The sequence below is a fragment of the Methylobacterium sp. C25 genome (assembly GCF_021352225.1).
GTDB lineage: Bacteria > Pseudomonadota > Alphaproteobacteria > Rhizobiales > Beijerinckiaceae > Methylobacterium.
In genome coordinates, this window is the sequence record NZ_JAAUVI010000001.1 from 960486 (window position 1) to 1179310 (window position 218825).

The 218825-nt window shown below is 66.6% G+C and carries 229 protein-coding genes and 1 tRNA gene (2 of these 230 cut by a window edge); 113 read left to right on the forward strand and 117 right to left on the reverse strand.

The annotated features are described in order from the left end of the window. The 3 genes in view from HCU64_RS04580 to HCU64_RS04590 are tightly spaced (at most 19 nt apart) and all read left to right on the forward strand, a layout consistent with a single transcriptional unit that may run on beyond the window. A protein-coding gene (locus tag HCU64_RS04580; protein WP_233382567.1) for a glycine--tRNA ligase subunit alpha crosses the window boundary here: on the forward strand, positions 1-515 show its 3' portion. The gene continues 415 nt to the left of window position 1, outside the view; the window shows 515 of its 930 coding nt (coding positions 416-930); the start codon falls outside the window, past its left edge; the stop codon is at positions 513-515. A gap of 5 nt (positions 516-520) precedes the next feature. Continuing rightward, entirely contained in the window at positions 521-1891 is a 1371-nt protein-coding gene (chrA, locus tag HCU64_RS04585; RefSeq protein ID WP_233382568.1) for a chromate efflux transporter, read from the forward strand. A 19-nt stretch (positions 1892-1910) separates the two neighbouring features. Further along, complete coding sequence (locus HCU64_RS04590) at positions 1911-2585, forward strand: haloacid dehalogenase type II (protein ID WP_233382569.1); 675 nt, start codon at positions 1911-1913, stop codon at positions 2583-2585. Positions 2586-2588: 3 nt separating this feature from the next. Here HCU64_RS04590 and HCU64_RS04595 read toward each other — a convergent pair whose 3' ends face one another. Beyond that, positions 2589-3809, reverse strand: coding sequence for a YncE family protein (locus tag HCU64_RS04595; RefSeq protein WP_233382570.1), 1221 nt, complete (start codon positions 3807-3809; stop codon positions 2589-2591). Between the two features lie 274 nt (positions 3810-4083). On the opposite strand from HCU64_RS04595, the gene HCU64_RS04600 reads away from it, so the two are divergent. Then, the gene (locus HCU64_RS04600) at positions 4084-4425 is read left to right on the forward strand and encodes a hypothetical protein (protein WP_233382571.1); all 342 of its coding nucleotides are present in this window, start codon (positions 4084-4086) and stop codon (positions 4423-4425) included. Positions 4426-4458: 33 nt separating this feature from the next. Here the strand turns inward: HCU64_RS04600 and nhaA are convergent, their stop codons facing one another. Next, a complete protein-coding gene (nhaA, locus tag HCU64_RS04605; protein WP_233382572.1) occupies positions 4459-5679 on the reverse strand; it encodes a Na+/H+ antiporter NhaA in 1221 nt (406 codons plus the stop codon). A 207-nt stretch (positions 5680-5886) separates the two neighbouring features. Here nhaA and HCU64_RS04610 point away from each other — a divergent pair, with 207 nt between their 5' ends. Together HCU64_RS04610 and HCU64_RS04615 are read left to right on the forward strand one after the other, a co-directional pair. Beyond that, entirely contained in the window at positions 5887-6249 is a 363-nt protein-coding gene (locus HCU64_RS04610) for an ArsR/SmtB family transcription factor (RefSeq protein ID WP_233382573.1), read from the forward strand. Next, positions 6230-6724 carry an SRPBCC family protein gene (locus HCU64_RS04615; RefSeq protein WP_233382574.1) on the forward strand — a complete coding sequence of 165 codons (495 nt, stop codon included), beginning with the start codon at positions 6230-6232 and terminating at the stop codon, positions 6722-6724. Before HCU64_RS04610 ends, HCU64_RS04615 begins: the two co-directional genes overlap by 20 nt. Positions 6725-6764: 40 nt before the next feature. On the opposite strand, the gene tlpA is transcribed toward HCU64_RS04615, so the two are convergent. Next, positions 6765-7397 carry a thiol:disulfide interchange protein TlpA gene (gene tlpA / locus HCU64_RS04620; protein WP_233382575.1) on the reverse strand — a complete coding sequence of 211 codons (633 nt, stop codon included), beginning with the start codon at positions 7395-7397 and terminating at the stop codon, positions 6765-6767. Positions 7398-7430: 33 nt separating this feature from the next. Between tlpA and argH the strand changes: the two genes are divergently transcribed. The 3 genes from argH (at position 7431) to HCU64_RS04635 (ending at position 10048) form a co-directional block, all read left to right on the forward strand. Continuing rightward, entirely contained in the window at positions 7431-8813 is a 1383-nt protein-coding gene (argH, locus tag HCU64_RS04625) for an argininosuccinate lyase (RefSeq protein ID WP_233382576.1), read from the forward strand. A gap of 99 nt (positions 8814-8912) precedes the next feature. Further along, positions 8913-9200 (forward strand): hypothetical protein, encoded by a 288-nt coding sequence (locus tag HCU64_RS04630; protein ID WP_233382577.1) that lies wholly within the window; start codon positions 8913-8915, stop codon positions 9198-9200. 134 nt (positions 9201-9334) lie between these two features. Further along, entirely contained in the window at positions 9335-10048 is a 714-nt protein-coding gene (locus HCU64_RS04635) for an invasion associated locus b family protein (RefSeq protein WP_233382578.1), read from the forward strand. An 88-nt stretch (positions 10049-10136) separates the two neighbouring features. On the opposite strand, the gene HCU64_RS04640 is transcribed toward HCU64_RS04635, so the two are convergent. Further along, positions 10137-10382, reverse strand: a complete 246-nt coding sequence (locus HCU64_RS04640) for a hypothetical protein (protein ID WP_442785903.1) — start codon at positions 10380-10382, stop codon at positions 10137-10139. A gap of 503 nt (positions 10383-10885) precedes the next feature. Then, positions 10886-11602, reverse strand: coding sequence for an HAD family hydrolase (locus HCU64_RS04645; protein WP_233382579.1), 717 nt, complete (start codon positions 11600-11602; stop codon positions 10886-10888). A 171-nt stretch (positions 11603-11773) separates the two neighbouring features. Here HCU64_RS04645 and HCU64_RS04650 point away from each other — a divergent pair, with 171 nt between their 5' ends. Beyond that, positions 11774-12640: an MBL fold metallo-hydrolase gene (locus HCU64_RS04650; RefSeq protein WP_233382580.1), complete on the forward strand. Its 867-nt coding sequence runs from the start codon at positions 11774-11776 to the stop codon at positions 12638-12640. A 60-nt stretch (positions 12641-12700) separates the two neighbouring features. On the opposite strand, the gene HCU64_RS04655 is transcribed toward HCU64_RS04650, so the two are convergent. Next, complete coding sequence (locus HCU64_RS04655) at positions 12701-15601, reverse strand: phosphoenolpyruvate carboxylase (protein WP_233382929.1); 2901 nt, start codon at positions 15599-15601, stop codon at positions 12701-12703. 150 nt (positions 15602-15751) lie between these two features. Between HCU64_RS04655 and HCU64_RS04660 the strand changes: the two genes are divergently transcribed. The 4 genes from HCU64_RS04660 to HCU64_RS04675 are packed head-to-tail and all read left to right on the forward strand — an operon-like array spanning position 15752 to position 19105. After that, positions 15752-16168, forward strand: a complete 417-nt coding sequence (locus tag HCU64_RS04660; protein WP_233382581.1) for a hypothetical protein — start codon at positions 15752-15754, stop codon at positions 16166-16168. Beyond that, positions 16165-16986, forward strand: coding sequence for a hypothetical protein (locus HCU64_RS04665; protein WP_442785904.1), 822 nt, complete (start codon positions 16165-16167; stop codon positions 16984-16986). Before HCU64_RS04660 ends, HCU64_RS04665 begins: the two co-directional genes overlap by 4 nt. After that, positions 16983-18668, forward strand: coding sequence for a DUF4166 domain-containing protein (locus HCU64_RS04670; RefSeq protein WP_233382582.1), 1686 nt, complete (start codon positions 16983-16985; stop codon positions 18666-18668). Before HCU64_RS04665 ends, HCU64_RS04670 begins: the two co-directional genes overlap by 4 nt. Continuing rightward, positions 18665-19105, forward strand: a complete 441-nt coding sequence (locus tag HCU64_RS04675; protein ID WP_233382583.1) for a cupin domain-containing protein — start codon at positions 18665-18667, stop codon at positions 19103-19105. The genes HCU64_RS04670 and HCU64_RS04675 overlap by 4 nt, the downstream gene beginning before the upstream one ends. Positions 19106-19122: 17 nt before the next feature. Here the strand turns inward: HCU64_RS04675 and HCU64_RS04680 are convergent, their stop codons facing one another. Next, positions 19123-20118 (reverse strand): aldo/keto reductase, encoded by a 996-nt coding sequence (locus HCU64_RS04680; protein WP_233382584.1) that lies wholly within the window; start codon positions 20116-20118, stop codon positions 19123-19125. Between the two features lie 111 nt (positions 20119-20229). Here HCU64_RS04680 and HCU64_RS04685 point away from each other — a divergent pair, with 111 nt between their 5' ends. Then, complete coding sequence (locus tag HCU64_RS04685) at positions 20230-21126, forward strand: LysR family transcriptional regulator (RefSeq protein WP_233382585.1); 897 nt, start codon at positions 20230-20232, stop codon at positions 21124-21126. 60 nt (positions 21127-21186) lie between these two features. Here HCU64_RS04685 and phbB read toward each other — a convergent pair whose 3' ends face one another. Further along, positions 21187-21915 carry an acetoacetyl-CoA reductase gene (gene phbB, locus HCU64_RS04690; protein ID WP_233382586.1) on the reverse strand — a complete coding sequence of 243 codons (729 nt, stop codon included), beginning with the start codon at positions 21913-21915 and terminating at the stop codon, positions 21187-21189. A gap of 193 nt (positions 21916-22108) precedes the next feature. Next, a complete protein-coding gene (locus HCU64_RS04695; RefSeq protein WP_233382587.1) occupies positions 22109-23290 on the reverse strand; it encodes an acetyl-CoA C-acetyltransferase in 1182 nt (393 codons plus the stop codon). 300 nt (positions 23291-23590) lie between these two features. On the opposite strand from HCU64_RS04695, the gene phaR reads away from it, so the two are divergent. Then, on the forward strand, positions 23591-24196 hold the full coding sequence (phaR, locus tag HCU64_RS04700) for a polyhydroxyalkanoate synthesis repressor PhaR (protein ID WP_233382588.1): 606 nt from the start codon (positions 23591-23593) through the stop codon (positions 24194-24196). Positions 24197-24298: 102 nt separating this feature from the next. Then, positions 24299-24550, forward strand: a complete 252-nt coding sequence (locus HCU64_RS04705; RefSeq protein ID WP_233382589.1) for a hypothetical protein — start codon at positions 24299-24301, stop codon at positions 24548-24550. Positions 24551-24574: 24 nt separating this feature from the next. Here the strand turns inward: HCU64_RS04705 and rpmF are convergent, their stop codons facing one another. Further along, positions 24575-24763 carry a 50S ribosomal protein L32 gene (gene rpmF, locus HCU64_RS04710; RefSeq protein WP_003601373.1) on the reverse strand — a complete coding sequence of 63 codons (189 nt, stop codon included), beginning with the start codon at positions 24761-24763 and terminating at the stop codon, positions 24575-24577. Between the two features lie 97 nt (positions 24764-24860). Beyond that, the gene (locus HCU64_RS04715) at positions 24861-25379 is read right to left on the reverse strand and encodes a DoxX family protein (RefSeq protein ID WP_233382590.1); all 519 of its coding nucleotides are present in this window, start codon (positions 25377-25379) and stop codon (positions 24861-24863) included. A 183-nt stretch (positions 25380-25562) separates the two neighbouring features. Here HCU64_RS04715 and HCU64_RS04720 point away from each other — a divergent pair, with 183 nt between their 5' ends. The 9 genes from HCU64_RS04720 (at position 25563) to HCU64_RS04760 (ending at position 32903) form a co-directional block, all read left to right on the forward strand. After that, a complete protein-coding gene (locus tag HCU64_RS04720; protein ID WP_233382591.1) occupies positions 25563-25910 on the forward strand; it encodes a ComEA family DNA-binding protein in 348 nt (115 codons plus the stop codon). Between the two features lie 133 nt (positions 25911-26043). Beyond that, positions 26044-26670, forward strand: a complete 627-nt coding sequence (locus HCU64_RS04725) for a ribonuclease D (RefSeq protein WP_233382930.1) — start codon at positions 26044-26046, stop codon at positions 26668-26670. 189 nt (positions 26671-26859) lie between these two features. Next, positions 26860-27612 (forward strand): LPS export ABC transporter periplasmic protein LptC, encoded by a 753-nt coding sequence (gene lptC, locus HCU64_RS04730; RefSeq protein WP_233382592.1) that lies wholly within the window; start codon positions 26860-26862, stop codon positions 27610-27612. Then, positions 27609-28337 carry an LptA/OstA family protein gene (locus HCU64_RS04735; RefSeq protein WP_233382593.1) on the forward strand — a complete coding sequence of 243 codons (729 nt, stop codon included), beginning with the start codon at positions 27609-27611 and terminating at the stop codon, positions 28335-28337. Before lptC ends, HCU64_RS04735 begins: the two co-directional genes overlap by 4 nt. Next, positions 28334-29239 carry an LPS export ABC transporter ATP-binding protein gene (gene lptB / locus HCU64_RS04740; RefSeq protein WP_442785906.1) on the forward strand — a complete coding sequence of 302 codons (906 nt, stop codon included), beginning with the start codon at positions 28334-28336 and terminating at the stop codon, positions 29237-29239. The genes HCU64_RS04735 and lptB overlap by 4 nt, the downstream gene beginning before the upstream one ends. Before the next feature lie 443 nt (positions 29240-29682). Further along, complete coding sequence (gene rpoN, locus HCU64_RS04745; RefSeq protein ID WP_233382594.1) at positions 29683-31236, forward strand: RNA polymerase factor sigma-54; 1554 nt, start codon at positions 29683-29685, stop codon at positions 31234-31236. An 89-nt stretch (positions 31237-31325) separates the two neighbouring features. After that, complete coding sequence (gene hpf / locus HCU64_RS04750) at positions 31326-31937, forward strand: ribosome hibernation-promoting factor, HPF/YfiA family (protein WP_233382595.1); 612 nt, start codon at positions 31326-31328, stop codon at positions 31935-31937. A 142-nt stretch (positions 31938-32079) separates the two neighbouring features. Then, positions 32080-32547 carry a PTS IIA-like nitrogen regulatory protein PtsN gene (gene ptsN / locus HCU64_RS04755; RefSeq protein ID WP_233382596.1) on the forward strand — a complete coding sequence of 156 codons (468 nt, stop codon included), beginning with the start codon at positions 32080-32082 and terminating at the stop codon, positions 32545-32547. 62 nt (positions 32548-32609) lie between these two features. Further along, complete coding sequence (locus tag HCU64_RS04760; RefSeq protein WP_233382932.1) at positions 32610-32903, forward strand: hypothetical protein; 294 nt, start codon at positions 32610-32612, stop codon at positions 32901-32903. Between the two features lie 63 nt (positions 32904-32966). On the opposite strand, the gene HCU64_RS04765 is transcribed toward HCU64_RS04760, so the two are convergent. The 3 genes from HCU64_RS04765 to ftsE form a co-directional block, all read right to left on the reverse strand. Then, a complete protein-coding gene (locus HCU64_RS04765) occupies positions 32967-33683 on the reverse strand; it encodes a YdcF family protein (RefSeq protein WP_442785916.1) in 717 nt (238 codons plus the stop codon). 294 nt (positions 33684-33977) lie between these two features. Next, positions 33978-34949, reverse strand: coding sequence for a cell division protein FtsX (locus tag HCU64_RS04770; protein ID WP_233382597.1), 972 nt, complete (start codon positions 34947-34949; stop codon positions 33978-33980). After that, entirely contained in the window at positions 34949-35584 is a 636-nt protein-coding gene (gene ftsE, locus HCU64_RS04775; protein ID WP_233382934.1) for a cell division ATP-binding protein FtsE, read from the reverse strand. Before ftsE ends, HCU64_RS04770 begins: the two co-directional genes overlap by 1 nt. 239 nt (positions 35585-35823) lie before the next feature. Between ftsE and HCU64_RS04780 the strand changes: the two genes are divergently transcribed. The 3 genes from HCU64_RS04780 to HCU64_RS04790 all read left to right on the forward strand — a co-directional run bounded on the left by HCU64_RS04780 (position 35824) and on the right by HCU64_RS04790 (position 37755). Further along, a complete protein-coding gene (locus tag HCU64_RS04780; protein WP_233382598.1) occupies positions 35824-36582 on the forward strand; it encodes a zinc-ribbon domain-containing protein in 759 nt (252 codons plus the stop codon). A 69-nt stretch (positions 36583-36651) separates the two neighbouring features. After that, positions 36652-37221: a hypoxanthine phosphoribosyltransferase gene (gene hpt / locus HCU64_RS04785; RefSeq protein ID WP_233382599.1), complete on the forward strand. Its 570-nt coding sequence runs from the start codon at positions 36652-36654 to the stop codon at positions 37219-37221. A 168-nt stretch (positions 37222-37389) separates the two neighbouring features. Next, positions 37390-37755, forward strand: coding sequence for a response regulator (locus tag HCU64_RS04790; protein ID WP_233382600.1), 366 nt, complete (start codon positions 37390-37392; stop codon positions 37753-37755). Between the two features lie 3 nt (positions 37756-37758). Here the strand turns inward: HCU64_RS04790 and ggt are convergent, their stop codons facing one another. Continuing rightward, a complete protein-coding gene (ggt, locus tag HCU64_RS04795) occupies positions 37759-39516 on the reverse strand; it encodes a gamma-glutamyltransferase (protein WP_442785907.1) in 1758 nt (585 codons plus the stop codon). A 113-nt stretch (positions 39517-39629) separates the two neighbouring features. Between ggt and HCU64_RS04800 the strand changes: the two genes are divergently transcribed. Together HCU64_RS04800 and HCU64_RS04805 are read left to right on the forward strand one after the other, a co-directional pair. Then, on the forward strand, positions 39630-40046 hold the full coding sequence (locus HCU64_RS04800; RefSeq protein WP_233382602.1) for a putative toxin-antitoxin system toxin component, PIN family: 417 nt from the start codon (positions 39630-39632) through the stop codon (positions 40044-40046). Further along, positions 40043-40312: a YlcI/YnfO family protein gene (locus tag HCU64_RS04805; RefSeq protein WP_233382603.1), complete on the forward strand. Its 270-nt coding sequence runs from the start codon at positions 40043-40045 to the stop codon at positions 40310-40312. Before HCU64_RS04800 ends, HCU64_RS04805 begins: the two co-directional genes overlap by 4 nt. 41 nt (positions 40313-40353) lie before the next feature. Here HCU64_RS04805 and HCU64_RS04810 read toward each other — a convergent pair whose 3' ends face one another. From HCU64_RS04810 to rlmN, 3 genes are all read right to left on the reverse strand, one after another. Continuing rightward, entirely contained in the window at positions 40354-41220 is an 867-nt protein-coding gene (locus HCU64_RS04810) for a transporter (protein WP_233382604.1), read from the reverse strand. 139 nt (positions 41221-41359) lie between these two features. Continuing rightward, the gene (locus HCU64_RS04815; protein WP_233382605.1) at positions 41360-41863 is read right to left on the reverse strand and encodes a hypothetical protein; all 504 of its coding nucleotides are present in this window, start codon (positions 41861-41863) and stop codon (positions 41360-41362) included. Continuing rightward, entirely contained in the window at positions 41863-43155 is a 1293-nt protein-coding gene (gene rlmN, locus HCU64_RS04820) for a 23S rRNA (adenine(2503)-C(2))-methyltransferase RlmN (protein ID WP_233382606.1), read from the reverse strand. Before rlmN ends, HCU64_RS04815 begins: the two co-directional genes overlap by 1 nt. Before the next feature lie 203 nt (positions 43156-43358). Here rlmN and HCU64_RS04825 point away from each other — a divergent pair, with 203 nt between their 5' ends. Beyond that, positions 43359-44585, forward strand: coding sequence for a GGDEF domain-containing protein (locus tag HCU64_RS04825; protein ID WP_233382607.1), 1227 nt, complete (start codon positions 43359-43361; stop codon positions 44583-44585). Between the two features lie 109 nt (positions 44586-44694). Here HCU64_RS04825 and HCU64_RS04830 read toward each other — a convergent pair whose 3' ends face one another. From HCU64_RS04830 to HCU64_RS04880, 11 genes are all read right to left on the reverse strand, one after another. Then, positions 44695-45117: a cytochrome c-type biogenesis protein gene (locus HCU64_RS04830; protein WP_233382935.1), complete on the reverse strand. Its 423-nt coding sequence runs from the start codon at positions 45115-45117 to the stop codon at positions 44695-44697. Positions 45118-45203: 86 nt separating this feature from the next. Continuing rightward, entirely contained in the window at positions 45204-47204 is a 2001-nt protein-coding gene (locus HCU64_RS04835; protein WP_233382608.1) for a heme lyase CcmF/NrfE family subunit, read from the reverse strand. A gap of 6 nt (positions 47205-47210) precedes the next feature. Continuing rightward, positions 47211-47711, reverse strand: coding sequence for a cytochrome c maturation protein CcmE (gene ccmE, locus HCU64_RS04840; RefSeq protein ID WP_233382609.1), 501 nt, complete (start codon positions 47709-47711; stop codon positions 47211-47213). Between the two features lie 145 nt (positions 47712-47856). Beyond that, the gene (gene ccmI, locus HCU64_RS04845; RefSeq protein WP_233382610.1) at positions 47857-49488 is read right to left on the reverse strand and encodes a c-type cytochrome biogenesis protein CcmI; all 1632 of its coding nucleotides are present in this window, start codon (positions 49486-49488) and stop codon (positions 47857-47859) included. A 178-nt stretch (positions 49489-49666) separates the two neighbouring features. Further along, positions 49667-51079: a sensor histidine kinase gene (locus HCU64_RS04850; RefSeq protein WP_233382611.1), complete on the reverse strand. Its 1413-nt coding sequence runs from the start codon at positions 51077-51079 to the stop codon at positions 49667-49669. Between the two features lie 42 nt (positions 51080-51121). Further along, positions 51122-51799, reverse strand: coding sequence for a response regulator transcription factor (locus HCU64_RS04855; RefSeq protein WP_233382612.1), 678 nt, complete (start codon positions 51797-51799; stop codon positions 51122-51124). 47 nt (positions 51800-51846) lie between these two features. Next, positions 51847-52209 carry a PepSY domain-containing protein gene (locus HCU64_RS04860; RefSeq protein ID WP_233382613.1) on the reverse strand — a complete coding sequence of 121 codons (363 nt, stop codon included), beginning with the start codon at positions 52207-52209 and terminating at the stop codon, positions 51847-51849. A gap of 199 nt (positions 52210-52408) precedes the next feature. Continuing rightward, on the reverse strand, positions 52409-52645 hold the full coding sequence (locus HCU64_RS04865) for a hypothetical protein (protein ID WP_233382614.1): 237 nt from the start codon (positions 52643-52645) through the stop codon (positions 52409-52411). 32 nt (positions 52646-52677) lie between these two features. Next, positions 52678-53031: a hypothetical protein gene (locus tag HCU64_RS04870; RefSeq protein WP_233382615.1), complete on the reverse strand. Its 354-nt coding sequence runs from the start codon at positions 53029-53031 to the stop codon at positions 52678-52680. An 18-nt stretch (positions 53032-53049) separates the two neighbouring features. Further along, positions 53050-53556, reverse strand: a complete 507-nt coding sequence (locus tag HCU64_RS04875) for a hypothetical protein (protein WP_233382616.1) — start codon at positions 53554-53556, stop codon at positions 53050-53052. Between the two features lie 29 nt (positions 53557-53585). Next, a complete protein-coding gene (locus tag HCU64_RS04880; protein ID WP_233382617.1) occupies positions 53586-54131 on the reverse strand; it encodes a lysozyme in 546 nt (181 codons plus the stop codon). A gap of 106 nt (positions 54132-54237) precedes the next feature. On the opposite strand from HCU64_RS04880, the gene HCU64_RS25205 reads away from it, so the two are divergent. Continuing rightward, on the forward strand, positions 54238-54360 hold the full coding sequence (locus HCU64_RS25205; RefSeq protein ID WP_267922121.1) for a hypothetical protein: 123 nt from the start codon (positions 54238-54240) through the stop codon (positions 54358-54360). A gap of 13 nt (positions 54361-54373) precedes the next feature. Here HCU64_RS25205 and HCU64_RS04885 read toward each other — a convergent pair whose 3' ends face one another. The 12 genes from HCU64_RS04885 to HCU64_RS04940 all read right to left on the reverse strand — a co-directional run bounded on the left by HCU64_RS04885 (position 54374) and on the right by HCU64_RS04940 (position 65343). Then, positions 54374-55963, reverse strand: coding sequence for a DUF2793 domain-containing protein (locus HCU64_RS04885; protein ID WP_233382618.1), 1590 nt, complete (start codon positions 55961-55963; stop codon positions 54374-54376). A gap of 39 nt (positions 55964-56002) precedes the next feature. Then, positions 56003-59869, reverse strand: a complete 3867-nt coding sequence (locus tag HCU64_RS04890) for a baseplate multidomain protein megatron (RefSeq protein ID WP_233382619.1) — start codon at positions 59867-59869, stop codon at positions 56003-56005. An 11-nt stretch (positions 59870-59880) separates the two neighbouring features. After that, positions 59881-60372 (reverse strand): NlpC/P60 family protein, encoded by a 492-nt coding sequence (locus tag HCU64_RS04895; protein ID WP_233382620.1) that lies wholly within the window; start codon positions 60370-60372, stop codon positions 59881-59883. A gap of 167 nt (positions 60373-60539) precedes the next feature. Beyond that, positions 60540-61433, reverse strand: a complete 894-nt coding sequence (locus tag HCU64_RS04900) for a DUF2163 domain-containing protein (protein WP_233382621.1) — start codon at positions 61431-61433, stop codon at positions 60540-60542. A gap of 75 nt (positions 61434-61508) precedes the next feature. After that, positions 61509-62150, reverse strand: a complete 642-nt coding sequence (locus HCU64_RS04905) for a DUF2460 domain-containing protein (RefSeq protein ID WP_233382622.1) — start codon at positions 62148-62150, stop codon at positions 61509-61511. Positions 62151-62192: 42 nt separating this feature from the next. Continuing rightward, a complete protein-coding gene (locus HCU64_RS04910) occupies positions 62193-62768 on the reverse strand; it encodes a phage tail tape measure protein (protein ID WP_233382623.1) in 576 nt (191 codons plus the stop codon). Between the two features lie 7 nt (positions 62769-62775). Next, complete coding sequence (locus HCU64_RS04915; RefSeq protein ID WP_233382624.1) at positions 62776-62928, reverse strand: phage tail assembly chaperone; 153 nt, start codon at positions 62926-62928, stop codon at positions 62776-62778. 41 nt (positions 62929-62969) lie between these two features. Then, entirely contained in the window at positions 62970-63317 is a 348-nt protein-coding gene (locus HCU64_RS04920) for a gene transfer agent family protein (protein WP_233382625.1), read from the reverse strand. A gap of 185 nt (positions 63318-63502) precedes the next feature. Then, entirely contained in the window at positions 63503-63913 is a 411-nt protein-coding gene (locus HCU64_RS04925; RefSeq protein ID WP_233382626.1) for a phage major tail protein, TP901-1 family, read from the reverse strand. A gap of 26 nt (positions 63914-63939) precedes the next feature. Next, a complete protein-coding gene (locus HCU64_RS04930; RefSeq protein WP_233382627.1) occupies positions 63940-64347 on the reverse strand; it encodes a DUF3168 domain-containing protein in 408 nt (135 codons plus the stop codon). Beyond that, positions 64344-64688: a head-tail adaptor protein gene (locus HCU64_RS04935; protein WP_233382628.1), complete on the reverse strand. Its 345-nt coding sequence runs from the start codon at positions 64686-64688 to the stop codon at positions 64344-64346. Before HCU64_RS04935 ends, HCU64_RS04930 begins: the two co-directional genes overlap by 4 nt. Before the next feature lie 91 nt (positions 64689-64779). Further along, on the reverse strand, positions 64780-65343 hold the full coding sequence (locus HCU64_RS04940; protein ID WP_233382629.1) for a head-tail connector protein: 564 nt from the start codon (positions 65341-65343) through the stop codon (positions 64780-64782). A gap of 133 nt (positions 65344-65476) precedes the next feature. On the opposite strand from HCU64_RS04940, the gene HCU64_RS04945 reads away from it, so the two are divergent. After that, positions 65477-66172, forward strand: a complete 696-nt coding sequence (locus tag HCU64_RS04945) for a S1 family peptidase (protein WP_233382630.1) — start codon at positions 65477-65479, stop codon at positions 66170-66172. A gap of 108 nt (positions 66173-66280) precedes the next feature. After that, the gene (locus tag HCU64_RS04950) at positions 66281-67123 is read left to right on the forward strand and encodes a S1 family peptidase (RefSeq protein ID WP_233382631.1); all 843 of its coding nucleotides are present in this window, start codon (positions 66281-66283) and stop codon (positions 67121-67123) included. A gap of 49 nt (positions 67124-67172) precedes the next feature. Here the strand turns inward: HCU64_RS04950 and HCU64_RS04955 are convergent, their stop codons facing one another. After that, positions 67173-67742 (reverse strand): DUF2239 family protein, encoded by a 570-nt coding sequence (locus HCU64_RS04955; RefSeq protein WP_233382632.1) that lies wholly within the window; start codon positions 67740-67742, stop codon positions 67173-67175. Positions 67743-67969: 227 nt separating this feature from the next. On the opposite strand from HCU64_RS04955, the gene HCU64_RS04960 reads away from it, so the two are divergent. Then, a complete protein-coding gene (locus HCU64_RS04960) occupies positions 67970-68218 on the forward strand; it encodes a hypothetical protein (protein ID WP_233382633.1) in 249 nt (82 codons plus the stop codon). A gap of 74 nt (positions 68219-68292) precedes the next feature. Here the strand turns inward: HCU64_RS04960 and HCU64_RS04965 are convergent, their stop codons facing one another. The 5 genes from HCU64_RS04965 to HCU64_RS04985 are packed head-to-tail and all read right to left on the reverse strand — an operon-like array spanning position 68293 to position 73295. Then, positions 68293-69564, reverse strand: coding sequence for a phage major capsid protein (locus HCU64_RS04965; protein ID WP_233382634.1), 1272 nt, complete (start codon positions 69562-69564; stop codon positions 68293-68295). Positions 69565-69589: 25 nt separating this feature from the next. After that, a complete protein-coding gene (locus HCU64_RS04970; protein ID WP_267922122.1) occupies positions 69590-70138 on the reverse strand; it encodes an HK97 family phage prohead protease in 549 nt (182 codons plus the stop codon). Between the two features lie 35 nt (positions 70139-70173). Continuing rightward, positions 70174-71337, reverse strand: a complete 1164-nt coding sequence (locus HCU64_RS04975) for a phage portal protein (RefSeq protein WP_233382636.1) — start codon at positions 71335-71337, stop codon at positions 70174-70176. Between the two features lie 43 nt (positions 71338-71380). Next, positions 71381-72685: a DNA-packaging protein gene (locus HCU64_RS04980; RefSeq protein ID WP_233382637.1), complete on the reverse strand. Its 1305-nt coding sequence runs from the start codon at positions 72683-72685 to the stop codon at positions 71381-71383. Further along, positions 72603-73295, reverse strand: coding sequence for a hypothetical protein (locus tag HCU64_RS04985; RefSeq protein ID WP_233382638.1), 693 nt, complete (start codon positions 73293-73295; stop codon positions 72603-72605). Before HCU64_RS04985 ends, HCU64_RS04980 begins: the two co-directional genes overlap by 83 nt. A 446-nt stretch (positions 73296-73741) precedes the next feature. Between HCU64_RS04985 and HCU64_RS04990 the strand changes: the two genes are divergently transcribed. After that, positions 73742-73957, forward strand: a complete 216-nt coding sequence (locus HCU64_RS04990) for a hypothetical protein (RefSeq protein ID WP_233382639.1) — start codon at positions 73742-73744, stop codon at positions 73955-73957. A 101-nt stretch (positions 73958-74058) separates the two neighbouring features. Here the strand turns inward: HCU64_RS04990 and HCU64_RS04995 are convergent, their stop codons facing one another. The 4 genes from HCU64_RS04995 to ku all read right to left on the reverse strand — a co-directional run bounded on the left by HCU64_RS04995 (position 74059) and on the right by ku (position 76303). Next, positions 74059-74688, reverse strand: a complete 630-nt coding sequence (locus HCU64_RS04995) for a DUF1345 domain-containing protein (protein WP_233382640.1) — start codon at positions 74686-74688, stop codon at positions 74059-74061. 67 nt (positions 74689-74755) lie between these two features. Then, positions 74756-74986 carry a BrnA antitoxin family protein gene (locus HCU64_RS05000; RefSeq protein WP_233382641.1) on the reverse strand — a complete coding sequence of 77 codons (231 nt, stop codon included), beginning with the start codon at positions 74984-74986 and terminating at the stop codon, positions 74756-74758. A 151-nt stretch (positions 74987-75137) separates the two neighbouring features. Continuing rightward, positions 75138-75389, reverse strand: a complete 252-nt coding sequence (locus HCU64_RS05005) for a hypothetical protein (protein ID WP_233382642.1) — start codon at positions 75387-75389, stop codon at positions 75138-75140. Continuing rightward, complete coding sequence (ku, locus tag HCU64_RS05010; protein ID WP_233382643.1) at positions 75386-76303, reverse strand: non-homologous end joining protein Ku; 918 nt, start codon at positions 76301-76303, stop codon at positions 75386-75388. Before ku ends, HCU64_RS05005 begins: the two co-directional genes overlap by 4 nt. Before the next feature lie 207 nt (positions 76304-76510). On the opposite strand from ku, the gene ligD reads away from it, so the two are divergent. Beyond that, entirely contained in the window at positions 76511-79027 is a 2517-nt protein-coding gene (gene ligD, locus HCU64_RS05015; protein WP_233382644.1) for a DNA ligase D, read from the forward strand. Positions 79028-79204: 177 nt separating this feature from the next. On the opposite strand, the gene HCU64_RS05020 is transcribed toward ligD, so the two are convergent. Continuing rightward, positions 79205-79438 (reverse strand): hypothetical protein, encoded by a 234-nt coding sequence (locus HCU64_RS05020; protein ID WP_233382645.1) that lies wholly within the window; start codon positions 79436-79438, stop codon positions 79205-79207. 457 nt (positions 79439-79895) lie between these two features. On the opposite strand from HCU64_RS05020, the gene HCU64_RS05025 reads away from it, so the two are divergent. Beyond that, on the forward strand, positions 79896-80459 hold the full coding sequence (locus tag HCU64_RS05025) for a fasciclin domain-containing protein (protein ID WP_233382646.1): 564 nt from the start codon (positions 79896-79898) through the stop codon (positions 80457-80459). Between the two features lie 72 nt (positions 80460-80531). On the opposite strand, the gene HCU64_RS05030 is transcribed toward HCU64_RS05025, so the two are convergent. The 3 genes from HCU64_RS05030 to HCU64_RS05040 all read right to left on the reverse strand — a co-directional run bounded on the left by HCU64_RS05030 (position 80532) and on the right by HCU64_RS05040 (position 84614). Next, the gene (locus HCU64_RS05030; protein WP_233382647.1) at positions 80532-81356 is read right to left on the reverse strand and encodes an outer membrane protein; all 825 of its coding nucleotides are present in this window, start codon (positions 81354-81356) and stop codon (positions 80532-80534) included. A 391-nt stretch (positions 81357-81747) separates the two neighbouring features. Continuing rightward, positions 81748-82122 (reverse strand): response regulator, encoded by a 375-nt coding sequence (locus tag HCU64_RS05035; protein WP_233382648.1) that lies wholly within the window; start codon positions 82120-82122, stop codon positions 81748-81750. Between the two features lie 5 nt (positions 82123-82127). Further along, positions 82128-84614: a GAF domain-containing protein gene (locus HCU64_RS05040; protein WP_267922124.1), complete on the reverse strand. Its 2487-nt coding sequence runs from the start codon at positions 84612-84614 to the stop codon at positions 82128-82130. Between the two features lie 452 nt (positions 84615-85066). On the opposite strand from HCU64_RS05040, the gene HCU64_RS05045 reads away from it, so the two are divergent. The 6 genes from HCU64_RS05045 to HCU64_RS05070 all read left to right on the forward strand — a co-directional run bounded on the left by HCU64_RS05045 (position 85067) and on the right by HCU64_RS05070 (position 89469). Next, positions 85067-85504 carry a DUF2231 domain-containing protein gene (locus tag HCU64_RS05045; RefSeq protein WP_233382650.1) on the forward strand — a complete coding sequence of 146 codons (438 nt, stop codon included), beginning with the start codon at positions 85067-85069 and terminating at the stop codon, positions 85502-85504. Positions 85505-85506: 2 nt separating this feature from the next. Continuing rightward, positions 85507-86823 carry a PQQ-dependent sugar dehydrogenase gene (locus tag HCU64_RS05050; RefSeq protein WP_442785917.1) on the forward strand — a complete coding sequence of 439 codons (1317 nt, stop codon included), beginning with the start codon at positions 85507-85509 and terminating at the stop codon, positions 86821-86823. 348 nt (positions 86824-87171) lie between these two features. Then, positions 87172-87432 (forward strand): hypothetical protein, encoded by a 261-nt coding sequence (locus HCU64_RS05055; RefSeq protein WP_233382652.1) that lies wholly within the window; start codon positions 87172-87174, stop codon positions 87430-87432. A 132-nt stretch (positions 87433-87564) separates the two neighbouring features. Beyond that, positions 87565-88089: an RNA polymerase sigma factor gene (locus HCU64_RS05060; protein WP_233382653.1), complete on the forward strand. Its 525-nt coding sequence runs from the start codon at positions 87565-87567 to the stop codon at positions 88087-88089. Further along, positions 88086-88859: an anti-sigma factor family protein gene (locus HCU64_RS05065; protein WP_233382654.1), complete on the forward strand. Its 774-nt coding sequence runs from the start codon at positions 88086-88088 to the stop codon at positions 88857-88859. Before HCU64_RS05060 ends, HCU64_RS05065 begins: the two co-directional genes overlap by 4 nt. A 118-nt stretch (positions 88860-88977) precedes the next feature. Beyond that, positions 88978-89469, forward strand: a complete 492-nt coding sequence (locus tag HCU64_RS05070) for a DoxX family protein (RefSeq protein WP_233382655.1) — start codon at positions 88978-88980, stop codon at positions 89467-89469. Positions 89470-89644: 175 nt separating this feature from the next. Here the strand turns inward: HCU64_RS05070 and HCU64_RS05075 are convergent, their stop codons facing one another. Next, positions 89645-89986 carry a hypothetical protein gene (locus tag HCU64_RS05075; protein ID WP_233382656.1) on the reverse strand — a complete coding sequence of 114 codons (342 nt, stop codon included), beginning with the start codon at positions 89984-89986 and terminating at the stop codon, positions 89645-89647. 470 nt (positions 89987-90456) lie between these two features. On the opposite strand from HCU64_RS05075, the gene HCU64_RS05080 reads away from it, so the two are divergent. From HCU64_RS05080 to HCU64_RS05090, 3 genes are all read left to right on the forward strand, one after another. Then, a complete protein-coding gene (locus tag HCU64_RS05080) occupies positions 90457-90777 on the forward strand; it encodes a hypothetical protein (RefSeq protein ID WP_233382657.1) in 321 nt (106 codons plus the stop codon). 123 nt (positions 90778-90900) lie between these two features. Continuing rightward, a complete protein-coding gene (locus HCU64_RS05085; RefSeq protein ID WP_267922197.1) occupies positions 90901-91662 on the forward strand; it encodes a phosphatidylserine decarboxylase in 762 nt (253 codons plus the stop codon). Positions 91663-91846: 184 nt separating this feature from the next. Then, complete coding sequence (locus HCU64_RS05090; RefSeq protein WP_233382659.1) at positions 91847-92680, forward strand: CDP-alcohol phosphatidyltransferase family protein; 834 nt, start codon at positions 91847-91849, stop codon at positions 92678-92680. Here the strand turns inward: HCU64_RS05090 and tam are convergent, their stop codons facing one another. Then, positions 92681-93454: a trans-aconitate 2-methyltransferase gene (gene tam / locus HCU64_RS05095; protein WP_233382660.1), complete on the reverse strand. Its 774-nt coding sequence runs from the start codon at positions 93452-93454 to the stop codon at positions 92681-92683. Positions 93455-93603: 149 nt separating this feature from the next. Here tam and mscL point away from each other — a divergent pair, with 149 nt between their 5' ends. Further along, on the forward strand, positions 93604-94032 hold the full coding sequence (gene mscL / locus HCU64_RS05100; RefSeq protein ID WP_233382661.1) for a large conductance mechanosensitive channel protein MscL: 429 nt from the start codon (positions 93604-93606) through the stop codon (positions 94030-94032). 101 nt (positions 94033-94133) lie between these two features. Here the strand turns inward: mscL and HCU64_RS05105 are convergent, their stop codons facing one another. The 6 genes from HCU64_RS05105 to HCU64_RS25405 form a co-directional block, all read right to left on the reverse strand. Further along, entirely contained in the window at positions 94134-94418 is a 285-nt protein-coding gene (locus HCU64_RS05105) for a hypothetical protein (RefSeq protein ID WP_233382662.1), read from the reverse strand. Positions 94419-94599: 181 nt separating this feature from the next. After that, complete coding sequence (locus HCU64_RS05110; RefSeq protein WP_233382663.1) at positions 94600-95013, reverse strand: DUF1236 domain-containing protein; 414 nt, start codon at positions 95011-95013, stop codon at positions 94600-94602. Positions 95014-95246: 233 nt separating this feature from the next. Then, a complete protein-coding gene (locus tag HCU64_RS05115) occupies positions 95247-95993 on the reverse strand; it encodes a sigma-70 family RNA polymerase sigma factor (RefSeq protein ID WP_233382664.1) in 747 nt (248 codons plus the stop codon). Positions 95994-96173: 180 nt separating this feature from the next. Beyond that, positions 96174-96992, reverse strand: a complete 819-nt coding sequence (locus tag HCU64_RS05120; protein WP_233382665.1) for a class II glutamine amidotransferase — start codon at positions 96990-96992, stop codon at positions 96174-96176. Between the two features lie 116 nt (positions 96993-97108). Continuing rightward, positions 97109-98227, reverse strand: a complete 1119-nt coding sequence (locus HCU64_RS05125; protein ID WP_233382666.1) for a hypothetical protein — start codon at positions 98225-98227, stop codon at positions 97109-97111. Next, complete coding sequence (locus HCU64_RS25405; RefSeq protein ID WP_233382667.1) at positions 98224-100095, reverse strand: quinol:electron acceptor oxidoreductase subunit ActD; 1872 nt, start codon at positions 100093-100095, stop codon at positions 98224-98226. Before HCU64_RS25405 ends, HCU64_RS05125 begins: the two co-directional genes overlap by 4 nt. A gap of 438 nt (positions 100096-100533) precedes the next feature. On the opposite strand from HCU64_RS25405, the gene HCU64_RS05135 reads away from it, so the two are divergent. After that, positions 100534-103131 (forward strand): ABC transporter ATP-binding protein, encoded by a 2598-nt coding sequence (locus HCU64_RS05135; RefSeq protein WP_233382668.1) that lies wholly within the window; start codon positions 100534-100536, stop codon positions 103129-103131. Positions 103132-103155: 24 nt separating this feature from the next. On the opposite strand, the gene HCU64_RS05140 is transcribed toward HCU64_RS05135, so the two are convergent. The 6 genes from HCU64_RS05140 to HCU64_RS05165 form a co-directional block, all read right to left on the reverse strand. Next, positions 103156-103365, reverse strand: a complete 210-nt coding sequence (locus HCU64_RS05140) for a hypothetical protein (RefSeq protein WP_233382669.1) — start codon at positions 103363-103365, stop codon at positions 103156-103158. A 172-nt stretch (positions 103366-103537) separates the two neighbouring features. Continuing rightward, positions 103538-103614: transfer RNA gene (locus HCU64_RS05145), tRNA-His, on the reverse strand. A 110-nt stretch (positions 103615-103724) separates the two neighbouring features. Then, the gene (locus tag HCU64_RS05150; RefSeq protein WP_233382670.1) at positions 103725-104093 is read right to left on the reverse strand and encodes a VanZ family protein; all 369 of its coding nucleotides are present in this window, start codon (positions 104091-104093) and stop codon (positions 103725-103727) included. A gap of 182 nt (positions 104094-104275) precedes the next feature. Continuing rightward, positions 104276-104728: a YeeE/YedE family protein gene (locus HCU64_RS05155; RefSeq protein ID WP_233382671.1), complete on the reverse strand. Its 453-nt coding sequence runs from the start codon at positions 104726-104728 to the stop codon at positions 104276-104278. 2 nt (positions 104729-104730) lie between these two features. Beyond that, entirely contained in the window at positions 104731-105177 is a 447-nt protein-coding gene (locus tag HCU64_RS05160) for a YeeE/YedE family protein (RefSeq protein ID WP_325169956.1), read from the reverse strand. Further along, positions 105144-105581, reverse strand: a complete 438-nt coding sequence (locus HCU64_RS05165; RefSeq protein WP_233382673.1) for a TIGR01244 family sulfur transferase — start codon at positions 105579-105581, stop codon at positions 105144-105146. Before HCU64_RS05165 ends, HCU64_RS05160 begins: the two co-directional genes overlap by 34 nt. Before the next feature lie 257 nt (positions 105582-105838). On the opposite strand from HCU64_RS05165, the gene HCU64_RS05170 reads away from it, so the two are divergent. The 4 genes from HCU64_RS05170 (at position 105839) to HCU64_RS05185 (ending at position 110718) form a co-directional block, all read left to right on the forward strand. Next, positions 105839-106045 carry a hypothetical protein gene (locus tag HCU64_RS05170; RefSeq protein WP_233382674.1) on the forward strand — a complete coding sequence of 69 codons (207 nt, stop codon included), beginning with the start codon at positions 105839-105841 and terminating at the stop codon, positions 106043-106045. Between the two features lie 111 nt (positions 106046-106156). Then, positions 106157-106966 (forward strand): serine O-acetyltransferase, encoded by an 810-nt coding sequence (cysE, locus tag HCU64_RS05175; RefSeq protein WP_233382936.1) that lies wholly within the window; start codon positions 106157-106159, stop codon positions 106964-106966. Between the two features lie 379 nt (positions 106967-107345). Continuing rightward, a complete protein-coding gene (locus HCU64_RS05180) occupies positions 107346-108737 on the forward strand; it encodes a family 2B encapsulin nanocompartment shell protein (protein ID WP_233382675.1) in 1392 nt (463 codons plus the stop codon). Continuing rightward, entirely contained in the window at positions 108724-110718 is a 1995-nt protein-coding gene (locus HCU64_RS05185) for a family 2A encapsulin nanocompartment cargo protein cysteine desulfurase (protein ID WP_233382676.1), read from the forward strand. Before HCU64_RS05180 ends, HCU64_RS05185 begins: the two co-directional genes overlap by 14 nt. Positions 110719-110801: 83 nt before the next feature. Here HCU64_RS05185 and HCU64_RS05190 read toward each other — a convergent pair whose 3' ends face one another. The 3 genes from HCU64_RS05190 to HCU64_RS05200 form a co-directional block, all read right to left on the reverse strand. Further along, positions 110802-112571 (reverse strand): ATP-binding protein, encoded by a 1770-nt coding sequence (locus tag HCU64_RS05190; protein ID WP_233382677.1) that lies wholly within the window; start codon positions 112569-112571, stop codon positions 110802-110804. A gap of 135 nt (positions 112572-112706) precedes the next feature. Beyond that, positions 112707-113711, reverse strand: a complete 1005-nt coding sequence (locus tag HCU64_RS05195; protein WP_233382678.1) for an alpha/beta fold hydrolase — start codon at positions 113709-113711, stop codon at positions 112707-112709. A gap of 12 nt (positions 113712-113723) precedes the next feature. Further along, a complete protein-coding gene (locus HCU64_RS05200; protein WP_233382679.1) occupies positions 113724-114137 on the reverse strand; it encodes a DUF4174 domain-containing protein in 414 nt (137 codons plus the stop codon). Between the two features lie 344 nt (positions 114138-114481). Between HCU64_RS05200 and HCU64_RS05205 the strand changes: the two genes are divergently transcribed. Further along, positions 114482-114718 carry a hypothetical protein gene (locus HCU64_RS05205; RefSeq protein WP_233382680.1) on the forward strand — a complete coding sequence of 79 codons (237 nt, stop codon included), beginning with the start codon at positions 114482-114484 and terminating at the stop codon, positions 114716-114718. 63 nt (positions 114719-114781) lie between these two features. Here HCU64_RS05205 and HCU64_RS05210 read toward each other — a convergent pair whose 3' ends face one another. Then, the gene (locus tag HCU64_RS05210) at positions 114782-116653 is read right to left on the reverse strand and encodes an ABC-F family ATP-binding cassette domain-containing protein (RefSeq protein WP_233382681.1); all 1872 of its coding nucleotides are present in this window, start codon (positions 116651-116653) and stop codon (positions 114782-114784) included. Between the two features lie 164 nt (positions 116654-116817). On the opposite strand from HCU64_RS05210, the gene HCU64_RS05215 reads away from it, so the two are divergent. Then, on the forward strand, positions 116818-117102 hold the full coding sequence (locus HCU64_RS05215; RefSeq protein ID WP_233382682.1) for a hypothetical protein: 285 nt from the start codon (positions 116818-116820) through the stop codon (positions 117100-117102). Between the two features lie 16 nt (positions 117103-117118). Here HCU64_RS05215 and HCU64_RS05220 read toward each other — a convergent pair whose 3' ends face one another. Genes HCU64_RS05220 through HCU64_RS05235 form a run of 4 tightly spaced genes read right to left on the reverse strand, consistent with a single transcriptional unit; the run spans position 117119 to position 120809 of the window. Further along, entirely contained in the window at positions 117119-118048 is a 930-nt protein-coding gene (locus tag HCU64_RS05220; protein WP_233382683.1) for an efflux RND transporter periplasmic adaptor subunit, read from the reverse strand. Positions 118049-118099: 51 nt separating this feature from the next. Next, positions 118100-118309, reverse strand: a complete 210-nt coding sequence (locus HCU64_RS05225) for a DUF1656 domain-containing protein (RefSeq protein WP_233382684.1) — start codon at positions 118307-118309, stop codon at positions 118100-118102. Further along, a complete protein-coding gene (locus tag HCU64_RS05230; RefSeq protein ID WP_233382685.1) occupies positions 118306-120348 on the reverse strand; it encodes an FUSC family protein in 2043 nt (680 codons plus the stop codon). The genes HCU64_RS05225 and HCU64_RS05230 overlap by 4 nt, the downstream gene beginning before the upstream one ends. Continuing rightward, positions 120345-120809, reverse strand: coding sequence for a MarR family winged helix-turn-helix transcriptional regulator (locus HCU64_RS05235; protein WP_233382686.1), 465 nt, complete (start codon positions 120807-120809; stop codon positions 120345-120347). The genes HCU64_RS05230 and HCU64_RS05235 overlap by 4 nt, the downstream gene beginning before the upstream one ends. A gap of 201 nt (positions 120810-121010) precedes the next feature. Here HCU64_RS05235 and HCU64_RS05240 point away from each other — a divergent pair, with 201 nt between their 5' ends. Beyond that, entirely contained in the window at positions 121011-122018 is a 1008-nt protein-coding gene (locus HCU64_RS05240) for an LLM class flavin-dependent oxidoreductase (RefSeq protein ID WP_233382937.1), read from the forward strand. A gap of 243 nt (positions 122019-122261) precedes the next feature. Continuing rightward, positions 122262-122954, forward strand: a complete 693-nt coding sequence (locus tag HCU64_RS05245) for a Crp/Fnr family transcriptional regulator (RefSeq protein WP_233382687.1) — start codon at positions 122262-122264, stop codon at positions 122952-122954. Between the two features lie 16 nt (positions 122955-122970). Here the strand turns inward: HCU64_RS05245 and HCU64_RS05250 are convergent, their stop codons facing one another. Next, complete coding sequence (locus HCU64_RS05250) at positions 122971-123798, reverse strand: extensin-like domain-containing protein (protein ID WP_233382688.1); 828 nt, start codon at positions 123796-123798, stop codon at positions 122971-122973. A gap of 113 nt (positions 123799-123911) precedes the next feature. Between HCU64_RS05250 and HCU64_RS05255 the strand changes: the two genes are divergently transcribed. From HCU64_RS05255 to HCU64_RS05265, 3 genes are read left to right on the forward strand one after another with little or no spacing between them, the layout of a single operon-like run. Next, positions 123912-125006, forward strand: a complete 1095-nt coding sequence (locus HCU64_RS05255; protein WP_233382689.1) for an ABC transporter ATP-binding protein — start codon at positions 123912-123914, stop codon at positions 125004-125006. After that, positions 125003-125917, forward strand: a complete 915-nt coding sequence (locus HCU64_RS05260; protein ID WP_233382690.1) for an ABC transporter permease — start codon at positions 125003-125005, stop codon at positions 125915-125917. The genes HCU64_RS05255 and HCU64_RS05260 overlap by 4 nt, the downstream gene beginning before the upstream one ends. Next, a complete protein-coding gene (locus tag HCU64_RS05265) occupies positions 125914-126696 on the forward strand; it encodes an ABC transporter permease (RefSeq protein ID WP_233382691.1) in 783 nt (260 codons plus the stop codon). The genes HCU64_RS05260 and HCU64_RS05265 overlap by 4 nt, the downstream gene beginning before the upstream one ends. A 218-nt stretch (positions 126697-126914) precedes the next feature. On the opposite strand, the gene HCU64_RS05270 is transcribed toward HCU64_RS05265, so the two are convergent. From HCU64_RS05270 to HCU64_RS05285, 4 genes are all read right to left on the reverse strand, one after another. Then, on the reverse strand, positions 126915-127064 hold the full coding sequence (locus HCU64_RS05270; RefSeq protein WP_233382692.1) for a DUF3309 domain-containing protein: 150 nt from the start codon (positions 127062-127064) through the stop codon (positions 126915-126917). 103 nt (positions 127065-127167) lie between these two features. Then, positions 127168-128211: a cysteine synthase A gene (locus HCU64_RS05275; protein ID WP_233382693.1), complete on the reverse strand. Its 1044-nt coding sequence runs from the start codon at positions 128209-128211 to the stop codon at positions 127168-127170. Between the two features lie 62 nt (positions 128212-128273). Continuing rightward, positions 128274-129896 (reverse strand): ABC-F family ATP-binding cassette domain-containing protein, encoded by a 1623-nt coding sequence (locus HCU64_RS05280; RefSeq protein WP_233382694.1) that lies wholly within the window; start codon positions 129894-129896, stop codon positions 128274-128276. Positions 129897-130143: 247 nt separating this feature from the next. Beyond that, positions 130144-130863 (reverse strand): SDR family oxidoreductase, encoded by a 720-nt coding sequence (locus tag HCU64_RS05285; protein WP_233382695.1) that lies wholly within the window; start codon positions 130861-130863, stop codon positions 130144-130146. 93 nt (positions 130864-130956) lie between these two features. Between HCU64_RS05285 and HCU64_RS05290 the strand changes: the two genes are divergently transcribed. After that, on the forward strand, positions 130957-131865 hold the full coding sequence (locus HCU64_RS05290) for a LysR family transcriptional regulator (protein WP_233382696.1): 909 nt from the start codon (positions 130957-130959) through the stop codon (positions 131863-131865). A 15-nt stretch (positions 131866-131880) separates the two neighbouring features. On the opposite strand, the gene HCU64_RS05295 is transcribed toward HCU64_RS05290, so the two are convergent. Together HCU64_RS05295 and HCU64_RS05300 are read right to left on the reverse strand one after the other, a co-directional pair. Further along, positions 131881-132090 (reverse strand): hypothetical protein, encoded by a 210-nt coding sequence (locus tag HCU64_RS05295; RefSeq protein ID WP_233382697.1) that lies wholly within the window; start codon positions 132088-132090, stop codon positions 131881-131883. Positions 132091-132582: 492 nt separating this feature from the next. Next, positions 132583-132771 carry a hypothetical protein gene (locus HCU64_RS05300; protein ID WP_233382698.1) on the reverse strand — a complete coding sequence of 63 codons (189 nt, stop codon included), beginning with the start codon at positions 132769-132771 and terminating at the stop codon, positions 132583-132585. A 276-nt stretch (positions 132772-133047) separates the two neighbouring features. Here HCU64_RS05300 and HCU64_RS05305 point away from each other — a divergent pair, with 276 nt between their 5' ends. Continuing rightward, positions 133048-133923 carry an outer membrane protein gene (locus HCU64_RS05305; protein ID WP_233382699.1) on the forward strand — a complete coding sequence of 292 codons (876 nt, stop codon included), beginning with the start codon at positions 133048-133050 and terminating at the stop codon, positions 133921-133923. A 159-nt stretch (positions 133924-134082) separates the two neighbouring features. Beyond that, the gene (locus tag HCU64_RS05310) at positions 134083-135393 is read left to right on the forward strand and encodes a hemolysin family protein (protein ID WP_233382938.1); all 1311 of its coding nucleotides are present in this window, start codon (positions 134083-134085) and stop codon (positions 135391-135393) included. On the opposite strand, the gene HCU64_RS05315 is transcribed toward HCU64_RS05310, so the two are convergent. Both HCU64_RS05315 and HCU64_RS05320 read right to left on the reverse strand, forming a co-directional pair. Then, positions 135394-136461, reverse strand: coding sequence for a phytanoyl-CoA dioxygenase family protein (locus tag HCU64_RS05315; RefSeq protein ID WP_233382700.1), 1068 nt, complete (start codon positions 136459-136461; stop codon positions 135394-135396). Positions 136462-136607: 146 nt separating this feature from the next. After that, positions 136608-137411 (reverse strand): AraC family transcriptional regulator, encoded by an 804-nt coding sequence (locus tag HCU64_RS05320; protein WP_233382701.1) that lies wholly within the window; start codon positions 137409-137411, stop codon positions 136608-136610. A gap of 119 nt (positions 137412-137530) precedes the next feature. Here HCU64_RS05320 and HCU64_RS05325 point away from each other — a divergent pair, with 119 nt between their 5' ends. Further along, complete coding sequence (locus tag HCU64_RS05325) at positions 137531-138757, forward strand: MFS transporter (RefSeq protein WP_233382702.1); 1227 nt, start codon at positions 137531-137533, stop codon at positions 138755-138757. A 24-nt stretch (positions 138758-138781) separates the two neighbouring features. Here HCU64_RS05325 and HCU64_RS05330 read toward each other — a convergent pair whose 3' ends face one another. The 3 genes from HCU64_RS05330 to HCU64_RS05340 form a co-directional block, all read right to left on the reverse strand. Continuing rightward, positions 138782-139912: a DUF2778 domain-containing protein gene (locus tag HCU64_RS05330; RefSeq protein WP_233382703.1), complete on the reverse strand. Its 1131-nt coding sequence runs from the start codon at positions 139910-139912 to the stop codon at positions 138782-138784. A 210-nt stretch (positions 139913-140122) separates the two neighbouring features. Beyond that, on the reverse strand, positions 140123-141496 hold the full coding sequence (locus HCU64_RS05335; RefSeq protein ID WP_233382704.1) for a thermonuclease family protein: 1374 nt from the start codon (positions 141494-141496) through the stop codon (positions 140123-140125). 26 nt (positions 141497-141522) lie between these two features. Continuing rightward, complete coding sequence (locus HCU64_RS05340) at positions 141523-142206, reverse strand: hypothetical protein (RefSeq protein ID WP_233382705.1); 684 nt, start codon at positions 142204-142206, stop codon at positions 141523-141525. A 344-nt stretch (positions 142207-142550) separates the two neighbouring features. Between HCU64_RS05340 and HCU64_RS05345 the strand changes: the two genes are divergently transcribed. After that, positions 142551-143492 carry a lipid kinase gene (locus tag HCU64_RS05345; RefSeq protein WP_233382706.1) on the forward strand — a complete coding sequence of 314 codons (942 nt, stop codon included), beginning with the start codon at positions 142551-142553 and terminating at the stop codon, positions 143490-143492. 62 nt (positions 143493-143554) lie between these two features. Next, positions 143555-144301: a TerC family protein gene (locus HCU64_RS05350; RefSeq protein ID WP_233382707.1), complete on the forward strand. Its 747-nt coding sequence runs from the start codon at positions 143555-143557 to the stop codon at positions 144299-144301. A gap of 65 nt (positions 144302-144366) precedes the next feature. Here the strand turns inward: HCU64_RS05350 and HCU64_RS05355 are convergent, their stop codons facing one another. After that, the gene (locus HCU64_RS05355; protein ID WP_233382939.1) at positions 144367-145236 is read right to left on the reverse strand and encodes a LysR family transcriptional regulator; all 870 of its coding nucleotides are present in this window, start codon (positions 145234-145236) and stop codon (positions 144367-144369) included. 99 nt (positions 145237-145335) lie between these two features. Between HCU64_RS05355 and HCU64_RS05360 the strand changes: the two genes are divergently transcribed. Both HCU64_RS05360 and HCU64_RS05365 read left to right on the forward strand, forming a co-directional pair. Next, the gene (locus tag HCU64_RS05360; protein WP_233382708.1) at positions 145336-145554 is read left to right on the forward strand and encodes a hypothetical protein; all 219 of its coding nucleotides are present in this window, start codon (positions 145336-145338) and stop codon (positions 145552-145554) included. Next, a complete protein-coding gene (locus HCU64_RS05365) occupies positions 145544-146260 on the forward strand; it encodes a YoaK family protein (protein WP_233382709.1) in 717 nt (238 codons plus the stop codon). The genes HCU64_RS05360 and HCU64_RS05365 overlap by 11 nt, the downstream gene beginning before the upstream one ends. Here the strand turns inward: HCU64_RS05365 and HCU64_RS05370 are convergent. From HCU64_RS05370 to HCU64_RS05385, 4 genes are all read right to left on the reverse strand, one after another. Beyond that, the gene (locus HCU64_RS05370) at positions 146226-147125 is read right to left on the reverse strand and encodes a ketopantoate reductase family protein (RefSeq protein ID WP_233382710.1); all 900 of its coding nucleotides are present in this window, start codon (positions 147123-147125) and stop codon (positions 146226-146228) included. The genes HCU64_RS05365 and HCU64_RS05370 overlap by 35 nt on opposite strands. Before the next feature lie 41 nt (positions 147126-147166). After that, entirely contained in the window at positions 147167-148048 is an 882-nt protein-coding gene (locus HCU64_RS05375; RefSeq protein ID WP_442785908.1) for an acid phosphatase, read from the reverse strand. A gap of 68 nt (positions 148049-148116) precedes the next feature. Then, positions 148117-148989: an alpha/beta hydrolase gene (locus HCU64_RS05380; RefSeq protein WP_233382712.1), complete on the reverse strand. Its 873-nt coding sequence runs from the start codon at positions 148987-148989 to the stop codon at positions 148117-148119. A gap of 226 nt (positions 148990-149215) precedes the next feature. Beyond that, complete coding sequence (locus HCU64_RS05385; RefSeq protein WP_233382713.1) at positions 149216-149614, reverse strand: MAPEG family protein; 399 nt, start codon at positions 149612-149614, stop codon at positions 149216-149218. A 146-nt stretch (positions 149615-149760) separates the two neighbouring features. Between HCU64_RS05385 and HCU64_RS05390 the strand changes: the two genes are divergently transcribed. From HCU64_RS05390 to HCU64_RS05400, 3 genes are all read left to right on the forward strand, one after another. Continuing rightward, a complete protein-coding gene (locus HCU64_RS05390) occupies positions 149761-150228 on the forward strand; it encodes a carboxymuconolactone decarboxylase family protein (protein WP_233382714.1) in 468 nt (155 codons plus the stop codon). Further along, positions 150228-151097 (forward strand): sigma-70 family RNA polymerase sigma factor, encoded by an 870-nt coding sequence (locus tag HCU64_RS05395; protein WP_233382715.1) that lies wholly within the window; start codon positions 150228-150230, stop codon positions 151095-151097. Before HCU64_RS05390 ends, HCU64_RS05395 begins: the two co-directional genes overlap by 1 nt. 136 nt (positions 151098-151233) lie before the next feature. Beyond that, on the forward strand, positions 151234-151851 hold the full coding sequence (locus HCU64_RS05400) for a YgjV family protein (RefSeq protein ID WP_233382716.1): 618 nt from the start codon (positions 151234-151236) through the stop codon (positions 151849-151851). On the opposite strand, the gene dapD is transcribed toward HCU64_RS05400, so the two are convergent. After that, positions 151829-152683, reverse strand: a complete 855-nt coding sequence (gene dapD, locus HCU64_RS05405) for a 2,3,4,5-tetrahydropyridine-2,6-dicarboxylate N-succinyltransferase (RefSeq protein WP_233382717.1) — start codon at positions 152681-152683, stop codon at positions 151829-151831. The two genes, HCU64_RS05400 and dapD, sit on opposite strands and share 23 nt — an antisense overlap. Before the next feature lie 98 nt (positions 152684-152781). Then, a complete protein-coding gene (locus HCU64_RS05410) occupies positions 152782-153489 on the reverse strand; it encodes a glutathione binding-like protein (RefSeq protein ID WP_233382718.1) in 708 nt (235 codons plus the stop codon). Between the two features lie 160 nt (positions 153490-153649). Here HCU64_RS05410 and HCU64_RS05415 point away from each other — a divergent pair, with 160 nt between their 5' ends. The 7 genes from HCU64_RS05415 (at position 153650) to HCU64_RS05445 (ending at position 160492) form a co-directional block, all read left to right on the forward strand. Beyond that, positions 153650-155014 (forward strand): lipopolysaccharide biosynthesis protein, encoded by a 1365-nt coding sequence (locus tag HCU64_RS05415; protein WP_233382719.1) that lies wholly within the window; start codon positions 153650-153652, stop codon positions 155012-155014. Positions 155015-155040: 26 nt separating this feature from the next. Beyond that, entirely contained in the window at positions 155041-156183 is a 1143-nt protein-coding gene (locus tag HCU64_RS05420; protein WP_233382720.1) for a GNAT family N-acetyltransferase, read from the forward strand. Between the two features lie 121 nt (positions 156184-156304). Next, positions 156305-157054: a YebC/PmpR family DNA-binding transcriptional regulator gene (locus HCU64_RS05425; protein WP_233382721.1), complete on the forward strand. Its 750-nt coding sequence runs from the start codon at positions 156305-156307 to the stop codon at positions 157052-157054. A gap of 220 nt (positions 157055-157274) precedes the next feature. Continuing rightward, entirely contained in the window at positions 157275-157658 is a 384-nt protein-coding gene (locus HCU64_RS05430) for a hypothetical protein (RefSeq protein ID WP_233382722.1), read from the forward strand. A gap of 96 nt (positions 157659-157754) precedes the next feature. After that, positions 157755-159008: an adenosylmethionine--8-amino-7-oxononanoate transaminase gene (locus tag HCU64_RS05435; protein ID WP_233382940.1), complete on the forward strand. Its 1254-nt coding sequence runs from the start codon at positions 157755-157757 to the stop codon at positions 159006-159008. Between the two features lie 147 nt (positions 159009-159155). Further along, the gene (locus tag HCU64_RS05440; RefSeq protein ID WP_233382723.1) at positions 159156-159545 is read left to right on the forward strand and encodes a response regulator; all 390 of its coding nucleotides are present in this window, start codon (positions 159156-159158) and stop codon (positions 159543-159545) included. Between the two features lie 236 nt (positions 159546-159781). Beyond that, entirely contained in the window at positions 159782-160492 is a 711-nt protein-coding gene (locus HCU64_RS05445) for a MarR family winged helix-turn-helix transcriptional regulator (protein WP_233382724.1), read from the forward strand. Positions 160493-160597: 105 nt separating this feature from the next. On the opposite strand, the gene HCU64_RS05450 is transcribed toward HCU64_RS05445, so the two are convergent. Beyond that, a complete protein-coding gene (locus HCU64_RS05450; RefSeq protein WP_233382725.1) occupies positions 160598-160780 on the reverse strand; it encodes a hypothetical protein in 183 nt (60 codons plus the stop codon). Positions 160781-160955: 175 nt separating this feature from the next. Next, positions 160956-161222 carry a hypothetical protein gene (locus HCU64_RS05455; protein ID WP_233382726.1) on the reverse strand — a complete coding sequence of 89 codons (267 nt, stop codon included), beginning with the start codon at positions 161220-161222 and terminating at the stop codon, positions 160956-160958. Positions 161223-161599: 377 nt separating this feature from the next. On the opposite strand from HCU64_RS05455, the gene ileS reads away from it, so the two are divergent. The 5 genes from ileS to HCU64_RS05480 all read left to right on the forward strand — a co-directional run bounded on the left by ileS (position 161600) and on the right by HCU64_RS05480 (position 168882). Beyond that, entirely contained in the window at positions 161600-164587 is a 2988-nt protein-coding gene (ileS, locus tag HCU64_RS05460; RefSeq protein ID WP_233382727.1) for an isoleucine--tRNA ligase, read from the forward strand. A 40-nt stretch (positions 164588-164627) separates the two neighbouring features. Next, entirely contained in the window at positions 164628-165143 is a 516-nt protein-coding gene (gene lspA, locus HCU64_RS05465) for a signal peptidase II (RefSeq protein ID WP_325169951.1), read from the forward strand. Positions 165144-165269: 126 nt separating this feature from the next. Continuing rightward, the gene (locus tag HCU64_RS05470) at positions 165270-165986 is read left to right on the forward strand and encodes a hypothetical protein (protein WP_233382728.1); all 717 of its coding nucleotides are present in this window, start codon (positions 165270-165272) and stop codon (positions 165984-165986) included. A 177-nt stretch (positions 165987-166163) separates the two neighbouring features. Continuing rightward, complete coding sequence (locus HCU64_RS05475; RefSeq protein WP_233382729.1) at positions 166164-167549, forward strand: M16 family metallopeptidase; 1386 nt, start codon at positions 166164-166166, stop codon at positions 167547-167549. A 49-nt stretch (positions 167550-167598) separates the two neighbouring features. Continuing rightward, positions 167599-168882 (forward strand): M16 family metallopeptidase, encoded by a 1284-nt coding sequence (locus tag HCU64_RS05480; RefSeq protein WP_233382730.1) that lies wholly within the window; start codon positions 167599-167601, stop codon positions 168880-168882. A gap of 95 nt (positions 168883-168977) precedes the next feature. Here the strand turns inward: HCU64_RS05480 and HCU64_RS05485 are convergent, their stop codons facing one another. The 3 genes from HCU64_RS05485 to hemE all read right to left on the reverse strand — a co-directional run bounded on the left by HCU64_RS05485 (position 168978) and on the right by hemE (position 170941). After that, on the reverse strand, positions 168978-169322 hold the full coding sequence (locus tag HCU64_RS05485; protein WP_233382731.1) for a lysozyme inhibitor LprI family protein: 345 nt from the start codon (positions 169320-169322) through the stop codon (positions 168978-168980). 35 nt (positions 169323-169357) lie between these two features. Beyond that, positions 169358-169795, reverse strand: coding sequence for a protoporphyrinogen oxidase HemJ (gene hemJ / locus HCU64_RS05490; protein ID WP_325169952.1), 438 nt, complete (start codon positions 169793-169795; stop codon positions 169358-169360). Between the two features lie 84 nt (positions 169796-169879). Beyond that, positions 169880-170941: a uroporphyrinogen decarboxylase gene (gene hemE, locus HCU64_RS05495; RefSeq protein WP_233382943.1), complete on the reverse strand. Its 1062-nt coding sequence runs from the start codon at positions 170939-170941 to the stop codon at positions 169880-169882. Between the two features lie 499 nt (positions 170942-171440). Here hemE and HCU64_RS05500 point away from each other — a divergent pair, with 499 nt between their 5' ends. The 8 genes from HCU64_RS05500 to HCU64_RS05535 all read left to right on the forward strand — a co-directional run bounded on the left by HCU64_RS05500 (position 171441) and on the right by HCU64_RS05535 (position 177839). Beyond that, positions 171441-172271 (forward strand): pyruvate, water dikinase regulatory protein, encoded by an 831-nt coding sequence (locus tag HCU64_RS05500; protein WP_233382732.1) that lies wholly within the window; start codon positions 171441-171443, stop codon positions 172269-172271. Positions 172272-172278: 7 nt separating this feature from the next. Beyond that, the gene (locus tag HCU64_RS05505) at positions 172279-172905 is read left to right on the forward strand and encodes a Maf family protein (protein WP_233382944.1); all 627 of its coding nucleotides are present in this window, start codon (positions 172279-172281) and stop codon (positions 172903-172905) included. Beyond that, positions 172902-173852, forward strand: a complete 951-nt coding sequence (locus HCU64_RS05510) for a cation diffusion facilitator family transporter (protein ID WP_233382733.1) — start codon at positions 172902-172904, stop codon at positions 173850-173852. The genes HCU64_RS05505 and HCU64_RS05510 overlap by 4 nt, the downstream gene beginning before the upstream one ends. Next, entirely contained in the window at positions 173852-174685 is an 834-nt protein-coding gene (locus HCU64_RS05515) for a shikimate dehydrogenase (RefSeq protein WP_233382734.1), read from the forward strand. Before HCU64_RS05510 ends, HCU64_RS05515 begins: the two co-directional genes overlap by 1 nt. Then, entirely contained in the window at positions 174682-175305 is a 624-nt protein-coding gene (coaE, locus tag HCU64_RS05520; RefSeq protein WP_233382735.1) for a dephospho-CoA kinase, read from the forward strand. Before HCU64_RS05515 ends, coaE begins: the two co-directional genes overlap by 4 nt. Positions 175306-175337: 32 nt before the next feature. Further along, complete coding sequence (dnaQ, locus tag HCU64_RS05525) at positions 175338-176072, forward strand: DNA polymerase III subunit epsilon (protein ID WP_233382736.1); 735 nt, start codon at positions 175338-175340, stop codon at positions 176070-176072. 95 nt (positions 176073-176167) lie between these two features. After that, positions 176168-176575: a CopG family transcriptional regulator gene (locus HCU64_RS05530; protein ID WP_233382737.1), complete on the forward strand. Its 408-nt coding sequence runs from the start codon at positions 176168-176170 to the stop codon at positions 176573-176575. 82 nt (positions 176576-176657) lie between these two features. Beyond that, complete coding sequence (locus tag HCU64_RS05535; RefSeq protein WP_233382738.1) at positions 176658-177839, forward strand: extracellular catalytic domain type 1 short-chain-length polyhydroxyalkanoate depolymerase; 1182 nt, start codon at positions 176658-176660, stop codon at positions 177837-177839. Between the two features lie 4 nt (positions 177840-177843). Here HCU64_RS05535 and panC read toward each other — a convergent pair whose 3' ends face one another. Next, positions 177844-178701, reverse strand: coding sequence for a pantoate--beta-alanine ligase (gene panC / locus HCU64_RS05540; RefSeq protein WP_267922126.1), 858 nt, complete (start codon positions 178699-178701; stop codon positions 177844-177846). Between the two features lie 47 nt (positions 178702-178748). After that, complete coding sequence (locus HCU64_RS05545; protein ID WP_233382739.1) at positions 178749-180272, reverse strand: glucan biosynthesis protein; 1524 nt, start codon at positions 180270-180272, stop codon at positions 178749-178751. A 206-nt stretch (positions 180273-180478) separates the two neighbouring features. On the opposite strand from HCU64_RS05545, the gene mdoH reads away from it, so the two are divergent. Then, a complete protein-coding gene (gene mdoH / locus HCU64_RS05550) occupies positions 180479-182368 on the forward strand; it encodes a glucans biosynthesis glucosyltransferase MdoH (protein ID WP_233382740.1) in 1890 nt (629 codons plus the stop codon). Positions 182369-182415: 47 nt separating this feature from the next. Here the strand turns inward: mdoH and HCU64_RS05555 are convergent, their stop codons facing one another. Further along, positions 182416-182862, reverse strand: a complete 447-nt coding sequence (locus tag HCU64_RS05555; protein WP_233382741.1) for a hypothetical protein — start codon at positions 182860-182862, stop codon at positions 182416-182418. 60 nt (positions 182863-182922) lie between these two features. Next, the gene (locus HCU64_RS05560) at positions 182923-184119 is read right to left on the reverse strand and encodes a trans-sulfuration enzyme family protein (protein ID WP_267922127.1); all 1197 of its coding nucleotides are present in this window, start codon (positions 184117-184119) and stop codon (positions 182923-182925) included. A 96-nt stretch (positions 184120-184215) separates the two neighbouring features. Between HCU64_RS05560 and HCU64_RS05565 the strand changes: the two genes are divergently transcribed. Beyond that, positions 184216-184734: a TspO/MBR family protein gene (locus HCU64_RS05565; RefSeq protein WP_233382742.1), complete on the forward strand. Its 519-nt coding sequence runs from the start codon at positions 184216-184218 to the stop codon at positions 184732-184734. A gap of 45 nt (positions 184735-184779) precedes the next feature. Here HCU64_RS05565 and HCU64_RS05570 read toward each other — a convergent pair whose 3' ends face one another. After that, positions 184780-185586, reverse strand: a complete 807-nt coding sequence (locus HCU64_RS05570) for a phosphotransferase family protein (RefSeq protein ID WP_233382743.1) — start codon at positions 185584-185586, stop codon at positions 184780-184782. Between the two features lie 190 nt (positions 185587-185776). Here HCU64_RS05570 and alaS point away from each other — a divergent pair, with 190 nt between their 5' ends. After that, positions 185777-188467: an alanine--tRNA ligase gene (alaS, locus tag HCU64_RS05575; protein WP_233382744.1), complete on the forward strand. Its 2691-nt coding sequence runs from the start codon at positions 185777-185779 to the stop codon at positions 188465-188467. A 429-nt stretch (positions 188468-188896) separates the two neighbouring features. Beyond that, complete coding sequence (locus tag HCU64_RS05580; protein ID WP_233382745.1) at positions 188897-190312, forward strand: phosphatase PAP2 family protein; 1416 nt, start codon at positions 188897-188899, stop codon at positions 190310-190312. On the opposite strand, the gene HCU64_RS05585 is transcribed toward HCU64_RS05580, so the two are convergent. Both HCU64_RS05585 and HCU64_RS05590 read right to left on the reverse strand, forming a co-directional pair. Beyond that, positions 190309-191016, reverse strand: a complete 708-nt coding sequence (locus tag HCU64_RS05585; RefSeq protein WP_233382746.1) for a uracil-DNA glycosylase — start codon at positions 191014-191016, stop codon at positions 190309-190311. The genes HCU64_RS05580 and HCU64_RS05585 overlap by 4 nt on opposite strands. Positions 191017-191050: 34 nt before the next feature. Continuing rightward, a complete protein-coding gene (locus HCU64_RS05590; protein ID WP_233382747.1) occupies positions 191051-192583 on the reverse strand; it encodes a bifunctional metallophosphatase/5'-nucleotidase in 1533 nt (510 codons plus the stop codon). 273 nt (positions 192584-192856) lie between these two features. Between HCU64_RS05590 and hemH the strand changes: the two genes are divergently transcribed. The 6 genes from hemH to HCU64_RS05620 all read left to right on the forward strand — a co-directional run bounded on the left by hemH (position 192857) and on the right by HCU64_RS05620 (position 199402). Beyond that, a complete protein-coding gene (gene hemH, locus HCU64_RS05595) occupies positions 192857-193936 on the forward strand; it encodes a ferrochelatase (protein ID WP_233382947.1) in 1080 nt (359 codons plus the stop codon). Positions 193937-194269: 333 nt separating this feature from the next. Further along, positions 194270-194839, forward strand: a complete 570-nt coding sequence (locus HCU64_RS05600; protein WP_233382748.1) for a F0F1 ATP synthase subunit delta — start codon at positions 194270-194272, stop codon at positions 194837-194839. Between the two features lie 63 nt (positions 194840-194902). Next, on the forward strand, positions 194903-196432 hold the full coding sequence (atpA, locus tag HCU64_RS05605; RefSeq protein WP_233382749.1) for a F0F1 ATP synthase subunit alpha: 1530 nt from the start codon (positions 194903-194905) through the stop codon (positions 196430-196432). 77 nt (positions 196433-196509) lie between these two features. Further along, the gene (locus tag HCU64_RS05610; protein ID WP_233382750.1) at positions 196510-197400 is read left to right on the forward strand and encodes a F0F1 ATP synthase subunit gamma; all 891 of its coding nucleotides are present in this window, start codon (positions 196510-196512) and stop codon (positions 197398-197400) included. A gap of 27 nt (positions 197401-197427) precedes the next feature. Continuing rightward, entirely contained in the window at positions 197428-198882 is a 1455-nt protein-coding gene (gene atpD / locus HCU64_RS05615; RefSeq protein ID WP_233382751.1) for a F0F1 ATP synthase subunit beta, read from the forward strand. A gap of 118 nt (positions 198883-199000) precedes the next feature. Beyond that, positions 199001-199402: a F0F1 ATP synthase subunit epsilon gene (locus tag HCU64_RS05620; RefSeq protein ID WP_233382752.1), complete on the forward strand. Its 402-nt coding sequence runs from the start codon at positions 199001-199003 to the stop codon at positions 199400-199402. Positions 199403-199417: 15 nt separating this feature from the next. Here HCU64_RS05620 and HCU64_RS05625 read toward each other — a convergent pair whose 3' ends face one another. Beyond that, positions 199418-199945: a DUF3859 domain-containing protein gene (locus HCU64_RS05625; protein ID WP_233382753.1), complete on the reverse strand. Its 528-nt coding sequence runs from the start codon at positions 199943-199945 to the stop codon at positions 199418-199420. A 197-nt stretch (positions 199946-200142) separates the two neighbouring features. On the opposite strand from HCU64_RS05625, the gene HCU64_RS05630 reads away from it, so the two are divergent. The 4 genes from HCU64_RS05630 to HCU64_RS05645 all read left to right on the forward strand — a co-directional run bounded on the left by HCU64_RS05630 (position 200143) and on the right by HCU64_RS05645 (position 205856). Beyond that, positions 200143-200538 (forward strand): cupin domain-containing protein, encoded by a 396-nt coding sequence (locus HCU64_RS05630; RefSeq protein WP_233382754.1) that lies wholly within the window; start codon positions 200143-200145, stop codon positions 200536-200538. 182 nt (positions 200539-200720) lie between these two features. Beyond that, complete coding sequence (recA, locus tag HCU64_RS05635) at positions 200721-201806, forward strand: recombinase RecA (protein WP_233382755.1); 1086 nt, start codon at positions 200721-200723, stop codon at positions 201804-201806. Positions 201807-201920: 114 nt separating this feature from the next. Next, on the forward strand, positions 201921-205370 hold the full coding sequence (gene addA, locus HCU64_RS05640; protein WP_233382756.1) for a double-strand break repair helicase AddA: 3450 nt from the start codon (positions 201921-201923) through the stop codon (positions 205368-205370). Between the two features lie 252 nt (positions 205371-205622). After that, positions 205623-205856, forward strand: coding sequence for a hypothetical protein (locus HCU64_RS05645; protein WP_233382757.1), 234 nt, complete (start codon positions 205623-205625; stop codon positions 205854-205856). A 46-nt stretch (positions 205857-205902) separates the two neighbouring features. On the opposite strand, the gene HCU64_RS05650 is transcribed toward HCU64_RS05645, so the two are convergent. Then, positions 205903-206133 (reverse strand): hypothetical protein, encoded by a 231-nt coding sequence (locus tag HCU64_RS05650; RefSeq protein ID WP_233382758.1) that lies wholly within the window; start codon positions 206131-206133, stop codon positions 205903-205905. 439 nt (positions 206134-206572) lie between these two features. Here HCU64_RS05650 and zwf point away from each other — a divergent pair, with 439 nt between their 5' ends. After that, positions 206573-208039, forward strand: a complete 1467-nt coding sequence (zwf, locus tag HCU64_RS05655; protein ID WP_233382759.1) for a glucose-6-phosphate dehydrogenase — start codon at positions 206573-206575, stop codon at positions 208037-208039. 84 nt (positions 208040-208123) lie between these two features. Beyond that, entirely contained in the window at positions 208124-208354 is a 231-nt protein-coding gene (locus tag HCU64_RS05660; protein ID WP_233382760.1) for a hypothetical protein, read from the forward strand. Positions 208355-208568: 214 nt separating this feature from the next. Here HCU64_RS05660 and HCU64_RS05665 read toward each other — a convergent pair whose 3' ends face one another. The 3 genes from HCU64_RS05665 to HCU64_RS05675 form a co-directional block, all read right to left on the reverse strand. Continuing rightward, positions 208569-208937 carry a hypothetical protein gene (locus HCU64_RS05665; RefSeq protein ID WP_233382761.1) on the reverse strand — a complete coding sequence of 123 codons (369 nt, stop codon included), beginning with the start codon at positions 208935-208937 and terminating at the stop codon, positions 208569-208571. Between the two features lie 92 nt (positions 208938-209029). Beyond that, the gene (locus HCU64_RS05670; RefSeq protein ID WP_233382762.1) at positions 209030-211375 is read right to left on the reverse strand and encodes a xanthine dehydrogenase family protein molybdopterin-binding subunit; all 2346 of its coding nucleotides are present in this window, start codon (positions 211373-211375) and stop codon (positions 209030-209032) included. Next, complete coding sequence (locus HCU64_RS05675) at positions 211372-211851, reverse strand: (2Fe-2S)-binding protein (RefSeq protein ID WP_233382763.1); 480 nt, start codon at positions 211849-211851, stop codon at positions 211372-211374. The genes HCU64_RS05670 and HCU64_RS05675 overlap by 4 nt, the downstream gene beginning before the upstream one ends. A gap of 452 nt (positions 211852-212303) precedes the next feature. Here HCU64_RS05675 and HCU64_RS05680 point away from each other — a divergent pair, with 452 nt between their 5' ends. Further along, entirely contained in the window at positions 212304-212804 is a 501-nt protein-coding gene (locus HCU64_RS05680) for a c-type cytochrome, methanol metabolism-related (RefSeq protein ID WP_233382948.1), read from the forward strand. A gap of 153 nt (positions 212805-212957) precedes the next feature. On the opposite strand, the gene HCU64_RS05685 is transcribed toward HCU64_RS05680, so the two are convergent. Then, complete coding sequence (locus HCU64_RS05685) at positions 212958-213671, reverse strand: SIR2 family NAD-dependent protein deacylase (protein WP_233382764.1); 714 nt, start codon at positions 213669-213671, stop codon at positions 212958-212960. 161 nt (positions 213672-213832) lie between these two features. On the opposite strand from HCU64_RS05685, the gene HCU64_RS05690 reads away from it, so the two are divergent. Both HCU64_RS05690 and HCU64_RS05695 read left to right on the forward strand, forming a co-directional pair. Next, a complete protein-coding gene (locus HCU64_RS05690; RefSeq protein WP_233382765.1) occupies positions 213833-214834 on the forward strand; it encodes an SPFH domain-containing protein in 1002 nt (333 codons plus the stop codon). Next, positions 214831-215259, forward strand: coding sequence for an NfeD family protein (locus tag HCU64_RS05695; RefSeq protein ID WP_233382766.1), 429 nt, complete (start codon positions 214831-214833; stop codon positions 215257-215259). The genes HCU64_RS05690 and HCU64_RS05695 overlap by 4 nt, the downstream gene beginning before the upstream one ends. A 25-nt stretch (positions 215260-215284) precedes the next feature. Here HCU64_RS05695 and HCU64_RS05700 read toward each other — a convergent pair whose 3' ends face one another. Both HCU64_RS05700 and HCU64_RS05705 read right to left on the reverse strand, forming a co-directional pair. Continuing rightward, on the reverse strand, positions 215285-215740 hold the full coding sequence (locus HCU64_RS05700; RefSeq protein ID WP_233382767.1) for a Crp/Fnr family transcriptional regulator: 456 nt from the start codon (positions 215738-215740) through the stop codon (positions 215285-215287). A 174-nt stretch (positions 215741-215914) separates the two neighbouring features. Then, entirely contained in the window at positions 215915-216601 is a 687-nt protein-coding gene (locus HCU64_RS05705) for a response regulator transcription factor (protein WP_233382768.1), read from the reverse strand. Between the two features lie 342 nt (positions 216602-216943). On the opposite strand from HCU64_RS05705, the gene HCU64_RS05710 reads away from it, so the two are divergent. Both HCU64_RS05710 and HCU64_RS05715 read left to right on the forward strand, forming a co-directional pair. Further along, complete coding sequence (locus HCU64_RS05710) at positions 216944-217480, forward strand: L,D-transpeptidase family protein (protein ID WP_233382769.1); 537 nt, start codon at positions 216944-216946, stop codon at positions 217478-217480. Between the two features lie 231 nt (positions 217481-217711). Continuing rightward, a complete protein-coding gene (locus tag HCU64_RS05715; RefSeq protein WP_233382770.1) occupies positions 217712-218143 on the forward strand; it encodes a MarR family winged helix-turn-helix transcriptional regulator in 432 nt (143 codons plus the stop codon). A gap of 10 nt (positions 218144-218153) precedes the next feature. Here the strand turns inward: HCU64_RS05715 and HCU64_RS05720 are convergent, their stop codons facing one another. Beyond that, positions 218154-218825: the 3' portion of a YggS family pyridoxal phosphate-dependent enzyme gene (locus tag HCU64_RS05720; protein WP_233382771.1), read on the reverse strand. The gene runs 54 nt beyond the window's last position; only the last 672 of its 726 coding nucleotides appear in the window; its start codon lies off the right edge, out of view — the gene reads right to left on this strand; it ends in the stop codon at positions 218154-218156.

Genomic DNA, 218825 nt, shown 5'->3' on the forward strand with positions numbered 1-218825 from the left:
GCTGGTGCGACGGAATGGAGGTGAGCCAGTTCACCTATTTCCAGCAGGTCGCCGGTTTCGAATGCGCGCCGGTGGCAGGCGAGCTGACCTACGGCCTCGAGCGTCTCGCCATGTATGTTCAAGGCGTCGAGAACGTCTACGACCTGAACTTCAACGGCGGTGAAGGCGCGGACAAGGTCACCTATGGCGACGTCTTCCTGCAGGCCGAGCAGGAATACTCCCGGCATAATTTCGAGGCGGCCGACACGACGATGCTGTTTCGTCAGTTCACGGACGCGGAAAAAGCCTGCCGCAGCTATCTCGATGCTGGAGATCCCGGCGAGGGCCAGCGCCACAAGATGGTGCAGCCGGCCTACGACCAGTGCATCAAGGCGAGCCACGTCTTCAATCTGCTCGATGCCCGCGGCGTCATCTCGGTGACCGAGCGTCAAAGCTACATCCTGCGCGTCCGCGAGCTGGCCAAGGCCTGCGGCGCGGCCTGGCTCCGGACGGAAGCCGGCGGCGCACCGGCCTAAAAGCGGTGCGCTCGGCCCACGGCGTCACGCTCGGCGAAGCGACACGGGTCTGGGCGCGGATCGCGCTGCTGAGCTTCGGCGGTCCGGCCGGACAGATCGCGGTGATGCACCGTATCCTGGTCGATGAGCGCCGCTGGATCGGCGAGGAGCGGTTCCTCTACGCGCTCTCCTATTGCACGCTCCTCCCCGGCCCTGAGGCCCAGCAGCTCGCAACCTATATCGGCTGGCTCATGCACCGGACCGCCGGCGGCCTGATCGCCGGTGTCCTGTTCGTGCTGCCGGGCGCTGTTTCGATCATGGTGCTCAGTCTCGTCTATGTTGCCTTCGGGCAGACCGGGATTGTCGCAGGGCTGTTCTTCGGGCTGAAATGCGCGGTGCTCGCCGTCGTGCTGCAGGCGGTCGTGCGGGTCGGTTCGCGCGCGCTCCGCAACCAAGTGATGCGTGCGATTGCAGCGATCGCCTTCGTCGCGATCTTCGTGCTGTCGGTACCGTTTCCCCTGATCGTGCTGGCGGCCGGACTCGCCGGCTATGCCGGTACCCATCTCGGATCATCGGCCTTCGCAGCCGGAGGTAGTCACGGCACCCCGGACGCCGCGGGTCCGCTAGATGTCGACAGCCTGCTCGGCGATACCATCCCGGAGCATGCCCGGCCCAACGTCGGCTGGTCGCTGCGCATCGCCGCCGTGCTCGCCCTGTTATGGCTCGTGCCGGTGGCAGCCCTCGTGGCGCTCTTCAGCCCCGGCAACGCCTTCGCCGACATCGCCGTGTTCTTCTCGAAGATGGCGGTCGTGACCTTCGGCGGTGCCTATGCGGCCCTCGCTTATGTCGCCCAGGCAGGCGTCGAGACCTATGGCTGGCTGAGGCCCGGTGAGATGCTCGACGGGCTCGGCATGGCCGAGACGACCCCGGGGCCACTGATCATGGTCACGCAATTCGTCGGCTTCCTGGGGGCTTTTCGCTCACCGGGCAGCCTCAACCCGTATCTGGCGGGGATTCTCGGCGGCCTGCTCACGACCTGGGTCACGTTCGTGCCCTGCTTCCTCTGGATTTTCGCGGGCGCGCCGTACGTCGAGGCCCTGCGCGGAAACCGTGCTTTGTCCGGAGCACTCGCGGCGATCACGGCGGCCGTGGTTGGGGTGATCCTGAACCTCGCTCTCTGGTTCGCGCTGCATACGCTCTTCGCGCGCGTGCAGGTCCTTCGGCCCGGATTTGGCCTCGCGATCGATTGGCCGGATTTCGCGAGCGTGAACCTGCCGGCTCTCATGCTCACGGCGGCTGCGATCCCGGCCGTGTTGTATTTCAAGATCGGGATGATCCCGACGCTACTCGCCTGCTCCGTCATGGGCATCACGCTACATCTCACCGGCATCGTCTAACCGGCTGCGGAGCTCAATCATGCCCGGTCACAGTTTATTCGCCGGAAAATCACATGTCGTCTTCGACGCATACGGCACGCTTCTCGATGTGCATTCGGCCGTCCAGCGCCATGCTATGCAGGTCGGTCCCGAGGCTGGTGCACTGTCTGGCCTGTGGCGCGTGAAGCAACTCGAATACACCTGGGTGCTCTCGCTGATCGGGCGCTACCAGAGCTTCTGGTCCCTGACCGAACAGGCGCTCGACTACGCGCTCGCTCGACATCCCAACGTCGATCCCGCCCTGCGCCAGCCGCTGCTCGATGCCTATCGCGACCTCGACGCCTATCCGGAGGTCCCGACAATCCTCACGCGGCTTCGCGCTGCGGGTCAGCGCACCGCGATATTTTCCAATGGAAACCAATCCATGCTCGACCGGGCTGTCGCCTCCGCCGGGCTCACAGATCGCCTCGATGCAGTCCTCTCCGTGGACGACGTTGAGATCTTCAAGACGGCGCCGAAAGCCTATCAGCTCGTGCTCGATCGCCTCGGTGTTACAGCTGCGGAGGTCGTCTTCTGCTCGTCGAACCGATGGGACGTGGCAGGCGCGTCCGCCTTCGGCTTCACGACGGTCTGGGTGAACCGCCAGGGGGTGCCGGAGGAGTATCCCGAACTTCGGCCGGCCGCCGTGATCAAGGATCTCGAGGGCCTGCTCTGAGCCTCAGCCGCGGGCGCGTCCGCGCAGCGAGGCGGGTTGCCCCGGAAGCTGCAGCTTCACACCGGTGGCGGTGACCGCATCGCCCTCTACGCGAAACACCTGCAGGGTCCGATCGACGTAGTTGCCGACATAGACGAAGCGCCCCGAAGGCGAGAAGGCGACACCCTGCGGAACTGCTCCGGCCTCGGCAGCTCCGGTGACGTGCACGGACCCGTCGGAATCGATGGTCAGCAGCACGACGAGGCCCTTCGGCCCGTAATTCGGGCTCGATTGCGGCGCGGAGGAACCGCGCACCACCGAGAGGGCAGCGTGGCGCCCGTCCGGCGCGATGTCGAGGGTTTCTGGCGTGTCGCCGACACCGAGCCAGTCCACCACCTTCGGTATGTCGAGATTGGCGTCGATCACGCTGACGCTGTCGGCATTGCCGTCGGATGGACTGGCGCCGGTGTTCGCAGTGAGCGCGAGCCTGGCATCCGGCGTCACCTCGATGCCGTACACGCCCGCTCCCACGGGCATGTCCTGCGCAGGATCGTAGGTGACGGTGGTCCCCTCGATCTTGAGGACCCCGATCTTTCCGGCCTTATTCTTGGCGACGAAGGCACGCTGGCCGTTCGGCGAGATCGCCACCGCGGCAGCCTCGTCGCCGACATCCACCGTCGCGATCGGCGTCACCTTCGTACCGGCGATCGAGAGCACGGTGACGCTCTTGCCCTCGCGGTTGGCGACGAGGGCGAGATCGCCGGCCCCGTTGATCGCCAGACCCGACGGCTGGCGCCCGACGGTGATGGTCTCAACAAGCTGCGGCGGGTCGCTGGTCAGGTCGAGGACGTGCAGCCGATCGTCGGGCTGCGCGTACCAGGGCCGATCCCCGGCGCCTCCGTCCTTGGCCTCGCCCTCCTTCGGCTCCTCCTGGCGCATTGTCACCGAACTCGCCACCAGGCCGAGCCGTCCATCCGGCGTGATCTGCAGGTTGGTCGGGGGTCCGTAGACCGAGTTGTCGAGCAGCATCGTGGTGGCGACCTGCGGATGGGACTCGTCCCGCACGTCGATGAACGCGATGGCGTCCGCGCCGTTCGGGCCGTTCCGGGCGCCCGCAGGATCGAAAAAGGTTTTGCCGTCGAGGCCGACGAGCATGAAGGCGGGCGCCGGCGCCGCCCGAAGCGGGCTCGTTGTGAGCAGCAGGCCCGCGAGAAGCGCGACGCGGCCGGCCCCAAATCTCGTCATCGCGCGAGCTTCCACGTCTGGGTTCTCCTTCCCCTCGTGGGGACGGTCCTCAACGATCCGATCCGTTCTCCCACCGAAGAGGAGCGACACCACCGATCGATGGCAAGGTCTATGGCGCAATCTGTGTCCGGTTCGCGTGCCGCCCGGCACATGTGGACGGCCCCTCGAGCCCCCTCTGCAGGCGGGTTAATCGCTGTCGTGAGCCGGTCGCATTTGCTGATTGTTAAGCGCAATGCTGCTTAGCTTGGCGCCACGTCATCGGGAGATAGCGATCGTGCGTGCCTCTACGTCCTTCGGACTCGTTCATCACGGACTCCGCGCCGCGGTCATTGGCGCGCTCAGCCTCGCCGCCGTGGGCCATGCCGACGCGCGCGACAACACGGGCGCTGTGATCGGCGGCGCTGCCGCCGGCCTTCTCGGCGGTGTGGCGCTCGGCGCCATGCTCAACAACAATCCGCCGCCGCGCCCTATGCCGCGTCCGGTCTATGTCGAAGAAGAGGCTGGGCCCGTCTATGTCGCCCCGCGCCCCCGCGGCCCGATCTGCCATTACGAGCGCCGCAAGGTGTGGCTCGACGAAGGCGAGTTCACCTACAAACGCGTCGAGGTCTGCGAATAAGCAGTCGTCACGCGGATCGAGATCGGGCGCCCTTCAGACGGGCGCCTTTTTCGTATCGGCTCCACGTCCGGTCGCGAGCTTGAGGACGGCAGCGCCCGTCAGCCCCGAAAGCAACGAGCCGACGAGCACGCCGAGCTTCACCTCGGTCTCGTGCAGGCCACCGCTGAAGGCGAGGCCGCCGATGAACAGGCTCATGGTGAAGCCGATGCCGCAGAGCAGCGCCACGCCGTAGACCTGCCCCCAATTCGCCCCGCCGGGCCGCGCGGCGATGCCCGTCGCGACGGCGAGGCCGACGCTGGCCACCACGCCCACCTGCTTGCCGAGAAACAGACCGAGCGCCACGCCGAGCGTGACCGGATCGAGCAGCGCATCGAAAGGCAGGCCGATCAGCCGGACGCCGGCATTGGCGAAGCCGAAGATCGGCACGATCAGGAAGGCGACCCAGGCATGGAGCCCGTGCTCCAGGCGATGCAGTGGCGAGGTCTCGTCCTCCGGACGGCCCGGCGTCGGGCGGATCGGGACGAACATCGCCAGCAGCACGCCGGCCACCGTGGCGTGCACGCCCGAGCGCAGTACCAAGACCCAGAGCACGGCACCGAGGGCGAGATAGGGCCAGAGCGCCCGCACGCCCGAGCGGTTCAGCACGAACAGGGCTACGAGGATCGCGGCGGCACCCGCCAGCATCGTCGCGTCGAGGCTGCCTGTATAGAACAGGGCGATGATGACCACGGCGCCGAGGTCGTCGACGATCGCCACCGCCGACAGGAAGATCTTGAGCGAGACCGGCACCCGCGGCCCGAGCAGCGCCAGCACGCCGAGTGCGAAGGCGATGTCGGTGGCGGCAGGGATCGCCCAGCCGCGCTCCGTGCCGGCTCCGAGGTTGAAGGCGAGATAGACCAGTGCCGGCGCGGCCATGCCGGCGGCCGCCGCGAGGCCGGGGAGCACCCGATCCGGCCAGGTCCGCAGGCGTCCGTCGAGCCCCTCGCGCTTGATCTCGAGGCCGACGAGCAGGAAGAAAACGGCCATCAGGCCGTCGTTGATCCAGTGCAGCAGGCTGAGCGGGCCGAGATAGGCGTGGAGCGCGTGAGTGTAGGTCTCGCCCAACGGCGAGTTCGCCACGAGCAAGGCCGCGGCGGCAGCGGCCATCAGCACGATCCCGCCAGCCGCCTCGCTGACCAGGAACGAGCGCAACGCGGAGAGGGGACGGCGGGCGCGCTTGGGCAGGGCGCGAACGGACTTGGGCGGCGTCTTCATGACGAGACGACCTGCCCGCTCATCACCCGCAGGACAAGGGCGGCGTTCGCGGAATCGAAAGGCCGTGCGTCAGATGAGTGACTTTCGACGCCAGGCGCCCGGTTTCGACCGAGGTCGGCTGTTCGGAGGGCCAATGGTCGCCGATCACGTGATGGCCGATCTCGGCGCCCTTGCGCAGCGCCCATCTGCACGCTAACACTGAACCATATGGTACAGTTTTCTGCAGCGCGCCTCGACGCCTCCTTCTCAGCGCTATCGGACGCCACTCGCCGCGGCGTGCTGGAGCAGCTCGGACGTTCGGACGCTTCCATCACTGAGCTTGCCGACACATTCCACATGACCCTCACGGGCATGAAGAAACATGTCTGCATCCTGGAGCAGGCGGGGCTGGTCACGACGCAGAAAGTCGGGCGCGTGCGCACCTGCCGGCTCGGCCTGCACGGACTCGAAGAAGAAGCGGCCTGGATCGAGGGCCGTCGGCAGATCTGGAATGCACGCTTCGACGCGTTGGACCATGTCGTCGAGGCCCTCAAACGGAAGGAAACGCGCGATGGGCAATCGGATAGGTGACGGCCGCACGGCAGTCGAACGCAAGTCCGAGCGCGAACTCACCGTCACGCGCATCTTCAACGCTCCGGTTCGTCTCGTCTTCGATGCTTGGACCAAGCCGGAACTGTTCAAGCTCTGGTGGGCACCGAAATCGAGCCCCGTACCCATGCTGTCCTGCGAGATGGATGTTCGCACCGGCGGCAGCTACCGCATCGTGTTCGGCCACGATGCCGCTAATTCCAGGGCCTTCTTCGGCAAATATCTCGAAGTGTCGCCGCTCGCGCGCCTCGTCTGGACAAATGACGAAGGCGGTGACGAGGGCGCCGTGACCACAGTGACCTTCGAGGAGGAGGATGGCCGGACGCAACTGGTCCTCAAGGAACTCTATCCCTCGAAGGAAGCGCTCGACCAGTCTTTCGTCGGGATGGAGGACGCAGCGCCCGAACAGTTCGGGCAGTTGGACGAGCTTCTCGTCACCCTGGGCCGGGGCGAATGACAGCTCCTGCCTCCAACGCAACCGGCGCGAAGTCCGCCCACTAAGTCGCGCCGCCGATCAGCGCCCGGATCAGCGCCTTGCCGTCCTCGCTCGCCCATTCGGCCGGGCCCTTCATCACGCCGACCTCGCAGCCCTTCGCGTCGATCAACATGGTCGTCGGTAGGCCAGTCGAGCCGGTCTGCTGCTGCACGGCGGGGAGCACCTTGCCGGCCGGGTCGCCGTAATAGGCGAGGCTCTTGATGCCGTTGTCAGCAAGCCATTTCGGCGGCTTGTCGAGGTTGCGGGTCTCGATGTTGATCGTCACGACCCGGAAGCGGTCTCCGCCGAACTCGGCCTGCAACCGGTCTAATGCCGGCATCTCGGCCTTGCACGGGGCACACCACGTTGCCCAGAGATTGACCAGCAGCGCCCTGCCCTTGAGCGCTGTGAGATCGGTGTCGGTCCCGTCGGGCGCCTTGAAGTGCAGGTTGGCCGCAGGCTTCGGTTCGCCCTGGGTCTCGAGAGCCGCGACTTCGCCGCGCGAGAGAGGGGCGACCCGCTTCACGGTCGGGCTCGCCTCGGCACAGGGCTCGGCCGCGGCGAGGTTGCCGATCTTCGAGCCGGTCCCGTATAGGGCGAGCCCAGCGAGGATCGCGGCGGCCGCACCGGCGGCGAGGAGCATGCGGCTCGCCATCAGATCCGCTCCGGCAGGAAGGTTTCGTCAGACATGAGCAACCGGATGTGGGGCGGGCGCTTCGCAAGCGGCCCCGCCGAGATCATGGAGGAGATCAACGCCTCCATCGGGTTCGACAAGAGGCTGGCCCCCCAGGACATTCGCGGCTCGCTGGCGCATGTCGCGATGCTCGGCGAGGCCGGGATCCTGCCGAAGGACGATGTGGCAGCGATCCAGGCCGGGCTCAAGACCGTGGAGTCCGAGATAGAGCGCGGCGAATTCGTCTTCGACCGCGCGCTCGAGGACATCCACATGGCGGTGGAGAACCGCCTGACGCAGATCGTCGGGCCTTCCGCCGGCCGCCTGCACACGGCCCGCTCGCGCAACGACCAGGTCGCCACCGACATGCGGCTCTGGGTGCGCGACACCCTCGACGCCCTCGACGCTCAGGCCGCCGACCTGCAGCGGGCGCTCGCCGAGACGGCGCTGAAGCATGCCGGCACGGTGATGCCGGGCTTCACGCATCTGCAATCGGCCCAACCGGTGACCTTCGGCCACCATTGCCTCGCCTATGTCGAGATGCTCGGCCGCGACCGTGGCCGTTTCCGTGATGCTCGCGCACGGCTGAACGAGTGCCCGCTCGGCGCGGCTGCGCTCGCCGGCACCTCCTTCCCGATCGACCGGCACGCCACGGCTGCGGCCCTCGGCTTCGACCGGCCGACGGCGAATTCCCTCGATTCCGTCGCCGATCGCGACTTCGCACTGGAATCGCTCTCTTCCGCCTCGATCTGCGCGATCCACCTCTCGCGCTTGGCTGAAGAACTGGTGGTTTGGACGTCCGCACAGTTCAACTTCGTGAAGCTTTCGGACGGCTACACGACCGGCTCGTCGATCATGCCGCAGAAGCGCAATCCGGACGCGGCGGAGCTGATCCGTGCCAAGTCCGGCCGGATCATCGGCGCGCTGACCGGCCTGATGATCGTCATGAAGGGGCTGCCGCTCGCCTATTCGAAGGACATGCAGGAGGACAAGGAGGGCACGTTCGACGCCCTGCAGTCGCTCTCGCTCTGCCTCGCCGCGATGACGGGCATGGTGCGCGACCTGCAGCCCGTGGCCGAGGTCATGAAGCGCGCGGCCGGCTCCGGCTACGCCACGGCGACCGATCTCGCCGACTGGCTGGTGCGGGAGCTCGGCATGCCGTTTCGCGAGGCGCACCACGTCACCGGCCGTCTCGTCGGCCTCGCGTCCAAGCAGGGCATCGGGCTCGAAGAGCTGACTCTGCCGGCGATGCAGGAGGTCGAGCCGCGTCTCACCGATGCGATCTACGACATCCTCGGCGTCGAGAACTCGGTGAAGAGCCGCACCAGTTACGGCGGCACCTCGCCGGTCAACGTGAAGGCTCAGGCGGAACGCTGGCTGCAAGAGCTCGGCGTGTAAAAAAAATCGCGCCGGCAACCTGTGGAAGGTCGGCGCGTTCATGGTTCAGCTAACTGACGCTTCGTATGGGTTGGCGAAAGCGTAGCGGAGCCCATGTTCATGGCCGTCGAGAGTTGGATTACCCCTGAAGAGACCCCGGCTCTCGCCGAAGCTGCCAAGGCCGTCATCGAGTGCCGTCTGAGCCGGATCTCGGCTGCCGAGCGCGAGGCGTACTGGGCCTCGATCCGCAAGGCGTACAACACGCCCTACAACCCGCCGGTCAGCAAGCGTGCGCAGGCGGCCCAGGTCTCGGTGATCGAGATCTCGACCGCCGAGCTGCCATCGGTTGACGTGCAGGCCGCTGCCTTGGCCTCCGCGACGCTATCGGCCGACATTCAGGCTGCCTGAGCCGATGGCCGCCCCGTCGGTGGCCCCTCGTGGATAAATCTGTGCCGTTACGGCGACAGCGCGGCGTTTCGCCGTAAAATCGCACCGTTGCGCACGTTCCGTTGCGCGATCGTTCGCGTTCCGGGACCCTGCCCATGCCTCATCTCTACCGCCGCGCCTCCGCCGGGCTCCTCGGATTGGCCCTGCCGGGCCTGCTCGCGCTTGCGGGCCTGAGCGCCACGGCGTCGGTCGAGGGCGTTCGCGCGCAGGAGGCAGCGCCTGCGGCCGAGGAGGCACCGAGCCGTGGCCGGCGTCGCGGTCGCAACCGGCACAGCCGGAACGAGAAACCCGAGGCGGTCGCGAAGGGCCCCGCCCTGCCGCCGGGCATGCAGCAGGCCACCCCAGTCGTGACGTTTGGCGATTGGAACGTCTTCACCAACGGTCAGCAAGGCAAGGGCCGCGTCTGTTACGCCATCGCCCAACCGCAGACTCGCACTCCCAAGACCCTAGCGCGCGACACTGGCTATCTGTTCGTTACGGTTCGTAAGGGCGAAAACGTCCAGAACGAGATCGCCGTGATGTTCGGCTTCAAGCCGAAGCCGGCTGCCGCCCAATCGAAGCCGGGGGCCACTGCGGCCAAGACCGACCCCTACATCGCGCTGGGCAGCACGCGCTTCGGTCTCGTGGTGAAGGACGAGAACGCCTGGGTGCAGAACCAAGCCGAAGAGACTCGCATCGTCGCCGAGATGGGCAAAGCGCAGACCGCCAGCGTTCGCACTGTCTCGGCGCGCGGCAAGCCGACGAATGACGAATACGCGATGGGCGGCTTCGCCGAGGCTGTGAAACGCGCCCGCGAGGAGTGCAAATAGGCGGCGGCCGGCAATCCCGACGAAAACGCCGCCGTGCCGATGATCTCGGCCGGCAGCGTTCGTGTCGTCTGGGACTGGTTGCGGACGATCAGACAGCCTGCAGCAGCGGCTGACGGAGCGACCGGGCTCCCGGCCGCGACCGCTCGCGAGCAGCGCGGGTCGCCTGCTCGAAGCTTCGAAACAGGGTGCCGTCGAGCGTGTCGAAGCTGCGCTCGGACGAGTAGAAGCGGACGCCACCATGCTCCGGTACGGCAATGCCGGCGGTGGTCTCACCGACCTCGATGATGCGCGCGGTCATGCGATCATGCGGGGTCGGATCAGTGAGGGTGCTCAAGGTAGGCTCGATGGAAGTCGTGGTCGACGCTGACATCGGTTCAATGATCTCCGGCAGCCTTTCGAAGGCCAAAAACGACGAAAAAGCAGAATGCGAGACTATGAAGTCTCGCTAAGCTTCAGCGTCGACAGCGTTGGCCCAGCCGGCGGGAACTATTCGCAAAACGTATCAAGCTCGATGCAAAGCGCACGGGAAGTCCTCCTCGATGAAGGACCACGAGGCGTCAGACGCCTCGTGATGCTTTAGCGTTTGATGACGCGGCGCAAGCTATCCACTTCAAATCACCGCGGTATGACGATCTCACACAACATCAGGGTGCCCATTCGGGTTCCCATGGTCAACGGAATGTTCTTTCGAACTTTATTGCGATCGGAAAAGAAACCAACGCTGAGACTGGCCGAGACAGGACCAACCTATGTTTCGGCCTTGAAGGTCTAGAATCATACCAAGACTAGGAAGCGTGATGGGAACACGCGCCTCCAACTAGGAGACGCTTGGGACCCTTACCGCAATCCACCGAGCAGCGCGCCGAGCTGTCGATAATCGCGGAAAACATGCCCCGCTCCGGCTTGAGCAAGATCCCTGCCAGTTCGGTCGTGACCCCAATGGCCGCCACCGGTGAAGCCGAGCACGCGCATCCCGGCGGCACGTGCCGCGGTCACGCCTGGCACGCTGTCCTCGATCACGAGGCAATCGTCCGGACGGACGCCCATCTCGGCAGCGGCGTGGAGGAATAGATCGGGGAACGGTTTGCCGCGCTCGACCATGGCCGAGGAAAACAGGTGGCCTCCGAACAGCGGTAGAAGGCCTGTGAGCGTGAGCGAGTGGCGCAGACGCACGGGGTCGCTGCTAGAGGCGACGCAGATCGGGATATCGAGCGCCTGGATGGCTTGGGCGACGCCAGCCATGGCCTGCAGCTCCCTGTTGAAGACGCCCAGCGTCTCGGTCTTCACCGCGTCCACGAACCCCTCGGGTACGTTCACGGTCGGGTAGTCGCGGGCGATGTGCTCCATGATCGAGGTCATGGAGGTGCCGGCGAAGAGTCGCCGCACGCTGTCCGTGTCGATGTCGACGCCGATGCGGTTGAGCCCGGCCGTGAGGGTCGAAAGGCTGAGGGGCTCGGAATCGACGAGCACGCCGTCGCAGTCGAAGATCACCAGGGCGGGGCGGGCGTCGGCCGGCTCGGCGAGATCCGAACCCGCACGCATCCGTTCCGTCATGTCGTCTCCGCGCCGTGCTTCCTCGGTGCGGGCCTCCTGGCATGCCAGAGACAGGCTGGCAACGCCGTGCCACTCGCCCTGCCCTTCGACGGCAGATAGGGTGTACGCGCCCGCTCAGATCTCGCCTGGCGCGCGCTCCACCGGTTTCTGCAGCGACGGAAAGACCCGACCGTGCCCGGCTATCTGCCCTTCGCGGGAGCGCTCAAGCTCCCCGGCTTCACCTGCGACAATTGTGGGTTCTGGCAGCGGCATTTCGAGGTGCCTCCGTCTTGCCCGATGTGCCTCGATGCACGTCACGTCGTGCCGCAGAAGGGCTGGCGCTTCCTCAGCGAAGCGCAGGCGCAGAAGGAGTTTCCCTGCCACTGGCAGGAGCTGGAGCCGGGTGTCTGGCGCTTCTGGAACGATCCCGTCAGTGGCATCGGCCCGAGCGCCTATCTCGTTCAGACCGATGCCGGAAACATGGGCTTCGAGGGCTGTCCGGTCTTCAGCGAGGCGGCGCTGGAGCAGATCGCACGGCTCGGTGGCCTGCAGGTGCTCTCGGCTTCGCACCCACATTCCTACGGGGCGCTGGTGCAGTTGCAGGACCGCTTCGACCCGGAACTGTGCCTGCCGGCTTCCGACTTCACCTGGAGCGCGGCGCTCCAGGTCTCCTGGCCCTACGACGACTATCTGGAGCCGCTGCCGGGGCTGGAATTGCATCGCACGGCCGGGCATTTCGACGGCCACGCCGTGCTGTTCGACCGCAAGCGAAAGATCTGCTTCTGCGGGGACGCCTTCAAGTTCGAGCTCGATCCGAAGGATTTCCGTCGCGCGCTGACGATCTCGGCTCACAAGGCCTTCGTGCGCGGCGTGCCGCTCACCCCGAACGAGCTCAGGCGCTACCGCGACGTGTTCGAGCGGCTCGATTTCACCCAGACCTGGACACCCTTCGAGCCCGCCGCCAATTGCGGCAGGCCCGAGGTGCTGGCGCTGCTCGACAGTTTGCTGGAAGGGCGCTCGCACGCGGCGCCGGTGCCGTTGGACAGGCTGAAAGCCTAATCCGGCGGGCCCATCCGACCCACTCATCACGAGCTGCCCGGATGGGAGGAAGCGAAGGGCCTAGCCGAACGCCCCGACCTCGTGCTGGATCATCCCCGAGATCTCCCGCACGCGCAGGAACAGCCGGCGGATCGGCTGGAAGAGCGTGGCGTGTTCGCCCTCATAGGTCCCGACGTCGCGCGGGCCCGGCGGCTCGCCGAAATTGAGGCCGAGCGTCGGGTCCGGGGTAATCGGAAACACCTCGTCGAGGAGCTTCAGGCAGCCGTCGATGTCGAGCCGCAGGAAGCGCTCGAGCAGGGCCTCGCGGGTGATGCCCGATTGCGGCCGGAAGCTCGGGATGTGCACGGCGAGGAACCAGATCCGATGGATCAGGGCGAGCCGGATCGCATGGAGCAGGGTCAGGCGCGCCGGCATCGTGGCGAGGTCGGGCGCTGCGGTCTGGAGCGAAAGCCAGTCGGTGGTAAGCCGGCCGAAGAGCCGGCGCAGGTCCGGCGCGAGGTTGAGCCGCTCCAGCGCGCCGGCGACGACGATCAGTTCATCGCGCCGCCCATCACGGCGGGTTCGGCGGGCGCGCTCCAGCCACACGGCCGGATCGAGCGTGTCGATATAGGCGCGCAGCACGTCGAGATCGCCGACGCTCGCCGCGTGCTGCACGAGGCGGAAGGCGCGAGAGAAACGCACCGATTCCTCGCGCATCTGGCGGAAGAGATCCGGGGAGCGTGAGGCCGCGCGGCCGATACCGTGCAGCGAGTTCGCCAAGAATCCGAGCTGATGCAGGATCGCGTTATTCGGGATCGCCCTGAGCTGCCGCGGATGGGTGATCATGACCGGGCCGCCACTGTCGGACTGGCGGGCGGCGGGACGCGAGCCGGTCTTGTCGATCAGCCCAGGTCCGAAGGTGCCGAGCAAGGCCGCGTAGCCCGGATCCTCGACCAACTCTTCCATCGACTGACGCGCAGCCCGGAAGAACTCGGCAGCGAAGTCGGCCTCCGCATAGATCGGATCGCGGCCCGCGCCATGGGCCTTCGGCGCGTCGTTCATGACGTAATCGGCGAAGGCGTCTTCGTCGGTCAGCTCATCGGCAAAGACGTGCTCGGCGATGCGGGCGACGCTGGCGCGGGCGAGATCGGCCGAGCCGAACATCAGGTAGCCATCCGAGCCCTGGAAGCTCGATTCGAGCCTGACCTTGACCCCATCCGCGTGGTTCTTCTCGCGGGCGCCCTCGGGCGCGAGATAGGCGAGGCGGTCGGCGAGGCTCGTCGGATGGGCGCCACGGCCGATGGATTCGCCGTGGGTGTCGAAGATCACGAGCTCGACGTCGGTCAGCTCGTTCTGAACCATCAGCTCGGTGATGCGCAGGCGGAGCCGCTCGATCCAGAAGGTCGCGGCGAGCTGGCCGACATAACGGCCGGAATCCGAGTAGCCGAACTGTACACAAAGCCGTCCGAGCCGCTTGAGATGGCGCCGCCAATGCGGGTTGCGCAGCGCGTCGTCGAGCACGCGGATGCCCTGCTCCAGGGCGCTCGCCGTCTCGAACAGCGGCGTGATCTCGAGCCGGTCGGCAATGCCGTAGTGGCGGGCCAGCCAGAGCGCGGAGAGCAGGGTATAACCGGTCTCGGTCTCGGCAATCAGGAAGCGGACCGGGTGTGTGCCGTCGACGTGCTTGAGGATCTGCGCGATCGTCATCATCAGCCGGGCGGCCGAGGCGCGCTCCGCAGCGAGCGCTCCGAAATCCACGGCGACCGGTTGCACGTCGTTCAGCAGCGTGTTGATCGTCGAGAGATGCGAGCGGCGATGCGCGGCGTCCGTCGGCTCTCCTTCGAGGTCGATCACGCGGCGAACGGCGTTGTGGATCTGGCTGGCGTTGAGCCGGAAATGCGGCAGGGCATTCGACAGGCCGTGAGCCGCGATGCCCGAGCGCAGCACCGCAATGGCGCGCCGGTCCTCGTCCGTCTCGGCCGCGCTGATCGCCGCGGCAAGCCCGGCGAGCAGCGGCCCCGAATCCACTTGCGCGCGCTCTCGCTCGATGATGAGTGCCAGGGCGAAGCGATGCACGGCTTCGAGCGAGGGCTTGGTGCCGAGCAACGGCGCGCCGGCGAGCTGGCGTTTCACCGAATCGAGCGCGCCGGCCGTCAGCTCCCGGACGACTTTCGTCGCGGGCACGTCCGGCAGGTCGCGCATGACGCGGTCGAGCTGCATCCGCTTGGAGATGAGCCGATAGCGCAGCGTGTCCCACCAGCCGATATCGGTGCGCCCGTCCGTGTCGCAGCCGACCCAGGAGGCGATGGCGAAGGGTTTTGGGACGATCTCGGTCCAGCGGTCCGGCCAGCGCTCGCGGGCAGCGTCGAGGAGCGCACCGTTGAACAGATCGAGGGCGCTGCGGCCGTGATTGGCCGCGACGCAGGCCTGATCGAACTCGTCGTCGAGGCTGATGCCCGGATCGGGCCGCGTCGAAAGGGCGGCAGCCTTGTCGACGAAGGCCGTGCGGGTGCTGCGGTCAGTGGTCGAAGCAGCCTCGGCGAGGCTGGCCGCGACGGCCTTCGGCATGCCGAAGGTGGGATGCGCTGTGAAGACCGCCGCGAAGGCGGTGCGGCCGACCAGCGCGCGAAACGCCTGGAGATCGCCCTCTCGCCGGGCAATCCCCGCCACGAGGCGCCCGGCGAGATCCGCCTCGGCACCCGATGCAGCCTCAGGTCCGAGACCGACATAGGCGCGCAACCGCCCCGCCCGCTCGTCGAGAGCGTGGCGCCGGAGGCGCTGGAACAGCGTGTCGAGATCGGCCTCGCCGATCTCCTCGCGGTCGAAGCGGCGCGTGATCGCGAGCGTCACGGCGAGCACCGGATTGCGGAAGGGATCGTCGGCCGACTGGGCGCGCGACTGCGCCACCAGTTCCAGCAACTCGGCTTCCAGCGCCTCCGCGGTGATGGAGGGCGTGCGTACGGAGGGGCGATCGTCGAGCATCACGGTCACCGGATCTTCGCCATGAGAGAGGTTTCGCACGAGACGGTCGTCGAGTGGCATCGGATCATCCCATCCGCTCCGGCCGGCTCCGCGCATCGCGGGGCGGCGGTGTTCTCATCGTCGGGCCTGCGACGCAAGGACCGTTCCTCGATGACGGCCACGCTTCCTGCGACGATCTGCGGGTGCAACGACTGCCGAGGTGGAGTAACGCTGGTCGCGGCCATGGAAACGCTCTTGATCCTCGGCGCGGTTGCGGTTGCCGGTCTCTCCTTGGCCTTTGCCTCGGCGGTGTCCGCACGGTCGCGCCGTCCTCCCCTGCGGATGCAACGGGAGGATGACCTTGCCGAGGGTGACGAGGATTTTCTGATCCGGAGCCTGCGGCCGACCCCGCGCAGCCCGATCGACCGTAGCCAGCCGATCGTCGATGCCGAATGGAGTGACGTTCGGGAGGGCGACGGTCACCTGATCGATGCGACATCCGTCGAGGCGGAGATGATCGAAGCCAAGCTCATCGAAGACCCATCGAGGGCGCGCCCGGATGCATCGCGCAGACGCCAGGGACAATGAACGTGTCCGCTCCCCTGAAGACCGCGCTCGTCGCGGCGTCCCTGCTGCTGGCCGCCGGTGCGATGGCGCAAGAACCCGAGGCTGCGCCTCCTCCGGCCGGTGAGCAGGCACAGTCCAAGCCCGCTACGCCGAAGCCGCACCCGAAACCCAAGCCGAAACCGAAGCCCAAACCCGCGCCTCACGCAGAGCCGTCGGATGCTGGCAAGCCAGAGCTTCGCACCGGAAACGAAGAGCAGCAGGGCGCCGCTGCGCCCCCGCTGCTGCCCGCCGCTCCCCCGGCAGCCACGCCGACGACGGTTACTGGCCCTCCTGTCGCCTGCGATCCCGGTCAGTCGGTGCTCTATGACGGGCCGAAAGAGTTTTCAGTCTGGGTGACACGGACCGGCGCCGTCACGATCGACAATCCGCTGCGGCCGCTGACGCCGGACGTGACGCGGGTCGTTCAGCTCGTGATTGGTGACAAGATCGCCTCCGCCTATGGTCGCGATCTCAGCTCGCTGCGCCGCGGAGCTTCACCGGCGGCGCTGGAAAGCTTGCTGGGCGGCCCGATCCGCTGGGATGCCCATCTCGGCACACTCCCGGATTCCTTCGAGATCGTGTCCGACGCGAACGCGCCGCTCGCGCAGATGCGCTTCAAGGAATGCGGCACCGCTCCGGCTGCAAAGGCGCTTCCTGTGCCCGTCGCGAAGAAGGAGAAGAAGCCGAAGGCCCCGCGCAAGGAGCCGGCCAGCGCAGCGGCCGGTGCGACGGCACCAGCCGGACGCACCGCCGCACCGCCGCGCCAATTCAACATCCCGCAGGGCGCCATACCCGAGTGAGCGAGCCGTCCAGCGAGCCGGCGGTGCTGGTCGTCGGTGGCAGCGGCGCCTTCGGCTCGCGTCTCGTCGCCGGCCTGGTCGCGACCACGACGGTCTCGGTTGTCGTCGCCGGACGCGACCTCGACAGAGCGGAGGCGACGGCGCGGCTTCACCCCGCCGGCCGAGTGAGGGCCATCCGGCTCGATGCAGCCAAAATCACCTCGGAGGCGCTGAAAGCTCTCGACCTGTGCCTGGTCGTCGATGCGGCGGGCCCGTTTCAGGGAACGGAACCTCGGCTCGCGCGGGCGGCCATCGCGGCCGGGCTGCCTTATCTCGATCTCGCCGACGCCCGCGACTTCGTCGCGGATTTCGTCAGGCTGGACGGAGAGGCGAGGGCCGCCGGCGTTCCGGCTCTGACCGGGGCGAGTTCCACGCCCGCCCTCTCGAACGCCGCACTCGCTGCCATCACCCTCGGCTGGCGGCGCGTCGAGGCCGTCTCGGTGGCGATCGTGCCGGGCAACCGTGCCCCGCGTGGGCTCTCGGTCATGCGGGCGATCCTGTCCTATGCTGGGCAGCCAATCCGCGTGTTTCGCGACGGTGCCTGGGAGCACCGGGCCGGCTGGGGATTGCTGGTGCGTCTCGGCGTGCCAGGGCTGGGACATCGCTGGGCCTCGCTCTGCGAAACACCCGATCTCGACATCATGCCGGCACGCTGGCCCGAGGCACGCAGCGTCGTGTTTCGCGCCGGCCTCGAACTGAGCCTTCTGCATCTCGGGCTCTGGCTCACCAGCCTGCCGGTGCGTTGGCGGATCCTGCCCTCTCTGGCTCCCTTCGCGCAGCCCTTTCTCGCAGTGGCCCGTGCGCTCGACCGTTTCGGCAGCGACCGCGGCGGCATGGTCGTCGAGGCGCTGGGACGAGACAGCGATGATCGCCCGACCCGGGCAACCTGGAGCCTCACAGCGGAGGCCGGCGACGGCCCCTACGTGCCCACGCTCCCCGCCCTTGCGATGATCCGGCGCCTGACCGATCCGGCCGCGGAGCAGGTCCCAGCGGGCGCACGTGCCTGTACCGACCTTCTGCCGTTGAAGGCGATCGAAGCGGAAATGAGCCGGCTACGACTCAGGACGCGGGTCGATGTAGAGCCCGCCGTGCCGCTGTTCGAGCGGGCGCTCGGCTCGGACTTTGCCGCCATGCCGTCATCCGTCCGCGCCCTGCACGGCGCGACGGGCGGCCTGACGTTTTCGGGCGAGGCCGAAGTGGAGCGGGGCAGGGGCCGTGCCGTCGCGCTGCTCGCGGCGCTGTTTCGGCTGCCGCATGCCAGCGCGGCCTGCCCGGTTCGCGTGGCGATCCGGCCGGAAGCAGGCACCGAGCTCTGGACGCGGCGCTTCGGCAGCGAACGTTTCTCGAGCGTGATGAGCCTCGCGCCCTGCGGCAAGGGGCGCGGCCTGTTTCGGGAGCGTTTTGGCCCATTCTCGATGGATCTCGCGGTGAGCGCCCATGCGCAGGGGCTCGACATGACGGTCACGGGCTGGCGCCTTGGACCGCTGCCGCTGCCGCGTTCCTTGAGTCCGGCGACGCGGGCGAGCGAACGTGTGGACGAGCGTGGTCGCTTCCGCTTCGACGTCGCCCTGCTCCTGCCCTTCGTCGGACTCCTGGTGCATTACAGAGGCTGGCTGGTGCCGGACGGGGAGGATGGCCGATGATGGAGGGTCTCAGCGCCATCGAGGTGATCACGACCCTCGGCCTGAAGCCGCATCCGGAAGGCGGCCATTATCGAGAGACGTTTCGCGACCCGCGCGAGATCGAAGGCCGCTCGGTCGGCACGGCAATCTACTACTTGCTCGACGTCGGCGAGGTCTCCGCCTGGCACCGGGTCGACGCCGCCGAGATCTGGCACTGGTATGCCGGCGCACCGATGGTGATCACCATGAGCGGCAACGGCCATGACGCCGAGGCGCATCACCTTGGCCCCGACATCCTCCGCCGCCAGCGCCCCCAGCTCGTCGTGCCAGCGGGTCATTGGCAGACGGCGGCGAGCCTCGGCACCTGGACGCTGGTCGGCTGCACCGTCTCGCCCGGCTTCGACTATGCCGGGTTCGAGATGGCGCCACCGGACTGGCGGCCCATGCCGCGCCGATAGGGCATCGCGGACCGCAATCAGCGGCGTGGCCGCTCGCTGTCGAGATGATCCATCTGCGCCTGCGCATAGCGGGTGCCAGCCGCCGCTCCCTTCGGCACGGCCCGTTCGATCGCCGCGAGATCGTCGGCACTCAGGACGAGATCCGTGGAGGCGAGTGCTTCCTGCAGGCGGTCGCGCCGGCGTGCGCCGACGAGCGGCACGATGTCGTCGCCCTGGGCCGCAACCCAGGCGATGGCGATCTGCGCGACGCTTGCATTCTGCTCGCGGGCGATGCCGCGCAGAGCCTCGACGAGGGCGAGGTTCGCGTCGAGGTTCTCGCCCTGGAAGCGCGGGCTCATACCGCGGAAGTCACCCGCGCCGTGGCCACGCTGCCAGTGGCCGCTGATCAACCCACGCGAGAGGACGCCGTAGGCGGCGACGCCGATACCGAGCTCGCGGCAGGTGCCGAGGATGTCGTCTTCGATGCCGCGCGAGATCAGGGAGTACTCGATCTGCAGGTCGGAGATCGGGTGGATTGCTGCCGCGCGCCGGATCGTCTCGGACCCGGCTTCCGACAAGCCGATATGCCGGACGCGGCCGGCCTTCACCTCCTCCGCGATGGCGCCGATCGTGTCTTCGATCGGCACATTCGGATCGACCCGGGCCGGACGATAGATGTCGATATGGTCGGTACCGAGTCGCTGCAGCGAGTAGGCCAGGAAGTTCTTCACTGCGGCCGGGCGGGCATCGTAGCCGCACCAGCCGCCGCCGGCGTCGCGCATGGCGCCGAATTTCACACTGATGAGCGCGTCGTGGCGGCGGCCTTTCAGCGCCTCGCCAATCAGCATCTCGTTCTGACCCATGCCGTAGAAGTCACCGGTATCGATCAGCGTGATGCCAGCTTCCAACGCCGCGTGGATCGTCGCGAGACCCTCGGCACGATCGGCGGGACCGTAGAGGTCCGACATGCCCATGGCGCCGAGCCCGAGGGTCGAAACGCGCGGGCCGGCCTTTCCGAGCTGCCGTTGCTGCATGGTCGTTCTCCGCTGAATTGAGCCTCGACGAGGCGTTGGCGCGGATATGCAGCGACGCGCGTCGTGCGATAAGCCGAGTCTTGGTGCACGACGTGTCCGGAATTTCGCACAATGTCCGATCCGAATCTCGCGGATCTCGATGCCTTCGTCGCCGTTGCCCGGGCGCGCAGCTTTCGCGGCGCGGCCCGGCTGAAGGGCATTTCGGCATCGGCGCTGAGCGAAGCCCTACGCAGGCTGGAGGCACGGCTTGGCATTCGTCTTCTCAACCGCACGACGAGAAGCGTCACGCCGACCGAGGCCGGGGCTCGGCTGCTCGATCGGCTTGGTCCGGCGATCCGCGAGATTGAGAGCGCTCTCGACAGCGTCAACGACTCTGTCGATGAGGCCGCGGGAACGTTGCGGCTCAACGCACCCACCGTCGTCACACGTCACATCCTGCCCTCGATCGTGAACCGCTTTCTCGCCGCCCACCCGAGGATCAGCCTGGAGATCGAGAACAACGACAGCTTCATCGACGTGCTGGCCGAGGGTTTCGATGCCGGCATTCGCTACGAGGAGAGCCTCGAGCGGGACATGGTCGCGGTGCCGATCGGCCCGCGCCAGCAGCGCTACGTGCTTGCAGGCTCTCCGACCTATCTCGCAGCGCGCGGCACGCCACGGCACCCGCGCGATCTGCTGGGCCATGCCTGCATTCGGCATCGCTTTGCCAGTCGTGTGACGGTGCAGTGGGAGTTCGAGAAGGACGGCGAGGTCGTGAAGATCGCGGTGGCGGGACCGCTCATCGCGACCTCGGCCGAACTGGAAGCCCAGGCGGCCATCGCCGGGCTCGGCCTGATCTGTACGTTCGAGGAATACTTGGCGGATGGCCTCGCGACGGGCGCACTGGTACCGCTGCTGGAAGACTGGCTGCCACCCTTCTCTGGACCGCGGCTCTACTACGCCCAGCGGCAGCACATGCCGCCGCCGTTGAGGGTATTCATCGATTTCATCAAGGCCGACAACGGCTAGCCAGCGCGTGCGTGTGCGGCCGACGCCTCTGACCGCAGGGCGGCCAGAGGCACAGCGCGATCAGGTAATGTACTGCGCGCCGTTGATGGTGAGCGTCGAGCCGGTGATGAAGCCCGAGGAATCATCGGCGAGATACTCGACCGCACGGGCGATTTCTTCCGCCTCGCCGAGACGGCCGACCGGGATCGTCGAGATGATCTTGTTCCGGATGTCCTCCGGCACCGCCATCACCATGTCGGTGGCGATGTAGCCGGGCGCGATCACGTTGACCGTGATGCCCTTTGAGGCGCTCTCCTGAGCCAGCGCCTTGGCGAAGCCGATCACGCCAGCCTTGGCGGCCGAGTAGTTGGTCTGGCCGGCCTGGCCCTTCTGGCCGTTGATCGACGAGATCAGGATGATGCGGCCGAACTTGCGCTCGCGCATGCCGTCGATGAGCGGGCGCGTGCAGGTGAACATCGAGTCGAGGTTGGTCTTGATGACCGCCTGCCACTTCTCGAAGGTCATCTTGTGGAACGCGCCGTCGCGGGTGATGCCGGCATTGTTCACGAGGATGTCGATCGGTCCGACCTCAGCCTCGATCTGCTTGATGCCGGCCTCGCAGGCGGCGAAATCGCCGACGTCGAACTTGAAAACCGGGATGCCGGTCTCGGCCTTGAAGGCCTGGGCCGCTTCGTCGTTACCGCCGTAATTGGCGGCGACCTTGTAGCCCTTGGCCTGCAGGCCTTTCGAGATGGCGGCGCCGATGCCGCGCGTTCCGCCCGTCACGAGGGCGACGCGTCCACTAGCCATGGTTTCCTCCGTTGTTCTTGATTGAATTCGTCGGACTTGCCCGATGCGCCACGCGCACCGGGAACTACCGATCTCTTGCCCGGACCCGCCGCCATTCGCACGGCAATTAAGTTTCAGCAGGCCTCAAAGCGTTTTGTGTCAACTTTTGTTTGACACGTACGGAGAAGGCCGGGGTCTTCTCCGCTGAGCCGGCTCAGGGCCGCTCGACGCACATGGCGACGCCCATGCCGCCGCCGATGCAGAGGGTGGCAAGGCCCTTCTTGGCGTCACGCCGCTTCAGCTCGTGCAGCAGGGTGATGAGGACGCGGGCGCCGGACGCGCCGATCGGGTGGCCGATCGCGATGGCGCCGCCGTTGACGTTCACCTTGGACTCGTCCCAGCCCATGTCCTTGTTCACGGCCATGGCCTGGGCCGCGAAAGCCTCGTTGGCCTCGATCAGATCGAGGTCGGACGGCTTCCAGCCGGCCTTGTCGAGGGCCTTGCGCGAGGCCGGGATCGGGCCGGTGCCCATGATCTTCGGATCAACGCCGGCGGTGGCCCAGGACACGATCTTGGCGAGGGGCTTGAGGCCGCGCTTCTCGGCCTCGGAGGCCGACATCAGCACGAGCGCAGCGGCGCCGTCATTCAGGCCCGAGGCGTTGGCGGCGGTAACGGTGCCTTCCTTCGAGAAGGCGGGCTTCAGCTTGGCCATCGCCTCAACGGTCGCGCCGTCGCGGATGTACTCGTCGTCCTCGACGATGGTGTCGCCCTTGCGGCCCTTGACGGTCACCGGGACGATCTCTTCCTTGAAGCGGCCCTCCTTGCGGGCGGCCTCGGCCTTGTTCTGCGACGCGGTGGCGAACTTGTCCTGCTGCTCGCGGGTGAGCTGGAAGGCCTGCGCCACGTTCTCGGCGGTCTGGCCCATGTGATAGCCGTTGAAGGCGTCCCAGAGGCCATCCTTGATCATGGTGTCGACGAGCTTGAGGTCGCCCATCTTCTGGCCGCCGCGCAGGTACTGCGCATGCGGGGCGAGCGACATGGATTCCTGGCCGCCCGCGACAATGATCTTGGCGTCACCATTGGCGATCTGCTGCATGCCGACGGCAACGGTGCGCAGGCCCGAGCCGCAGACCTGGTTGAGACCCCAGGCGGTGGCCTTCTCCGGGATGCCGGCGGCCATGGCGGCCTGGCGGGCCGGGTTCTGGCCGGCGGCAGCGGTGAGGACCTGACCGAAGATCACCTCGTCGACCTCGTCCGGCGAAACCTTGGCGCGCTCGAGGGCAGCCTTGATCGCCACGGCGCCGAGTTCGTGGGCCGGCATCGAGCCGAACGCACCCGCGAAGGAACCCACCGGAGTCCGTGCCGCTCCGACAATGACGATATCTTCGCTGGCCATCTCGATTGTCTCCTCACCGCGGCGCATCTTGCTTCGAGTACCGATACGCCTGCCAATCCCTGAGGAAAAAGGGCTTCATCTCTACGATGTCAAGGAGACTTACGGGCAGAACCGGCAGCCGAATTGAATACAATTCGGACTTGGCGATATTGTGCGGGAAAGCCAGCGAGTTTGCTGTTTTCGCCGCCGCGAGAGTGCCTTAAGGTTCCGCATTGCGGGAAAGCCGGTGCAGGCCCGCCAATTTTTTGGGGCAACGGGTCGATGCGCGCCATGGCGAACGGAGCGGGGAGTGCCGCGGGGATGGCGGAGAATGGCAAGTCTCACCAGACCGTCATCAAGAAATACGCCAACCGCCGGCTCTATCACACCGGCACGTCGACTTATGTCACGCTCGAAGATCTCGCTGGGATGGTGCAGAGCGGCGAGAACTTCATCGTCTACGACGCACGCTCGGGCGACGACATTACCCGCTCCGTGCTGACGCAGATCATCTTCGAGCAGGAGAACAAGGCCGGCGAGGACAACCTCCTGCCGGTAGAATTCCTGCGCCAGCTGATCCGCTTCTACGGCGACAGCATGCGGATCATGGTGCCGAGCTTCCTCGAATTCTCCATGGCGAACTTCGCCAAGGACCAGGACGGGCTGCGGGAGAAGTTCGCACAGAGCTTCCAGAGCTTCGGCCCCGGCGCCTTTCAGCAGGCCCTGCAGGAGCAGGTCCGCACCAACATGAGCTTCTTCGGCGATGCCATGAAGATGTTCACGGGCAGCTTCGCCGCCACCGGTGCGAAGCCCGATGCCGCGGCAACGCCAGCCGCAGCATCCGGCCCGGCCGCCACGGATTTCGACGACCTGAAGCGTCAGATGCTCGAAATGCAGGCCCGGCTCGACGCTCTCGCCAAGAAGTAGCCGGCGGCGGCGGTAACCTTTTCGCAAGGATGCTGAAAGAATCCTTGCGGCTGGCCTCGACCTTGCGCAGTTGTCTCTAGGCAGTGCGCAGAGGCGACGGCGATGAGCCAGGGTGAGACGGACGTTCAGGGTGTCGCGGACAATGCGTGCCGCGCTCTCGTCGTCGTCCATTCGCAGGACAACGACGAAAACCCCAGCCGACACAGGTCGGTGGGGCGGCCCATGGCAGGCTTCCTGGCACAACTGATCGTCGATACGGATCCGGCGCTGCGTGTGGCGCGCCTGGAGCGGACGCGGACGGCAGCAGCGCTCTATGAGCGGGCGGCCGGCGTCCCGGGGAAGCGGTGCGCCTAAGGCGCACCGGCCTCCGATCGGCCCTTAGGCCTCGGCCGACTTCACCTTGAGAACCTGGCGACCGCGGTACATGCCGGTCTTCAGGTCGATGTGGTGCGGACGGCGCAACTCGCCCGAGTCCTTGTCCTCGACATAGGTCGGTGCCTTGAGCGCGTCAGCCGAGCGGCGCATGCCGCGCCGGGAGGGGGAGGTTTTACGCTTCGGAACGGCCATCGGGTTTTCTCAAGGCAAAAAGCGGCGCCGTGGCGATCCACCTTCGTCGAGGCGGAAAGCCGGCACCGCGAATGGAATTCGGGGTTCGAGGCGCGGCTTATACCCGCGCCGGCTCCGACTGGCTAGATGGGTTCGCGTGAAGATGCGCGGCGGAATCCGCGGCGGTCTTGGAGCCGGTCATGCGCTGCAGCAGGTAGTCGAGCGAGAGCGGGCCGGGGCCTGCGACGCCGAGCCAGCCGAACAGGGCCATGTAGGACACTTCTTCGAAGCCGAGCAGCGTTTCGAGGGAATCCACCTGGTCGAGCTTGGCCGAGATGACGGCCACGATCATTACGATGACGAGGGTCGGCCCTGCGATCCGGGTGAACAGGCCGAGCAGCAGCAACAGACCGCCGACGAATTCCACGCCCGAGACGAACGGCGTCATGATCTCCGGAAACGGGATGCCCCAATCCGTGAAGTTCTGGATCATCTGCGGCAGGTTGTGGAGCTTGGTCCAGCCGCTCCAGAGGAAGACCCAGCCGACGACGAGACGCGCCGCGAGCGGTCCGAGGAAGACCAGCGGGCGGGACAGGCGCTCCGGGCTGTCGATGAAGGTACGGACGATGGCGTTCACGGGGCTCTCCAGCAGGCTCGGGCGAGCCGGGTTGGCTCCTTGCAGCCCATACGGAGCGGCCGGGCGTTCGGTTACATCGCGGCAGCGACTCCGGGGCGTTTCGTTCAAACGCGGTTCAAGCACAGCGGCCTAAATCGGCAGGGTTCGGCGCAGCGTCCCTATGCCCGCCGTCGGGAGACCATCATGATTTCGTCTGCCATCCGCTCGCTGGCCGTCCTGGCCTGCCTCGCCGCCACGCCCGTCCTCGCCCAGTCGGCGGCCCCTGCCACGCCTCCGGCGAAGGCTCCCCCTTCGGCGATGATGAAGGCCGCGCCCGCGGCCCCGGCGGCCGACGCCAAGGCTCCGCTGCTCGACCTGAACAGCGCCACCGCCGAGGAGCTGAGCAAGCTCAAGGGCATCGGCGACGTCCGCTCGGCCGCGATCATCAAGGGCCGCCCCTACAAGGGCAAGGACGAGCTGGTTCAGAAGAAGATCATCCCCGAGGGCGTCTATGCGGGGATCAAGGATCAGATCATCGCCAAGCAGAAGTAATCTTCGGCCATCGTCTTTCCGCGCGGGGTCGGCAATCCCCGCGCGGGCGTCTGCTCCTAGACTTGTCCGGTCGCTCCCCTGGGTATAGGCGCCAGGGATGCGCATGCCGCGCCCCCGCGACCGTCGATCGATCATGCCCGCCCAGCCGACCATCCGCCTGCATCGCGGCGATTTGCCCGCCGATTTCGATCCCGGCCCGGCCATCGCGATCGATACCGAGACGCTCGGCCTCAACCCGCATCGCGACCGGCTCTGCGTGGTGCAGATCTCGCGCGGCGACGGCAATGCCGAGGTGGTGCAGATCGTGCCCGGTGGCCCGGAGCCGGTCCATCTCAAGCGCGTCCTCGGCGACCCTGCCGTTCAGACGATCTTCCACTTCGCGCGGTTCGATCTCGCCGTGCTCTACCGGGCGCTCGGCGTGATGCCGGGGCCAGTCTACTGCACCAAGATCGCTTCGAAACTGGCCCGCACCTATACCGACCGGCACGGGCTCAAGGACGTGGTGCGCGAGATGGTCGGCGTCGAGTTGTCGAAGCAGCAGCAATCCTCGGATTGGGGCGCCGAGACGCTGAGCCAGGCCCAGCTCGATTACGCGGCATCGGACGTGCTGTACCTTCATGCCGCCCGCGACCGGCTGAACATGATGCTCGCTCGCGAAGGCCGTACCGATCTCGCCCAAGCCTGCTTCGATTTCCTGCCGACCCGCGCCCGGCTCGACCTCGCCGGCTGGGCCGAGGCCGACATTTTCGCGCATACGTAGCGCCCCGAGAGCTTCGCCTCGAAACACACAGCAACGCGCGTATGTGCTTCCGCGCACTTTGCCGAGATTGATTATTGGTCGGCGCGGAGGCCATAACTTCGCCACCGCCCGTCGGCATGCCCCTATCCGTGCCCCGACCCGTCGGTGTGGGAGAGGATGCACCCCCGGACGGAGCCTCCCAGGAAACCGATGCAGGCGGCCGACACTCTCGACATGCAAGCGAGCGCGGCAAACGAGAATGCCCGTCGCACGCAGGCGCATGGCCGCGCCGTGCGTCATTCGGCACGCGTCCGGCTGTTGCGCCGGGTCATTCCGGTCGTGGCCGGCGTCGCCATCTTCGCCATCGTGGCGGTGGTCTGGAATCCGTTCTCGGGCAGCATCTCCAATGTCAGCGTCGGCCCGGTGAGCGTGCAGGGCACCAAGGTGACGATGGAGAATCCGAAGCTCTCCGGCTTCAAGAAGGGTGAGCGCGGCTACGAGGTCACGGCCGATTCCGCGCTGCAGGACGTCCGCAAGCCGTCGCTGATCGAGCTTCACGCCATGAAGGGCCATATCGCCACGGACGACAAGGGCGGCCTCGCCTACATCGAATCGAAGGGGGGGCTGTTCGATTCGAGCAAGGAATCCCTGACCCTGAACGAGAACATTCGCCTCTGGACCGACAAGGGCGAGGAAGCCAGGCTCAAATCCGCCTCTGTCGACTTCAAGGCCGGCTCGGTGAAGTCTTCCGAGACCGTGACCGTCTCCGTGCCGAACGGCTCCGTTACCGCCGACAGCCTCGACGTGGTCGAGAGCGGAAAGGTGATCTCCTTCATCGGCAACGTCCACGCCGTGTTCCAGGGCGGCGGCAAGAAGCCGGCTACCGAGGATGGGGATGCGGGCGAGCGCGTGCGCACCTCCGCCGCGGAAGGCCCGAAGGAAACAGCAGAGGCCGGGCGATGAGCGTGCGGGTGATCTCCCTGGCACTGGCCCTCGGTGTCGCGCTCGCCCCGCTTTCGGTGCCGGCTCTGGCCAAGGACAAGGCCGATTCGCCGATGGGCGCGCTCGGCGGCAACGGCAAGGAACCGATCAAGATCGACGCCGACCGGCTCGACGTGTTCGACAAGGAGAACAAGGCGATCTTCGCCGGCAACGTCGTTGCCGTGCAGGGCGACGCCACCATCCGCTGCTCGGCGCTGACCGTGTTCTACAAGCGCGGCAAGAACGATGCGAAGGACGGCTCGGACTCGGCCGGGAAGACCCAGGCCGAAATGGCCGAGAACGGCATCCGCAAAGTGGATTGCGCCGGTCCCGTCACCGTCGTGCAGAAGGATCAGGTCGCCACTGGTGACAACGCCACCTTCGATCAGGTGGCCCGGCGCATCGTGCTGACCGGCAACGTCGTGCTCAGCCAGTGCCGCAACGTCACCCGCGGCTCGCGCCTCGTCTACGACATGGATTCCGGCCGGGCGAACATGGATCCCGGCAGCAACGGCCGCGTCTCCGCGATGTTCGTGCCCGGCGAGAAGCCGGACGCCAATGGCGGGGGGAAGGCCAGTTCCAAGGGCTGCCAGCAGCCCCCCGCCGCGACGGCCGGCAAGCAGAAGCCGACCGAGGCTGCCGCGCCGCCGCCGGAACGGCCGGCGGGCGACAAGTCTGCTCCGAAGACGCGGGCACAGGCGAATTGAGCGTGACGGGCCTGTCGACAGTCCCGGCGGTCCTGCCGTTGCGCGCCGGCTCCGGCGAGGGTGCCTTGCCGAAGGCCGGGTCCTTCGTGCGGCGGTTGCTCGGACGTGGGCAGAATCGCGCCGCCAGCACTCCGCCCGAGGCCGAGGTGCGACAGGGCGGCCATGACGGGGTCGGCGGCCCCGGCATCCTGCACGTCACCGGCCTCCGAAAGAGCTACGGCGCCCGCACCGTCGTGCACGAGGCAGGGCTCACCGTCCGCAACGGGGAGGCCGTCGGCTTGCTCGGTCCGAACGGCGCCGGCAAGACCACGATCTTCTACATGATCACCGGGCTGGTGGCGGCCGATCGCGGTCATATCAGCCTCGATGGCATGGAGATCACGCACCTGCCGATGTACCAGCGCGCGCGCCTCGGCATCGGCTACCTGCCGCAGGAAGCCTCGATCTTCCGGGGATTGACCGTGGAGGACAACATCCGCGCCGTGCTCGAAGTGGCCGAGCCCGACCGCAAGGAGCGCGCCCGCAAGCTCGATTCGCTGCTCGAAGAATTCGACATCGCGCGCCTGCGCAAATCTCCCTCGATCGCGCTGTCCGGCGGCGAGCGCCGCCGCTGCGAGATCGCCCGTGCGCTGGCCTCCTCTCCGAGCTTCATCCTGCTCGACGAGCCCTTCGCGGGCATCGACCCGATCGCGGTGGGCGACATCCAGGACCTCGTCGGCCATCTCAAGCGCCGCGGCATCGGCGTGCTGATCACCGACCACAACGTGCGCGAGACCCTCGGCCTGATCGACCGCGCCTACATCGCGCATTCCGGCCGTATCCTCACCGAGGGCACGCCCGAGCAGATCGTGGCGAACCCGGAGGCGCGCCGCCTCTATCTCGGCGAGGATTTTCGCCTCTAGGCACAACGACGCGCGTCCCGCGGATCAGGCCAGAACGATCGCGACTGCGTTCCGGATCAGCGCCGGACCTCGGCATTTCGGCGAGTTGGCCTTCACGCCCTGCTGGCCTGCGGGCGGAACCGGGCATGTCGCACCCATCGCGGTAAGGCTCGCTGAACCACGCCGGTCGAAACCCGCGAGGTCAGCCGGACGACAGGATTCCGAAAACGCTTTCTTGAGGGCCAGTGGTCGAGGCTGGCGCCTGGCCGCAGGGCACCTCGTCTGTGGCCGCTTTGCCGACCCGCGCGGCATTCACGCGTTCGGCCACGATCACGCTTTGACGCGCGATACGGTTAGGTCTAAGCGTTGAAGAGCAAAACGAAGCAAGAATTGTGCCGATTGCGGATCCGGTCTCGTTGCCGGCCGGATCTCGATCGCTCGCCAACGGAGAATCGGGCTTCCCGATGAGTCTGCTGCAACGGCTCGAAATGCGCCAGGGGCAAGCCCTGGTGATGACGCCTCAGCTCCTGCAGGCGATCAAACTCCTGCAGCTCTCTCATCTTGATCTCGCCGCCTATGTCGATGCCGAGCTGGAGCGCAATCCGTTGCTGGAGCGCGTCGAGGGCGATTCCGCAGCCGAGGCTGGCGCCGAGCGTGGATCCGACGCCGAGACCGAGCGGTTCGAGGCGAGCGAGGGCGGCGAAGAAGAATCCTGGCTGAAGAACGACATGGCACCGGAGCGGGAGGCCATGGAGAGCGCCCTCGATACGCGCCTCGACAACGTCTTCGCCGACGAGACCCCGATGCCGCGCGAGCAGGCCGGCGGCGACACGCTCTCGCTGACGCCGGCCTCCTATGGCAGCACCGGCGGCAGCTTCGACGGCGAACTCCCCGATTTCGAGGCGAGCCTGACGGCCGAGATCTCCCTGCGCGAGCACCTCGCCGCTCAGCTCGACCTCGCCACTCGCGACCCGCAGGACCGGCTGATCGGCGGCTTCCTGATCGATGCCGTCGACGAGGCTGGCTATTGCCGCGAATCGCTCGACCTCGTCGCAGACCGCCTCGGCGCGAGCCTCGATCAGGTCGCGCGGGTGCTCAAGCTCGTCCAGACCTTCGATCCGCCGGGTGTCGCCGCCCGCGACCTCGCCGAATGCCTGGCGATCCAGCTGCGCGAGCAGGATCGGTTCGATCCGGCGATGCAGGCGCTGGTCTCGCGGCTCGACCTCGTGGCCAAGCGCGATTTCCCTGCCCTCCGCCGGCTCTGCGGCGTCGACGACGAGGATCTCGTCGAGATGCTCGCCGAGATCCGCCGGCTCGATCCGAAGCCGGGCCGGGCCTTCGGGACGAGCGCCGTCGAGGTGCTGGTACCGGACGTGTTCGTGCGCGCTGCGCCGGACGGGTCGTGGCTGGTCGAACTGAACTCCGAGGCGCTGCCGCGGGTCCTGGTCAACCAGAGCTACTATGCCCGTGTCTCGAAGGGCGCGGTGGCCGAGGGCGACAAGACATTCCTCTCGGAATGCCTGCAGAACGCCAACTGGCTGACGCGCTCCCTGGAACAGCGCGCGCGCACCATCCTCAAGGTCGCCACCGAGATCGTGCGCCAGCAGGACGGATTCTTCGTCCACGGCGTCACGCATCTTCGCCCGCTGAACCTGAAGACCGTGGCCGAGGCCATCGGAATGCACGAGTCGACGGTCTCACGGGTGACCTCGAACAAGTCGATCGGCACCAGCCGCGGCACGCTGGAGATGAAATACTTCTTCACCGCCGCGATCCCCGGCGCAGCGGGCGCGGCGTCGCATTCCTCGGAGGCCGTCCGCTACCGGATCAAGCAGCTCGTCGATGCCGAGGCGAACGACGTGCTCTCCGATGACGCCCTGGTGCAGCGCCTACACGACGAGGGTATCGAGATCGCCCGCCGCACGGTTGCCAAGTATCGGGAATCTTTGCGGATTCCTTCCTCGATCGAGCGCCGTCGCGAACGCTCGGCGCAAGCCGGCGCGCAGCTCAGCGCTTGAGCGGCGCGAACCGGGCAGTCGGCTCGTCGCGTTGACTTCGCCTCCGACGCATCCTTAGTTTGATCGTCTTTGGTCAAACGGAGATGTCGATGGCAGGTCTGCGGGTTACGGGTCATGGCGTCGACCTGGGCGACGCGTTGCGCAGCCGGGTCGACGACCGGATGGGGGCGACGCTCTCGAAGTATCTCGACAGCCATATGAGCGGCTCCTGCACCGGCCATGTCACGCTTCGACGCGACGGCACCGGCTACCGCACCGACTGCGTCGTGCATCTCGTCTCGGGGCTGACGCTCGAAGCCTCGGGCTCGGCCCACGACCCGCATGCGAGCTTCGACCAGACCGCGGACAAGCTCGAGAAGCGTCTGCGGCGCTACAAGCACCGCCTCAAGGACCACGGCGCGGCGAACCACAATGGCGGCCGCAGCCCCGCCGACATCGAGGCGGCCTACGCGGTCCTGGCGGCTCCCCTTCACGACGACGACGACGAGATCGAGCTCGACAGCGAGGAGTCGCATCCGCCGGTCGTCGCCGAGAGCACCAAGACGCTGCGGCGGCAATCCGTGAGCGAGGCCGTGACGAGCCTCGATCTCACCGGAGCGCCGGTCGTCGTCTTCGTTCACGCTGGCACCGGCCGCATCAACGTCGTATATCGACGCAGTGACGGCGCGATCGGCTGGGTCGATCCGCCCGAGCGGGCCTGACCGGGGCTTCGCCTCCGGTTACGTTGAAACGCCGCCGTGAGGCGGCCTGATGGAAATCGGGATTCGGCACGCCAGGTGCCGGTCTCGCCGCCTGGAATCGGGTTACCGGTTCGGGGTCTTGTCGATGGGACGACGGTCCTTCATGCCAGTTCTGGAATTCCTGAGTCCGGAGTCGGTCATCCCGGCTCTGAAGGCGCGGGCCAAGAAACAGATCCTGTCCGAGCTGGCTGGGCAGGCCTCCCGCCAGTTGCCGGGGCTCGACGAGCGCGAGATCTTCGAGACGCTGCTCCAGCGCGAGCGGCTCGGCTCGACCGGCATCGGCGACGGCGTTGCGATCCCCCACGGCAAGCTTGCCCGGCTCGACCGACTGTTCGGCTTGGTCGCGCGGCTCGAGAAGCCTGCGGATTTCGAGGCCCTCGATGGCCAGCCTGTCGACGTCGTCTTCCTGTTGCTGGCGCCGGAAAATGCCGGAGCCGACCATCTCAAGGCCTTGGCGCAGGTGGCGCGCATCCTGCGCGAGCCGGGCCTGCTGGAGCGCATCCGCACCGCCCGTGACGCCAGCGCGCTCTACGCGCTGCTGACCAACCGCCCCACGCCCCAAGCGGCGTGAGAGTTAAGGACGACGGCATCGTGGCTGGACGAGACAGGCTCGGGATCACGCTGATCGGACTGATGGCCATGATCGCCGCGACCACTGCACGGGCCGAGGGCGACGCGGCCTGTGCCCGCGACGTACTCGTGGCGAATTCCATGCAGCGGCAGGCGGGCGAGCAGCTCGAAAGCGCAGGAGACGATCAGGCCAGCCAGTGCCGCGTCTGGCGCCGCCACATCGACACGATGCGCCGCATCGCCGGCGTCTACGGCCGCTGCCTGTCGGGGCCGGAGCGCAAGGAAAAGCTGGCGCAGTCGCAGGGTCAGGAGACCGAGTTCGGCGCCCTCGTCCGCAGCCGGTGCAAGGGGCTCTGACGCCGCTAGCGCGGTCCTTCAGCCTGTGCAGGCTTCCTCGCGTCCGGTTGCAGGGAGATGCGCTCAGTTCGCCGCGTGCAGGCGGGGGGCGGCCACCATCCTGAGAGGCGTCTTCGACGGCTTTCCGCGTCCGATCAGCACGGCGAAGTGCGACCGTTCCGGATCGGTCTCTAACCGGGTGCGCAGCCAGGCTGCGAGAAACTTGACGTATTCGGCACCGACGAGCCGGGCCACGGCGGGATCCTGCCACCAGCGGCCGATGTCGAGGCCGTCCGCGACAACCGGGTAGGGCACCACCGACTGGCCGTCGGTCAGCGCGTGCTCGATCTCGATCAGCGTGCGCGGCATGTGATAGTTGGAGGTCACCACCGCGATGGTCTCGAAGTGGTTGCGCCGCATCCAGCGTCGGGTCTCGATGGCGTTGCCGATGGTGTTGCGCGCCCGGTAGTCGAGATCGACGCAGCACTCGATCCAATGGCTTTGGCTCGGGTTCAGCCGGGCGATCTCGTCGCGGCTGGTGCGCTCGTTGACCCCCGAGATCAGCAAACGCTGCCCATAGCCGCTGGCCAGAAGCTCGATCGCGTCGCCGACGCGCTGGGCGCCGCCGGTCAGCGCGACGATGCCGTCGGCCCGGCCGGCCGGTCGACGCTCCATGCGCTCGATCGCCGAGACGAAGAACAGGAAGCCGGCAAACAGGGCAAAGGCGCCGAGAACGGCCATGCCCACGAGGGCCCGCCTGACCAGACGAAGCAGAGGGCGAGGGGCGGAGGAGGCCTGCATGGCTCGCTTGCCGTCATCCGCCCGGGACTGACGATCCTGCACGCCCTCACTCTGCCATACCCAGCCGAAGGCCTCCAAGGCCGTCAGCGGCGTGGCGATACCGAAGTCGCGCGTCCGTGAGAGCGTAGGCAGGGTCATCCTCCCGAGCGTAGCCGCGATTGCGGCCGTGGAGAGGCGAATTTTTCCTCCCACACGGGTTTACGAATGGTTAACGCGATCTGCGCGGATCGTCGCAAGTCTCGGTTCGGATTCAGGAAATCTGGTTTTGCCCCGAACCGGTCGAGGACGCAGGCTTCAGGCGAGGAAGCGGCGGACCGTGATCCGCGACACCACGGCCGTCACGACGGAGGCGATCACACCGATGACGATGATGAGTGCGTAGCCGCGCCAGCTGACCTGGAAGCTGCCGAACAGGGCTTCGATCTCGTCACCGGCCGGCCCCGAGCGCGAGAGGCGGGCGAGCACGCCGGCCAGGGCGAAAGCGAGAAGAGCCGCGCCGGCTCCAATGGCTCCGCCGCGCAAGCCGAGCCGGAAGAAGCGACTCTGGAAGGCGCGAGCGATATAGTCGTCATTGGCGCCGACGAAATGCAGCACCTCCACCACCTCCCGATTGCCGGCCATGGCGCCGCGAGTGGCGAAGACGACAGCGAGGCCAGTCGCCGCCAGCACCAGTGCGACAATGCCGACGCCGATCCCGACGAAGGTATTGGCCATGGTCGAGAGGCGCTGCAGCCAAAGCGCGTGATCGTCGAGGCTGGCGACGCCCGGTAGTGCCTCGCTCAACTGCTCGCGCAGGACCTTGAGATCAGGCGCAGGGCTGGAGGCGAGCTTAACGGTGATGAGCCGAGGCACCGGCAGGTCCGACAGATCGAGGCCGCTGCCGAGCCAGGGTTCGAGCAGTCGTTCGGATTCGGCCTTCGAGAAGATCCGCGCCTCGGCGATCCCGGGGGTTGCCTTGGTGATTTCCTGGGCGCGCGTCACATCCGCATCGATGTTGCGGCCAGGACCCGGCCGGACCTGGACGGTGACCTCCTGCGCCACTGCGCCCTGCCACTGACCCGCGCTCGACGCGACAATCTCAGCGGCCCCCGCGCAGAGGGCGGCAAGGAAGGTCAGGATCGCGATGACCGCAGCGAGCGCCCGGCTTGCGGCGGTGTCGGTCGGCACCAGCGGAGCGTTCCGGCGGAGCGTCGCCGGCAGCGGCGCCTCGGCAGCACCGTGGGGCGGTTCGGCGGCAGGGCGCCGTGGCGCGCTGGTCTCGGCCATTACTCTTCGATCCGCAGCCGGCCGTCCCCGAGCACCAGCCGGCGCGCGTCGATCAGGTCCATCAGGCCGAAATCGTGGGTGGCGATCAGCACGGAGGTGCCGAGCTTGTTCAACTCCATGAACAGACGGAGCAAGCGCCGCGCAAGGCTCGGATCGACATTGCCGGTAGGCTCATCGGCCAGCAGCAGCTCAGGCCGGGCGATCAGAGCGCGGGCGATCGCCGCGCGCTGCTTTTCGCCACCCGACAAGAGCGGCGGAAGCACGTGCATGCGCTCGCCGAGCCCGACCCAGCGCAGCAGCTCGACGACCTCGGCGCGGTAATTCGTCTCCGAGCGGCCCTGCACGCGCAAGGGCAACGCGACGTTTTCGTAGGTGGTGAGATGATCGAGCAGGCGGAAATCCTGGAAGACCACGCCCATGCGCCGGCGCAGGCCCGTCAGCGCTTCGTTGGAGATGCCGCTCACCTCTTCGCCGAAGACCGAGACGAGCCCCCGCGTCGGGCGCACCGAAAGCAGAATCAGCCGCAGCAGCGTGGTCTTTCCGGCCCCTGACGGACCGGTCAGGAACTGGAACGAGCGTGGCGCGATTTCGAAGCTGACGTCGGACAGCACTTCCGGGCCCATCCCGTAGCGCATGCCGACATTCTCGAAGTGGACGGCCGGCGCCTCGGTCTCGGAGAGCAGGCTGCCCGTCCTCGATCTGCCGGCCACGTTGACTCCGCCTGCCAAGACTCGCTCCGTCGCGCGGAATTCCGGATCGAAGCGGCCGGACCGGAGGCCGTTTCACGGGCGGTTAACCCTGTTCGCGCAACAACCGTTTCGGTCCTTTTTCCGCGCGCGGCAACCCGCCGCCGGAAGGACCGAACCGATTTGCCATGCTGATCTCCTGCCCGGCCTGTGCGAGCGAGTACGAGATCGAGGGAGTCCTCGTCGGTGCCGAGGGCCGCTCGGTGCGCTGCGCCGCCTGCAGCGAGACCTGGTTCGTCGGCCCCGAGATTCCGGACCCCGCGGAAAACAGCGAAATCGACGGGTGGGATGCGATCTCGTTCGAGGACGAACCGGCGGCCGTCGCGGAGCCGGCGCCCACGGTCATCGACCAGCCGATGCCGCCCCCCCGCGCCGTCAAGCCCGACGCCACCAAGCGCTTTTCGATTCCGCGCCCATCGCCGGCCATCGCCGCCGGGCTCGTCGTGTTCGCGATCCTGCCGCTTGCCACCTTCGGGCGGGCCACGGTGGTGCGCGCGATGCCGCAGAGCGCGGGGCTGTTTTCGGCCATCGGCCTGCCGGTGAACCTGCGCGGCGTCGATTTCCGCGAGGTCACGGCGTCTCGCAATCCGGCCGAGGGCGCGAACCCGGCCCAGCTCGTGGTCGAAGGCGATCTCGTCGGGGTGGCCCGTGAACGCGTCGCGGTGTCGCCACTCGAGATCGAACTGCGCGACGCGCACGACCAGTCACTCTATCGCTGGACCGTGGCGCCCTCGCGCGCCGCCCTGGAGCCGGGCGAGACGGCGCGCTTCCGCGCGAGCCTCTCGGCGCCTCCCGCCGAGGGCAGCCAGGTCTCGGTACGCTTCGCCGATGCCGGTGCGGCCGATGCGCCCGCTCCCGTAAAGGACGCGCAGCACGGCCATCACTGAGCCGGTGGCGCCCCCGCGCTCGCGTGTTATGAGGCGAAGCATGACCATGAGGCTTGCCCGGAGGCCCGCATGACCTCTGCTTCTCGGCGCGTTCGCGTCCTGTTCGACGAAGCCGCCATCGCGCGGCGCAACGAAGAGCTCGCGGCAGAGATTGTCGCGGCCAAGCCAGAGAACCTGCTCGTCGTGGCGGTGCTCAAGGGCAGCTTCATGTTCGCCGCCGACCTTCTGCGGGCCCTGCACCGAGTCGGGCTGTCGCCGCAGGTGGAGTTCGTCCACTTGTCGAGCTACCGCGATGCGACGATCTCATCCGGCAAGGTCGAGATCCTGCGGGATGTCCAGAGCGAGGTGCGTGGGCGCGACGTGCTGCTCGTCGACGACATCCTCGAATCGGGTCGCACGGTGGTGTTCGCCAAGGATCTGCTGATGGCTCGCGGCGCCAAGAGGGTGCTGACCACCGTGCTGCTCGAGAAGCCCGGCAAGCGTGCGGTGACGATCGACGCGGATTTCGTTGGCTTCACCTGCCCGGACGTCTTCGTGGTCGGCTATGGCATGGACGCGGCGCATGCCTTCCGCCAGCTGCCTTTCGTCGGGCTCGTCGACTACGAAAGCAACGATCCGGATCTCTTCGGCGGCGCGTGAGCAGCAGGAGCCGGAAAAGGGCTGCCGACGAGGATTTTCCGGAAAAAGTTCCGAATAATGCGTAAGAACGTGGTTCAAGGAACTCTGTGGCCTCAAGAATCTTGACTGTACGCCGCCACGGTTGCGAGGTCGGCCGGCAGATTTGAGAGCGAAGCCGAGGCAGCCAACATGGCGCGCATCCTCCTCGTGGATGACGAGGACACCATCCGCGGATTCCTGAAGCGCGGGCTCGAGCTCGACGGCCACGCCGTGGTGACGGCGATCGACGGCAGTGACGGGCTCGACCGGCTCACGGAAGCCTCGGGTGATTTCGACCTCATGCTCACCGATATCCGCATGCCGCTGATGGATGGCATCGCCCTCGCGCTTGCGGCCAAGCGCGACTATCCGGACCTCACCATCCTGCTCATGACCGGCTTCGCCGACCAGCGCGAGCGCGCCCGCGGCCTCGACGCCATCGTGCTCGACGTGCTCACCAAGCCGTTCTCGCTGGCGGATCTGCGCTCGACGGTGAAGCGGGCGCTGGCAGCCTGAGGCTCAGTAGCCGTCGGCCAGAGTGCCGCGCTGGCGCTGGTCGGAGGCGCCGGCGAGCAGGCCGCCATCGGACATCACAGAATTCGCCGAGCCCGAGGGCGCGCCGACCTTCACCTTGTAGCCTTGGCTAGCGAGCAGCGAGACGGTGTCGGGCGAGATACCCTCCTCCACCATCAGCACGTCCGGTTGCCATTGGTGATGGATGCGCGGCGCCGCGACCGCCTCCGCCAGATTCATCCGGAAATCCAGCACGTTGACGATCACCTGGAGCACGGTGGTGATGATGCGGCTGCCGCCGGGGCTGCCCGTCACGAGGAACAGCTTTCCGCCGCGAAACACCATGGTCGGCGTCATGGAGGAGAGCGGGCGCGCGCCCGGTGCCACGGCGTTGGCTTGACCGCCGACGAGCCCGTAGGCGTTGAGCGCTCCGGTCTTGGCGGAAAAGTCGTCCATCTCGTTGTTCAGCAGCACGCCCGTTCCCTCGGCCACGAGGCCGATCCCGTAGGAGAAGTTGAGCGTGTAGGTGTTGGCCACCGCGTTGCCTTGGGCGTCGACCACCGAGAAATGCGTGGTTTGGTCATGCTCGAAGGGCAGCGGATTGCCGGCCTTGACCTCGCCGGCCGGGCGGGCGCGGTTCGGGTCGATCTGCTTTCGCAGGGTCTCGGCATAGGGTTTCGAGATCAGGCCCTCGACCGGCACCTTCGTACGGTCCGGATCGCCGAGCCAGGTGGCGCGGTCGGCATAGGCCGGCTTCATCGCCTCGGCGAGGGCATGGATCGCCACGGCGCTGCCGGCGCCCATCCCGGCCAGATCGTAGCCTTCGAGGATGTTGAGGATCTCGATGAGGTGCACGCCACCCGAGCTCGGCGGCGGCATGGAGACGATGTCGTAGCCGCGATAGGTGCCGCGCACGGGCTTTCGGGTCTCCGGCCGGTAGGCGGCGAGATCGGCGGCTTTCATGATGCCGCCGGCGCCCTGCACGGCGGCGGCGATCCGCTGCGCGATGTCACCAGTATAGAAGGCGTCCGGCCCGTTTTTGGCGATCGCGTGCAGCGTGCCGGCGAGATCCTTCTGCACGAGCATGGCGCCGCGTGGCAGCACCTGGTCGCCGTCGAAGAAGATCGCGCGGCTCGACGGCCATTGTCCGAGCAGGCCCGAGGCGCGGGGCAGGGAGTCGGCGAGCCCGGATTGCACCGGGATCCCCTCGCGTGCCAGCTTTTCGGCAGGCTCGATCAGCTGAGCGAGCGTGAACTTTTTGGAGCCGTAGAGACGGTGCGCCTCGGCGAGGCCGCGCACGGTGCCCGGCACGCCAACCGCCTTGCCGGTGCGGGTCGAAGCGGCCTTGTCGGGCTCGCCCTCTGCATTCAGGAACATGCCCTCGGTGGCCGCGGCCGGCGCAGTCTCGCGGTAGTCGATTGCCACCGTCTCATTGCGGTCGGCGAGATGCACCAGCATGAAGCCACCGCCGCCGAGATTGCCGGCCCGCGGCAGGGTCACGGCGAGGGCAAAGCCCACCGCCACCGCCGCATCGACTGCGTTGCCCCCCCGCTTGAGGATATCGACGCCGATCCGCGTGGCGTGCTCCTCCTGCGAGGACACCATGCCGTGGCTCGCCAGCACCGGAAGAATGCGCGCGTCTTCCGCCTGGAGGGGCGCCGTGCCGAGGGACCCCGGCGTCGGGTCTGCTTGGGCCAGGGCCACACTCGGCAGCACGAGGAGAAGGGCGAGGGCGGCGCGGACGGTACGGATCATCGGCGGCATGGGCTGCTTCTATCTGAAACCACGGTGCTGCCGAAGATACGCATTGCGACGCAGATCGGCCGAACCTCAGGCAGCTTGAAGAAATCAATGCCGTCATTCATATTGCTGGCAATATGAGACTAGTGCTGGACACGAATGTGCTCGTGGCGGCGTTGCGGAGCCCTGCGGGAGGCTCCGCAGAACTTATTCGACGCGTTCGTGCGGGGCACTTCACGATGCTGTCGAGTGTGCCGCTCTTCGTGGAGTACGAGGCCGTGGCGACACGGCAGGATCATCTCGATGCGGCGCAGGCGTCACGAGGAGATGTCACGAACGTCCTTGATGTGCTCGCTCGGTTCATCGAGCCAGTCGAGATCCACTATCTGTGGCGACCGCGCCTCCGAGATCCGGCTGACGACATGGTGTTGGAAGTCGCAGTGAACGGGCGGGCGGACGCCATCGCAACCTTCAACCGCGCCGATTTCGAAGGAGTCCGAGATCAGTTCGGAATCGAGATTTTCGCGCCTGGCGACATTTTGAGGAGAGCATGATGGGCACCAGCAGCAACTATGCGCTCCGGCTTCCGCTTTCATTGAAGAAGGCCGCCGAGGACGTGGCTCGCGAAGACGGGAGCACCCTCAACCAGTTCATCGTCACAGCGGTCGCCGAGAAGCTCGCCTCGTTGAAGACGGCTGAATACTTCTCCGAGCGAGCTGTACGGGCCGACGTCGCTGCCTTCGATCGGTTCATGAGCCGCTCCGGCGGAGAGCCGCCCCATCCCGAGGATCGGTGGGACGGCCCCAAGACCGGAAGCTGAGGCTAGGCATTACACCCGGTCAGGCGTCGGCTGCGCGACCGCTACGGCTGATTGCGGGCGAGGAGACCGCCCATCGGGCCGCCCGGCTCAGTCTGCTTGTAGAGGAAGAACACGCCGCGCAGCCACGCGCGGGTATCGTAGCCACCGTAATTCCGCTCGACGACGTCACGGGTCACGAAGCCCTGGATGAAGTAGTCGCCGAAATTGTAGCCGACGAGGCCACCCACCGCGATCTGGCCCTGGTGGCGATAGCCGGGGCGGTTCGTCGGCAGGTCCGTCGAGCCGAAGGCCACCGGTCCGATCTCCCACTTGCCGAACTTCTTCGTCGCCGTGACGTCGAGGTTGAGAAAGTCCGGATAGAAGGCGCCCTGCTTGTTGGTGGCGTCGAAATACGTCCCGTAGAGGAGGTTGCCCGTCAGGTTCCAGCCGTCGCCATTATAGGTGGCGGCGAAGCGCTGCTGCAGCGAGCCCTGGTTGATCACGAACTGCGTCTCGACCGGCAGGTAGCCGCCGAGCAGGTAGCTGACGCTGAAATCCGGAGCGATCTTCCAGGCGAGCTGTGCCGCCACCAGCGGCACGCCGATTCCGCTCTGATAGCGCCCACCGGCAGCGGGTCGCGTCACTACGACGGGCTGGATGAAGATCATGTGCAGGCGCCCGCCGAAGAGATGGACGCCCGGCACCCAAACCAGGCCCGGCAGGTTGATGTTGTTCTCGGTCCGGTTCGGCGAGGTGTCGCGGATGCCGAAGCTCGACGTGTCGAGCAGGATGAGTCCGATCGGTAGCTGGGCGCCGGTGGGGAGGCCGAGCGTCTGGCCCGGCTGGGCCGCTGAGGCCGCGAGCGCCGAAGTGCTGCTCGCGAGGAAGATGGCCAGCGCGGCAAGGATCGTGGTTTTCGAGGAATGCATCCGAGAGCCGTTCTCCATGAGCCGGTTCGGATCGCCACGATCCTTGGCCGGCAAGGGGTCACGTCATTCGGACGGCCGATGCGGCCGGGTTAATTCATGCGATTTTGCAGGGACTTGACGCTGTTGTAGTTGGGCGACATCAGGGATGAACAGGCGTGTTTCGTCCGTCTACGGTGCTGCGTCCCGCGACCATCCAGTAGACGAGACCAGATGCCGCGCCGGCCAGGAACAGCACCACCATCACCCGACCTTCTGCGGTGAGCGCGCCCTGTCCGGCAGGCGGCCTGACGCCGCCGCGGGCGATCCAAGGCAGAGCGGCAGTGACGAGACCAGTGGCGCCGCCATACCATGCGAGCGCCCTGAACCGTAGCGTCTCACCGATCACGGCGACGAGGGCAGGCGGCAGAAGCAGGAGTGTGGCGAGCGCCTTGAGGAAGGCGATCATCGCTCCGATCGCGACGTCCGGCGGAAGGCCCGCAGCGATGTCGTCGATGCCCTCGATGAGGCCGATCAGCCCAAGCGCCCCGATCGTATCCCGCGAGACCGGATCGAGCAGCACGCCGGCTCCGAGGACGAGCGCGCCGCACGGCACGGCGAGGACGAGGGCGACGGCCCCCAGGAAGAGCCGGCCGAAGAGCCGCATCAATCGTCCGTGTCGGAGCCCGCATAGACCGCTTCCGCGCCCATGCCCTCTTCGAGCATCATGCGGGCGCGGGCACGCAGCTTCTCCGTCTCGCTCTTGAGCTGGCCGCAGGCAGCGAGGATATCGCGGCCACGCGGGGTGCGCACCGGCGAGGCGTAGCCGGCATCGAAGATGATCTGCGAGAAGCGCTCGATCCGGCTCCAGTCGGAGCAGGCATAGGCGCTACCGGGCCACGGGTTGAACGGGATCAGGTTGATCTTGGCCGGGATGTCTCGGAGCAGCTCGACGAGCTCGTAGGCGTCGTCGTCGCTGTCGTTCACGCCCTTGAGCATCACGTATTCGAAGGTGATGCGGCGCGCGTTGCTGAGGCCCGGATAGTCGCGGCAGGCCTGAAGCAGTTCGGCGATCGGGTACTTGCGGTTCAGCGGCACCAGGGTGTTGCGCAGGTCGTCACGCGTGGCGTGAAGCGAGATCGCGAGCGAAGCGTGAGACTCATCGCCGAGGCGGAACATCTGCGGCACGACGCCGGAGGTCGAGACGGTGACGCGCCGGCGCGAGAGCCCGATGCCCTCCTGATCTGTCATCACCTGGACCGCGTCGATCACGGAATCGACGTTGTAGAGCGGCTCGCCCATGCCCATGAACACCACATTGGTGATCAGGCGGCCGGCCTCGCCGGTGGAGCCGGCATTGCGTACGGGCTCCTGGCCCGGCCAGTCGCCGAGGCGGTCACGCGCGAGGATCAGCTGGGAGACGATCTCGGCCGCCGAGAGGTTGCGCACCAGGCGCTGTGTGCCGGTGTGGCAGAAGGTGCAGGTCAGGGTGCAGCCGACCTGGGACGAGACACAGAGCGTGCCGCGGTCCGGGCCCGGGATGTAGACGCACTCGATCTCGGCGCCGCGATTGTGCTCCTGCACGTTGGTCGGCGCCATGCGCAGCAGCCATTTGCGGGTGCCATCGCGAGAAATTTGCTCGCTTACGACCTCGGGGCGCTCCAAGGTGAATTGTTGCGCGAGCTGGGCCTTCAGGCCTTTGCCCACATTGGTCATCTGGTCGAAATCGGTGGCGCCGCGCAGGTAGATCCAGTGCCAGAGCTGGCTGCCGCGCATGCGCGCCTCGCGCTCGGGCACGCCGATGCCGAGCAGCGCGTCCTTCAAGCCGGCGCGCGTCAGGCCGACCAGCGACGTCTTGCCGCCGAGCGCAGCCGGCTCGGGGCGGAAGTCGGGCGTCTTCTCGATTGGAGGAAGAACGCCGGGCTCGCGCCGGGCGCTGTCGAACGACGCCGTCGCCATGACTTTACGTAACCTTGGGAAGGGTGGGACGCCGACCCTATAGGCGATCTCGGCCGCCGATGCGACTGCCGCAGGCTCGGGACACGTCTGCATCTCCAAACCTGGGACGAAATACCTCCCAGGGCGTGAGGGTTAACCTGGTGGAAACGCCGCGTTTGCAAAGTTGTGCGGCCGGACGTGATCCAGGAGCTGCCGACGCCGCGATGCTGCCGCTCATCGAAGAGGGCCTGACGAGGCCGTGGCATCGCCTGCGCTTGCCCGAGCCCCTGGAGGCCAGATGGGCTGCTCAGGGCCGCGCCGGGAATGCGCGCCGCATCCGCTCATGGCTTCTCGTCTTCATCATCGTCAACGTCATCTCGGTGAAGGTCGATCTCGACCTGTTCGGAGCCGAGGCCGTCGCCATCCCAGCGGCCCTCACGCTCGGCCTGCTCGTGCCGGTGACGCTGCTGGCGATTCTGCTGCTGCGCAAGGAGCCATCACCGGCCCGGCAGCTCTGCGCCGTGCTGACCGTCAGCCTCGTCGCCATGGCGGTGACGCTCAACAGTGCGCGCATCGTGCCGGGGCCACACGGCGACGTCTATTCGATCCTGGCGGCGATCGTTCCGCTCGTGGTCGGCATGATCGCGCCGCTCTCGTTCCGGCACGGCATCATCTACTGCGCCTGCTGCTTCAGCCTCTATGTCGGCTCGATCGCCGGCTTCGGCCTCGGCGACCATGACGGGTACGGCGTGCCGATGCTGGTCGCGAGCCTCATTCTTGTGCCTTTGAAACTGACCTACGCCCAGGAATGGGAGACGAAGCAGAGTTTCCTGCTCGGCCTGCGCGAGCGGATCCAGGCCACCGCCTTGGCCGAGGCGAATTCACGCCTCGTCGTTCTTTCCGAGACGGATCCGCTGACGAGCGTCGCCAACCGGCGACTGTTCGATCAGCGGCTCGACGAAGCCTGGGCGGCCGCGGCGCGCGAGCAGCAATGGCTCGGCCTCGCCGTCGTCGACGTGGACCACTTCAAGGCCTTCAACGATGCGGCCGGCCATGCCGAAGGTGATCGCTGCCTGCGTGAGATCGCCTCGGCCCTGCAGGAGGCGATGGCCACGCGGAATGGATTGGTGGCTCGGTTCGGCGGAGAAGAGTTCGTGGCATTGCTGCCCGGCGCGACGCCGGAGGCGATGCTCGAAGCGGGTCAGGCCCTGCACGACGCGGTCGCCCATCTGGCACTTCCGCATCCGGGGCGGCTGGGCGCTCTCGTCAGCGCCAGCGTCGGCATCACCGCGTCGCATGGGGCGACGGGCGCATTCGGCGTGACCTCGGAGGGGCTGCTCTCAGCCGCCGATCAGGCGCTCTACCAGGCCAAGCATGCCGGGCGCGATCGCGTCGAAGCCGCTTGCGCGCAGCTGACGCGGCCGACGCGAATTGAAGCGCGGGCCGCGTAGATCATGCCGTGCTTCGACTGAATCAGTCTCGACACAGAAAACGTGAAAGATTCTAGAGAGTTAGAGCAGGCCTGCAGCGAAAGGCCGTTACGCCTTTTCACAGCCTGCTCTAGCGCCGGTCGAGAAGCGCGTCGACCTCGGCCTGCTCGTCAGCCGACAAGCCCGCAGGCTTCTCGGAAGGACGTCGGCGCGACAGCCGCCAGATGCCGAAGCCACCGAGCAGCACGGCAAGGAGCGGCGTCAGCCAGAGCAACAGCGTGTGCCAGGCGAGGACCGGCCTCAGCAGCACGAATTCGCCATAGCGGGCCACGACGTAGTCGACGACCTGCTTGTCGTCGTCGCCGGCGGTGAGGCGCTCGCGCACGATCACGCGCAGATCCTTGGCGAGCGGCGCATCGGAATCGTCGATCGACTGGTTCTGACAGACGAGGCAGCGCAGGCCTTCGGAGATGTGGCGGGCGCGGGCTTCGAGAGCAGGGTCCTTCAGGACCTCGTCGGGTTGGACGGCGAAGGCGGGAGCGGCGACGAGCATCAACGCCGTTGCGAGGGCGAGCACGCGAGCGAACCCTCTCCCCTTTACAGAAGAGGATGGCCCGCTTCGGGACACTGCCGAGGACCTCATTCCGCGGGTACCGCGTTCAACGGTGGCTTCGCCCTGGCCTTCGCCGGAGCGCCGACGCGGATGCGGCGGTCGGTGAGGGAGACCGCGCCGCCGAGCGCCATCACCACGGCACCGAGCCAGATCAGCAGGACCAGCGGCTTGTAGTAGAGACGCAGGCCGATCGAGCCGTCTGGCATGACCTCGCCGAGGCTCGCATAGACCTGGCTGACGCCGATCGTCTTGAGGCCGGATTCCGTCACCGACATTTTTCGCGAGGGGTAGAAGCGCTTGCCCGTCTCGACCGGCCCGACCATGTCGCCGGAGGCCGTCCGGAGCGTCAGGAAAGCGGCCGTTTCCTCGTAGTTCTCGCCGGTCTGCGGGCCGACCTTGTCGAGCGTCGCGACATAAGGGCCGACGGCCAGCGTGCCGCCGGGTTTCAGCGTAGCGAGGCCTTCCACTGCCCAGCTCTGGGCGGCGATGCCGATCACCAACACGCCGACGCCGGCATGGGCGATGGCCGTGCCCCAGGCCGACCGCGGCAGGCCGGCGGCGCGCCGGCCGATCGTGCTCAAGTCGCGGGCGCGGCTGTTGCCGTAGCCGCGGGCGCGGGAAAAAACTTCCAGCACGGAGCCGATGATGAGGTAGGCGCCGAGCCCGATGGCGACCGGCGCCATGACAGGACCGCCCCAGGTCAACGCCGCCGTGCCGATCGCGACGACGAAGGCGATGGCGAAGGCCGCGAAGAGACGTTGCGCGGCGGCGGCGAGATCGCCGCGCTTCCAGGCGAGCGACTGGCCGAAGGGCACGATCAGCAGGAGCGGGATCGCCAGCGGCACGAAGGTCCAGTTGAAGAAGGGCGGCCCCACCGAGATTTTCTGGGCCGTCAGCATCTCCAGCAGCAGTGGGTAGAGCGTGCCCACGAGCACCGTCGCGCAGGCAGCGACCAGGAACAGGTTGTTCAGAACCAGCGCGCCCTCGCGCGAGATCGGCGCGAACAGGCCGCCCTGGCGTAGCATCGGCGCGCGCCAGGCGAAGAGCGTCAGCGAGCCGCCGATGAACAGGACCAGGATCGCCAGGATGAACACGCCGCGGGTCGGGTCCGAGGCAAAGGTGTGTACCGAGGTCAGCAGCCCCGAGCGCACGATGAAGGTCCCCATCAGGGAGAGCGAGAAGGTCAGCACCGCAAGCAGCACGGTCCAGACCTTCAGCGCGTCGCGCTTCTCCATGACCACGGTGGAGTGAAGCAGGGCCGTGCCGGCGATCCAGGGCATCAGCGAGGCGTTCTCGACCGGGTCCCAGAACCACCAGCCGCCCCAGCCGAGTTCGTAATAGGCCCAGTAGGAGCCCATCGCGATGCCGAGTGTCAGGAAGACCCAGGCGGTAAGCGTCCAGGGTCGCACGGCACGGGCCCAGACGGCGTCGATGCGTCCGTCGATCAGCGCGGCGGCAGCGAAGGCGAAGGTGATCGAGAAGCCGACATAGCCGAGATAGAGTAGCGGCGGATGCACCGCGAGGCCGAAATCCTGCAGCAGCGGATTGAGGTCGTTGCCCTCGAGCGGAGCCGGAGCGACGCGGTCGAACGGGTTCGAGGTCGTGATGATGAACAGCACGAAGACGAAGGTGATCAGCGCCTGGACGGCGAGCGTGTTGGTGCGCAGCACTGGCGGCACCGAGTTCTTCGCCACCGCGACCATGGCGCCGAACAGCGACAGGATCAGCACCCAGAGGAGCATCGAGCCCTCGTGGTTCCCCCAGACGCCGGAGAACTTGTAGATCAGCGGCTTCAGCGTGTGCGAGTTCTCGACGACGTTCTTGACCGAGAAGTCGGACATGACGTGCGCGTAGGTCAGCGCCCCGAACGCGAACAGGATGCAGGCGAAGACGCCGAGCGCTGCCGGCACGGTGGTCTCGCGCAGGGCCTCGTCGCCGGAATATGCCGCCCAGATCGGCATCGCCATCTGGATCACGGAGAGCGCCAGCGCCAGCGCGAGGGCGAAATGGCCGACTTCAACGATCATCGGACCTCACCGCTCGCTGCGCTTGCCGAGGGAGGTCTCGGACCCTTCGGCCTTAGGTACAGGCTTGCCGTCCTTCCCCTCCTGCCAGCGGCCTTGCGCTTTCAGGGCGTCGGCGACCTCGCGCGGCATGTAGGATTCGTCGTGCTTGGCGAGCACCGTATCGGCGCGGAAGGTGCCGCCGGCATCGAGCATGCCCTCCGTGACGACGCCCTGCCCTTCGCGGAACAGGTCGGGCAGCAGGCCCTTGTAGTGCACGGGGATGGTGCCCTTGGTGTCGGTCACCGAGAAGTCGACGGTCTGGTCGGGGCCGCGCTTCAGCGAGCCGTCGAGCACGAGTCCACCAAGCCGAAAGCGCACGCCCGGCGCGACACCCTGCGCGGCGACTTCTGCCGGCGAGCGGAAGAAGACGATCGAGCCGCTCATCTGCCAGAGGATCAGGCCGACCGCGACGGCGAGCACGGCGCCACAGGCGGCGATCAGGGTCAGGCGGCGGCTCTTGCGGGTCACGTGTTTCGTCCCAGGGCGCCGGCGGGGCGCAGCGAGCGCGCGGGCCTTGGCGTCGTTCTAAAGTGTTGGGTCCGGTTTCCGACGCCCACGCCGCCGGGTCAAGGTTTCGCGCCGGGACCTATTGTCAGGGGGGAGGGCGCCTTCCTCAGCGCCCGACGGCGGCGGTCTTGAGGCTGAGATCGCGCGCAAGGCCGTCGAGGCGCTCGATCGCGCTCCTGTCGGCGCCGAGCGCCATGCGCGCTCTGTCGAGCGCACTGGCCGCGGCCTGGCGGTCGCCGAGGGCGCTGTAGGAGCGCACCAGCCGCATCCATTCGTCGGCGCTGCCGCCTTTGGCGGAAAGACGCCGGTCGAGCCCGGCCACCATGCCGCGGATCGCCTTCTCGCGCTCGGCCGGCGGCATTGCTTGGATGGCGGCGGTCGAACCGCTCGCCGGTGCGTCGGTCGTGGGAGCACCCGAGGGCATCATGGCCGGGGCAGCCGCATCGGGTTTCGGTGCGGGGACCGCCTGAGCCGGCTTGGCGGCGGAGCCGGCATCACCCTGCCGCCCCGGCTCGGCGAGATCGAGATCTTTGGCTTCGGCCTCGAGCCGGCCGCGGCCTTCCGCATCGTCGGCGAGGGCGGTGCGGCCGCGTGCCAGGGCGTCACGCGCCTTGTCGCGCTCGCCGAGGACACCGTAGGAGCGCACGAGCTTCACCCAATCCTCGGCGCTGCCGCCATGCTGGCTCAGACGCCGGTCGAGGCCCTCGACCATCCCGCGGATCGCGGCGATGCGCTCGCTCGGCGGCAGGGATTGCAGGCCGGCGGCCGGGCTCTGGGCAGGCTTGGCCGCATCAGATTTGGCCGCATCAGATTTGGACTCGTCGGGTTTCGGGCTCGCGGCCTTGGCATCCGCCTCGGCCTTAGAGGGCTCGGTGGGCGGCGCCTCCCCTTTCAGGCGAGCGAGATTCTGACGCACGAGGCCCATCCAGGGAGCGTCCTGGGGGCCCTGTGCGGCGAGGGCTTCGAGGCGCGTGGCAGCACCGCCCGGATTGCCGGCGAGTTCGTCCGCCCGCGCCAGGTAGAATTGCGGCTTGGCTGACTTCGCGTCGAGTACGAGGGCGCGCTCGAACAGCTTGCGCGCGTGCGGCGACACGGCGCCCTCGCCCGCCGCGACCAGCGCCTCGCCCCAGTTCGAGAGCCGCTCGGGATCTTCACCCTGGAGGCGAAGCACCTGCTCGTAGGCGCGGGCGGCATCGTCGAAACGGCCGATGCGCATGTAGACCGGGGCGATGACAGCCCAGCCGCGGGCGTCGTTCGGGTTGCTGGCGAGCTTCGCCTCGACCTGGGCGATCGCCTTCATAACGCCCTCGCCCCCCTGCTGGACGACCTTGCGGTCGGCTTCGGTCTGCGAGGGAAGGTTCGGGGAGCCGTAGAGCCCGTAGACGACCAGTGCCACCAGCGGGACGGTGGAGAGGGCGAAGGCGGAAGCCGCGCGGCGCTGGCGCAGATGCGGCTCGGCGATCGGGCTGGCCTCCTCCGTGCGGCCTTCACGGCTCGCGCGCAGCAGGCGGCGGGCGGCCTCGGTGCGGGCGGCCTCCGCCTCGGATGGGCCGATCAGGCCACGACCGAGATCGCGCTCGATCTCGGCGAGCTGGTCCTCGTAGAACGTGGTCTCGGTGGCGAGCCCGGCCTCCGCCGCGCTGTCCTGCTCGGCCTTGGGCCGACGGGCCAGCGGCCACAGCAAGGCGAACACGGCCGAACCCGTCATGATCGCCAGGATGAACCAGATCGCCGTCATTCGACCCTAAAAAGCCTTTCTTGGCGTCCCACGGAAAGGCTGTGACGCACCGCTTGCCGATGCATCATCCCCGAGGGCGGCGTAGCCCGTCGCAGGATGATGTCGTGAAGACGCGCGAACCCGTTCGTGCCGCGCTAGGCGGCTTAGCACAGCTCCGTACGATCGTAACGGCGACCGACTAACGCTGGGCAGCGCCCATCGGCGCGTCCCCCGGCACCTCGAGCACCGCGCGCAGCCCCCCGAGCGCCGCGGCCTCCAGACGAAAGCGCCCGCGATAGAGGGCGGCGAGGTCGGCGACGATCGACAGGCCGAGGCCGGAGCCCGGCTTGCTCTCGTCGAGTCGCCGCCCGCGGGCGAGCACGGCCGCGCGGTCCTCCTCGGGCAGGCCAGGGCCATCATCCTCGATGGTGATCAGCAGCCGGGCGAAATCCTGCTCGGCGACGGGGGCGGCCGCGATGGCGACGCGCCCGTTCGCCCATTTCGAGGCGTTGTCGACGAGGTTGCCGACCATCTCCTCGAAATCCTGCTTCTCGCCGCGGAAGCGCAGGCCCGGCGGAACGCGCACCTCGTAGGCGATGTCCTTGTCGCGATAGATCTTTCCGAAGGTGCGCACGAGGCCGGCCAGCGCTGGCTCGATCTCGGTGGAGGTGCCGAGCGTGCCGGCGAGCGCAGCGGCGCGCGCCCGGTCGAGGTGGTAATTCACCTGATCGCGCATCACCGCGGCCTGCTCGCGGATCTTTTCGGCCAGCTCCGGCGGCGCGTCGCTCGATCCGACCTCGTTGACGATGATCGAGAGCGGCGTCTTCAGCGCGTGCGCGAGGTTGCCGACCTGGGTGCGCGCACGCTCCAGGATCTCGCGGTTGGTATCGATGAGCAGGTTCGTCTCGCTGGCGAGCGGGGCGATGTCGTGGGGATATTCGCCCGGGATGTGGTCGGCCTCGCCACGGCGGATGGCACCGAGCGCCGCGCGCAGCCGCTTCAAGGGCGCAAGGCCGAATCGGATCTGCAGGAGGGCCGTCAGCGCCAGCGACAGGCCGAGCAGGCCGAAGGTCACGGAGAGTGAGAAGCGGAATCGGTCGACATCGTTGACGATCTCATCGGCGGGGCCGGCGACGCGGACGGTGTAGCGCCCATCCTGGCCGACATCGACGTCGCGCTCGACGATGCGCAACAGCCGGTCGTCCTGGCCGTGGCCATAGCCCTGGCGGATCTGGCCGATCGTCGCGGCGCCGGCCTTGTCGGGGCCCTTCAGCGGCACGCCGACGAGAGAGCGGGACTGGCGCAGGTCGCGCGGCTTCGCATCCGGATGGCCGACCTGCCAGTACCAGCCCGAGAGTGGCAGGTCGAAGCGCGGATCGCCGAGCGCGAAGGAGCGCGCCTCCGGATCGGGGCTGACGAGATCGGTGGCGAGGTTGTTGGCATAGACCAGCAACCGACTGTCGAAGCTGCGCTCGGTGTTCTCGCGGTAGAGCGTTGTGAGGATCCAGGCGGCGATGACCAGGATCGCCGCGCTCGACAGCAGCGCCGAGACCGCGAGGCGCACGCCGATCGAGCGGCGGCGCATGGGCAGCCAGGAGAAGCGGTCGGTCATGATGTCAGGAGCCGGTCGCGCACGACGCGCTGGCGGACGACGTCACCCCTGCCCTTTCGTCTGCGCCCCATCGATCAGGTAGCCGAGCCCGCGCACGGTCTGGATCAGATCCACCGCGAGCTTCTTCCTGAGCCGCCCGACGAAGACCTCGATCGTGTTGGAATCGCGGTCGAAATCCTGGTCGTAGAGATGCTCGGTCAGCTCGGCGCGCGAGACCACGCGGCCGGTATGGTGCATCAGGTAGGAGAGCAGCCGGTATTCGTGGCTCGTCAGCTTCACCGGGTTGCCGTCGACGAAGACGCGGCCGGAACGGGTGTCGAGCACCACGGGGCCGCAGGAGATCTGTGAGGTGGCATGGCCGGCGGCGCGGCGCAGGATGGCGCGCACCCGTGCCATCAGCTCCTCCATGTGGAAGGGCTTGGTGACGTAGTCGTCTGCGCCGGCATCGAAGCCGTCGACCTTGTCCGACCAGCGGTCGCGGGCGGTGAGGATGATGACGGGGGTTTTCACTCCGTTCCGGCGCCAGTTCTGGAGCACGGTGACGCCGTCTGTCTTGGGTAGGCCCATGTCGAGGATGATGGCGTCGTAGGGTTCGCTCTCGCCGAGGAAGCCGCCCTCCTCGCCGTCGAAGGCCGTGTCGGCGACGTAGCCCGCCTCCTCCAGCGCCTTCACCACCTGCCGGTTGATATCCCGGTCGTCCTCGACGACGAGCAGACGCACCTCAGTGACCCCTCGTTTGGCGCCGCAGCGATCGCGGCACACTCACGCTATTGTCCATGCACTTGCCCGGACTGGGCGTCCACCATCACCTGCACGAACCGGCCGTCGCGCCGCAACGCCGTGAGCACGTAGACGAGCCCGGCCTCCTGCTTGCACAGGCTGGCGCGCTGAATCTCGGCGCGAGGATAGACGTTTCGGGCAGCGCGGATCGCTGCAAACGGCGCGATCACCCGCTTCTCGGCCACGGATTCGCGCATGTCGGCAGGCGACAGGCAGCTCTCGATCCGGGCAACCGGCTGAGCCTTGGCGGGGGCCGGTTCCTCGGACTCCTCGGCGAACGTGCCGACGGCGCCCGTCGCGATCACCGCGACGGCTGAGACGGCAAGCAGCAGGGCGAGCGCGTGATGCATGGTGGCTCCTTGTCGAGCCGAGGCACTGAATACGTGCTGAATGGCTTGTGCAGGCCGTGTTGGGGGGTGTTGCATCCAGTTGCGCCAAATGGCCGGCGCCGAGCGTTGGGGGCCTGGCGCGAGACTGAACATAAGGTCGGGCACTCGCATCGGTTCCATGAGGCGGGCCGTCGCGCCCCGCCTCGTCCGAGCCGGGCGGTCAGGCATCCGCGCCGAGGCGCTCGGCGAGGCGGGTGAGATTTGCCCTGAGCGCGATGCTCGCGAGATCCTGCAGGTCGACATGGTCGAGCGCGGCCTTTCGCAGCGTCTGGACCGAGAGGTCGAAGGTGCTCCGCGCCGCATGCAAGCGGATGATCGCCGCCGCGCCCCTCGTCCGCGTGCGGCCGCGTCCGCGCTCCGATGCGCTTGAACGCGGATTCGCGAAGGACAGGGGCATGTCGAGGATCTTCCGGTTGGGACTGCGTGCGGTCAGGCCTTGCCGACGAGCCGTATCTCGTTGATTCGACGCAGAATCTCGTCGAACTTTTCCCGCGAGCGCTCGTCACTGCGATCGACGCCGCGGGCGATCTCGCTGGAGAGGCGGGTGAGATCCTCGAGCACGCGCGTGCGGCTTTCCAGGGCGGCCGCGACGGCGGCGTTGGTCTGCGAGGCTCGTTCCAGGGCCGTCGCTGTGGTGCCGGTCTCCTCGATCCGGGCCTCCAGCGCCCGCAGGTTCTCGCGGTGCAGGTGAAGGCAGGCCAGCCCGAGCAGCACCGCGACGATCCAGCCGGTGCCGCCGGCGCTGAACAGCAGGCGGACGGCCTCCAGGGCGATAGCGTCCATGGCGGCCTCCGGGGTTTGTCAGATGGCGGTTCGGCGGTTGAGGACGGCATCGAGGCCGGGCACCAACGTGTTGCCGGCATTGGCCGCCGCCTCCAGCGGCAGGTTGCGGAAGATCTTTTCGGCGATCCCGGTGGGGCCACCGGCTGCCTCGATGAGCCAGGCCGGGGCCTGATCGAGCGCCCGTTGAACCGCCTGCGCGATCACCGCCGATCCGACCGGGATGGTCAGAGACTTGCCGCGTACGGCCCCCGAAACGGCGTTCATGGCGTAGTCGGCGGCGTTGCGGACCAGTCTTTCGACCAGCGCGGTTGTGACGAGGAAGCGCAAGGGCCCGGCCATCCGCGCCGCAGCGGCGCTCGCCGCGGTCACGGCCAGTGGGATCAAGACGGCGCCGAGCGCCTGCGCCCCGGTGGTGACGGCGTCGCCCCAATGCACGGTGACATCCGTGTCGGCGGCAGAGGCCGCTAGGCAGCCGGCGGCGAGCAGGGCGGCGGCGAGGCCGAAAGCGGACGCGGTTCTGGTCATGGTGATCTCCTCGGGGTGAAAGCGAGGGTTCAGGCGCTCAGGCGTTGCCAGAGACGGGCGAGCAGGCTCGGCGGCGGGCGCGATGCGGCTGCGGCCGGCAGCGCGATGGGGCGCGGGTCGGTCCGGCGCGCCTTCGGCGGCGCGGTGGCGTAGGACGTGCGGAACTGGTCCTGCTCGGCCTGCCGGCGCGACAGGATCTCCGGTGGCTTCCTCCAGGCGAGGATCGCCGCGGCGCAGCCCTCACGGTCGCCGACATTGAGCAGGCGCAGGAAGCTCGACCTGCGAAAGGCATCGACGCCGATGTTGAAGGCGATGGAGATCAGCGCGTCCCGCTCGTGATCGGCGATCGGGACGGTGATGCAGGACAGGATTGGCAGCGCGTGCGAGGCGAGATCGTCGAGGAAGAAGGCATCGGCTTGCGCCTGCGTGATGCTCTGGCCGAGCCTGACCCCCTTCGTATGTCCGTAGCCGATGGTCGGCACGCCGACGCTGTCGCGATAGGCCTTCAGCCGCACGCCTTCGCGCGCCTTCAGCACCGCGATGCCGAGCGGCGTCATGATCGCGGATGCGGTCATGCTCAGTCTCCGTGATGTCGAGGGAATTGCGAGAGCGGAAAAAGACTTCCGAAATCTTCGGGCAACACGAGCGGGTTACGCAGGTGGCTTGATCGGGAGGAAGCCGATGACGCCTGAGGACAAGCGGTGGGACCGCGCCGTCTGGTCGCTCGATGCCGCCGTGGCTGTAATCGTGGCCAGCCTCTGCCTGATGCTGTGCATGCTGGTGGGCCTGCGCTGGATCGGCTGAGGCCGCGGAAGGCTCACGCCATCTGGCGGCCGGCGAAGAGGGAATCGCTCGCCGCGACGTATCCATCCGCGCCCGTGAAGCGGACGAAGACCTCGACCGTATCGCCGGCGGTTAGCTTCAGGGCCGAGGACAGGCCGAGTGTGGTGACACCGTCGACGAGCGTACCGGTCGCCGCGGCACGTCCCCTGCCTGCAGCAGCACCGTTCCGATAGAACTGAGCCTCGAAAGCGATCGGCGCATTGCTGCCATTGGCCTTGAAGGCCAGAGCAGCGTCGAATCCGTAGAGCCCGGCCTCCGGGACCACGAAGCAATTGCTTCCGGCCGAGAAGGCGCCCTGGTCATTGCTGTCGGCGCTGTTGAACTGGATCTTGGTCCAGGCGGCGGCCGGGATATAATTGTCGAAATTGGTCGCGGCGGCGAACTTGGCGAAGTTGTTGATCCGCATCCAGGCCGTGCCGGTATGCCATTTCAGGGCCGTGGCGGTGCTGTCGGCATAGATCTGGCCGAGGGCGAGACCGGTGGACGGGGCCGAGGCGAGAGGCGCCAGCCTCACCGCGCCGTTGGCCTCGACGGAAAAGACTTCTGCGCTGGCCGTGGAGCCGGCCGGCGTCGTCCGAACCGCGGCCCGCGTGCCCTGAGCGCCATCCGTCCAGGCCTCTGCCGCGAGGAACGACAGCTCGGCCCGCGCAGCCCCGCCATAGCCGGTGGCGCCCCGGCCAAAGGCCGCGATCTGGCCGAGCATCGCCCCGCTCGCCAAAGCGGACGGCTCGACCGCCGTCCCACCGGCTGCCCGGAAAGCAACCGCTCCACTCGCGCCAAAGCCGTCAAGCGTGAGCCGGGCCGGCTGCCCGTCGGCACCGGTGACGCGCAGGACGGTCTGCGTCGGGGCGTCCGGCAGCGTCCCTGCATTGGCGCTCACCTCGAGCGGAGCGTCGATCCGCGTCAGGGTCAGATGCCCGGTCGCGGCGGAAGCCGAGAGTGCCGTCAGGAAACTCGCCCCGTCGGGTGAAACCTTCAGGACGACATCGTCCGAGCCGAGGGTGCCGAAGAGCGCCCGCGTCGAGAACCCGGTCTGGAAGGCCAGCGCGGCATCCCTGGCAGCCGCCTGCTTGTTCAGCGCGAGACGGAGATGGCCGGAGCCCGGCGTCGCGTCGTCCCAGGAAAAGAGAGCGGCGTCGGATTTCACCGCGAAGCGGTTCGTCGCGTCGGGGCTCGTTCCGATGCCGAGCCGAGCGAGGCTCTCGATCGCGGACAGGCTGACCCTGAGGCTGCTCCAGGCGGTGCCGGAGAAGACGTAGAGATCGGCCTCGTCGACCAGATAGGCGAGCCAGCCTGGCCGGGGCGCGGCACCGACCCAGATGCCGTCCTCGTAGCGCACGACCTGGCCCGAGAGTCCGGCCCAGGCCCCCGTCGGGCTCGCCGCGGCGATGAGATAGCGATCCCCCTCAGCCGGATCGGCTGGCGGGACCGACAGATCCTTGTCGAGGCAGGCGAGTTGCACGAGCGCATCGAGGGCAGCGAGCGCCTCGTTGTGCGTGACGTGCTTCTGCGCCTGGGCCGCCGCGAGCAGCGGCAAGCTAAGACGGGGCGTGGTGTCCGCCATCGGAGGGGCTCCGTGTGTGTGGTAGAATGAGCGGTGGTTTCAGGCTCCGCGGACCGGCACGCGCGCATGGGTCGCGGGGCCGCGCCCGGCAATGCCGCCGATCTGAGCGACGGCCGCCTCGATGATTGTCTGGACGCCGCCGAAATCGTCGGCTTCGTCAGCGGCCGAATAGAGCGTGGTCGACGTTCCGGCGCTGAGCGAGCGGGCAAGGCTGCCGTCATCCCGAAAGATGTCGAGCGCGTAGGACTCGCTCGCCTCGTCGAGCGGGATCTCGGCCGGCTCCCAGGCATCGGCGTCGCGCCGCGCCCGGCGGATCCAGGTGAAGCGCACGCCATCGGCCTCGCGCCGTGCCCGCAGGTGAACCGGGCGCAGCGGCAGGAAGGCGGAGAGCCCGGCGCTCGCGGAAAAGCCGATCACGGCCGGATCGCCAGGGTCGCGGTCGGCGGGGCCGACGCGATAGGCGAAGGTTCGGCCGGCCTCGTCGAGGTAGTCGACCAAGGGCACCACGGCGCCGTCGTCGAGGCGCACGATCAGCGCGCCGGCTGGCAGCATGCGTGATGCCGCAGCCTCGCTGCCTGCGAGCCCGCGCAGAAGCGTCGTCAGGCGGTAGGTGTCGGCGCCGATCAGCTCGGCGCCGGCAGCGGAAACGATCTCGATCGTGCCATCGGGGCCGAGCAGGGCGAAGGTGTTCGCGCCGGCGAGCGCCGCGCCCTCGTCCACCGAGGCGAAGCCCTCGGCATGGCGCAGGGTGACGTCGAGGCGCGCGGCCCTGTCGAAGCGCCAGAGCGGACCGGGCGGCAAGGGCGAGAGCGTGCGCCCGAGGCAGGCCGGATGCTCGACGAGACGCCGCACGGCGAGTGGTGCGCCCGCGCCCGATGCGCGACACACGGCCATCAGACCGGGCCACGGATCGGCGGCGACGGCGAGGTATTGCAACGGCACCGGGTCGCCGCGGGTGACGGGCAGGTCGAGGGCGAGCGCAAAGGGCGGACCGGGCAGGGATGGCGGTCCCGCGCGCGAGCGGGTCTCACTCGTCGCAGCGCTCCCGCCATCCGCCGTCACCGCTGGCGCACCCGCCGTCTCGACCGCTCGCCCCACGGGGCTGTCGCTGATGCGCGTGATGCGGTGAAGCCTGCCATCGGGCAGGATCAGTCGGTCGCCCGGCTCCAGATCCAGGCGGCGCGGACTCACCGAAAAGCTGGCGGTCTCGCGGGCGGCCAGTACCGCATCGAGGGCATTCTCCGCGAGGCCCTGCGCGGCGCCGCGCCGGGAGACGATGGCCGCTTCGATCCGGGTGTCGCCCCGCCGCGTGCCGCACGGCCGAAGCGCGGCCGCGGTGGCACGGCGGTATTCGTCGCTCTCGCCATCGCTGAAGCCAACCTCCAGGCTGCGGGGCAGGGCGCCGTCCTCGGCGCGGGTGCTGCTCAACGGAGCGCTTCCATCGCTGGGCTCGACGAGATCGGCGGCCGAGAGGACGACGGGATGGGCCGCCTGCGCCCCGCGGATCAACAGCCGCCCCGCAGCGACCGAGACGTCGAGGCCGAAGAGCTGACAGAGGCTTTCGAGCACGCCGCGTGCCGAGAGCGGCCGGTCGATCACGAAGCCGTCGACGAAACCGTCCGCCGCGATGGCCGTCGGCGCAGCAATCCCGAACTCGGACAGGATGGTCCCGATCAGCCGGTCGAGCTCCTGGCCCTCGCTCCGTCCTGTGATCCAGTGACCGAGCGCCCAGTTGTCGGCATCGGACCAGACCGTGTCGAAGGTCGGAAAGGCGGGGAAGGGCCGCGCATCCCAGCACCAGACGAAGACGCCGTCCGGATCGACCATGCGCAGGCCGGTCTTGGAAAGTACCGGATTGTGAGCCGGCTCGAAACCGTCGGCCGTCGGGTCGAACCGCGACAGGATCGCCTCAAGGCCGCGCGCCTGGATCAGCTCGTCGCGGGTGCCGCGTGAGCAGGGTGGCAGCGAGTTCTCCGAGGATTTCGGGTCGGGGAAGGCATTGGGGCCGTTGGTGCTGCGGTCGACGGATGCCACACCGATCTCGGTGAGCCAGATCGGCTTTGAGCCCGGCACCCAGGCGGTGGCCCGCGTCTCGACCCCGCCGTCGCGCTCGATGTGAGGGTTCGACCACCAGGCGACGAGGTCCTTCGCTCGGTAGATCCAGGGTTTTTGGTAGGTGCCCTCGGTGATCGGCGTGCGGGTCTGCGCGGCGCGGTCGGCCTCGCTCGCATAGTACCAGTCGAAGGCCTCGCCTGCGCCGAGGCGGCTCGTCAGGTAGGCGCGGTCGTAGATTGAGGGGCAGAGCGCCGCGTCGGCGTGCCCGTCGCCGTCGCGCCAGTCGGAGAGGGGCGGGTAGTAGTCGATGCCAACCGCGTCGATGGCCGGATCGGCGAAGAGCGCGTCGAGCGGAAACCGGATCGTCGCGCCGCCGTCGCGGACATGGGCGCCGTACTCGGTCCAGTCGGCCGCGTAGACCAGCTTAACTGACGCCCCGAGGACGGCACGGGCATCCCCGGCGAGAACACGAAGCGCCTCGACCGCCGGATAACCGCCATCGGCATCGCGCACACGGGTGAGGCCCGGCAACTCGCTGCCGATGATGAGCCCGGCGAGGCCGCTGTCGCGCAGCAGGGTGGCGTAGTGCAGCACCAGCCGGCGATGGCCCTCGAAGAAGGCCGCAACCTGGCTTGCGGCCTCAGCCGTGCCGTCCGGCGAGCCGGGCAGGCCGGGGGCAGGGTCGCAGGTGATGCGGCCACGCCAGGGATAGGCCGGCTGGCTCTCGCCGGGGCGATAGGGATTGGGCAGGCCGCTCTCGGCCGGCACGTCCATCATCACGAACGGATAGAGCACGACGCCGAGGCCACGCCGGTTCAGCTCGGCCACGAGCCGCACCAGTCCGGCATCGGACGGCGTGCCGCCATAGACCGGGTTACCATCGACGAGCGAGACTCTGTCGGCCGTGAGCCGGGTCAGGCCGGCGACGCTCCAGCTGTCGCCCGTCGTCGTCTTGGTCAGGCTGTCGACCCGCGGGGCGATGGTGCAGTGTCCGGCACGCAGGTCGCTGCCGAACCAGCTCACCACCACCGACACCCGTTTCAGGTTCGGGCACAGCGCCTGGAGGGCATCGAGGGAGGCCAGCACGTCGCTGGCGCCCTGGAGCTGGAAGCGGTTGGCCGGCCGTGTCGCGCCGAGATCGGCGTCGATGCTGACCGGGGTCGGATCGAGCCCGAACTCCGTCGAGCCCGGGATCAGGCAGACCGCCCTGATGTGCCCCGCGATGCCGTCGACCGGCCGGATCACCTCGAAGGCGAGCTGCGGGACGCGGTTGCCGAAATCGGCGAGCGCCAGCCGCTCGAACACGACGTAGGCGAGCCCGCGATAGGCCGGCGCGTTTTCCGCCCCCTCCTTGGCAACGATGAGCGGGTCCGGCTCCTGGTCGGCGCGGCCGGTATGCACGCGCATGGTCAGCGTGGTGAGATCGATCTCGCTGCCATCGGCCCAGACACGGCGGATGAAGGCGATCTCGCCGGCGCAGATCCCGACGGCGATGTTGGCGAAGTAGGCGTAGCTCGTCGTGACGGTCTTCTGGCCGCTGCCCTTCGTGCCGGATGAGGAGCGCTGGACGGTGGTGTTCGCCACCTCGAGCGGCCGCGTCGCCCAGATCAGCGTGCCGCCGAGTCGCGCGCGGCCATAGACGCGCGGGATCGGCTCGCCCTCGGTCGAGGTCAGCCCGGCGACGTCGTTGAGGCGTGGGCCTTCGACGTATCGTGTGCCGCCGCCAAGCAGCGCGCCGTCGATGAGCGATCCCCCGGCCGCGCCGAGGACCTTGCCCACGGCCGAGCCGATCGGCCCACCGAGGGCCGTGCCGACCACGCCGCCGACCGTGCCGAGGATCAGGGTCGCCATGGCGAAGTCTCCTAAGCGATCGCGCCGTCTTCGAGCGAACCGGCGGCCAGGTCGCTCGACGGCGCTCTGGGGAAGCGGAACACATGCGCGAGGTGCCGCCGCCACCAGGGCGTCAGCGCCACCTCGGTGACGGCCGCGCCGTCATGCGCGTGGATCATCGTGCCCTCGCCCGTGGCGACGGCGCAGTGCCGGGCCGGCAGATGCGCGCGAAACGCGAAAAGCAGGACGTCACCGGCCATGGGCTCGCCGGTCTCCACCGGCACGAGATGCCGCCGCGCCGCCTCCACCAGCGGATCAGCCCCACCGGGCGCCGACTCGGCCCAGCTCGCCGCATAGGGCGGGGGCGCCTCCGGCTCCGGCCCGAGCACCCCGCGCCAGACTCCGCGCAGCAGGCCGAGGCAATCGCAGCCGACCTGCTGGAGCGAGGCCTGGTGACGGTAGGGTGTGCCGATCCAGGCGCGGGCCTCGGCGACGAGGGCGCGGGGAAGGTCGGGTGATGGCATGGAGTTGTCTCGATCATGCGCGCGAAAAGCCCTCTCCCCTCTGCGGGAGAGGGTGGCCCGCGGAGCGGGTCGGGAGAGGGGAGCGCCAGTTCCGGAGAGACCTGAGCCGGCCCCTCTCCCGCCTGCTCCGCAGGCACCCTCCCCCGCAGAGGGGAGGGTCTGGAGCCTCACCGAAACAGGCTGCCGCCATCGAGCGCGGTGCTCGATCCGGGCGCCGGGCGGATGACGAAGTCGTTCCCGGGCATGTGCGGGAAGCCCTGGAAGTTCAGGGCGTTGGCGAACTTCTGGCGGCAGGTCGAGAAGCGTTTGTCGCAGCCGGCCGTGAGGCTGAAGCCATCGCCCGGCACGACGGCGCGGGCCGGTGGCTGCCAGAGGTCGAGGGTGATCGCGTCGCCTGAGGCGGCTTGCGCGCGAACATCCGCATCGAGCCCGGTATTCGCGCCGGAGGTCCAGCGGAGCCGGCCGCCCGCGAACCAGCCGTCTACGAAGCCCCCATCGAGCGTGACGGTGAAACGGCTCGGACCCGCCATGCCGAGCAGCGCTCCGCTCGTCCGCCAGCGCGGATCGCCGAGGTCGATGCCGCAGCGGGTTTCGCCGAGTTCGGCATCGCAGGTGGCCCGGTAGAGGCGCCCCTGCTCCACGTCGAGCGCTTGCATCAGGCCGCGCAGCTCCGCGACGAAGGCCGTGCCGGCGCAGCGGATCTCGCCAATGGTGGCGACGTCGAGCAGCAGCCGCGCCTCGGGCGCGCTCCAATCGACCAGCCACGTCTCGACGCTGGCGCCGTCATAGAGGCCAGCTGTGATGTCGTCTGGCGCGATGCCCGCCGAGCTGAGCGCTCCCGCGACGTCCCCGCCCCCGACCGCGAAGCCGAGCTCGGCACTCGCCTCGGCGGCCTCCAAGCCGGTTCGGGCAGCGAAGGTCAGGCCATCGATCGTGATGTCGCGGTCGTGATCCGTGAAGCCGAGGGCCACACCGTCGCGGCGGGTGAGCGCCCAGCAATGGCACAACGTCGTCGCGCCCTCCGCGAGGCGCCCGGCGAGGACGGCGGGAATGTCGCGCATGGCAGCTCCAGGATGCAGGCAGTCCCAATCACCCCCTCATCCTGCGGTGTGGTGGGAGGAGAAGTCTGTACGGCGCTACGGCACGATCTCGACCAACGGCACTTTCGGAATCTCGCCGGCGGTGAAGGCGGCGAGGTCGATGACGAGCTCGTCGGTGTCGAAGCGGACGGGGACGTCGAACTCATAGCCGGCGGTGACGACGGCTCCGGGCGCGGGCACGGACGAGGTGGCGAAGGTCACGAGCCCAGTCGTCGCATCGCAGACGAAATCGGCAAGCGGCACCTCGATGCCGTTCACCGCGATCCGGACGCTGCCGGAGACCGGCTTGGCGATGGCACGGCGATACGGCGCCGGGCCGCTGCCATAGGTCTTGGCCAGGGCGAAAACGGTCGTGCTGCCGTCACCCATGCTGAGGGGCTGGTCGGTGGGGCCGGGCGCGGCACTCGGCGGCCCGGAGCGGAAATCGACCCGGTCGCGATAGCGGAAGCCATAGAGCCGCCCGCGCCTTTCCTCGAAGAAGCCGAGCACGGCGTGCAGTGCGTCCAGGGTGCGGATGCCGAGCCCGGCATCGTAGCGTCGGCGAGAATCAGCCCAGCGGCTGTTGCGGTGCTCGCGGCCCGAGGCCAGCGTCACGATCTCGGTGAGCCGGCTCGGCCCGCCGCTGCCGCGCAGGGCGACGTCGAGGGGGAAGCGCACCTCGTGGAAGTCGCTGGGCATGGATGTTTCCTCGTGCAGGCAACGAAACGCGAGTTTGGAGGCTCACAGCGCCCGCCGGCCCCGCGCCACGGCCCGCGCCAGGCTCGCGGCAACCTGCGCCTCGGACCTGCGAAAACTTTCGGCGTCGGGCGTGGCGATGCTGACGTTCACCGAGACCGGGCGATCGCCGGCGGAGGCCACGCCGAGGCGGCCATCGCTGCCGCGCTGGAGCGGGAGGATGGCCTCGGGGCCGGCCTCGCCCATCAGGCCGGTGCCGCCCTGCATCGGGAAATAGGTCGGCGCGGCGACGATGCCGCCGCTGGCGAACGGCCTCACCCGGCCGGCGGCGATCACCCCGCCCTGCGCGAAGGCGCTGGTTGTCGCGTCCCCGGCGCTGCCGAGGAGACCTTTCACCAGGCTCGCCAGCCCCTTGCTGACTGGCGTCAGCGCCGCCTTCAGGGCGATGCTCGACAGCTTGGTGGCGAGCGTGCCGAGCACGCCGTCGAGCTGGCGCCCGGCATTGAGGTTGATGGTGAGCGCGCTCGACAGGCTCTGCCCGAATTTCTTGGAGAGCTGGTCGAGGTTTTCGAGCTGCTTCGCGCGGTCCGCATTGGCGCGGTCGCTATCGGTATCGGCCATGGGCGTCTCACGGATCGGGGAAGGCGGCGAGCAGGCGATCGAGATCAGATCGGCCGGCGGCGGGGGCGGCTTGCAGGCCAGCGGCTGCGGCGAGCTCGCGCGGCGTCGCGGCCCAGAAGGTTCTTGGGGTCCAGCGCAGGGCATGCAGGCCGAGCGCCATCGCGTCGTCCCACGGAAAGGCGAAGGCCGCGGCCTCCGAGGTCAGGCCCTCCGTGGCACGCGAGGGTCCGGCGGCGACCCCGTGTCTCCGAAAGCGGCGATCAAAACCTCGCCGACCGCCGCCGCGACGGCGGAAAAGTCGCCCGCCAGCGGCAACCGCGCCACCGCGGCGGCGTCGAAATCGTGCCCGCCGCCGCGCAGGGCCGCGCCCAGCAGGAGGATCACGTCGCGGGCCGAGAGCCGGCCCTGCGAAAACCGCTCGGCGAGGCCGACGACGTCGCCGGCCTGGAAGGCCTCTTCGAGTTCGGCGAGCGCACCGAGGGTGAGGCAGAGCGTGTAGCGCTCGCCGGCAAGGCTGAGCGGCACCTCGCCGCGTTTGCGGTTGGGCATGGCGGGCTCCGAGGTGAATGGTTTCAAGAGTTCCCACCCACCCCCCTCATCCTGAGGTGCGGACGCGAAGCGGGAGCCTCGAAGGAGGGCTCCAGTTGCCTCGCGATCGCTGGAGTGCTCCTTCGAGGCTGCGCTGCGCTGCGCACCTCAGGATAAGAGTTTGGGTGGGAGTGAGGGTGTGATGTCTACAGCGCCGTGAACGCGAGCGGCCCGGCGGAATCCAACGCCATGTCGAAGGTGACTTCGCCGGCATGGTCGCCGCGGTATTCGAGGCTGGTGATCTGAAAGAGCCCCTCGATCGTGCCGAAGGACGGCACCACGATCTGATAGCCGTCGATCACCCCGTCGAAGAAGCTCTGGCGCAACCGGGCATCCGAGGCCTCGTCGCGAAACACGCCGGAGCCCGCGATCGAGGCCCGGCGCGCGCCGGCCCCGGCGAGGAGCTCGCGCCAGCGCCCGGCGGAATCCGCATTGGTGACGTCGACGGTCTCCGCATTGAAGGCGATCTGACGGGCACGCAGGCCGGCCACCGCGACGTATCCTCCGGCTCCGTCGCCAGCCCGGATGAGCAGGTCCTTGCCTTTCTGGGCGGTCATGATGGGCTCCGGATTCTCGCGGTGGATCAAACGGCTTCCGTGACCGCCTTCAGCGTCACGGTCGCGCGGATTTCGCCCGTCCGCTCGTCGCGGCGCGTCGCGGTCGAGGTGACGCGCAGCGAAACGAGGGCGTGACCGACGAGCGTGAGCGCGGCCTCGTCGAGGAGCGCGACGATGCGTTCGGCGGCATCGAGGGCGCTGCGGGTCGAGCCGCGCTGGCCGAACACGACGAGCGAGAGGTCGAGCTGGTGTCGCCGCGCGCCATCCACGGAATCGTCGCGCGCCTCGGCATCGCCGAAGATGGCGTAGACCGGCGCCGAGCCGAAGGGCGGCTCGTCGTGGATGCGAACCGTGCCGCCCATGGCCTCGGCCAGCGCCGCATCGCCGGAGAGAGTTGCGAGGAGGGCGGCGCGCAAAGGGAGAAGCGGGCTCATGATGCGGCCTCCCCCTGCGAGACTTCCTCAACCTCGCAGACGAGATCGCGGCGGCGCCCGTCGGGGTCGCAAGCCGAACGAATGGCGAAGCGGCGCGGGCCGGCGGCGAGCCGCATGTCCGAGATCAGGCCGGGCCGCCAGCGCAGGCCGACGCGGTACAGGCTCACGGTGTCCTCCCGGCCGTTGCGTGCGAGCGCATCGCTCTGCGCACGGGCGATCGAGCCCCAGACCACCGGCCCGGCGACCCAGCGGCGCAGGCTGCCGCCGAAACCATCCGGCGTGTCGAGGGGCGTTTCGAGCACGAAGCGTCGCCGCCGCGCGCCGATGGGCGTGTGGATCATGGGTATGTTCCGATGGTGGACAGCCCGTCTCATCCCCCCGCTGGGGAGGTGCTCGCGAAGCAGACGGGGGGTCGGTCGGGTCCCGGAGCGGCTAGAGCCGCAGCAAGCGGTGCTGCGCGACGAGGTCGCCGGCAGCCGATGGGGGCCGAGCGGCACCGCCGTCGCCCCGGTTCTCGAACCAGTCGGCCACCGTCATGCGGATCGCCTGGGCGAGCGGCGCGGGAACCGGCGGCCCGTCACCGCCACTGCCGGCCGTGAGCTCGATCAGGGCGGCCTTCCGATCGATCGGCGGCACGGCCGGATCGACCAGGAGGCAGGGCGCATCCCAAGGGTCGGGGCCGATCCGCAGCAGGCCGGTGTCGATGTCTTCCACGACGGCGTCCGGACCGACGAGCCCGACATGCGTGACGGCGACGAGCGGGCTGAGCGGCACCGGAAGCACGCAGCTTGCGGGCCAGGCGGTGAGCATCAGCCGGAAGCGAGCTGGCCTGACGAGCCGGCGCGTCATCGTCTCGATCCGGGCGCGGGCCGCCGTGATCAGCGCTCCGATCATGACGTCCTCGGCATCGTCGTCACCATCGAGCCGAAGGAAGCTGCGCATCTCCGCGAGGCTCACCGGCTCGACGCCAAGGTCCTCGACGCGTATCGGGGTCATGCTTCACCTCCCGCACGGGCCAATCGAAATGCGCAGGCCGCTCCTCGGCCGATCCCATCCACACCCTCGTCCCGAAGCACGGGATGAGGCCGAGGGTTGGAGTACGCGCCTCGCGTTGCTGGTTTTTTGCCTGATGGCTTTCGCCGCCGACCCCGCCGCCGCCATCACCGGCGGGCGCGAGGCGCCGGATTCGGCGGAGGCGCGCTCCGCCGTCATGGTGCTGACCTCGAAGGGCGGCGCCTGCACCGGCGTCGTGGTGGCGCGCGATGCGGTCCTCACCGCCGGCCATTGCGTGCAGGGCTTCGCCGAGAACCGCGTCCATTTCCGCGATGAGGCCGGCAAGCCGGTGCTGCTCGACGTCGCGGCCCGTGCCGTCCATCCCGGCTACGACCCGGACGCGATCCGCGGCCGCACCCGCTCCATCGATCTCGCCCTGCTGCGCTCGCGCGAGCCGCTGCCGGCGCGGTTCGCGCCCGCCTTCCTGAGCGATGCCATGCCGAGCCAGGGCCAGTCCCTCACCTTCGGGGGCTACGGCGCGGTGCGCGGCGACGATTTCCGCTCCACCGGCAAGTTCCGTCTCGTCGATCTCCCGGTGGTCGAGCCGCACGGGCCGAGCCGCATCCTGGTCTGGCTGCACGCAGCCAGGGCCGGCGGCTGCAACGGCGATTCCGGCGGCCCGATCTCGGACGGTGCCGGCGTGCTCGCCGTGGCGGCCTGGGTGCAGAAGGTCTGCGGCGGTCTCACACAGGGCGTGCTCGTGGGGCCACAGCGCGGCTGGATCGACAGGACGCTGGCAGCCTGGGGCAGCACCGCGCGCTGGACGCGCTGAGCGCCGCAGGCCTCCCGCCGAGGGAACTCCAGCTTGGCCGGGGCATTGCCTTCGGCTAGCCTGAGCGCCCGAAGGTTTCGAGGCGCGCCGGGCGCTGGAGACAAAACCATGGTCGCAGGCCCCGTCCGTGCCGCCCTCGCCGGCGCCGTTCTCGGACTCGTTCCTTTCTCTGCCCACGCGGTGGTGCAGGGGCAGGTCAGCCGCGATCCCGATGGGCTGCGCGCCTCGGTGGTGCGCATCGAGAGCACGACCGGCGAGATCTGCTCCGGCACGCTGATTTCGCAGGATCTCGTCCTTACCGCCGCCCACTGCGTCCAGCACCAGGCCGGATACAGCGTCGTTGTGGTCGATCCGTCCTTCCGTCAGCGCCGCATCCCGGCGCTGGCCGCGACCACCCATCCCGATTTCGTGCCCGGCACCTCGCCGGAGGACCAGCCCGGCATCGACCTCGCGATGCTGAAGCTCGCCCAGCCCGTCGGCCCCGGCTTCCGGCCGCTCGACCCGAGCGGCAACGGGTCGATCGACTCCGGCGACGGCGTCGACATCGCCGGATTCGGTGTGGTGGCCGAGAACAAGCGGAGCACCGCGCGCACCCTGCGCACGGCTCGTCTCGTCTCGATCGGTTCGCTCCAGGTCGCCAACCGCGTCACGGTGGTGACCGACGCGCACCGCCTCGCCGAGACCGCGGGTGCCGGCGCCTGCCTCGGCGATTCCGGCGGCCCGATCCTGCGCAACGGCCGCATGGTCGGCGTGGTGAGCTGGTCGAGCGGCGCCATGCGCCAGGACAAGCGCGCCCGCACCGCCTGCGGCGGCTTCACCGCCGTGACGCCGACCGGCGAGCACGCGAGCTGGATACAGGCCCGCGCCTCGCAGCTCGAGGCAATGCAGACCAACGAAACCGGCCGCCCGACGGAATGGGCCGCCAAGCCGGGACGCCGGCGCGCACGTTGAGCCTTTCTCCTCGTCCCTCGGGCGAGGAGATGCGCGTGAACCGGTCCGATCAGCCGGAACGGAAGGCCGGTTCGGCCAGATGCGTGGCGTGCTCGCGCAGATCGTTCGGCCACGCCGCGATCGCCGCCGCGAAACCCTCCGATTGACCCGCATAGAGCGCACGCGCCGCCGCCTCGTAGCCGGGCCGGTCGCCGGCTGCCGTCGCCATGAAGCGATCGGTGACTTCCTGCGCCCGGCGCCGCTCCTCCGGACCCGAATCCGCGCGGCGCGCCTCCTCGACGAGACGGCGTAGGGCCACCGAGGCTCCGCCCGGCTGAGCGCCAAGCCAGTCCCAATGGCGCGGCAGGAGCGTCACCTCCCGGGCGACGACGCCGAGCTTCGGCCGGCCCGGCCCTCTGGCCGGCGGCTCCGGCGCGGCGAGCCGCGCACGCACGTCGTCGTCCGAACCGCGCAGGTCGGCATCGACGGTGCGTCCCGTCGCGTCGTCGAAAACCAGAACGCGGGTCGCCGCGTCGCGCGACAGCAGCGCCTTCACCGCGACGAAGACATCGCCGGGTGCTCCCCGTGCCAACCGGCTGCCATCGTGGAATGCCGTATAGATCCGCTCGTCCGTCGCCATGGCCGCCTCCTGCTCGGCGGCTTTTTTACCCGGATAAATCATGGAGTCAATATAGTCCGGGTATAAATTTGAGACAGGATCTCGGCGCTCATCGCAGGTTGCATGACTGAAAGTCTTCCCGAAACCCGGAGATCGCCGCGGCCTGAAAGACAACATTCCTGCCATTGATCAAATCGTAAGCATTAAAGTGCAATGATCGGCTCGCCTCGCACGGAAAATCGGCCGCCATGAGCAAATGGGTTCCTGCCGTCGCCCTGATCGGGCTGGTCTGCATCATGGTTCTGCCGACACCGGGCGTGCTCGGGATCGTGATCGGCACCTGCTGCCTCCTCGCCATCATCGTTTCGGCGGTGGCGCTCTTCTTCGAGCGGATCCTCAGCCGCGTGATCAAGCCCGTCACCGACGCGTTTCGCCGGGCGGCGAAGCCGAAGAAGCGCTTCGCGGATGCCGGCGCGGTCGTCGGACGCAAGCGGTAACGGATCGCTGACGGCACCGTCCTTCCGGGGCCGCCACGGGGCGCCCGGAAAGACACCATGGCGCCTCGCGATGGTCAGGCGAACTTCAAGAGCTTGATCGCGTCGAAATCCTGCACCCCGCCGCCGACGCGCTTCGTCGTGTAGAACAGCACGTAAGGCTTGGCCGAGTAGGGATCGCGCAATGTCCGCAGGCCCGTACGGTCCACCACCAGATAGCCGCGCTTGAAGTCGCCGAAGGCAATGGACAGGCTGCCCGAGCCGATATCCGGCATCGCCTCGGCCTCGGCGACGGGGAAGCCCATCAGCGTGGCGGTGCGGTCCGCGCCGCTCGGCGGCTGCCAGAGGTAATTGCCCTCCGCATCCTTGAACTTGCGGATCGTGCTCTGCACGCGGCGGTTCATGACGAAGGTGGCATTCTGGCGGTAGCCGGCGCGCAGGGCATAGATCAGGTCGAACAGCACGTCGGCCGGGTTGCTCGCCGGGAAGGCCGAGGGTGTGCCCGTGCCGAGAAAGCCGATCTTGCCGGGCACCCAGGAGGCATTCGCCACGGTGTCGTAGGCGAGGAAGCCGTGCGGCCGCCCGACACCGTCACCGGTGACGAAGGCCACACTCTCCTGTTCGGCAAACACATCCTCGACCTCCGCCGAGAGCCAGGCATCGATGTCGACCACGGCATCGTCGAGAAGCGTCTGCGTCGCCGCCGGCATGGCGTAGAGCTCCATGGCCGGGAAGCTCAGCTCCAGCAGGTTCGGCGAGTCCGTCTGCGGCCGCGCCGCGGTCTCCGCCACCCAGCCCGCGGCCGGGCCGGTGGGCGAGACAGCGCGCTTGTAGAGGCCGCCGGAGATGGTCTGCACGCTGGCCAGCGCGCGGATCGGCGAGATCTGGGCCAGCCGGCGCAGCACCTCCCGCTCGATCGTCGCCGGCACGAGATAGCCGCCATCCGGCCCGGAACCCGCCGAGAGCGCCTTCTCCTCCAACCGCTTCAGGCCGGTGCTTTCCCCGGCGCGGACATAGAGATCGAAGGCCGCCTTGTGCTCGGTGCCGGCCGCATCGCGGTGCGTCCCGTCGGTCCCGGCGAGCGGCGGTCGGGCGCGGTCGAGGCTGATCCGGTCGAGGCGGGTCTTGGCCTGGTCGAGGGCCGTGTCGATGCGGGCGAGCTTTTCCTCGGTGAGGATGTCGGCCGAGAGGCGGCTCTCGATCTGGCCGAGGCGGGTGTCGTTGGCCTCCTTGAAGGCCTCGAAAGCGCGGGCGAAGTCGTCGAGCACTGCGTCGACGGAGCCGGTGGCCGCCTTGTGCTCGGTGAGAGGGGAGGCGGATTTCGTCTCGATGGGGCTGTGTGCGGTCATGGATGTCCTCGACGGTTGAAGGAGTTCAAGGGAGGTGCCGCGCTTGCCCCACCCCGCTTGCGGCTGGGATCAGCGGCGGTGTTCGCATCCGCCGTGCTTGGGCCCGCAGGCGCTCCGCGAGATCGGCCGACGCCTTTGCCAGCACCCGCGCGCCGGGTTGGAGCGGAAAGGTCACGAGCGAGATCTCCCAGAGGTCGACGGCGACGAGCCTTCGGCCGCCGCGCTCCGGCATCGCCTTCACCACGCGAAACCCGATGGAGAGCCCGTCGAGGCCGCCCTCGCGCATCAGCGCATCGACCTCCCGGGCGCGCTGCACGGCGAGGTTCAGCTGCCCCTCGACGCGCAGACCGCGCGCGTCCTCGGCGAGGGAGACCCAGCGCCCGATCGGTTCGGCGGGATCGTGCTGCCAGAGCATCCGCACCCCGGCCGCACCCCGCCGTGCGAGGCTTGCGACGAAGGCGCCCGGCACGACCGTGTCGCGCCCGAGATCGGGCACGCCGAACACGCTGGCATAGCCGGCAAAATAGCCATCCATGGGCGCCTCTGATGATCGGGGTTCGAGGGCGCTCGTCATCGCGAGCACGGCAAAGGAACAATGCGTGGACCGGATCAGCCTTCGGGCCCCGGACTCTCCGCCGGATACCCCACCGCTTCCCGCTTCTCGCCGACGGATAGGAAATCCGCGCTTCCGATGCGCCGCCACAGCGATTCCCGCTCGCTCGCCAGTGCCTCGATGGCGTCGAGATCGGGCCCGAGCCGGGCCGCCCCGAAGACCGGTTCCAGCCAGGCGGCGATGGAATCGGCGGTGCGGCGGACCAGCGGCACGATGGTCTGGCGGTAGAAGGCGCGGTTGGCCTCGGCGTAGTTGGCGTGGGTGTTGTCGCCCGGCAGCCCCAGCAGAAGGGGCGGCACGCCGAAGGCCAGCGCGATCTCGCGGGCGGCCGAGGCCTTGGCCTCCACGAAATCCATCTCCTTCGGTGAGAGCGCGAGCGGACGCCAATCGAGGCCACCGTCGAGGAGGAGCGGCCGGCCGGCATTGCCTGCGCCCTGATAGTTCGCCTCCAGCTCGGCCTTGAGCCGGCTGAATTGCGCCTCGCTGAGCGCCGCGCCACTCGAGGGCGCGAAGACCAGGGCGCCGGAGGGCCGGGCGGCGTTGTCGAGGAGCGCCTTGTGCCAGGCGCCAGCCGCGTTGTGGATGTCGAGGGAGACTGCCGCCGCCTCCATCGGGGAGAGCCCGAGATGGTCGTCGAGCGGGTTGAACTGGGCGAGATGAAGGATCGGCGGCAGCGGGCCGGCCTGCTCGTAGCGGATCGTCCGGCCGCCGGCCGTGTATTCGTAGGCGCCGACCCAGCCATCGGGACTGGCCAGGGGGCGCATCCGGTCGGGCCGAAGCGAGAACAGCTCGCGGGGTATGCCGTCGAGGCTGACGGCTTCGATATAGACGTTCCCCGAGACCATCAGGTGTCCGTAGATGCCCTCCAGGAAGCGCGCGCCGCCCTCCCGCGGATTCGGCCTCGCGAGGAGGGCGAGCACCGGGTGCGTGTCCTCGGCACCATCGATGGTCAGCGGCAGGCTGGCCGCCGCCTCGGCGACGAGACGCACGGCGCGATGCGCGACGGCGTTACGGGCATAGCCCTCGCGGGCGAAGGCCGCCGGCTCGCGCGCCGACCAGACCGGCCGGCCCTCGCCGTAGAAGGTCACCGTCGTCGGGGCAGCCTTGGTGGCGGGGGCATAGCCCGCGGCCTGGGCGAGGCGGGTGAGGAGGTTGGACATTCAGTTTCCTCGAGCGCGAGAGAGGGATTACGCGCGCAGTGCTTCACAACACCCGCACCCGCGGCTCGGCCTGGGGAGTCAGCATCAGATGCGTCAGCGCCCAGACCAGCGCATCGAGCCGGTCCGGTGAGGCGCCCGTCGACAGGCCGCCGGGACCGAAATCGCAGAGTTCGTCCTCGAGCGCCGGAAAGGCGCCGGCATGGTGCACCCGGCCCTGCGCATAGAGCAGCGAGACCGGCTCGGCCCGCAGGTACTTTCCCCGAGTGGCGCGTACCGGGGTGACGGGCACCGAAGGATCCATTTCGGCGAGGATGGTCGAGACCATCTCGCCGCCCTGGTTGACCTCGACGACGAGGGCGTCGGCGCGGAGCTGGTGATAGAGCGCCAGGGCCGCGCGCGCCCAGCGCTCCGGCGGCGCCTGCGCCATGGTGGCGTCGGCGAGGACATAGGCTGCACCGTCGGGTCCGAGCCCGGCGGCGACGATGCCGCATGCGTCCGCCCCGACGCGGGAGGAGGCCGGCGGGTCCACCGCCACCACCAGCCGCACGAGGGCCGGAGCGGCGGAGACGCGGGCCGCCTCGATGGCCTCTCGGCTCCAGAGGGCATCGGGCCGGTCCGCGATCAGCTCCCCGTCGAGTTCCTGGCGGCCGAGGCGAGTGCCGGCGTAGCGTCCGACCACCGTCTCCAGAAAATCCGGCGCGAGATGTGCCGCGTTGTCGGCGGTGCGGGCGCGCGTCACCACGGTGCGCGGATCGTTCAGCAGCCGCCGCAGCAGCGGGATCGGCCGCGGCGTCGTGGTGACGAGCCCGCGCGGCCGGCCACCGAGGCGCAGGCCGAACTGGATCATGTCGAAGGCGGTGTCGGCGTAGCGCCACTTCGCCACCTCGTCGGACCAGGCCGCCCCGAATTGAGGTCCGCGCAGGGAATCCGGTTCCTCGGCGGAGAAGGCGAGAGCCACCGCTCCGTTAGCGAAGCCGAGCCGGCGTCGCGAGGGCTGCCAGACCGGCCGCGCTCTACCGAGAAGCGGCAGCGAAAGCAGGCCGGACGGCCCCTCGATCATCACGTCGCGCACGTCGGCATAGGTCTCGCCGATCAGCGCGATGCGCCCGACCGGCTCGCGCGTCAGGCTCGGGTCGCCATGGGCGAGGCCGCGCACCCATTCGGCGCCGGCCCGGGTCTTTCCCGAGCCGCGCCCCCCGATGAAGGCCCAGGTCGTCCAGTCCCCGGGCGGCGGTAACTGATCGTCTCGGGCGAGGTGCAGCCAATCATGGGCGAGCGCCTCCAGGTGCTCCGGCGGCAGGCTCTGCAGGAAGGCCCGCAGCGTCCCCGCCTGCCGCGAATGCCTCATAGCGTCGCGCGAGATCCGCGCGGAGGGCGGCGAGATCCTGCTCAGGCTCTCCATCCGTGTCTCCGACAGCATCCGGGGGGCGTGGGGTCGAGAGGTCGTCGAGAAGGCGCTTGAGGCCGCCGACGTCGCGCAGCAGCCGCGCGGTGTCGTCGGCCGGGCCGGCTTTGCGCAATCGGTCGTCGAAGGCCGCGATCTGGCGGGCGATGTGACCGCGAAGGGCCGCGTCGAGATCCGCGAGGTCTAGCGTCTCCATCGGCGGTGGCCGTGGCGTGGAGGCTTTCGCGGCCGTGAGCCCGCAGGCCAGCATCAGGACGCCGGAATCGTCACGCTTCACCCCCATCGCTTCGGCGAGATCGCCCGGATCGAGGTCGCCGCGCCCGAGTAGTCGGGCGGCCGCTGCCACGCGTCGCTTCGTCCAGTAGCGAGGATTGGTTTCGAGCCGCGAGGGGCGTGTCCAGGGGCGGATGCGCGCCTGACGGTTCCAGAGTCTCACCGTCGCCAGGGGCACGCCGGTCTGCTGCGCGATCGCGGCCATGCTGAGATCGGTGTCTTCCAGCAGGGCCACGACCGTCCTGCGTGAGTCCGGCGTGTGAGGGCTCAGGAACGCCATCGCCACCCCCGCCGTCTCGTCACACCTCTGGAACGTTCATGTTTTGTACCGAAAGAGCGTCGCGCTGTCAATCATAAAATTCCTATCGGAGGAATTTATTTGGATGAGGCGAAGCAAAGTGGCGGACCGGAACCCGTAGCGCGAAACGTGGCTCGGTCCGCCACCCGTTCGGCTTCGCAATGAACGAGACCGGAGCGGTCCTGCCTTAAGAGCGCCCGCCGGCCGCCGCCGCAATGGGTAGAAAGTACGGCTTCGCACGGTGACGCGCCGCGAAGCCATCGCCCGTGGGCGGGTCGGGAGCGTGCGGCGGGGCACATCCTCCAGAGACCGGGAATGCGAGGCTCCTCAACCTGAACACCAGCCGACAGCCGATCTCACCGCCCGTTCAACCGGAAGCCGCGAGGATCGCCCGGCACAGAGATCCCGAAAGGGAAAGGAGCGACCCGATGGAAACCGAAGCTCTCGAACGGCCCGCCGACCTCGCCGTCTGGCCCGCCATCGCCGAAGGCGCCGCGCATGTGGTCTCGACGCATTACGCCAGCCTGCGCGAAGCGCTCGTCGCCGCGGCCCGCGTGTTGGCGGAATCGTCCCGGCAGCCCTGGATCGTCACCGAAGACGGCGAGATGCTCGCCCCGACCGCGATCCGCGGCTATCTGAACTGATCGTTCGATGAGCCTTCGGTCTGGTCCGAAAGGGAGTCAGCGCAGCGTAGGCTCCGGATCCTCGGCCAGGTCGAGGTCGCGGCCACGCTGGAGCCCGCACCTCAATGCTGAGCGAAGCCGGCCGCCATGTTGATGGCGAGGGCCAGAATGCTCGTGTTGAAGAAATAAGCGTAGACCGTCTGCACCGTCGCGATGCGACGCATGCGCTTCGACGTGATGTCCGTGTCGGAGGTTTGCGATGTCGCCCCGATCGTCACGGCGAAGTACAGGAAATCCCAGAAATCCGGCCTGGTGTCGCCGTTGAAATCCAGTCCGCCGCGGCTGTCCCGGTTCCCGTCCGACCCGTAATAGACGTGGGCATAGTGGATCGTGAAGACGATCTGGACGAAGACCCAGGTGCAGACCATCGTCGCGGCTGCCAGGACCAGGTGAGCCACCATGTCGGCATCATGCTCCTGCTGGCCGAAGACCAGCATGGCGACGGAGCCGATGCTCGCCGCCGCCGCCAGAATGGCAAAGACCGAGATCACCAGCGCACTGTCGTCGAGCCGCGAAGCCTCGCGACGGAGGGCATCGTGCGAGCCGCTGGAGGCCTGCCGGATCACCAGCGTCGTGTAGATGACGACGCCGGCGCACCAGCCGACGAGAAGTCGGCTCCAGATCGATGCGAAGGGCAAAGCTGCCGCCAGGACGATCGTGACGACGATCGCGCCGAGGAGGCGCGGACGCATCCAGAATGCCCGGAACGGGTTCACGGACAAGCGATGCCCCTTCGTCGCCCCGCTCCGGCCGGCGCCCTCAGGCGAGGCCAACGGCCTTGCGGAGCGCGGCGTTGAGCCGATCCTGCCATCCCGGCCCATCGGCCTGGAAATGCTCGAGCACGTCGCGATCGATGCGCAGCGAGACCTGCTCGCGCGCGCCGGGAATGGTCGGCGCCTTCGCGGCGACCGGAGCCTCGATCGGCTTCGTCGTTGTTTTCTTGAAGGCCGCCTCCGCCGCGTCGCGGGCGCTCATCGTCGATCTCGCCATGGCTCTCGCTCTCCGCCGGTCGGTCCGGCCGTCCCGTCGACCTCGGGAAGCGCAGAACGGGACAGCGTGGTGTCTTTCCTCGCGACCGACGCTGTCAAGCGCTCTCGTCGAAGCAGGGACGCGGACCGCACGGAGGAGCGGCCAACCGATCCTAACGCTGCTCGATCTCGGTTCCCCGCTCGCGAAGCTCGCCGAGGAAGGCCTGGCAGTCGCGGGATGCGTCCGCGACGACGATCGCGACGACCGGCGTCTCTTCTTCCAGCCAGGCAGACGCATTCGCGCAGTCCGAGAAGCCGACCGTGTCGTAGCCGCTCGTGACGAGCTCCCGGCACGCTCTCTCGCGCTCGGCCTTCGAGGGCACGACGACCAACGCGCGTTGGCGCAAGGGTTCGGCGCCGCTCATGCCGCCTTCTTCGTCTTGCGCGAAGCGGGCTTGCGCGAAGCGGTCTTGCGGGTGGCACTTCCGCCGGACGACCGCGCCGGAGTTTTCGTGGCGGTCTTCGCGCCCTCGGACTTCGCTGCGCCCGACTTCTCGGAGGCGATGCTGCGCTTGAGCGCCTCCATCAGGTTCACGACGTTGCCGGAGGTCTTCGCAGCCGCCTTCGCGGTCTTGGCGCCCTTGGCGGGCTTGGAGGCCTTGCCCTGAACCAGGGCGATCAGCGCGCCCTCGTAGCGGTCCTCGAAGGTCTTGGGGTCGAACTTGCGGGTGGCGCGGTCGATCAGTTCCTCGGCGAGCGAGCGCATCTCGTCGGTGGGCTTCCCGTCCGGCATGTCCTCGAAATAGGCGGTCGGGGAGCGGATCTCGTCGTGGTAGCGCAGCAGCGTCGCGAGCAGGCCCTTGCCGTAGGGCTCCAGCAGGACGACGCGCTCGCGCCTGTAGATCACGAGCCGGCCGAGCCCGGCCATGCCCTTCTTCTTCATGGCGTCGCGGATCACCGCGAAGGCCTCGCGCGACACCTTGTCCTCGGCCGCGAGATAGTAGGGCCGGTCGAGGTAGCGCTCGTCGACGTCGCTGCGGCGGCAGAACGCCTCGATGTTGATGGTGTGCGTGCTCTCCAGCGCGATCTCGTCGAGCTCGTCGCCTTCGATCGGCACGAGCTCGTCCTTGGCGACCTCGCAGCCCTTGATCTGGTCCTCGCGGTCGACCGGCTCTTCGGTGACCGAGTCGACGATCAGTTGCTTGATCCGATTTCCGGTCTCGCGGTTGATCGTGTGGCACTTGAGATGAGACGAGGTGCTGACGGCCGGATACAGTCCGACCGAGCAGGACACCAGCGACAGGCGAAGATGACCCTTCCAATTCGCGCGGGCGGCCACGGCTCACTCCAGTGTTTCGGAAAGTCTAGACAGTCGAGACCACCGAGATCTTGAATCGCTCGGCGATACCGCGACTCAACCGGCCGCCGTATTGACTCGTTCCGTAGGATTTGATGCTGTGGATAACTTGGCTTCGACTTCACCGCGGGAAGCATTCGCAAGCCGGGGCGGGAACAGGACATCACCGTCTGCGGTTCATCTCGGGCGATGGACAAGCTCCTCGATTCCTACCGCGCGAAACGCGACTTCGAGGTCTCGTCCGAGCCGAGCGGAGGACGCGGGCGCGCGGCCCGCAGGGCGCGCTTCGTCGTCCAGAAGCACGATGCCCGGCGTCTGCATTACGACCTGAGGCTCGAGGTCGACGGTGTCCTCAAGAGCTGGGCGGTGACGCGCGGCCCCAGCCTTGTGCCCTCCGACAAGCGCCTCGCCGTCGAGACCGAGGACCACCCGATCGAATACCTGCGCTGGGAAGGCGCGATCCCGAAGGGCCAGTATGGCGGCGGGACCATGATCGTCTGGGATACCGGCAGCTGGACGCCCGTCGGAGACGTCTCGGCCGGGCTCGCCAAGGGGCACCTGGAATTCACGCTTCGGGGGAAGCGCCTGAAGGGCCGCTGGCATCTCGTGCGCATGAAGGGCCGGGGCAGCGACAAGAAGGCGCCCTGGCTCCTGATGAAGGTCGAGGACGAGCACGCCCGGGCCAAGGACGAGGACGACATCCTCGACGAGCACGAGGCCTCGGTGCTCTCGGGGCGCACGAACGATCAGCTCGCCGAGAGCGGAGCCCTGAGGGCGGACCATCGCGACCGTGCCCGCGTGGCCGCCACGAGCAAGACGAGCGGCAGGGCGTCGGTGGCCCGGGCCTCGGGGGGGAGAAAGGCGATCCTCCCCGCCTTCGTCGAACCCGCGCTCGCGACCCTGGTCGAGGCGGCTCCCAGCGGGCGGGACTGGCTCTTCGAGATCAAGCACGATGGCTACCGCATCCAGGCCCGGATCGACGGCGGCAAGGTCAAGCTGTCGACCCGCTCGGGCCTCGACTGGACGGCGAAGTTCAAGCCGGTCGCACAGGGCCTGAGGGCGCTGAAGCTGCCCTCTGCGCTGATCGACGGCGAGATCGTCGTCGAGACCGCGAGCGGTGTGTCGAGCTTCTCTGCCCTCCAGCAGGCCTTGACCACCGGCGAGATCGAGCCTGCCGTCTTCTACGCCTTCGACCTGCTCTATCTCGACGGCCGCGACCTGCGCGGCCTGCCGCTCACGGAGCGCAAGGACCTGCTGCAACAGGCCCTCGACGATGTCGGCCCGGACGCCCGCATCCGCTTCAGCGAGCATCTCGTCGAGGATGGCGCCGCCATGGCGCGGCATGCCTGCCAGCTCGGCCTCGAAGGCATCATCGCCAAGCGCGCGAGCGCACCGTACCGGTCTGGCCGCAGCGACCACTGGCGCAAGGTGAAGTGCACGGCCTCCGGCGATTTCGTGATCGGCGGCTACATGCCCTCGACCTCTGCGCCGCGCTCGATCGGCTCCCTGATCCTGGGGGTCCATGACGGAGACGCCTTCGTCCATGTCGGACGCGTCGGCACCGGCTTCACCAACACCACGGCGCGCAAACTCTGGAAGCAGCTCGACCCCTTGCGGATCGACGCGCCGCCATTCTCGGACGAGCTCCCCCCGCTCGCCAGACGGAACGCCAAATGGGTCGAGCCGCGGCTGGTCTGCGAGGTCACCCTGCGCGCCTTCACCAGCGACGGGCAGCTTCGCCACGCATCGTTCAAGACGCTGCGCCCGGACCTGCGGGCAGAGGACGTGGTTCGCATGACGGAGTCGAAGCAGGCCAAGTCGCGGGCCAAGCCGAGCGCCAAGCGCTCGCCCAAGACCGGCAAGCATGGCGATGTGAGGCTGACCCACCCGGACCGGGTCTTGTGGGACGATATCGGCCTGACCAAGCAGGGCCTGTTCGAGTTCTACGCGGAGATCGCCGGGCACGTCCTGCCACACGTGGTCGATCGGCCGCTGTCGCTGGTGCGCTGCCCCGAGGGCCTCGGCTCCTGCTTCTACCAGAAGCACGGCTGGGCCGGCATGGATGCGGCACATCTCCATGTCGAGAAGGCCGGCTCGGAGAGCGTGGTGGTGGTGCGCGACCGCGACGGCCTGCTCGCCCTCGTCCAGTCGAGCGTCCTGGAGATCCATCCCTGGGGCGCGACGCTGGACGATCCGGACAAGCCGGATCGTCTCGTCTTCGACCTCGACCCGGGCGAGGGAACCGGCTGGAGCGATCTCGTCGCGGGGGCGGGCGAGATCCGCGAGCGGCTCGACGGGTTGGGCTACGCGTCGTTCGTGAAGACGACCGGCGGCAAGGGGCTGCACGTGGTGGTGCCGCTCGCGCCGAAAGCGGGTTGGAACGAGGCCAAGGCGTTCTCGAAGCGCCTCGCGACCGAGATGGCGAAGGCGGCGCCGGACCGCTACGTCGCCACCGTTGCCAAGCGCGCGCGGGAGGGCCGGATCTTCATCGACTACCTACGCAATCAGCGAGGCGCGACGGCGGTCTCGGCCTTCTCGACCCGCGCTCGGCCGGGCGCACCGGTCTCGGTCCCGGTGGCGTGGGACGAATTGCCCTCGCTCGGCTCAGGCAGCCGGTTCACCGTCGAGAACCTGTCGAGCCGCCTGGCCGCCGTCAGGCGTAATCCCTGGGCCGGCTTCGCGGAAGCAGCTCGAACGCTGAAGTGATCTTAGGCTTCGGATTGCTGTCCTGCTTCGACCTTGGCCCGCAGGATGGCCGCCTTGGCGAGACGTCTCGTATCGACGATGTCCGCGAAACCGGTATTGCATAGAGGCGGAGCACCCTTCCGGGCACTCCGCCGCTCATTGGACGTCCCTAGACTCGATGCGGCGTCTTCGCGCCAATTACATCATCCGCTTTTTCATCATCATCTTACGGTGATGCATCGACCGGTGATGATGCATCATCCGCTTCTTTTTCATCATCATCATTTTCTTGCGGCCCATCATGGCGGTGTAGGCCGTCGGCGCTCCGCTCGCCTGCAGACCGTCCGGCGTCGCGGCCGAGGCCGAGCCGACGCCGAGGGTCAGCGCGCCGAGCAGCGTCGCCGTGGTGAGCACCAGTGTCGTGATTCGCATGATGATGGCTCCCTCTTGCATGCTCTCGCTGCCGACGGGTGCCCTGGCCGTCTTCGTGGAGGTTCGGGCGTGGACCGCGCCGCCGGATCGAGCAGGCGGCGAGAAGCGGACGTGAGCACTGGAGGTGTCCGCCTCCGGCAGTGTGAGCCTCGGACGCGCCGGAACCAGAACATGGACACGGCCCGTGCGAGACGGTGACGCCTGTTTGGCAGGCGTCAGTGGCCTCTACGGAGCGCGAGACAGGAAAGTTTCGGCGAACGGTCTCGGAGGAGAGAAAAACTCCGCTGGTCCGACGATTCGGCGATGAGCTTGCCTGCATGGACCCCCGGGCCGGTCGGCTGTCCGGTCGACGCACGACCGATTGACGCGCAAGTCGGTTGCGCGAAACTTTTTTTCCGGCGGGTCCGTAAGCGCCGTCAGTTGGTCTCGATCGAGACGGCGAAACAAGGAAACGCACATGTTCAAGGGATTTCAAGGGCGCCGCGGCGCCTGCATGCTCGCGCTTGCCCTGACGCTGGGCGCGGCAGGAGCGGCCGAAGCCAAGAACCCGATGGTCGGCGGCGCTCCGATGTACGCCTCCAAGACCATCGTGGAGAACGCGGTCAACTCGAAGGACCACACCACCCTCGTCGCGGCCGTGAAGGCGGCCGGCCTCGTCGACACGCTCTCCGGCCCGGGACCGTTCACGGTGTTCGCGCCGACCAACGCCGCCTTCAACAAGCTGCCGCCGGGGACGGTCGACACGCTGGTTCAGCCCCAGAACAAGGGCACCCTCACCGCGATCCTGACCTATCACGTGGTGCCCGGCACCTACACGGCGAAGGACCTGATGGCCGCGGTCAAACAGGGCGGCGGACAGGCCACGCTCAAGACCGTCCAGGGCGAACCCCTCACCGTCACCACCAAGGGCAAGAAGGTCATGCTGACCGACGCCAAGGGCGGCATGGCCATGGTCACCACCGCCAACGTGATGCAGTCGAACGGCGTGATCCACGTCATCAACGGCGTGCTGCAGCCCTAAGAGACTGCAAGGCCGTCCATGTGAAAAATCGGCGAGGCAACAACGCGCTGCCTCGCCGATCGGTGTCCGGTTTCAGTAGGTGCCGAACTTGAAGTTGATGCCAGCCCTGGCAATGGCACCTTCGGTGCGCGAGGTGACGTTGTAGCCGACGCCGGGGCCGCCGGTGGAAGCGACGAGCAGCGTGCGGGAACCGAGATCGTAGCGTAGGTACTCGCCCTTGATCGTCACGGCGCTCGACCTGAAGAAGTTCAGGAACGAGTCCGTGGGAAGGGCGTATTCGATACCTCCGCCATAGGCGTATCCGGTCTCGATCTGTGATCGGGAGCCGGCATAGGTGATCGGAGCCGCGGTCTGGAAGGTCACACCCTGGGAGACGTTGCCGTAGGCGAAGCCGCCGGTGCCGTACACGAGGACCCGGTCGAAGGCGTAGCCGATGCGCCCGCGCACCGTGCCGAGGAAGTCGAGATCGGCGCGGTAGGTGTTCGTGAGAATGTTCGGATTGAATGCCGGACGGAAGATCGTCTCGGTGCGGCTCCGCTGAAGATCCATGTACTGGGCGTCAGCCTCGAGGCCGAAGACCACGCCCGAGCCTGGGGTCAGTTGGAAATTGTAGCCGACCTGACCACCGGCGCTGAACCCGTCCTGCGCCAGCGGGACCGCCGGACGGCGCAGGTCATTGACCACGTTGGCCTGGAGCGCGCCGATGCCGACCGTGCGCAGCGTATCGCTTTCCGTGTAGGCGTAGCCGGCATTGATACCGAAATAGGCGCCGGTCCAGGCGAAGACCGGGACTGGTGTGAAGACCGGCGGAGCCGATCGACGCGGTAGATCCGCGGCGATCGCACTCGTCGACAAGAGACCTGCTGCAACCGTCGTCAATACAGTCGAGAAGCGCACTTTAAATCCCCCTGAAAGTAAAAGATCGTGCGCAACTTATTTCAAAGTATCGACCAACGATATGATATATATGCAACTGGATCTATCAAATAAAAACAGCATTTAATACTGACACGATTGAGTTGATAACTTAATCCTCTGCATATTTGAATTTATGTGCGGCAACTCCGCGCAGCCTTTCTCATAGTAATGGTGATGCGCTTTGCGATGCCCAATGCCGATGAGATCGTCGGCAGCTCGGAACGTCCAAGCCGGGCGCTCTGCCGTCAGTATCCAAGCGTAACCTAAGTCCGTCGTCGAAAACTGCGCGGCCAAGCGTATCGGACTGTGTTGGGTCGTACGCGAGCAAGTGAGCTCGCCCCAGGAGCTCGACAGAGCTGGTCGTCGCAGCTTAGCCTGCGAAGGTCCGGATCGCTGCCTCGATCTTGCGCCGGTCGAATGGCTTGCCGAGCACGATGCCACGAGCGGGGATCTTTGCAGCCTCCCAAGGCTGCGACGAGATCATGATCAATTCGACGGGCGGCCAGCGGTCGCGGATGGTGATGGCCAATTGCATGCCGACCGTCGAACCGCGCATGTCGAGATCGGTGAACACCGTGCGGATATCGGTGCGCGTCTCCAGCAGCCGGATGACCTCGGCGACGGTGGTGGCCTCGACGGCTTCGCAGCCGGCGTTCTCGACAAACTCCACCATCATCATCAGCAGGATTGGATCATCCTGGACTACGAGAACGTAGCTCGGCTGCGCAGGGTATCGTGAAGCCATGAAACTCAGTGCACCTGCGCCTGGAACTCGGTCAACGGGGCGCGGAATTCGGCGCGCAGGCCCTTAGGGTCGTAACTGATGCTGGTGTCGCGCGTTCCGAGCAGCCCCATGCGGATCAGCTTCGAGCCGAACCCGCCGCGATGGCTCGGGGGTGTCACAGCCGGGCCGCCGACTTCCGTCCAATCCAGCACGAGGGCCGCAGCACCTGCCTCTTCCGTACGCCACGCGATGTGCACTTTACCGCTGTCGGCGGAGAGCGCGCCGTATTTCAGCGCGTTGGTCGCGAGCTCGTGCAATAGCAGTGAGAGCGAGAGCGTTGCCTGCGCGGAGATGTCGAGATCCGGTCCATCGAGCGCAAATCGATCTTTCTCGGCCTGCATGCTGAGGACGCTTTCGATCACTGCGTGCATTTTGGCAGCCGCCCAGCTCTTCTGCATCAGCACGTCGTGAGCACGCGAAAGAGCTAGAACACGTCGCTCGAAGGCCTCCACGGGCTCGCGCTCGGCTACGTTGCGCAAGGTCGATGATGCGATCGATTGGACGATGGCGAGCGTGTTCTTGAGGCGATGCGCCAGCTCAATGTTCAGGACGCCCTGCATGTCTTCGGCGCGCACCCGCGCCACGCCGACCTCGACCCGATCCGCGACGTTGCGTAGGAACGCCAACTCCTCATGGGTCCAGATCCGCGGATTGACGTCGTGAGCGATGAAGACTGCCACGGTGCGCCCCCGCTCGCGCACAGGCATGTTGACCATCGCAGCGACACCGATGTCGTGCAGTGAAGCTGCGTGGTCCCGCGTGCGCGGGTCGGTGGAGACGTCGTTGATCACTAACGGCTCGCCCCGCTGCAGATGCGCGCGGATATCGCCGTAATCCTCGAAGACGTGCCGCCCTGCGATGCTGACCTGTCCCGGCGCTCTCCAATCTGGCTCGATCTCGATGGCTTCGACATCGCCTATCACCCGGCCAAAGCCGGCACGCGTCGCTCCCAGCGTTCGTCCAACAACTTCGGCAGCAATTGCGATCATCTCAGGAATGGTCCTCAGATCGCGCAGGTTGTCGCCCAAATTGAGAAGAGCGGCGCGTCGAGCATCGGCTTCGATGCGGCCTGTCACCTCAAGAAACAGCACGCCGAAGCGGTTGTCATCGATCCTGAATGCGCGACCTTCGTACCACCGGCGTAGAACACCGACCTGCCGCGTGAAGGTGGATGACTCTCCGGTTTCCACGACTCGGGCGAACTCGCTGACCCACTCGTCTTCGATCCCCAGAAAAAGCTCGCGGATGGTTCGGCCGCGTGCCGCCGTCGAGTCGATGCCGACCAGATGGCCCCAGGCCGAATTGACTTCGCCGAAGCGCCAGTCGGCGACGCGTCCCTGGGCATCACGGATCAACTCGCCGACGATGAATCCCTCGCTCAACCGTTCGAACAGCCCGCGCCAGTAAGTGTCGTTCGCGCGCACCTCTGCGCGGGCCTTCGCCTCCGCGAAGCCGGTCGTCGCCGCGCCAGCAAAGAGCCCAGCCAACTCCAGATCGCGCTCATCGAACGCCACAGGCAGACTGGACTGGAGTTTCAGGACCCCGAGGACCGCTTCGCCGCTCAGGATCGGCGCGAAGACCGCAGAGCCGAGCTGTAGCATCTCGACGAGATCGCGCTTGACGTAAGGGTCGCTGCTGGCGTCGATCATCAGGTAGGGTTGGCGAGTGCGTGCGCAGAAGCCGGCCGTGCTGCCATTCAGGGGCACGCGCAAACCCTGGTGATCCGCCACGACACCCTGGACTGCGCGATATTCGAGATCCTGCCCACTCAGCAGTTCGATCACGCCCCCCTGTGCGGCCGGCACCGCTTGCATCGCACCGGTGACCACGGCGTGCAGCACCGTATCGAGGTCCCCCTCGGCAGCGGCGATCGCGGCCTGGGTATTGCGCAGCGCGTCGCGCGTGCGGAAGGCTTGCGCGTCTGCGGCTCGGAGACTGTCGCGCGCCGTGACGGCGCGGCGCATCTCCATCAGATCCATGACCTGCTGGGCAAGCAGTCTGAGATCAGCCTGCTGCACTTCGGTGAGCCCCTCCGGGCGCGGCACCTTGTCGATGACACACAGGCTGCCAAGCACGAGGCCGGCCGGAGTACGGAGCGGAGCGCCGGCATAGAAGCGGATGAACGGATCCCCGGTGACCAGAGGATTGTCCGCGCTGCGCGGGTCAGCCGTCAGATCCGGTATGATCAGAAGATCATCCGGCTGAGCCAGCGCGTGAGCACAGACCGATCGATTGAGGTCGGTCTCGCACGGTGGAAAGCCGATGCGTGCCTTGAACCATTGGCGGTCGCCGGCAACGAGGCTGACCAAGGCGACCGGCGCGTCGCAGAGGCGGCAGGCGAGCTGCACGATACCATCGAAACCCGCCTCGGGCGGGGTGTCGAGGATGCCATAGCTCGTGAGCGCGTCGAGCCGCTGTGGGTCCGAGACGGAAGGGGTCGCGGGGCGTGACATGCTGGCGTTGCGTGCTGGTTTTCCAGCAGATACCGCGAAGCTGCGGTGCTGTCAGGAGGATTTCAGGCGGCCCGAGACGGCATTCACAAGGTTGGGTTGGTCTCGGTGGCTCCGGCAACAGGAGCGGATGCCCCTAAAAAGCCGACTGTCCTTTTCGCTCAAACTCGTCCGAGCCGTCAGCCACAAATGATTTACAAATCAGAAACTTAACTTACAGCAACAGCGATCTGTCACCGATCTGCGTCACGGCGTCATCCCCGGCCGCCCGATTTCGTGCCATTCGGCCCTTTGCCGTCCATCGCGACCAAGGCGTCGCGCATGGCGGCACCACGGTGATCGAACCTCGCCGTAGCGATAGATCTGCCGAGGCAGGTTGCCCGCTCTCCCGAGATTTCGCGCTTCACGCTCGCTTGGCCGAACCCGGTCGAGCTCTTGATGACATGGAGGACAATATGGCGAGGCAGATCGGCGAAATCCGTATGCGAAGGCCGCTGCACCCGTTCTTCGTCGGGCTCGGCGGGGCATTGCTGATGGCCGCTTTGGTCACGGATTACATGTATTCCAGCAACGCGCTGATGCAGTGGGCGAATTTCTCGGCGTGGCTGATCACGGGGGGCCTCGTGCTGGCCCTGATCGCGGCGGTCGTCCTCGTCCTTGATTTCATCCTTGGCAGGGCCGGGCCGATCAGCTGGCCCGATTTCGCGCTGCTGGCCGTCGCCGCGATCCTCTCGATCGTCAACGTCTTCATTCACACACGCGACGGGTGGACCTCCGTCGTCCCGTCCGGAATCACCCTCTCGGCCATCGTCACCGCCCTGCTCCTCGTCGCCGGCCTCCGCGGCTGGTGCGTGACCGGCCTCAAGACTGCCGCCCGGGGAGAAAACGCATGACCATGAAGCGATTTCGCACGGCCTCGAGCCTGATGTTCGTCGCCCTGCTCGCCGGCTGCAGCGACCAGGGAGGCGATCCCTCGAAACAATACGGGCCGAACCCGGATATTCCGGAAGCTAAGGATTACATCGTCCCTCCGATGAGCGTGCCGCAGGCCGTCGGCTGGAAGGCCGGGGAGACGCCCACGGTCCCCGCCGGCACGCATATCCAGGCGATGGCGACCGGGCTGATGCATCCGCGCATCGTCTATCCGCTGCCCAACGGCGACATCCTTGTCGTCGAAAGCAACGGCCCCGGGACCAAGCCCTTCCGGCCGAAGGACTACATCTCGGGTTCGATCAAGGCCCGCGCCGGCGCGGCCGACAAGGGCGGCAATCGTATCACGCTGCTGCGTGACGCCGACGGCGATGGCACTCCGGAGCTGAAGACGGTGCTGCTCGACCACCTGCACTCGCCCTACGGCGTCGCCTGGGTCGCGGACACGCTCTACGTCGCGAATACCGACGCGATCATCGCCTATCCGTTCAAGCCCGGGCAGACGGAGATCAAGGAGCCGGGAACCAAGCTCACGGATCTCCCGGCAGGCCCGATCAACCATCACTGGACCAAGTCTATGGTCGCCAGCCCGGATGGCTCGAAGCTCTATGTCGGCGTCGGCTCCAACAGCAACGTCGGCGAAAACGGCATGGATATCGAGGAGGGACGCGCGGCGATCCACGAGGTCGACCGGCTGACCGGTGCCAGCCGCCTCTACGCGACCGGAATACGCAATCCGACGAACCTCGCCATCCAACCCGGGACCGGGCAGGTCTTCGCCGTCGTCAACGGGCGCGACGAGAACGGGCCGGATGCGGATCCGGACTATCTGTCCTCGATCAAGGAGGGCGGCTTCTACGGCTGGCCCTACAGCTATTGGGGCCAGCACGTGGACATGCGCATCCAGCCGCAGAAGCCCGACATGGTGGCGAAGGCGATCAAGCCGGATTACGGCCTGAGTTCCCACTCCGCGGCCCTCGGCGTCGCCTTCAGCCAGGGCGAGACGGTGTCGCCGCAATTCGCCAACGGCGCGTTCGTGGGCCAGCACGGCAGCTGGAACCGGGATCCACTCAACGGCTACCAGGTGATCTTCGTGCCCTTCGTCGATGGAAAGCCGAACGGAGCACCGATCCCGGTGGTCACCGACTTCCTCGCTCAGGATAAGAAGACCGTCCGCGGACGTCCGGTCGGCGTCGCCCTCGATCGGACCGGTGCGCTGATCGTCGCGGACGATGTCGGCAATACGGTCTGGCGCGTGAGCGGCGCAGCGGCCACGCACTAAAGAAACTTAAACACGAGGCGGCCGCAGGACGAGGAACGTCGTGCGGCCGCTCGCGCGTAGACCACTCAAGCGGGGGCATAGCCGCGTCCGCGACGGCCGTGACGAAGGGTCGTGTCGGCCAGCTCTTGCCGAACCTCGACCATCTGCTTGTTTAAGCTGGCGCCCGAAAGCGGACCGACAGTGTACCACCCGACACGGTCGTCACCGGTCTGTCACTGGCTCGGACCGCGCCCGCGTCGTATGCCGCCTTCCAAAAATTCGATCCAACGACGGAATAACCTCAATCGACTGGCGTCTCCTCCTCGCTGCCCAATGAATTCATGCAGCGAGACAAGAAATGGAAGCGTCATGTACGAACGTTCGATCGCGAATGTCTTGCGAATTATCGCCGTCGCAGCAAGCATGAGCTTGCCTGCACTCTCCGTTGCCAAGGCCGACACTGGCGAAGGCGATTCTGCTCTTCGAGCCGCGCTTCATGATCCTCAGCTCATCGAGCAACAGCGCGGACGAAGCGCAGACCAGTATCTCATCGGTGATCCGTCCCTCGGCTATGCCAAGCGGCAGCGCGCCAATCGGCCGGCCTCCGCCTACACAAGGTATCGTCCGTGAGCCCTCGGGCGAATTTTATGCGGGGCCGACGGAATAATCGCTGAGAGGCGGCGTCTGGCCTCGCATGAAGAGGCACAGTTCGATGGTATCCCGGCAGCGCCTGGCGCCTGGGACCGAGTGGAGAGGCGCACGATGCAGCAGATGATGCTCCTCGTGACGCCGCTTATCCCAGCTCTGCGACGCTACGCCGTCTCACTGCTGCGGGATCGGTCGGATGCCGACGACCTCGTTCAGGATACGCTGGAGCTGGCCATCACCCGCTGGCACCAGCGCCGGGACGACGGCAGCGTGAGGTCGTGGCTCTTCGCCATCGTGCACAACCTCGCCATCAGCCGTCTCCGGCAACGCCACCGACGCGGTGGCTCGCACCTGCCGATCGACGATGCCCATGAAGCGGTCCTCGCCATGCCTCCTCGTCAGGAGGCCGGCCTTCAGCACCGCGATCTGGTTCGGGCGCTCGACGCCCTGCCTGAGGATCAGCGCAGCGTGCTGCTCCTCGTGACCGTGGAAGGCCTCTCCTACGCCGAGACGGCGGAGGTGCTCGGCATTCCCACCGGTACCGTGATGTCGCGCCTGTCCCGGGCGCGGGATCGGATGATCCAGCTCATGGACGGCGAAGCCGCGGCCCAGCGCCCGGCCCTGAGGAGGCTGAAATGAACGAGCGTCCCATCAGCGAGAACGATCTTCAGGCCTTCGTCGACGATCGCCTGGATCCGGATCGCCGCGCCGAGGTCGAGGCCTACCTCGCCGAGAATCCGCAGGCACGGGCCCGCGTCGGCCGGTTGATGGCGCTCGGCAGCGACCTGCGCGCCGCCTTCGCTCCGATTGCGGCCGAGCCGGTGCCGCCGCAGCTCGATCTCGCCCGTCTCGTCGCCGCACGGCGACGGCCGCGCGTGCCGGCGTGGCAGGCGATCGCGGCGGCTCTTTTCATGACCGTCGGCGGCCTCGGTGGCTGGGTCGCCAGGGGCTCCATGCAGGAGGGGACGTCGGGCATCTCCGCTCTCGCGCAGGAGGCCAAGGCGAACTACGTCGTCTATGCGCCCGACCGCTCGCGTCCCATCGAACTCGCCGCGACCGATCGCGACGAGATCGCGCACTGGTTTTCCGACAGGCTGAAACGGCCGGTCGGCGTGCCCGATCTCAGCGAGGCAGGCTACCACCTGCTCGGTGGCCGCCTCGTCGCCACCGCCCACGGCCCGGCGGGCATGCTGATGTATGACGACAAGCAGGGAATGCGCGTGGTCATGCTGATCCGGTCCTACGGCGACGGCGGCGACGTGCCGATGGTGGATCACATCTACGGCTCCATTGCCGGATGCGCCTGGGTCCAGAAGGGACTGGGCTACAGCCTCGTCGCCGCGGCCGATCCGGAAGTGCTGCATCCTCTGGTCCGGGAAATCCGGCGACGGGAAGCCGGCGCTACCTGACCGCCGGGCGGCGGCCCCTTTCCGCAAGGCAGCCCGAACCACTCACCACGCTGCCCCGGCGTGCGCCTGACCGTGCGCGCTCGCCACCTCCTCCGAACCCTCAAGAAGGACTGACTCCATGTCGAACCTGCTCGCCGTGATCCTCGAGCGCCGCGCCTTCCTCCTGCACTGGGCGCCCGTGCCGCTGCGCCTCATCGTCGGATACGGCTTCCTGGCCCATGGCGTTGCGAAGGCCGCTCGCGGCTACGACGCCTTTCCGGCCATCGTGCAGGCCATGGGGCTCCCCATGCCTCATCTCCTCGGATGGCTCACCATCCTGGTCGAGATCGGCGGCGGACTGGCGATCCTGCTCGGGGCCCTGGTCCCGCTCGCCAGCATTCCGATGGCCATCGTGTTGCTCGTCGCCATCTTCACGGTGCACCTCCCCTACGGCTTCAGCTCGATCAAGCTCCAGGCCGTGACCGCAGCGGGAGCGACCTTCGGCCAGCCCGGCTACGAGACCGATCTGCTCTATCTCGCCGGCCTTGCAGCTCTAGTGATGGGAGGAGCCGGGCCATTTTCCGTCGACGGCTACGTCCGGCATTGCATCAGGGCCGCTCGCTCCTCCTGACGGCGCGAACGAGGACGCGGAGAACGATTGCTGAGCGGCGTGAGAGCGTCAATTCTGAAGTAATCAGGCCCACCCTCCGCCTTCGGCCAAGAGCAGGGCACGTGTCGAGCCGCTCGCACTCCTGGCCCAGCCCCTCACGCAGGTTATTGGCACCGGCACGATTGCCGGGTGCGGACTATCGGCGGCGAGGCTCGCTCGACTCGCGATGAAGCTCGATCGGAGCTTGAAGCGATCCTCCGGAGACGGCCAGGCCGTTGGCTCGCTGTAACAAAATGTACCGCTTCCCCCCTATGTCGGCAACGATCATCGTACCGGACACGTCGCGCACGATCATTTCGCTGGTTGGCGATTCGTCAGATCCGCCGACCCGGCCTCGTAGCCGCTTGGCATCGAAGACGGCCGTCGTCGTTCCGTCGGTCCAACGACCATCGATGGCGGAAAGGAAAGAGTCGGCCTCCGAGTTGAGGTTGGGCAGCGCGACGTGTTGGAGCGACCGTCTGACGATGGCCTCCGCCATCGGAGCGGGCTCTCCGAGCCAACGGTTTGCGGGCACGTTCTGAATGACGGGGCGGGGCCCGGATGGTGGCAGGGGACTGATCGAGGGCTGAGGCCGGGGACCGAAAAACCAAAGGACGCCAACGGCGATGAAGCCTGCAGCCGCGGCAGTGGCGACGCCGAGCAGGTTCCGTGTTCGGCGACGCCTGAGCCGGATTGAGCCCGTCTTTAAAGTCCGGAAGACCATGGATGAAGATATCGACGGCAATGACCGCGCGCTCAAGTCGCGTGCAGATCGGCCGCCAGCGGGATCTGGCGCCCGAGATCGGACGGACCGGCACGATCCCACCCTCTGCGGACGCTACCGAGCGTCCGATATTGCCCCTTGGAGATCGGACCAAGTGTGACGGCGACCAAGCCTGCCCCTAGTCCTGAGGGGGCAAGCCGTGTTTCAAGCAGCCTCCACCGAGAAACCTTTGGGGGAGTGAGACCATGAATCGATTTTGGATGGCGGCCGTCGTCGGGCTCGTCACGATCGTCCCGGCTCTGGCGCAGCCCTATGGCGGCCGCGACTACGGCTACGAAAGCCGCGATTACGACCGCGGCGACCGCTACCGGGAGCGTGACCGCGGCTACGGGGATCGCGAATACCGCGGACGCGAGCGCAACCGCGGCGACTACGCCTTCGACGAGCGCGAGTATCTGCGCTGCAATCCCGACGTCCGCCGCGCCATTGTCAACGGGCAGGTGACGTCCGGCCTGGCGCATTACCGGGCGTTCGGGCGCCGCGAGAACAGGCGCCTGAGCTGCTGATCGGGGCCATCCCCGGACGGCCACCGCCGGCGAGGCGGAGACGACGCGGCCCGCTCCGGCCTCCACCGGGCGGGCCGCGGATCGTGCGGTCGCGACGCCACCGGTTGACGGCGGCGCGGGTGCCTGTCATCGCGGCCCCTATCGCGAGACGACGCGCGAGACAGCCAGGGCGCCATGACCGACCTCTTCGAGACGATCCGCCGGACCCTCGTGCCGATCCACAAGGAGGGCTATCCCTTCATCCTGATCGGCATCGTGCTGACCGTGCTGCTCGGCTATTTTGCGCAGTTCTTCTTCTGGATCTTCGTGATCCTGACCCTCTGGGTCTGCTACTTCTTCCGCGATCCCGAGCGCGTCGTGCCCTCCGGCGAGGGCCTCGTCATCGCCCCGGCCGACGGGCGCGTGAACCTGATCTCCACCGTGGTGCCGCCGCCCGAGCTCGACCTCTCGCACGAGCCGATGCTGCGCATCTCGGTCTTCATGAACGTCTTCGACTGCCACGTGAACCGCGTGCCGGTGACCGGCCGGATCGGCCAGATCCACTACACGCCCGGGCTCTTTCTCAACGCCGAGCTCGACAAGGCCAGCGACGACAACGAGCGCAACGGCCTCGTCATCGAGACCACCCACAAGGGTCTGCCGCTGCGCGTCGGCGTGGTGCAGATCGCCGGCCTCGTGGCACGGCGCATCGTCGGCTTCGTCTCGGCCGGCGACACGCTGCAATCCGGCGAGCGCTTCGGCCTGATCCGCTTCGGCTCGCGAGTCGACGTCTACCTGCCGACCACGGCGCGGGTGCTCGTCGGCCTCGGCCAGAAATCGGTGGCCGGCGAGACCGTGCTGGCCGATCTCGGGGGTGGCCCTGAGCGGGCATTCCGCCGTATCTGAGCGGCGGCTCGGGGGCGGCACCCGCCTGTCCCCCCTCATCCCGAGGGGCCGGAGCGAAGCGCGGGCCTCTGCACGAGGCCTTCGGACGCCATCGTGATGCCTGAACCCCTGCTTCGAGCCCCGCCTTGCGGCACCGTGGGACGAGGGTGCGGGTCGATTGGAAGCTGAGCCGGACGGAGGCGACATGGACGATCTTTTCCCGCCCTTCGCGCCGGACCCGAACGAGTCCAAACCGCGTCGCTTCAAGCCGATCCCCTTCCGGATGATCGCGCCGAACATGATCACCCTGCTGGCGCTCTGCCTGGGGCTGACAGCAATCCGGCTGGCCTTCGAGGGCAAGTTCGAGCCGGCGGTGATCTCGGTGGTGGTGGCCGCGGTGCTCGACGGGATAGACGGGCGCGTGGCGCGACTCCTCAAGGGCACATCGCGCTTCGGAGCCGAGCTCGATTCTCTTGCCGACTTCCTGAATTTCGGCTGCGCGCCGGCGCTGATCCTCTACGGATTCGCGCTGCATCACCTGAAGTCGGTCGGCTGGATCGTCTCCCTGGTCTTCGCCATCGCGATGGCGCTGAGGCTCGCCCGCTTCAACGCCATGCTCGACGACCCTAACCGGCCGGAATGGAAGAAGGATTTCTTCGTCGGCATGCCGGCTCCGGCCGGCGCGCTGACCAGCATGCTGCCGCTCTACCTGCACTTTCTCGGCCTGACCTTCGAGAGCTGGGCCGCGCCCGTACTCCTTGTCTACGTGCTCTGCATCGCGCTGCTCGTGGTCTCCACCGTGCCGACCTTCTCCGGCAAGACCTGGGGCAAGCGGGTGCCGCGCGAGCACGTGCTGCCGATCTTCCTGGTGCTCGTCGTGGTGTTCGGCCTCGTGATCAGCTTCCCCTTCGAGACGATGGTCACGCTGGCCGTGCTCTACTTGGCCTTCGTGCCGATCGGCGCCATGCAGTATCGGCGCCGCGCGAAGCTCGACGCCATTCCGTCAACCTCGGACGAGGTGCACGAACCCACTGCCTGATCACCCTCGCCGAGCCACGACGAAGAGGCGCGGGAAGCGCAGCAGCACGCGCCCGTCGGGCCGCTTCGGATAGGCCTGTTCCAGCGCCGCCTCGTAGGCCGCGAGGAAGCCCACTCGCATGTCGTGGTCGAGCGGCGCGAGGAACGGCCTGAGGCCCGTGGCCTGGAGCCAGGAGACGATCGCGCCGGCATCGGCGAGCGGGTGGACATAGGCCGTCTCCCAGACGTCAACGCTGCAATCGGCCGCCCGCAGCCAGTCGTAATAGGCCGCGGCCGGAGGGATCCGTTCGCGCACCGCCTCGGTATCGCCGATCAGGCCACTCCAGGGGCCGTCGGCGGCAACCTCGCGCATGAGGGCATGCGAGGGCTCATCGAGATTGTCGGGGACCTGGAAGGCGAGGCAGCCGCCGGGCCGGAGCAGGCGCGCGAGCCGTGGGACCAGTGTCTCGTGGTCCGGCAGCCATTGCAGCACGGCATTGGAGAAGATCAGGTCTGGCGGATCATGTGGCGCGTAGTCGCGAAGGTCGGCCTGCACGAAGTCTACGCGCGGCAGGGCGCTACGGGCTTGAGCGAGCATGTCCGGGGCACTGTCGATCCCGGTGATGCGGGCCTTGGGGAAGCGCGCCGCGAGCAGTGCCGTCGAGTTGCCCGGGCCGCAGCCGAGATCACAGACGGAATCGGCCTGGTCGAGCGGCACATGAGCCAAGAGGTCGGCTGCCGGCCGTGTCCGCTCCGCGGCGAAGCGCAGGTACCGAGCCGCGTTCCAGTCCGACATGCTGCCCCCGTTCGGACGGTGCCCGACTACTCGCCCTCGAATCTTGACTGAGGGATGCAATCGGTCGTGGAAAGTCTAACCCGCCGGCTTGGCAGGCCCGCATCCTGCAATAGCTTGGCCGACGGCCTCTCGGTGCCAGGAGACGACGAATGTTGGAAGAATTCAAGAAGTTCGCTTTGCGCGGCAACGTCGTCGATCTCGCCGTCGGCGTGATCATCGGCGCGGCCTTTGGCGCCATCGTTACCTCGCTCGTGCAGGACATCATCATGCCGATCATCGGCGCGGTGACCGGCGGCCTCGACTTCTCGAACTACTATTTCGCCCTGTCGTCCAAGGTGACGCCCGGCCTCTCCTACGGGGATGCCAAGAAGCTCGGCGCAGTGGTCGGCTACGGACAGTTCCTCACGCTCGCGGTCAACTTCACGATCGTCGCTTTCGTGCTGTTCATGGTGATCCGCGCCATGAACAAGCTGAAGACCAAGGAAGAGGCCAAGCCCGAGACCGTCGCCGAGGTACCTGCCGACGTGAAGCTGCTCGGTGAAATCCGTGACCTGTTGGCGACCCGCCCCCGCGTCTGAACCACTTTCCAGTCGATCACAGAAAGACGTGCGGACAGCGTCTCACGGCATGCAGAAAGGGCTTCGGTCGAAGCCCTTTTTCGTCGGTAAGGTGTTGTCCGTCAGCCGGGCTCGTTACCATTGGCAGGCCGCGTAGGCGTATCGTGGACGCCAAAGGCGTCCACGATACGCTCCAGCGCCTGGCCAACGGCCTCGGTGCCGTGCGCGTGCGTCTTGAGGCGCGTCTCCAGCCGTTCGATCTGTGGGGCGAACTCCAGGGGCAAGCCCACTTCGTCGTCGCCGAGGAAGCGCGGTTTCTCTTCACCCACGGTGTAGACCGTGCGCAATTGCTGGCCGAGATGATCCCGGACAGGCTCGGGGAGCGTCGTGTCGTTCTCGATGGTCATGAGCGTAACCGCCTTGATCCTCGAAGGGACATGTGAGCGGCTTAACGGTCAAGACAGCCAAGTGTTGCAATCGCCCCCCGAAAAACTGTCCACCAGTCGACATTTCGTGGTCTCGGCCAAGAAAAAGCCCCGGCGCATCGGCCGGGGCTGTTCCTAACTCTTTCGAAGAGTAGTCGAGCGATCAGTTGATCACTTCGATGATGTGACCGCGGCTGTCGACCAGCACCGGGGTATCGTTGACGACGGTATAGCGGGTGCCGCGCGCAACGCGGTACTCGGTGGGCACGTCGTAATAGGTCACGCCCGAACGGGGCAACTCGGCACCGACAGCGACGCGGCCGTCATAGTCGTAGGAGCGGACGTTGCGCTCGTGAACGTAGGAGCGGAAACGCGGGCGGTCGTCGACGCCAAGAATACCGCCGACCGTGCCGGTCGCAGCACCGACGGCACCTCCAACGACGGCACCGATCGGACCGCCGACATCGCCGCCTTCCCGAGCGCCGCGCTCGGCGCCGCGGACGGTACCCTGAGCCTGCGCTGCCATCGGCAGCGCAAGGGCGACGGCGGTCGCGGCGAGAAAAGTTCTGATCTTCATGAGATACATCTCCACTTCTAGTCTCCCGCAACGCAGCGAGCGCCGCAGACACGGCCCGGTAACGCCGCGACTTCGAAAAGGGATGCATCGAAAAACCGGAACGACCGATTCTTCCCGGCTAAACCTCTCAGGCAGAAAGGACTTTTCTGATCCTTGCAATCAGCGGAAGATCTGTCTCGCGCTTGTGGGAAATGCCCAACTTCGCGCCAGCGGGTTCAGGCCGCGTGTCCGGCTCAGGCGTCCTTCGGCATCGCCGACTGGATGAACCGGTCCGAACCGAGGTCCTCCTCGTCGTAGCCGAGAAGCTCGGCGAGCCGGCCGCGCGCCCGGCTGACGCGGCTCTTCACCGTGCCGACCTTGCAACCCATGATGGCTGCGGCTTCCTCGTAGGAGACGCCCTCGGCGCCGACGAGCACCAGAGCTTCGCGCTGGTCCGGCGGCAGCTTGGCCAGCGCGGACTGAAGATCCTCCACGTCGAGCCGGTCGCCCTGGTGCGGTGCAGTGGCAAGGCGCGCCGCGTAGGATCCATCCTGATCCTCGACCTCGCGCACGCGCTTACGATGGTCCGAATAGAAGATGTTGCGCAGGATCGTGAAAAGCCAAGCGTTGAGATTGGTGCCCGGCTGGAAGCGGGCGCGGTGCTGCCAGCCCTTCATCAGCGTGTCCTGGACGAGGTCGTCCGAGCGAGCCGGGTTCGAGGTCAGCGACAGGGCGAACGCGCGCAGTGAGGGCACTGCCGCGAGCAGGCCATCGCGGAACTCGGGGTCGACGCGCTCGCCCTGGGCCTTGAGAGCGGCCTCGAGCTTCTCGATGAGGTCAGCGAAACGCGCCGTCACCGCGTCCGGCGTGCCGAGCGTCTCGTAGACGGTGCGCAACTGGTCGCCGAGATGCGTGCGGATGCTCGCAGAGAGGTTCGGTCGCCCTTCGGCAACGTCCTCTGCAGGGCGATCGAGGGTTTCGGCGGTCTCGTTGCGGCTCATGATGCGATAAGCGTGCTTCGATCGGTGAACGTCGGAAGGCCCGGCGCCATCCCTGCCGAGACATCGGGACTGTATCGCATCGCGAAGGCCGGCGCACCCCAAGGGGCAGGCATGCCGGCTCAGCTATGGTTACTTTCAGACCTTTTTCAGACCGGCGTGGCTCACGCGCACCCGGATCACTCAGCCGCAGGAGCAGGGCAAGGCAACTTGGACGACGCGGCGTCCCGGCCGCAGTAGTCGCACGGCGCCATCCTTGAACGCCACCGTGTCGCCGCGCGCGAGTTCGGTCCAGGTCTCGTCGCGGGTCAGAGCCCGGGTCGCGATCATGGTCACCACGTCGGTCTCGGTGGTCTCCTGAGCGAAGTCGACGCGCCAGTCCTCGTCGACCAGCGTCGCGGTGCCGAACGGCGCGCAGCGGGTCAGGTAACAGAGGCGCTTGCCGCAATGGGCGTAGAGCACCCGGCTGTCGGATAGGAGCATGTTGAAAACGCCGAGCGTGCCGAGGTCACGGCACAGCTCCGCGACGAAGGCGTCGAGCTGGGCCGGGCGAGGCGGCTTCGGCCAGCGCTCCTGGAGCTGCGACATGATCCAGCAGAAGGCGTGCTCGCTGTCCGTGGAGCCAACCGGCTCGAAGCGACCGAGGGGCCGACGTTTGATGCCCTTGAGCTGGCCGTTATGCGCGAAGGTCCAGCGCCGGCCCCAAAGCTCTCGGCTGAAGGGATGGGTGTTCTCGAGGCTGACCCGTCCGCGATTGGCCTTGCGCACATGCGCGACGACGATGCGGCTCTTGATCGCGAAGCGGCGCAGCAGCTTGGCGAGCTCCGATTGCGCGCTTGGATCGGGATCGTGAAACGAGCGGCAACCGCGGCCACCCTCGTAGAACGTGATGCCCCATCCGTCGGCATGCGGCCCAGTCTCGCCGCCGCGTTTGGCCAAGCCCGCGAAGGAGAATCGGATGTCGGTGGGCACGTTGGCGCTCATGCCGAGCAGTTCGCACATGGGCTTTTTGGGTCTTCGGCTCTCGGGTCAGATCGTCTCGCGCGCCGCGAACGCGGCCGTTGATCATCCCTTGATGTAGGGCAGGCGAAGCCGGCTTGGGAAGCGGGTGGCGACCCTCACCGGCTGGGAAACAGTCTGCGCGTCGCCGGAACCAGGCCGACGGCGATGCCGGCGACGCCGACGAGCGCCAGAGCATCGGTCAGCGTGACCTTGAACGAGCCACGCATCGCGGGCGTCACGAACCAGTACACGGCAAGAATCTGCACCCCCAGCGCCAGCGCCGCCACGAGGCGGGTTCGGTATTCGCCGGGCTTCAGGGTCACGGCCGCAGCAAGGAGAACGATCGCACCAGCAAATCCGGTGAGCACGCTGCCCTCGCCGACGAGGCGCGCTCCGTACCAGAGCGCGGCCTCGGGCGAGCCGAGCACCAGCGCCTGAACGAGATGCATCGCCGCCCAGATCGCGAGCAGAACAGCGAGCGGCGTCAGCCGATCGAGCCGGCGCCGCGACGGACCGACATCCGGCGACGCGACCAGGATCGCCGCGCTCAACGCCAGCGCGCTCCAGCCCGCAAGAAGCAGGAGCCCGGCGAGGCTCGAATGGAACTGCACAAACACCGCCATGACGAGATCTGACGCCGCGAGTGTCCCGCAGACGATGTGCAGCCCGAGCCCGAGGATGGCGCGACCATCGTCGATGCGTCCAGCCTTGCCCCAGGGTTCGCCACCACGTCGGGCGAACATCGCGGCGAGGCCGATCCAAACCGCGAAGACCAGGGCGAGGCGCAGGAGGAGAAAGGGTGTGGTGAACCAGATCGCGGAGAGCGGCGACTCGGGCGCGGCTCCGGCCGCCCAGGGGTAGAGAACCGGCAGGAGGGCTAGGATCGGCAGCCCGAGCAGGGCCGCCACCGGCATCAGACCGAGCAGCCAGCGCAGGGTCTCGAGGAGCGCCGTCTCGGGCTGCGGCCGCCAGGCGTCGGCGCGCTCGACCATGATTGCGACAGGAAGCGCACCCACGGGCAGGGCGAGAAGGCAGAGCCACGCCGGCAGGTAGGAGACCGCGAGGCGGTGCGAGCCGCCCAGCAACAGGGCGAGGCCAAAGGCTGCCGCGCCAATGCCGAGCCCGGCTGCGCTGCGCCTCGCCGGGTCGAGCAGAAAGGCGCGCGCGGTTCGAGGCGGCGAGGCCTCCGCCCGGCGCCCTGGCTCCTCTTGCGATGGGTCACGCGGGCGGCTCATCCGTCGACCATCCGGATCGCAAGAGGCCGGCCGTCCGAGGCTGGGAGAGCCAACAGCCGCTGACCGATACGCTCGGCTTCACCCGGCTCGCCATCGACTTTTGCCGCCAACACGAAGTGGTCCAGGCCGGCCTGTCCGTCAGCGATCTGCCCCGGGCGGCCGCGCGCCGCGAGCAGCGCCGCGAGAGCCGCGAGCGTGCCAGCAGTCAGCGCAGCTGTCAGGCTTGGAAGGACGAGAGAGGGCCAGGCTCCCCACGGCGCGGCGCCGGCCGCCAGCGGGATCGCCGCAAGGCAAACCGCCAGGACACCGGTCCCGCCGACGAGTGCGCCAGCAAGCGCCCTCAGGCGGATTGGGACCACGGCCGGCCGCAGAACCTCGAGCGCCTCCGGGATCGGAACCGGGCCGAGGGCATCGAGGCGCAGGCTGCGGTCGCGTGCCCGCAGCAGGCCGGCCGCGGCGGCGAGCGCCCGCGCGGAGGCGAACTCGGCCACGATCGATTGGCCCCTGACAAGTCGCCCGGCTCCCGTGCCCGGGTCTTCAAGCGCCGGACCGGCCGGTGATGTCGCCGGGTTATGCGCGATGACGAGCGCGCGCATCTGCGCGATCGAGATGATCGGCAGTGTCTGCAGGGCGACGATCAGCCCGGCGATGAACAAGGCAATCGAGCCCGCGAGGGCTGCGATGCCCGCGATATCGGCCGCGGGAGAGACCAGCGTGGATGCGTCCCGAAGCGTAACGGCGAGGCCCATCGCCCGGTCGGCATAGGCGCCGACCGCGGCAAGCGTCCCGATGCCGGCGACGGCGAGGCTGGAGCGGCGCAGGCGCGGCAGCCAGAAGAGCTGTGGCGGCAGCAGGCCGCAGGTGACCACCGTCCAGAAGGCCGGGGCGAGGTCGCCGTGGAAGCCCCGTGCCACGGTATCCCGCGCCGCCGCGTCACCGTGCAGCAGCACCGCCAGGATGGTGGTGGCGTGGCAATAGAGGCTGGCGAGGCCGAGAACGAGTATCAGCCGGGCCAGGATATCGAGGTGGCGCCGGGTGATCAGGCTGTGGAGCCGATGTACTGCGCGGATCGTGACGACCACGGCCGCGCTCGCCCCCACCCCGGAGAGCACCGCGTCGACGAGATAGGTGACCGGCAGAAGCGTGTCCTGCCGTCCCGCTACCGCCGAAGCTGCCTGCATCACCGATGCCCCCACCTGCAGCGCAATGGCGAGCAGGGCGCCGAACAGCGCGGTTGCGCGGTGGGCTTCGTCCCAGATCCGCCATTGCAAGGCCGAGCCGCGCCAGCCGCCCGCGAGCCCGCCATATAGGCGGGAGGCGCCCCGCTCGCGCAAGACTGCGAGATCGGGCAGGAGACCGACGAGCCAGTGGCTGGCGCAGACGACGACGAGGGCAGCGATGCCGGCTCCCTGCCAGAAGCCGACCGGTCCGAATGGCGGAGACAGGCCGGTCCCCCTCATCCATGGCTCGGCCGGCGTCCCCGCACAGAATCCGGCGGCGAGCGCGGCGAGCAGCGCCACCGTCTCAGCGATGCGGCCGACCGCACAACGCCACTCGACGCCTGCGAGCAGCAGCACGGACGAGACCAGTAGGCTTCCCTCGGCAATTCCGATCCAGCCCTCGTAGCTGGCCACTGCAACGAGCGCGCCTTCCTCGGGATGCCTCGGGACGAAAGCCAGGAGCGCCGCGAGCAATCCGCATGCGCCGGCCGCAAGCAGCCATCGCCGTCGCACCGCGCGTCGCGCGAGGACGACATCCGTCACCGTGCGGGCGACGCTCTCGATGCTCTCACCCACAGCGACGATCCGCTCGCCGTAGAGGCTCTCCGGCAGGGGCGTGAGAGCCTTGGGAAACCTTGTTGCCGTCACGGTACCTGGTTCCAGGATGGCCTTTGCCTCGCTCGTTCGCCCATCCCAGGCCGCTTGCTCCCCTCGCTTTCGGAAGGCCACCCTAGTCGGATCGCGGGCAATCGGAAAATCGGGCCTCCTGCGCGGTGTAGCCTCGTCTCCGCCCCCCCTCGCGCTATCGGTCGTTGAAACACGGCCGGGCCATCAATGCTCGGGAGGGCAACGCGGATACCGCCGTCGCTTCAACGTCCGTTATCTCGTCCGGATGCCGGAAAGGCCGCCGAGAGTCTTCGACTGGGTGTCCGGAGACGCGTATTCGCTGCTGAAGGAGCGCGGCTTGGTCTGAGGATGTGACGGGCCGCACCTTCCCTGCGCTTCCCTGCCTTGGTGCGATCCTCTAAGCCCGCCATTGCATGAGACGTATCGAGCCCCACCATCGCAGCCCCATGTGGCCCGTCGATGGAGCGTGATCCGATTCTGTTCGGCTGGCGCTCGGCGCCGAGGCCGCACGCCTTGGCCGTGGCGCTCGGCGTCGGGCTCGGCACTCCACTCGCGCTTCTGGCGCTGCTCTGCCTACGCGATCTGGTCGACCTTATGGTGCCGGGTGCCGACAGCCCGCGGCGCTTCCTGGCGCTAGCCCTGCCGATCCCCGGCGATCCGCCAGGAACCCTGGCGATCGCCCCCGGCCTGCCCTTGAGCGGTCACGGGCTTCTGCTCGCGGCGCTGATCGGCCTCGCCGCCGCAGCACTGGCCGTTGCCGGGCTCGGCTGGCTCGTCGCCCGGGTCTGCTTCTCTGCGCAGGCCCGTGCGGCGACGCGCCTGCGCGCCACGGCCGTCGATGCGATCCTGCGGGCGCCGTCCGGCGCCCGCGAGGATGTGCGCGGCCTGCCTGGCCTCGTCGGGGCGGCTCTCGCCGGATTGCCCGCCGCCGGCATCCTGGTGCCGGCGATGACGCTCTCCGGCGTCTTGCTGGCACTCGCCACCGCCGCGCTCGCCGCGCCACGCCTTATTCCTGCGGTGGCCATCGGCCTCCTCGCCGTTGGTCTCTCCCGCGCCCTCCAGATCCGCCGCGGCCTCGAACGCACCAGCCTGCGCCAGCAGGAGCGGACGGCGGCGGAGGCCGGGCTCGGCGACCTGATCCTGCGGATGCCTGCCGTTCGGGCGCATGGTTCGGCTATGTTCGAGCGGCGCCGGCTCGGCCTGCGCGCACGCGCCACGCACGGCACCCTGGCCCGGGCCGAGGCGGCGCTGGCCTACGCGCGTGCGCCGGCTCTCGCCTTGATCGTTCTGCTGCCCGCGATCTTCGTGGCCACGGCACTGTGGCGGGGTCCAGGCGCACTGGAATCGACGCCCATCATGCCCGGAGCGCTCGCCGCGGCGGCCGCCGCCTTCATGCTCGCAGCCGCTCTCGTCGCGGCATTCCTAAGGCTCTGGTTCCTCCGGATGGAGACCGCGCCGACCTTTCGAAAGCTGGCGCAATCCCTCGAGGGGCTCGCCGACAAACGGCCGAACCCACACCGCGCCGCGGCCTTTCCTGCCTCGGGCGCACTGATCGCGACGGATGCGGGCGCCTACGATCCGACGAGCGGCGAACGTCTCACCGGCCTCGACGCCGATCTGCCGATGCCGGCCCACGTCGCCATCGTTGGCGAACGTGGCAGCGGCATCCAGGCGCTGGCCGCACTGCTCGCCGGCCAGATCGAGCCGAGCGTCGGCGCGATCACCTATGGCGGCGTCGACCTGCGCGGCCTCGACCCGGCCGAGCGCGCCCACCGCATCGCCTTCGCTGGCTCGGAAGCCATCCTGATCGAGGGCACTCTGAAGCAGAACCTGCTCTACGGCGCGCGCACCGACGAGCGCGAGGCGCTCGGCGAGCAGGGCCGCATCGCCCTCCTCAAGCTCTCCGGCCTCGACGCGCTGATCTATTCGCGGGGCCTGGAGGGTACCATCGACCCCGACGACGAACCGGCTGTCGCACGGGCGGTCGTCGCCGCCCGCTCGGCCGTGCGCGAGACCCTTGCTGCGCAGGGCATGGCCCGTCTCGTCGAGGCCTTCGACCCGGCCCGCTACAACCATCAGGCGACGGTCGGCGAGAACATCCTGTTCGGCGAGGCGGTGGGTCCGACCTTTTCCGAAGAGCGGCTTGCCGGCCAGCCCTATCTCCGCGCGGTTCTGGAGGCGGAAGGCCTGACCCGCAGCTTCGTCGAGATGGGCCTGGCTATCGCCCGTGCCACCGTCGAGATCTTCTCGGAATTGCCGGACGATCACCCACTCTTCGATGGCTTCTCGCTGTTTCCGGCCCAGGAGCGCGGCTTCTTCGAGGATCTGATCGCCCGCCAGCCGAATGGCGGAAGCCTGCGCCGCGGCCCTGCCGGCGCGCGCGACCGCGAGCGCCTGATCGGCCTCGCCCTGCGCTACAGCGAAACCCGCCATCGCTTTGGCCTGGTCGATGCGGAGCTGGAGGAGCGCATCGTTGCGGCGCGCGCCTCCTTTGCCCGGCTGATGCCCGCGAAATTCCGGGACAAGATCGACCTCTACGATCCTGCCCGCGTCACAGCCGCTGCGAGCTTCGAGGAAAACGTCCTGTTCGGCCGTATCACTCAGGGCGAGGCCAATGCCGAGCAGCGGGTGCGCGCCCTGGTGCGCCAGGTGCTCGCCGACCAGGGCCTGGAGCCAACCGTCTACCGCCTCGGCCTCGCCAGCCGCGTCGCCTCGAGTGGCCCCGGCACGGCCATGGGACGCCGTCAGGGCTTCACCGAGGGCGGCATCGGCCCGCGTGAGCGTGTCGCCATCGACCTGGTGCGCTGCCTCGTCCGCCGGCCCGACATCCTCGTGGTCGGCCTGCTGCCGGACGAGCGCAAATCGGAAGAAATCGCCGCGCGGATCATGCGCCTGCGCATGATCAGGCAGGATATGGGCCTGATCGTCTGCCTGCCCGATGCCGAGACGCTGGGCCGCCTGCCCCCCTTCGACGCGGTGCTCACCGTCGCGCGAAACGCCGCGACGCTGGCAGGCGGCAACCCCGCCGAAGAGGCCGCGCCCTCATACGCGGCCTGATTCATTCGAAGCCTCGCCTGCGCTTCAGCGCCTGTCGCGCGACGGGTCGACGTGCAGGAAGCTGCGCTCGCCCGTGGCCGCCTCGGCGACGAGTTGGATCGTATCGAGCAGCTCAGCCATGGGTTTGGCACCGGCGGGCCGGAATCGCGCATCGGTAGTGACACCGCGTCGGGCCGTGCGACCCGCAACCACCTGTGCCTCGCTGAGCGCGTCGAAATCCCGGTCGCGAGCCATGGCCTTTCCCTTCGATCTGCGGTGAAGGGTCAGGGTGACGGAGTTATGGTTAGCAGAGGGTTAACGATGGGGCGGCCATCCCCCGCCCGTTGCTGAGAACACAGCAAGCCAAAGACGAACGAAAAAGGGGCTGGCGCCCTCGCCAACCCCTTGAGCCATCAGACAAATGAGATGGTACCACCGCCCCGGCTCGAACGGGGGACCCCTAGATCCACAATCTAGTGCTCTAACCAACTGAGCTACGGCGGCACAGGGGCTGCGGTGTATCGAAGGGATCAGCGCTTTTCAAGCGGCTCTGCGCACCCGATGCAGGTATGGTGGGCGACTGCGCGCGGGGGGGCATGGCGCAGCCCAGTCAGTTACTCGCCAGGATGCAGCCTCTGGCGGGTCAAACGGGCGTAGAGCTGTGCGAAGACCCAGGCGGTAATAACGCCGATCCCGGCAGCGACGGCCTTGACCATGAAATCCGGCACGCGGCCGTGGCGGCTCGCGGTGAAGACCTGTCCGACTTCTAGTCCCGCTGCGACGGCAACGCCCACCGCAAAGGCGAGGAAGCGGTGGCGCGGATATCCGACGGCAAACAGGAAGCCGAGGAGGGCGTAGGCCAGCGCGCGCTCGATATTCGCGTTCTCGATCACGGCCGGGCGCATGCCGATCGGTGCGAGCGTCACGACGACGAGCGCCACAACGAGCATCCAGGCCATCAGGCGTGCGAGCTTGTGCATCATCCGTCGTCGGTTGGAGCACGTTTCGCCTCGGCAAGAGCGGCCGGAGCAAAGAAACCGTGATCGGTTCAACAGTTTAGAGCTGGGGCCAGGCGAAAACCGTGCCGATGCCTTGAAGCCTGCTCCAGGGCCTCGGTGTCGGTCAAGTGCGGTGCAGCACCGGCTCCAAGAGGCCGCGCTAATGATTAAGGAATTCGCGCGCCGATTCCGGTATCCGCCATACGCCGCGCAAAGACCCGATGCGCTGCCATGCCGACGAGCATCGCCGCCACGAAGACCGCGACCGGCAGCGCGCCCGTGGAGAGCGCGGCGACCGCAGGCCCCGGACAGAAGCCGGAAAGGCCCCATCCTACTCCGAACAGGGCCGAACCTCCGATCAGAGTCTCGTCGATCCGTCGGTTCGTCGGGATCTCGAAACTCTCGGCAAGAGCCGGTTTCGAGAGGCGGCGCACGAACTGGTAGCCAAGGGCGGAAACCGTGACGGCCCCGCCGAGCACGAAGACGAGGCTCGGATCCCAGGCCCCGCCGACGTCGAGGAAGCCGCGCACTCGAGCCGGGTCGAGCATGCCGGACAGGGCCAGCCCGAGGCCGAACATCAGGCCGAGCCCGAGGGCAGCGAGGATGCGGAGCGGCGCCATGCTCACGCTGCTGCCAGCCGGACAAGGGCGACGGTCAGCATCCCGGCTGCCACGAAGGTGAAAACCGCGACGATGGAGCGGGGCGAGAGCCGCGCCAGCCCGGCGACACCGTGGCCACTGGTGCAACCCGAGCCGAGCCGCGTCCCAAAACCGACGAGCAGCCCCGCCACGATGAGCACTGGCACCGAGGCGACGATTCGCATCTCGGGCCACGCGCCCGAAAGGCCGGCGAAAGCCGGCGGCCCCAACATCAAGCCGGCGACGAAGGCAGAGTCGACCCAGCGGCGCTCGCCGCGATCCGTCCCCAACCCGGCGACGAGGCCGCTTACACCGGCGATCCGCCCGTGAAAAATGAGCATGGCGCCCACCGAGAGGCCGATCAGCGCACCGCCGGCGAGCGAGGCCCAGTAGGGGCTCACGCCGCTCCCCCGCCATGGGCGTCGAGCCAGCGCGCCGCGCCGCTGAGGTCGATGCCAAGCCGCGCGCCGTAATCGATCAGCTCCGCACGACCGAGATTGCCAGCGAGGACCTCGCCGATCGCCCAGAGTGTCAGCGAGCGCGTGCCGCTGCGGCAATGCGCGACGACCGGGCCGGGCGCGGAGAGCACGGCCTCGCGGAACTGGTCGACATCCGCGCGCGAGAGGCTCGGCCCCGTAACGGGGATGTGCAGATAGGAGAGGCCGGCCGCCTCAGCAGCCGCCGCTTCCGCCTGCGTGCCCGGCTGGCCCGCTTCCTCGCCGTCGGGGCGGTTGTTGATCAGCAGCGCGGTGCCGCGCTCGCCGAGGGCGGCGATCTCCGCTTCGCTCGGCTGGCTCGCCACAGAAAGCTTGTCGTCGACGGGGGTGAGTTTCATGGGAGGTCTCCCGCCGGCGTCTTTCCTGCCGGCACTCGTCGCCTATCGCGGACGCGAACCCGAGACAAGGCTTGCAAAACGGATGAGTATGACCAATTATCCAGCATAAACAATGAGTTAGCAGAATAATCATGCTGCTTGACCGGGCTTCTTCGACGCAAAGTTTCTCCGATCTGGACGGCTTGGAGGAGGGCTTCTCTCCGGGCCCCGTCACGCCGACTCGGCAACATTGCGAGGATGTCGGAAGGCGAAAGGACATGCAGCCTGGAGACGAAGTGGTGTTTGCGCGCCTCGATGTCGCCGAGGCCCTCGGCATCTGGCGACACGCCACGGGCCGCGTGATCGACACACATGAAGAGGGGCGTCCGGCGCCCGAGGGCACCGTGACCGTCGACGTGCAGTTCGAGGGCCACGATACCCTGCACCGGTACCTGCCGGACCTCTTCGAGAAGCGGATCAACTGAGGTGGCGACTCCGTCGATAACCTGGGTCGACTCCACCGTTGAGAGGAGCTTTGCGTGAGCCTCGGTGCCATCCTCGAGGCGCGCTCGGCTCTGCCTCAGGTCCCTCTGCGCATGACGAGCCAATCCTCGACAGTAGAGGCCGTCTGGACGGAACTACGAGTGGAAGCCGAGGCGGCGCTCATCGAGGAGCCGCTCTATGCCGGAATCGTCCAGGCGACGGTGCTCGACCAGCAGAGCATCGCTCAGGCCTTCGCCTACCGGCTCGCGCATCGCCTCGGCGACAGCGATCTCTCACGGCTCGCCATGCGCGATCTCTGCCTTTCCGCCTTCGAGGCCGACCCGCATGCGAGCGCCCATGCGGTGCGCGATCTCGTCGCCATCCGCGAGCGCGACCCGACCTGCCGCCGCTATCTCGATCCGTTCCTGTTCTACAAGGGCCTGGCCGCGCTCGAAGGGTATCGTGTCGCCCACTGGCTCTGGCACCAGGGCAGGGCCACGCTGGCGCTGCATGTCCAGAGCCGCATCTCCGAGGTTTTCGGCGCCGACATCCATCCCGCCGCGCAGATCGGCTCGGGCGTGTTCATCGATCACGCGACCGGCGTGGTGATCGGCGAGACCACCGTGATCGCCGACGATGTCTCGATCCTCCAATCCGTGACGCTCGGCGGCAACGGCAAGGAGAGCGGGGACCGTCACCCCAAGATCGCGCGCGGGGTGCTGCTCAGCGTCGGTGCCAAAGTGCTCGGCAACATCCGGGTTGGTGAGGGCGCCAAGGTGGGCGCTGCGGCAGTCGTCCTGAACGACGTGCCGGCCCACACGACCGTCGCAGGCGTGCCGGCCAGAGTCGTCTCCCGGCTCCCCGTGGGAGAAGCCCCGGCGCTTAGCATGGACCAATCCTTCGGCTACGGCGACGGAATCTGAGGGATGGTGGAAAAAGGTTCTCCAATGAGATCCGTTTAAAAGTTGTCGCGAGATAATATTCTTGGAGAATTCTATTTTATGAAATCCGGATTATTTAGAATCTTATATCTATTTATTCAGTTCCAATAGATGTATTTTCTGAAACTTGGCCAGAATTTGGATGATCATTTCATTGACCAGACTCATCGTCCAAGACTAGACCGTTGCAATCCGGCAATGAAACGAAGTTTTCACGCCGGTAAAAGCCATTTTAAGCTCGGATCACGCCTGTGCAAATCTTGCTCAGGCCCGGCACGGTCGCGCCTATGCCCAAGCGTCCGCTGCCCGTCCCTGCATAACAAGACTTCGCGATCCAATTTCTGCACGGAGACGGCACACCATGAGCGGACCGGGACTGAGCGTGAGCGCATCGGCAGCACGTAATCTATCGACGGCGACCGTCACGTCCGTCCAGAACCTGGCGAACACGCCGCGCTGGCTGCTTCGCCTGCTGCCCTTCGTGAATGTCGGCGGCGGTGTCTACCGCGTAAACCGCCGCGCCGTGGTACTGTCCAAGCCCGGCCGCATCGACCTCTCCCTTGAGGGCAAGAAGCGCGCGATCAGTCCGGCATCGCTCCGGGCCGTGCCGGTGTTCAGCCGCCTCGGCGATGCCGAGCTCGCCGCGCTGGCCGATGCCTTCAAGGAGAGCAAGCACAGCGCTGGTGAGACGATCTCGGCCGAGGGCGCCAAGGACCGCAGCCTGACCATCGTCGCCGACGGCACCGTCGAGCTGAGCCTGTCGGGCCCCTATGCCAACCGCCTGCGCTCGGGCCTCGCCACCCGCGGCGACTTCTTCGGTGATGACGCCCTTGCCGGCGAAGGCCAGCCTGCCCCCGCCGTGAAGGCCCTCTCCGCCGTCACGCTGCTCACCCTCGACCGCAAGGCGCTCGACGACGACGCGATCAAGAACCGCATCTCGCAATATGTCGAAGAGCGTGATCGGCTGAAAGGCCACGTCAACAGCCAGGGCGAGCAGGGCATCGAGCTGCTGGCCGTTCACAACGGTGAGCCGCGCCTGCCGACGACTTTCGTCGACTACGAGACGCATCCGCGCGAGTACCACCTCTCGACGATCCAGACGATCCTCAACACCCATACCCGCGTCACCGATCTCTACTCGAACGAGATCGACCAGCTCCGCGAGCAGATCCGCCTCACGGTCGACGCCGTGAAGGAGCGCGAGGAGTGGGAGCTGCTCAACAATTCCGAGTTCGGCCTCCTCAACGAGGTCCCCGGCCGCCAGCGCATCCCGACCCGCTCGGGACCGCCAACCCCGGATGATCTCGACGAACTGCTAACGCTGGTCTGGAAGAAGCCCGCCTTCTTCGTGGCGCATCCGCGCGCCATCGCCGCCTTCGGCCGCGAGGCCACCCGCCGCGGCGTGCCGCCGGTCGTGGTGCACCTGTTCGGCGCGCCCTTCATCACCTGGCGGGGCGTGCCGCTGGTGCCGAGCGACAAGCTGCCGATCGACACCGATCCGGCCACCGGCGCGCAGACCACCTCGATCCTGCTGCTCCGCGTCGGCGAGGGCGAGCAGGGCGTGGTCGGCCTGCAGAAGTCCGGCGTGACGGGCGAGATCGAGCCGGGCCTGTCGGTGCGCTACATGGGCACCAACGACCACTCCATCGCCTCGCATCTCGTGACACGCTACTTCTCGGCCGCCGTGCTGGTCGAGGACGCCATTGCCCGTCTCGATAACGTGCTGCTGGGCAACTACCATGACTACGCCTGAGGCCGGCTTCGCCGTTCCCACGGGCGCCCCGGGCGATCTCGCCCATGCCGATCTCGTCGGTCGCCTCGCCCGCGAGATCTATGGCCAGGGCCAGGCGGCTTCCGAGTCCTTCTCCCCGTCGCTGCCTGCCTCACCGCAGCTGCCGCAGGGGGCAGAGGCTCCGACTCAGGCCTCTGGGCATCCTGCGGTGCCGGGTGCGCCGTTGGGTACACCATCCGCGCCCTCAGGCGTTCTGCCGTCGGGCTACCAGCCCGACACTCCGGCTCTTGCAGCCCGCAATGCCGGCGGCCCTGCCATTGGGCTGCCGGGGCTGACCGGGCCGGCTCCTGCCAATCCGGTCGGCGGCACGCCGGCCCCGGTGAGCGCGAGCTTCCTCGACACCACGACGATCCCGTCGGTGCATCCTCTGCTCGATCCCCTGGCGCCCGCGCGCCTGCCGGAATTCTTCGTGCCGAGCGTGCCGGATGTCGCGGCCTACCTGCCCGGCGGTCCTGATCTGCAACGTCAGATCGCAGCGGATCATCCGCGTGCTGCGGCATTCGCCAGCGCGGTCGCGCCCGGTCTCGTGCCGGCCAGTCCGTCGGCAGGCGGCGATGCCGTGCGCACGGTCGATCACGCCGGCGACGAGCCCTTCGCGTCGGGCGACTACTACTTCCTGACGGGTTCGCCGCGTGCGGCGAAGCCGAATGCCTCGCCCCGCGTCGAGCCGTCCCGCAACAGCGCTCCGGCGCCGCGCGTGACCTCGCAGGGCTCCGTCCCGGTGGGTGCTCCTTTCGACGTCGAGCGCGTGCGGAAAGACTTCCCGGCGCTCCACCAGAGCGTGAACGGGCATCGCCTCGTCTGGCTCGACAACGCGGCCACCACCCACAAACCGCAGAGCGTGATCGACGCGACGAGCGAATTCTACGGCCGCCACAACTCGAACATCCATCGGGCCGCACACACCCTCGCGGCGCGGTCCACGGATCTGTTCGAGGGCGGCCGCGAGAAGGTGCGTCGCTTCCTCAACGCGCCGAGCAAGGACGACATCGTCTTCCTGCGCGGCACGACGGAGGCGATCAACCTCGTCGCGGCTTCCTATGGCCGCGCCAATATCGGCCCGGGCGACGAGATCATCGTCTCGACGATCGAGCACCACGCCAACATCGTGCCCTGGCAGCTGCTCACACAGGCCACCGGCGCGACGCTCCGGGTGATTCCGGTGAATGATCGTGGCGAGATCATCTTCGAGCAGTTCGCAGCCCTGCTGTCGGGCCGCACCAAGATTGTCTCGATCACCCACGTCGCCAACGCGCTCGGCACGGTGAACCCGGTCCGCGAGATCATCGCGCTGTCCCACGCCTATGGCGTGCCGGTGCTGGTCGACGCGGCTCAGTCGACCCCGCATATCCCTATCGACGTGCAGTCGCTCGATGCCGATTTCGTGGTCTTCTCGGGTCATAAGGTGTTCGGGCCGACCGGGATCGGCGCCTTGTACGGGAAGCGGCACCTGCTCGAGGCGATGCCGCCCTGGCAGGGCGGCGGCCACATGATCGAGGACGTCACCTTCGCGAAGACGGTCTACAAGGGCGCTCCGGAGAAGTTCGAGGCAGGCACGCCGGACATTGCCGGTGCCGTCGGTCTCGGTGCGGCGCTCGACTACCTGGAGAGCGTCGGCCTGCCGGCCATCGCGGCCTACGAGCACGACCTGCTGGACTACGCGCAGGCTGGCCTCGCCGACATCAAGGGCCTTCGCCTGATCGGCACGGCTCGCGAGAAGGCGAGCGTGATGTCCTTCGTGATCGAGGGGCAGGACAATGCGGCGGTGGCACAGCATCTCGACCGCCACGGCGTCGCGGTTCGGTCCGGCCATCACTGCGCACAGCCGGCGCTCCGCCGCTTCGGCGTCGATCAGTCGATCCGCGCTTCGCTCGCTTTCTACAACACCCGCGAGGACGTCGACATCTTCCTCAAGGCGCTGCAGCGGCTGCCGCAGCACTGAGGGTCGAGAACGGGCGGGACCGATAGTGGCCTCGTCCGCCTTTGCGGTCTTATGCCCATGAGGAGCGGGCAGTTTCCGAGTGGTCAGGTAGAGGCAGCCGGGAGCCTGATCTCCGCAGTCGTCCCGGCGCCGGGTTGGCTGTCGAGCCGCAGGCTGCCGCCGGACTGGGTCGCGAAGCGCTCGACCATCGAGAGGCCGAGCCCGGAGCCTTTGCCGGATTCTTTGGTCGTGAAGAACGGCTCGGTCGCGCGCTTCAACATCTCAGCGTCCATCCCGTGCCCGGTATCCTTCACCGACAGGACGACCATGCGTCCCTCCTCCCGCACGGAGATCTGGATGCGTCCCCCCTCGGACATGGCGTCGCGCGCATTCACGACGAGGTTGAGCAACGCCGTCTCCAACTCGTTCGGATCGACCCGGATCGGACGCAAGCCCCGAGGGGCGTCCAGCGTGATCCTCACCTTGGAGCCGGCCGCCTGGCCGAGGAGATCGAGCACCCCGACCACCAGATCTGAGGGCTGGACGACCACCGGGTCCTCGTCCTCCTTGCGATGCGCAAATGCCAGCAGCCGCCGGGTGAGCGCCACGCCGCGCTCGGCGCCCTGCGTCGCGCCCTTAACGTAACCGTCGACCCGCTCCAGATCGTCCGGCCTGCGGTCGGTCAGGCGCTTGGCCGCGAGTTCGAGATTCACCAGGATGATATTGAGCATGTTGTTGAAGTCATGCGCGATGCCACCCGTGAGCTGGCCCAACGCCTCCATCTTCTGAGCCTGCCGCAGGGCCGATTCCGCCTCTAGACGCTGGTGCTCCTCGGCGAGCAACCGCGATTGCATGGCCGCCTCGTCCCGCGACTTGACGAGCGCCATGCGTGCTACCGAGAACAGCAGCAAAGTGGCGATAGCCGTAATCACCAGGTTGATCAGGGCCTGGCTGCGCCATGGAGCCAGCACGTTGTCGACGGAAAAGCCCACCTCGACATAGACTGGGTAGTCATCGACCTTCCGGAAACCCGAGATCCGCCGCGCCCCGTCGATGGGCGAGACGTAGTCGATCGTGCCGTCGGTGAGTTGTCGGATGCCGATTTCGCTGGCCGTGGCAGTGGTGATAGGGCCGAGACTCCCCATCTGCTCTGGGTCGATCGAGGGGCGTCCGGGGGCAGCGGGGATCTGGGCCAGTACGCGGGTATCCGCTCGGATCAGGGCGACGCGGTCGCTCTTGGTGAGAGCGAGCGTCCGGTAGAATTCCTCGAAATATTGCTGCGAGATCGCCATCACGAGCGTACCGTTCGCCGCACCGGGGATCTCGTGGCGGGCACGCGAGGCGAGAAGAACGACCTTTCCCGAAATTCGGCTCTTCACCGGCAGTCCGATCACGAGGCCGTCACGGCCCTGGAGCGGTCCAGGCCGGTCGCGTGTGGCCGGTGTTGCGTTCTGGATGTACTCGCGATCTCCGAGATACGTCCGGGGCACTGGAAAGTAGCGGCTATGCGCGACGGCTGCGCCTTTCTCGTCGATGACAGCGATACTATCGACGGAGCGCATGTCTCGGTCGAGGTCGGAGAGATACTCGTGCAGCATCTTCTCCTGGAACTGCCCCTCGGTATGCAGGAGATGCTCTTCGATCCGGCTGAAAGCGACATTGTACCCGTCGAAGGTCGCCGCGGCCTGCTGCGCCAGGAGCTCCGCCATCCGGGTGGTACGGTTCGTCGCATTGTCGAGTAACAACGCGCGGCCCTGCAACGTCACGAAGGCGAAGACGGCCGACGGAACAATGAGCGACAGGACGAGCAGAAGTCTCAGGAGGCCCGTGGCACTCCTGGCATGTCGAAAGGACCCTCCCAGGCCTCCGAGCATCCGATGTCCTGCTCATTCAAGCTGATTCGCGGCCGATCATCATGAGAAGATCGAGGATCAGCAAGTCGTTAACCGGGAAATCGAACGGGCGATGCAAGAATACAGCGTCGCACAGGTTGCAGGGGATTTCGAAGGTCAACGCGAACGCCTCAGAAAATCATCGTAGAGTTGGGAAACAGCGTTGCTGTCCTCGAAATGCGGGAAGGCGCCCGTCGGGAGCCGATCGACAGTCCAGTTTCGCCGGGCAACGGCCTCGCCCACTCGGTCGTAGTCCGTGAAGTCTCCGCGCGACCCACGCAGCATCCAGACCGGCAAGCGCAACGCTGCATAGAGCCGGCTGACGTCGGTCGGGAACAGGTAGCCCGAGAGGAAGGAGAACGGCGCATACTCGGCCCCAGGCTGGCGTACCGAGAGCTGGTCGTACTCGAACAGGCCCTCGTCGATATCCTTCGAGCCCCAGGTTCGTTCCAGAAAGTAGCGCATGCTCGGCCGGCTCACGAGGGCATCGAAGAGCGGCCGCCCCCAGAGCGGGAAGCCGACGATCTCGCGCGTCAGCGGGTGCCGGCGGTCGCCGCCCGTCGGACCGTCGCCGGAAAGGCGCTCGTCGAACCCCACAGGGCTGATCATGCCGAGGCTGGCATAATCCGCCGGCTGCTCCAGCGCAGCGCGGGCAAGATAGGCACAGGGCAACGACAGCGCGATGGCGTCGATCGGCGGCCCGCCGTGGCGGCCCCGGATCTCCCGAGCGACCGCGTGGATCGCGTCGGTCATCAGCCGCGGCGTGTAGCTTCGGTCCGACCGCTCGGAGAAGCCGAAGCCCGGCAGGTCGAGGGCATAGACCGGCCGGCTGTGCCGGTAATGCTTGTAGAGCGGCCGGACCTCGTAGGCATTGGCCGCCGCGTTGACCGAGTGGATCAGCAGAAGCGGCACGCCGGGCCGCTCGTCGGAGGCGTAGAAGCTCACCGCGCCGGCCCGCGTCCGAAGCACGCGGCGCCGGCCCGGCAATGCCGGGGGAAGCGGTACGGACCCGCGGCCGAGATGGCTCCAGGCGATCCAGGCGCCCGCCGCGGCCAGCGGCAGGAGGGCGAGGGAGGTCGCCGGCCGCCCGCGGCTGGGGAGGCGGTTCGGGTGGAAGATCATGCGGCCCGGCCCTCAGCGACGCTTCATCTCGTCGCGCCGCATCGGCATGGCGTCGATCGTCGCGAACAGGTTTTGCGGCGGGATCGGCTCGCCGGAGGAGAGCTTGGAGCCGCCATCCTTGCCGATCAGCACGGCACGGAAAGCGCCCTCCGACAGGCCGAGGCGCTGCCGCAGCGCCGCCGCCTGCCTGCCCGAACCGATGGCCTCCACCACGACGAGATCCCGCTCCGACACCCCGGCACGCGCCGAGGCCAGGGCCTCGCGCTGGGCCTGCAGCCGGGCATCGCCCGCCTCGGGCGCCGCGATGACCAGGACACGCGACTTCCAGAGATGAGCGGCCAGTGGATCGCCTCCCGCCGCCATCGCGCCGACCGTGGTCGCCGTGACGAGGGCAGCTCCCGCGAGGCCTCCAATCCAAGCCGTCATGTCGTCGTCTCCTCCCGCTGCTCTGGTTCGACAACGTTCGCGAAGCCATTCGGATCTCTGCGATCGATGGGCGCAGCGGGCTCCGTCACTCTTCTCGACTGCGAGAAGAGGCGACATGCGCATGGCCGATCCTCAGAGTGAGGACCGTTCCAACTCGATCACGTTCACGATACAATCGGATTAAAATATATTAGCAAACGTGCACACTGTTCAGACATATATCAGACTAAAATCGCCCTATCCGGCGAAACATCTTTCTTTGTTCCTGGGAATGTCTTTGCTTCGCGAAGCTATGCACTAGCTTGTCTCGCGCGGGCACAGGCTCGCGTTTGAGGAGGATTCGGATGTCCACACGGCTTCTCGGCGGCCTCGCCGCTCTCGTCCTGGCCACCGGCCTGCAGATCGGATCGGCGCAGGCTGCACCCGTCGCGACGGGCGCTGGTCTCGCGGGTCAGGACGATACGACGCTGGTGCACAGCGTCCGCCATGGTGGCCACCATCACCACCATCATCACGGATGGCGCCGGCACCGCCACCATCATCATCACCACCATCATCATCGCCGCCACCGTCACTGGTGAGCATCGGGCGACGGAAAGGGGCCTCGCGGCCCCTTTTTCATGGGCGTGAGCCCGCCCGGAGGATCAGGCCGAGGCGCCCTCGATCTCTCCGCTGAGTTCCAGCCACTCCTCTTCCGCACGGGCCAGAGCCGTGGCGGCGTCTGAGCGCATCTTGGCCAGCTCGCCGGCCTTGGCTGCATCCTTCAGGAAGGCCGTGCCGTCGCCGAGCGCCGCGTCGATCTTGGCGATGGCGGTCGAAAGCTTCTCCATCCGCGCCTCGGTCGCCTCGAGCCGCTTGCGAAGCGGAGCCAGCGCAGCGCGGCGCTCCACGGCCGAGCGGCGCGCCTCGGCCTGCCGGCCACCGCTGCCCTCCGAGGCGCGATCGTCGTCGCGGTCCGGGCCAGCCAGGACGAGGCGGCGATAATCGTCCATGTCGCCGTCGTAGGCCTTCACCGAGCCGTCGCCGACGATCCAGAGCCGGTCGGCGCAGGCCTCGACCAGGAAGCGGTCGTGGCTCACCAGGATCACGGCGCCTTCGTAGTCGTTGATCGCCTCGACCAGGGCCTGGCGGCTCTCGATGTCGAGATGGTTCGTCGGCTCGTCGAGGATCAGCAGGTGCGGCCCCTCGAAGGCCGCGAGCCCCATCAGCAGCCGCGCCTTCTCGCCGCCGGAGAGCTGGCCCACCGGCGTATCGGCCTTGGAAGCCGGGAAGCCGAGCCGCGCGGCGGCCGAGCGGACCCGCGCCTCGGGCGCGTCCGGCATCAGGTCGCGGACATGGGCGACGGCGCTCTCGGCCGGGCGCAGCTCGTCGAGCTGGTGCTGCGCGAAATAGGCGACCTCCATCTTGGAGGAGCGCCGCATCTCGCCCGAGAGCGGCGGCAGCCGTCCGCCGATCAGCTTGCAGAAGGTCGACTTGCCGTTGCCGTTCGCGCCGAGCAGCGCCACGCGATCGTCCGGCGCGAGGCTGAGGTTGAGGCCCTTCAGCACGATGCGCTCGCCATAGCCCGCCTGTACCCGCTCCATGGCGACGATCGGCGGCGAGAGCGGCCGCTCCGGGCTCGGCAAGTGGATCACCGGCACGTCGTCTTCGAGGAGCGCGGCGATCGGCTCCATCTTGGCCAACCGCTTCATGCGCGATTGCGCCTGCCGGGCCTTGGTGGCCTTGGCCTTGAAGCGGTCGACGAAGCTCTGGAGATGCGCGCGCTCGGCATCCTGCTTTGCCTTGGCCTTGGCCTGCAGCACACGCTTTTCGGAGAGCTGCCGGGCGAAGCTGGTATAGCCGCCGCGGTAGATCGTCAGCTTGCCCCGGTCGAGGTGGAGGATGTGATCAACGCACTCGTCGAGCAGATCGCGGTCGTGGCTGATGATGACCGCGGTGCGCGGATACTTTTCGAGGTAATCGTAGAGCCAGATCGTGCCCTCGATATCGAGATAGTTCGTCGGCTCATCGAGCAGCAGCAGGTCGGGTTCGGAAAAGAGCACGGCCGCGAGCGCCACGCGCATGCGCCAGCCGCCGGAGAAGTCGGAGCAGGGCCGTGCCTGTGCTGCCGCATCGAAGCCGAGGCCGTGCAGGATGGCCGCGGCGCGGGCCGGGGCCGAATGCGCGTTGATGTCGACGAGCCGCGTTTCGATCTCCGCCCGGCGCAGACCATCGGCAGTCTCGGCCTCCTCCATCAGCCGCGCGCGCTCGGTATCGGCGGCGAGCACCGCCTCGTGCAGCGTTTCGGGACCGGCCGGCGCCTCCTGAGCCACGGCGCCGATCCGCATGCCCTTCGGCATCGACACGGCCTTGCCGTCGACCGGCAGCTCACCGAGGATCGCCCGGAACAGCGTGGTCTTGCCCGCGCCGTTGCGGCCGACGAGCCCGACCCGCGCACCATCGGGGATCGCGAAGGTCGCCGCATCGAGGATCAGGCGGTCGCCGATGCGGTAGGAGAGGTCGTTGACGCGCAGCATGGCCGCCTTCTGAGCGGCACCGGCCTCCGGTGCAAGGCAGGAGCTGCGCGGCCGACCTCTGCGCGAAGCCCACGGCTGAAAATTCGGCCATGGCTCGCCCAGCGTTCTGGACAGATCAAGTCTGAGAACATATCAAGAACATCGAATCAAGTTTCGAGGGCGACATGCAGATCGCAGACCTGTGGATGGAAGGCACCCGGCCCGTTCGCGCGGGCACCAGGACATCGCGGACGCCGGCTGACCTCGCGCGCCGCCTCGGGGCGCGCTCCGTGCATTTCGACCTGCTGGAGCAGGATCGCGATAGCTGGGGCTGGGCCCTCCGCAATGCTTATGGCGAGGAGGTCGCGCGCTCGCACGTCGCCTATCCGAGCCGCGTCCAGGCCTCGGCCGCCGCGGTGGCCTTCTCCCGCCTCGTCGCCGAAGCCGGGCGGCAGGTCGGCGGCCGATAGAGACCGAGCTTTCAGCTCATCGACCGGCGCCGAGCTGCCTCCGCCAAGCCCCGAAGAAGTCGAGCCACGGCTTCTCGCCGGTCGGCCCGATCGTGACGGTGGCCGTGCGGCCCGAGACGAGGCGCAGGCTCTCGGGCACGCGGTCCAGGCTGATCCGCACTGGAACCCGCTGGGCGAGGCGCACCCAGGAGAAGGTCGGGTTGACGTTGGCGAGGAGGTCAGAGCCGGCGGTGCGCTCGCGGTCGACGATGCCTCCGGCAAAACTCTCGACCCGGCCGGTCAGCACGACATCGTCGCCCATCAGGCGGATGCTAGCCTTGTCGCCGACATGGATGCGCGGGAGCTTGGTCTCCTCGAAATAGCCCTCGACGCGCAGCGTATCGTTGTCGATCAGCGCCATGACGCCCTTGCCGGTGGTGACGTAGTTGCCCGGCCTCAGCTCCATGTTGGTGATCCGGCCGTTCACCGAGGCCTTCACCGCCGAGCGCTGCAGGTTCAGCTTGGCGAGGTCACGGTCGGCCAAGGCCTGGTCGTAGGCGGCCTTGGCTTCGAGATCGGTGGCGCGCGCCGCCTCGAGCTTCTGCTGCGAGACGACCGCGTCGCTGAGCTTGCTGTAGCGGCCGTAATCGGCGGCGGCCTGATCGGCGCTCGCCTTCTTGCCCTCCACGATGGCATCGGCCTGCCGCAGAGCGAGGGTGAAGCGCTCCGGGTCGATGCGGAACAGGACGTCGCCCTGCTTCACGAGTTGGTTGTCCTCCACGAGGACCTCCGTGACGAGGCCGGAGACGTCGGGCGCCACCGCGACCACGTCGGCCCGGACCCGGCCGTCGCGGGTCCAGGGGGCGTCCATGTAGTAGTCCCACAGGGCGAGGCCGACTACGATCGCGACGGCGACCATCACCAGGGTGACGAGGAGACGGAGGGAGAGAGCGAGGAGCCGAGTCATGGGAGGTGCCGGGCGGTCGAAGGGGGCGCGAAGGGTGGAGGCGCGAGGGCGTCAGGACGTCAGCGGCAACGCGACGGAGACGACCGCACCGAGCAGGACAACGTAGAGCGCGAGATCGAAGAGCGGGCGATGCCAGACCATGCGGTAGAAGCCGATGGCGGCGAGCCCCCTGCGCAGGACGATGCTGAGCAGGAAGGCCAGCAGCATCCAGGCCGCGAGGCTCGGGATGAAGACGCCGTAGATGTCGAGCTCGCCGGTCATGCCGCCAATCCCGGTTCGGTGGTTGCGAGCGCCGGCGCCCGGTAGGGCGGCGCATCGGGAAACAGGCCGCGGCGCACGCCGACGAGGCCCATCAGCGCGGCGTGGCGCGGCCCCGTCAGCGGATCGGCAATCACCGCGTCCAGGGCCGCGTCGATCTCCGCGAGCAGGCCATCCGGCGCCATCAGGGCCGCGCCGTGGAAATGCCGCGCCAGGGATGCGAGCAGGGTCTCGATCACGGCGCGTGCATCGCTCGAGAGTGCCCGGCGGTCGCGTCGCAGCTCGACGATGTTGATGCCGACGCGCACCTCCGCCAGAAGATCGGCCGTCCATTCGGCATCGTCCGGGGGCAGGCTCGCCAGGCGGGGGGCGATCAGGCCGACGCGATCGAGCATGATCGCCGCGAGTTCCAGGCCGTTCTGCGCGCCCTGCCGCTCGGCAGCCTGGGCGAGGCTGCGCCGGTTCACGCCGCGCAGGCGATGGGCCGTCCATCCTGCTCCCACCGAGCGGACGAGCCGCGTGACGAGCGCCGCGATCCACATTCCGGCGATCACGGCGATGGACGAGTTGGCGAAGGCCGCGAAATCGCCGGTGTAGCTGCCCTGGAGCGCGATCATGGCCGAACCGTTGACGGCCGCGCCCATGGCGATGGGCGCCGTCTTGGGCTGGGTGATGAAGAGGCCGCACAGCAGCAGGCCCGGCGCTAAGGCCAGGGCCAGCATCTCGAAACTGGTCGCGAGCGGCAGGATCCCGAACAGGTAGATGGCAGCGCCGATGCCTCCGACGATGGCGGAATTCGCAAAGCCGACGATAGAGGGGGCGGGATCGTCCTGCGCGGCGAAGAAGCAGCAGCCGACCGCCGCCATCATCGGAGCGCCCGCGCCGTCCGGCCAGCCGGTGGCGATCCAGATCGCGCAGGTCAGCACCACCGAGAGGAACACGCCGATGCCGGAGAGCAGCGCCATGCCGTGGTCGCGATGGCGGATCACGCGCGCCGCGGCGGTATAGCTGAAGGCGAGGTGCTCCGTGGCCGGCGTACCGTCGAGGATGTGGCGCTGCAGGAGGCGGGCATCCTGGCGCAGGTCGATGAAGTTGCCCAGCCGCGCCAGCAGGCTCGCCAGGACGAGATTGGTCCAGGAAGCATGGTGGCCGAGGACCGGAACCAGCGCCTCGGCCCGCACGCGCAGGCCATCCGCCTCGGCCTCGTCGGTATGCCCGGAGGCGAGCCAGGCCGCCGCGTCGTCGAGGAGAGCATCCAGACGGCCGGGCATCGCGCCGGCTCGCTTCAACACCTCGATGCGGTCGGCGAGCGCGGAGACGATCGGCAGGAACATCAGCATGTGCTGGCGCAACGTCGCCATGGCCTCAGCCGAGCGCTCCGCGCCGGACATGTCGTAGCGTAGGGGCGTCGCCAGGGCATCGAAGGCAATGGCGTCGGAGGCGAGCTTCAGGCGCTTGATCTGTGTGTCGTCCGCATTGCTGGTCCGGCTCAGGACGCCCACCACCCAGGTGCGCGCGTCGCGCAGCCAATGATCCAGCCGGCCGGCGATCAGCGGGGCGACCGACTGGGGCAGCACCACCGTGTTGGCGAGCGAGGCGCAGAGGATGCCCAGCGTGATCTCCTCCGCACGCGCCACCGCCGTGTCGAACATCGTGCCCGGTTCGCCCACGGCGGGAAAGCCGATCAGGGCCGCCGTATAGCCGCCGAGCATCATCAGGTAGCTGCGCGGCGTGCGGTCGAGCAACGAGAAGTAGAGGCAGACCGCGACCCAGAGCGCGATGCCGACGCTCAGAAGCTCGGGAGAGTTCGCGAGGTTTGGAACCAGAATGACGCTGACCACGGCGCCGAGCAGCGTGCCGAACACCCGGTAGATCGCCTTCGAGCGCGTCGCGCCGGCCAGCACCTGGCTGGTGATGAAGACGGTGCCGAGCGCCCAGTAGGGTCGCGGCAGGTCGATCCACATCGCCAGGTACAGGGCCAGGATCGCAGCCCCGAAGGTTTTGATGGCGAAGACCCAGTCGCGCCAGCCGGGAACGGTCATTGCGCCGCCTCCCTTGTGGCAGCCTCGGGCTCGAAATCCTGGAGCGCCCGAAACACCCGCAGGCTCGCTTCGAGATCCGCCGTGCTGCAGCGGGCGAACACCGCCTCGCGCAGGCGCACGAGATCGGCTTCCATGCTCGCGACCCTCTGCTCGCCCGACGGCGTGAGGCTCAGGATCTTCGCACGGCGGTCGGTCGGATCCTCTCGGCGTTGCACGAGCCCAGCCGCGCAGAGCTGGTCGAGCAGCCGCACCAGGGACGGCCCCTCGATGCCGACGGCCTCCGCCAGGGCGTTCTGCCTCGGCTCGCCCTGCATCCGCCCGATCATCACCAGCGGAAGCGCCGTCGCATCCGAGACGCCGTGCGGCTGCACGACGACATCGGCCGCACGCCGCCAATGGCGCCCCGCGAGCTGCAGAGCCTGCGTGTAGGCTTGGCGGAGCAGGGTCAGATCTTGGGACATGCAGTCACGACTGCCGAATTTCGCCAGGCTTTTGAGCGACGTCGATTAGATAGTATGCTATCTATTATGCTGCAAGTCGTTTGCAGCGCGGAGCGGGTTCGGTTCGCGCGCCCGCTTGCGAAGCAGCGACGGGCGCACGATGTTGGCCGCTGAGGGAGCGCCACGGTCGCACGGTTTGCGGCCCGAATGCGAATGCGCATGATGCCTCCGCTCTCCATCCTCGATCTCGCCTTCGTTCCCGAAGGCTCCGGGCCGGCCGATGCCCTGCGCAACAGCCTCGACTTAGCGCGCCATGCCGAGTCGCTCGGCTACCGGCGGTTCTGGCTCGCCGAGCATCACAACATGATCGGCATCGCCAGCGCGGCGACCTCGGTGGTGATCGGGCATGTAGCGGCCGGCACGAAGACGATCCGCGTCGGAGCCGGCGGCATCATGCTGCCCAACCACGCACCGATCGTCATCGCCGAGCAGTTCGGTACGCTTGAGACGCTGCATCCCGGCCGGATCGATCTCGGCCTCGGCCGCGCGCCTGGAACCGACCGGGCGACGATGCGCGCCCTGCGCCGCTCGGGCAACGTGGCCGACACGTTTCCAGAGGACGTGCTCGAATTGCAGGCCCTGCTCGCTCCCGAGCAGCCCGGCCAGCTCGTCCGGGCCTTTCCCGGCGCCGGCACCAACGTGCCGCTCTGGATCCTCGGCTCGAGCCTCTACGGCGCGCAGCTCGCGGCCGCATTGGGCCTGCCCTACGCCTTCGCCTCGCATTTCGCGCCTGACGCCCTGCTGCCGGCCCTGCAGACCTACCGCTCGCAGTTCCGGCCCTCCGCGCAGCTGGCGCGGCCCCATGCGATGGTCGGCATCAACGTCATCGCCGCCGAGACGGATGGCGAGGCGCGTCGCCTTTTCACCTCGGCGCAGCAGAACTTCACCAACGTGATCCGCGGCACGCGCGGCCGGCTGCTGCCGCCGATCGACGACATCGAGGCCTATTGGTCGGCCGCCGAGAAGCTGCACGTCTCGCAGATGCTGTCGCGCTCGCTGGTCGGATCGCCGGAGACGATCCGCTCCGGCCTCGATCGCCTCCTCGCCGAGACCGGCGCCGACGAGCTGATGGTCGCCTCCGCGATCCACGATCACGGCGCAAGGCTGCGCTCCTACGAGTTCCTGGCGCAGGCCCATCGCGGAAGCGCGGCGTTGCGCGACGTCGCCTGACGACCCCGCCGACCGTGGCTGTGGGTCATACGCCGGGCGCAGGCGATTGAGCCCGCTGATGCCTTGACCGTAACCCACTGGGACGCCACGATCGAATCGGCCCTCAGGCCGTCGACGCTCGCCCGAAGAGAGGCGTCGTGCCCTAAGCGGCGCCTGAGGTCGCCGTCGCACCGACTTCGCGGATTGTTTGCCCGCTCGATCGTGCTACGGCGTTGCGACGTCGGGGGCAGGGGGGACAAGGTAGTGTCGAGCGGCCGTCTGGCGACCATTCCGTTCTTCAAGGAACCGGGAATCGATCTCACCCCCTATGAGACCCGCTGCCATTGGCGGCGTTTCGACGAGAACGAGGTTCTCGTCGATTACGACGACATCTCCACCGACGTGTACTTCCTCGCCACCGGCGAGGTGCGCATCCTCAACCGGACCCAATCCGGCAAGGAAGTGATCCTGGGCGAGATGCGCGGCGGGGCCTTCTTCGGAGAGCTTTCGGCGATCGACGGGGTCGGGCGCTCGGCCAACGTCACGGCGCTGACCCGCGGCGAGGTCTGCGTGGTGCCGGCGACTGTCTTCCGCCAGATCACCTTCGCCTCCGAGGCCATTGCCGACCGGCTCTTCCGTCTGCTTGCCAAGCGTGTGCGCGAGCTGAACACGCGGCTCATGGAGCACGCGCTGCTCGACCTGCGCCACCGGCTCTATTCCGAGCTGCTGCGTCTCTCGGTGCCGCGCGCCGGCCATGACGGCGAGCGCGTCGTCACCCCGCCGCCCTATCACCACGTGCTGGCTGCCCGCATCGGCTGCCGCCGCGAGCAGGTGACGCGCGAATTCACGGTGATGGCGGGCGAGGGCCTGATCGACCGTACCCGCGGCGCCCTGGTGCTGCGCCGTCCTGATCTGCTTGAAGCGCGTGTCGCCGAGGCCCTACGCGAGGACGGCTGAGGCCGCCTCTTTGGGCTCAGTGACAGAACCTGCCGAAGCGGCCGGGGTGACGTGACAGCACGTCGACATGCAGATGGCTTTCGTGAAAGCCGTCCGAGCCCGGCCCGAGAACCGTCGTGAAATGGCTGCAGGCCGCTGCCCGCAGGGAGCGGAAGGTGGGATCGCCCGCGTTTCCGGAGACCGAGAGGCGCGCCTTGTTGGCAAAAGAGAAGGTGTTCACGTCGAGCGCCAGCCCATTGGCATGATTGCTCAGGGGCGCACCGGGCTGGCGGTTGCGGGTCCGGCATTCCCAGCCCGGCCCCGTCGTCACGGAGGAGAGCGACGCACCACGGCTGGCGACGAGATTAGGCGCGATCTCCGTCATCCAGGCATCGAAGGCGAGGGCCAGCCGGCAATCGACGATGGGCTTGTCGGCGAGCGGCAGCACCCGGCCCGTCGCATCCGCCAGGGCGAGCGCCGTGAGCCGGACCGGCGTCTCGATGCGGCATGCCGCGCTGCCGTTCTTCGGAGTCTCGACGGTTTCGAACTGAGCCCGGGTCTCGCGAAGCGCGGCGAGGCAGGCTTCGCCCGTGGTGGTCGAGACCGATTCCGACGGTGAAGGCTTGCTGCCGCCCAGGCTTTCGGGTCTCCGCGGTGGCAGCGGAACCAGCACCTCGACCGACGGAATCTCGCTCGATGGAGGTGCGCTTGCCATGGGCGGAGGGGAGGCACCCCCGCCCGGAACGGGTAAGGGCGCTCCGACGAGAGCCTGAGCCTGTACGGCAACCGGAAGAAGCGTCAGCGGCATCACAGCGGCACTTCGCACGAGCCATGCGCCGAGGACGCTGCGGCGCGGCCAGACCATCTCAGCTCCCTCTCGACGCCGGGCCAAAGCGTGACCGTTCGCCTGCCCATGGCATGGCCGTGGCTTCCGGTATAGCTTGACCATATCCCTGACGCGCCCGGTACGATCCCAAGGTGCAGGCTCCGTCCCCAATCACCGCCGCGTCCCTGTTGCGCATCGAGCGCGTCACCAAGACGTTCGGCACTCATCGAGCCGTCGACGAAGTCTCGCTCGACCTCGCGGCGGGGGAGTTCCTCTGCCTGCTCGGGCCCTCGGGCTGCGGGAAGAGCACGCTGCTGCGCGTGCTCGCCGGGTTCGAGACGCCGGATTCCGGCGCCATCACCCTCGACGGCGAGGACCTCACCCGACTGCCGCCGCACCGGCGACCGGTGAACATGATGTTCCAGTCCTATGCACTCTTTCCGCATATGAGCGTGGCCAGAAACCTCGCCTATGGGCTGCAGGGCCTCGGACTCGACCGGGGCCAGATTGCCGAGCGCGCCCAGAAGCTCCTGCGGCTGGTGAAGCTCGACGGCTTCGAGGATCGCCGCCCCGACAAGCTCTCCGGAGGACAGCGCCAGCGCGTGGCGCTCGCCCGTGCGCTGGCCCGCGAGCCACGCCTGCTCCTCCTCGACGAACCGCTCGGAGCGCTCGACCGCGCCCTGCGCGAGGAGACTCAGGCCGAGTTGCGTGCCATCCAGCGCCGTCTCGGCACCAGCTTCGTCGTTGTCACGCATGATCCAGAAGAGGCGATGGCGCTCGCCGACCGCATCGTCGTGATGGATCGCGGGCGGATCGTGCAGGTGGGTCCGGCCCGTGAACTCTACGAGCGCCCGGCGAACCGCTTCGTCGCCGGCCTCCTCGGCGACGTGAACCTGATCGCGGGTACGCTCGGTCCGGAAGAGGGCGAGGTGCGCGGCGTCCACACCGCCTTCGGGCACTTCAGCGCCCTGCCCTCGTCGGCCGTTTCAGAAGCATCAGAAGGCGCGAAGGTCGTGCTGGCCCTTCGGCCTGAGCGGCTGCAGCTCGGCACCGGCGAGAACACACTCTCGGGCACGCTCGTCGACGCCGCCTATCTCGGCGACCGGGTGCGCCGGCAGATCCGCATGGCGGACGGCGCTGTCCTGCGCGCCAGCGCGAGCCTGCCCGGTGATCCCGGCGATAGCGGCATCGGCCAGCCCATCAGTCTCGCTTTCGCGGCGCAGGCTGGCTGGATCCTGCCGGCATGAGCGGCAAGGCCGCCTGCCCGCTCGGACGCTGGCTGGTGCGGGCGTTGCCCCTCGCCTGGCTCGCCCTGTTCTTCCTGGTGCCCTTCGTCATCACCGTGAAGATCAGCTTCTCGACCCCAGCGACGGCCCAGCCGCCCTACCTGCCGGTGATCGACTGGAGCAGCGGCATCCAGGGCTGGCGCGAGTTCTTCTACGCGCTCGATCTCACCAACTATCAGATGTTGGCGGCCGACTCCCTCTATTGGGAGGCGACGTTGTCCTCGCTCGTCTACGCGACGGCCGCCACCGCCGTCCTCGTCCTGATCGGCACGCCGATGGCGCTCGCCATGGCGCGGGCGAGCGAGCGGATGCAGCCCCTGCTCGTCGCGCTGGTGGTGGTGCCGTTCTGGACGAGTTTTTTGATCCGGATCTATGCCTGGATCGCGATCCTGAAACCCGAGGGCCTGCTCAACGCGGCGCTGATGAAGCTCGGGCTGATCGCCCAACCGCTCGAGATCCTGAACACGCCGCTGGCGGTGATGATCGGGCTCACCTATGCCTACCTGCCTTTCATGGTGCTGCCGCTCTACGCGGTGTTGAGCCGGCTAGACCCGTCGCTCCCGGAGGCCGCGGCCGATCTCGGCGCTTCTCGCACCCGGATTTTCCGCACGGTGACGCTGCCGTTGACGATGCCAGGATTAGTGGCTGGGGCGCTGCTCTGCTTCATTCCGATGGTCGGCGAGTTCATCATCCCCGACCTGCTCGGCGGCTCCGAGACGCTGATGCTCGGCCGCATGCTCTGGATCGAATTCTTTTCGAACCGCGATTGGCCGATCGCCTCGGCCGTGGCCGTGCTGCTTCTCATCCTCATCGTCGGCCCCGTCATCGTATTCCGCGGTGCGGAGGAGAGGCGCGAGGAGGCGCTGCGATGACTGGCTTCAATCGCCTCGCGCTGACGCTCGGTCTCGGCTTCCTCTACGCACCAATCGCGGTGTTGGTCGTCTACTCATTCAACGACTCGCGCCTGGTCACGGTCTGGGGCGGCTTCTCGACGCGCTGGTACGGTGTGCTGCTGAACGACGGGCCGTTGCTCGCCTCGGCCTTGGTCTCGCTGAAGGTGGCCTGTCTCTCGGCCGCCATCGCGGCGACTCTCGGCACGCTGGCAGCCTTTGCTCTCGATCGGCACGGCCGCTTCACCGGACGCGGTACCTTCACCGGCCTGCTCTATGCACCGATGGTGATGCCAGAGGTGATTACCGGGCTGTCGCTGCTGCTGCTCTTCGTCGGCGTCGATATGGAGCGCGGCACGCTGACCATCGTCATCGCGCATGCCACCTTCGGCATCGGCTTTGTCGCGGTAGTGGTCGGCGCGCGGCTGAATGGGCTCGACCGCTCCCTGGAGGAGGCCGCCGCCGATCTCGGGGCGGGGCCGCTCAGGGTGTTCTTCACGGTGACGCTGCCGCTGCTCGCACCCTCGCTCGCGGCGGGCTTCCTGCTCGCCTTCACGCTCTCGCTGGACGATCTCGTCATTGCGAGCTTCGTGTCGGGGCCGGGGGCGACGACGCTACCGATGCGGCTCTACAGTCAGGTCCGGCTAGGCGTGAATCCCGAGATCAACGCGGCCTCGACCCTGCTCGTCGCCGCGATCAGCCTCGTGGTGCTCGGCGCCTCCTGGCTCAGCGCCCGCAGAGGCAGGACGAGTACCGTCTGAGCGCCGAAGCCGCAGGCCGACCTGCGAGCTCGGTTAAGAAATGCTTCACGTGAAACATTCGCGCCGATCGATCGGGCGGATTCTCTCCTTCCCCTTGCGGGGCGAAGCCGGAGGTGGGGATGGTGCAAGAGGCACCACAGCGCTCGATCCTGCGCCAACCCCCACCCCGGACCCCTCCCCGCAAGGGAGAGGGGACTAGCGCCTTTTCCGAGACCGACTCAGATCCGCCCGGTCAGCAGCAACACGATCAGCACGATCAGCAGGATGCCGCCCAAGCCGAAGCCAGGGCCGCGATAAGCACCGCCGCCGAGGAAGTTACCACCGCCGAACGCCATCAGGATCAGGATGATGAGAAGGATGGTCAGCATGGACGAGAACTCCGGGTGCTCAGGCACCGTCGCCTGAGCTAGACCGTGCAAACGCCGCGATGTCGCAGAACGTTCACATGATTCTTCGAAGTTCTTCCGCTGCTTAGGCCTCGGCTCGCCAATCGGGCAATGCGCCACCGGATTCAGCGCCGAGCCAATCCGGCGTCGGCAGGCCCTTTTCCTTCAGAAAGTCGGGATTGAACAGCTTGGAGGCGTAACGGGCCGCACCGTCACAAAGGATGGTCACGATGGTGTGACCCGGCCCGAGATGGCGCGCCAGCCGGATCGCTCCAGCAACGTTGATGCCCGATGAGCCACCGAGGCTCAGCCCCTCGTCCTGCATAAGCTGGAAGACCTCGGCCACGGCCTCGGTGTCGGGGATGCGGAATGAAACGTCCGGCTTGAACCCTTCGAGATTCTTGGTGATGCGGCCCTGCCCGATACCCTCGGTGATCGAAGAGCTTTCGGCCTTGAGGGTGCCGGTCGTGTAGTAGGCGTGCAAAGCCGAGCCATCGGGATCGGACAGGGCGATGGTCATACCGGGCTTCCTCGCCCGGAGGGCCTCGGCGATGCCAGCCAGCGTTCCGCCGGTACCACAGGCGCAGACGAAGCCGTCCACCGTGCCGTCTGTCTGCTCGAAGATCTCCGGGCCGGTATGATCGATATGCGCCTGTCGATTGGCGACGTTGTCGAACTGGTCCGCGAAGAAGGCGCCAGCCGACTCGGTCGCCGCGAGCTTCTCCGCGAGGCGGCGCGCAGCGTGAACGTAGTTGTTGGGGTTTGAGAAGGGCACCGCCGGCACCTCGACGAGGCGGGCACCCGCGAGGCGCAGCGTCGCCTTCTTCTCGGCCGACTGAGTCTCGGGAATTACGATCACCGTGCGATAGCCACGCACCGCAGCCACCAGCGCCAGCCCGATGCCGGTATTGCCGGCCGTGCCCTCGACGATAGTGCCGCCCGGCCGGATCAGCCCCTTCGCCTCCGCATCCTGTACGATGGACAGCGCTGCCCGGTCCTTCACCGAGAGCCCGGGATTCAGGAACTCGGCCTTGCCGAGGATTGTGCAGCCCGTCTCCTCGGAGGCGCGGGCGAGCCGGATCAGCGGGGTACCGCCGATCGCGGCCAGGACATCGGATTTCGTCTGCATGGAAGCCGGTTTAAGCGGAGCCGGGCGGCTTGGCGAGCGTCCGATCCCTCACAATGCGCAGCTCAACTCCGCAAACCCGGCGCCTCTTGGCCCGTGCGCGCAACGTACTCCGTATACCCACCGCCATATTGTTGGATGCCTTCTGGCGTCAGCTCCAGGAGGCGGTTCGAAAGTGCGGCGAGGAAGTGCCGGTCGTGGCTCACGAAGAGCATGGTGCCCTCGTAGTTCGAGAGCGCCGTGATCAGCATCTCTTTGGTGGCGATGTCGAGGTGGTTGGTCGGCTCGTCGAGCACCAGAAAATTCGGCGGATCGTAAAGCATCTTGGCCATGACCAGCCGGGCCTTCTCGCCGCCGGACAGCACGCGGCAACGCTTCTCGACGTCGTCGCCCGAGAAGCCGAAGGCGCCGGCGAGCGCGCGCAGCGACCCCTGCCCGGCCTGCGGGAAGCTCGACTCCAGGTCCTCGAAGATGGTGAGGTCGCCGTCGAGCAGGTCCATGGCGTGCTGGGCGAAGTAGCCGAGCTTCACGCTGCCGCCGACCGTCACCGTGCCGGAATCGGGCTCGGCGGTGCCGGTGACGAGCTTCAGCAGCGTCGACTTGCCGGCGCCGTTGACGCCCATGATGCACCAGCGTTCCTTGCGCCGGATCGAGAAGTCGAGCCCCTCGTAGATCGTCCGGTTGCCGTAGCTTTTGTGCACGTTCTTGAGCATGGCGACGTCGTCGCCGGAGCGCGGCGCCGTCTGGAACTCGAAGGCGACGCTCTGCCGGCGCTTGGGCGGCTCGACCCGCTCGATCTTGTCGAGCTTCTTCACACGGCTTTGGACCTGTGCCGCGTGGCTGGCGCGGGCCTTGAACCGCTCGATGAACTTGATCTCCTTCGCCAGCATCGCCTGCTGGCGCTCGAACTGTGCCTGCTGCTGGCTCTCGTTCAGGGCGCGCTGCTGCTCGTAGAAGGCATAGTCGCCGGAATAGGTGGTGAGCTGGCCGCCATCGATCTCGATGACCTTGCCGACGATGCGGTTCATGAACTCGCGGTCGTGCGAGGTCATCAGCAGGGCGCCGTCGTAGTTCTTGAGGAAGTCTTCGAGCCAGATCAGGCTTTCGAGATCGAGATGGTTCGACGGCTCGTCGAGCAGCATCACGTCGGGGTTCATCAGCAGGATGCGGGCGAGCGCCACGCGCATCTTCCAGCCGCCCGAGAGCTTGCCGACGTCACCGTCCATCATCTCCTGGGAGAAGCCGAGCCCGGAGAGCACCTCGTAGGCCTTACCCTCCAGCGCATAGCCGCCGAGCTCCTCGAAGCGCGACTGGATCTCGCCGTAGCGCTCTATCACGGCCTCCATCTCGTCGGCCTTGTCGGGATCGGCGAGATTGGCCTCGACGAGCTTCAGCTCCGCCGCGACGTCGCTCACCGCGCCAGCGCCGGCCATCACCTCAGAGACGACCGAGCGGCCGGACATCTCGCCGACATCCTGGCTGAAATAGCCGATCGTGGTGCCGCGCTCGGCCGCGACCTGGCCCTCGTCGGGCTCCTCCTGCCCGGTGAGCAGGCGGAACAGCGTGGTCTTGCCGGCGCCGTTCGGCCCGACGAGCCCGGCTTTCTCGCCCTTCTGCAGGGCGGCCGAGGCTTCGATGAAGACGATCTGCCGGCCGTTCTGCTTGCCGATCTTGTCGAGGCGTATCATGCCGTCCGCGGAATCTTGGGGGATTTCGCGCGGACTTACGGCATGGGCCGGGCAGGCGGAAGTGGCGCGGGAGCCACCCTGCCCTTCGGCCACGCATCGTTGCCCATAGAAGCCATCGGCTCTCCTCCCCCTTGCGGGGAGGAGTTGGAGGTGGGGGTGGTGCAGGAGGCATCGCAGCGCTCTATCCTGAACCACCCCCACCCCTGGCCCCTCCCCGCAAGGGGGAGGGGAACCCAGTCCACGCCGCTCAGGCGAGCAGGCCGCCGCCATCGACGTGCAGCACCTGGCCGGACACGTAGGTCTGGCGCATCAGGTAGGTGTAGGCCTGGGCGATCTCCTCGGCCTCGCCGACATGCCCCACGGGCAGGCGCTTCGACTCGGCGGCGTAGAAGGCGTCGCGGGAGGCCGCATCCATGCCGTCCCAGAGCGGCGTCCTCACCACGCCCGGGGCGACGACGTTGACGCGCAGCGGGGCGAGTTCGACGGCCAGCGCCCGGGTCAGGCCTTCCATCGCGCCGCAGATGCTCGCCGCGATGCCCCAACCCGAGCCCGGCCGCGCCCCGGCCGTCCCCGAAGTGAGCACGATGGAGCCGGTGGTTCGCAGGTGGCGGCGCGCGGCCTTCGCGGCGGTGAGGGCGCCCCAGTAGCGCAACTCGAAGAAGCTGCGTGCCGCGGCGATGTCCATGCCGTCGAGCGGCATCAGCCGCAGGTTCTCGGCTGCCGTGTAGACGAGGTGATCGATCGCGCCGGTCTCCTCGAAGAAGGCTTCGACGGCGGACGCCTTCGACACGTCGAGGACCCGTCCCTGCGACCACACCGGCAGCATCGCGAGCGCGGCATCGAGCCGGGTCTGGCTGCTGGAGGCAATCGTCACGCGGGCGCCCTCGCCGGCCGTCGCCTGCGCCACGGCGAGGCCGATGCCGGACGATCCGCCGAGGATCACCACGTCTGTATCACTCAAGGTCATGTCTCGTCTCCTCTGTGGTGAGTACAGTCTCTGCTCGACAGGGAGATGCTGCCAGCGCATCCTCGTCCGCTCTATGATGACTAGGACTCATCGATGGATTTCGATGCGCGGCTGCTCTCCGGGATCGGCGTCATGGTCGCCGTGGTGGAGCAGGGCGGCTTCACGCAGGCGGCGGACTCCCTACGGCTGACGCCCTCCGGGGTGAGCCGTGCCGTGGCACGGCTGGAGGAGAGGCTCGGATCCAGGCTGTTCCACCGGACGCCCCGTGCGGTCACGCTCACCGAGGAGGGCGAGCGCTTCCATGCCGAGGTGCTGCCGCTGCTCGGCGCGATCACGGATGCCGCCGCCGGGCTCGCCGAGAGCGGCCGGACCGTCAGGGGACGCCTGAAGGTCAATGCCGATCCCTGGTTCGCCCGCGTCGTGTTGGCCCCTCGCCTGCCCGAGCTGATGGAGCGGCATCCGCTGCTCTCGCTCGATCTCGTCGTCACCAACCATCTGGAGGAGATGATGGCCGGCGGCGTCGACGTGGCGATCCGCTTCGGCGAGCCGGAGCCGTCGAGCCTCATCGCCCGCAAGCTGCTGGAGACGCGGGTCGTGACCTGCGCGGCGCCGGCCTATCTCGCGCGGCGGGGAGAACTGCACCATCCGTCGGAGATGGCTGCCCACGAGGCCCTGCTCTTTCGCGATCCGCAGACCGGCCGGCCTTTCCCCTGGGAATTCCAGCGCGCCGGCGAAGTGATCTCTCCGAAGGTGAGCGGCCGCACCGTCACCGACGATCCCTCCGCGGCGCTGGCCGCCTGCGAGGCCGGCCTCGGCCTGTTCCAGAGCTTCGCGCTCGGGCTCAAGCCCTGGCTGGAGAGCGGCCGCCTCGTGCCGGTGTTGGCCGACTGGGCCGACGAACGCTTCCCCCTCTACGCGTTCACGCCCTCGCGAAAGCACGCACCGGCGAAGCTGCGTGCTTTCCTGGACTTCGTGCAGGAGGTTTGCGGCAGGGACGGCTAGAGCGTCGAAACCGCGTCAGCCGTCGAGGTAGCCGGTCTTGCGCAGCTCTTCCGCCACCGCTTCGAAATAGGCCTCGCCCTGCGAGAGCAGGTACGGGGAGGGCACGGGATCGACCTCGAACACGCTCTCGATCGCTGGATCGGGGGAGCGCGATCCGGAGAGCGGCGTCGTGCCGATCCCCAGAAAACTCGCTGCAGTGAGAACCACTTCGCTGACCGAGATCATGGCCGAAAGCCCTCCGCGGCGCGAGTCGCTGCCGCTGGAGATAAGCGTTGACGGGATTGTAACGATTTCGCGGCGAATCGCGCCGGCATTTTGAAAAATTCAGCTTGGGGCAAGGTTTCGCGGGCCAGTGTGGTCCGTGCGCGACGGGCACCGTGACCTTGTTGCATCGCACCCGAATCCAGTGCCGGTTTCGGGCCTCGTGATGCCCAAGCGTGGCAGCAAGCCGCCGCCCAACCCGCTACACACCCCGCTCCCGATTCTCACCCAAAGCGTTCGAGACCCCCATGACGGTGATCGCCCTCGTTCTCGCCGGAAACCTGGCCCTCGCCGGGCTCTTTTCCCTCGTCGCTGTAGCCTTCGACTGAGTTTCCCGCGCTCACGTCGCGGCGGGAGGCTCGCCGCTTCGCACCTTCGATCTTCCGTCCGATAAAAAGAGGGCCGCCCGATCTCTGGATCGTGGCGGCCTTTGTCTTTCCTGCCCGGATATGAAGATCAGCGCGGCGACGTCTGCAACTTGGCGAGCAGCGCCTCGAGCCGCTCGCTGACCGGTTCGGTGAGGGTGGCAGCGTAGTGAGAGCGGAGGGTCTTGCCGAGGTGGCGGCGAATCCCGGCGCTGAGAGGCGGGATGTCGGCGCTTTGCGGCGGCAATTCGGTCCTCGCATCGAGCTGGATCTTGGCCATGGAACCACTCCCCGCGCGACGCCAACAGCTGCGTCCTCAGAGCGATCCTGGAGCCGGTTGGTTAAAAACGCTTTTACGACAAATGGTGCGGATCCCGTTCACGATGATGCCCGACATGTGCGCCGGCCCGCATATCGACTGGAGCGCTTAGAAACGCGCTGCATCGAATGCGCCGTCGGACCCGATCGGACCTGTCGAAATATCTCGCCATCGGGTCGGTGGCCGGCTTCGTCAGCCGGTAAACCTACGTTAAGCGTAGCGCTGCACAATCCAGGCATGGCGACGTCGTCATTCCCACGCTCGGCCGCCAGGTTCGGGCTCACCCTGGCGCTCGTGCCAGCTCTCGGGCAAGCTTGGGCGGCCGACTTGCCTTTGCGCTCGTCTCTCCCGCCGATGATGGATCTGCCGCCTGCGGCACCGGCCCCGGATTGGACGGGGTTCCACCTCGATCTCGACGCCGGCTACACCCACACCGGCAGTCAACCTCTCAGAACCACCGGCACCAATCCCCTGGAACAGGCTCTGATCGATATCGGAGGGGTTGGCCGCGTCACCATGCCGTCGAGCTCCTTCGTGTTGAGAGGCGGCATCGGCTACGATCTGCAGCCGGTGCCGGGCTCCGGTCTCGTGGCGGGTCTGGTGGCGGATGCGCTCTACACGGACCAGAAACGCGACCGTACGGCCGCCTTTGCCTTCGGCGGTAACGACGTCAGCCTCGCCGCACACCAATCGCTGGACTTCCTCGGCACCGCGCGCGGCCGACTCGGCTACGGGATCGGCCCGTTACTGGTCTACGGCACGGGTGGTCTCGCCTACGGCCGTGTCGGGCTCTCTGCCAGGACCACGCTCGCCGGCAGCGCCTATACCGGAATCTACGACGGCGGCAGCCACAGCGGCATCGAGACCGGATACGTCTATGGCGGCGGAATCGAATGGATGGCGCCGGGCGGCCTGATGCCGGGCCAACTCGCCTTCAAGCTAGAATATCTGCGCTACGATCTCGGAAATCGCACCGTCACCGTGAATGGGATGGGTCCGTATTTCGGGCCCGGCGGTATCGGGCAGCTCGGTCATACCGCCAACGCCGTGTTCCGCACCGAAGGTCAGCTCGTCACCGCCGGCCTGACCTATCGCTTCTCCGGGGCGAATTGAGCTGGATCATCTGGTCGATCGCCTCGCGATCTCGCGGACTGGAATGCGAACGTGCCCCTTGGCCCATTTCCGTCACCACGCAAACCGTTTCCACTTTTTCGCAGCCTGCTCTAAGCGGCGAAGGCCGCGCTCACGCGGTGGAATGCCCCGGAGGGCGCGATTTTCAGCGACGGCTGGTCTACGGGGCTCGGGCTGCTGGCGGTCCTAGCACTTGTTCTCGCCAACGGCTTCTTCGTCGCGGCGGAGTTTTCCCTCGTCGCCGTGCGGCGCTCCCGCGTGGCGGAACTCGTCAACGAGAGGCGACTGAACGCAGCCGCCTTGCAGCGGGCGACCGACCGGCTCGACGCTCATCTCGCCGCAACGCAGCTCGGTATCACCATCTCCTCGCTGGCGCTCGGCTGGGTCGGCGAGCCGGCGCTCGCCCACCTGATCGAACCCCTCTTCGCTTGGCTGCCCGAGAAATTCGCCGGCATAGGCGCGCATACGCTCGCGGTAGCCATCGCCTTCGTCGTGATCACCGCGCTGCACATCGTGCTCGGCGAGCTGGCGCCGAAAAGCCTGGCGCTTCAGCGCAGCGAGCGCACGGCGCTGGCGATCGTTCGACCGCTCTCGCTGTTCCTGCTGATTTTTCGGCCTGCGATCATGTTTCTCAACGGGCTCGGCAACGGCGTATTGCGGCTGATGGGCCTGCAACCGGGATCGGGAGAAGAGAACCTGCCCTCGCCGGCCGAGCTGAGCCTTCTCGTCACCGCCAGCCAGGAGGCCGGCTTCCTGCACGAGGCGCAGGAGGACGCGGTCGCCCGCATCCTGGCGCTCGGCGACCGGCGCATTCGTGAGATCGTGACGCCAAGGAACGAGGTCGACTGGGTCGATCTCGACGACGAGCAAGAAGACATCGTCAAGGCGATCCGCGAGTGCCGCCATGAGCAGATCGTGGTGAGCCGCGGCCAGATCGACGACGTGGTTGGCGTGCTGAGGAAGCAGGACCTACTCGATCAGTTCCTCGACGGCCGCCCACTTAAGGTGGAGGCGGCGATGCGCGAGCCGATCGTCGTGCACGAGGGGCTCGCCATCCTCAAGGTTCTGGAAGCGTTCCGCACCAAGCCGGTGCGCATGGCGATCGTCGTCGACGAATACGGCAGCCTGGAGGGCATCGTTACCCAGACCGACCTCCTCGAAGCCATGGCCGGCGAGATTCCGGAGCCTGGCGAAGAAGCCATGGTGATCGAGCGCGAGGACGGCTCACTGCTCATGGACGGCATGATGCCGGCCGGCGAAGCCTTCGACCGTCTCGGCTTCTCGGAAAGACCGCGCTCGGGCGAATTCTCCACGCTGGCCGGCTTCGTTATCGTCGAACTCGGCCACATCCCAGCCGAGGGAGATGCCATCGAGGCCCAGGGCTGGCGCCTCGAAGTGATCGACATGGATGGCCGGCGCATCGACAAGCTGCTGGTGCAGCGCGTGCAGTAGCTACGAGCGGCCGATCCGTCGAAGCGGCGCCGTGATGCGCCAGGAAAGGGAAGATTTCAGGCGCTCGTTGCGGTCGATCTGTTCCTGGAGCTTGGCTTCCAGTGCAGCAATCCGATCCTCGAACACGAGCGACTGACCCTCGCGCATCTGCCTGGCCCGCCCTGCCGCCTCTTCGACGAAGCGCGGATCCACTGAGCGTCCGCCAACGACGTTGGTCATCGGCTCGCCAGTGCCGATGTCGGTCGGCTGACGGTACTGGATACTGCCGTGGAAGGGGTCCGTGTGGAATGGCGTGTAATACGCGCAATCCTCGAAGAAGTAGTGTGTGACCTGCGACCAGCGCGTCTTCGCCTTGTCCAACTGACGGTCGCCGCCATGGAGAATGCTCGATACCCAGATCAGTGCCTGTCCCTTGCGAGCCAGAAAGCGCTCAGGCTTGCTCTGATGAGCCGCGAGGAGTGCATCCCAGACCAAACCGTATTTCGCGGTGCTTCCTCCGCCATGGGCCGTGACGCCGAAATGCTCGTTTTGGAAGCTCGGCCAGTTTTGCGTGCCTGGATAGTAGAAGAGCGGGCCAGCATCGCTATCGATATCTTCCAGCGCGACCCATACCCCGCACATGAACTTTGCGGGCATCGATGCGAAGTGGCTTTCGTCGGAATGTACGCGTTGTTGGGTGCCGACCGGGAAGTTTAGCGTCTGAAATGGCTTGGCCCTGCGCCCGTACAGGTCGGAGAGGAGGGCGAGAATCGCCGGATTCATGGCGATCGCCTTGACGTCCGAGTTCGTTCTCCACGCGTCCTGTACGCGCAGTCCCTCGTTTCGCTCGAAGCCGCCGCGGTCGCGCCATTCCGCCCAGTCGAACGTATCGTTGAGAGCGTTTCGAATCGAAGCGGCGCGTTCGGTGAAATCCGGATCGGGAAAATCGATGACAGCGTATCCCGTCTCACGCAGTGCCTCGGCGATCGCCAGATTTTCGGGCCTGATCTGATGACCGAAGCCCGGGCGATCAAAAAACGGGCTATCGAAGGCCGGTATGCCCGGCAGCAGGTTCTCGGTACTCTGCATCGCCCCGCTCACAATCGTTTTGTGCCGTCTTCGAACGGCTATGTCGTTTGCTGGACTTATCCGCGTGCTCTGCCGATCGTTCAAGAGTACCTATCTGAGAACCGAGCCCCCGACGGGCAGCGTCAGTCGACAGCAGCAGGCTTGCCTCAAGCCTCGCGGCGAACGGTGGACGGCGCCGTGTTCCTCAGCCCCAGATAGGCCAGCGGGGAGTGCCCGAAAGCCCGCTTGAACATGATCGTGAACGCAGCGGGGTTCTCGTAGCCAAGGTCCATCGCCACCGTGGTCACCGCCTCGCCCGCAGCGAGCCGGGGCATCGTGCTGAGCAGGCAGGCCTGCTGCCGCCAGGCGACAAAGCTCAGCCCGGTTTCGCGCCGAAAAAGCCGCGTGAAGCCGCGCCGGCTCATCCCGAGCGCCCGGCTCCAATCGTCGATCGTCTCATGGATGCCCGGCCGCTGGACGAAAAGTCGGCAGCGCGCCGCCAGCGCTCCGTGCGCCGGGTAGGGCAGCGACAGCGGCAGGCTCGGCAGCCGCCGCATCTCGTGCCCGATCAGCTCCATCAACGCGCCCGAGCGGCCAGTCAGTTCGTATTCGAGCGGCAGATTCAGGGCCTCGGTCATCAAGGCGCGCATGAACGGTGAAATCCCGACGACCTGACAATGTTTGGGCATGTCCGGAACCGAATCCGGCTCGAGATAGAGGCTCTGCACGCTCACCGCTCCCACGGTGTGCACTCGGTGCTCCACGGCAGGCGGGATCCACATGCCGCGTTGAGGTGGCATCACCCATCGGCCCTCGGGCGTCGCGAGCACGAGGACGCCCGTGGCACTTGAGATCAGCTGGCCGCGCCGATGTTTGTGAAGATCGATGACGTGCCCGTCCGCGTAGATCCGTCCGAGCGCGATGATGGGACGAGAGATGTGATCGACTGCGTCGATCGGCAGATGCGGCACGCTGGCCCACTCGCGTATGAAATAGGCCCAACTGTGGTGGCAGGCCGTACCCGGGCTTCCTACCCTGCCCCCGTGCCCGCCGCAAAAGGCGGGGCGAGAGACGAGATCAGAGGTCAGCCGTGTCCGTTGCCGCCGTGTCCCTCGCACCCAGCCGCGCGAGGACGGTCTTTCCCGTGCTGTTGGCGGCGAGCGTCTGCCATCTGCTGAACGACATGCTGCAGGCGCTACTACCGGCCGTCTATCCAATCCTGCAGGGGAGCTTCGATCTCAGCTTCGCGCAGGTCGGATGCCTGACCTTCGTCTATCAGATGACTGCGTCGATCCTGCAGCCCTTCATCGGGCACTTCACCGATCGGCGACCAATGCCGTACTCGCTGCCCTTCGGCATGGCCTCATCGATGGCGGGATTGCTGACGCTCGCCTTTGCGCCGAGCTACGCATTGCTGCTCGTCGGCGGCATGCTGCTGGGCATCGGCTCGTCGATCTTCCATCCGGAATCCTCGCGCATCGCCCGGCTGGCCTCGGGCGGATCGCACGGGCTGGCTCAGTCGCTGTTCCAGGTCGGCGGCAATTTCGGCTCGGCGCTCGGGCCGCTTGCTGCCGCCTTCGTGGTGCTGCCGCGCGGGCAGAGCGGACTTGCATGGTTCGCGCTCGCCGCGATCGGCGGCATCGTCATCCTAAGCGGGCTGGGACACTGGTACCGTACCAACGTCCGCACGAACCGCTCCGCGGGCAAGGCTCCCGCGCGTCACCCCACTTTGTCGCGCGGACAGGTCACGAAGGCCATGGCCGTCCTGATCGCGCTCCTGTTCTCGAAGTACATCTATCTGGCGTGCTTCACGAGCTACTACACCTTCTACCTGATCGAGCGGTTCGGCCTCTCGACGAAGTCGGCGCAGATCTGCCAGTTCGTGTTCTTCGCCGCCGTCGCGGCCGGGACGATCGCCGGCGGTCCTATCGGCGACAGAGTCGGCCGCAAGCTCGTGATCTGGGTCTCGATTCTCGGTGTCCTGCCCTTCTCGGTGGCGCTGCCTCATGCCGGGCTGGCGTCGACGATCGCGCTCAGCGTCGCGATCGGCTTCGTGATCTCCTCGGCCTTCCCGGCCATCGTGGTCTACGGCCAGGAGTTGATGCCCGGCCGGGTGGGCATGGTCTCGGGCCTGTTCTTTGGCTTCATCTTCGGCATCGGCGGGATCGCCGCAGCGATGCTCGGAACGCTGGCGGACTGGAAGGGAATCTCCTTCGTCTTCTCGCTCTGCTCGTTCCTTCCGGGGCTCGGCATCCTGACGGTGCTTCTGCCGAACCTGCACGGTTCCGAGGCCAGAGCCGGCAATGCCACCGCATAGAGTGGCGGAGGCCGGGATTCGCTGTCACTCCGCCGAGGCGCTGGCTCCGAACAGCCGGCTTGCGAAGCTCGGTGTCCTGTCGCCCTTGTAGCCCGCCACCACCACGACACGGCGGACTTCGCCGTTGAGATAGGCAGCGAGGAAGCGCGGGTAGTTGCGGAACGAGATGCAGCCGTTCGACGCGCCTGTCGGACCGAGCATGTAGGTATGTGTGAGCAGGCCGTTGCGGTTGTAGATCGAACTCGCACCACCGACCGGGTTCAGGCGCAGCGCACGCACGCCATGAAACAGCGCCTCGCGCTGGGTGAGGTCATAGGTGCCGGGTGGGGTCGAGCCACGCATGCGGCGGTGAACGTCATGCGGGTTGTCGAAGCTGGAGCCGAGGCCGGAATGAGCCTCCAGCACCTCGCCGCTCGGCAGCGTCACACGGCCGGCACTGATGTCGTAGACCGCCGTTCCGCCACCGGCCTGCGGGGCAGGGGAGGCGCGGCGTGAGCTGGTACCCAGGCTGTTCGCGTCGACGCCGGCATAAGCAAGCGCTTGCTGCTGCTCGGCTCCGGGTTTCGCGCCGAAGACGGTATCGAAGAAGGAGCGATCGGCTTCCTCGTTCTGCTGCTGCTGCGCAACGGAGCGGCTGCGCGGTATCACCGAGCGCTCGGCGAGACGAGCGACGGCCGGCGTCGGCACAGCCATCAAGTCGGAGGGTCGGCGGACCGGCAGCGGCACGGTCTGCGGAGCCGCCGTCGGCGTGACTAAGGCGGTCTGCTGCACTTGCGGCTGTTGGCGCGGGGCTTTCGCCTGCTCGGACACGGCCGCGACGACCGCGGGCTTCGGCACGATGGCCTTGGCGACAGGCTCGAAAGCAGAGGTCAGGGTCGCAACTTGGCGCATGTTCTGGACGCGGCTGCCTAGCGCCGGTGTCGGATCGAACAGCCAGGCATTGCGCTCAGGAGAAGGGGCGACGGCCTGCGAGGTCATCGCTTCCGGCTCGGCTGGGTTCGGCGCCTGGGTCGCTTCGGGCTTGGCGGAGAACCGAGGCAGAGCCCCGACGATGATCGCTGCGGCGGCAGTCATGGCCAGCAGGTCGGCGCGAAACCGGCGACGGCGGCGGGGACGGCGAGCAAAGCGAACGGACGAATACGCGTCGTCGATCATGCGGGCGGTACTCGGATACGCGTATCCCGCGCGGAGACCGTTCGGCCACGCATCGCTCGATCGAGCGAATACGCTGGCTGAACCGGCCAACTCCTCCGTCAGGGAAACATCAACCTTAACTGACCGCCATTGAGCGCTGTTTTGGTTAATCTCCGCTAAATCGAGACGGGACTTCCTGCAGATATTGTCGAGCGGGCGATCGAGGGGTCGCTACCGCTTCCAAACCCCGAGCCGTTCGGTTCGGGCATGGTCCTCGGCGGCGACGAGGTCGGGGGAGGCTTCGGAGGAAGCTCGGCCGCCACCGTTAAAAAGCACGACCTCCGAGAGATCGCGTCCCTCGATCGTGCAGAGGAATGCGCTCGAGCCCTGTGCCGGCCGGCATGTTATCGAGCGGCCGCGGATATACTTGGTCAGTTCGTCCGCCTGACCGCCGCGCACCCATTCGACGCCGAACAGATGGATGACCTTGCCTGCAACTTTCAGCGTTGCAGTGTCGATCACCTGGGGCACGCCGGCGAGGTCGTTGGGCTTACGAGGTGGTTCGTCGACCGGTGCGGCTTCGGCATCCTCGGGGGCAGGCTCCGGGGGACGCGAGGCTGGATCGTTCCGCGTCTCGGGAATCGGCTTCGCCGCATCCGCTGCAGGTTTCGGGTCTTCTGCAGAGGGTTTGGGAGCGTCTGTCGCCGGCTTCGGCTCGTCCTTGGGCTCGGTGCGGTTCTCCGCTGTCTGCGGAGTGGGCGTCGACCTGCCATCACCGCGCTGCAAGGTCATCATCACCACCACTCCGATCACGAGCACGGTGGCGGCAGCGAGGCCGATAAAGGCGAGGCGGTGGAGGTCGAAGGCTTGCCAGTCGATCGCCGTTAGAGCGGCGCGTCCACGCTGGGCGAGCCCGCCCTTGGTGTTCGGTTCGGCAGGAGGAATGGTCGGGATGAAATCCGGTGACTTGGGCTTGGCCACCTCGCTCGTCGCGGTCGCCGCTGGGGCCGGCTCTGGCCTTGCCTTGAAGCGTTCGCCGAGTTGGCGGCGCCAGGACTCGAACCGTCCACTTGCCGCGGTGGCAAACGTGCGGCCACGTTCGGCCGAGTTCGTCGCCAAGGTTTTCGCCAGGGCCGACTGCGTCTCGACGAAGCGCGCGCCGGCGGCTTTGACGTCGGCTAGCGTGTCGTGCGGTGGCTCGGGCGGTGGAGGCGGAACGGTGTCGACCGTTTCAGGCTCAGGCGGTGTCGCGAACAGGTCGGGATGGCGCTCGCGCAGTTCGGCAACGAGACCGCGCAGGGTCATCGGCGCCGTGACGTCACCGCCGTCTTCCGCGCCGGCATCACTGTCTCGAAGAAGGCGCGTCTCTCCGTTGCGGTCGATTACCCGGTAGCCGGGTTCCTCCGACGTCGGTTCCAGCTCGGCCTCGGCGAGCAGTTCCAGGGTGCGCCGGGCCAACGGCATGGCGTGCTGGCGCTCGAGTTCCGTTCGGATCAGGCCACGGAGCCGTTCGTCGTCATCCGGGGTAGGACCACGCTTCGGCGACGGACCATCGCCCATGCGTTTCACCTCGTCTTGCACCGTGTCGGCAGCGTCGGCCGTCATTCCGTCATCGTCTCCAGAGGCCCCGGTCAGGCCCCACCCCCGCGCTCGGCCGAATCGAAAGCAAGTCTGCCGCGGCGCAGCACTCGACTCGTCTCCGAGACGATCACCGGGTGCTCACCCGCGAAGCTGACGGCCAGCGTGAGTTCCGACAAGCCCTGCGACCGGGCACCTCGGGCCGGATTCTCGGCCTGAAAGCCGAAGATCGTATGCACGACGCAAGTCGCGCTGGCTGCGCTGCACGTCGTGCGCATCGCGCCACTCTGCGGCTTGTAGCGCCGCTCAGGCCAACGTTGGACGAAGCGCCGCTTGTCGGCCATCAGCGCGGCGAGACTCATGGACCGGCCGTGGAAGCGCACGTGGTTGCCGTAGAAGCGAGGAGCGGATGCGAGCATCGCATCGTTCCGGGCGGAGACGCTGTCGAGATAGTCGCTCGTCAGTCTCTGCGCCTGTCCCGCCCAATCGGTGAAGCGTGGATCGGGGGTTGTGTCGATCTCGGACGGCGGCGTTGTGGGCCGGTGACCGTAGCGACGTGTCACATCACGATGGCGGTGCTCGACGACGCGATGTGCATGCTGGGCCGAAGGCCGGTTGGCCGTCTGCGACGGCGTCCGTTCCTGCTTCGTGGAAGCCTGCGTGTCCTTGGCCTCCGACTTCGCCGGAGGATCGACCCAGCTGGAGGTCGATTCGGCGCGGGCTGGAGTCTGCGCCATCAGTAAGCCAGTCAGGCAAGACGAAGCCAGAATCGAACAGAGGCGCATGGCGTTACCGGGGCTTGGGCGCATCGTCTTCATGTCAGGCATGTAAGTCGTGCCGCCGCGACAGGCGAGGGAGGCTTCCGCCCCAACTCTCGACGTGGTCGACAGGGTTCCACGATCTGCGGCCTTGTCGAAGGACTGAGCATCCCCACGTTGTAGGGGATGGGTCCGGGCCCCTCTGGCGGTCGAGGCGTCGACCGTGATGTCGGGCCCCCTCGCGCCTCGCGCCTCGCGCTCACGCCGCGCATCCGGGCTGTCGATCCGTTGGTTTCATTCCTCGCATGTCCCATGGGTCTCGGATGACCGAGGCGAGCGCGCGGCCGCGCCGCGCCCTGTTGATGGTCAATCCGCGCGCCCGCAACGGCGGCGTCCCGCTCGATGCCATTAGTGACAGACTGCGCCGCGGCGGTATCGAGCCGGTCGAGCCACCGGACACGGCCGGGGCCCAGGCCGATTGCAGCGCCGCGATCATCCGCTCGGCCGGCGGGTGCGACCTGATCATCCTCGGCGGCGGCGATGGCACCTTGAACGCGGCTGCGCCCGCCTTGATCAAAACCGGGCTTCCCTTGGGGATCCTGCCGCTCGGTACTGCCAACGACCTCGCCCGCTCTCTAGGCCTGCCCCTCGACCCATTGGCAGCGGCCGAGGCTATCGTCACGCGGCAGCCTCAGCCGGTCGATCTCGGCTGGGTGAATGGCCACTATTATTTCAACGTCGCCAGCATCGGCTTTTCGGCCGACCTCGCCGGGGAACTCACGGCGGAGGCCAAGAAAACCTGGGGCACGCTCGGTTACGCCATCGCCGCCTTCCGGCTGCTGCGCCGTGCACGACCCTTCTCGATCACCATCGAACATGACGGCACCATCGAGAAGGTCACGACGATCCAGGCCTCGGTCGGCAACGGGCGTCATTACGGTGGCGGCATGACGGTCTCGGAGGATGCCACCGTCGATGACGGTAAGCTCGACTTCTACAGCCTCGAAGTCGACCATTGGTGGCGGCTGATCGCTCTCTTGCCGGCCCTCCGTCGCGGCACGCATGGCCAGGCCACCGATGTGCGCGCCTTCTCCACCACCGAGATCGTGCTTCGCACCAAGAAGCCGCGTCCGGTGAACACCGATGGCGAACTCGCCACGCATACGCCCGCTCATTTCAAGGTGATGCCGAAGGCCGTGCGAATCTTCGCCCCGCCGCGGACTGAACGACCGGCGACGATCGTCGGCTTCCGGATGCCGTTCTAGCACATCAGGCTTTGATATCTCGCGTGGAAGATCCCCACGAACTCTGAGAGGACCGACTCTACGTGGACAACATCCTTCACCTCCTCTCCGACCCAACGGCCTGGGCGGCGCTCGCGACCCTCGTGGTGATGGAGGTGGTGCTCGGCATCGACAACCTGATCTTCATCTCGATCCTGACGAACCGCCTGCCGGAGAATCAACAGGCGAAGGCGCGCCGCATCGGGATCGGCCTGGCGCTGATCCTGCGGCTCGGGCTGTTGGGCACCGTCGCCTGGATCGTGCACCTCACCGAGCCGGTCTTCGAGGTCTTCGGGAAAGGCTTCTCCTGGCGTGACCTGATCCTCATCGCCGGTGGCCTGTTCCTGCTCTGGAAGGCGACGAAGGAGATCCATCACAGCGTCGACCCCGACGGTGGCCATGACGAGAAGAAGGGCCCGCAGCTCGGCTTCGCCGCGGCGATCGGCCAGATCCTGGTGCTCGACCTCGTCTTCTCGATCGACTCGATCATCACCGCGGTCGGAATGACCGACCACGTGGCGATCATGGTGGTCGCGGTCGTCGCCGCCGTGACCGTAATGCTGATCGCCGCCGACCCGCTCTCGCGCTTCATCGCCGCCAACCCCACCGTCGTGATGCTGGCACTCGGCTTCCTGATCATGATCGGCATGACCCTGATCGCCGAAGGGTTCGGGGCGCATGTGCCGAAGGGCTACATCTACACCGCCATGGCGTTCTCGGCGGGTGTCGAGGGGCTGAACATGCTGGCGCGCCGGCGGCGCCGGCGGCGAGCTTCGTCACCAGAGGCATAAGAGGAGGGAGCCAGAGGGCTGTCGTCCTCCCTGCATGTCGTTGCGGCCGATCTTCCGAACGATGATCAACCGTCGGAGACGCCTTGCAACTCCGCCGTGCTCGCCAGGATTGTTTCCTGCAGGGCGCTTGCGACGATGTGGTGGCGTCCCGGCCCGAGTACCACGAACTCGACTTCACCGATCGCAGGCAGTCCGGCCGCGTCAGGAACGGGCGCAAGGCCCGGCGGCATCACCTTGGCCGAGTGCGGCGCGATGCCCAGACCTGCTTCGACGGCTGCATGGAGTCCCATCAGGCTGCCGCTGGTACAGGCGATCCGCCAGGATCGGCCCGCCGCTTCGAGGGCATCGAGTGCCAGGGTGCGGTTCATCGAGGGAGGCGGATGGAGGACCAGGGGGACGGGCTGCGCTGTGTCGGGGATGAGGCCTGGGCGGCCGGCCCAGATTAGGTGCTCCGCCCAAGCTAACTCGCCTCGCGGATCGCCACGACGACGCTTGCAGAAGATCACGTCGAGCTCGCCTGCGTCATAGCCCTGGTAGAGTGCACGGCTCAGCCCGACAGTGAGCTGCAGGTCGACGGAGGGGTGGCGGTCGGCGAAACGCGCCAGGACCTGGGCGAGAGCCGACAGGGTGTAGTCCTCAGACACGCCGAGGCGGATGCGTCCGCGCAGGCCGCTCGGCGAGAAGAAGGCGCGCAGTCGGTCATGCGCTTCCAGCACATCGCGGGCGAAGCCGATCAGCGCCTGACCATCCGGCGTCGGCGCGACATGGTGGGTGTCGCGCATCAGCAGGGAGCGACCGAGTGCCTGTTCCAGCCGCGCAATGTGCCCGCTAACCGTGGATTGGCGCACGCCGAGCGCCTGAGCTGCTGCCGTGAAGCTGCTGTTCTCGATGACAGCCAGGAAGGACCGGAGCAGGTCGATGTTGAGGTTGCTCATCATGCTTCATGATAACCGATATCCGTACCGTCTGAGAGCGCAGTAGGCCTAAGGGTTCACGTCGAAGTCGTTTTCGAGCCAGATGCCGAGCCCTGTGCGATGACCGCCCCCGTCGTTATGGCCACGATCTTCGTCGGCGGATGCGTTGCCATCCAGGCGCTTGGCAAGTGGGCGCGCTACATCACCGAGGCGCTCGCCGCGCTACTGGCGGCGGCCGTGCTAATGGTGACGATCCTCTACCTCTGCGAGCGGTGGCCGAACTACTACGCCAACCCCCGGATGCCGGTCGCCGTGACCTTCTCGTCCGATGTCGACTAGCGCAGCGCAAACTCTCGCTCGGCCCGCCTCCGCCGGCACGGCCCTCGCCTTTGTCGCCGGCTTCGTCGATGCCGCGGCCTTCATCGCGCTGACGGGCCTTTTCACGGCACATGTCACCGGAAACTTCGTCCTGATCGGTGCCGAGCTCGTCACGAGTTCTACCGGTGTCTTCGCAAAACTCCTGGCGCTGCCTGTCTTCATGGGAGCAGTGGCGGCTGCGCGCATTCTTTCGCTGCTGCTGGAACGGCAGGGCTCCGATGCGCTGCCCTGGCTGCTCGCCGTCGAGGCAGCCCTGCTTGCGGGGTTTGGCTTGTGTGGAACGTTGTGGTCGCCCATCGGTGCGCCAGATGGGGTGCCGGCCCTTCTCGTCGGCATGCTCGCGGTCGCAGCCATGGGCTTGCAGAACGCGATTGGCCGGCTGTCACTCGGCCATCTTGCGCCAACCACGGTGATGACCGTCAGCGTGAGCCAGGCCGTAATCGACGCGACGGACCTTGCCTTGAAGACCGCGCAAAACCCAGGTCAGACGCGCGCGCGGTTCGTGCGCCTGCTTCCGGCCATCGTCGCCTTTGCGGCAGGAGCACTCATGGGAGCTTTAGGGGTTGCCCAGTTGAGCTTCGCCTGCATCGGGCTGCCGATTCTGGTGTTGATCGCCTTGACCGTATTGGCGATCACGCCGCCTGCTGCTTCGAATCCAACGCCTTGATCAGAGTGTACAGCACACGGTTCACGGGCGTCGGCACGTTCAGGGCCTGACCTCGGCGGACGATGGTGCCGTTGAGGTGGTCGATCTCACTCGGGCGGCCCCGCGCCAAATCCTGCGCCGTCGATGAAAACTGGTCCGGCATCGTATCGGCCAGCGCGAGGATGCCGGTCAGGCAGTCCGGTGGGATCGCGACGCCCGAGGCTGCCGCGACAGCCATGCATTCCTCGACGACATCGGTCATCACCGCATCGATGCCGGGAATGCCGATCAGGCGGCCATAGGGGAGCTGGGTCGTCGCCGAGAGCGCGTTGTAGGCGCAGTTCAGGATCAGCTTGCCCCACAGGGCATCGATGGCCCGGGCAGAGATCGTGGTCGGGACGCCAACAGCCTTGAAAACGGCGGCAATGGTCTCGCTCGTCGGACACTCGCCCATGATCAGGTCACCACGGCCGTGATGCCTGACGTGGCCCGGCCCCGCCATCTCGGTGGCGACATAGACCGCCACCGGAACGACATGCCGCCCGATCACAGCCTGCAACCGCTCGGCGTTGTCGATGCCGTTCTGCAGGCTGAGCACCGTTGACCCAGGCGAGAGATGCGCGACGAGATCGCGGCCGACAGTCTCGGTGTCGCCCGACTTGACGCAGACCAGCACCAGTTCCGCATCCGCGACGTCATTGCTGTCCGTGGTGGCGGTCACGGGCACGGCTTCGCAGCTGGCGCCGATCTCGAGCAGGAGGCCATGCTCCCGCACTGCATCGACATGTGGCTGCCGGCCGATCAGCGTGACGGCGTGGCCGGCGCGCGCCAGCAGGCCGCCGTAATAGCAGCCGACCGCACCGGCTCCCATGACGGTAACCTTCATCGACATTTGCTCCGCATTGCTGCCCCTGTCCGGGGGAGCCCCTAGGGCAACGTCTCGCGCGCTGCTACCTCCTCGCGCTGGCAGGCCGCCGCGTCAGGAATCGTGCCCTCTCCGGACAGGGCGGCTTTCAGCTCCGCCCGCGCCTTATCGAGATCGGCGCGGAAGCCGGCATCCCCCATCAGCGCCGCGACGACGATCGAGGCGTTGGTGCGCCCGGCCACCACGTCGCTCATCCAGTGCACTCCGCAGACGACGCGGCTCTCTCCGTAGAGGCGACCGCGCAGCAGCAGCGGCGTGGCCTTCTCTGGCAGCAGGCTCGCCATGATCAGGGCATAGGCCCAGCCCTGCGTCGCGTGGCCGGAAGGGTAGCTGAAACTGTCGGCGAGATGGGGATCGCGGGCCACGCAGATCGGCGCCTCGTTGCCGACGAAGGGGCGCAGCCGGCGATAATGGCGTTTCGGCGCGCGCACGGCGCGCACGAGGTCGAGGCGGGCGCGATCGAGCATCATGATCAGGGTCGGCACGCGTTTGGGATCGAGTCGGCGCGCGAGCACGCAGGACATGTTCTCCAACAACGCCTCGGAGCCCTCGGCCACGTCGCTGGTGGCGAGATCCCAGCGCGGGGTCCCGACCATCGCCCGCGTCATGTTGTAGACGGCACGGTCCGCGCTTTCGCCGGCGGTATGACCACCGGGCGGCGGCGGCAGGATCGCCAGAGTGTCGGGCGCCGTCTCGTCCGTGAGGTAGGGCTTCTGGGCCGGCTTGTCTGGGTTCACCGGATCGGCGGAGAGCGAGGGTGCCGACTTCTCCTTGGCCTGCGCCACCGGCTCTGCCGCCAGCGGCGAGGTCGAGAGGAGAAGCGCAGCGAGCAGGCACGACAGGCGAAGCATCGAATCGGTCCCGGATGACAATGGCCGCATCATGCGGCGTGATAACGGGGCGGGGAGGCCCCCTTGGCATCGACGTGCGACACCTGCGTCACAGTTCCGTCTTAGACTACGCGGATCGCCGCAGCAGTCTCGCGTGGATATTCCTCATGCGGGCTCAGGGCTCCGGGAATCCGGGCTGCCGAGACGTTCTCGTCGTCGATCAGCGCGTCCATCTCGGCACCGGAGCGACGCGGCGCGGATTCCGGCCGCAGCACCTTGATCGGAGGCAATCCCTCACGAAACAGGCCGAGGAAGGCCGTGCGGCTCGCCACCGGATCGAGGCCGCCGGTGACGAAAGCTGCGGTCCCGAACCGTCCGCCGCGCTGGCGCGTGATCGCGTGCTTGGCCGCGATCGCCTCCGGCGTGACATGGGCCGGATCGGCATAGACATGCGCGCGCATCATCCGGCCGATCACCGGGCGGCTGATGTTGAGCCGGTAGAGCCACTTGCCGGTCACCGGCCGTTCGATCGCCCTGCGGATCCGCCCGAACCAGGCTGCGCGCGCCTCGCCCATCATGGTGGGCAGCGGCCCGCGCCAGGTCGGCGCGATCAGCACCAGTCGTCCAAACGCCGTCGGATACCGGCCGGCCGCCGCCACGAGATAGCCGGCCGCATGGCCCGCTGCGACGCCGAGGGCGTAGGGACCGGGCGCGGCGTCGAGCAGCGCATCGAGGAAGGCATGAAGGCTGGCCGGCTCCAGCGGAACCTGCGCTCTGTCCCGTGCGCCGAAGCCCGGCCAGTCGGGGACGAGGCAGCGATGCGAGGCCGACAATTCGCGCGCCAGCGGAAGCATCTCCTCCCGCGACGAGATCGAGGACAGGGCCGGCAGGAGCAGCGCCTCCGATCCCTCGCCGAGCACGTCGCAGGGCGTCGCGACGTGATGGCCGGCAACGATCAGATCGAGGGTGCGGGTGGCGTGGACAGGGGCTGCCATGATCGCGTGTTTACGTGGAGCGGATCGCTACGCGGGCTCTTCTGCCGCCGATTCACGTCGCCGGCAGAGATTAAATCATGCAGCCCTGCATCGATCCATGGCGGGGGCGGTATATCGAGACACCTAGAGCCGTATCCGACCTGATTGCATCAGGCCGGCGGCTCCAGGTCTTCGAGTTGACGCTCTTTCCTTCGACGAACCGGTATCCACTTCGTCAGAAGGCGCTCTAGGCGCCCGTCACGAGCGACCAGATCACCTGCCCCAAGGCGCCGAAGAGGAGCACCGCGCCGGCAAGCGCCTGGATGTAGAAGCCCATCGCCCGACCGGACGGGGCCCGGACATAGCCGAGGAAATAGACGATCCGACCGATCGCCCAGATCACGCCGAGCAAAGCCGCGGGCTTGTCGCCCCAGCCGAAGGCGAAAAGCCAGAGCGCGGGCAGGAAGATCGGCATCCATTCCAGCGTGTTCATGTGGGCGCGGATGGTGCGCTCCAGCAGATCGTTTCCGGTCATGGCCGGAGCCGGAATCCCCACGGCACCGCGGGTGCGGCCAACCTGCATGGACATCCAGAAATAGACGAGCACGCTCAGAAGCGTAGCGAGGGAGGTAGCGGGAAAGGGCATGCGGGAATCCGACTGAACGAGACCCGTCATATGGCCACGCTTGGACGGCGATCCAGTCGCCGCACGGCTGGGGCGAACGCCGCCGATGTCACATCCGGCGATTCCTTTTCGTCATGAGAGCGAACCATGTGAAACGGAGACCGACCATGACCGCCAGACTCGACCCCTACACCGCCGCTCCGCAGCTCATGAAGCAATGGATGGCGGTCTCTCTGGCCGCCGGTGCCAGCCTCGAACCCCGGCTCATCGAACTCGTGAAGATCCGCGCCTCGCAGATCAATGCCTGCGCCAATTGCCTCAACATGCACACGGTCGAGGCGCGGGCGCGGGGCGAGACCGAGCAGCGTCTCCACCTCCTCTCGGCTTGGCGCGAGGCGCCTTGCTATACCGATCGCGAACGTGCTGCCCTTGGCTGGACTGAGGCACTGACACGTCTCTCCGATGGTCCTCCCCGCGAAGACGCCTACGACGCCCTCGCGGCGCAGTTCGGCAAGGACGAGCAGGTGAAGCTCACCGTGATGATCAACGTGATCAACGGCTGGAACCGCCTCGCCGTCGGCTTCGGGCTCTGGATGGAGCCGGAGGCCGTCAAATCTCAGCAGGCGGTCGGCTGATGGCACAGACGACGGGCGAGGACGCTGCGCTTTCCTTCGATCCGCTGCGCCCTCGCCTGATCCGGGTCGCCTATCGCATGCTCGGCTCGGTGGCCGATGCCGAGGACGTGGTGCAAGAGGCCTTCATCCGCTGGATGGGAGCGGACCGCAGCCAGGTCCGGGAGCCGGAGGCCTTCTTGCGCCGGGTGGTGACCCGGCTCTGCCTCGACCAGTTGGGATCGGCTCGCCGCCGGCGCGAGACCTATACCGGCCCCTGGCTGCCCGAGCCCATGGTCGAGGAGCCGGAGGATGATGATGTCACTCTGCCGCTGATGCTGGCGTTGGAGCGTCTCTCGCCGCTCGAGCGCGCTGCCTTCCTGCTGCACGACGTGTTTGGAGTCGCGTTCGAGGAAGTGGCGACGACGATCGACCGCGATCCCGCTGCCTGCCGCCAGCTCGCCACGCGGGCCAGGGCCCATGTCCGCGAAGCTCGACCGCGCTTCCAGGTCGAGAGGCAGCGCGGGCTCGACATCGCGCAGGCCTTCTTCGCGGCCTCACGCAGCGGCGATATGACGGCGCTTGGCGCGATGCTCGCCGCCGATGTGAGCCTTCACTCGGATGGTGGCGGCAAGCGCTCCGCGGCCTTGCGCGTGCTGTTCGGCATCGAGGACGTCATGAAGGTCCACACGGCGCTGGCCGTCCATTTCGGCAAGCAGCCCTCGGAGCTGGTTCATGCCGGTCTCATCAATGGCCTGCCCGGCTTCGTCACGCGCGAGGCGGATGGCGAGTTGCAGACGACCGCACTCGACATCGAGGATGGGCGCGTCACGGCGATCTACGTGATGCGAAACCCGGACAAGCTGAAGCACCTGCGTCCACGCTACGGCTGATCGGCAGAGCCATGTGTCGGTGAGGCAGTAAAGCCACTGTGCCGAGCCCACCTGTGTTGCGTTAACCAATCATATACCATGCGGGCCTAGCGGATCGAGGGAGAACAGGCGTGTTTTCGCCCCCTTGAGTCCAGTCATGTCCGTCGCAGAGTTTGTCCTTCCGTGGTTGAATGCCGCCGGAAGTCACTTCGATATTTTCGGAAGTCTTGGCCTCTGCCTCGGTTTCGCCGCGGGAACGATGCCACGTAGGAATCTCATCTTGCTGACGGCGGCAGCGGGTTCTTCCTGCTTCGCGATGCATTTCCTGCGTCTCGGTGCCTATACCGGCGCGGCGATGTGCACACTCTCGCTCCTGCAGAGCCTCGTCTCGGCTGTCTGCCTGGGCTCGCGCAAGCGGTCGGGATTCGTGGCGCCCGTTTTCGCCCTGAGCAGTCTCGCAGCCGCATCCCTGACGCTCGCCAGTTGGAATGGCTGGCCATCGGGCTGCGCCGCGATCGGCCTGTTCTTCTCGACCTGCGGCCGTCTTCAGAACGATCCGCAGCGGATGCGGCTGCTTTTCGTCGGATCGTCCTCGTTCTGGGCCGGCCATAACTGCCTGATCGGCTCGCCCTTTGCCCTGACCTGCGATCTTCTGACGATTTCAGGACTGATCATCGCCCTGTGGCGCGCCGGATCGACCCGGCCTGCGCCCCTCTCTCCGGCTGTGCCGGAGAGCCTGCCCGCGCTCGATCTCAGGTCCGCAGCAGTTCGTTGATGCCGGTCTTGGCGCGGGTCTTGGCGTCCACGCGCTTCACGATCACGGCGCAGTAGAGGCCGGGGCCCGGAGTGCCGTCCGGCAGCGGCTTGCCGGGGGTCGTGCCCGAGACCACCACCGAGTAGGGCGGTACGCGGCCGTAGAAGGTCTCGCCGGTGGTGCGGTCGATGATGCGGGTCGAGGCGCCGATATAGACGCCCATCGAGAGCACCGAGCCCTCGCCGACGATCACGCCTTCGGCCACCTCGGCGCGAGCGCCGACGAAGCAATTGTCCTCGATGATCACCGGATTGGCCTGGAGCGGCTCGAGCACACCCGCGATGCCGGCGCCGCCGGAGATGTGGCAGTTCTTCCCGACCTGCGCACAGGAGCCGATGGTCACCCAGGTATCGACCATGGTGCCCTCGCCGACATGGGCGCCGAGGTTGATGAAGGATGGCATCAGCACGGCGCCCGGCGCGATGAAGGAGCCGCGGCGCACGAAGCAGCCCGGCACGGCACGGAAGCCGCCGGCACGGAATTCCCGCTCGGTCCAGCCCTCGAACTTCGAGGGCACCTTGTCCCACCAGGGCGAGGCGTTCGGGCCACCCTCGATCGCGCTCATATCGTTGAGGCGGAAAGAGAGCAGCACGGCCTTCTTGAGCCACTGGTTCACCTGCCAGCCTTCGCCCGGCTGATCGCCGGTCTTGTAGGCGACGCGCTCCTTGCCGGAATCGAGCAGGTTGAGCGCCTCGTCCACGGCCTCGCGGACAGCGCCGGTGGTCGTGGTGGAGACGCTCCCGCGGTCTTCCCAGGCGGCTTCGATGGTCTGGGCGAGATCGTCGTGGGACATCAGAGGCTTTCGGCACGGGACAGACAGGCGGCCTCTCTACAAAAGCCGCCCGTTGCTGTCACCGTTCGCGGCTCGATGTCCCGCTATGCCAGCGCCGCTCAGCGCTTGGTGTTGCTCGCCGTCTGGCCGAACATCACCTTCTTGGCATCCTCGCTCATGGTCTTGCCGAAATCCGGGTTGACCTCGGGGGCACGGGCATAGGCGGCCTTGGTGGCCGGGCGTGCGGCGATCGCCTCGAACCAGCGCTTCAGATGCGGATGCTCGTCGAGGTTCTGGCTCTGCTTCTCCCACGGCACGATCCAGGGATAGGCCGCCATGTCGGCGATGGAGTAGTCGGCGCCGGCCAAGAACTCACGGTCGGCGAGACGGCGATCGAGCACGCCGTAGAGACGGTTGGTCTCGTTCACGTACCGATTCACCGCGTAGGGGATCTTCTCGGGCGCATATTGCGAAAAATGATGGTTCTGGCCGGCCATCGGCCCAAGGCCGCCCATCTGCCAGAACAGCCATTGCAGCACCTCGGCCCGGCCGCGGATGTCCTCGGGAATGAATTTCTTCGTCTTCTCCGCGAGATAGAGCAGGATCGCGCCGGATTCGAAGAGCGAGATCGGCGCACCACCATCCACCGGCTCGTGGTCGACGATCGCAGGCATGCGGTTGTTCGGGGCGATCTTGAGGAAGCCCGGCTCGAACTGGGCGCCCTTGCCGAGATTCACCGGTTGGATCCGGTAGGGCAGGCCCGTCTCCTCCAGGAACAGCGTCACCTTGTGACCGTTCGGAGTGGGCCAGTAATGCAGGTCGATCATCGGATGCTCCGGGAAAAAACTGATTTGCGGCCCACTCGGCGGCTCACATGCTCTTCCGCTCCCGACTCGGCAACCGGCTTAACCGGCTCGAAACGCTGCCGCCGCTAGAACGCTCGATGGTGCGTGTGCGCCGGCGCACGCCGTTTCGCGGAGGGCCGTCATGGCAGCGGGTCTCACCGTCGATGCGGCCTTCGGGGCCGCCCTAGGGCGCCTCAAGGCGGTACGCTCGGGCGCGGGGTTCTCCGCCGCGAGTGTCTTCGCGGTGCGAATCGCAGCCGCCGGCTTCGCCTATATCGCCCAGGTCCTGATGGCCCGCATGATGGGCGGGGCGGAATACGGAATCTTCGCAGCCGTCTGGGTCTGGATCGCGATCCTCGGCCATTCGGCAACGCTCGGACTCTCGCAGGGCGCCTGCCGCTTCATGCCGGCGGATGAAGCACTCGGTCGCCATGCCGAGGTGCGCGGCTTCCTGGCCGGTGGGGCGGCCGCCAGCATGGCCGGCGGCCTCGTCCTTTCGCTGGTCGGGCTCCTGATGCTGAAGGCCGAGGGCAACCTGCTCGCCGGCCCCTACGGCGCGCCGATCGTGCTCGGCGGCCTGGTCCTGCCGCTCTTCGCCTTCCAGGATTATCTCGAAGGCGTCGCCCGCAGCCGGAACTGGGCCGTGCTCGCCATCGCGCCGCCCTACCTGCTGCGCCAGGGCCTGATCATGGCGGCGATGATCCTCGCAGTTCTGCTCGGGGCGCCAGCCAAGGCCTCGGTGGCGGTGTCCTGCACGCTCTTCGCCACGGCGATCGCGGTGACGATCCAGGCCGGCCTGCTTCTGAAGCGCCTCGGTCCTTCCACGCTCACGGGGAGCCGGCACTATCGCTGGCGCCTTTGGCTCACCGCATGCCTGCCGATTGCGGCCGGCGACCTTGCCACCGCCGGATTCGGCTTCGTCGACGTGGTGGTGCTCGGTTTTCTGATGTCGCCCGCCGCCGTCGGGCTGTACTTCGCCGCGACGCGCATCCAGCAATTCGTGGTCTTCGTCCATTATGCGGCCTCCGCCGCGACCGCCCAGCGCTTCACCGCCGCCAAGGCTCGGGGAGACCTCGCCGGGCTCAACGCCCTGGTTCGCGACCAGGCCCGCTGGGTCCTTGGCGCGACGGCTCTGGTCGGCGCGGGTACGATCATCGCGGCTCCGCTGCTGCTCGGCCTGTTCGGTTCCGAATTCCAGGAGAGCCTTCCGATCCTGACCGTTCTCGTCATCGGTAGCGTCGGTGCGAGCCTGTTCGGCCCCGGCGAAGACCTGCTGACCATGCTGGGCGGGGAAAAGCTCTGTGCCGGAATCACGCTGGCCATGCTCGCCCTCGGCGTGGGCCTCTGCCTCGTCCTGGTGCCCTGGCTCGGCCTGATCGGCGCATCTCTCGCCATGGCAGCGGTGACGATTCTCCGTGCTGCCGCCATGGCGCTCGGCGCCCACGCGATTCATGGCATCGCGACGCCTGCCTTCTCGGACATGTTCGCGCGCAAGGCTCGGCAGTGATCGCACTCTCTCGTCGCTGGAAAGGCGTGGCTCGGAGCAAGACTCGCAGCCAGCCATCGATCGAGATCGTCGATGCGGCCGCGCTCGGTGCTGAGCCCGAGGCCTGGGACGATCTGATGGCCCGAGCCATCGAGCCGCACCCGCATTTCAGCCGCCACGTCATTGAGGCGCATGCCCGTGCTGGTTTGCTGCGCGAGGACATTGCATTCGTCGCCGTGCGTAACGGTGGCCGGCTCGACGCGCTCCTGCCCTTCCGCAATGGTCTCGACATCACCGGGCTCGGCCGGCTGGTGGCTCAGCCTGCGCTCTCGCCCTTCATGCCGTCGAGCGCGCCGCTGGTCGCGGCCGAGCGGCTGCCAGAGACGCTGACGGCTCTCGTCGACGGTCTCGCCGAGGCCTCCCGTGGTCGCGCTTGGCGCTGGCCCCTGCTGACGATCTCGGGCACCGTCGGACGCGGCCTGCTCGACGCCATGCGCGAAACCGGCTGGGCCATCGGCACCGTGGTCGAGTTTGAGCGCCCGGTCCTCGATCTCCGCCCGAGCCACGACGCCTTCCTCAAGGATCATCCGAACAAGAGCCGGCTCAAGGATCTGCGTCGCCGCCAGCGCCGCATGGCCGAAGCGGGCCAGCTCGATCTCGTCAGCGCAACCGAGGGCGAAGCGCTGACGACTGCACTCGAGGACTTTCTCGCCCTGGAGCTGGCCGGCTGGAAAGGCGAGGCCGGCACGGCGCTCGCTTGCCGCCCCAAGACCCTCGCCCTCGCGCATGCTCTCTTCGCCGACCGGCCCGGTCCCGTCGGCGTCCGCGCCGACACGCTGAGCCTTGACGGACGCCCGCTCGCCGTCAGCCTCGCGCTCGTTGCCGGTGGCACTGCGAACCTGCTCAAGACCGCCTATGACGAGCGCGAACGTGCCCTTGCCCCGGGTCTCGTGCTGGAAGCCGAGATCGTGCGCGCCTTCCACGAGACCCCCTTCGCCCAAAGACTCGACTCGGCGACGCTCGCCGGCTCGGCGTTGGAAAGCCTCTATCGCGAGCGGGAGACGGTGGCCGAGATCGTTGCGGTGCCGCCGGGTGGGGATGCGCGCCTGTCGGTCGAGCGGCGCGTGAGCCTCGCCCGCTTCGAGCACAGAGCACGCGCCGAGGCCAAGCGGTTGCTGAAGCGCGGCTAGCCACGCGTTGCCACTGCGCGCGAGCCCGCCCTATAAGGCTCGCCCATCCCAACACCCGCGGTGTCGAGGATCCCTGTCCGGGAGGCCTCCGCCGATCGACGAACACGATGAAGGTCGCGCCATGGCCGGGCATTCCCAGTTCAAGAACATCATGCACCGCAAGGGCCGCGTCGATGCGGTCCGCTCCAAGGTGTTCGGCAAGCTCGCCCGAGAGATCACGGTGGCAGCCAAGCTCGGCACGCCGGACCCGGCCATGAATCCTCGCCTGCGTGCCGCCGTGCTCGCGGCCCGCGCCGAGAACATGCCCAAGGACAACATCGAGCGGGCCATCAAGAAGGCCGCCGGCGGCGAGGGTGAGAACTACGAGGACATCCGGTACGAGGGCTACGGCCCCGGCGGTGCCGCCTTGATCGTCGAGGCTCAGACCGACAACCGCAACCGGACCGCATCCGACGTGCGCTCGGCTTTCACCAAGTCCGGCGGCAGCCTCGCCGAGACCGGCGCGGTGGCCTTCATGTTCGACCATGTCGGATTGATCGAGTTCGCCCCCGAGGTCGGTGATGCCGACACCATGCTGGAGGCCGCGATCGAGGCCGGCGCGGACGACGTGCGCTCTTCCGAGGAAGGCCACGAGATCTTCTGCGAGCAGACGGCCTATGGCGACGTCTCGAAGGCGCTCGAGGCGCGCTTCGGCGATCCGCGTCGCACCTCGCTGATCTGGAAGGCCCAGAACACCGTCGACGTCGACGACGAGACCGGTGAGAAGCTGGTTCGACTCGTCGAGGTGATCGAGGACCAGGACGACGTCCAGCGGGTCTTCGTGAACTTCGCCCTGTCCCCCGCGCTGATGGCGCGACTCTCCGACGAGTAACCCGACACGTCCTGTGTCATCCTGTCGCATCCCGCTGCCGGCATGGGCGTTATCCAGCTGCCTTATGTGCTGGCGCCGAATGGCCGGTCGGCATCATCTCGGCTGAACCGGTCGCAGCATGGCCGTATGCGTCCGGTGGATAGCTCTTTCCTTCCTCGATGCAGTGCACAAGGCCAAGGGAAGCGCTTAGTCTTAGGCCATGACCACTGCGAGTCGTGCCGTGAAGAAGACCCCGAAGTCCTTCGCCGAACTGCCCCCGATCCGGGTCCGTAAGGAGCCGCCCACCATCGTCGAGGCGGTCGCCGCCGCGCAGGATCTTGCCGACGATCTCGAGCAGCAGGTCGAGATCGCGGCCGGTCTGATCGGTCTTCCCCTCGATGAGGTGCGCCCGCATGTGGTTGCCGCCGCCAAGGAGCGTCAGGAACGCCCTCGGGAGCGCAGCATCGAGCGCATGCCCGAGCGCGGCTTCGACCGGATGCCCGAACGGGTGATGAGCCCCGGCTCGCCGAGTCGCGCTCCGCGTCCCGTCGTCGTCGAGCGCCGGACCCGTCCCACCGTGATCGTCGAGCGCCGCGGCGGACGTCCGCTCGAGCCGCGCCGCTGAGGCCTTCCTCGACGGACAGCCGGTAGAGTCTTCAGCGCCTCGGCGTACACCCATGCGGGCTTGACCCCGACCGCCGCCGCCTCGCATCCCGTCTCCATGACCGAGCGGCGCGGCGATCACCTCTGGCGGCCCTATACGCAGATGAAGCTTGCCGCGCCTCCGCTGGAAGCGGTGGCGACCCGCGGCAGCCGGATCGTTCTGGCTGACGGGCGCGAACTGATCGACGGCATTGCGTCGTGGTGGACCGCGGTCCACGGCTACAATCATCCTCACATCCGCAAGGCGGTCGGCGATCAGCTCGCACGAATGCCGCATGTGATGTTCGGCGGTCTGACTCATGCACCGGCGGAGCATCTCGCCGCTCGGCTCGCCGGCCTTTTGCCCGGCAACCTGAACCACGTCTTCTTCACGGATTCCGGCTCGGTGGCGGTCGAGGTCGCCATGAAGATGGCTGCGCAGCTCTGGCAGAATCGCGGCGTCCGGGGCCGGACCCGCCTGCTTGCCTTCCACGGTGGCTACCATGGCGACACCATGGGGGCGATGTCGGTCTGCGATCCCGTCGAGGGCATGCATCATCGCTTCGGCGACTATCTTCCGTCCCAGCTCTTCTGCGCATTGCCGCATACGCCTGAGCAGGAAGCAGCCCTCGATGCCGTCATGGCCGCCCATCGGCATGAGCTCGCCGCAGTGATCGTCGAGCCGCTGGTCCAGGGTGCTGGCGGCATGCTGATGCATCCGCCCGAGACCCTGGCCACGATTGCCCGGCTCAGTCGCTGCCACGATCTCCCGTTGATCGCCGACGAAATCTTCACCGGCTTTGGCCGCACCGGAACGCTGTTCGCCTGCGAGCAGGCCAGCGTGGTTCCCGACATCCTCTGCCTGTCGAAGGCGCTGACCGGCGGTACGGTAGCACTGGCCGCGACCGTGGCCACGTCCGAGATTTTCTCCGCTTTCTGGTCGGACGATCCCGTGCATGCCTTGATGCACGGCCCGACCTTCATGGCGAATCCGCTCGCCTGCGCCGCCGCCAATGCCAGCCTCGACCTGTTCGAGACCGAGCCCCGCCTCGATCAGGCCGAAGCGATCCGGAAACGACTCGCCGAAGGTCTGGAGCCATTGCGGACGATAGAGGCCATCGCAGATGTACGCGTGCTCGGTGCGATTGGCGCCGTACAACTGCGCAACAGCCCTGATCTTGCCGCGCTCAAGGCGGCCTTCGTCGAACACGGTGTCTGGGTGCGCCCATTCGGTCAGATCGTCTATCTCACACCCGCCCTGACCATCACGAACGAGGATCTCGACCGGCTGATCGAAGCGGTCTGTCACGTCGTGAGCAAGCTTTCAGGCTAATCCTCCCATGCGACATCGCTGTCGCAGTGCAACCACGGCTTTCCTTCGTCGTTGGCTGATCACGACTCCAGCATTAGCCTTCCCCGAAACGGCAACGAGCGGCGCATAGCCGCCTGACGGGTCTCGAATCATCTCAGGAGTGACAGCGTGGCGAGCGACACGATTCCAGAAGACGATCGCCCCGTAATCCTCCTGGTGGAGGACGAGGCGCTGACCATCATGGATCTCGGCGACGTTCTCGAAGACGGTGGATACGATACCGTGCAATGCGCCTCTGCCGAACGCGCCCTCAATATCCTCCAAGCCCGCCCCGACATCTGTGGCCTCGTCACCGATGTCGAGCTCTCGGGCCGCACTGACGGTTTCGAACTTGCCAGTTCAGTCTCTCAGTCCCGGCCAGAACTGCCGATTCTGATCGTGTCGGGGCGAGCCGCACCGGACCCGGACCGGATGCCGAAAGGTGCGCAGTTCATCGCCCGGCCTTGTGCCGGTGAGGACATTCTGGCCAGGCTCAAGAGCCTGATGCCGACCTGCTGAACAGGCCTGTTCGTCGTTACGACTGCAAGTGAAATAACCCCGACAAGAACCGAGTCGCTGGTTTCATCGAAACCGCGTTCTTGGGCTCACGCTCGTAAACATAGCGGTCGCTTCTGCAACAAGACGTAGGCAATTTCTGCGACGAACAACAAAACAAAGCCGAATAAGCTTTACGTCATCTCACTGTCACGGTTAGGCTGGCAGATGCTCCCGAATCGAGCGGCGCCGAGAGGTGAATGCATGCGCTCGTCCTTTGGTTCGAGGAGTATTCGGTCATGTCGGCGAGGCAATTGGAGCCGGCGGACGCAGCCGTGACGATCGCGCATGCGCAGCTGCATGACGACGAATCTGGACAGACGGGCAAAAGCGCTTTGGGCAAAGGCGGCAAGTCGGCCAAACCAATGCGGCCCCCAGCCGCCAAGAGCGTCGGATGGGCGCTCGTCCAGGCAGCTCGTCTCCATCGCGCCCGGGTGGGTGACCGGCTCGCGGCACTCGATCTCTTCGCCGGCCAGGAACAGGTGGTCCAGGCGCTGGCGGTAGCCGGTTCGATGACCATGGGCGACCTTGCAGCGACCTTGCGTGTAAGGCCGCCTACCGCCTCGAAGACCATCTCTCGCCTGGCTGCTCTCGGTTTCGTCGAGCGTCGTGCCGAAGCCGGCGATGGCCGTATCGTGCGCGTCCGCCTCACCGAGACCGGGTTCGCCAAGGCCGCAGCGATCGAGAAGATCTGGGATGAGGTCGAGGCCGAGCTGCTCGACGATTTCGAAGGCAAGGAAAAGCGCCGGCTGCGAAAGTTGCTACGCAAGGCAGCTGGGAACCTTGCCGACGCAGCGGGTGTGACCGGCCATGAAGTCGATCCGGAAACTGATGGTGATCACGAGGCCGACGATGAGGCTGAGACCCTGATCGGTCCGGTCGCATCGGACGCGGTGGCGCGCCCGGCTTAGTCTATCCTGCTCCTCGTAATGACGGAGAGCGAAGCAATCCAGAAGCGTCGATACATAACCTGGATTGCCTCGTCTTCGGCTCGCAATGCCGACCGAATCCCGGGTTCAGTCGCGACCATCGGATTGGCGCGCAAGGCGCAGGGCCCGCAGCCGCTCGGTCCGATCATCCAGGGCGCGCCGGTCTGCGTCGATCTCTTCCCAGATCGCCGAGGCTCTCGCCTGCTGTTCGGCAGCCTTGGCGGCCTTAGTCTCGGCGCGGTCGATGACGTGGCTCTGGTCGCGGGACATTCCAGCTCCTCTCTGGTCTTCGAAGGAATAGCTAGAGCACTATCCCGCGAAGGGGATGCCGATTCGGCAAAAAAGCGCGTCGGAACAGAAACCTAGCTTCGATTTCACGCACTTCGCACGACGAAAAACGTTCCGCGCGCCGATGGAACGAGGCCCTCGACGCGCGGAATCGAACTCAGCGGTGGCGGTGGTGACGATAGCCGCGATGCGAGCGCATGCGGGTGCGGTAGGCACGCCGACCCGGATCGATTCCGAGCACGCCGTTGACGCCGCCGACGGCACCACCGACCGCACCGCCCACGATGCCGCCGACTGGACCAGCCACACGATTGCCTTCGCGGGCACCGCGGCTCATTCCACCGGGAACACCCTGAGCGTCGGCAGCGCTCGACAGGGTGAGGGCAGACAAGGCTACCGTGGCGGCGAGGAGAAGATGTTTCATGCGGATTTCTTTCGTGCTTCTCGTTGTGTTCCGCTTCCGGGACGTTTGTCGGCTCCCGGACTCGTGTGGCCTCAACGGCTAGGCTTGCCAAAAGTGCCGCGAAAGATTGCACAATCCCGGATTCGTGATGAATCGGCCACACACTGTTGTCTGCTGGCGTGAGTGAAACACCGCTGCTAGAAGCGCCGGATGCTCGAGGCCCACGATCTGACGGGCGCGCCGCCGCGTCCTCGAATTACCGGGCCGGCCTCCGCCTGAGCGCTGCGCCCGTCGCGCGCAGCCAGGCGCAGATGCCGGAACAGGTCCGCATGTGCGCATGAGCGCCCCACGGCCCGCCTCCTGACACCGCGCGAGACGAGACGAGCAAGACCGAACCGATGACCGAGTCCGCCAAACCTGCCGCGCCGGACGATACCGGCCCGGGCCGCGACTATTCCAAGACGCTGTTCCTGCCCAAGACCGAGTTCCCGATGCGAGCCGGTCTGCCGGCGCGCGAGCCATTGCTGCTGGAACGTTGGGAGCGAAACGACCTCTACGGACGCATTCGCCGCGAATCCGCCGGGCGTCCGCGTTTCGTGCTTCATGACGGGCCGCCCTACGCCAACGGCAACATCCATATCGGGCACGCGCTGAACAAGATCCTCAAGGACGTCATCGTGCGCTCCCAAGGTGCTCTCGGTCACGATGCCGACTACGTTCCCGGCTGGGACTGCCATGGCCTGCCGATCGAATGGAAAATCGAGGAGCAGTATCGCGCCAAGGGCAAGAATAAGGACGAAGTGCCGATCCTGGAATTCCGCCAGGAATGCCGGACCTTCGCGGCCCAGTGGCTCGACGTGCAGCGCGAAGAGTTCAAGCGGCTCGGCGTCACGGGCGACTGGGCGCATCCCTATTCGACCATGGCTTACCCGGCCGAGGCGCGCATCGCTTCGGAGCTGATGAAGTTTGCCGTGACCGGCCAGCTCTATCGTGGCTCGAAACCGGTGATGTGGTCGGTGGTGGAGAAGACTGCCCTCGCCGAAGCCGAAATCGAGTACGAGGAGCATGTCAGCGACACGATCTTTGTCGCCTTCCGGATGCGCGATGGTGCTCCGGCCGAATGGGCCGACGCCCGGATCGTGATCTGGACCACCACGCCCTGGACGATGCCCGGCAACCGCGCCGTGGCCTATTCCAAGCGCGTCGCCTACGGGCTCTACCGTGTCACCGCAGCAGCCGACGAGAACTGGGCCAAGGTCGGAGACCGTTATCTCCTTGCCGATGCTCTCGCCGAGACGGTGTTCAAGGCAGCCCGCGTCGAAGCCTATGAGCGCATCGCCGATGTTTCGCCTGACGCTCTCGCCGGGCTGACACTGTCACACCCGCTGAACGGCCATGTTGCCGGCTATGAATTTGCCGTGCCCTTGCTGGAAGGCGACCACGTCACCGACGAGGCCGGTACGGGTTTCGTGCACACGGCGCCGAGCCATGGTCGCGAGGATTTCGAGGTCTGGATGGCCAATGGCCGCCGCCTCACTCAGGCCGGCATCGAGACCCGCATCCCTTACACGGTGGATGCAGAAGGCGTTTATACCGAGGAAGCCCCAGGCTTTACCGGCAAGCGCGTGCTTACCCACAAGGGCGAGAAGGGCGATGCCAACAAGGCGCTGATCGCCGCGCTCACGGAGGCTGGTGCCCTGATCGCGCGCGGCGTGTTGCGCCACCAATATCCGCATTCCTGGCGCTCCAAGAAGCCGGTCATCTTCCGCAACACCCCGCAATGGTTCATCGCCATGGACCGGCCGGTGGATGCGCTCGGCAACCGCACCCTTCGAGAGGTCGCCTTCTCGGCGATCGAAGAGACGCAGTGGGTTCCCCCGCAGGGCAAGAATCGCATCAACGGCATGGTCGGCAACAAGCCGGACTGGGTGGTTTCACGCCAGCGTGCCTGGGGCGTGCCCATCACGGTTTTCGTGAAGAAAGGCACCAGCGAGGTGCTGCGCGACGAACGGGTCAATGCCCGCATTGCAGACGCCTTTGCTGCCGAAGGCGCCGATGCCTGGTTTTCGGATGCCGACGGTGCCCGTTTCCTGGTGCCGGACCACGATCCTGCAGACTACGAGAAGGTCACCGACGTCCTCGATGTCTGGTTCGATTCCGGTTCGACCCATGCCTTCGTCCTCGACGACGCGGAGGCTTTTCCAGGCCTCGCCGGCATCAAGCGTGTGCGCGAGGGCGGCCAGGACCGGGTGATGTATCTGGAAGGATCCGACCAGCATCGCGGCTGGTTCCAATCCTCGCTGCTCGAATCCTGCGGTACGCGCGGCTACGCGCCGTACGACGTGGTGCTGACCCATGGCTTCGTTCTCGATCCCAAGGGCGAGAAGATGTCGAAGTCGAAGGGCAATGTCGTCGCACCGCAAAGTGTGATCAAGGAATCGGGTGCCGACATCCTTCGCCTCTGGGTCGCGGCGTCGGATTATTCGGACGATCTTCGGATCGGTCCCGAGATCATGAAGACCTTCGCCGAGACCTATCGGAAACTGCGCAATTCCCTGCGCTGGATGCTCGGATCGCTGGCACATCGCGTGCCGGGCGACGACGTGCCCTTCTCCGACATGCCGGAATTGGAACGTTTCATCCTGCATCGGCTCAATCAGCTCGACGGTGAGATTCGCGAAGCCTACGCCGGCTACGATACCAAGCGGATCGTCGCGCTGCTCAACGGCTTCATGACGGGTGATCTTTCGGCCTTCTATTTCGACGTGAGGAAGGACGCGCTTTATTGCGACCCGATCTCGTCGCAGGTCCGCCGTGCCTCGCTGCAGGTCATCGACGAGGCCTTCCGCCGCGTCGTGATCTGGCTGGCACCGGTCCTCGCCTTCACAGCGGAGGAAGCCTGGTTGGATCGCTATCCGTCCGAGGATGCCTCGGTGCATCTCCAGACCTTGCCGGAGACGCCGGCCGCATGGCGAGACGATGCACTCGCGGCCCGCTGGCAGAAGATCCGCCGCGTCCGTCGCGTCGTCACCGGAGCATTGGAGATCGAGCGCGCCGCCAAGCGCATCGGCGCGAGCCTGGAAGCGGCCCCACAGGTCTTCGTGTCGGATCCCGATCTTTACGGCGCACTGAACGGCGTGGACTTCGCCGAAATCTGCATCACGTCCGACATCAGCGTGAGTGCGGACGAGGGACCTTCCGAGGCTTTCCGGCTCGATGAGATCAAGGGCGTCGCCGTCGTCCCGCGGCCTGCCGAGGGCCGCAAATGTGCCCGCTCATGGCGTGTCTCGCCGGATGTCGGTACGGATCCCGTCTATCCCGATGTGACACCGCGTGACGCGAAGGCGTTGCGTGAGTGGGATGCGTCGCATCCGGGCGCAGCCTAATGGAACATCACGAGCTGGTTTCAAGCTGCGGAGTTCAGTCGTGAAGCCTTTTGCGATGGGCCTCGCCATTGCACTGGTGACGCTCGTCGTCGACCAGGTCTCGAAACTCTGGCTCTATCTCGGCACGGATCTCGTGCTGACCCAACCGTGGCAGGTTGCGCCCTTCACCGACTTCGTCGTGGTCTGGAATCACGGCGTCTCCTACGGAATGTTCCAGCAGGACAGTGATTCCGGTCGCTGGCTACTGGTGGGCCTTTCCGTCGTGGCGGCCATCGCGCTCGGATTCTGGATGAGCCGTGCGACCACGCGCCTGCTTGCAGTGGCACTCGGGTTGATCGTCGGTGGAGCGATCGGCAACGCCATCGACCGCGCCGTATTCGGCGCAGTCTTCGACTTCGTCCACCTGCATGCCGGCGCCTGGTCGTGGTATGTGTTCAACATCGCCGACGCAGCGATCGTGGCTGGTGTCGTCGGGCTGATTCTCGACAGCCTGAGACCTCAACCCAAACCTCAAGAACAACACAGTCTGTCGGATATCTCCGATTCCAGCCGATGACGGCGGCGAGACCGTCGAGCGCCATACCTTCGCCTGAAAACCAGCTCACGAAAAAACCCCTCGGCGCCCGCGCATTGAATGCGATACTCAAAATCAGCGCCGCAACGGCCTAAACTCGAGGGCAGAATGAGCGGGCAGCGCGGACTTCTTACGGTCTTCACGGGCAGTCTCGCGCTCGGTCTTCTCGCCACTGCGCCGGCCCGCGCCGAAGGCGAATTCATGCGCGACGCCATGAGCAGCATCGGCCTGATCGAGCCGGAGCGTCCGCCGATCACCTATCGCGAACGCGCACCCCTGGTGATGCCGCCAGCCCTCGGCGCCCATCCCACGAAGAAGCATGCAAAGGGCAAGGCCGTCGACACGACGAATGCCGACCCGACGCTGCCTCTCCCACTCCCGACCCCGCAGACGCGTCAGAGCGATCCGGCCTGGCCCAAGGACCCCGAGGTCAGCCAGCGCGAGCGTGCCCGCAGCGAGGCCAACAAGCCGATCGTCCGCGGCGCTCAAGGCCGCATGAACGACAACAACGAGACGCTGTCTGCTGCCGAGATGAATAGCGGCCGCCGTGCCGGAGCCGGTCTGTCAAGTGATCCGGCACCGCGTCCGGGTGAAGCGCGCGATTCGAGCTGGTTCGATCCTCTCGCCCTGTTCGGCGGCAAGAAAGACGATCTTCAGCCTTCCATCGTCGAGCCCGAGCGTGATGGCTTGACCGATCCGCCGACCGGTTACCGCAAGGCACCGGTCAAGACGGTCAAGACACAAGGCGGTCCGATGGGCGGCTCAATCAGCGGTAATGAAGAAGCCGACCCGCGCGCCTACATGCGACAACAGAACGGTTACTAGTTCCCCGCGCTGCGTCTGCCCATTCGAACTCTTGTGGCAACCGAAGGTTCGGTTTTCATCGCTTGCGCGGGTGGCCAAGAGGTCACACCCTGCGGTACGGCTCTTGCCCCGGCAAACGAACCTCGCGACAGTCCGGGCGAGACCCGTCTCGAGAACAGACGCACGAAGGACGTCAGGATGTATCTCCCCCGGAAGGCCAACGCCCTGCTCGGGCCGGTGCGCGGCTACGCGCATGCCGGCCGTGTGGAGGCGGCGCCATTCGGAGGCTCGGAGGCCGGCGGTCCCGACGTCTCATCCTTCGTGCTCGACAATGGCCTCGACGTCGTGGTGGTGCCTGATCACCGCGTGCCCGTGGCGACTCACATGATCTGGTATCGCAACGGTTCGGCCGACGATCCGCTCGGCCAGTCGGGCATTGCCCACTTCCTCGAACATCTGATGTTCAAGGGCACGGAGCGGCACCCGGCCGGAGCCTTTTCCAAGGCAGTCTCGTCGCTTGGCGGCCAGGAGAACGCTTTCACCAGCTACGACTACACCGCCTACTTCCAGCGCATTGCACGCGACCATCTCGCCACCATGATGGAGTTCGAGGCTGACCGCATGAGCGGTCTCGTCCTCTCAGACGACGTGGTTGGCCCCGAGCGCGACGTGGTGCTCGAAGAGCGCCGTATGCGGGTCGAAACCGACCCGAATGCCCAGCTCTCCGAAGCCATGGCGGCCTCGCTCTTCGTGCACCACCCCTACGGCATTCCGATCATTGGCTGGATGCACGAGATCGAGGATCTGAATCGGCACCACGCCATCGACTACTACAAGCGGTTCTACACGCCCGAGAACGCGATTCTCGTGGTGGCCGGTGACGTCACCACGGATGAAGTTCGCCGTCTCGCCGAGAGGACCTATGGCAAGGTCGCACCGCACGGCACCCGGCCAAAGCGTCATCGCGCCCGTGAGCCCGAGCCTAAGGCCCTGCGCCGTGTCGCCGTCGCCGATGCAAAGGTCGAACAGCCGACCCTGCAGCGCCTCTACCTGACGCCGTCCTGCATCACGGCGCGAGATGGCGAATGTCACGCGCTCGAGTTGCTGGCCGAGGTGATCGGTGGTGGAGCCACCTCCTACCTCTATCGCAAACTGGTCCTGGAGACCGGCGTCGCGGTGAATGCCGGCGCCTGGTACATGGGCTCGGCGATCGATGACACCCGCTTCTCGGTTTACGCCGTGCCGGCCGAAGGTGTGAGCCTCGAGCAGCTCGAAGAGCATCTCGACCGCGCCTTGCGCAGCGTCGGCGAAGCCTTGTCCCCTGAAGCGATCGAGCGAGCCAAGACCCGGCTCGTGGCCGAAACGATCTATTCTTCCGACAGCCAGTCCTCGCTCGCTCGGATCTACGGCGCCGCACTCGCCATCGGCGAGAGTGTCGACGAGGTGCGCGGCTGGCCCTCCGAGATCGAGGGCGTCACGCGGGACCGGCTGTCCGCCGTGGCGGAGCGCTATCTCGTCCCGTCTCGTTCGGTCACCGGCTACCTCACCAACGACCGGGATACCGACGCGCCAGTCGCCGCCTGACTGTCTGGGCGACACAACCGATATTCGAGACGCCGAAGGACTGTTTTCGATGAACCTCGCCGAGACTGGCATCCGCACCGTGTCATCGCCCACCCAGGCGATGCCGGTGGCGGCCGCCCGCGGTATCGAGGCCTGGTACGTTCCCTCGCCCCTCGTCCCGATGATTGCGGTCGCCTTCACCTTCGAGGGTGGCGCCGCCCAGGACCCGGATGGCAAAGCCGGCACTGCCCAGATGCTCGCCCGTCTCCTCGACGAGGGGGCCGGAGATCTCGATTCGGACGCCTTCCAGGAAGCGCTCGCCGCGCGAGCCATCGAACTCCACTTCCATGCCGGGCCCGATTCGATCGGCGGCTCACTGAAGATGTTGGTCAAGCATGCCGATGAGGCGATCCGGCTCACGGCTCTCGCTTTGGCAGAGCCGAAACTCGATGTGACAGCCATCGAACGCGTGCGCTCACAGATGATCGCGAGCTTGCGCTACCAGCAGAACGATCCTGGCGTGATGGCCTCTCGCCGCTACTTCCGCGAAGCTTTTCCCGATCATCCCTACAGCCGTCCGTCTTCCGGCACGCTGGAGAGCCTCGCCGCGATCACCCGCGATGATCTCGTCGCCATGCACCGCGCCCTGATTGGCCGTGGCGGACTCAAGGTCGCCGTCGTCGGCGCAGTGGAAGCAGATGGCGTCGCCGCGATGCTGCACCAGGCCTTCGGCAGCCTGCCGGAAAGCACACCGTTGAAGCCGGTTCCCGCCACGCATATCCACGATCTCGGCCGCCGCATCGTCGTCGATCTCGACGTTCCGCAATCGGTCATTCGCTTCGGCCTCGGCGGCGTTGCCTGGCGCGATCCGGACTTCATCCCGGCCTATGTGCTCAATCACATCCTGGGTGGGGGTGCTTTCACCTCACGGCTCTTCCAGGAAGTCCGCGAGAAACGCGGCCTCGCCTACTCGGTCGGGACTTCCCTGACCTCGCACCGCGCAGTCGCGATGACTTGGGGCTATACCGCGACGAAGAACGAGCGTGTGGTCGAAGCGCTCGATGTGATTGGCGATGAAATCGCCCGGTTGATTCAGGACGGCCCTTCCGACGAGGAACTGCAAAAAGCCAAGGATTATCTCACCGGCTCCTACGCCCTGAGCTTCGACACTTCGACCAAGATCGCCAATCAGCTCGTGCAGATCGCGTTCGAGGGCCTTGGCATGGACTATATTGCCCGTCGCAACGATATGGTCGCCGCGGTCACCCAGGCAGATATTCGACGCGCCAGTGCACGAACGTTCGCCGACGGAAAGATGCTGGTGGTGGCCGCCGGACGACCGGTAGGACTTTAATCACTACAGGACTTCGGATTTTTGCTCGCTTTCCACGCCGATCGTGACCTCACGACCGATTTCGCCGAGCAACATTTCCTGGAAGAGACGTCGGACTATTGCGGACCTTGTTTCGCAAATTCCGACAACACGCCGCGAAGCACCTTGAGCCGAGTCTCGTAAGTCTGCTGCAGACACGCGATGTCGGCCCCGCAGGCTCGTCTCTCTTTCAGCCAGGTCTCCTGATCGTCCTGCAGCTGAGCGCGATTACCCATCGCGAGAACCTCTTTCAGGATCTCGAAACGCACCGCGAGTTCGACATCGCGGTCGTTGAGCGCAGGCGTGGCGCAGATTGCCTTCTCATCCGCCGTCTCTGCCTTGTCACAGGGAAAGCTCGCCGCCTCCACCAAGCCTGACCCAGCCAGCGTAATGGCGAGAATGAGACCAAGGCGGATCAGCATCGAACAGTCTCCCTATCGCCGGTCGGTCAGACGCCTCAGCCCCCCGGCTTTACCACAGCCAGAATGACGATGAGAATCATCAGCAACGTCGGCACTTCGTTGACGACACGATAAAACCGGTCTCCACGCCGATTTCGGTCGGCAGCGAAGTCCTTCACCATCTTCGAAAGCCATCCGTGGATGCCGCTCATCACCAAGACGAGCAGGAATTTTACCTGCAGCCAATATGACGCGTAGTAACCGCTTTTCACCGCCAGGATGACGCCGAAGATCCACGTCAGAATCATTGCCGGCGTCATGATCGCCTTTAGCAACCGGCGTTCCATGATCTTGAACGTCGCCGACTGCACTTCGGACCCTGCCGGCAGGCCTGCGTGATAGACGAAAAGCCGCGGCAGATAGAGCATAGCCGCCATCCAGGCGATCAGCGAGACGATGTGCCCAGCCTTGATCCAGAGGTAGAGATTATCCACGGACTCGGGAGGCTCCGGCTGAAAAGGCGGCCAAGCCGCTCGAGACGTCCATAGCCCGCCTTGCCTCGAACCGTCGAGGGGCAGTCACCCGCGTCTGAGCCGAGCCAGCATCTGTTCGACATGGGCAATTGGCGTCTGCGGCGTGATGCCATGTCCGAGATTGAAGATATGCGGCAAGCCCCGTGTCGCCTCCAGGATGGCATCGACCTCGGCGTCGAGTGCTGCACCCCCTTCGATCAATGTTTCCGGATGAAGGTTGCCCTGGGTCACTGTCGTCGCGGGCAGGCGTTTGCGTAAGGTGGAAAGATCGACGCTCCAATCGACTCCAACTGCACTGGCACCGGTTTCAGGCACGACCCGGAGGTGACCATCGACGCCAGAGCCACGGCAAAACACGATGATTTTGGCGTCTGGAACGCGTTTGCGGACACCTTCGACAATCCGGGCAATTGGCTGAAGCGACCAACGTGACAGGCTATCGTTGCCCTCGGGCAAAACGCCGGCATGCGATTCAAAAATTTGAACCGCATCGGCTCCCGCTTCGAATTGGCGGACGAGATATTCCGTCTGGACCTGCACCAGCCGATCGATCAGCGCCTCGACGAGAGCAGGCTGGCTAGCCGCCAGCGCCCGTGCTGGAGCGAGGTCGGGCGTACCTCGGCCCCCAATCATGTAGCTCGCCACGGTCCAGGGAGCTCCGCAGAAGCCAAGTAGGGTCGTCTCGTGGGGCAGGGCCGCCCGAATGCTCGAAACGGCTTCGAAGACCGGTGCTAGATGCGAGAAGATCGCTGGATCATCCGCCTCCCGCAGGCGATTGAACTCGACCGGCCCCGTCAGTGCATCGAGCCGAGGTCCTTCTCCTTCCACGAACCACACGTCTTGACCGAGCGCGTGAGGAACCACCAGGATATCGGAGAACAGGATTGAGGCCTCGAAGCCGAAACGGCGAATGGGCTGAAGCGTGACCTCGGTGGCGAAAGCCGGATTGTAGCAGAGGTCGAGGAACGACCCGGCCTGCGCGCGAGTCTCGCGGTACTCAGGCAGGTAGCGTCCGGCTTGGCGCATCATCCAGGCGGGTGGTGGTGAGATCGCATCACCCGACAGCACTCGCAGGACCTTCCGATCCTCCGTCCTCCCCCCAACCATCGTGCGTTCCGATCCCGTCATTCTTGCTGGTGCCAAGCATACAGCCAAGCGTGCTCACGAGAAGCCGTCTCGTCCGGCCTCAGGTGCCGCCTTCCTACACACCCGGTTTTCTAAAGAGAAAAGAGACTCTTAGACTCTGTTTCTTCTCTTGGAGGCTGAGTCATGGGTTCGCAAAACCATCCACAAGTGGTCCCCACAGCCAAGCCGTTAAGAGGGTTTTAACGGATTGGCTCTAGTGTGATGCAATCGCGAGCCTTGTCAGGGGCTTGCTGGAGTAGGGAAGCGGTTTCGCATGAAATCGTCCCGGATTCTCCCATTTGCGCGTTCCGCCGAGTTCGACTCGATCGGTTGTTGACGCGGGAGTCGACAAGACAGCTGCCGCTTCCCCTGGACCGTTCCTGGAAGCCGGCTTATCCCCACTCATCGACTCCTTGGCTTTCAGCCTGGGGACAAACCGTTCGAGCATCTCGAGCTCGTATGCGGAAAGAGCGAAATCGCGATGAGTCGCAGCTACTTCCATCTTCATCTCGTGTCGGATTCGACGGGCGAGACGTTGATTAATGTCGGGCGCGCAGCTGCTGCCCAGTATGAAGGCGTATCTGCGATCGAGCATGTTTACCCGCTGGTACGATCGCGGGCGCAGCTAGAGCGGGTAGTGTCGGAGATCCAGGCGGCGCCGGGACTCGTCCTCTACACGCTCGTCGATGATGAGCTGACCTCACGGCTGGAAGAAGCATGCCGCGAAACCGGTTCGCCGACGCTCAATGTGTTGCAGCCGGTTCATGCGCTGTTGCGCTCTTATCTCGGCGCCAATTCGACGGCACGGCCAGGCGCCCAGCACATGCTCAATGCGGAGTACTTCAAACGTATCGACGCAATGAATTTTACGCTCGCGCATGATGACGGCAATCTGCCACCGAATATCGATGAGGCGGATGTCGTGCTTGTCGGTGTGAGTCGGACGTCGAAAACTCCGACTTCGATTTACCTCGCAAATCGTGGTTTAAAGACCGCCAATTTTCCGCTTGTACCGTCCATGCCGTTGCCTACGGCGCTTGCCGAGACTCGCAAACCTCTCGTGGTCGGATTGATCGCGTCGCCAGAACGCATCGTCCACATACGGCAGAACCGTCTTCTCAGCCTCAAAGCTGACGATAACTCGATGTATATCGATCGCGAGGCTGTGGCTGATGAAATTGCTGCGTCACGCCGCCTATGCGCGAAACAACGTTGGCCGACCATCGATGTAACACGCCGTTCGATCGAAGAAACTGCAGCAGCTATTCTCGATCTTTATCGTGAGCATCGGCTCAAGTTCATTGCGACGTAAATTACCGATGTCAGGACAATTGCAGCCTTTGTGGCTGCCAAAATCTCCGCTGGTTCTGGCTTCCGGCAGTCGAACAAGAGCAGAGCTTTTAGCCAATGCCGGGCTTATTGCAGAGGTCATTAAGCCTGCTGTCAATGAACGAGCCATCGAAGCGGCGGGAACAGATCTGAATCCAATCGACCTTGCTTGCCGTCTCGCAAAGGCAAAAGCGAAAGAAGTTTCGGATCGTTATCCAGGTCACATTACGATCGGTGCAGATCAGGTTTTGGATGTCGATGGGACGGTTTTTCACAAAGCAGCGAATTTGGCCGAAGGTGCAAATCATCTGAACCTTCTGCAGGGGCGCAGCCACGCTCTCCACTCTGCGGTGGCCATCGTCACTGATGGGTCATCGGAGGTTTTTTATGACACCGCGCGGCTCACGATGCGCAGTCTCAGCTCAGAGGCAATCGCAGCCTACGTTCTTGCTGCTGGTGAGACTCGGGTAACGTCGAGTGTCGGGGGTTACCAACTCGAAGGGCTGGGTATCCATCTGTTCGAACGGATCGAGGGAGATCATTCGACGGTACTTGGACTGCCATTGCTTCCGCTGCTCGCGAAACTCCGCGCGATGGGCGTACTGGGAATCGGATGACGAAGGTCCAAAACTCCTATTCAGCGCACCATGATCATGATCATCCACCGGGTGCTCATCATCATCATGTACCGAAAGATTTCGGGCGAGCCTTTGCAATAGGCATTGGACTAAATTTCGGCTTTGTCGTTATCGAAGCTGGCTACGGCATTTTAAGCAATTCAGTAGCGCTTATTGCTGATGCTGGTCATAATCTATCGGATGTACTTGGGCTGGTTGCAGCTTGGGTTGCCTCGGTACTGGTAAGAAAACGTCCCAGTGTAAGGTTCACTTATGGGTTGCGAGGATCTTCGATCCTGGCTGCCCTGTTTAATGCTGTGTTCCTGTTGATTGCGACAGGAGCCATCATTCTCGAAGCTTTGCAACGCTTCTTTACGACTACGCCAGTAGCGGGGACGACCGTCATGGTCGTGGCGGCTATTGGCATCGCAATTAATGGTTTTACCGCTTGGCTTTTCGCTGCGGGCGGAAAAAACGATATTAATATTCGCGGTGCCTACCTGCACATGATGGCTGATGCAGTGGTGTCGTTGGGCGTGGTACTATCCGGATTTGTTATCCTCGTCACGGGGATCAATTGGATTGACCCGCTCGTTAGTATTGTCATCTCTCTGCTGATCGTCTGGACTACGTGGGGGCTTTTGCGAGATAGCTTAAGCATGGCGCTGTCTGCTGTACCGCCGGGGATTGATCCAGTTGCCGTAAGAGCAATGTTGAACGATCGTCCCGGTGTATCAACACTGCATGATATGCACATTTGGTCGATGAGTACTACCGAGATTGCGCTGACTGCACACTTGGTCACGGATCAAGAAACATTGAGCGCAGACTTTTTACGGGAAACTGCTCGAGAATTACGGGAGAGATTCGGCATCGTTCACGCGACCTTGCAGATTGAGCAACTTGGCATCGGTGATTGTACTCTGCCCACGGAGTGTGAAGGGTAATGCGGAAAGCTTTCGTTGTTGGCCACCCTATTGCTCATTCACGCTCGCCATTGATTCATGGCTATTGGCTGCAGAATCTTCACATCGAGGGTTCTTACGTGCGGATAGATATATTGCCCGAGGATTTCGATGCTTTCGTGCACGGAGTCGCTGAATCCGGGTTTGCTGGCGGCAATGTCACGATTCCGCACAAGGAAGCTGCGTATCGGTTGGTCGATAGGCTGACGCCGAGAGCGCAGAAAATTGGAGCGGTGAACACACTCGTGGTCAGTGAGGACGGCATCCTCGGCGACAACACCGATGCGCCGGGGTTCGTCGCTCATGTGGATCAGACCCTTGGGAATGACTGGCTGCGGCGATGCGGTGGGACCGTGTTGATTCTGGGAGCTGGCGGTGCCGCTCGGGCTATCGTTGCGGGGCTCGCAGAGCGAGGAGTTGACCGAATTCTGATTGCAAATCGCAGTCAGGATCGCGCCCGTTCCCTGATCGAAATTGAGCCTGAGCGGATCGAAGTGATCGAATGGAGCACTGTGCCTCAGGCGCTTCTTGAGACAGGGCTTCTCGTCAACACCACGTCACTCGGTATGATAGGTCACGCGCCACTGGACATATCACTCGATGCGCTACCGGCTACCGCAGCCGTAGCGGATATCGTTTATGCTCCTCTCGAGACGACACTTCTTAAAACAGCGCGTGCACGAGGTCTTGCGACTGTCGATGGTCTCGGCATGCTGCTCCATCAGGCGGTCCCGGGTTTCGAAGCATGGTTCGGAACTCGCCCACAGGTGACGCCGGAATTGCGTGATCTGGTCGTTGCTGATCTCTCTCGATGAATAAACCGAAAGCTCGCCGTAATCGGCCAAGGGTCGTTCTTGGACTCACTGGTTCGATCGGTATGGGAAAGTCCGCGACGGCGGCGCTTTTCGTGAAGCACGATGTTCCGGTTCACGATGCCGATGCGGCGGTTCACCGGTTGTACAATGCAGGCGGTGCGGCGGCAGAGGCAATTGGCCAGGCATTTCCGGGAAGTCTAAGGCCGGATGGCAGTGTGGATCGCGACCGGCTGCGTCAGATCGTGCTGGATCAACCTGAAAAGCTGCAAAGACTTGAGGCGTTGATCCATCCCCTGGTTGCAGAGGAAAGTCGTACTTTTCTCGCTCGATACGCGGAAGTACCACTCGTCGTTCTCGATATCCCTCTTCTGTTCGAAACTGGTGCCGAACGACATTGCGACGCAGTCTTTGTCGTCAGCGCTCCGCCCGAAGTGCAGCGGGCGCGTGTCCTTGCACGTCCTGGCATGACCGAGGCTGCGTTCGATGCCATCCTCGGCAAGCAGATGCCCGATGCTGAGAAACGAGCGCGAGCGGATTTCGTGATCGATACGAGTCTCGGTTTTGCTCGCGCTGAAGCTGAGGTCGTTGCTCTCATCGCGCGGCTGACCGATTCAGGCTAGGGTCGCTCACCTTCCATGCGAAACCCAAAAATATGCTGCGCGAAATCGTTCTCGATACCGAGACCACCGGCACGGATGCAAAGGGTGGCGATCGCCTGATCGAGATCGGCTGTGTCGAGCTGATCAATCACATCCGCACTGGCAAAACCTTCCATTGCTTCGTGAATCCTCAACGTGCGGTGTCGGAGGGAGCATTTGCAGTGCATGGTCTGTCCGACGCGTTTCTTTCGGACAAGCCGGTCTTTGCCAATATCGTTGACGCTTTTCTCGAGTTTTGTGGCGATGCGCGTCTGGTGATTCATAACGCGGCTTTCGACGTTGGCTTCCTGAACATGGAATATGCTCGGCTGAAGCCGTCTGCACCCCAGCCCATTCTTCTGGAAGATGTGGTGGACACGTTGGCGCTCGCACGACGCCGTCATCCGGGCGCAGCCAATAATCTCGATGCTTTGTGCAACCGCTACGGCATCGACAACACCAAGCGGACAAAGCACGGGGCTCTACTCGACGCAGAGATTTTGGCGGAGGTCTATGTCGAACTCCTGGGCGGCAAGCAGACGAGCCTCGGCCTCGCGACTATGGTTTCCGACACCGCCGAGTCCAGCGATGTGATGCTAGACATACCGGATGAAGGTTCTTCTGTTTCTATTCGACCAATGCGTAACCGCCTCACCGAAATCGAACGAGAGCGCCACATGACGTTCATCGCTACGCTCGGCGGTAATGCGATCTGGCGAAACTATCTCGGCGAAGAAAGCACGGACTGAGCAGCCCGACGGCTTCGCTGTCGTCGAGACTCCATATTGCATCGCAGCAATCATACTCCATATACCATCCATGTGGATGGCGGAGAGCTGATCGGATGCGGCAGGCAGTCTCGAAACCGGGCGATACAGAGAAAATTACGATCAATCTCGGGCACGTCGACCTCGGGCATATCGACCTTCTGGTTTCGGAAGGCGTCTATGCCAATCGCAGTGATTTCATACGCACTGCGATCCGCAATCAGGTTGAACGCCATGCCGACGTGACCCGGCAGTCGATCGCTCGAAAGAGCGTCGAGCTCGGGCTCAGGCATTATCGGCGATCCGAGTTAGAGGCCTTGCTCGCGGCCGGTGAGATGCTCGACATCCGTGTGCTCGGACTTGCGGTAATCGAGCCCGATATATCCCCGGAGCTCGCTCGGGCAACTATTGGATCGGTCGAGGTTCTTGGAAGCTTGCAAGCCAGTTTGGCGGTTCGCGAAGCATTGGCCGACCGGCTGCGCTGACACCTTCGTTGATACGGTCTTTTCTCGTTTGGTGTCAGGCGTGTCGCCCCCGTTTTTGTAGACTTTCGCGGAAAGCAATCCGATGACTGAACGCGGCTTCAAGATTCCCGATCTTGCCAGTCTTACAGAAGCCAGCCGACTCGTTCGTAATGGACGATTTGGCGAAGCCTCGGCGCTGATCCAACGTAACCTTTCTAATGTTTCGGAAGGAGCGGAAGCTGCGCGATCAGGCATCACGCAAGCAGATCGCCACGCTGCGATTTTGCCAGAGCGCTTCCGTGAAGGATTGGGGCAACTGTTTCGGGGTTTACGAGGACCTCTGGCCGTTAAAGGACTGAAAGGTTTCGAGTTTCACGGGCTACAGCCTGAACCCGAAAGTCATTCTGATGATCGGTTCGTTACGAGGAGTTTCAGCAACGCGGCAGGAGCTCGAGACTACAAGCTGTTCATTCCGACAGGTCATGCCGGTCCGCGGCCCCTCATGGTGATGCTGCATGGCTGTACGCAGTCGCCTGACGATTTCGCAAATGGCACGCGCATGAATGAATTGGCACAGCAGGACGGGATCTATGTCGCCTATCCGGAGCAGATTCGTGGTGCCAACGCACAGAAGTGCTGGAACTGGTTCGAGACCCGCGATCAAGGCCGTGAACATGGCGAGGCTGGTATCATTGCCGGACTGACACGGGCGATCATCGCAGAGCATGCGGTTGATCCATCCCGAGTCTACATTGCCGGATTGTCAGCAGGTGGTGCTGCAGCAGCCAATATTGCGCGTGCCTATCCTGATGTTTTTGCCGGTGTCGGCGTTCATTCTGGATTAGCGGCAGGTTGCGCCCGCGATCTTTCGTCCGCGTTGATGGCAATGCGTGCCGGGGCTCCGGGAGCTGAGCTACCCGGTGGTGGATCGGGTTTCGGCGCGACGCAGTCCATCCGTGTTCCCACCATCGTGTTTCATGGCAGCAAGGATACGACGGTAAACCCGCGCAATGGTGATGAAGTGCTGGCTCAAGCCGCTACTGCGAACCTATCCAGGAGCGTCGAAAGCGGTGCGCAACCTGGCGGCCATCGCTATACCCGCACGCTCTACCGAGACTTCGACGGCCGAGTGCAAGCCGAATCCTGGCGGGTTGACGGATCCGGACATGCTTGGTCCGGTGGGAGCGCGACCGGGAGCTACACCGATCCGCTCGGACCAGATGCCTCGCGCGCCATGCTCGATTTCTTCTTGCAGCACAGGCTTGGCGACAACTTGCAGCCATGATCCGTCAGGTTTTCGGCAGCACCGCGACGTTGTCGATCAAGCGGGTCGTGCCGAGATAGGCTGCCGTCAAGAGACGGGCAGGGCGTTCGACACGGATGACGGGAAGAAAGGTCTCGATATCGCGCAGTTCGAGGTACTGAACCGGCCCGAAGCCTGCTTTTTCTAAAGCTGCCATGCCTTTGCTGAGAAGCGGAGCCGCCATGCGGCCGTCAGCGAGCATAGCGGCACTCTCGACCAGTATGGAATGGAGGCGCGGAGCAATGTCACGCTCGACCTTGTTCAGATACCGGTTGCGCGAGGACAGTGCGAGGCCGTCCGATTCGCGGATCGTGGGCATCCCGGCGATGGAAACGGGGATGTCGAGATCACGCACGACCCGCCGGATCACCTGGAGCTGCTGAAAGTCCTTCTCGCCGAACAGGGCGACATCGGCCCGGGTCTGGTTGATCAGTTTCGTCACTACGGTGGCGACACCTGAGAAGTGGCCAGGCCTGACGTCGCCACACAGACCTTCGGATGGGCCCGTGAGATCGATCCGGCTGGAGAAGCCAGGCGGATACATGATCTCGGCACTGGGCAGATAAGCCGCATCGGCCCCCGTCGCCGCCAATGCAGCGAGATCGGCCTCAATGGTCCGCGGGTAGCGTGAAAAGTCTTCCGTTGGACCAAACTGCGTCGGGTTCACGAAAATGCTCGCCACGACCCGCTGGCCGAGCGTTCTGGCATGAGCGACGAGGGCGCGATGGCCCTCGTGCAGTGCTCCCATGGTCGGTACCAGTACGATCTGTTCGCCCCGGGCGTGCCAGGCATCAGCCTGCTCGCGCATCGCGGTGATGGTCTCGAGAACGGGGATGGCAGACAAGACGGCGGACTCCAGGTTCGCCGGCGGATGTAATCGCGAGGCTGCCGCTACGCCACCGCGTCCCAGGTCTCGGTGATCACCTTGCTTGCATGCGAGAGGCGCGCCCGCAGCACCACGTCACCTGGAGGAAGCGGGTTGGGTGGCCGGTACTCTGCATAGAGCCGCCAGCCGCCAGTCTGTGGCACCCGCTCTGTGAAGGGATCTACGAAGGCGCCGGCGCTCGCGGACAGGGCAACGTCCACTTGGGCCTTCGGATCGGTTGGCAGGCCTTCGCCTTCGAAATCGATCACATAAAGCCGACGTTGAGGACTGGGCGGGTTGGTCGGGCGTAAGCGCTCGGCTGATCCGATACGGGTCGAGACCACACGGGCTGGTGGGCTGCCGAGCAAGGGGACGGGCTCGGCCCCGACCGTCGTCAGGCCATAGGCCAGTTCGATCGCCTGACCTGGCGCCGGTTTGGCCGAAGGCACGAACGCAGCGACGATGTTGTCGGTGTATTCCTCGCGCGAGGGAATCTCGAAGAGCTGCACAGCCCCGGATGCGAAGACGGTGCTTCCCGATTCCGGTTTGACCCAGAGTCCCGGCCGATCCTCGTGGCGAGCCTGCACATCGAGATAGTCGGCGAAGCGCCGGTCCCGCTGGAGCAGGCCGAAACCCTTGAGAGGTGTTGCCTCGAATGCCGAAATCGCCGTGGATGCCCGTCCGTTGACGAGCGGCCGCCAGAGCCGATCGCCTTGCGTCTCGACCGAAAGGCCATCGGAATCGTGCACTTGTGGACGGAAGTCGTCGAAAGCTTCCGCGTTACGCGCACCGGCTCCGTTCTGCCCGTGCAGGAACATGCTGGTCAGCGGCGCAAGACCAAGCCGCGCGATCTCGCGACGAGGATGTAGCGAGGCCGTAACGGCTATATGCGCAGTCTCGCCTGGCGTGACCACGAAGCGATAGGCACCCGAGAGGCTCGGCCCGTCGAGGAGCGCCAGAACCGTGATCGTGACCTCGTCGCTGGAGGGTTCCACGATGCGGAAGGCCGTGAAGTCCGGAAACTCCTCTGAACCTGGTCCGAAGGTGTTGACGGCCACTCCCCGCGCCGAGAGGCCGTAAGTCTGTCCTCGACCGCGCAGCCGGAAATACGAGGCGCCGAGGAAGACCAGAAACTCCTCCTGCGCATCGGGCTTGGCAGCGTCGAAGGCGGTGTTCAGGCGAAAGCCGGCATAGCCGAGGGAGGTTGAAAAGGTGCGTCCCTGCAGGGTGGAGCCGAGATCGAACAGGCTCGAATCGTAGTCGAGTCGACGTGCGGTTCCATCCCGGGCCTGTATGAGGATGTCGACGCGCTTCTTCTGCAGGAACCCGCGATGGAACGGCTGCAGGGAAAAACGCCGGCCGACATGGATCGTCTTTTCAGGCCGGAAGGTAATGCGCTGATAGGCGTCGTAATTGAGCGCTGCGAGTTCCTGCGGCAGGTCTTCGGGAGCCGGGCGATAGGGCTCGGCGGCGAGCGTCCTGGCGCGCTCGATGAAGGCTTCGTAGCTCGCAGGAGCGTTGGTCAGAACGGAATCCTGACTCTGCGCCATCGTTCTGGCACCATTCAGGTCATAGGCACTAGGCAGGAACGTGCCCGCAACCGATGCGAGCGACGTTTGCAGCAATCCTCGCCGCGAGAAGCGAGTCTCCCGGGTCTCCTCTGTCCGGGTCGAAGCACTCTCGGGGCACTCGCGCATCCATCCTCCTGATCCGGGCGGGTGGTCCCGGTCTTCATCGAGAGCCCTCGCGACCCGCCATGTCTACCTCACCTTTGTCGCACGACGTGTCTGGGGTCGAGAGACCGGCTCCTAACGGTGCCGCGCGGCCTTCGTTCCTAATGCGGCGGCTGGCTCTTGCTATTCCGACTCTCGCCACGACAGCACTTGTTGCTTGGTTGGCTTTACGCACCGTCGGTGAGCCGACGGGTGCGCTGGCCTGGTCTGTGCTCGTCCTGTTCGTCCTGGCCATGGCTTGGCAGGTCTTCACTGCTTGGCAGTATCTCTACGGTTTCGGCGCTGCGCTGATGGGCGATCGTGTGAAGTCCGCCCTCGAACGGCGTTCGGAGACGATTGAGCCTCGTGCCACCGGCCTGTCACGTACGGCGGCTGTCATTGCAATTCATGCCGAGGACCCGATCGCTGTGTTCTCGGCCGTCCGCGTGATGGCGCGCTCGCTTCAGCGCGAGGGCGGTGACGGCTCCGATATCGACCTGTTCGTTCTGTCCGATACCCGCGAAGGCGCCATCAGCGCCGTGGAGGAACACGAATTCCAGCGCGCGCAAGCCTGGGCCCAGGCCGAAGGCCCTGGCATGCCGACGATCCGCTACCGTCGCCGCGACAAGAATTCAGGGCGCAAGGCCGGCAACATCGCCGAGTTCTGCCATAGCCATGGCGACGAGTACGACTTCATGATCGTGCTCGATGCCGACAGTCTGATGACCGGCGCCACCATGCGTCGGCTCGTCCGGCTGATGGAGGAGAATGCGCAGGCCGGTCTGATCCAGACCGTGTCCTATGCCGCCGGCCGTGACACGCTGTTTGCCCGCATCCAGCAATTTGCCGTGCGCCTCTACGCGCCGCTCAGCTTGCGTTGCCTGGAGACGTGGCAGGGTCCGGACGGTTCCTATTGGGGCCACAACGCCATCCTGCGTATCGCTGCTTTCGCAGAGAATGCCGAACTGCCGGTGCTGTCCGGCAAGGCACCTCTCGGCGGCGAGATCCTCTGCCACGACATCGTCGAGGGCGCGCTGCTTCGCCGGGCCGGCTGGGACGTACATCTTCTGCCGGAGATGGGTGGCACCTGGGAGGAGATGCCGACGAATCTGATCGATCTTCTCGGCCGTGACCGCCGCTGGTGCCAGGGCAACCTCCAGCACGGCCGTGTCGCGCCGATGAAGGGGTTTGGCTGGGCGAGCCGCTGGCACATGTTCGTCGGGATCCTGATGTATCTCGCCTATCCGGTCTGGGTCGCTTTCCTGGCGCTGGGTACGGTGCAGGCCATCAGGACAGGGGAACTCGGTCTCCTTGGCTATGGCCTCACTGGCGCGACTCCAGCCGCACATGCACTTGCTGCGCTCGTCCTCGCGGTGATGGCGCTGCCGAAGCTGCTCAGCCTCGGCCACGTGCTGGCCTCAGCACCCCGCCGCGCCGCCTTCGGGGGTACCGCTTCGCTCCTGAAGAGTGCGGCTCTCGAACAGGTGACCTGGGTGCTGCTCTGGCCGGTGATGGCGCTCTTCGCCTCTGGCGCCGTTCTGACGACCCTTGCTGGCCGCGTGGTCCGCTGGGATTCTCAAGCCCGCGACGACCGCCGCGTACCCTGGCGCGAAGCCTGCCGGCTGCAGGTCGATGCGATCGTCGTCGGCCTCGCGCTGACGGCTCTGCTGATCTACGCCGCCGATCCGTGGCTCGCGCTCTGGATGGCTCCCATCGCCTTCGCCTTGGTCGTCAGCCCAGCCCAGAGCGTCCTGACCAGCAGCACCAGCCTCGGCCTGCTCTCGAAGGCGCGCAGCTTGTTCCTCACAGAGGACGACACCGCGCAAGCCCGCGAACTCGCCGAACTCCACCATGACCGGCTTCCGACGCCGCCGGTGGCGGCCTCGGCCAAAGACGCACTCTGGATCCCTGCGGTGGACGCTTCTTCGCGCTAACGCGCACACTTGTGGCCAACGCAGTTGTGTCGATTCCGAAGACGGTTCTACGGTTTGTGGTCGAGCACCTCGATTGGGTTGGTGCGTTGCTTGACAGAGGGCTCGGCCGTCACCGAGCTGCTCTCCTTGTGAGCGGGCGCCGCCGGCTTGGGCCCTCCATTGCCGGTCTGGGCGGGAACCGTACCGGTGGCGAGTTCGAGACAGGTGACGGTCTCGACATAGGACGGAGAGCCGCCAGCCACCGCTTGTTTCGAGCACTGTGCCTTGGCGGAGGGGCTGAACTCACCCCAGCGACGCTTCAGTTCGTCACGCGCCGCACGCTCCGAGCGCAGGCAACCGTCCCGGCTTTCCTTTTCGCTCAGACCGAGCTGTGAGCCAGCCGACGACTGGCAGGTTTGGCTGACGTCGAGTTCCGGCGGCCCTTCGGCCATCGCGTGGCCGGCGAGCAGGGTCAGGCCAAGAGCGGCGCAGAGGTGAGGAATCGGGTTTCGCATCGTGTCGGCTCCGGTCTGTCCGACCCGACAACGCGCAAGAATCGAAAACGAAGCGCTGGTTCAGGCCTTTCCGCCATGCGCTGCCCACAAAGCCCGATCGAGATCACTGAACAGGTCGTCCGGATCTTCGATTCCGGTGGAGAGCCGCAGGAGATCGATCGGGCAAGGCGTGCCCGGGCCTTCCACAGAAGCTCGGTGCTCGATCAGGCTTTCAACGCCCCCGAGCGAAGTGGCGCGTTTCCAGAGTTTGACATTCGCTGCCGTGGCAATCGCAGCCGCTTCACCACCCGCTACCCGGATCGACAGCATGAAGCCGAACCCGTTTCGCATCTGCCGCGCGGCGACCTCGTGACCCGGATGCCCGGGCAATCCTGGGTAAAGCACCGCGCTCACATGCGGATGTTGGCTCAGACGGTCTGCCAAGATGGCGGCTCCCGCGGCTTGCGCCGCGGCGCGCAGGGAAAAAGTGCGCAGCGAGCGCATCAGGAGGTAGGCCTCGAATGGCCCGAGGATCGCACCCCAGCCGGCCCGGATCGTCGTGATTCGTTCCCAGATTGCGTCCGTCTTCGCGCATGCGAGCACGCCCGCAACGACGTCCGAGTGGCCGTTGAGGATCTTCGTGGCCGAATGCATCACGATATCGGCCCCGAGTGTCAGGGGCTGCGTATGGAAGGGCGAAGCTGCAGTTGAGTCGATTGCAAGTCGGGCGCCGGCGTCATGTGCCAGGGTGGCAACTGCAGCGATGTCGGCGATCGTCCAGAGCGGATTGCCCGGCGTCTCGATCCAGACAAGCTTCGTTTCACCGGGATGGATCGCGCTTCGGACGTTTTCTGTTGTTTCTGTATCGACGAAATCAACGGAAATCTGGAGTCGGAGGCTTTCCTGCTGCAGCCACCGCCGCAGCCCCCAATACATCACCCGTGGTGCAATGACATGAGCACCCGGCTCGAGGGCGCAGAAGACCGCTGCAGCCGCTGCCATGCCTGATCCGAACAGGAGCGCACCAGCGGCGTCTTCTAGCATCGCCAGAACATTCTCGGTTTCGCGCACGGTCGCATTGTCAGCGCGGCCGTAGGAGAATCCGGAACTGTAGGCATTGTCCGGATCACGCAGGAACGTCGTCGAGACATGTAACGGCGGCACCACGCCCTTCGTGATCGGATCGATCCGACCCATGGCCTGCGCGGCGAGCGTCCGCTTCGTGTAACCTTCCGATGGGCCTGCATCCGGATCGGGAGTCTGCGAGTTGGCAGGCATGATGTTTCTCCGGATCGCTGTCCAAGATGCCACCGTGCCTTGGGCGAAGTCGCAAAGCCACGCAACGACCGCGATTCTCCAAACCGATGGTCCAGCATGAGCAGTGGCATCGCGGTTCCTAAGCGCGCTGTGCTGCCACCACTCCCGCGCATCGCCGCCGCAATCCTACCAGTGGCGCTTGCCACGGCGGTCGGATCACTTTCCACCGGCTCGAATATCGAAGGCTGGTACGAGACGATCCAGAAACCCGCATTCAACCCACCGAATTGGGTGTTTCCGGTTGCCTGGACGATCCTCTACACGATGATCGCGATCTCGCTTTGGCGGCTGCTTGGTGCGCGCCCGGTGACGGGTCCGACCGGGCGGACTTGGTGGCTGGCGCTGGCCGCCTTCTTTGTCCAGCTTGCGCTCAACGCGGCCTGGACACCGGTCTTCTTCGCTGCCCACGCTCTCGGAGCTGGGCTCGTGGTCGCGCTCGCCATGCTGGTGATGGTGCTCTGGACGATCCGCCTGTCCTGGCGTCTCGACCGTACAGCGGCGTGGCTATTGGTGCCCTACGCGGCCTGGGTGACCTTCGCGAGCCTACTCAACGGGGCGATCTGGCAGATGAATTGATAGATGCGGAGCTGGTGCTCGCAAAATCTCGGTGGGTCTCAAGCCTCACGCGGCTTTCATCAGCCGATCGACGACACCCAGGATCTGCTCGTCCTTGTCTGTGCGCCTTGCACAGAGCCGGGCCACCATCAACGGAAGGTGCCAGGCCCTGATCTCGGCACGACCAAGACCGCTGGCACTGCGGTAGCAGCGCACGTACCAATCCGCGGCCAGCCCGCGCAGCCTGTCGGCTTTGCCTCCGCGATGTGCCGGTAGTCGCCCGTAGCGGATCATCAGTTCGGTGCGGGCGACGTCGCCGGCGGCACAGCCGGCACCGGCCTTCTGCCAGTCGATGAGAGCGAGGCCATCCGGTGTGCACAGCACGTTGCCGGGATGAATGTCGTTATGACAGAGCGCCACGCCACCAGGCAGTTGGTCGAGCGCGACGAGCGCCGCCTCGCGGATCACCTCCGGCACGCGGGCTTGGCCAATATCGTTGCGCAGGCGCTCGCGTTGGGCAGGCAGGTCTCCCGCCGTCTCGCCATGCATCGCGTACTGAATCAGTGCGAGCCGGCGCAAAGCCAGCATCATCCCGAGGGGATTTTTTGCATAGTGGCGCAGCATGGTCTCGCCATGCAGCCGCTCGAACAGGATGCCATGACGGCCATCCCGGCGCAGCAGCGCGATCGGCCGTGCCGCCGGTAGGCCGCGCTCATGGGCGAGAGCGGTTGCGCGGAATTCGTTTTCGATCGCGGAGGCCTCCGAGGGCTCCCGATAGAGCTTCAGGACCCGGTCGGTCCCGTGCAGAAAGACTTCGGAACTGAGGCCGGAACCGATGAGCACCGAGGCCGCTGGATCGTCGTCGGCAAGCATTCGGCGCGCTTTCGCCCTTCTGGTCCGGCCGGCGGCGTAGACGGGGTGGAGATTGGCGGCAAGCCGCGCGGACAGTACACCACCCGTGACTCGCGCTTCCTGCCTCCTTATGAGGGCGCGAGCATGGCCGGGGCGTGACGCGCATTCGGCCGATCCTGCGCCTGTTTCCAGACTCCCGAGCGACCCTGAAATGAGCGGCGTCAACGAGATCCGGTCGACCTTCCTCGACTACTTCGCGAAGGCTGGCCACACGGTGGTCCCCTCGTCTTCGCTCGTGCCGAAGAACGACCCGACGCTGATGTTCACGAATGCCGGCATGGTGCAGTTCAAGAACGTCTTCACCGGCGTCGAGAAGCGCCCCTACGTGACGGCGACCTCCTCGCAGAAATGCGTGCGCGCCGGCGGCAAGCACAATGACCTCGACAATGTCGGTTACACCGCGCGCCATCACACCTTCTTCGAGATGCTCGGCAATTTCTCCTTCGGAGATTACTTCAAGGAGCAGGCGATCACCCTGGCATGGGGGCTGATCACCAAGGAGTTCGGGCTGAAATCCGACCGATTGCTGGTCACGGTCTATGCCGACGACGACGAGGCAGCCGGCCTCTGGAAGAAGATTGCGGGCTTCAGCGACGACAAGATCATCCGCATCGGCACCTCCGACAATTTCTGGCAGATGGGCGATACCGGCCCCTGCGGCCCCTGCTCGGAGATCTTCATCGACCAGGGTCCGAGCCTGCAGGGCGGACCGCCCGGCTCCCCGGACGAGGATGGCGACCGGTTCCTGGAATTCTGGAACCTCGTCTTCATGCAGTACGAGCAGCTGCGCCCTGGTGAGCGCAACGCCTTGCCACGGCCCTCGATCGATACCGGCATGGGCCTGGAGCGCATCGCCGCAATCCTGCAGGGCGTGCATTCGAACTACGACACCGACCTGTTCCGCGCGCTGATCGATGCGGTGGCGCATGTGCTGTCGCGGGGGCCAGACGCTTCCAACGTCGCCTCCTATCGCGTCATCGCCGACCATCTGCGCTCGGTCTCCTTCCTGATCGCCGATGGCGTGCTCCCTTCCAATGAAGGTCGCGGTTACGTGCTGCGCCGGATCATGCGCCGTGCCATGCGCCACCTCGAGCTGCTCGGTGCGCGCGAGCCGGTGATGTTCCGCCTCGTGCCGACATTGGTGCGCGAGATGGGCCAGGCCTTCCCGGAACTGGTGCGCGCCGAGGCTCTGATCTCCGAGACGCTGCGTCTCGAGGAAACGCGCTTCCGAAAGACCTTGGAGCGCGGTCTCGCCATTCTCGATACAGAAAGCCAGGGCCTGACGAAGGGCCAGAACCTGTCGGGCGACACTGCCTTCACGCTTTACGACACCTACGGCTTCCCCCTCGATCTGACGCAGGACGCACTCAAGGGCCGTGGCATCGGCGTCGACACGGCAGCGTTCGACACTGCGATGGCGCGCCAGAAACAGGCGGCGCGGTCCGCTTGGAAGGGTTCGGGCGAGGCCGCGACCGAGACGGTGTGGTTCGATATCCGCGAGCGCAACGGCGCCACCGAGTTCCTCGGTTATGAGGCCGAGGAGACCGAGGCCGTCGTGGCCGCGTTGTTGCGCGACGGTGCCGAGGTCCAGACGCTCAAAGCCGGTGAGACCGGGTTGGCGCTGTTCAACCAGACGCCGTTCTATGGCGAATCCGGCGGTCAGGTCGGCGATACCGGTGCGATCACGGGGCCGGGCCTCAAGGTCCAGGTCACGGCCACCGAGAAAAAGCTCGGCGACCTCTTCGTGCACCACGTTACGGTCCAGGAAGGCATGCTGACCGTCGGCACGGCGGTACAACTCGTCGTCGATCATGGCCGCCGGTCGGCGATCCGCGCCAACCACTCGGCAACCCATCTGCTGCACGAGGCCCTGCGTCAGGTTCTCGGCGACCACGTCGCCCAGAAGGGTTCGCTCGTCGCGCCCGAGCGTCTGCGGTTCGACATCAGCCATCCGAAGCCGATCGAGGCGGAAGAGCTGCGCAAGGTCGAGGAGATCGCCAACGCGGTGCTGCTGCAGAACCGGCCCGTCGTCACCCGGCTGATGGCCGTGGACGATGCCATCGAATCCGGCGCTCGCGCGCTGTTCGGTGAGAAATACGGCGACGAGGTCCGCGTCGTCTCCATGGGTGAACCGGTGGATGACGAAGGCACGGTTCTCGAGAGGGGGCGCCTGTCAGACTTCTCGATCGAGCTCTGCGGCGGCACCCATGTCGCGCGCACTGGCGATATCGGCCAGATCACCGTCCTCGGCGAAAGCGCGGTCGGTGCCGGCGTGCGCCGCATTGAGGCCATGACCGGCCATGGTGCGCGTCGTCATCGCGCTGAAGAAAGCCGCACGCTCGGTCATCTCGCCGGCCTGCTCAAAGCGCCGGTGGTCGACGTCCCCGAACGGCTCGCGGCCCTGATCGAGGACCGCCGCCGATTGGAGCGAGAGCTCACCGACACCCGCAAGAAGCTGGCGATGAGTGGTGGCGCGAGCTCCGGTGGCGGCAGCGACGATGGAATTCGCGACATTGCGGGCGTGAAGCTGATGGCCCGCGTGGTTGAGGGCGTCGAGATGCGCGATCTCAAGAGCCTCGCCGACGAAGGCAAGACCCGCATCGGCTCGGGCATCGTCGCCATCGTGGGTGTCGCGGCAGACGGGAAGGCCGGCCTCGTCGTCGGCGTCACCGAGGATCTCGCCGAGCGCTATGACGCTGTCAGCCTCGTGCGCGCCGGTGCCGGGCACCTCGGCGGCAAGGGTGGCGGCGGTCGCCGCGACATGGCCCAGGCCGGCGGCCCGAACGGAGCTGGTGCCAGCGCGGCTCTGGAAGCGATCATCGAGGCGCTGAAGACGGCTTAGCCTCGGCGAAGGCCCGTCGACCGGGCTTGGCCGGACCGGGCCCCGAAACTCTCGACGCGGCCGTTCGTCCGAAAGACACGGGCCTGTTCGTGGTGGACCTCGTCCGTCACCAACCCGTCCCGGCGCTGGTTTGGCCGATGGGCTCTCTCCTGTGCGGCCAAGGCGGCTTCGGTCTGTTGTTCCAACGCGTTGCGATTCATCACGGGTCCCCCAACCGAGCGTCTCACTTGGAGTGGTTAACGCGCGAACAGTTGATCGGATCGGTCCTCGAGCCTCGGCTTCGGTCGGGAGAGACCGTGAGCCGAGCAGCCATTTTCGTGCGTGGGCTTCGAATCCCGGCCCTGCTGTCATATCCCTTTCACCGCGCCGCATGAGAGGAGGGCAGACCATTGCCTGCCTCGGAGGCCGGCAAAACGACGGGTGACGATCATGGGCCATCGTAAGGCAACGGGCTTCGCAATCCTCTGTGTGTTGGCTCCACTTCCGGCCATGGCGCAAACGGCGACGAACCTCACGGCCCTGAAAGGGCTCGCGCCCGTCAGTACCCTGCTGAAGACTCCCGAGGGCGAGGCGGCTCTGAAGGCGAACCAGGAGGTGACGACCGGCATCCAGACAGGCACGCTGAAGCAGCCGATCCTGCTGCCCTTCGCCGAGCAGCAGCAACTCGCGCTGCGCGACGCCTTCATCACCGATGGCAACGCCACGGAACTCACCGATGGCCTCGGCAGCAGTCTCGCCGCGGTCTATCAGTCCAAGGCGCGCTACGAGACTCACAAGGACTTCACGAGCATCTCGAAGGCCGTGGCCGATCTGATCGGCTACACCAACAACGTCACGAAGTCGGATTCGAACTCGGGCAAGTACTTCTTCGCCAACGCCACCAAGAACGGCAAGGATGCCGTTTCAGCGGAGGCCTCCGCAATCTACACTGCCAATGGCGGGACCGCCGATATCTTCGGCAAGGCCTATGATCGGCCCGCCGGCAGCACTGGCGCCGATGCGTATGGCAATTCACGCCCGTTCCAGACCGATCCGACGCTGCTGGCCTATCGGGGCAACGACTATTTTGGGAAGGCCTCGCACACGATCGACTGGCTGCGCGGGCCGAGCCAGAACCTGACCGACAGCCCCTCCTATCCGAGTGGCCACACCACCTACGGCTACACCGAGTCGCTGCTCCTCGCGATACTGGTGCCGGAGCGCTACCAGCAGATGGTGACCCGCGCTGCCGAGTACGGCAACAACCGCATCGTGATCGGCGCGCATTACGCCATGGATGTGCTCGGCGGCCGCGCCACGGCGACTCATGCTCTGGCCCACCTTCTGGCGAACGATCCGGCCTATGTCGGGCAGCACCGCAAGAACCCGGCCGTGATCAATGCCATGGGCCAGACCGAGGGCGAGCCCGTCGTCATTACCGACTACCAGGCATCCCTGAAGACCGCGAAAGCCGAGCTGACCACTTTCCTCTCGGCAGCCTGCGGCGGCACCGTTGCATCCTGCGCGACCAAGGACGACGGCCGATTCAAGAACGCGACCGCCAACAAGGCCTTCTACGACGTCACCCAGACCTATGGCCTGCCGGTGGTCCACAAGGATGCGGCGGGACGCGCGGTGGATGTCGGCAAGGTCGCCCCGGAAGCCGGCTATCTGCTGACGTCAGCTTTCCCGTCGCTCTCGCTTGACGAGGCTAACGCGATCCTCACCGAAACGCTCGGACCAGGCGGCGGCTTCCTCGATGACGGCTCGGCCTTCGGCGTCTACTCGCGGCTCAACCTCTACGCAGCTGGCGGCAAGGCCGCAGCGCTCTCCGCATCGAAGGGATCGGCGCCTTCGAACCGCTAATCCAGCCGCCAGGCGATCGGAGCGAGCCCGTGCTCTGTCAGCCAGGCATTAGCTTTGGCGAAGGGCCGCGAGCCCGGGAAATCCCGGGCCCGATTGAGAGGCGATGGATGGCCGGAGGCGATCACGCCGTGCCGGCGCGTGTCGATCAGCGCTTCGCGAGTCCGTGCCTGTGCTCCCCAGAGCAGGAAGACGGACGGGCTCTGCCGGGCCGAGACCGCGGCCACCGCCTCGTCGGCGAGGCGTGACCAGCCGAGCCGTAGATGGGCGCCAGCATTGCCGGCTTCTACGGTGAGCGCCGTGTTGAGAAGGAGCACGCCTTGCTCGGCCCAGGGTGTGAGGTCGCCGGAATGGAAGACCGGCTTCTCGCCAGCCGTGGCTTCGACGACCTCGGCGAGGATGATCTTGAGCGAGGCCGGCAGCCGGCGCGGGCCGACATAAGAGAAGGCGAGCCCGTTGGCATCGCCCGGCGTCGGGTAGGGATCCTGCCCGAGGATCACGGCCTTTACCTGGTCGAGAGGCGTCAGGCTCAGGGCCCGGAAGATGTTTTCAGGGGCAGGCAGCACCTGTGCGCCGCCTGCCGCGCAGGCATCGACCTTCCCCGCCACCGCATCGGCACTCCCATCGGAGAAGAAGGGCAGCGCAAGCCAGGGCGAAGTGCCTTTGCGGAAAGCCCGGAGCGCGTCGGTAACGGGAGTGTCGGTCATGCGGCCTTCCGAACGGAGCGGCGGCATGGCCGCACTATGGAGTCGTCACGATCCGGCCGCCGGGTACAGGCGGGAGCGGAGAATGACTGGCGATATAGTCGATCACCGCATTGGCCAGCAGCATTCCGTCCGTCGTGCCGATCAGGACCCGGCCCTCTCGCAGCATCCCGTAGCCGTTCCCACCATCCAGCATGAAGTTGTTGGCGGCGACCCTGTAGGAACGAGCATCGTCGAGCGGCTGTCTGCCGACCATCGCCGAGGCAACACGGGCTCCGAGCTGTCGACTCGGATCGAGCGTCACGTCGAGACCCGAGACCTGTAGGAAGCGCCCGGCGAGCCGACCGTAATCGGCGAAGCCATTCTCCAGGGCTGCATGAAGAGCACGTCCTGGGATCTCCACCAGCACCGTCGTGTTGCCGAAGGGAAGTTCGGTGAGGATGTCGCGGCGGGTCAGCGTGGTGCCAGCGGGATAAAGCCGGTTTCCTCGAATGCCGCCGCCGTTCATCAGGCCAATCTCGGCGCCGGTCTGCTCACGAACCGCATCGGCGACGAGATCGCCGAAGCTCGCTTCACGGGCGCGGACGGAAGAGATCCGGCTGTCGAGCGCGCCGGTCGTGACGCCGACCGGCACGTCGAGCTGCCGGGACAGCTCGCCTTCGAGACGGGTTACCAGCGCGAGCGTTTCGGGATCGGGGGTCACCGACCTCGTGTCGTGGATGCGAAAACTCGGATGCCAACGCATCCGACGCGAGGCGCCTTCTCCCGTGATGGCGAGGGTGACGTCGATCGCCGTGACGTAATGCGCATCGTGACTCGATTCCGCGAGCACAGTCTGGCCGTCGTAATGGACCATCAGGTCGTGATCGTGACCCGAGAGTAGGATGTCGACGATGCGGCGAGCGACGATCGTGTCGTCCACCGGACGCGCCGTATGCGCGACGCCGACAATCAACTCCGCACCGTTCGCCCGGAGAGCTTTGGCCTCTCGCTCCAAGGTCTCGATCTCGGGACCGAAGCGGAGATCCTTGGATTGCGATTTTTCCGGCGTCGAGGCGAGCGCGATGCCGACAATGCCGACCTTCACACCGCCGAGCGTGACGATCTCATGATCCTTGATGCCCGGCAGGGGCCTGTCGTCGTGATCGCGCAGATTGGCGGCAAACCAGGGAAAGCGCGCCTCGCGTAGTCGCTCGGCGAAGGTATTGGGGCCGAAATCGAACTCGTGATTGCCCGGCACGAAGACGTCAGGCGGCGCGAGATTGTGGAGCGCGATGATGTGGGCACCCTTGTCGAAGCCCGACATCAGCGAGGGCGAGAGGCAATCGCCGGCATGGCAATAGAGCACTGGTACGCCGCGCGCCCGTTCGGCCTTCACCACGGCATTCAGCCGGGCAAAGCCGCCGCGGCCCTCGGCCTCGCCCATCAGGTAGATGTCGTTGACGAGGACGAGCGTGAAGGTCGGGCTCCTCGCGTCTGGGCGATCCCCCTGACCCGAGGCGGCGCTGGCCCTCAGGGTAACGGCGGCGGCCAGGCCGAGAGTCTCACGGCGATTGGGTGATGGAGCCATGGCTCACCGTTAAGCGGTTCCGGTAACGCAGGAACGACGGCTGGATCGGCAAGCGGTCTCGTTTCGTGAAACGGTGCGGGGACGGCATGACACGCTGGTCTCCCGGCCGTTTTCGCGCGATGTCTGCTCGGACCGTGTGAAGCATCATGGTCGAGGCCGGTCCATGCGGCAGGGCGCCCGGCTTGGCGCGAAGCCTGCCTGTCTATAACCGGTCCAGGGTGCCTCGTGTCGACCTTCACCGTCCGGGGACTGGAAGCCGTGACCGGAACCGTGATGAACGAGCGTGTCGAGCCTGAAAGCCTGCAGCCGAGCAGCCCGGTCTCCGTGCCGGTCGCTCCGGCGGCCATGCCGCCGGACCATCCGCTGGCAAAGACGGGCCGAGTCGGCGTGCTCCTGATGAATCTCGGCACGCCCGAGGCCACCAGCTACTGGCCGATGCGCCGCTACCTCAAGGAGTTTCTGTCGGATCGTCGCGTCATCGAGGTGCCACGACTGATCTGGTGGCCGCTCCTGAACCTCGTCATCCTGTCGAAGCGCCCCGGCCCGAAGGGCAAGGACTACGACAGCATCTGGAACAAGGAACTCGACGAAGGCCCGCTCAAGACCATCACCCGAGGCCAATGCGAGAAGCTGCAGGCGGCGATGGGCGACAGCGTGCTCATCGACTGGGCGATGCGCTACGGCAAGCCCGAGGTCTCGGTGCGGATCCAGGCCCTGCTCGACGAGGGCTGCGACCGCATCCTGCTGGTGCCGCTCTATCCGCAATATGCTGCCGCGACGTCGGCAACGGCCTGCGACCAGGCCTTCAAGGCGCTCATGCAGATGCGCTGGCAGCCGACGGTGCGGGTCTCGCCGCCCTATCACGACGACCCGGTCTATATCGGCGCGATGGCCGACTCGATTCGTGAGGGTCTGCAGACCCTCGATTTCGAGCCCGAGGTCATCCTCACCTCGTTCCACGGGGTGCCCAAAAGTTATCTACTGAAGGGCGATCCCTATCACTGCCAGTGCCTCAAGACCGGCCGACTGATCCGCGAGCGGCTGGGCTACTCGTCAGAGCAGATGCGGGTGACCTTCCAGTCGCGATTCGGCAACGAGGAGTGGCTGAAGCCCTATACCGACGAGACGGTTATCGCCCTGGCCAAGTCAGGCGTGAAGCGCATGGCTATCGTCGCGCCCGGCTTCACCGCGGATTGCCTTGAGACGCTCGAGGAGCTCGACGGCGAGAACCGCCATTACTTCGAAGAGAATGGCGGTGAGCACTACGCCTTCATCCCCTGCCTCAACGATTCCGATCTCGGCATGCGAGTGATCGAGCATGTCGTCAGGCGGGAATTACAGGGCTGGATCTGAGCGTCCGCATCCAGCAGCGTCAGCGTGTTGGCCCTGAATCGCTTCGCTGCAATCCTGATGATGACGGTCAAGGCCGCCGATCAGACCCGTTCCAAATACCCGCTAACCCCTTGCTGCGATTCCTTCGCCGGCATTCCGAATCCGCGGAACCGTCGCCTTGCGCAGGCCCGCAGTGCCATGCTACGGCCACCGCGCGCTGGAGGGGGGGTGTCGTCACTCGCCCGGACTGACGGCGCATCCCCTTTCTCCCTCGGTTCACCGAGCCGCCGCCTTCCATCGACGGTGGTCACGCTCGGAAGAGACTGAAGGGCACGAAAACGAAGAGAGCGACGGGTGGCGCAGAACGGTTCCGAAGGTGCTCTGGTCTCCGGTGTGGCAGGCCGCTACGCCCTCGCGCTGTTCGAATTGGCGCGCGACGAGAACCAGGTCGACGACGTCTCTCAGAACCTCGATCGGTTCGAATCCCTCTACAATGACAGCGACGATCTGCGTCGGCTCGTGAAGAGCCCCGCGTATTCGGCCGATCAGCAGGAAGCCGCGATCGTGGCCGTCCTGTCCAAGGCCGGTATCGGCGGTCTTGCCGCGAACTTCGTCAAGCTGGTCGCTTCCAACCGCCGGCTTTTCGCCCTGCCCGACATGATCCGCGGCTATCGCGAGAAGGTCCGCGAATCGAAGGGCATCGTGCGCGCCGAGGTTCGGGTTGCCGAGAAGCCCTCTGAGGCTCTGCTCAAGGACATCGAGCAGACCCTGCGCGAGGTTGCCGGCTCCGAGATCCAGCTCGATCTCAAGGTCGATCCGAGCCTGATCGGCGGCCTCGTGGTCAAGATCGGCTCGCGCATGGTCGATGCCTCGCTGCGTACCAAGCTCAACGGAATCCGCCTCGCCATGCATGCTGCCCACTAGGGCGTTGCAGGCGGCTCACTGACTTCGCGACAGACGTCCGACACTTTCAAAGAAGGCCCGACGATGGACATCCGCCCCGCCGAGATCTCCGCGATCCTCAAAGAGCAGATCAAGAACTTCGGCGAAGCCGCCGAGGTCACCGAGGTCGGGCAGGTGCTCGCGGTCGGTGACGGCATCGCTCGCATCTACGGCCTCGACAAGGTCCAGGCCGGCGAACTCGTCGAGTTCGAATCAGGTGCGAAGGGCATGGCCCTCAACCTCGAGCAGGACAATGTCGGCGTCGTGATCTTCGGCTCCGACCGTGAGATCAAGGAAGGCCAGACCGTCAAGCGCACCGGCGCCATCGTGGACGTGCCGGTCGGCAAGGGCCTGCTCGGCCGCGTGGTCGACGGTCTCGGCAACCCGATCGACGGCAAGGGCCCGATCCAGTCCACCGAGCGTCGCCGCGTCGACGTGAAGGCCCCGGGTATCATTCCGCGCAAGTCGGTGCACGAGCCGATGGCTACCGGCCTCAAGGCCGTCGACGCGCTGATCCCGATCGGCCGCGGCCAGCGCGAGCTGATCATCGGCGACCGCCAGACCGGCAAGACCGCGATCGCCCTCGACACGATCCTGAACCAGAAGCCGCTCAACCAGTCGAACGACGAGGGCCAGAAGCTCTACTGCGTCTACGTCGCCATCGGCCAGAAGCGCTCCACCGTCGCCCAGTTCGTGAAGGTCCTCGAGGACCAGGGCGCCCTGGAATACTCCATCGTCATCGCCGCCACGGCCTCTGACCCGGCCCCGATGCAGTTCATCGCGCCGTTCTCGGGCTGCGCCATGGGCGAGTACTTCCGCGACAACGGCATGCATGCCGTGATCGTGTACGACGATCTCTCCAAGCAGGCCGTCGCCTACCGCCAGATGTCGCTGCTGCTGCGCCGCCCGCCGGGCCGCGAGGCTTATCCCGGCGACGTGTTCTACCTCCATAGCCGCCTGCTCGAGCGCGCCGCCAAGATGGGTGACGCTGCCGGCAAGGGTTCGCTCACCGCGCTCCCGGTCATCGAGACCCAGGCAAACGACGTCTCGGCCTACATCCCGACCAACGTGATCTCGATCACCGACGGCCAGATCTTCCTCGAGACCGACCTGTTCTACCAGGGTATCCGCCCGGCGGTGAATGTCGGCCTCTCGGTGTCGCGCGTGGGCTCCTCGGCCCAGACCAAGGCGATGAAAAAGGTCGCCGGCAAGATCAAGGGTGAGCTCGCCCAGTACCGCGAGATGGCCGCCTTCGCGCAGTTCGGCTCGGATCTCGACGCCACCACGCAGAAGCTCCTGAACCGCGGCTCGCGCCTCACCGAGCTCCTGAAGCAGCCGCAATTCTCGCCGCTGAAGATGGAAGAGCAGGTCGCTGTGATCTATGCCGGCGTGAACGGCTATCTCGACAGCCTGCCGGTCTCGAAGATCCGCGCTTTCGAGGACAAGCTCCTCGAGACCCTGCGCTCCAAGCACCAGGACCTGCTCAACGCGATCCGCGACTCGAAGGACCTGTCCGACGACAGCGCCGGCAAGCTGAAGAGCGTCGTCGAGAGCATCTCCAAGTCGCTCGCCTGATCCGACTTCGGCCAATGGCGGGCGTGTTCACGCGCCCGCCTTCGACGTGACGCTCGCGAGAGACCGGAAATTTCCCGATGCCGAGTTTGAAGGATCTGCGGAATCGCATCACTTCGGTGAAGTCGACGCAGAAGATCACCAAGGCCATGCAGATGGTCGCTGCCGCCAAGCTGCGGCGCGCCCAGAATGCTGCCGAGGCCGGCCGCCCTTACGCTGAAAAGATGGCCGCGACGCTCGGCAATCTCGCCGGCAACCTTGTGGGTGGCGTCGGCGCGCCGAAGCTGCTCTCGGGCACCGGTGAGGACAAGACGCACCTCCTCGTCGTCTGCACGGCCGATCGCGGCCTGTGCGGCGCCTTCAACTCGTCGATCGCACGACTCGCTGCACGGCAGGCCCGCGATCTGCAGAGCCAGGGCAAGACGGTGAAGATCTTCACCGTCGGCAAGAAGGGCTACGACCTGCTTCGCCGCCAGTTCCGCGCGGAGATCATCGAGAACATCGATATCCGCGGCACCCGCCCGGTCGATTACGAATTCGCCTCCGAGATCGCGGAAAAGATCATCGCGCGTTTCGAGAATGGCGAGTTCGACGTTGCGACGCTGTTCTATTCCGCCTTCCGGTCGGTGATCTCGCAGATCCCGACGGCGCAGCAGCTGATCCCGGCCGAGCTGCCCGAATCCGATGGCAAGACCACGACAGGCGCTTCGGCCGATGCGGCTCTGGAATTCGAGCCGAGCGAAGAGGCGATCCTCGAAACGCTGCTGCCGAAGAACCTGACCGTGCAGATCTACAAGGCACTCCTCGAGAACGCGGCTTCCGAGCAGGGCTCGCGCATGAGCGCCATGGATTCCGCCACCCGCAACGCGGGCGAGATGATCAAGAAGCAGACGCAGATCTACAACCGGACGCGTCAGGCCATGATCACCAAGGAACTCATCGAGATCATTTCGGGCGCGGAAGCGCTCTGACCGCCACTTCGTAAGGACAATCGCACCATGGCGAACACCGCTTCCCCGGCCAATTCCAAGGGCCGCATCACCCAGGTCATCGGCCCCGTGGTCGACGTGCAGTTCGACGGCCACCTGCCGGAGATCCTGAACGCGCTCGAGACCAAGAACCAGGGCAACCGCCTGGTGCTCGAAGTCGCCCAGCAGCTCGGTGAGAACACCGTGCGCTGCGTGGCCATGGACACCTCAGAAGGTCTCGTCCGTGGCCAGGAGGTCGAGGATACCGGCGCGCCGATCAAGGTGCCGGTCGGTCACAACACGCTCGGCCGCATTATGAACGTCATCGGCGAGCCGATCGACGAGGCCGGCCCGATCGAGACCCAGACCTTCCGCGCGATCCACCAGCCGGCTCCGGAATACACCGACCAGTCGACCGAGTCGCAGATCCTGGTCACCGGCATCAAGGTCGTCGACCTGCTCGCCCCCTACGCCAAGGGCGGCAAGATCGGCCTGTTCGGCGGCGCCGGCGTCGGCAAGACCGTGCTGATCATGGAGCTGATCAACAACATCGCGAAGGTGCACTCGGGCTACTCGGTCTTCGCCGGCGTCGGCGAGCGCACCCGCGAGGGCAACGATCTCTACCACGAGATGATCGAGTCCAAGGTCAACAAGGACCCGAAGGAGAACAACGGCTCGGCCGAGGGCTCCAAGTGCGCGCTGGTCTATGGCCAGATGAACGAGTCGCCGGGCGCCCGCTCGCGCGTCGCTCTGACCGGCCTCACGGTCGCCGAGCAGTTCCGCGACGAGGGCCAGGACGTGCTCTTCTTCGTCGACAACATCTTCCGCTTCACGCAGGCGGGCTCCGAGGTGTCGGCGCTTCTCGGGCGCATCCCCTCCGCGGTGGGCTACCAGCCGACGCTGGCCACCGACATGGGCGCCCTTCAGGAGCGCATCACCACCACCACCAAGGGCTCGATCACCTCGGTGCAGGCCATCTACGTGCCGGCCGACGACTTGACCGACCCGGCGCCTGCCACGTCGTTCGCCCACCTGGACGCGACCACCACGCTTTCCCGCTCGATCGCCGAGAAGGGCATCTACCCGGCGGTGGATCCGCTCGACTCGACCTCGCGCATGCTCTCCCCCGCCATCCTCGGCGAGGAGCATTACGACGTCGCCCGCCGCGTCCAGCAGACCCTGCAGCGCTACAAGGCGCTCCAGGACATCATCGCGATCCTGGGCATGGACGAGCTTTCCGAAGAGGATAAGCTGACGGTGGCGCGCGCCCGCAAGATCGAGCGCTTCTTCTCGCAGCCCTTCTCGGTCGCCGAGGTGTTCACCGGCTCGCCGGGCATCCAGGTCCCGCTGGAAGACACCATCAAGGGCTTCAAGGGCCTGGTGAACGGCGAGTACGACGACCTCCCCGAGGCGGCCTTCTACATGGTCGGCACCATCGAGGACGCCAAGGAGAAGGCGAAGAAGCTCGCCAAGGACGCCGCGTAAGCGGCTCTCCCTCCCGTTCGCGGGAGGGTCCAGGACGGGGCGGCGCTATCGCCCCACCAACCTCCATCCTCCTCCCCGACCGGGGGAGGAGCGCTGCGCATCCGGGACCTGAGATCCGATGGCCACCTTCCACTTCGATTTCGTCGGACCCGAGCGGACCCTGTATTCCGGCGAGGTTCAGGCCGTTCAGCTCCCCGGCACCGAGGGCGAGATGACCGTGCTGCCGAAGCACGCGCCCGTCCTCACGACGCTGAAGGTCGGCGTGATCACCGTCACCGAGACCTCGGGCCACGGCAAGCGAATCTACGTGCAGGGCGGTTTCGCCGATATCGGACCTGAGGCCGTCACGGTCTTGGCCGAGCGCGCCGCGCCGATCGAGGAAGTGAACCCGGCCATGCTCGACAAGGAGATCGAGCAGGCCGAACTCGAGCGTGACGCCACCACCGATCACGCCAAGCGCGAGCAGATCAACGCGCAGATCGTCCAGCTCCAAGAAGCCAAAAAGGTCCTGGACTTCTAAGACCGCGACAGGGCCTCACGCGCCCTTGCCACATTCCGAACCCGCGCCGCCAACCTGCGCGGTGATGGTGAAGGCCTTCGAGGCAATCTCACGGCCTCGCGCCATCACGCGGATGGTCCAAGCGCCCTCTGCCAACTCCCACGGCTTCTCGAAGGTGAAGCCGATATGGCTGAGCCCTTCATCCAGCACGTAGCTCGGGAAAGCGTCGATGCGGCTCGTCGCACCGTCGTCACGGGTGAAGAGCGGGTGCAACGCCTGCACCTCGACCTTGCGCGGCAGCGCTGAATCCCCACTGCGCAACCGGATGGTCATGCCGAAGCTGCGGCAGAGCCTCGCCTCGATGCGATCCGTACGCTCGCCGTAGCGGACCCCATTCATCGGCTTCGCTGCTTCGAGCCCGCTGCCCCCGTCTCCCGATATTGCTCGATCCGTGCGTCCGCTGACGACGCCCCAATCGACGATTTCGGCCGTGACCTCGGCCCGCGCCGGGCTGCCTCCGATGAGCAGGCCGACGAGGCCTGGAAGCCAGGGAAAAAGCCGCATGATCGATCTCCGGCCAGTGTCCGCAGGCTCCTCTCCTGGCATCGGCGGCCGAGCACAGCCAAGAGCCGGAGCACACCCAAAGAACCATGCCGGGAAAATGAATGCAGAATATCTCGACATTCCTCGGCAAGCGGCGCTGAGTGGCATCCAGCGGCCGTCGAGCCGCACCGACAAAAAGACTGTTCTTGGAGGTCCAGATGCCGCGACGCCTCGTCCCCTATGCCGCCCTCGTACTCTCAACCGCATTCCTCGCTGGCGCCGCATCGGCCCAGGAGGTGAAGCGAACCGATCTCGGCCGTTCGCCGCTTGATGGCGACGCGAAAAAGGAGATCGTGGTTCAGCTCGTCGAGATCCCCCCGGGCGCCACCTCGCGCCGCCACTTCCACAATGGCCAAGAGGCCTTCTACGTGCTGGAAGGCGGCAAGGTGCAGCTCTCCGGCAAGGAGCCAATCGACCGGGCAGCGGGTGAGCACGGGATCAACCAGCGCGAGGTCCCGCATGCCGGATACACCAATGTCGGAGACAAGCCGCTGAAGATCCTCTCCGTCTACATCGTCGACAAGGACAAGCCGCTGCAGGTGCCGGTGCCGTAGGCGCCGATCGACGCTCACAGCCACATGTCATTCCGGGTTCGCAGATGGTGACCCGGAATGACAGTCCAACGACGTCTACCGGTTGACATGCCTCTTGCGCGATAAGAACAAAAAGGGTACAAAATCTCCATTCGGCGCTGCATTGAGAACGCCGCCCTCCCCATGCATAAGGATGCCGACCGATGGCCCAGGCCGCGCTGAAGATGGTGGAACCCACGATGGCGATCGACAAGGACAAGTCGAAGGCGATCGACGCCGCTTTGTCCCAAATCGAGCGAGCTTTCGGCAAAGGCTCGATCATGCGGCTCGGCAAGAACGACAAGGTGGCGGAGGTCGAGACCGTCTCCACCGGATCGCTCGGCCTCGATATCGCACTTGGCGTCGGCGGCCTGCCGCGGGGACGCGTCATCGAGATCTACGGACCTGAATCCTCGGGTAAGACGACGCTCGCCCTGCACACCATTGCCGAGGCTCAGAAGAAGGGCGGCGTCTGCGCCTTCGTCGATGCCGAGCACGCCCTCGACCCGGTCTATGCGCGCAAGCTCGGTGTCCAGCTCGACGACCTGCTGATCTCGCAGCCCGATACCGGCGAGCAGGCTCTCGAGATTACCGATACGCTGGTGCGTTCCGGCGCGATCGACGTGCTCGTGGTCGACTCGGTGGCCGCGCTGACGCCGCGCGCCGAGATCGAGGGCGAGATGGGCGACAGCCAGCCTGGCCTCCAGGCCCGCCTGATGTCCCAGGCCCTGCGCAAACTCACCGGCTCGATCTCGCGCTCCAAGTGCATGGTGATCTTCATCAACCAGATCCGCATGAAGATCGGTGTGATGTACGGATCGCCTGAGACCACCACGGGCGGCAACGCGCTGAAGTTCTATGCCTCGGTGCGTCTCGACATCCGTCGCGTCTCGACCCTGAAGGACCGCGACGAGGCGATCGGCAACCAGGTCCGCGTCAAGGTCGTCAAGAACAAGGTCGCGCCGCCCTTCAAGCAGGTCGAGTTCGACATCATGTTCGGCGAGGGTGTCTCGAAGGTCGGCGAGCTGATCGATCTCGGCGTGAAGGCTGGCATCGTCGAGAAGTCGGGTGCTTGGTTCTCCTACGATAGCCAGCGTCTCGGCCAGGGCCGCGAGAACTCCAAGGGGTTCCTTCGCGACAACCCAGACATCGCCGGCAAGATCGAAGCCTCGATCCGCCAGAATTCAGGCCTTGTTGCCGAGCGCATCCTCGAGAATGTGAAGCCGGGCGAGGACGATCTCGACGACTGAAGGCCGCTTCCAGCCTGAGCGAAATCAGCCCTGCTCCGTGCCGCGGAGCGGGGCTTTTTCATTAATGCTATCTCGCGCAACGTCCATTCGCTCCACGTGGAACGGGAGAATCTCGTGAGCGGCCGCTTCGTCGTCGATCCGCTCACTCAGGAAGCCCAACGCCGGGCGGCCGACCCCCGCGTTTCGGCTTGGGTCTCGGCCAATGCCGGCGCCGGCAAAACCAAAGTGCTCACCGACCGGGTGCTCCGCCTCCTGCTCGATGGCTCACCGCCGGGCCGCATCCTCTGCCTGACCTTCACCAAGGCGGCAGCCGCCAACATGTCGATCCGCGTCTTCCAGCGCCTCGGCCGCTGGGTGACGCTCGACGAAAAGGCCCTGTCCGACGAGCTGTTCGACTTATCGGGCCGCAAGGCTTCGCGCGGCGAGCTGAGCCGGGCGCGCCGGCTCTTCGCCCGCGCCGTCGAGACGCCGGGCGGCCTCAAGATCGAGACGCTGCACGCGCTGTGCGAGCGCCTGCTGCACATGTTCCCCTTCGAGGCGAATGTCCCGGCCCGTTTCCAGGTGCTCGACGAAGATCAGACTCGCGAGGCCTTCGCTGCACAGACCGACCGCGTGCTCGCCGACGCCATCCTCGGACGCCGACCGGATCTGCGCATGGCGTTCGACGTGGTCGGGCCGGAGGCGAGTGGTGACGCGTTACGCGATGCGCTCAGGACCGCGATCCGCAGCCGCGCTTTCTTCGCCGACCAGGGGCACGCGTTGAAAGAAGGCCTCGCCGGTCTCGGCAAGGCCCTCGGCCTCGCGGACGGAGAGAGCGCCGACGCGATCGAAGAGCAAATCCTGACGGGCGGACCGCTCGGCGATGAGGCCCTCGTTGCCGGCTTGCGCACCGGGAAGGTCACCGACGAACGGCTGGCCGACGGCCTTGTCGCCGCGGCGCGCGCGAACAGCCGGCAAGAGGCGCTCGACGCCTATCGCGCGATCTTCTTCACCGACGAGGACAAGCCGCGAAAGGGTCTCGGGACCAAGGGTGTGCCTGAGCAGGTCCGACAACGCCTGGCTGACGAGCAGACGCGCCTCATCCCACTGTTCGACACGCTGCGCGCTGCGAACGCCCATGCCCGCACCAGTGCCCTCTTCCTGCTCGCATCGGAGATCCATCGCCGTGTCGAGCTCGAGAAAGGCCGCCTCGGCGCCCTCGATTTCGACGACCTGATTCACAAGACCCTGGACCTCTTGCGCCGAGTCGAGGTGTCCTGGGTTCTGTACAAGCTCGATCGCGGCATAGACCACGTCCTCGTCGACGAGGCGCAGGACACCAATCCGGCGCAGTGGGAGATCCTGCGCCGCATTACGGAGGAATTCGCGTCGGGCGAAGGGGCACGCGAGACCTTGCGCACACGCTTCGCCGTGGGCGATCCAAAGCAGTCGATCTACAGCTTTCAGGGCGCCGAGCCGCGTGAGTTCGAAGAGACGCGGCGCGACTGGCGCAAGGCTTCCGGCAACGCTGGACTCGACTTCGAGGATGTCGAGCTGAGGCTGTCCTTTCGCTCGACTGCCGGGGTGCTCAGGGCGGTCGACGCCGTCTTCGCGTTGCCGGAGCATTTTCAGGGTCTCTCGTTTGCCGACACAGCTGTCGGCACGGTTCATGGCTCGGCGCGTGGCCCGGCGCCCGGAGCGGTCGAGCTGTGGCCCATTGCCGAGCCGGCCGAAGAACCTGATGCCGATGCCTGGACGGCTCCCGTCGACGCGCCCGAGCCGAACGCTCCGCCGATCCTCGTCGCTCGCCGCGTCGCCCGTGCCGTGCGAGACTGGACGACCACCGGCGACGCCTGCGGCCGTGTCTGGCGGCCGGGCGACGTGCTGATTCTGGTGCGCAAGCGGTCGGCGGCCTTCGAGGAGGTCATTCGGGCCCTGAAGGCGTTCAACGTCCCGGTCGCGGGACAAGACCGGCTAGAGGTGGCGGGCCATATCGCCGTGCTCGATCTCGTCGCCATCGGCCGCGCCGGTCTGCTGCCGGCCGACGATCTGACGCTCGCCACGGCCCTCAAGACGCCGCTCGTCGGGCTGACCGACGATGAGCTCGTGCGCATCGCCAGCCAACGCCCGGCGGAGGAGACCCTGGAGGATGCACTCCTGCGCCACGCGGCGGCCGGGGACGAGGCCGCCCAACGCGGGCACGCGAAACTCGGCGCCTGGATCGCATTGGCGGCCGAGCAGGGGCCGTTCGGGTTCTACGCCGCGCTCCTCGGACCACTCGGCGGACGCAAAGCCCTGGTGGGCCGGCTCGGCGGCGAGGCGGGCGATGCCATCGACGTCTTTCTCGCCGCCGCCCAGGCTTTCGAAGGCGGTAGCGATGCGCCGAGCCTCGGCGCCTTCCTTGCCCGTTACGTGGCGCGGCCCGGCCGCGGCGAATCGAGCCACACGGTCAAGCGCGACATGGAATCGGGCCGCAACGAAGTTCGCGTCATGACCGTGCACGGTGCCAAGGGCCTGGAGGCGCCGGTGGTCGTGCTGATCGACGGCTGCGAGCCGCTCGGCCGCAACGATCCGGCCCTGCTGCCCCTTGCCACTACCGCGGTCCCGCCCGTCTGGATCGCCGGTCGCATCCAGGATTGCGCGGCGACGACAGAGGCACGCGCCACGCTGCATGCCCGCGCTCGCGAGGAGCACAACCGCCTTCTCTACGTCGCCATGACTCGCGCGGCCGACCACCTCGTAGTCGCGCCCTATCGCGGCGCGACCCTCGAGACCCCCGCCTCGTGGTGCGAGATGGTGAGGATCGGCCTGGAGCGCGGCCTTGGGCCGGGCGAGCCGATGGAGACCGGGTACGGCCCGGTCACGTTGTGGCGTGATGGCCTCGCCGGCATCGCTCCTTCCGACGAGGCCAATGCGACGGTCGAGGCCAATGCCGCGGTGCCTGGCTGGCTGCGTCGTCCGGCTGAGGCGGAGAGCCAACCAGCCCCTCCTGTCAGCCCGTCGGGCGCACTCGCCGCTGCGGACGGACGTCGCGATCCCGGACGCCGCGAGGCGGCGGCCGAAGCAAGGCGGCGAGGAAAACTGATTCACTCCCTGATGGAGCATCTGCCGCGGCTTGCACCGGAGAAGCGGGCCGAAGCAGCGGCCCGCTTCGTTACGGCGCGCGCGCCGTCGATGCCGTCACCGAAGCGCGGTGCCCTGGTGGCAGCGTGCTTGCAGCTCCTCGACGAACCCGATCTCGCCCCGCTCTTCGCGTCCGATGCCAGGGCTGAGGTGACGCTTGCTGGCAGCGTCGTGTTCGGAGATCAGGAGCGGCGCGTCTTCGGCCGCGTCGATCGCCTCGCCTTGGACGGCGATCGTGTGCTGGTCTGTGACTTCAAGACGGGTCGTCCGCCGGCCGAAAACGCCCCGCTGCCAGCCACCGAGGCTGCGCAGATCGCGCTCTACGCGGCGCTTCTCGAAAGGATCTATCCGGGGCGCGAGGTTGTTCCGATGCTGGTCTGGACGTCCGGACCCGTCCTCCGGCGGCTCGACCACTCGGAGATCGTTGCTGCATTGGCGACGGTCGGCTTCGAGACCGCCTGAACGACCGATTGCGTACGGAAGGCTAAATTTTCGCCTTTGAAGGAAGATTCCCAAACGATTGCTGAGAAAAGACTTTTACTGTCACAATCGGCCCGTGTGCACTTTAAAGATGCTGAGCCGGCTGCGCCTTCTTATGGCCAAGCTGTGGCGTCGAATCCTCATTCGCGGTAAAACTGTCTGGCTTGGCGAGTCGGCGCGCAGTCCCGTCAGGCGCCCACCGAAGAGGTTCGTTGCAAGCCAAGGGGTTGCCCATTGACCACGCAGAACATCACCGTGACGGCACGCGAGCGTGACACGCTGCTGGCAGCGCTACGCTACTACCAGTTCTACCGGATGCAGGGGCATCCGTTCGACCCGCAGCAGGACCACCTCATCGACATCATTGCCGCATCCGGGGGCAACGCTCTCGATCTGACGGAGATCGACGATCTCTGTGCCGGCCTCAACGGCAACAAGCACGCGCTCGGCATTGCAGCCGCAGCCTGAATTCGACGAATGACGGGGCGGCTCGTGCCGCCCCCGCATCGATCATTCAGTACCGGGCGAACCACGGCAGCGCGGAACCGGCCGTCGACATCCCATCCATCACGGGTCCGCTCACGACGCTGATGGGCGCCTCATCGGGGACCTGAACGAGGCGCTGTACGAAGGCCTTGTGCGCACCCGGGGCCGGGCGCTGGACTGCCCCAACGATGGTCGGCGCGAGCAGCGCATAGGCTGTCATCAACGTGCCGGCGGCGAAGATCGTGATGACGTCGCGCATTGTGCCCAATCCCATCGATGCGGCCTCGGCGGCCCCTGGTATGGGTCAGGTGATAAGCGCTGCCATTTACGCGAAAGTTGCGTCAAAGGCCGGCCACGATGGCGACGTGCTGGAAGGGTTAAGAGGACCTTCCGCTGGTCTGATCGGACCCTGAAACTTTCTCCCCCTCCCTTCCGTATCCGATCCTCGGCTCTCGTGAAGACGGAAGCCGGTTCCTCGCAGGGCAGCGTCCGTGCCCCCGTACGCTTGCCCTGCGAGGCCCACCTGCCCGAGGCGGGCGTGGTCCAGACCAACACCGGCCCCCTCTGTGCTGCCAGTGACGCTGCCGTTCCGACACGCGCGTCATCCCTCCGTCACGCCCCCTCGACATCGTCCTGTGGACGTCTGAGGTTCGCATCCCGGCATCCGGCTTGCGTCCGGTCTGGCAAGGGTGATCAGCGTGCGCACGATTCCTCTAAGCGTCGGTCCGAAATACCCGCAGGTGGTGGTGCTGTTCGGCGCTACCGGCGATCTGTCCCGGCGCAAGCTATTGCCGGGCCTGTTCCATCTCGTCATGGCGGGCTTCATCCCGGGCTGCCGGATCATTGGCGTATCGCTCGACGAACACGATGTCGAGAGCTTCCGGGCCTTCACCCGCAAGGCCCTCGACGAGTTCGCGGCTCGGTCTATCGGCGAGGCGGACTGGTCTGCCTTTGCCGAGACGCTCGACTACGTGCCGCTCTCAGCGGGTCCCGAAGTCCTGAAGGCCGCCGTGGCGCGTGCGGAAGCTTCGCTCGATGGAGAGACCCGTCGCCTCCATTACCTGAGCGTGCCGCCGGCTGCTGCGCTATCGGTCGTGCGTCTGCTCGGCGAGGCCGACCTCGTCGATCGTGCCCGCATCATCATGGAGAAGCCGTTCGGTACCGACCTCGCCAGTGCGGTTTCCCTGAATGCACGGCTGCACGAGGTTTTCACCGAGGAGCAGATCTTCCGGATCGACCATTTCCTCGGCAAGGAGGCGGCCCAGAACATCCTGGCCTTCCGTTTCGCCAACGGCCTGTTCGAGCCGATCTGGAACCGTACCTTCATCGATCACGTCCAGATCGACGTTCCCGAGACCCTCGGGCTCGGCCAGCGCACCGGCTTCTATGAAGCCACCGGCGCCTTCAAGGACATGGTGGTCACCCACCTCTTCCAGATCCTCGGCTTCATGGCGATGGAGCCGCCGACCTCGCTCGAATCCGGGCCGATCAGCGAGGAGAAGAACAAGGTCTTTCGCTCGATGCTTCCGATCGACCCGAAGGAGGTCGTTCGCGGACAATATGCCGGCTACCGATCGGAACCCGGCGTTGATCCGCTCTCGGAGACCGAGACCTTCATCGCGCTGCAATGCCGGATCGACAATTGGCGATGGGCCGGCGTGCCGTTCTTCCTGCGTACGGGCAAGCGGCTGGCGGAGGGACAGCGCATCATTTCGATCGCGTTCCGCGAGCCACCGAAAAGCATGTTCCCAGCGGGTTCGGGGGTCGGCGCGCAGGGACCGGACCATCTCACCTTCGATCTCGCCGACGCCACCAAAATGAGCCTGTCCTTCTACGGGAAGCGCCCAGGGCCCGGCATGAGGCTCGACAAACTCTCGATGCAGTTCTCCATGAAGGACACCGACCTGATCGGTGAGGTGCTGGAGGCCTACGAGCGCCTGATCCTCGACGCCATGCGCGGGGATCACACGCTCTTCAATACGGCCGAGGGTATCGAGCGGCTCTGGGAGGTCTCGCAGCCGCTCCTCGACGAGCCGCCGCCGGTGAGGCTCTACGCGCCGGGCTCCTGGGGGCCGAAATCGATCCACCAACTCGTGGCACCGCATGCGTGGCGTCTGCCCTTCGAGCGGGTGTGGCGCGACAACAAGGCGGATGTGGAAGGCTGAGAGCTCTCGATAATTCGGATGCCGCTTCGAAACATCGGCGCCGATCCCAGGTTGGCCCCTTCGTGTGACCAAACAGGATCGACCATGAAGAAGTTGATGATGACCGCTTGTGCGCTCGCTCTCTCGTCCTTGGCGCTGGCGCAGATGACGGATTCCGCCGATGCGCGCAGCCGGCACAGCAAGGGCATGAGCGCGAAGAGTGCCACCAGCAAGACCGGTGGCCGGATGTCGTCTCCGTCAGCAGCGGGCGGCAACTCGGCCTCACCGTCGCAACCCGGCGCGCGGGGAAGCGGGGGCGCCAGCGGCTCAAACTGAGACCCGAAGGCGGGATCGCGATCAGCCCGCCGACAGGAATGCCGGCAGGCTTTGCGTGCGGAAACACCAAAAGGGCATTCTCCAAGACACCGCGTCCCGTCCAGATTGGCTATGGATCGGTTGAACGACGCCGAGCCAATCCGAAGGACCCCGCAGCCTGTCTGGTTCGCGGGGTCTCGTTGCCTCTAGGCTGGTGCGCGGCGAAGTGCTGGCCTCACCGAGCCGCGTCGAGGCTGTTTTTCGCTCGGCCGACCGCGTCCAGGCAGGCCTTCTCGTCGCCCTTGCCGTCAGCGGTGCGGGCTTCGTCGAGCGCGACCTTGGCGGCTTGTGCCTTGTCGGCTCCCTTGCCGGCATCGGCGGATGTCTCGGGGGACTTCGTGGAGGCTTCCCCAGCGGCGCCGGTCTTACCCTGTCCAGCTCGGGCAGCGGCTTCCGCTTGACCAGCCGACCCGGCCGCGATCGCCTGCTTGCCTTCCTCGCTCACCTTGCCGGAGAGGGCTTTGATCCCCTCTGCGCAGGGCGAGGCGAACGCCGGAACCGCCAGGGACGTCAGGAGGACGGCGAGGCACGCGGTACGTGTCATCGGAGGCTTTCCTGGTCTCGTGCCATGGAGTTGCCGATACCCCCTCTCCCCGCGGGCGGGGAGAGGGGGTAACCGCGCCGACTCCGAAAGGATCAGCTTGAGAGCTGGTCCTTGATCGGCAGTTGCCGGATGCGGCGGCCGGTGGCGGCGAAGACCGCGTTGGCGATGGCCGGGGCGACCGGCGGGACGCCGGGTTCGCCGACGCCGCCGAGCGGTCCGTTGAAGTCGCCCGAGCCGAGCAGGTGAACCCGCAGGTCCTTCGGGGCAGCGTCGATGCGCACCACTTCGTAGCCGTCGAAGTTGTTCTGCTCGGCGCGGCCGTTCTTGAAGGTGATCTGGGAGGAGAGCGCGAGGCCCATTCCCATCACCACGGCGCCTTCCATCTGCGAGCGCACCCGCTCCGGATTGACCTGAGCTCCGCTATCGACGGCGATGTCGACGGCGTGCACCTTCACCTCGCCGCGATCGTCGACTTCCACCTCGGCCGCCACCGCGGTGTAGGTGACGAAGCTGTAGTGGCCGGCGACGCCGAGGCCGCGGCCCTTCGGCAGCTTGCGGCCCCAGCCGGCGCCCTTCGCCGCCGCCTGGATCACGCCCTTCAGGCGGGCCGTATCGATCGGGTAGCGCGCCGGGTCCTCACCGTAGTTCCAGACATCGCCGATCGTGTTCGGGTCGATCTTCCGATCGGGCCCGATCAGGGCGAGCAGGTATTCCAACGGCTCCTTGCCTGCAGCATGCGCGAGTTCGGCCACGAAGGACTGGATCGCGAAGGCGTGCGGGATGTTCGAGACCGAGCGGAACCAGCCGATGCGGACGTGGGCCGAGGCTTCCGGGTTCTCGAGTCGGACGTTCGGCAGGTTCAGAGGCAGGTTGGTGAGCCCCATGCCGAGCTCGAACGGCAGCTCGTGCTTCGGATCGGGCGCGAAGATCGAGCCGATCGTCGGCGCGGTCGAGCGATGCAGCCAGGCCACCGGCATGCCCTTGTCGTCGAGGCCAGCCTCCAGGCGCTCCACCGAGATGGTGTGGTAGTAGCCGTGGTGCAAATCGTCCTCGCGGGTCCAGGTGAGCTTGACCGGAGCACCGCCGACGGCCTGCGAGCAGAGCGCTGCCTCGACCACGTAGTCGGGCTTCGACTTGCGGCCGAAGCCGCCGCCGAGCAGCGTGACGTTCACCTTCACCTTGTCGTCAGGAAGGTTGAGGCGCTTCATCAGCCGGTCGTTGGCCGCCTGCGGACCCTGCGTGCAGGCCCAGGCCTCGCAGAAGCCGTCCTTGACCCGCGCCACCGCCGCCGGGGGCTCCATCGGGGCCTGGGCGAGGTGGGGGACGAAGTACTCGGCCTGGAGCTTGGTCTTGGCCTTCGCCATGGCGGCGTCGACGTCGCCCTGGTTGCGTACGACCTTGCCTGGCTGGCGGGCCGCTGCTTCCAGCTCCTTGCGGAAGGCGGTGGTGTCGTAGTTGGCGTTGGGGCCGTCATCCCAAACGATCTTGAGGGCCTCGCGGCCCTTCATGGCGGCCCAGGTGTTCTTGGCCACCACCGCGATGCCGCCGAGCGGCATGAACTCGGAGGGAATCTCGCCGCCCTCGATCTTCACGGTCTTCACGACGCCGGGGATCTTGAGGGTCGCGGAATCGTCGAAGCTCTTCACCTTGCCGCCATAGACGGCGGGGCGGGCCACCACGGCGTAGAGCATGCCGTCGAGCTTGGTGTCCAAGCCGTAGATCGCGTTGCCGGTGGTGATGTCGTGGTTGTCGATGAGGCCGATCTTACCCTTGCCGATGTAACGGAAGGCCTTGGGATCCTTCAGCTTCACGCTCTCGCGGGCAGGCACCGGCAGCTCGGCGGCAGCGGCCGCGAACTCTCCGTAGCCGGCTTTCTTTCCAGACTTGGCGTGGCTGAGGACGTGGTTCTCGGCCGTGACCTCGCCCTCCGGGACGCCCCACTTCTTGGCGGCGGCCTGGATCAGCATCAGCCGGGCGGCCGCGCCCGCATGGCGGAAATGCTGGAAGAAGTGGCGCAGCGAGCGCGAGCCGTCGGTGTCCTGGTTGCCGAAGCGGGATTCGTCGCCCCAGGCCTGGATCACCTTGACCTTCGACCAGTCGGCCTCGAGTTCGTCGGCGACCGTGAAGGCGATCGAGGTGCGCACGCCCGTGCCCATCTCGGAGCGGTGGTTAGTGACGGTGACCGTGCCGTCGGCGGCGATGGCGACGAAGATCTTGGGATCGTCCTGCCAGCCATGCGGCATGCCATCGGCGCCGTATTTCTTCTCCTTCTGCTCCTTGGTCTGGCCTTCGTCGGCGCGTGCATCACGCAGCGAGAGCGCGAGCACCAGGGCACCGAGGCCACCGAGCGTCGCGCGTCGGCTGACGTTATCGAGGAGGGCGGGAGCCTTCGAGGAATTGGCCGCGATGTCGGCCATCATCTTTGCGTCGTGGATCACAGCTTGCCTCCTTCGTTGGTGGAGGCCGACTGGCCGGCAGCCTGATGAATCGCCGCGCGGATGCGCGGGTAGGTGCCACATCGACAGATGTTGCCGCTCATCGCCTCGTCGATATCGGCGTCGGTGGGCTTCGGGGTGTCCTTGAGAAGGGACGCCGCCTGCATGATCTGCCCGCACTGGCAGTAGCCGCACTGGGCCACGTTGAGATCGCGCCAGGCGACCTGGACCGGATGGTTGCCGTCGGGCGAGAGCCCCTCGATGGTGAGCACCTCCTGGCCTTCCGCCGCCGAAATCGGCGTGGTGCAGGCGCGGGTGGCGGAGCCGCCGACATGGATCGTGCAGGCCCCGCAGAGCGCCTGGCCGCAGCCGAACTTCACGCCCGTGAAGCCGAGTTCGTCGCGCAGGTACCAGAGCAGCGGCATGTCGGGATCGCCGTCGAAGCTTCGCTCCGCGCCGTTCACGGTGAGTTTGATCATCGCGTCATCCTGTCGTGAGACCGCCACGCGCCGAGCGACGCGCGGGAAGAGCCGGTGTCAGGGGGCGGGTCGCTTGGCGCGAGAGGCGCGAGCGATCGCCGGATGATGCGGACGAACCCGCCCCGGCCGGGCACTGACCCGGTGGGAGCGCGAAGGCCCCCGCCTTCGCCGCATCTTGGAATGGGAATAATGTATCCGGCTGCCGGACAATCAAGCAATGCAGCCCACGGCTTGGGTAACGCGACCGGGTTGCGCTCAGCGAGAGCGGCGTGATGTTTCGCACATGGCACGACTGCGCGGGATTGAAGGTCGCATGCTGGAACCATTCCAGGCACTCGGCGTCGTCCGATCGCAACCCTGCGGCACTGTCGTCAGGGACTACGACCGGAGCCGAAACCGTGCAGAACCGTCCAGCAGCGCTGCTTCTCGCAGCATCCACGACGCTTGCCTTGATGGCATTTCCCGCCTTTGCAGCTCCGAACTCCGCTGATGCGGCGTCGCTGAAGAGCGAAGGCCCGACCCAGCCAGCCAAGGTCGAGGACGGCCGCTACACCGACAAGGACGGCAACCCAACCTATCACGTCACGGAAGGTGGCAAGAAGGTCGATTGGCCGACTATGTCCGGCTACCTGCGCTACAATTCGAACTGCATCGTCTGTCACGGTCCGGATGGAGCCGGTTCGACCTATGCGCCCTCGCTCGTGGATGCGCTCAAGACTGACGATTTCTCGACCTTCTCCGGCATCGTCGCGGGTGGAAAGAAGGACGTCAGCTCGTCGCAGAATCTCGTGATGCCGGCCTTCGCAGACAATAAGAACGTGATGTGCTACCTCACCGACATCTACACCTATCTGCGTGGTCGTTCGGACGGCGTCATCGGTCGCGGCCGACCGGCTGAGCACGAGCCGAAATCCGAGAGCTTCAAGAAGGCCGAAAACGAGTGCATGGGCTAAGGTCCGTCGTGGCCCGGGACGATGCCTCCTCCCGAGGGGGGGCGACGTCACCGGCGCCCTCGATTGCGACCAGGCCCTGCTCGTCCAACACAGGACGTGATCGACATCGTGATCCCCGAGATCGCGATGCTTTGCTGAGAAGAGCGCGTTGGCTCACGTTTCAAGGAGCCACGCGATGAACTCCGGCACCACCACGCTTGCCGGCCCATACCGCGCCTCGTCGAAATGCGCGGCGTTGTCGGACGGTTCGAGGTTGAGCTCGCAGGTACGGATACCGAGTGCTCGCGCCTGGGCGACGTAACCGGCAGCCGGATAGACGGCACCGGAGGTGCCGATGGCAACGAAGAGATCAGCCTCCCGCAGCGCGGCGCCGATGATGTCGAGATGTTTGGGCATCTCGCCGAACCAGACGATGTCCGGCCGCAGCCCGCCTGCCTCGCCGCAGGCGGGGCACGGCGTCTCAAGCGACAGGTCTTCGCGCCAGGGCATGACGGCCTCACAGCCGAGGCAACGTGCCTCGAGGATCTCGCCGTGCATATGGCTGACAGTGCGGCTGCCCGCTCGCTCGTGCAGGTCGTCGACGTTCTGCGTGCAGAGGAACAAGCTCGCGCCGCGCTGCTGAAGGCGGCTTTCGAGATGGGCCAGTGCCGTGTGGGCGGCATTAGGAGCGGCTGCGATCACACCCCTGCGGCGCAGGTTGTAGAACTCGTGAACCAGCACCGGGTCGCGCCCGAACGCTTCGGGCGTCGCGAGCTGCATCGGATCGAACCGGCTCCAGATGCCGCCGCGATCCCGAAAGGTGCCCAGCCCGCTCTCCGCCGAGACGCCAGCTCCGGTCAGCACGAATACCCGTTGCGGTGAGTTCATCGCACGCGCCTTTCGTCAGGTCGGAGATCACACCGCTCTGGCCCGCAATGCCACGATCCTCCCCGTCGAGGGCCGTGCCGCGCTGGTGCGCCAGGTTACTTTCAACTGACACGCGAGGCACCATAAGGTGAAGCTCGTTCGCGGAATCAGGCGGGGCCTTCATGACAATCTCTATCGGGGTGAGCGCAGTCGCGGTCGCCTTCGCGCTGCTCGTCATCATCACGCTGGCGATCGGCATCCGCACGATCCCGCAGGGCTACGTCCACACCGTGGAGCGCTTCGGCCGTTACAGCCGCTCGCTACATTCCGGACTCGGGCTGATCATCCCGTATGTCGAGCGGATCGGCCGCCGGGTGAACGTCATGGAGCAGGTCGTCGAGGTGCCGAGCCAGGAGGCCTTCACCCGGGACAACGCAGCAGTCAGGATCGATGCGGTGGTGTTCTATCAGGTGCTGGACGCGGCCCGTGCCTCCTACGAGATTTCCAATCTCCAGGTCGCGCTGCTGACCCTGACGATGACCAACATCCGCACTGTGGTCGGCTCGATGGACCTCGATCAATTGCTCTCGCATCGCGATGAGATCAACGATCGCCTCCTCAAGGTGCTCGATGCGGCCGCCTCGCCCTGGGGCGTCAAGATGAACCGCGTCGAGATCAAGGACATCCTACCACCGGCCGACCTCGCCGGCTCGATGGCCCGCCAGATGAAGGCCGAGCGTGAAAAGCGCGCCTCGGTCCTCGAGGCGGAGGGTCAGCGGCAGGCCGAAATTCTTCGCGCCGAAGGGCGCAAGCAGTCGGCGATCCTGGAGGCGGAGGGCCGCCGTGAAGCCGCGTTTCGCGATGCCGAGGCCCGCGAGCGCTCGGCCGAGGCCGAGGCGAAGGCCACGGGCATGGTAAGTGAGGCCATCGCCAAGGGTGACATCGCCGCAGCGAACTTCCTGGTGGCCGAGAAGTATGTCGACGCGGTCAAGGCCATTGCCACCGCGCCGAACCAGCGTGTCGTGGTGGTGCCGATCGAGGCGGCCGCACTTGCGGGCACGCTCGGCGGCATCGCCGAGATCACCCGCAGTGTGTTCGGTGACGGCGGTAGCCAAGGGGGCCGCGCCGCCGGTCTCCCGCCGCGCGTCGGCAATCCGGCGCCCAAGCCAGTGACCGCGCCATGACTGGCCTCGCCGCTATCGATCCGGCCTGGGGCTGGATCCTCGCCGGGCTCCTGCTGATGGGTGGGGAACTGCTTATTCCCGGCATCTTCCTGGTCTGGCTCGGGCTCGCCGCTTTCGTCACCGGCTTGGTCGAGGCCGGGGTGGACCTGCCCTGGCAGGCGCAGTTGCCGCTTTTCGCGGTGCTCTCGGCGATCACGGTGACGATCGCGACGCGGCTCAACCGCGTTGAACTTCCGCTGCTGAACCGCGGCGTGCAGGGGCTGGTCGGCCGAGAGGTCGTGCTGGAAGCCCCCATTGTCGCGGGGCGCGGCGGCGTGCGTCTCGACGATACGCTCTGGCGCGTCTCCGGACCCGACTTGCCGGCGGGAACGCGGGTCCGTGTGACGGGCGCCGAAGGCACCGTGCTGACGGTCATGGCGGCATAACGGCCGCCTCTCTCCCGTCGTGCGTTTACCGGGTCTTGGTTTCCATGAGCCTCGCCCGCACCGTCTCCAGACCGCGGGAGAGTTCGCCGAGATCGTCGGCCAGCCAATCGTAGATCGCGGCTGCAGCGTCCGGGAATTCCTTCAGCACCCGCGTCATGAGCTGCGCACTGATCCGCATGAGCTCGGTGCTGGACGTCGCGACAGCGTCGGTCGGACGTTTACCCTTGGCGAACAAAGCGGTGCGGCCGATCAGGGCGGAGCTGCCGGCAAGCACCGGCGTGCCGCCCGGACCCTTGAGTTCGACTGTCCCAGACAGGACGACGAATCCACCGTCAGCCTTGTCGCCGCGCTCGAACAAGCGCTCACCGGGTTCCAGCGAGATCCGCTCGCCGGCAAAGGTCAGCAGTCGAAGCGCGCCGGAATCGAAGAACTCGAAAACGGGTGCGGCGGCGAGGATCGCGATGTCGTCGTCGAGCCCCAATGCGCGCCCATCCCCCGGCCAGTTTCTGCTGCCGAATGTCCCTTAGCCGAAGCGGGCCAAGCCGCGAAGCGCGGGGTGCCCGCATGTGAGGCCGGCTCGTCTGGCAGGCTCGCCGATGAATATCGCCAAGACCTTAACCCGGCGTTGACCACGCCCTGAGCTGAGGGGTTCACCCTATGGCAGCAGCTTGTAGCCGCCGGCCTCGGTGATCAGGATCGCGGCGGCGGCCGGATTCGGCTCGATTTTCTGGCGCAGCCGGTAGATGTGGGTCTCGAGCGTGTGCGTCGTGACGTGGGCGTTGTAGCCCCAGACTTCGGCGAGCAGCGTATCGCGGCCTACGACCTCGCGGCCGGCGCGGTAGAGGTAGCGGAGAATTGCCGTTTCCTTCTCGGTCAGCTTCAGCTTTGAGCCGCGCTCGCCGACCAGGAGCTTCGCGCCTGGCCTGAAGGTGTAGGGGCCGATACGGAAAATCGCGTCCTCGCTCGCCTGGTGCTGGCGCAGCTGCGCGCGGATGCGGGCGAGCAGCACTGCGAACTTGAAGGGCTTGGTGACGTAGTCGTTGGCGCCGGCTTCCAGCCCTTCGACAGTGTCGGCCTCGGAATCTTGCGCCGTCAGCATGATGATCGGCCCACGAAACCCCTCGCGCCGCATCACGCGCACGGCCTCGCGCCCGTCCATGTCGGGCAATCCGACATCCATGACGAGAAGATCGGTCCGATCCTGCGCAACAAGGTCGATCGCGGCTTGCGCGTTCGCAGCGCCGCTGGCGGCGAACTCCTCGTAGAGGTCGAGTTCTTCGGTGAGTGTTTCTCGCAGCGCATCGTCGTCGTCGCAGACGAGGAGACGGTGGGTATTGGTCATCGGAGGCGGAACTCCCGCGCGAAACTCTGCGCGTCGGCTCCCGATCGCTGGACGATCGGGCCCGGGTGCGTCGGACAAGGGGTGCTTGGCGTCGAGACTGCCCCATCCGGGCGCCGAGAGCACTGCGAGCCGTCCGGAATGGACGAGCCCGAGCGCCAACCTAATCCGTTTTCTTTATCATGGAATAACAAACGCCCCGGTTTTGCAGCGATTTCAGGTCATTGTCACCGCATTGCCAAGCTTCTTCGCTGCGATGGCTCCCGGCGTGCGACCGGCCGCTGTAGGACTCTGCCGATAGGGTCTCGAGACGATTGGTTTTTTTGAGGGGGGACGCCGGGATCGATGAAGCGGACGACACTTTCCGTCCTGCGCGTCCGCACGCTCGTCGGCGACAGGACCCGCGGGCATCTCCTCGCGGGGTACACCGTGATTCTCTGCGCACTCGGCCGCTCTGGCGTCGTCCAGGTCAAGCGCGAGGGGGATGGCGGCTCGCCGCGGGGCGCGTTCCGCCTGCGCGGCGGAGCCTATCGGCCCGACCATCTTCGGGTGCGTCCGCGGACCGCGTTGCCACTGCGTGCGACGCAACGAGGAGATGGCTGGTGCGACGACCCACGCGACCGGCGTTACAATCGGCCGGTCCGCCTGCCGTTGCCCGGCGTGAGCGCCGAGGAAATGTGGCGCCAGGACGGTCTCTACGACTTCGTGATCGACCTCGACTGCAACCGCGGGCCGATCCGTCCGGGTCGCGGTTCGGCGATCTTCATGCATGTGGCGCGGCCGGGTTACCAGCCGACCGAGGGCTGCGTTGCCCTAGCTCGCACCGACCTCGCGAGACTGCTTCGCCGTCTCGGGCCGCGCACGGTGTTGACCATCACTTGAGGAGCGCGCGCCGCCGCCTGGCGAATGAATGCTGAGGTTGTTGATCGTCCAACAAGCAGATCGATCGGTGGACGATCTGATCCCTCGGGCGTTCTGATCGGAGATCAACGACGACGCGCGACGGCACTATCCTGCCATCCAAGTGGCGGCCGCCTGTCATAGACTGCGCTCATGTGCTACCGCACCAATGCCTGAGCGGATCGACCTATCCGCGACAGAGGATGGTCTGCAGTGTCGAAGCAAGCTCACACGGCGCCGCCCTGCCATTGCTTGGCGATGCGTCAGGCCTCGCGACAGGTCACCCAACTCTACGATCAGCATTTCGGGCCGACGGGCTTGCGCATTACCCAGTATTCGGTGCTGCGCGTAATCAAGCGCTGCGAACTGGTCGCCATGCAGCGTCTGGCTGATGAGATGGTCATGGACCGCACGACGCTAAGTCGCGCCCTTCGCCCGCTGGAGCGCGACGGCCTCGTCAACGTGGCGCCGGGTCTCGACGCCCGCACGCGGATGCTGTCCCTCACCCAGGCCGGTCACGATCTGCTCGAAGAGTTGATGCCGATCTGGAACCGAGCCCAGACCGAATTCGAGACGCGATTCGGTTCAGCAGAGACGCAGGACCTGCGAGGGATGCTCTCGCGTGTTGTCAGCCAGACGGCTTGAGGCAAATCTCTCAACCCTTTCTCGCTCGCGCTCCGAAGATGGCCGTGCCGACGCGGACATGTGTCGCACCCATCTGGATCGCGGCCGGGAAGTCCGCGCTCATGCCCATCGACAGGATCGGCAGGCGATGCCGGTCGGCGATGCGGGCTAGCAGCGCGAAGTGAGGTGAGGGCGGGTCCTCGGCCGGAGGGATGCACATCAGCCCCTGAATCGTCAGGCCGTGAGTGCTGCGGCATTCGGCCAGGAGCGTCTCCACGGCGTCGGGGGCAACGCCGGCCTTTTGTGCTTCGTCGCCGGTATTGACCTGGATCAGCAGCTTCGGCTGACGACCGACCCGTTCGCTTTCCTTGGCGATCGCCGCGGCAAGCGACAGGCGATCGAGCGAATGAATCACGTCGAACAGCTCGACGGCCTCACGTGCCTTGTTCGACTGGAGCGGGCCGACGAAATGAAGCTCGACATCCGGGAAACGCTCCCTGAGGGCAGGCCACTTGGCCTTGGCCTCCTGAACGTAGTTCTCGCCGAACAGACGCTGCCCAGCCTCGAGCGCCGGCAAGATCACTTCGGCCGGGGCGGTTTTGGAGATGGCGACGAGATGGACGCTGGCCGGATCGCGCTCGTTATCCTCGGCGGCACGGCGGATCAGGGCGCGCACGTCTTCGAGACCCGCTGTGACGTCGGC

Excerpts from the sequence above, each read along its gene's own strand:
- ggt (WP_442785907.1), bottom strand. The coding sequence starts at position 39,516 with ATGCCGCCGATGATCCGTACCGTCCGCGCCGCCCTCGCCCTTCTCCTC.
- atpD (WP_233382751.1), top strand. The coding sequence starts at position 197,428 with ATGGCGAACACCGCTTCCCCGGCCAATTCCAAGGGCCGCATCACCCAG.
- HCU64_RS05375 (WP_442785908.1), bottom strand. The coding sequence starts at position 148,048 with ATGATGCGGCCATTGTCATCCGGGACCGATTCGATGCTTCGCCTGTCG.
- HCU64_RS05025 (WP_233382646.1), top strand. The coding sequence starts at position 79,896 with ATGTTCAAGGGATTTCAAGGGCGCCGCGGCGCCTGCATGCTCGCGCTT.
- HCU64_RS05435 (WP_233382940.1), top strand. The coding sequence starts at position 157,755 with ATGACCGAGCGGCGCGGCGATCACCTCTGGCGGCCCTATACGCAGATG.
- mdoH (WP_233382740.1), top strand. The coding sequence starts at position 180,479 with ATGTCTACCTCACCTTTGTCGCACGACGTGTCTGGGGTCGAGAGACCG.
- HCU64_RS04945 (WP_233382630.1), top strand. The coding sequence starts at position 65,477 with ATGGCTTTCGCCGCCGACCCCGCCGCCGCCATCACCGGCGGGCGCGAG.
- hpt (WP_233382599.1), top strand. The coding sequence starts at position 36,652 with ATGACCTCTGCTTCTCGGCGCGTTCGCGTCCTGTTCGACGAAGCCGCC.
- HCU64_RS05060 (WP_233382653.1), top strand. The coding sequence starts at position 87,565 with ATGCAGCAGATGATGCTCCTCGTGACGCCGCTTATCCCAGCTCTGCGA.
- HCU64_RS05535 (WP_233382738.1), top strand. The coding sequence starts at position 176,658 with ATGACTGAACGCGGCTTCAAGATTCCCGATCTTGCCAGTCTTACAGAA.
- HCU64_RS05180 (WP_233382675.1), top strand. The coding sequence starts at position 107,346 with ATGAGCGGACCGGGACTGAGCGTGAGCGCATCGGCAGCACGTAATCTA.
- HCU64_RS04610 (WP_233382573.1), top strand. The coding sequence starts at position 5,887 with ATGGTACAGTTTTCTGCAGCGCGCCTCGACGCCTCCTTCTCAGCGCTA.
- HCU64_RS05360 (WP_233382708.1), top strand. The coding sequence starts at position 145,336 with ATGACCGCCCCCGTCGTTATGGCCACGATCTTCGTCGGCGGATGCGTT.
- nhaA (WP_233382572.1), bottom strand. The coding sequence starts at position 5,679 with ATGAAGACGCCGCCCAAGTCCGTTCGCGCCCTGCCCAAGCGCGCCCGC.
- alaS (WP_233382744.1), top strand. The coding sequence starts at position 185,777 with ATGAGCGGCGTCAACGAGATCCGGTCGACCTTCCTCGACTACTTCGCG.
- HCU64_RS05380 (WP_233382712.1), bottom strand. The coding sequence starts at position 148,989 with ATGGCAGCCCCTGTCCACGCCACCCGCACCCTCGATCTGATCGTTGCC.
- HCU64_RS05105 (WP_233382662.1), bottom strand. The coding sequence starts at position 94,418 with ATGACCATCGAGAACGACACGACGCTCCCCGAGCCTGTCCGGGATCAT.
- HCU64_RS04800 (WP_233382602.1), top strand. The coding sequence starts at position 39,630 with ATGAGACTAGTGCTGGACACGAATGTGCTCGTGGCGGCGTTGCGGAGC.
- HCU64_RS05250 (WP_233382688.1), bottom strand. The coding sequence starts at position 123,798 with ATGGTCTGGCCGCGCCGCAGCGTCCTCGGCGCATGGCTCGTGCGAAGT.
- ftsE (WP_233382934.1), bottom strand. The coding sequence starts at position 35,584 with ATGCGCTACGGGATGGGCCCGGAAGTGCTGTCCGACGTCAGCTTCGAA.
- HCU64_RS04875 (WP_233382616.1), bottom strand. The coding sequence starts at position 53,556 with ATGACCAGAACCGCGTCCGCTTTCGGCCTCGCCGCCGCCCTGCTCGCC.
- HCU64_RS04960 (WP_233382633.1), top strand. The coding sequence starts at position 67,970 with ATGAGCAAATGGGTTCCTGCCGTCGCCCTGATCGGGCTGGTCTGCATC.
- tam (WP_233382660.1), bottom strand. The coding sequence starts at position 93,454 with ATGTCGGACTGGAACGCGGCTCGGTACCTGCGCTTCGCCGCGGAGCGG.
- HCU64_RS04790 (WP_233382600.1), top strand. The coding sequence starts at position 37,390 with ATGGCGCGCATCCTCCTCGTGGATGACGAGGACACCATCCGCGGATTC.
- HCU64_RS04615 (WP_233382574.1), top strand. The coding sequence starts at position 6,230 with ATGGGCAATCGGATAGGTGACGGCCGCACGGCAGTCGAACGCAAGTCC.
- phaR (WP_233382588.1), top strand. The coding sequence starts at position 23,591 with ATGGCGGAGAATGGCAAGTCTCACCAGACCGTCATCAAGAAATACGCC.
- HCU64_RS04940 (WP_233382629.1), bottom strand. The coding sequence starts at position 65,343 with ATGACCCCGATACGCGTCGAGGACCTTGGCGTCGAGCCGGTGAGCCTC.
- HCU64_RS05155 (WP_233382671.1), bottom strand. The coding sequence starts at position 104,728 with ATGGCGCCGCTCCGCATCCTCGCTGCCCTCGGGCTCGGCCTGATGTTC.
- HCU64_RS05200 (WP_233382679.1), bottom strand. The coding sequence starts at position 114,137 with ATGACGGCTTGGATTGGAGGCCTCGCGGGAGCTGCCCTCGTCACGGCG.
- lptC (WP_233382592.1), top strand. The coding sequence starts at position 26,860 with ATGCAGGCGGCCGACACTCTCGACATGCAAGCGAGCGCGGCAAACGAG.
- HCU64_RS04925 (WP_233382626.1), bottom strand. The coding sequence starts at position 63,913 with ATGACCGCCCAGAAAGGCAAGGACCTGCTCATCCGGGCTGGCGACGGA.
- rpmF (WP_003601373.1), bottom strand. The coding sequence starts at position 24,763 with ATGGCCGTTCCGAAGCGTAAAACCTCCCCCTCCCGGCGCGGCATGCGC.
- cysE (WP_233382936.1), top strand. The coding sequence starts at position 106,157 with ATGACGAGCCAATCCTCGACAGTAGAGGCCGTCTGGACGGAACTACGA.
- HCU64_RS05390 (WP_233382714.1), top strand. The coding sequence starts at position 149,761 with ATGACCGCCAGACTCGACCCCTACACCGCCGCTCCGCAGCTCATGAAG.
- HCU64_RS04630 (WP_233382577.1), top strand. The coding sequence starts at position 8,913 with ATGGCCGTCGAGAGTTGGATTACCCCTGAAGAGACCCCGGCTCTCGCC.
- HCU64_RS05410 (WP_233382718.1), bottom strand. The coding sequence starts at position 153,489 with ATGATCGACCTGCATTACTGGCCCACTCCGAACGGTCACAAGGTGACG.
- HCU64_RS05395 (WP_233382715.1), top strand. The coding sequence starts at position 150,228 with ATGGCACAGACGACGGGCGAGGACGCTGCGCTTTCCTTCGATCCGCTG.
- HCU64_RS05165 (WP_233382673.1), bottom strand. The coding sequence starts at position 105,581 with ATGAAACTCACCCCCGTCGACGACAAGCTTTCTGTGGCGAGCCAGCCG.
- HCU64_RS05480 (WP_233382730.1), top strand. The coding sequence starts at position 167,599 with ATGAACCTCGCCGAGACTGGCATCCGCACCGTGTCATCGCCCACCCAG.
- HCU64_RS04865 (WP_233382614.1), bottom strand. The coding sequence starts at position 52,645 with ATGCCCCTGTCCTTCGCGAATCCGCGTTCAAGCGCATCGGAGCGCGGA.
- HCU64_RS05565 (WP_233382742.1), top strand. The coding sequence starts at position 184,216 with ATGAGCAGTGGCATCGCGGTTCCTAAGCGCGCTGTGCTGCCACCACTC.
- HCU64_RS05115 (WP_233382664.1), bottom strand. The coding sequence starts at position 95,993 with ATGAGCCGCAACGAGACCGCCGAAACCCTCGATCGCCCTGCAGAGGAC.
- HCU64_RS05475 (WP_233382729.1), top strand. The coding sequence starts at position 166,164 with ATGTATCTCCCCCGGAAGGCCAACGCCCTGCTCGGGCCGGTGCGCGGC.
- phbB (WP_233382586.1), bottom strand. The coding sequence starts at position 21,915 with ATGGCTAGTGGACGCGTCGCCCTCGTGACGGGCGGAACGCGCGGCATC.
- HCU64_RS05065 (WP_233382654.1), top strand. The coding sequence starts at position 88,086 with ATGAACGAGCGTCCCATCAGCGAGAACGATCTTCAGGCCTTCGTCGAC.
- atpA (WP_233382749.1), top strand. The coding sequence starts at position 194,903 with ATGGACATCCGCCCCGCCGAGATCTCCGCGATCCTCAAAGAGCAGATC.
- HCU64_RS05570 (WP_233382743.1), bottom strand. The coding sequence starts at position 185,586 with ATGCTTGCCGACGACGATCCAGCGGCCTCGGTGCTCATCGGTTCCGGC.
- HCU64_RS05275 (WP_233382693.1), bottom strand. The coding sequence starts at position 128,211 with ATGCAGACGAAATCCGATGTCCTGGCCGCGATCGGCGGTACCCCGCTG.
- HCU64_RS05235 (WP_233382686.1), bottom strand. The coding sequence starts at position 120,809 with ATGTCCCAAGATCTGACCCTGCTCCGCCAAGCCTACACGCAGGCTCTG.
- HCU64_RS05385 (WP_233382713.1), bottom strand. The coding sequence starts at position 149,614 with ATGCCCTTTCCCGCTACCTCCCTCGCTACGCTTCTGAGCGTGCTCGTC.
- HCU64_RS04680 (WP_233382584.1), bottom strand. The coding sequence starts at position 20,118 with ATGCAGCAACGGCAGCTCGGAAAGGCCGGCCCGCGCGTTTCGACCCTC.
- HCU64_RS04885 (WP_233382618.1), bottom strand. The coding sequence starts at position 55,963 with ATGGCGGACACCACGCCCCGTCTTAGCTTGCCGCTGCTCGCGGCGGCC.
- HCU64_RS05630 (WP_233382754.1), top strand. The coding sequence starts at position 200,143 with ATGCCGCGACGCCTCGTCCCCTATGCCGCCCTCGTACTCTCAACCGCA.
- HCU64_RS05305 (WP_233382699.1), top strand. The coding sequence starts at position 133,048 with ATGGCGACGTCGTCATTCCCACGCTCGGCCGCCAGGTTCGGGCTCACC.
- HCU64_RS05185 (WP_233382676.1), top strand. The coding sequence starts at position 108,724 with ATGACTACGCCTGAGGCCGGCTTCGCCGTTCCCACGGGCGCCCCGGGC.
- HCU64_RS04850 (WP_233382611.1), bottom strand. The coding sequence starts at position 51,079 with ATGACCGACCGCTTCTCCTGGCTGCCCATGCGCCGCCGCTCGATCGGC.
- HCU64_RS05195 (WP_233382678.1), bottom strand. The coding sequence starts at position 113,711 with ATGATCTTCCACCCGAACCGCCTCCCCAGCCGCGGGCGGCCGGCGACC.
- HCU64_RS05265 (WP_233382691.1), top strand. The coding sequence starts at position 125,914 with ATGACTGGCTTCAATCGCCTCGCGCTGACGCTCGGTCTCGGCTTCCTC.
- HCU64_RS05515 (WP_233382734.1), top strand. The coding sequence starts at position 173,852 with ATGCGGAAAGCTTTCGTTGTTGGCCACCCTATTGCTCATTCACGCTCG.
- recA (WP_233382755.1), top strand. The coding sequence starts at position 200,721 with ATGGCCCAGGCCGCGCTGAAGATGGTGGAACCCACGATGGCGATCGAC.
- HCU64_RS05140 (WP_233382669.1), bottom strand. The coding sequence starts at position 103,365 with ATGGCTCGCGACCGGGATTTCGACGCGCTCAGCGAGGCACAGGTGGTT.
- HCU64_RS04830 (WP_233382935.1), bottom strand. The coding sequence starts at position 45,117 with ATGCTCGTCGCCGCTCCCGCCTTCGCCGTCCAACCCGACGAGGTCCTG.
- HCU64_RS05040 (WP_267922124.1), bottom strand. The coding sequence starts at position 84,614 with ATGTCACGCCCCGCGACCCCTTCCGTCTCGGACCCACAGCGGCTCGAC.
- argH (WP_233382576.1), top strand. The coding sequence starts at position 7,431 with ATGAGCAACCGGATGTGGGGCGGGCGCTTCGCAAGCGGCCCCGCCGAG.
- HCU64_RS05340 (WP_233382705.1), bottom strand. The coding sequence starts at position 142,206 with ATGGCGCAGACTCCAGCCCGCGCCGAATCGACCTCCAGCTGGGTCGAT.
- HCU64_RS05020 (WP_233382645.1), bottom strand. The coding sequence starts at position 79,438 with ATGCGAATCACGACACTGGTGCTCACCACGGCGACGCTGCTCGGCGCG.
- HCU64_RS05335 (WP_233382704.1), bottom strand. The coding sequence starts at position 141,496 with ATGACGGCCGACGCTGCCGACACGGTGCAAGACGAGGTGAAACGCATG.
- HCU64_RS05620 (WP_233382752.1), top strand. The coding sequence starts at position 199,001 with ATGGCCACCTTCCACTTCGATTTCGTCGGACCCGAGCGGACCCTGTAT.
- HCU64_RS05225 (WP_233382684.1), bottom strand. The coding sequence starts at position 118,309 with ATGACCGGCGAGCTCGACATCTACGGCGTCTTCATCCCGAGCCTCGCG.
- HCU64_RS04780 (WP_233382598.1), top strand. The coding sequence starts at position 35,824 with ATGCTGATCTCCTGCCCGGCCTGTGCGAGCGAGTACGAGATCGAGGGA.
- HCU64_RS05510 (WP_233382733.1), top strand. The coding sequence starts at position 172,902 with ATGACGAAGGTCCAAAACTCCTATTCAGCGCACCATGATCATGATCAT.
- HCU64_RS05070 (WP_233382655.1), top strand. The coding sequence starts at position 88,978 with ATGTCGAACCTGCTCGCCGTGATCCTCGAGCGCCGCGCCTTCCTCCTG.
- HCU64_RS04770 (WP_233382597.1), bottom strand. The coding sequence starts at position 34,949 with ATGGCCGAGACCAGCGCGCCACGGCGCCCTGCCGCCGAACCGCCCCAC.
- HCU64_RS04935 (WP_233382628.1), bottom strand. The coding sequence starts at position 64,688 with ATGATCCACACGCCCATCGGCGCGCGGCGGCGACGCTTCGTGCTCGAA.
- HCU64_RS04810 (WP_233382604.1), bottom strand. The coding sequence starts at position 41,220 with ATGCATTCCTCGAAAACCACGATCCTTGCCGCGCTGGCCATCTTCCTC.
- HCU64_RS05680 (WP_233382948.1), top strand. The coding sequence starts at position 212,304 with ATGGCATTTCCCGCCTTTGCAGCTCCGAACTCCGCTGATGCGGCGTCG.
- HCU64_RS04805 (WP_233382603.1), top strand. The coding sequence starts at position 40,043 with ATGATGGGCACCAGCAGCAACTATGCGCTCCGGCTTCCGCTTTCATTG.
- dnaQ (WP_233382736.1), top strand. The coding sequence starts at position 175,338 with ATGCTGCGCGAAATCGTTCTCGATACCGAGACCACCGGCACGGATGCA.
- HCU64_RS04900 (WP_233382621.1), bottom strand. The coding sequence starts at position 61,433 with ATGCGCGACATTCCCGCCGTCCTCGCCGGGCGCCTCGCGGAGGGCGCG.
- HCU64_RS04890 (WP_233382619.1), bottom strand. The coding sequence starts at position 59,869 with ATGGCGACCCTGATCCTCGGCACGGTCGGCGGCGTGGTCGGCACGGCC.
- hemE (WP_233382943.1), bottom strand. The coding sequence starts at position 170,941 with ATGGTTGGGGGGAGGACGGAGGATCGGAAGGTCCTGCGAGTGCTGTCG.
- HCU64_RS04955 (WP_233382632.1), bottom strand. The coding sequence starts at position 67,742 with ATGGCGACGGACGAGCGGATCTATACGGCATTCCACGATGGCAGCCGG.
- ccmI (WP_233382610.1), bottom strand. The coding sequence starts at position 49,488 with ATGACGGCGATCTGGTTCATCCTGGCGATCATGACGGGTTCGGCCGTG.
- HCU64_RS05215 (WP_233382682.1), top strand. The coding sequence starts at position 116,818 with ATGCAGATCGCAGACCTGTGGATGGAAGGCACCCGGCCCGTTCGCGCG.
- HCU64_RS05450 (WP_233382725.1), bottom strand. The coding sequence starts at position 160,780 with ATGTCCCGCGACCAGAGCCACGTCATCGACCGCGCCGAGACTAAGGCC.
- HCU64_RS04595 (WP_233382570.1), bottom strand. The coding sequence starts at position 3,809 with ATGACGAGATTTGGGGCCGGCCGCGTCGCGCTTCTCGCGGGCCTGCTG.
- HCU64_RS05110 (WP_233382663.1), bottom strand. The coding sequence starts at position 95,013 with ATGAAGATCAGAACTTTTCTCGCCGCGACCGCCGTCGCCCTTGCGCTG.
- HCU64_RS04705 (WP_233382589.1), top strand. The coding sequence starts at position 24,299 with ATGAGCCAGGGTGAGACGGACGTTCAGGGTGTCGCGGACAATGCGTGC.
- HCU64_RS05400 (WP_233382716.1), top strand. The coding sequence starts at position 151,234 with ATGTCCGTCGCAGAGTTTGTCCTTCCGTGGTTGAATGCCGCCGGAAGT.
- HCU64_RS05230 (WP_233382685.1), bottom strand. The coding sequence starts at position 120,348 with ATGACCGTTCCCGGCTGGCGCGACTGGGTCTTCGCCATCAAAACCTTC.
- HCU64_RS04720 (WP_233382591.1), top strand. The coding sequence starts at position 25,563 with ATGATTTCGTCTGCCATCCGCTCGCTGGCCGTCCTGGCCTGCCTCGCC.
- HCU64_RS04835 (WP_233382608.1), bottom strand. The coding sequence starts at position 47,204 with ATGATCGTTGAAGTCGGCCATTTCGCCCTCGCGCTGGCGCTGGCGCTC.
- HCU64_RS04995 (WP_233382640.1), bottom strand. The coding sequence starts at position 74,688 with ATGCGTCCGCGCCTCCTCGGCGCGATCGTCGTCACGATCGTCCTGGCG.
- HCU64_RS05170 (WP_233382674.1), top strand. The coding sequence starts at position 105,839 with ATGCAGCCTGGAGACGAAGTGGTGTTTGCGCGCCTCGATGTCGCCGAG.
- HCU64_RS05220 (WP_233382683.1), bottom strand. The coding sequence starts at position 118,048 with ATGACTCGGCTCCTCGCTCTCTCCCTCCGTCTCCTCGTCACCCTGGTG.
- HCU64_RS05285 (WP_233382695.1), bottom strand. The coding sequence starts at position 130,863 with ATGACCTTGAGTGATACAGACGTGGTGATCCTCGGCGGATCGTCCGGC.
- HCU64_RS05545 (WP_233382739.1), bottom strand. The coding sequence starts at position 180,272 with ATGGCGCAGAGTCAGGATTCCGTTCTGACCAACGCTCCTGCGAGCTAC.
- HCU64_RS05345 (WP_233382706.1), top strand. The coding sequence starts at position 142,551 with ATGACCGAGGCGAGCGCGCGGCCGCGCCGCGCCCTGTTGATGGTCAAT.
- HCU64_RS05455 (WP_233382726.1), bottom strand. The coding sequence starts at position 161,222 with ATGAAACATCTTCTCCTCGCCGCCACGGTAGCCTTGTCTGCCCTCACC.
- HCU64_RS04970 (WP_267922122.1), bottom strand. The coding sequence starts at position 70,138 with ATGACGAGCGCCCTCGAACCCCGATCATCAGAGGCGCCCATGGATGGC.
- HCU64_RS05005 (WP_233382642.1), bottom strand. The coding sequence starts at position 75,389 with ATGAGCGGCGCCGAACCCTTGCGCCAACGCGCGTTGGTCGTCGTGCCC.
- HCU64_RS04860 (WP_233382613.1), bottom strand. The coding sequence starts at position 52,209 with ATGCATCACGCGCTCGCCCTGCTGCTTGCCGTCTCAGCCGTCGCGGTG.
- HCU64_RS05610 (WP_233382750.1), top strand. The coding sequence starts at position 196,510 with ATGCCGAGTTTGAAGGATCTGCGGAATCGCATCACTTCGGTGAAGTCG.
- HCU64_RS04950 (WP_233382631.1), top strand. The coding sequence starts at position 66,281 with ATGGTCGCAGGCCCCGTCCGTGCCGCCCTCGCCGGCGCCGTTCTCGGA.
- HCU64_RS04930 (WP_233382627.1), bottom strand. The coding sequence starts at position 64,347 with ATGAGCCCGCTTCTCCCTTTGCGCGCCGCCCTCCTCGCAACTCTCTCC.
- HCU64_RS05370 (WP_233382710.1), bottom strand. The coding sequence starts at position 147,125 with ATGAAGGTTACCGTCATGGGAGCCGGTGCGGTCGGCTGCTATTACGGC.
- HCU64_RS04725 (WP_233382930.1), top strand. The coding sequence starts at position 26,044 with ATGCCCGCCCAGCCGACCATCCGCCTGCATCGCGGCGATTTGCCCGCC.
- HCU64_RS04655 (WP_233382929.1), bottom strand. The coding sequence starts at position 15,601 with ATGCTCGACGATCGCCCCTCCGTACGCACGCCCTCCATCACCGCGGAG.
- HCU64_RS05530 (WP_233382737.1), top strand. The coding sequence starts at position 176,168 with ATGCGGCAGGCAGTCTCGAAACCGGGCGATACAGAGAAAATTACGATC.
- HCU64_RS05685 (WP_233382764.1), bottom strand. The coding sequence starts at position 213,671 with ATGAACTCACCGCAACGGGTATTCGTGCTGACCGGAGCTGGCGTCTCG.
- HCU64_RS04905 (WP_233382622.1), bottom strand. The coding sequence starts at position 62,150 with ATGCCCAGCGACTTCCACGAGGTGCGCTTCCCCCTCGACGTCGCCCTG.
- HCU64_RS04920 (WP_233382625.1), bottom strand. The coding sequence starts at position 63,317 with ATGCCCAACCGCAAACGCGGCGAGGTGCCGCTCAGCCTTGCCGGCGAG.
- HCU64_RS05470 (WP_233382728.1), top strand. The coding sequence starts at position 165,270 with ATGAGCGGGCAGCGCGGACTTCTTACGGTCTTCACGGGCAGTCTCGCG.
- HCU64_RS25205 (WP_267922121.1), top strand. The coding sequence starts at position 54,238 with ATGACGCCTGAGGACAAGCGGTGGGACCGCGCCGTCTGGTCGCTCGAT.
- HCU64_RS05625 (WP_233382753.1), bottom strand. The coding sequence starts at position 199,945 with ATGCGGCTTTTTCCCTGGCTTCCAGGCCTCGTCGGCCTGCTCATCGGA.
- HCU64_RS05330 (WP_233382703.1), bottom strand. The coding sequence starts at position 139,912 with ATGATCGACGACGCGTATTCGTCCGTTCGCTTTGCTCGCCGTCCCCGC.
- HCU64_RS05560 (WP_267922127.1), bottom strand. The coding sequence starts at position 184,119 with ATGCCTGCCAACTCGCAGACTCCCGATCCGGATGCAGGCCCATCGGAA.
- HCU64_RS05080 (WP_233382657.1), top strand. The coding sequence starts at position 90,457 with ATGAATCGATTTTGGATGGCGGCCGTCGTCGGGCTCGTCACGATCGTC.
- ileS (WP_233382727.1), top strand. The coding sequence starts at position 161,600 with ATGACCGAGTCCGCCAAACCTGCCGCGCCGGACGATACCGGCCCGGGC.
- HCU64_RS04910 (WP_233382623.1), bottom strand. The coding sequence starts at position 62,768 with ATGGCCGATACCGATAGCGACCGCGCCAATGCGGACCGCGCGAAGCAG.
- HCU64_RS05315 (WP_233382700.1), bottom strand. The coding sequence starts at position 136,461 with ATGCAGAGTACCGAGAACCTGCTGCCGGGCATACCGGCCTTCGATAGC.
- HCU64_RS05500 (WP_233382732.1), top strand. The coding sequence starts at position 171,441 with ATGAGTCGCAGCTACTTCCATCTTCATCTCGTGTCGGATTCGACGGGC.
- HCU64_RS05050 (WP_442785917.1), top strand. The coding sequence starts at position 85,507 with ATGAAGCGATTTCGCACGGCCTCGAGCCTGATGTTCGTCGCCCTGCTC.
- HCU64_RS04985 (WP_233382638.1), bottom strand. The coding sequence starts at position 73,295 with ATGGCGTTCCTGAGCCCTCACACGCCGGACTCACGCAGGACGGTCGTG.
- HCU64_RS05690 (WP_233382765.1), top strand. The coding sequence starts at position 213,833 with ATGACAATCTCTATCGGGGTGAGCGCAGTCGCGGTCGCCTTCGCGCTG.
- HCU64_RS05675 (WP_233382763.1), bottom strand. The coding sequence starts at position 211,851 with ATGATCAAACTCACCGTGAACGGCGCGGAGCGAAGCTTCGACGGCGAT.
- ligD (WP_233382644.1), top strand. The coding sequence starts at position 76,511 with ATGGACAAGCTCCTCGATTCCTACCGCGCGAAACGCGACTTCGAGGTC.
- HCU64_RS05120 (WP_233382665.1), bottom strand. The coding sequence starts at position 96,992 with ATGTGCGAACTGCTCGGCATGAGCGCCAACGTGCCCACCGACATCCGA.
- tlpA (WP_233382575.1), bottom strand. The coding sequence starts at position 7,397 with ATGGCGAGCCGCATGCTCCTCGCCGCCGGTGCGGCCGCCGCGATCCTC.
- HCU64_RS04825 (WP_233382607.1), top strand. The coding sequence starts at position 43,359 with ATGCTGCCGCTCATCGAAGAGGGCCTGACGAGGCCGTGGCATCGCCTG.
- HCU64_RS05650 (WP_233382758.1), bottom strand. The coding sequence starts at position 206,133 with ATGCGCGACGTCATCACGATCTTCGCCGCCGGCACGTTGATGACAGCC.
- HCU64_RS04760 (WP_233382932.1), top strand. The coding sequence starts at position 32,610 with ATGGCCATGATCGCCGCGACCACTGCACGGGCCGAGGGCGACGCGGCC.
- hpf (WP_233382595.1), top strand. The coding sequence starts at position 31,326 with ATGGCAGGTCTGCGGGTTACGGGTCATGGCGTCGACCTGGGCGACGCG.
- HCU64_RS05035 (WP_233382648.1), bottom strand. The coding sequence starts at position 82,122 with ATGGCTTCACGATACCCTGCGCAGCCGAGCTACGTTCTCGTAGTCCAG.
- hemH (WP_233382947.1), top strand. The coding sequence starts at position 192,857 with ATGAACGAGCGTGTCGAGCCTGAAAGCCTGCAGCCGAGCAGCCCGGTC.
- HCU64_RS04870 (WP_233382615.1), bottom strand. The coding sequence starts at position 53,031 with ATGGACGCTATCGCCCTGGAGGCCGTCCGCCTGCTGTTCAGCGCCGGC.
- HCU64_RS04695 (WP_233382587.1), bottom strand. The coding sequence starts at position 23,290 with ATGGCCAGCGAAGATATCGTCATTGTCGGAGCGGCACGGACTCCGGTG.
- HCU64_RS04645 (WP_233382579.1), bottom strand. The coding sequence starts at position 11,602 with ATGACGGAACGGATGCGTGCGGGTTCGGATCTCGCCGAGCCGGCCGAC.
- HCU64_RS04915 (WP_233382624.1), bottom strand. The coding sequence starts at position 62,928 with ATGGCGCTCGGCCTGCATGCCCTGCGCTGGACCCCAAGAACCTTCTGG.
- HCU64_RS05290 (WP_233382696.1), top strand. The coding sequence starts at position 130,957 with ATGGATTTCGATGCGCGGCTGCTCTCCGGGATCGGCGTCATGGTCGCC.
- HCU64_RS05205 (WP_233382680.1), top strand. The coding sequence starts at position 114,482 with ATGTCCACACGGCTTCTCGGCGGCCTCGCCGCTCTCGTCCTGGCCACC.
- HCU64_RS04765 (WP_442785916.1), bottom strand. The coding sequence starts at position 33,683 with ATGCAGGCCTCCTCCGCCCCTCGCCCTCTGCTTCGTCTGGTCAGGCGG.
- HCU64_RS05505 (WP_233382944.1), top strand. The coding sequence starts at position 172,279 with ATGTCAGGACAATTGCAGCCTTTGTGGCTGCCAAAATCTCCGCTGGTT.
- HCU64_RS05665 (WP_233382761.1), bottom strand. The coding sequence starts at position 208,937 with ATGACACGTACCGCGTGCCTCGCCGTCCTCCTGACGTCCCTGGCGGTT.
- HCU64_RS05415 (WP_233382719.1), top strand. The coding sequence starts at position 153,650 with ATGGCAGCGGGTCTCACCGTCGATGCGGCCTTCGGGGCCGCCCTAGGG.
- HCU64_RS05190 (WP_233382677.1), bottom strand. The coding sequence starts at position 112,571 with ATGCTCGGAGGCCTGGGAGGGTCCTTTCGACATGCCAGGAGTGCCACG.
- HCU64_RS05485 (WP_233382731.1), bottom strand. The coding sequence starts at position 169,322 with ATGCTGATCCGCCTTGGTCTCATTCTCGCCATTACGCTGGCTGGGTCA.
- HCU64_RS04975 (WP_233382636.1), bottom strand. The coding sequence starts at position 71,337 with ATGTCCAACCTCCTCACCCGCCTCGCCCAGGCCGCGGGCTATGCCCCC.
- HCU64_RS04735 (WP_233382593.1), top strand. The coding sequence starts at position 27,609 with ATGAGCGTGCGGGTGATCTCCCTGGCACTGGCCCTCGGTGTCGCGCTC.
- HCU64_RS05280 (WP_233382694.1), bottom strand. The coding sequence starts at position 129,896 with ATGATACGCCTCGACAAGATCGGCAAGCAGAACGGCCGGCAGATCGTC.
- HCU64_RS05585 (WP_233382746.1), bottom strand. The coding sequence starts at position 191,016 with ATGACCGACACTCCCGTTACCGACGCGCTCCGGGCTTTCCGCAAAGGC.
- coaE (WP_233382735.1), top strand. The coding sequence starts at position 174,682 with ATGAATAAACCGAAAGCTCGCCGTAATCGGCCAAGGGTCGTTCTTGGA.
- HCU64_RS05445 (WP_233382724.1), top strand. The coding sequence starts at position 159,782 with ATGCATGCGCTCGTCCTTTGGTTCGAGGAGTATTCGGTCATGTCGGCG.
- HCU64_RS04965 (WP_233382634.1), bottom strand. The coding sequence starts at position 69,564 with ATGACCGCACACAGCCCCATCGAGACGAAATCCGCCTCCCCTCTCACC.
- HCU64_RS05270 (WP_233382692.1), bottom strand. The coding sequence starts at position 127,064 with ATGCTGACCATCCTTCTCATCATCCTGATCCTGATGGCGTTCGGCGGT.
- HCU64_RS05075 (WP_233382656.1), bottom strand. The coding sequence starts at position 89,986 with ATGGCGGAGGCCATCGTCAGACGGTCGCTCCAACACGTCGCGCTGCCC.
- mscL (WP_233382661.1), top strand. The coding sequence starts at position 93,604 with ATGTTGGAAGAATTCAAGAAGTTCGCTTTGCGCGGCAACGTCGTCGAT.
- HCU64_RS04895 (WP_233382620.1), bottom strand. The coding sequence starts at position 60,372 with ATGCCATCACCCGACCTTCCCCGCGCCCTCGTCGCCGAGGCCCGCGCC.
- HCU64_RS05295 (WP_233382697.1), bottom strand. The coding sequence starts at position 132,090 with ATGATCTCGGTCAGCGAAGTGGTTCTCACTGCAGCGAGTTTTCTGGGG.
- rlmN (WP_233382606.1), bottom strand. The coding sequence starts at position 43,155 with ATGGCGACGGCGTCGTTCGACAGCGCCCGGCGCGAGCCCGGCGTTCTT.
- HCU64_RS05150 (WP_233382670.1), bottom strand. The coding sequence starts at position 104,093 with ATGATGCACAAGCTCGCACGCCTGATGGCCTGGATGCTCGTTGTGGCG.
- HCU64_RS05710 (WP_233382769.1), top strand. The coding sequence starts at position 216,944 with ATGAAGCGGACGACACTTTCCGTCCTGCGCGTCCGCACGCTCGTCGGC.
- rpoN (WP_233382594.1), top strand. The coding sequence starts at position 29,683 with ATGAGTCTGCTGCAACGGCTCGAAATGCGCCAGGGGCAAGCCCTGGTG.
- HCU64_RS04675 (WP_233382583.1), top strand. The coding sequence starts at position 18,665 with ATGATGGAGGGTCTCAGCGCCATCGAGGTGATCACGACCCTCGGCCTG.
- HCU64_RS05705 (WP_233382768.1), bottom strand. The coding sequence starts at position 216,601 with ATGACCAATACCCACCGTCTCCTCGTCTGCGACGACGACGATGCGCTG.
- HCU64_RS05210 (WP_233382681.1), bottom strand. The coding sequence starts at position 116,653 with ATGCTGCGCGTCAACGACCTCTCCTACCGCATCGGCGACCGCCTGATC.
- HCU64_RS04685 (WP_233382585.1), top strand. The coding sequence starts at position 20,230 with ATGTCCGATCCGAATCTCGCGGATCTCGATGCCTTCGTCGCCGTTGCC.
- HCU64_RS05260 (WP_233382690.1), top strand. The coding sequence starts at position 125,003 with ATGAGCGGCAAGGCCGCCTGCCCGCTCGGACGCTGGCTGGTGCGGGCG.
- HCU64_RS05580 (WP_233382745.1), top strand. The coding sequence starts at position 188,897 with ATGGGCCATCGTAAGGCAACGGGCTTCGCAATCCTCTGTGTGTTGGCT.
- HCU64_RS04815 (WP_233382605.1), bottom strand. The coding sequence starts at position 41,863 with ATGCGGCTCTTCGGCCGGCTCTTCCTGGGGGCCGTCGCCCTCGTCCTC.
- HCU64_RS04660 (WP_233382581.1), top strand. The coding sequence starts at position 15,752 with ATGACGGCCACGCTTCCTGCGACGATCTGCGGGTGCAACGACTGCCGA.
- HCU64_RS05660 (WP_233382760.1), top strand. The coding sequence starts at position 208,124 with ATGAAGAAGTTGATGATGACCGCTTGTGCGCTCGCTCTCTCGTCCTTG.
- HCU64_RS05695 (WP_233382766.1), top strand. The coding sequence starts at position 214,831 with ATGACTGGCCTCGCCGCTATCGATCCGGCCTGGGGCTGGATCCTCGCC.
- HCU64_RS05365 (WP_233382709.1), top strand. The coding sequence starts at position 145,544 with ATGTCGACTAGCGCAGCGCAAACTCTCGCTCGGCCCGCCTCCGCCGGC.
- HCU64_RS04665 (WP_442785904.1), top strand. The coding sequence starts at position 16,165 with ATGAACGTGTCCGCTCCCCTGAAGACCGCGCTCGTCGCGGCGTCCCTG.
- HCU64_RS05135 (WP_233382668.1), top strand. The coding sequence starts at position 100,534 with ATGGAGCGTGATCCGATTCTGTTCGGCTGGCGCTCGGCGCCGAGGCCG.
- HCU64_RS04590 (WP_233382569.1), top strand. The coding sequence starts at position 1,911 with ATGCCCGGTCACAGTTTATTCGCCGGAAAATCACATGTCGTCTTCGAC.
- HCU64_RS04635 (WP_233382578.1), top strand. The coding sequence starts at position 9,335 with ATGCCTCATCTCTACCGCCGCGCCTCCGCCGGGCTCCTCGGATTGGCC.
- HCU64_RS04880 (WP_233382617.1), bottom strand. The coding sequence starts at position 54,131 with ATGACCGCATCCGCGATCATGACGCCGCTCGGCATCGCGGTGCTGAAG.
- dapD (WP_233382717.1), bottom strand. The coding sequence starts at position 152,683 with ATGTCCCACGACGATCTCGCCCAGACCATCGAAGCCGCCTGGGAAGAC.
- HCU64_RS05055 (WP_233382652.1), top strand. The coding sequence starts at position 87,172 with ATGTACGAACGTTCGATCGCGAATGTCTTGCGAATTATCGCCGTCGCA.
- HCU64_RS05125 (WP_233382666.1), bottom strand. The coding sequence starts at position 98,227 with ATGAGCCGCCCGCGTGACCCATCGCAAGAGGAGCCAGGGCGCCGGGCG.
- HCU64_RS05300 (WP_233382698.1), bottom strand. The coding sequence starts at position 132,771 with ATGGCCAAGATCCAGCTCGATGCGAGGACCGAATTGCCGCCGCAAAGC.
- ptsN (WP_233382596.1), top strand. The coding sequence starts at position 32,080 with ATGCCAGTTCTGGAATTCCTGAGTCCGGAGTCGGTCATCCCGGCTCTG.
- HCU64_RS04980 (WP_233382637.1), bottom strand. The coding sequence starts at position 72,685 with ATGAGGCATTCGCGGCAGGCGGGGACGCTGCGGGCCTTCCTGCAGAGC.
- HCU64_RS05425 (WP_233382721.1), top strand. The coding sequence starts at position 156,305 with ATGGCCGGGCATTCCCAGTTCAAGAACATCATGCACCGCAAGGGCCGC.
- HCU64_RS05590 (WP_233382747.1), bottom strand. The coding sequence starts at position 192,583 with ATGGCTCCATCACCCAATCGCCGTGAGACTCTCGGCCTGGCCGCCGCC.
- HCU64_RS05240 (WP_233382937.1), top strand. The coding sequence starts at position 121,011 with ATGCCTCCGCTCTCCATCCTCGATCTCGCCTTCGTTCCCGAAGGCTCC.
- HCU64_RS05355 (WP_233382939.1), bottom strand. The coding sequence starts at position 145,236 with ATGAGCAACCTCAACATCGACCTGCTCCGGTCCTTCCTGGCTGTCATC.
- HCU64_RS04990 (WP_233382639.1), top strand. The coding sequence starts at position 73,742 with ATGGAAACCGAAGCTCTCGAACGGCCCGCCGACCTCGCCGTCTGGCCC.
- HCU64_RS05000 (WP_233382641.1), bottom strand. The coding sequence starts at position 74,986 with ATGGCGAGATCGACGATGAGCGCCCGCGACGCGGCGGAGGCGGCCTTC.
- HCU64_RS05090 (WP_233382659.1), top strand. The coding sequence starts at position 91,847 with ATGGACGATCTTTTCCCGCCCTTCGCGCCGGACCCGAACGAGTCCAAA.
- HCU64_RS05045 (WP_233382650.1), top strand. The coding sequence starts at position 85,067 with ATGGCGAGGCAGATCGGCGAAATCCGTATGCGAAGGCCGCTGCACCCG.
- HCU64_RS05555 (WP_233382741.1), bottom strand. The coding sequence starts at position 182,862 with ATGCGAAACCCGATTCCTCACCTCTGCGCCGCTCTTGGCCTGACCCTG.